The following is a 174,884-nucleotide window of genomic DNA, read 5'->3' as shown; positions in this document are numbered from 1 at the left end:
AACCCTCCCCTTGTGGGGAGGGTGGCCGGCAGGCGGGAGGGGTCTTTGAGCCCAGCAAAAAGATCCCCTCCCCAACCCCTCCCCACAAGGGGGGGGCTCCACGCGCCGCTTCACACTCCATGCAGAATGGCGTAACCGCGCTCCCATCCCCCACGGCCTATCATCACTCCACATCCATCCCCCGCCTGCCATCGTATTTGGGCTCGTCCTCCTCCTCGCCACCGAGTTGCCCGATGCACGCCAGAACCTCCGGCTGGCGTGCGCCGCCAGGGCCGACACAGGGCGGAAAGCTATCGTGATAACCCGGCTCGGCGCGATATTGCGCCTCAGTGAGAAAGCCCTTGCAGGCTTTGGCCCGACGGCAGGATGACAGATCGCAGGTCTTCCAGAAGCCGAGATAGGTGGTGAAGTATTGAGTGTACTTCTGGAGTTCACGGGATTTCTGACGTTCGGATAGCGCGCTGAATTCGCCCACAGTCATCCAGGGCAGAAAGGGCTGCCTGTTTTCTTCCTCTATGATGCGGCGGCATTCCTCTTCGCTTCTCGGCATCGTTCCTTCTCCCTGATCTTCTTTGCGGCACGGTTCGATGACGCGCGGTTTCGTTCACGCGGCCGGTTCCGGCTCCCGTGTTCGTCCTGATTTCCTTCCCGGCGAACCGGCCTGCCTTTTTCGTCGGAGAGCCCACACGAATGCGGAACCTCGCTATTGTTTAGTTGAGTGGCTCCGCATTCGCGTGGCCTTCGGCGTTCTCTCGGGGCTTCCGGCCCCTACAGGTGAAACGCCTCGCCTCGCTGCGTGTGGTTATTGCGCATGATCTTCTCCGAAAACCGCTTACGCTTTTCGGGATCATGCGTTGCCGCCACACTTGCACGGCTCAACCGAACCTGGCCTGGCGGCCAGGGGGAGGCTTGATAGGGAGGGTTGCCTTTCGGCGTGCCTTCCATGGTTTTCACCTCTTCCACCTTCCCCGCACGTTACGGTTCCGATGGAAGCGCCGGCTCCCGCCTGCCCGCGAACGTCTCGCGAAACACTCCGGCGACGGAAGCGGGGGCAATTGTAGGCATGGATGGAGAGGGCGGGGATGAGAAAAGTGATAAGTGTTTGATGGAATTGAGATCGGGTGTGGTTTCGTCCCCGTAGGAATGGAGTTCGGGAGGGCGAGGATGACGAAAGAGAGCAGTAGAGCAGGGTGCCCAAGGCCACGGCTATCCGATAAAAGAAGGCCTGAAACCAGCAATACCAGAGGAGCCTAGCCCAATTGTCCGCTGACGACGACCGCATCACTCATCTCGAAGAGATCCTCGCGCACCAGGCGAAGACGATAGAGGAGCTTTCCGATCAGCTCGCCGAACAATGGAAGGTGATCGAACAGACCCGCGCCAAGCTGGATCGGCTCACGGAGCGGTTTCTCTCGCTTGAGGAAGCTTCGCTGGAAGCGCCGCCGATCACCAAACCGCCGCATTTCTGATACGCCTCAGGCGCGGACGCCCWCGGTCAATTGGCGGATGAAAAGGCGCAGGTCTTCCGGTTCCGGATCGAGCCGGTTGGTGAGCAGCCGGTTCCAGGCAAAGCTCGAAACCGTTTCAGCCAAAAGCTCGGGATCGGCCCAGCCCGCGAGCTCTCCCCGCGCCCGCGCGCGGTGGAAAATCTCGCCGGTATGCTTGCGCCGGCCGGCCGCATAGACCGCAAGCGCTTCCGCTGCCGCGGCATCGGACTGCGCCTCGGCGATGACCGAGCGGAAGATCGCCCCGCTGCCTGTCTGCCGCCAGTGTCGGAAAAGCGCCGTCAGGAACAGGAAGACATCCTCCTCTACCTTGCCCGTATCGGGCATCGGGACGGTCTTCTGGCGATGATAGACATCCAGAAGCAGCACCGCCCTGGAAGGCCACCAGCGATAAATGGTGGGCTTGCCGGCCTTGGCGCGCTTGGCGACGGCTTCAATCGAAAAGGCGCCGAGTCCGCTCTCGACGAGAATCTCCTCAGCAGCCCTTAAGATGGCTTCCTCGCTGGCGGGATTGCGCTGCGCGCCGATCGAGGTCCGGCGTTCGATCGCCTCCTTCACGCTCATGTTCTCCGTCCTTTCATTCCTCTATCCGCGTCTTACCGCATTTTCTCCTTGAACGAAACGCAGCGTTTCATTATATACGGAACGTATCGTTTCTATAGAGGGAAGAAAAAGATGCCTTCGACGACCATTCACCCGCAGATACAGGCCCAAAGCATGGTGTCGCGTCCGAGCCCATCGAAGGTACGGCTGGCGCTCCTCCTGGTTTTTGCCGTCTATCCGCTGATCACAGCGCTCCTCTATATCGTCATGCCGCTGACCGAGGGCTGGGCGCTCTGGCAAAGAACGCTCGTCGTCGCGCCGCTGATGGTCTCCTCCATCGTCTTCGGCATTTCGCCGGCGATCCAGAAGCATTTCGGCTGGTTCGTGGCGCCGAAGCCGCGGCAGGCGCGTTGAGGGCGCACCGGCATCTACGAGCCCCACATGATGATCGACGATCCGCGAAGCCGCCGGGATATGTTCTGAGGGGCTACGGAAAAAACGCCGCTCGAACCTCCTCGACGGAGTTCTGTTTTAGGGAAGACTTGGTTTATTTCTCGCCGTCATCCTCGGGACAAGCCCGAGGATGACGGCGGAACAAGAGGGGCAGTGGCAGGCCCGATGCTTTTACCGGCGCGTCGCTTTGGCTCCGGGCGCTCGCTGCTCAAAACGCTCCACGGGAGCGTTCTGCCGGCTGACGCCGTCGCGGATCACCCTTCGAAGAATTCCTTCATCCGGGCGAAGAAGCCGGTGGATTCGGGGTTGTTCTCCTTGGAGGAAATCTGCTCGAATTCCTGCAGAAGTTCGCGCTGCCGCTTGGTGAGCTTCTGCGGCGTCTCGATCTGGATCTGGATGTAGAGGTCGCCCGTCTGGCTGGAGCGCAGCACCGGCATGCCCTTGCCCTTGAGGCGGAACTGCTTGCCGGCCTGCGTGCCTTCCGGCACCGTGACGCGGGATTTCGTTCCGTCGAGGGTCGCCACGTCGAACGTGCCCCCGAGTGCTGCCGTCGTCATCGAAATCGRCACGGTGCAATAGAGGTCCGCTCCGTCGCGATGGAAGAACTGGTGCGGTTTCACCGACAGGAAGATGTAGAGATCGCCTGCGGGACCGCCACGCGCACCGGCTTCGCCTTCGCCCTGCAGGCGGATGCGGGTGCCGTCCTCGATGCCGGCCGGAATGTTGACCGAGAGAGAGCGCTCCTCGGCGATACGGCCCTGGCCGTGGCACTTCACGCAAGGATCGGGGATGATCTGGCCGCGACCATGACAGGTGGGGCAGGTGCGTTCCACCGAGAAGAAGCCCTGGCTTGCGCGAACCCGGCCCGAACCCTGGCAGGTGCCGCAGGTCTTCGGTTGCGTGCCGGGCTTGGCGCCCGAGCCCGAACAGACGTCGCAGGTGATCGAGGTCGGAACCCGGATCTGCGCCGTCTTGCCGCTGAAGGCCTCTTCCAGCGTGATTTCCATATTGTAGCGAAGGTCGGCGCCGCGTTCCCGCCCGCCGGAAGAACGGCGTGCGCKCCCGCCGCCCATCATTTCGCCGAAGATGTCCTCGAAAATGTCCGAGAAGCCGCCGGGGCCGAAGCCGCCGCCCATGCCGGCGCCACCCATTCCGCCATGTTCGAAGGCGGCGTGGCCGTAACGGTCGTAGGCCGCGCGCTTCTGGGGATCCTTCAAGGTCTCGTAGGCCTCGTTGATCTCCTTGAACTTCTTCTCGGCCTCGTGGTCGCCCGGATTCTTGTCCGGGTGGTACTTCATTGCAAGCTTGCGGAAGGCGCTTTTCAGCTCCTTCTCGTCAGCCGTCCTGCCGACACCAAGAGTTTCGTAAAAATCTGCTTTTGCCATGGAGGTAACGGCTCCGGAAAGGATTCCGGCTGCGCGATGGCAGCCGGATTTCTAAGTCGACGATCGAAGGTCCGCCAAGAGGGCGGCTTTCGTCAAGCCGACTTCTTGTCGTCCTTGATTTCTTCGTAGTCGGCATCGACGACGCCGTCGTCGTTCTGCTTGCCTTCCTCGGAAGCATCGGCGTTCTCGGCCTGCTGCGCCTCGTAGATCGCCTGACCGAGCTTCATGGAGACTTCCATGAGGGTCTGCGTCTTGGCCTGGATGTCGTCGGCGTCCGGTTCGGAAGCTTCGACGGCGGTCTTGAGCGAGGCGATGGCATCCTCGATCGCCTTGCGGTCGGTCTCGGAAACCTTGTCGCCGTAATCCTTGAGCGACTTCTCGCTCGAATGGATCAGRCTTTCGGCCTGGTTCTTGGCTTCGACGCCGGCACGGCGCTGCTTGTCGGCCTCGGCATTGGCCTCGGCATCCTTGACCATCTTCTCGATCTCGGCGTCGGAAAGACCGCCGGAGGCCTGGATGCGGATCTGCTGTTCCTTGCCGGTGCCCTTGTCCTTGGCGGAAACCTGCACGATGCCGTTGGCGTCGATATCGAAGGTGACTTCGATCTGCGGCACGCCGCGCGGCGCCGGAGGCAGGCCGACGAGGTCGAACTGGCCGAGCAGCTTGTTGTCTGCGGCCATTTCGCGTTCGCCCTGGGAGACACGGATCGTCACGGCCGACTGGTTGTCGTCCGCGGTCGAGAAGACCTGGGACTTCTTGGTCGGGATCGTGGTGTTGCGGTCGATCAGGCGGGTGAAGACGCCGCCGAGCGTTTCGATGCCGAGCGAGAGCGGGGTCACGTCGAGCAGCAGAACGTCCTTGACGTCGCCCTGCAGAACGCCGGCCTGGATCGCGGCGCCCATGGCGACCACTTCATCCGGGTTGACGCCCTTGTGCGGCTCCTTGCCGAACAGCTGCTTGACGACTTCCTGAACCTTCGGCATGCGGCTCATGCCGCCGACGAGGACCACTTCGTCGATTTCGCCCGCGGTGACGCCCGCATCCTTGAGGGCTGCCTTGCACGGTGCGACGGTGCGCTGGACGAGATCGTCGACCAGGCTTTCGAACTTGGCGCGGGTCAGCTTCATCGTCAGGTGCTTCGGACCGGAAGCGTCGGCCGTGATGAAGGGCAGGTTGATCTCGGTCTGCTGCGAGGACGACAGCTCGATCTTGGCCTTTTCGGCAGCTTCCTTGAGGCGCTGCAGGGCAAGCTTGTCGTTCTTCAGGTCGATGCCGTTGTCCTTCTTGAACTCGTTGGCGAGATATTCGACGAGACGCATGTCGAAGTCTTCACCGCCGAGGAAGGTGTCGCCGTTGGTGGACTTCACTTCGAAGACGCCATCGCCGATTTCTAGAACGGAAATATCGAAAGTGCCGCCGCCAAGGTCGTAGACGGCGATCGTCTTGCCGTCCTTCTTGTCGAGGCCATAGGCGAGCGCTGCCGCAGTCGGTTCGTTGATGATGCGCAGCACGTCGAGCCCGGCGATCCTGCCGGCATCCTTGGTGGCCTGGCGCTGGGCGTCGTTGAAGTAGGCCGGAACCGTGATGACGGCCTTCTCGACCTTCTCGCCGAGATAGGATTCGGCGGTTTCCTTCATCTTCTGAAGGATCATCGCGGAAACCTGGGCAGGGGAATAGGACTTGTCGTGCGCCTTCACCCAGGCATCGCCATTGTCGCCACGGGTGATCTCGAACGGAACGAGGCTCTTGTCCTTCTCGACGGTCGGATCGTCGTAGCGGCGACCGATGAGGCGCTTCACGGCAAACAGTGTATTGGTGGGATTGGTGACCGCTTGGCGCTTGGCCGGCTGGCCGACGAGGCGTTCGCCGTCTTCGGTGAATGCGACCATGGAGGGCGTGGTGCGCGCGCCTTCGGCGTTCTCGATCACCTTTGCGTCCTTGCCGTCCATGATGGAGACGCAGGAATTGGTGGTACCGAGGTCGATGCCAATTACTTTAGCCATTTCTTCTCTCTCCTTTAAGCGAACCGTCGGAACCCCGATAGGCATTCCGCTGACAGTCCCTCGACTGGGATGGTCTTCTTAGGATTTCGCAGCACCGGCTGCGGTCATGCGGCGTATATAAGGACGGGATTTTCCGACTGCAAGGCAGGAAATCTCCGGTAGCCTAGCAAAAATAACGGTTTGGGAAGCTCCTCGAAGGCGGGGTTTTCAGCGTCCCATGATGAGGTCGAGGAGCGTGGTCTGCCGCGGCTCGCGGCCGGAGCCGGAACCGCCCACCTCTCCGGGCGGGATGGGGCCGCCGCCGACGTCCGCCGGGGGTACCGGCGCGTCATAGGGCCCGCGATAGTCGCGATAATCGCGCACCGGCAGGTCGGAAGGCGGGGCGACGCCCCGATAGGGATCGTCGGCGGGCGCGGGAGCCGGCGGATATTCGTCCTGATGGCGGTCGCCGGAAAACACGCCGGAGATGATGTCGCCGATGGTCGTCGGGTCGGAGGGGGCCTGCGGGACGGCGGGCGGCAGTTCATAACCGCCATGGCTGCCGAAGAGCGGGGTCGGTGTGTAGCCCTTCATCGCCGCCGCCATGAATTCCTGCCAGGCGCGCGCCGGAAGCCCGCCGCCGGTGACTTTCTTCATGTAGGCGCCGTCGTCGTTGCCGAACCAGACGCCGGTAGTCAGCGTGCTGGTATAGCCGACGAAGAGGGCATCGCGGAAGGACTGGGTCGTGCCGGTCTTGCCCGCCGCCTGCCAGCCGGGAATGCGGGCGGCCTTACCGGTGCCTTCGGCGATGACGCGCGCCATCATGTTGTTCATGGTGGCGGCGATCGCCTCGCTCAGCACACGGGGCGGATTGGCATAGTCGCTTTCGTATAGGACATTGCCGTCGGCATCCAAGATGCGCTTGACCACATGCGGAGTGGCCTTGTAGCCGCCGTTCATGAAAGGCGCATAGGCCGCGGTGAGCTCCACCAGCGAGACCTCGGACGTGCCGAGCGCGATGGAGGCATTCGCCTGCAGGTCGGATTCTACTCCGAGACGGTGGGCGAGGCTCACCACTTCCTCGGGGCCTACTTCCATGACGAGCTGGGCCGCGATCGTGTTCAGCGACTGGGCGAAGGCGGAGGAAAGCGTCACCTCGCCGCGATATTTCTCGTCGTAGTTCGAAGGCGTCCAGTTGCCGATCCTAACCGGAGCGTCGTTACGGACGGAATCCGGCCGGATGCCGGCCTCCAGCGCCGCGGCATAGACGAATGGCTTGAAGGCCGAACCCGGCTGGCGCTTCGCCTTCGTTGCCCGGTTGAACTGGCTTTCGGCGTAATCACGGCCGCCGACCAGCGCGCGTATCGCGCCTGTGGCGTCTATGGCGACCAGGCCCGCCTGCGAGGCGTTGAGCTTGGCGCCGTTCTTGGCGAGCACGTCGGTAAGCGCTTTTTCGGCTTCCCGCTCCAGCCTGAGATCGATGGTGGTCTCGACCGTCACATCGCTCTTGATCTCGCCGATCAGCGATTTCACCTCGTCCATCGCCATGTCGGCGGCATAGTGCTCCGCGCCGGACCAATAGGAACGCGCCTTGGTGGGCGGCTGCGACATCGCCGTTTTGATCTCGTCGGCGGTGATATAGCCCTCCTCCTCCATGGCTCCGAGCACGACCTGGGCGCGGRCTTCGGCGGCTGCGGGATCGCGTGCGGGAGACAGGCGCGAGGGGGCCTTGAGGAGGCCGGCAAGCAGGGCTGCCTCACCGAGGTTTACCTCGCGCGCCGACTTGTTGAAATAGCGCCGCGACGCCGCCTCGACCCCATAGGCATTGGAGCCGAAGAACACGCGGTTGAGATACATGGCGAGTATCTGGTCCTTGGTGAACTTGTGCTCCAGCCAGAAGGAGAGCAGCACTTCCTGGATCTTGCGCTCGAAAGTGCGTTCCGGCGACAGGAAGAGGTTCTTGGCGAGCTGCTGGGTGATCGTCGAGCCGCCCTGGATCGGCTGGCCGGTCAGATTGTTGACGAAGGCGCGTGCGAGCCCGAACGGATCGACGCCGAAATGGTAGTAGAACCGGCGGTCCTCGATGGCCATGACGGCCTGGGGAATGAAGGGCGACATTTCCTCGAGCGACAAGGCCTCGCCGCCGGTGGCGCCGCGGTTGGCGATGACGGACCCGTCGATGGCCGTGATTTTGATGTTCGGCGGGCGGTCGGGAATCGACCAGCTGCTGGCGGCGGGCATCTGCGCGCCGTAATAGAGCACGATGCCGCCGACGCCGATGCCGGCCCAGATGCCGAGCACGATGCACCAGTAGACGAGCGAGCGCAGTGATCCGAAAAGGCCGCCGCTACGCCGCGAGGCGGGCTTCCCGCGGGACTTGCGCCGGGACGCGGATTTGGCGGGTTTCGGCGCGCGCTTCGCCGCGCCTCGTGCGCTGGTGATCCTGTCCTCGGCTTCGAGGCGGAACTCATCCTCGTCCTCGTGGTCTTCGCCGTCGAAGGAAGGTTCTATCCGCTGCCCTGATCTGCCTCTGGCCGCCATGATGAACCGGCCCGCCTCCTTGGTTCCCGCCCGTCCCGATGACCGGCTCTGCTCGCATTTCTCAATTCGTCGCCCAGGCCCTCGCTGGAGTCTAAATGCGGCAATTTAAAGGGGCGTTAAGAGGGTGAATCGGGAAAAGCGAGCATCTTCAAGCCCTTGTTATCGGGCCTGTCCACGATCGCGGGGCCGCCTTGACTTTTGATAGAAAATGTGAGAACAAAAAGAGAACAAATTGAAGTGGAGATGGCGATGACCAGGACCGAGCAGGTAATCGAGCGCGCCATGGCGGCAGTCGCCGCAGCGCGGGCAGCACGGGAGGCGGACGAGAAGCGCCGGCGCGAGACCTTCCAGCGCGTGCAGATCGCAAATCTTCGGCGCCCCACGGTGCCGAAGGGCATCCAGCTTCCGTTGGACCTGTTTCGGCCTAACTGAGAGCAGTCTCAGGCGCGTATGAACAAGGCTCCTACGAGTGTGAAGACGACCAGCGACTGCAGGATGAACATCGGCAGTTGATCTGACATTTTGGGTATCCTCCGGAATTTCGGGGAGAAGTGCTGGAACGCCTATTAGGTTCCATGGCGCGGCTTTCTCCCTGATTGAACCAGGTCGCCGTGCTTTCCGACCCCCTTCTTCTCTCCCGTGTGTGGTTCCCGCGAACAAAATCCGCGATGGCTTGTTATGAGGCTCCAGGAGAGAAGCCGATGTACAAGATCGTGGAAGTTGTGATCAGGAAGAAGGACGGATGCGTGCCGGTCGGGCTGATGAATGTCGGGCAGGCATTGAGGATGCCCAAGGTGCCGGCAGTCGAATTCAGCCATCCCGCCTTTGAGGCAGGCGAGACGGACGTCTTCATAGACCGCGACATGCTGTCGGAGCTGATGCCGCCAGGACGGCCGGCAGGACCGGCCGTCAGGCGGATGTCGGATGATGCCGTTCAGCACCGGTCGATATAGCGATTGCCGTAGCGGTCGCGATAGTAGCAGCGGCCCGGTTGGTCGGCGACGTTGCCGATCAGGGCGCCTCCTACGCCGCCGATGGCAGCACCTACCGCTGCGCCTCGAACATTGCCCGTGGCCGCACCGCCGATGACGGCACCCGTGGCAGCGCCGATGCCTGCTCCGCGCTCCGTGGCGGTGCATGCCGCAAGGGAAAGACTGACGCAGGCTATGGCGATAATTTTCTTCATTTCACTCTCCATCCTCTACCAGCCCGCCGTTCCTAACGTTTGAGCGCGGAACTGGTTGCAGAAGTTCCAGTGTCAGGAACGTCAAGTGTCCGCCCGGTCACATGCAAGTCCTTCTAACTCATTGAATTCACGCGTCACGCTTCCGAAAAATCGAGTTCGATTTTCCGGTCGATGCTGCAAGGGCGCGAATTCGTGATTTCTGATTTACCCGGCCGCGGGTTATTTTCCCCTCGCAACCGAAAGCGAAGGAGAATGACATGAAGACATTTCTCGTAATCGCAGCAACTCTCGGACTGACGTCGTCCATGGCGCTTGCGGATTGTGCGGGCCACGTGACGGCTTCCAAAGAGGTCGACAAGGGCCTCACCACCGCCAGCATCACCAAGGCGGAAGAAGTGCGCAACGAACAGGCAATGGTTCTGAAACGCGACGAGGCTGCCAAGGAAGCTCCGGCAACCGAATAATCGCTGCGAACCGCGCCGGCTGCCATGACCGGCGCGGTTTTCACGACGTCTTTCGCGGTCTCGCCGGTTCTCTTCCCGCGTTTCTTGCAAAACTCCGTCCACCCGTCCGCGGAGGGGGGCGGAACCTCTTGCGCCATCTCCAAGTTGTCTTTGCAACGAAAACGGAGACAGGCGTATGGCAAGAAAAACCCTTGGTGCGGGCTTTACCGGCGATGTGACGGAGGAAAGAGGCATTTCCGCGAAGGCAAAGGGCGCTGCGCGCTATGTGAAGGAAGAGGCCGAAATGGTCGCCGCCCATGCAGCCGATCATCCGGCCGCGAGTGGTTCGGCGGTGGCATTCGTCGGGGTTCTGGGCTTTGTGCTTGGCTACATCTGTGGAACCTCTTCCGCCTCACGCCACCGGTGGTGACCGAAGCCTGATCGTCGATTGGTCGTAAGGACCCGCTGCATGTAGTGACGCCAAAGCTCCGCGTTCAGCGGCAAGCTTTTGTGCGCCACGAAAAAACCATAGAATCCCAGTCTCGATTTCGGTTCACGGCCATTTGCGATTCGTCGGGCAGGCCGGCCCCGTGCCGTGTCATGCGGGATACGGAGACGGGAGGCGCAATTCTCGCTGGCGGGCGTAGAATGCGCGAAGCGATCCCGCCGATCGGTCGAGGCGGCGCATCGCCAAGGTTGCGTAGGTCCGTTCACGGGGGACGGGCGGGGTGATCGGGAGGTTGACAACGCCGATGCAGACGACGATCCGCAATCCGGTCAGTCCGGATCAGTTAACACTGCTGCAGCAAGTATTCGACGAGACCTGCGCCCAGCACCAGATCGACAAGGCAAGCCCCGATGGGGAGGCGCTTGCGATCATCCTCGTCCATTCTCTCCAGAAGGGGCTCGGCGATCGCGAGAAGCTGGAGGCGCTCGCGCAGATCCTGGCCGAAAACCGCTGAAACGGGTTTCCCGGAACCTATACGGCCTTTGAAAGTTCATCGGTCTTCCTGACAATTCAAGGAGGTCGGCATGGCAGAACCCATCAGAAACCTGAAAACGCCCGGTAAGCTGGAAAGTTCGTCCTTCGATCGGGAGCCGAGCTCGGATGTGAACCGCGAGATCGCCACGCTGCGCACCGAGATCGCCACCTTGCGCGAGAAGCTCGCGGAAAGGACAGGCGCTGCATATGAGAGCGTCGCCGAACGTGCCAGCAGCGCCGCCGGCTACGTGGCCGGGGAGGCGAGCTCGGTCGCCGGCACCATCCGCGAACACCCGGCGGCCACGACCACGCTGTTCACGCTGATCGGCGCGATCGGCTTCGTCATAGGATATGCCGTGGCAACGGCCTCGGCCGAGAGCAAGCAGGCCTGGTATCGCCGCTACTATTGAGCGGCCACGGTCTCGGGCAAGGGATCCTGGCCGACGTCGATCCAGATGGCGCCGGTGAGTTCCGCCATTCGTTGCGGGCTGATGCGCACCGCGGCGTTGGTGGCGCCGGCGGCCGGGAAGACCTCCGCAAACCGTTGCAGCGAGACGTCGCAATAGATCGGCAGCGGCGAGGCGAGCCCGAACGGGCAAACGCCGCCGATCGGATGGCCGGTGATTTCAGTCACCTCCTCGCCCGCCAGCATTCGGGGCTTGGCGCCGAACCGGTCGCGGAACTTGCGATTGTCGAGGCGGCTCGTTCCGGCCATCACGACCAGCGCCGTCTGATCTCCGGCGCGAACGCAGATCGTCTTGGCGATCTGCTCGGGTGCCACACCATGCGCAAGGGCAGCGAGTGCGACCGTCGCCGAGCTTTCCTCGGTGACGACGACCGGAATATCGGGTGCGTGGGCGGCGAAGAAGGCGCGGACGGATTCGAGGCTCATGGCCCCGGAAGATAAGCCGGGGAGCACGTCTCAGGCAAGAGAAGGAAGAGATATGCGATTTGCGCAATGCTGCACTGCGATATCGTGTCTGTTTTTTGAGCGAATCCAGGATATAGTTACAAGCATCGAAGGGCGCACTCCTCCTCCCAGCGCCTCTCGATGGGACTGGCGACACCTCCTCCTCCCGGTTGCCAGTCAGTTTCAGAAACCCGGCGCACCTCCTCCCGCGCCGGGTTTTCTGTTATTTTGGGCGCCTGTTTCTGAAACGGTAGACGGGCGGCCAGCCTTGACGCGGATAGGCCGCGGTCCTAAAGGCGAATAATCGATATTTGTTTGACAGCCAGCATTTCGGCCTCAAGCCACCTGCGACGATCTTTCCTGCAAATTCGACATCAACATTTTTTCGCGATCTCGCGGGAAAACATCGGCTCACGTTTGCAAGAGAAAGGCATCGAAATGGCCATCGGTACTGTAAAATGGTTCAACGCCACCAAGGGTTACGGCTTCATTCAGCCGGATGACGGCTCCAAGGACGTATTCGTCCATATCTCCGCCGTCGAGCGCGCAGGCCTCGGCCAGCTCCAGGACGGTCAGAAGATCTCCTACGAGCTCGTCACCGACCGGCGCTCGGGCAAGGCTTCGGCAGACAATCTCCAGGCTGCCTGAGGTCGACCCTCATTCCTTTGAATAATCGGAAAGGCCGGCTTGTCCGGCCTTTTTCATCGCCCCTTGCAATCCGGCTTGAGGCTTCCCATCTACTGCTCAACGGCGTTCCGGTGCAGTGGAAGCAAATGCGGGAAACCGCGCCGTTTCGCGGCGGTTCTCATATCCGTGTTAACGGGATGTTAACCAGCAGGCGAGACGATGACTGCAGAGCCGCAGCGGTCCTTGGGATCGACAAGCGGCCGCGCCGGAATTGCCTGTCCTGTTTAGCGTGACCACGGATGTACTGGCACCGACAAGCAGGAGTGGAAAGGTCGGGCTTGCCCGGCCTTTTTGTTTTGAGGGCCTGAAGCGTCAAGCTTCAGGCCCTTTTTGCGTTCAGGCGGCGAGCGCCGCGAGAATCCTTGCCCAGGAGCGGATGCCCTTGTGGAAGGATTTCAGGTCGTATTTCTCGTTCGGCGAATGGATGCGGTCATCGACCAGACCGAAGCCGACGAGCAGGGAATCCATGCCGAGCATCTTCTGGAAATCGCCGACGATCGGGATGGAGCCGCCCATGCCGATGATGACGGCGGGCTTCGGCCATTCATCGGAAAGCGCGGCCTTTGCCTTGGTCAGGACAGGGGAATCGTAGGAGAGCTGGATTGCCGGCGAGCCGCCATGCGCATGGAATTCGACCGTGCAGTCCGCCGGCAGCTTGGAGCGCACATAGGCACGGAAGCTCTCGCGGATCTTCGCCGGGTTCTGCTGGCCGACGAGCCGGAAGGAGACCTTGGCGGAGGCCTTGGCGGCGATCACCGTCTTGAAGCCTTCGCCGGTATAGCCGCCGGAAATCCCGTTGACCTCAGCCGTCGGCCGCGCCCAGGTGAGTTCCAGCACGGAGCGGCCCTTCTCGCCCGAGGGAACCGAAAGGCCGACCTCGCCGAGAAAACCTTCCGCGTCGCGGCCGAGCGTCTCCCAGCTCGCCTTGATGTTGGCGGGCGTTTCCTCCACGCCGTCGTAGAAGCCTTCGAGCGTCACGCGGCCGGTTTCGTCATGCAGGCCCGCGAGGATATCCGCGAGAATGTGGATCGGGTTGGCGGCGGCGCCTCCGAACAGGCCGGAATGCAGATCGCGGTCGGCTGCGGCGATCACGACTTCCTCACCGACGAGGCCACGAAGCGCGGCAGCGATGGCGGGCGTATCCGAATCCCACATGCCGGTGTCGCAGACAAGCGCGCAATCCGCCTTGAGTTCGGCGGCATTGGCTTCGAGGAAAGGCTTGAGCGAGGGCGAGCCGGATTCCTCTTCGCCCTCGAAAAGGATGGTGACGCGCACCGGCAGATTGCCGTGCACCTCCTTATAGGCGCGGCAGGCTTCCACGAAGGTCATGAGCTGGCCCTTGTCGTCGGAGGTGCCGCGGCCCGTCACGACCTTGCGGCCATCGCCGAGATCCTTGACCGTTGGCGCGAAGGGATCGTTCTCCCAAAGTTCGATCGGGTCCACGGGCTGCACGTCGTAATGTCCGTAGAACAGCACGTGAGGAGCGTCTTCGGTGGCGCCGGCATGATGAGCGACGACCATGGGATGGCCTGGCGTGTCGCGCACGGAGGCTTCGAAGCCGAGGTCGGAAAGCTTCGCAACCAGCCACTCCGCCGCCTTGCGGCAATCGGCCTTGTAGGCGGGATCGGTGGAGATCGACTTGATGCGGACGAGTTCGAACAGGCGTTCCAGACTGCTGTCCAGGTTTTCGTCGGCACGGGTAAGGACGGGGGAAATGTCRGTCATGGCGGGGTCCTGTCTTTGGAATCGACCGGACCTTAGACCAAGAAGCTCATGGTTTCGAGATGAGATCTTGCCCGTGACGAGCTTCACGGCTTGCGAGCGTTATCGACGATCCTGCGCATGTATTCGATCATCAGCTCCCGCTCGAAGCTGCGAAAACCGGCGAAAAGGGCCGCATCCGCCTCGGCCGCGGCTTCCACGGCCCTACCTTCGAGATCGCGGCCAAGCCGGGTAAGCGTGATGATCTGGGCGCGCCGGTCTTTCGGGTGCGGCTCCCGCGAGATGAGCCCGTCGCGCTCCATGCGCGTCAAGGTATTGGCAAGCGTGGCCTGCTCCACCTCGAGCCGGTCGAGAAGCTGCTTCTGAGTGAGCCCATCCTCGTTCCACAGCTCCAGAAGCACCGGGAACTGGCCCGGAGAGAAGCCGAGATCGGTCGACCGCCTCTGCAGCGAACGTGCAAAGCCCTTTGCGAGCTGGCTGGCGAGATAAGTCGCCGAATGCGAGCGGTCGAATCCCATGATCGCAGTCTCCATCCCTCCCTAAAGCCGATATATCGCACGCCATGCTTTCGCCAAGCCTGCGTCGAGAGCGCGTGAATCGATGTGATGGGCGTGGTGAACAAATGAAAACCGCCATGGCCGGGAGGGGACAGCCATGGCGGTTCCGATGAAGGGGCAAAGACCCGGAGAGGGGGATAGGTCTTTGCCCGGTCTGGCGCGGCGGGGGACTGGCCAGCTACCAGACTGCGGCGTGATCAATGCCGGTATTGAAGAGATGTGCGGTGCAATGCGGCTTTTCAAGGGAGCCGAGAATTACAAATCGGTAACGTTGCGGTGATGGCCGCAAGGGCGAAAGAGACGCCGCCGTTGGGCGAAGTTTTCATGGACGGAACGAGTGGCCCGCGCTATTCCATTGCCCATGAAAAAAGGCGATCACCTCTTCCTTGTCGACGGTTCCGGCTTCATTTTCCGTGCCTTCCATGCATTGCCGCCACTAACCCGAAAATCGGACGGCCTGCCGGTGGGCGCGGTCTCCGGCTTCTGCAACATGCTGTGGAAGCTCTTGACCGATGCGCGCGACACCTCGGTCGGCGTGACCCCCAGCCATTTCGCGGTCATCTTCGATTATTCGGCCAAGACCTTCCGCAAGGATATCTACGATGCCTACAAGGCCAACCGCTCCGCGCCGCCGGAGGAGCTGATCCCGCAATTCGGCCTGATTCGCGAGGCGACGCGGGCCTTCAATCTGCCCTGCATAGAGATCGAAGGCTACGAGGCCGACGACATCATCGCCACCTATGCACGCCAGGCCGAGGCGATCGGCGCGGATGTCACAATCATCTCGTCCGACAAGGATCTGATGCAGCTCGTGACGCCGAACGTCCACATGTACGACAGCATGAAGGACAAGCAGATCGGCATTCCCGATGTTGTCGAAAAATGGGGCGTTCCGCCGGAAAAGATGATCGACCTGCAGGCCCTGGTCGGCGATTCGGTCGACAATGTGCCCGGTATCCCCGGTATCGGGCCGAAGACGGCTGCCCAGCTTCTGGAGGAGTTCGGTGATCTCGAAGCGCTTCTTTCCCGCGCCGGCGAGATCAAGCAGGTGAAGCGGCGCGAGAACATCGTCGCCAATGCGGAGCTTGCCCGGCTCTCCAAGCGGCTGGTGACGCTCTCGACCGACGTGCCGGTGGATCTGCCGCTCGATGCTCTGATGCTTGAGGTCCAGAACGGTCCGAAGCTGATCGCCTTCTTGAAGACGATGGAATTCACCACATTGACGCGGCGCGTCGCGACGGCGTGCGACTGCGACGCGGATGCGATCGAGCCCGCTGTGGTGAAGGTCGAATGGGGAGAGGCGGCACGCGGGCCCGATCTCGACGGCGCCGAGGCCGCTCCGGCCGATACAGGCGAAGCGGCGGCCGAGGCCCCGGCCAGTCCGCCCAAGGAGCCCGCAGCAAAAGGCGGGGCGGCGACGCCCGAGGACTTCGCCGCCGGACGCATCGAGGCTTTCGGCAAGGCCAAGCTCGATCCGAGTTGCTATGTGACGATCCGCGACACGGCGGTTCTCGACGACTGGATCAGGTCGGCGCGGGAAACCGGCATCGTCGCCTTCGACACCGAWACCAATTCGCTCGACCCGATGCAGGCGGAGCTGGTCGGCTTTTCGCTGGCGCTGGCGGATAACATGGCCAATCCTTCCGGCCTCGATGTCCGCGCCGCCTATGTTCCGCTTGGACACAAGACGGGCGTCGGCGATCTCTTAGGCGGAGGGCTGGTAGAAAACCAGATACCCATGGCCGAGGCGCTTGCCCGGCTAAAGCCGCTGATGGAAGACCCGTCTGTCCTGAAGGTGGCGCAGAACCTCAAATTCGACTACCTCGTCATGAAGCGCCACGGCATCACTGTCGAAAGCTATGACGATACGATGCTGATGTCCTACGTGYTGGAGGCCGGCAAGGCCAACCACGGCATGGATGCTCTTTCGGAACAGTGGCTGAATCACAAGCCGATCACCTTCAAAGACGTTGCCGGCAGCGGCAAGGCAGGCGTCACCTTCGATCTCGTCGATATCGACAGGGCGACCGCTTATGCCGCCGAAGACGCGGATGTGACGCTGAGGCTGTGGATGGTGTTGAAGCCGCAGCTCGCCGCCATGGGGCTCACTGCCGTCTACGAACGGCTGGAGCGACCGATGGTTTCGGTCCTGGCCCGCATGGAAGAGCGGGGCATCACGATCGACCGGCAGATCCTTTCGCGCCTTTCGGGCGAGCTTGCCCAGAAGGCGGCAGCCTTCGAGGATGAGATCTACCAGCTTGCCGGGGAGCGCTTCACCATCGGTTCGCCGAAACAGCTCGGCGATATCCTCTTCGGCAAGATGGGTCTGCCGGGGGGTGCCAAAACCAAAACTGGCCAGTGGTCAACATCCGCCAGCGTGCTGGAGGATCTGGCTGCAGCCGGCCATGAGCTGCCGCGCAAGATCGTCGACTGGCGCCAGCTCACCAAGCTGAAATCCACCTATACGGATGCGCTGCCCGGCTATGTGCACCCCGAGACGAAACGGGTCCATACCTGCTATTCGCTGGCTTCCACCACGACCGGGCGCCTGTCCTCTTCGGAGCCCAATCTCCAGAACATTCCGGTGCGTACCGCCGAGGGCCGCAAGATCCGCACGGCGTTCATCTCGCCTGCCGGCCGCAAGCTGGTTTCGGCCGACTACAGCCAGATCGAGCTGCGGGTGCTCGCCCATGTGGCGGATATTCCGCAGCTTCGCCAAGCCTTCGCGGACGGAGTGGATATCCACGCCATGACGGCCTCGGAAATGTTCGGCGTGCCGGTGGAAGGCATGCCGGGCGAAGTGCGCCGCCGCGCCAAGGCAATCAATTTCGGCATCATCTACGGCATTTCCGCCTTCGGGCTGGCCAACCAGCTCTCGATCGAGCGCTCCGAGGCGAGCGAATACATCAAGAAGTATTTCGAGCGCTTTCCCGGCATCCGCGACTACATGGAGAGCACCAAGAATTTTGCCCGCGAGAACGGCTATGTCGAAACCATTTTCGGCCGGCGCGCGCACTATCCGGATATCCGCTCGTCCAATCCTTCCGTGAGGGCCTTCAACGAGCGCGCCTCCATCAACGCGCCGATCCAGGGCTCGRCCGCCGATATCATCCGCCGCGCCATGGCGAAGATGGAGCCGGCGCTCCACCAGGCGGGGCTTTCTGCCCGCATGTTGCTGCAGGTGCATGACGAGCTGATCTTCGAGGTCGARGACGAGGAGATCGAGAAGACAATCCCCGTGATCGTCTCGACCATGGAGCAGGCAGCCATGCCGGCAATCGGCATGAAGGTGCCGCTGAAGGTGGATGCGCGCGCCGCCACCAATTGGGACGAGGCGCACTGAGCCGAGCAAAGATCGCTCCAGCAGGGGGCGGCGCGTCAGGCTGAGCGGGCCGTTGCGGATCGGCAGGCGGAAAGCGCTTTAATCAGGGCCTGGCCGGCATCTTCCAGCGCACCGCTGTTGTCGATCGTCACGACGTCGTAATCGCCGATGACGGCGAGAGAGCTGCGCTCGAGCCGTTTCAGGATCTCTTCGCGCGTTTCCCGGCCGCGGGCTTCGAGGCGGGCGGCAAGGACTTCCGGTTTCGCGGTGATATTTATGACGGTGAGGGCCGGGAAGGCCGCCTTGAACTTTCCGAGCGCCGAGCGGGAGCCGTTGGCTATGAGAAGGCGGCCGCGGGCCACCCCCTCCAGCGTCTCGGCGGGGATGCCGTATTTCAGACCATGCGCTGCCCAGGAGACCGCAAACCGGYCGGCACTCTCCAGCCTGTCGAAATCCTCATCCGAAACGCCCTCGTGGTCCTCTCCGCCGGCATCGGCGCTGCGGGTGATGACCCGGCGAACGAAGGAAATATCCCCGCTCCCTTCGAAATGCCGGGCCGCATAGGCCATCAGCGTGTCCTTGCCGGCGCCGCTTGGGCCGACGACGACCACCATGCGGCCGCAAGGGAGCGCTGTGGGCGTTCGCATCATGCGACCCGCCGGCCTTCACGCCAGACGCCCCGCACCACCGGCACACCGCTGGCGCGGCGCACGCGCACGAGATCGGCACGCAAGCCCGTGGCGATGCGTCCGCGATCGTCGAGGCTCACTGTGCGGGCGGGGGTCGAGGTCACCATGGCAAGCGCCTTGGGAAGGCTGATGCCTTCCACTTCATCCGCCAGCACGAAGGGCGCGTGCAGCAGGCTGAGCGGCACATAATCGGAGGAGAGCACGTCGAGCACACCCCTTTCGGCAAGGTCGCGGGCGGCGATATTGCCGGAATGGGACTTGCCCCGCACGATATTTGGTGCGCCCATCAGCACGCTCATGCCAGCCTGGTGGGAGGCTTTGGCGGCATCGAAACTGGTCGGGAATTCCGCAAGCTTCACGCCGTTTTCGATCGCCTCGTCCACGTGATCCAGCGTGGCGTCGTCATGACTTGCGACCGTGACGCCGCGCTCGGCGCAGACCTTGGCGATGGTGTTACGGTGACGCGTGGAATTGCGGGCCGAATCCGCCTGACGGCGGGCGACGAAGAGCGCGAAGGCTTCGTCGCTCAGGCCGCGCTTCTTCTGGTAGTAGAGGGTGTACTGGTCCATGGTCTGGAACTGTCGCTGGCCGGGCGCGTGATCCATCAGCGAGACGAGCCGGACATAGGGATCGTCCTCGAAATCGGCGAAATGCTCCAGAACATTGTCGGCCGAGACCTCGCAGCGCAGGTGGATCAGGTGTTCCGCGCGCAGCCGGTCCTCGCGCTCCGCTTCCTGAATGGCGTCCGCCATGGCCCGCATCTCGCCGTGTTCGAAGCCGCCGTCCTCGTCCGCACCCATCCGCAGGCAATCGAAGACGGTGGTGATGCCCGAGCTTGCGACCTGCGCGTCATGCGCCTGGATGGCGGCGATCGTGTTCCACCGCACGCCGGGGCGTGGGGAGTAGTGCTGCTCCAGATGGTCGGTGTGGAGTTCGACCAGGCCGGGAATGAKATAGTCGCCCTCGAAATCCTCGCCGGTGCGGGTGGCGCCTTCCGAAATATCGGCAATCCGGCCGTCGCGGATCAGCACGGAGCCTGAGACGATATCGTCTTCGAGCACGATGCGGGCATTGGAAAGGACGAGTTCGGCGCTCATGGGGCGGTCTTCCTGTGTTCTAGGGCGGGTGCAAGCGGTAGCCGGCTATGGATGTTGAAGGGAGCGCCGCGTTCGCTTTCGACGAAGATGGCAAGCCCATCGATGGAGAGCGGCCTGTTCGCGAAGGCGGCAAAGCGCCGGTCGAGCTCCTCGCGCATCGGGCCGGCAAGCTCGGGCTCGACCGGGCCGGTCAGCGTCATGTGGAAACGGAACTCCTCCATGACGTAGGGATAGCCCCAGCGGCTGAGGTTTTCCCGCTGGGGAGGGGTGAGCTTCTCCGGCTTGCGGCGGGCGATCTCGGCCTCGGAAAGCGGCGCCCGGAAGGGTTCGAACTCCTCCACCACGGAGGCGGCGAAATCCTGGAGCGGCGGGTGAATGTTCGCCGGCACCAGCGCGAAGAAATGACCGAGCTGGCCGACTACGATCCTCGGGATGTCGAAAGCCGGGGTTTCAGCCGCGAAACGCTCCACGGCATCCAAGAGCTCTGCTTCGCTCACCTCATCCTTGAGCTCGAACGGCGCCTTCAGCGTCGCATGGAAGCCGTAACGTCGCGGATCGGCGGTCAGCCGGGTGATTTCGCCCGCCGGCAGTTTCGCATCATCGGGGGCCGGATGCTCGGCGCCGGAAAAGGCGTCGCGGCCAAGCCAGCGGCCGGCCGCCTCCGTCAAAGGATCGTGTTCGGCGGGCGTGAAATAGAGAGCGTATCGCAAAGTGGAATTCCGGAATCAGAAGCAATTGGCGGAGAGCTTAGCTCGTTCCCGCCATGCGGCGAACAGGGCCCTGCGCTAAAAGATTTCCATGACAGAATGATGATGGAAACCGTGTTATTTTCTGCCCATCACCCGCGAGCGAAGCGCATTCGACACATTGTCGAAGACGAAGACGACGAGAAGGATGAGCAGCACCATATAGGCGACCTTGTCCCAATCGGCATTGGTCTTCATGGCTTCCAGCAGTTTCAGCCCGATGCCGCCCGCGCCGACGGCGCCGATAATGGTCGCCGAGCGCGTATTCGACTCCCAGAAATAGAGCGACTGCGAGATGAAGACCGGCAGAACCTGCGGCACGACACCATAGCGCTGCACGGTGATTGGAGACGCACCGACGGATTTCACACCCTCGCGCTGCTTGTCGTCGACGTTTTCGAGCGCTTCCGCATAGACCTTTCCGAGCGCGCCGGTATCGGTGAAGAAGATCGAGGCGATGCCCGGAATGGGGCCAGGGCCGAAGGCGCGGGTGAAGAAGAGCGCCCAGATCAGCATGTCGATCGAGCRCAGGAAGTCGAAGAGGCGCTTCATGGCCCAGTTTGCCGGGCGGCTTCGCGTGATGTTGCGGGCCGCGACGAAAGCGAGCGGGAAGGCGATGAGGGTGGCAAGCAGCGTGCCGACGAAGGCCATCACCAGCGTCTRCATCAGCTTGGAAAGGATATCGGCGTGCTGCCAGCTCGTATTGTTGAGGAAGTCGTGGAGGGCGAGCGAGGCGTTGGAACGCTGCGGATCGAGCCTTTCGCCGGAGAGCATGAGGCCGGCGACTTCTCCAAGGCTCCTGCCCCAGAAGGCGGATTGAGTGTCGAAGAAGAAATTCGCCCAGCCAAGGAAGCGGCGCTGGATATAGACTTGGCTGGTGCGGATTTCCACCTGACCTTCGAAGCCGAAATTAACGTTGACCTTGTCGCCGTCCTGCACCATCGCCGCGGGAGCACCGGCGGGCAGGAACGCCCGTTCGGAGGTGATGGTGACGGGATAGAGCGTTCCGTCCAGGTAGACGTCGACTCGGTTTGGCGTCACTTCCAGCCGGTCGTCCTCACCGCCGAAGGTGACGGTGTAGCTGCCGTCGGCATTCGGGACGAGCCAGAATATTTCGGCCCCTTCGCGATACTGCCCGCGGCTCGACCATTGCGGCACGACCTCGCCGTTCTGGAAGCGCAGACGCGGCTGGGCGCGCCAGGAATACCAGTCCTGGATGTAGATCGCAGCGCGATCCCAGTTACCGTTTGCGAAGGTCGGAATGACCTTGAAGAAGGCGAAGCAGAAGGCGAGATAGACAAGGACGGCGCCGACCACGAGCGCAAGGCCCCAGCGTTGCATGAAGCTGCGCTCGAAGACTTGCGGATAGGCGGCGAGAAGGCGCTCGCGTTCGGCCGCATTGACGGTGACGATGGACATCAGGCAGCTCCCCGTCCGAATTCGAAGGATTGCTGGCCGATCAGACGCCGGCGCAGCCAGGCGGAGAACTGATCGACGGCAATCACGGTGATCAGCAGCAAGATGATGATGGCATAGGTCTTGGCCGCATGATCGCGGCCGATCGAAAGGCGGAAGACCTCGCCGATGCCGCCGCCGCCGACCGCGCCGATGATGGTGGAGGCGCGAACGTTGATCTCGGTTCTGAGCAGCGTGTAGGAGACGAAGTTCGGCAGAACCTGCGGCAGGATGGCGAAGCGCACCCGCTCCAGCCAGTTGGCGCCGGCGGCGCGCAGGCCTTCGTCCGGCTTCATGTCGGCATTTTCCACCACCTCGAAGAAGAGCTTTCCGAGCGCGCCGATCGTGTGGATCGAGACGGCGATGATGGCGGCGATCGGACCGATCGAAAGCACTGCGGTCAGGAGGCCGGCGATGACGATCTCGGGGAAGGCGCGCAGCACTTCCATGATGCGGCGGACCAGCCAGCGGACGGTACGGGAGCCGATGAGGTTCGTGGTGGCGAAGAAGCAGAGCAGGAATGCCCCGGTCGCGCCGATGATCGTCGAGACGATCGCGACATTGAGCGTGATCGCGAGYTGGTAGAAGAAGTTCGGGATGTAGAAGCTGTCCGTCAGCCAGACGCGGTCGCTGGTGTAATCATACTTGATCGAACCGTCCGCATAGGGCGAGGGCAGGTCGAACATCGCACGGAAGATTTCCAGCGGGCTGTCAGGCACGAAGGTCCTGAGGAAATCGAAGAGATAGGGAAGGCGTTCGAAGAACTTGCCGGAATTGGCGCTGTTGGCGAAATCCAGCGATGCGCCCAGGACGATCAGGAAGATCACGATCGRAATGATCGTATAGAATCGGCGGGTGCGCACCTGCTGCTGATAATGATCGAGGATCGTGCGGGCATTGGGGTTGAGCCCGCCTGCGTGATCGGTTCCAGCCTGCGCCATCGAAACACTTCCTTCTTGAGCGAACGGCGGCATCGTGATGATGCCGCCGTTCGATTGTTCAGCCTGATGCTCAGCCGCCGATGACGGACTTACGGGCGTCGATGATCGTCTGATAGAAGCTCTGGTCGACCGGCTCCCAATCGACATAGCCGCCGCCCGTGAAGGACTCGAAGCAGGTCTTGTCGGTCTTCGGGAGGTCCTTGAAGAAGGCCGTGACCTTGGTCTTCATGTCATCGCTGAGCTTGTTGGAAACCATCAGCGGACCGTTCGGGATAAGCGGCGACTTCCAGACTTCGACGAGGTCGTCCATGTCGAGAATGCCCTTGTCTACCATGATGCGCAGGTTGCCGGAGGTGTAGCCCTGCTCCCACTCGCCCTGTGCGGAGCCGAAGGTGGTGCCGACATCCCAGGTCTTGTCGAGGACGCCAAGAACCAGGTTCTCATGTCCGCCGCCGAAGCCGGTTTCGGAGAAGTACTGCTTGACCGGCTCGCCGATATCCTTCGGCAACGAGACGTTCGGTACGAGATAGCCGGAGGTGGAGTCTGGATCGGCGAAGCCGAGCTTCTTGCCCTTGGCGTCGGCGAGCGTCTTGATGCCCGAATCCTTGCGGGCGACCATGATCGAGTAGTAGCCGGTGGAGCCGTCGGACTGCTTGGTGGTCAGAACCGGCGTAACGGCGTTCGGGTCCTTCAGGTAGATCGAGGCATAGGAGGAGGCGCCCATGACGGCAAGATCGATCGTGCCGCCGAGCAGGCCCTGAATGACGCCGTTGTAATCCGGCGAGGGGAAGAGCTGGACTTCCGAGACGCCGGTGGCCTTTGCCAGACCGTCCTTCACGCATTCGGTGCGGCGGATCTGGTCGGATTCGTTTTCTCCGCCGTCGAGGCCGATGCGCAGGACCTTGACGTCCTGGGCGTGAGCGGCCTGGCCGGCAACGGCTGCGATGGCGATCGTGGCCATCAGGATCTTGCGGATTGCAGACATGGAAGTCTCCTTTGGAGGAATGAATGACATCATCTTTTCGGCCGTCGTCCCCTCGAACGGCCGGAAACGGATCAGCGCATGACGGCCGCTTCGGCCACCCGGCCGGATGGGGCGGCCTGCACCGGGCGCACCGGTTCCAGGCTCGTCGACGTCATGGATTCATCGATACCGGCGCCATCCTTGTCGGAGCCGTAGATCTCCCGCACGGCGGCAGTGGTGAGCTCGTGGGGCGGGCCGTCGAAGACGACGCGGCCGCCCGCCATGCCGATGATGCGCTCGCAATAGCTGCGAGCGGTATCGAGCGTGTGCAGGTTGGTGATGACCGTGATGCCCTCGCGCTCGTTGATGCCGCGCAGCGCATCCATGACGATCTTGGCGTTCAGCGGGTCGAGCGAGGCGATCGRCTCGTCGGCGAGCACCATCTTGGGTGCCTGCATCAGCGCACGGGCGATCGCCACGCGTTGCTGCTGGCCGCCGGAAAGCGTTCCTGCCGGCTGCAGCGCCGTCTGCTCGATGCCGAGCCGTTCGAGCGCCGCCATCGCCATGACGCGCTCGTCGCGGCTGAATACCTTGAGAAGGCTGAGAGCCGTGGAGCGGTGATTGAGCCGGCCGAGCAGCACATTCGTCATCACGTCGAGGCGAGGCACCAGGTTGAATTGCTGGAAGATCATCGCGCAGTCGCGCTGCCAGTGGCGCAGCGCCGCACCCTTGAGGCCGGAGACTTCGACGCTGCCGAAATGAATGGAGCCGGAGCTCGGCTCCTGCAGGCGATTGATCATGCGCAGAAGCGTGGATTTGCCTGCGCCGGAACGGCCGATGACGCCGACCATCTGGCCCTGGGGAATTTCGACGTTTACGGCATTGACCGCGATGCGGTCGCCGAAACGGCGGGTGATGTTCCTCAGTTCGAACTTCATGGTCTCTCGCCTGTCCAGCATTTCATGAGGTTCGATTAGTCGCCGTTCATGAAGCTTGAATGTCGATTTTGTTTCAGTCCCGCGACAATCGCGTCACAGTTTTATGACGCGCTCATGCGCCATGTCGGGACAGGAAGTCCTCGGCTGAAAGGGTTCGGAAATCATCGAGCGCATCACGCAATTTGGCATGATCCCAATCCCACCACGCGAGCCTGTCCATGCGCTCGCCGACCTCTTTCGTGAAGCGCTGGCGGATGAGTTTCGCCGGCACGCCGCCGACGATGGTGTAAGGAGCGACATCCTTCGAGACGACAGCGCCGGCGCCGATCACCGCGCCGTTGCCGACGGTGACGCCCGGCAGGACCGTCGCGCCATGACCGATCCAGACGTCATGGCCGATGACGACACGATTATCGCGGCGCCATTCGAAGAAGCTTTCCTCGTTCTCGGCATCGTCCCAGTAATTGGCGGCGCGGTAGGTGAAGTGGTGCAGCGTCGCGCGCCAGGTGGGATGGTTGGTGGCGTTGATCCTGACGGACGCGGCGATGTTGACGAACTTGCCGATCGTCGCGCACCAGATCGAGCCGTCCTGCATGACATAGGAATAGTCTCCGATCTCGGCCTCCTCGATACGGCAGCGCTCGGAGACTTCGGTGTAGCGCCCGATCGTGGAGTGCTTTACGCTGGCGCTCGGATGGATCGCCGGCTCAAGTCCGACCTTGACGCTCATGCGGCGACCTTCCGAGGCGAGAATTGCGCCACGTCGAGTATTCGATCGGCGACTGCCTCGCGCACTTCCTCGTCGTGGAATATGCCGAGGAGCGCGACACCGTTCTCTTTCTTTTGCCGGATCATCTCCACCACCACGCGGCGGTTGACGGCGTCGAGCGAAGCGGTCGGTTCGTCCAGAAGCAGGATTTGGTGAGTTGTGATGAAGCCGCGGGCAATGTTGACGCGTTGCTGTTCGCCGCCGGAAAAGGTCGCGGGCGGCAGTCCCCAGAGTTCCTTGGGCAGATTGAGCCTGGCGAGCAGCTCGGAAGCCTTGTCCTTCGCTTCCGCCGCTTCCGCGCCGCGCGCGACAAGCGGTTCCGCCACGACATCGAGCGCCGCTACGCGCGGAACGGTGCGCAGGAACTGGCTGACATAGCCCATCGTGTGCCGGCGCACATCAAGGATGGCGCGCGGATCGGCGGTGGCGATATCCACGATCCGGTCGCGGTGATCGACGAGGATTTGGCCGGCATCGACGGCATAGTTGCCGTACAGCATTTTCAGGATCGAGCTTTTACCGATGCCGGAAGGCCCGCCCAGCACGACACATTCGCCGCTTGCGACCGAGAAATTGGCATTATTGACGACCGGCAGACGGATGCCGTCGCGCAGGTGCATGGTGAAGCTCTTGAAGACTTCGGAGACGACGAGGGGCGTGGCCATCTTTGTTTTCCTCACACCTGAAGGATCGATGAGACGAGCAATTGCGTGTAGGGCTCGCGAGGGTCGTCCAGCACCCGGTCAGTCAGCCCGTGCTCGATAACGAGGCCGTCCTTCATCACCATCATCCGGTGGGAGAGGAGACGGGCGACAGCGAGGTCGTGGGTGACGATAATGGCCGCAAGACCGAGATCGTTGACTAGGCCGCGAACCAGATCGAGCAGGCGGGCCTGCACCGAGACGTCGAGTCCGCCGGTCGGCTCGTCCATGAAGACGAGGCGCGGGCCGGTCACCAGATTGCGGGCGATCTGCAGGCGCTGGCGCATGCCGCCGGAGAAGGCGCGGGGCTGATCGTCGATACGGTCGGTGCCGATCTCGACCCGGGTAAGCCAATCGCTTGCCGTATCCCTTATCTTGCCGTAGTGACGGTCACCGATCGCCATCAGCCGCTCGCCGACATTGGCGCCGGCCGAAACCGTCATGCGAAGCCCGTCGGCGGGGTTCTGGTGAACGAAGCCCCAGTCGGTGCGCATCAGGAAGCGGCGCTCGGCCTCGCCCATGTGGTAGAGGTCGCGGAAATTGCCGTCGCGCATACGGTATTCGACGCTGCCTGCCGTCGGCATGAGCCGGGTGGAGATGCAGTTGAGCAGGGTCGTCTTGCCCGAGCCGGATTCGCCGACGATGGCCAGCACCTCGCCCGGCCAGAGCTCGAAGGAGACGTCCTTGCAGCCGATCCGCTGGCCGTAGAATTTCGAAACGGAATTGACCTTGAKGAGGGGAGTGTCGGTCATTCTGCTGCCTCCTGGCTCGGCATCTCGCCGGTATGGCCTTCTTCGCGACGTTCCTCGCAATGGTCGGTGTCGGAACAGACGAACATGCGCCCGCCCTTGTCGTCGAGCACCACCTCGTCGAGATAGACGCCCCTTGCGCCGCAGAGCGCGCAGGGCTGCTTGAACTTCTGGATCTCGAAGGGATGGTCATCGAAATCGAGGCTGACCACATCCGTATAGGGCGGCACGGCATAAATGCGCTTCTCGCGGCCGGCGCCGAAGAGCTGCAGCGCATCCGACATGTGCATCTTCGGATTGTCGAACTTGGGGGTCGGCGACGGGTCCATGACGTAACGTCCGGCGACCTTCACCGGATAGGCATAGGTCGTGGAAATGCGGCCATTGCGGGCGATATCTTCGTAGAGCTTCACATGCATGAGGCCATATTCCTCAAGCGCATGCATTTTGCGCGTCTCGGTTTCCCGCGGTTCGAGGAAGCGCAGAGGTTCCGGGATCGGCACCTGATAGACGAGCACCTGTCCCTCGCTAAGCTTCTGCTCGGGAATGCGGTGGCGGGTCTGAATGATCGTTGCATCCTTGGTATGCGTGGTGACTGCGACATTCGCGACCTTCTCGAAGAAGGCGCGGATGGAGACAGCATTGGTCGTGTCRTCGGCGCCCTGATCGATCACCTTCAGCACGTCGTCGGGGCCGATGATGGAGGCTGTCACCTGCACACCGCCGGTTCCCCAGCCATAGGGCATCGGCATTTCACGGGAGGCGAAGGGCACCTGATAGCCCGGAATGGCGWTCGCCTTCAGGATCGCCCGGCGGATCATGCGCTTCGTCTGCTCGTCCAGATAGGCGAAATTGTAGCTGGCAAGGTCCGTCATTCGGCTGCCTCCTGCATGGGGTTGTCGCTGTTGCGGGCAGCTTCGATATCGGCGCGCATCTTGCGCACCAGCGCGAGTTCGGCCTGGAAGTCGACGTAATGCGGCAGCTTCAGGTGCTCCACGAAGCCCGTCGCCTGCACGTTGTCGGAATGGGAGATGACGAATTCCTCATCCTGCGCCGGCGCGGTGATGTCCTCGCCGAATTCTTCGGCGCGCAACGCCCGGTCGACCAGCGACATGCTCATCGCCTTGCGTTCGCTCTGGCCGAAGACGAGTCCGTAGCCGCGGGTGAACTGCGGCGGCGCCTTGGCCGAGCCCTTGAATTGGTTGACCATCTGGCATTCGGTGACCTGGATGCGGCCGAGCGAGACGGCGAAGCCGAGTTCGGGAACCTCGATTTCGACCTCCACCTCGCCGACGCGGATTTCCCCGACGAAGGGGTGAGTGCGGCCATAGCCACGCTGGGTGGAATAACCGAGCGCCAGCAGGAACCCCTCGTCGCCGCGGGCGAGCGACTGCAGGCGCAGATCGCGAGGCATGGGGAATTCCATCGGCTCACGGGTGATATCGCCCGCCTGATGGTCCTCCGGAAACTCGCCATCGGCTTCGATCAGGCCCTCATGGGCGAGGATATCGGAGACGCGCATGACGGCATCGCCAGGAGCGTCACGCCGCTCAGGTTCGTCCACCGGACCGTCTTCGAGAAGCGAGGGATCGAGCAGCCGGTGTGTGTAGTCGAAGGTCGGGCCGAGAAGCTGACCGCCCGGCAGATCCTTGTAGGTGGCGGAGACGCGCCGCTCCACCAGCATCTTTGCCGTATCGATCGGTACCGAGGTGCCGAAGCGCGGCAGGGTGGTGCGGTAGGCGCGCAGCAGGAAGATCGCCTCGATGAGATCGCCGCGCGACTGGCGGACGGCGAGTGCGGCGAGCGGCCGGTCGTAGAGGGAGGCCTCCGCCATGACGCGGTCGACCGCAAGGCCGAGCTGTTCGACGATCTGCTCGATGGTGACGGAAGGCAGCGTCCGGTCGCCCCGGCGCCGGTCGGCAAGCAGCCGGTGGGCGTTTCTGATGGCGGCCTCGCCACCCTTGACGGCAACGTACATGGCTTATTCTCCTGCCCGTGAAGCGGCGATCCTGGTCGTGCGCGGCAGGCACAGGAAACGGCTGCCGGCCGTCAGCACCACGTCCACGCCGCGCGGAAAAAGCGCCCGGTTGTCGGCCCAGAGCCGCTGGAAGACTTCCGGCAGCCCGGCGATGGAAGYGGTGACCGATTTCTGGATGCCGGGCCCTGAAAGCGTGAGGGTCTCGCCGGCATCGAAATCCGCGACTTCTATGATGATCGTCGTGGAGCGGTCCGGATATTCCTGTGTCCCGGCCGAGAAGAGCCCGAAGGAAGCAATGGCCGCGCCGGCCTCCACGAAGGCGAAGCGGGCCTCGGCCTTTTCCCGGGTGACCGGCGCGCCGGTGTGGAAGCCGATCCAGTTCGCGGCCGGTGATTTGGCGAGCCCGGCGCTCAGCCATACGGGCGTCTCATGGTCCAGCAGCGTCAGCGCGATGGCGCCGGCGGCCGCGCCGAGCGGTTCCGGCTGGCCGATCGCGTCTTGCACATCGTGGATGCTGCCCGGACGGGCCATGCCGTCCATGAGCTTGCGGAACACGCTTTGGGATTGGAAGACGGGATCGTTGAAGCCGCCGGTCAGCGCTGCGGTCTTTATGTTCATCAGTCCTCTCCCCGTACCATGGTGAAGAAATCGACGCGGGTGGCGGCCGTTTCCTGCGCCTTCCGCTCATCCTCGGCAGCAAGCCGGGCTTCCGCGGGCGACAGGAGTTCTCTTTCGACGAAATCGCGCGTGGCGGGCTCCTGCCAGAGCGCATCGAAGATGGCGGCGAGCCGGACTGCTTCCTTGTTCGTGCCGAGCGCCTGTGCATGTCCGGGCGTGCCGGAGGCCAGCATCACCGTCGCGCGGGTTATCGTCGCTTCGCCCAGATTGAACGGATCGCCGCCGCCGCCGATGCGGCCGCRCACCATTACCAGCCCGGTTTCGGGGCCGCGGATGGGCTTCGCCTCGGGTTTTTCGGGAAGGTTTTCCCAGGCTGCTCGAAGCTCGCCCGGTGTTGCGCGCGCGAGCAGGCCGACGGTCCGGCGGCGCTCCGCCTGGTCCGGCCCTGTTTGTTCTGCAAGATCCATTGGCAGGTCCTCAAATGTCTATTGATATAGACAACCATACAAGCTACTATACTGGTAACCCGCAAACGTAACAAGCATGTGACATGGACAAGGAACATTCGAACGTTCAACGGCAGAACGGGGTGGCGTTGTGGCGGCAGATCGCCGACCGCATCCGCACCTCCATCGCCAATGGCGATTACGACGCAACGGGAAAGGTGCCGCCGGAAGTGGCGCTCGCCGCCGAATTCGGGGTCAATCGCCACACGGTGAGAAGCGCGCTTGCCGCGCTGGCGCAAGAGGGCATTGTCCGCCCCATGCAGGGGCGGGGCACGCTGATCGCGCGCAAGGAACGGCTGACCTTCCCGATCCGCCGGCGAACGCGCTTTATCGAGGGCATCGGAGATCAGGCGCGGGAGAAGGAAGGCCTTCTGCTCCATTCGACGGAGGAACCAGCCTCCGCCGAGCTTGCTGCCCGTCTGCAGGTTCCGGAGGGCGCATCGGTGATCCGCCTGGAGATCGTACGCAAGGCTGATAGCCGCGCCGTCGCGCGCTCGACGGCATGGTTTCCCGCGGAAAGGTTCCGGGGATTGGAACAGGCCTATCGCGACAGCGGCTCCATAACAGCCGCTTTCGGAAAGCTCGGCCTGYAGGACTATCTCCGTGCCGCGACCGAGATCACCGCTACCCACGCGGATACCGGAGATCTTGCCGATCTCGAATTGTCACCGGGGGCTATCGTGCTGGTGACGCGCGCGTTGAACACGGATACCGAGGGCGTGCCGGTGCAATATGCTATCACCCGGTTCGCAGCCGACCGGGTGCAGTTCACGATAGAGAACTGAGGGCAGTCCTCATGGCGCGCTCAATGCGCGCCGGACATATCGCCGAGGATTTCCTTCGAGGCCACGGTTGAATCGGCGTTGAGGGTGTAGACCATCGGCACGCCCGTCGCGAGGTTGAGCTTGAGGATCTCTTCCTTGCTGAGCTTGTCGAGCACCATGACCAGCGAACGCAGCGAATTGCCGTGCGCGGCGACCAGCACCTTCTCGCCGCGCAGCACCCGCGGCAGGATTTCCGTGAGATAATAGGGCCACACGCGCGCGCCCGTATCACGCAGGCTCTCGCCGCCGGGCGGCGGCACGTCATAGGAGCGGCGCCAGATGTGCACCTGCTCCTCGCCCCACTTGGCGCGGGCATCGTCCTTGTTGAGGCCGGAAAGATCACCATAGTCGCGTTCGTTGAGCGCCTGGTCGCGGATGGTTTCCAGATTGGGCTGGCCGACCTTGTCGAGCACGATCTTCAGCGTGTCCTGCGCGCGCTTCAGCACGGAGGTAAACGCGATGTCGAACTTGATGCCGGTGTCGGCAAGCGCCTGCCCGCCGGTCTCGGCCTCCTGGATGCCGAGGGGCGTGAGATCGGGATCGCGCCAGCCGGTGAACAGGTTCTTGAGGTTCCATTCGCTCTGACCGTGGCGAACGAGGACGAGGGTACCGCTCATGAAGAAATGCCTCCAGGAAATATCAGTGGGAGAGCCCGAGAACATCGAGCATGGAATAGTGGCCGGGCTTCTTGTCGCGCGCCCAGAGAGCCGCCGCAACCGCGCCGCGGGCGAAGATCGAACGGTCACGCGCGCTGTGCGATAGCGTGACGAGTTCGCCCTCGCCGGCGAGGATAACGGAATGGTCGCCGACGACCGAGCCGCCGCGCAGCGTTGCAAAGCCGATGGTGGCGGTCTCGCGGGCGCCCGTATGGCCGTCGCGCACCTTCACGGCGTTCGGCAAAAGATCGATGGCRCGTCCTTTGGCGGCAGCTTCGCCAAGCAGGAGCGCGGTGCCGGAGGGAGCATCGACCTTGTGCTTGTGGTGCATCTCGACCACCTCGATGTCCCATCCGGCCGGAGGCAGGGCGCGGGCCGCCTGTTCGACGAGCACGCCGAGCAGGTTCACCCCGAGGCTCATATTGCCGGATTTGACGATACGGGCGTGGCGCGCGGCGGCCTTGATCTTTTCCTCGTCTTCCGCCGAGCAGCCTGTGGTGCCGAGCACATGCACGATGCGCGCCTGGGCAGCCAGTCCCGCAAATGCGACGCTTGCGGCCGGTGCTGTGAAATCGAGAACGCCTTCGGCGTGCAGAAAGGCTTCGAGCGGATCGCTGGTCACCGGTACTCCGAGCGGGCCCACACCTGCAAGTTCGCCGGCATCCTTGCCGATGAAGGGAGAGGTTTCGCGCTCGATCGCCGCGTGCAGCACCGCACCCTCGGTCTCGTGGATGATGCGGATCAGTGTCTGGCCCATCCGGCCGGCGGCGCCGACCACCACGAGTTTCATGTCATTGCCGCTCATGCGTCGTCCCGTTCCTGTAATATCTTGTCATCATCCCGCAAGCTGTCCGGTACCCGGCGCCTGCAGGTTGTTGAGGCGAGCGTAAAGACCGTCCTTGCGCTTCGCAAGCGTCTCATGCGTGCCTTCCTCGATCACGCGCCCTTCCTGCATGACGACGATCTTGTCCGCCTTGACGACGGTCGAGAGCCGGTGTGCGATGACGATCACGGTCCTGCCGGTCATGGCGGTCTCCAGCGCTTTCTGAACGGCGGCTTCCGATTCGTTGTCGAGCGCGGAGGTCGCCTCGTCCAGAAGCAGGATCGGCGCCTTGCGCACCAGCGCGCGGGCGATCGACAGGCGCTGGCGCTGGCCGCCGGAAAGCGTCACGCCGTTTTCGCCGACCGGCGTGTCATAGCCCTTTGGCTGGGCGAGGATGAAGTCATGCGCATGGGCGAGCCGCGCGGCTTCCTCGATTTCCGCGTCAGTCGCATCCGGCCGTCCGTAGCGGATATTGTCGCGGATCGTGCCCTCGAAGAGGTAGGGCTGCTGGGAGACATAGGCGAGGTTGTGACGCAGCGAGGTCTTGGTGACGGCCGCGATGTCCTGTCCGTCGATCAGGATACGGCCTTCAGTGGGATCGTAGAAGCGAGGGATGAGGTTGATGATCGTGGATTTGCCGGCGCCCGAGGGACCGACCAGGGCCGTGGTCCTGCCCCCTTCGGCGACGATATCGACCCCCTTCAAAATCGGATCGCCGTTCGCATAGGCGAAGGCGACACCCTGCAACTCGATCCTTGCATCGGATACCACGAGATCCTTCGCATCCGGCTGCTCGCGCTGCTGCGGCTGCAGGTCGAGAAGGGCGTAGATCATGCGGGCATTCGCGACGGCGCGCTCCATCTGCACCTGCAGTTTTGCAAGCCGCCGCGCCGGATCGTAGGCCATCAGCAGGGCGGTCACGAAGGCGAAGAAAGCTCCAGGAGGGATGTCATGGTAGATGGAACGGAAGGCGGCATAGGCGAGCACGCCGGAAATCGCCAGGCCGGCGAACGTCTCGGTGAGCGGCGCAGTGCGCTCCGAAAGCCTCGCTATGCGGTTTGCGCGCCCCTCGGCGGYCGTAATGATGGTGTCGACCTTGCTGTCCAGCTCCTTTTCCATCGTGAAGGCCTTGACGATGGTGATGCCCTGGATCGTCTCCTGCATGGCCCCCAGCACATGGCTGTTGAGATGGACGGCCTCGACCGTCGCCTTGCGCAGTTTCCGCGAAACGATACGCAGTGAATAGATGAGCGCCGGCGCCACGACGAGGATGATCAGCGAAAGGATCGGGTCCTTGCTGATCATGACGCCGATCAGTGCAATTAACGAAAGCAGGTCGCGCGCGGTGGAGGTGACGGTAAGATTGAGGACGTCGCGGATGCCGTTGACATTCTGGCTCACCTGGGCGGCCAGATGGGCCGAGCGAGCCTCAGCGAAAAAGCCGACCGAAAGCGACATCAAATGGGAATAGAGGCGGCGCTGGTAACGCGCCACGATGTTGTTGCCGATCTTCGAAAGCGTGACCGCCTGGCCGTAGGTGGCAAGTCCGCGCAGCACGAAGGCGGCGAGAATGCCGCCGCAGATGGCGACCACCACATCGGCGCGCTTGTTGGCGAAAGCCTCGTTCACCACGGCTTCCATGATCCAGGCGGTGAACGCGGTCGTTCCGGCGATCACTACCAAGCAGAAAATCGCGAAGGCATAGCCCGGAATATGATCGCGGCCGTTTTCGGCGATGATACGCTTCAGCACGCTGCTGACGGTGCCGGCATCGATCTGGCGTTTCGTCTTTTCGGTCGCGGCTTTCAAAAAGGCTTTCCCATTCCGGTTTTACGGTCGGGCACAATATCGCGCGCCGCGCGTCTTAGCCCTTTGATGCGGTTTTTGAAAGCATCGAGAGCGAGAAACGCTCAATCAGCGCCTCCAGCGGCGGCCGTCGGTGGAAATACCGTAGCTCGAGGGGGTGCGGGCGTAGCTCGCAAGCCCCGCCGGTGCGGCGAGCGGATGGGTGACGACATAGGTCGGTATGGTGCGCATCAGCTCGGAATGCGGCGCCTTGTCCTCGAACTGGATGCGGAATTCCGGTTTCTTCAACGCGGTGACGATTTTCTGGGAAATGCCGCCTGCGAGATAGACGCCGCCGCGTGCCATGAAGATCAACGCCATGTCGCCGGCGAGCCGTGCAAGATAGGTGACGAAGAGATCGATGGTTTCCTTGGCCTGCTGGTCCTCGCCGGATAGGCCGAGCGCCGTCACATCGGCGGGAATGGCGAGCTTGGGATCGATGCCGTCGGCGGTGCAGATCGCGCGGTAAATGTTGACGAGACCGCGCCCGCACAGAAGCTGCTCGGCGGAAATGCGGCCTTCGATCCGCTCGATATACGGGAATATCTGGAAGTCGCGCTCCGAGCGCGGCCCGATGTCCACATGCCCGCCTTCTCCGGGAACCGGAAACCAGGTGTGCTGAGCATGCACGAGGCCGGCTACRCCAAGCCCGGTGCCGGGGCCCAGCACGACGCGCGAGGCAAGCTGCGGTTCGCCGCTGTCGCCGATAGGCTCGCGATATTCCGCCGGAAGAGAGGCGACGGCAAGCGCCTGAGCCTCGAAGTCGTTGAGGACCAGCACGTCCTYGAAGCCGAGTTCGCTGATCATGGCCTTCGGGCGCACGATCCAGTCGCAATTCGTCAGATCGATCTCGTCGCCGTCGATCGGTCCGGCAACGGCAAGGATGGCCGATCGCGGCTGCACCGAGGTCATGTCGAGCACCGTCTTCTGGATCGCCTCGTCTATGGTCGGGAAATCGGCGGTGCGGACATTGGGAAAATGCCGGGGTTCGGCAAAGGCGTCGGTCAGGATGGAGAACCGGGCGTTGGTACCGCCGATGTCGCCGATCAGGATTGGGAAGGGAAGATTATCGGTCTTCGAAACGTCGGCCATCGGCAAACTCGTCTTGTCTCAGTGGAAATCGATCAGTCTCTCGGCCGTGGCGCGGTTCAGCGCCATGGGGATATCGTAGACTGTGGCGAGCCGTGTCAGCGCCTTCACGTCCACATCATGGGGAAGCGCGCTCAAGGGATCGATGAAGAAGATGAGCATGTCCACCTCGCCGGTGGCGATCATTGCGCCGATCTGCTGATCGCCGCCGAGCGGGCCGCTCTTCAATCGCGTCACCTCGAGTCCTGGACAGGCCTCCTGCACATGTCCGCCGGTTGTGCCGGTCGCGACGATGCGGAAGCGTGAAAGTGCGGCCTGGTGGCGTCGGGCGAATTCCGCCATGTCGTCCTTCTTCTCGTCGTGCGCGATCAGCGCTATGCAGGGCTGGGCGGACATGCGGGCTCCTCACCGAGAGACGATTTCAATCGATTGCAGAGGCCTTCTAGCGCGTGCCGCAGTCCTTGGAAAGTGGAAGTGCCGATCGTGATGGCACGACGATCTCACCGCAAAGGTCGCGGCAATGGAACCGGCACGTTCGAAGGTGYGACGGATTCGTCGCCGATGATGGCCTCGATGCTTTGGACCGGGGCGCTCGGCGGTGGTTGCTCCGAAGAAAAGGCGACGGCTCCGGCGCCGAAGGTTGCCTCCTCTTCCGGACGAGCGGAATCCGCCAGCACGACAGCGCAGGCCTTTGGAAGATCCGACAGTGTCACCGGACGCGGCTTGACCGGCTTCTTGTTGGGATCGGGCTTCGGCTTTGCCCATGGCTCGTCGGTGAACCACCAGGCAAGCGACTTGTCGCAGCCGTCGCCCGGCGGAACGGCGGCCTGATCCTTGCAGCCGACGGCATCAGCCGGGCATTTGATACGGATGTGGAAATGGTAGTCGTGACCGTAGATCGGACGTACCTTGCCAAGCGCCGAACGGTCGCCGGTCCAGGTGTCGCAGAGCTTTTTCTTGATCGCCGGATTAACGAAGACGCGTTCGACCTGCGGATAGCTGGCCGCCAGCATGATCAGCCTGGCGTGCTGCGGCGTCCAGACCGACGGATCGATTGTCAGGAACTTGTTCTTCGCGAGCATGGATATCGCCGAAGTATCCTCACGCTCGCGGTAGGTCAGCCTGCGCTGGGGCATCGGCGTCAGCCAGATATCGGCATCGAGGCCGATCTGGTGGGAGGCGTGGCCAGTCAGCATCGGGCCGCCGCGCGGCTGGGAGATGTCCCCCAGAAGCAGTCCCGGCCAGCCGGCCTTTTCCACGGCATCGCGCGAGAACTGCTCGATGAGCGCGATCATCTGCGGGTTGCCCCAGCGCCGGTTGCGTGAAAGGCGCATCGCCTGCCATGTGGGCCCGTCGGTCGGGATAGCGACGCCGCCCGCCATGCAGCCCTTGGAGTAGAAGCCGAAGGATTGCGCATCGGACCTGCTCGGCAGCTTCATACCGCCGAATAATTCCTTGGCCGGTCTTCCTTCCTGCGCCACCGATTGCCCTGCAAGGCTTCCCGAGAGAAGAATGGCAGCCGCCACCCGCAAGATGGTTTTCGATAATGTCTTCATTGAATTCAGCCGTCCCGCGCCAAATCACTTTCGCCCGTGAATGTATCGTGAAACAGGAATTTGGTGAAACGGAGATCGGCGCAACGCGATGTTCCGCAATAAAACGGTTGTGAGTGGCCGGCTCCTGTTTTTTGCCTCCTTTTGCCCTATGCTTCGCTGCAACAAACGAAGACGAAGGGGTATGCGGATGGTTTTGCCGGGATTGAAGGCGGGATTTGCGATCGTTCTGGCGATGGTATCGGCGGCACCGGCCGCGTTGGCGCAGGAGCAGAAGTGGCGGCACGCCATCGCTATTCTTGACGAGCCCAAACTGCCGGCGGATTTCAAACACCTGCCCTATGTCAATCCCGAGGCTCCGAAAGGCGGCGAGCTGCGTCTTTCGAGCGAGGGAACGTTCGATAATTTCAATCCCTATATCGATAGGGGCGCGCCCGCAGCCGGGATATCCGGCATGTTCGATACGCTTCTGAAGCGTTCGGAAGACGAGGTATTCGGCTCCTACGGCCTTCTGGCGGAATCGCTCTCCTACCCGGAGGACAGGTCGTCGGTGACCTTCCGGCTCCGTCCCGAAGCCAAATGGGCGGACGGCCAGCCGGTGACGCCGGAGGACGTGATCTTCAGCTTCGACAAGGCGAAGGAGCACAGCGCGCTTTTCTCGAGCTACTACCGGCATGTAACCGCGGCGGAAAAGACCGGCGACCGCGAGGTGACGTTCCGTTTCGACGAAAAGAACAACAAAGAGCTGCCTTCCATCGTCGGCGATTTCCCGGTGCTGCCCAAGCATTGGTGGGAGGGCAAGGATGCGCAAGGCAAAGAGCGTGATATCTCGCGCACCACGCTCGAGCCACCCATGGGTTCCGGCCCTTACAAGATGGCATCCTTCCAGCCCGGTTCGACCATCCGTTACGAGCTGCGGGACGACTATTGGGGCAAGGATTTGCCGATCAACATCGGCCAGAACAATTTCAAGGTGATCAGCTACACCTATTTCACCGATCAGGATGTCGAGTTCGAGGCTTTCCGGGCCGGCAACATCGACTATACGCAGGAAAACAGCTCCAGCCGCTGGGCCACCCGCTATGACTTCGCGGCGGTCAAGGAAGGCCGTATCGTGCGGGAGGCATTGACCAACCCGTTCCGCGCGACCGGCATCATGCAGGCTTTTGCGCCGAATATGCGCCGCGATATCTTCAAGGATGCGCGGGTGCGGGAGGCGTTGAACTACGTCCTTGATTTCGAGGATCTGAACCGCAATCTTGCCTATGGCGGCTTGAAGCGCGTCGACAGCTTCTTCTGGGGAACGGAACTGGCGTCTTCCGGCCTGCCGCAGGGGCGTGAACTGGAGATACTGGAAGGGCTCAAGGATAAAGTGCCTTCGGAGGTCTTCACGACTCCTTTTACCAATCCCGTTGGCGGTGATCCTCAGAAGGCGCGCGAAAATCTGCGCAAGGCCGTTGCCCTCTTCAAGGAAGCGGGATGGGAGCTCAAGGGCAACCAGATGGTAAACACGAAGACCGGGCAGCCGATGAGTTTCGAGCTTCTGCTCAATAGCCCATCCTTGGAGCGAACCGTCACGCCCTATGTCAACAGCCTGAAGAGGATCGGCGTCGACGCCCGTATCCGCACCGTTGATTCCTCGCAATACATCAACCGGGTCAGGAGTTTCGACTACGACATGATCTGGGTCGTGTGGGGTCAGACCATGAATCCCGGCAACGAACAGGTGGATTACTGGGGTTCGGCCTCCGTCGACCGGCCTGGCTCGCGCAATTACGCGGGGATTGCCGATCCTGCAGTCGACCAGCTCATCCAGATGATCACCTTCGCGCCCAATCGCGAGGAACAGGTGGCGGCCATCAAGGCGATGGACCGCGTGCTGYTCGCCAACCATTATGTCGTGCCGCTCTTCTATTCCGGCGAAATGAAGATCGCCTACTGGAATAGGCTCGCCCATCCGGAAAGGCTTCCAGAATACGGCATCGGCTTTCCCGACATCTGGTGGTCGAAAAACTGACGAGGCTTGCACCCCGCATCCGCACCTGTTCCAAATGGGATCGAATGATTCGGCATCGAAAACGAGGAAAGTGCCTTTTGAACGCCACGCAGATACGCGGTGAAGCAAAGCCGGCGACGATGGGCAGGAAGCTCTGATGGGCGCCTATATTCTCCGCCGTCTCCTGCTGATGATCCCGACGATCATCRGCATCATGGCCATATCCTTCCTTGTCGTGCAATTCGCGCCGGGCGGTCCGGTCGAGCAGGTGATCGCCCAATTGCAGGGCCAGGATATGGGCGATCGGCTTTCGGGCGGCGGCGACATGCTGAGCCAGGGCCTGTCGGGAAGCGAGGGCAGCTATCGCGGCGCCCAGGGGCTCGATCCCGAATTCATCAAGAAGCTCGAGCAGCAATTCGGTTTCGATAAGCCGCCGCTCACCCGTTTTCTCGAAATGATGTGGAACTACATCCGCTTCGATTTCGGCGAGAGCTTCTTCCGCAATACCTCGGTGCTYGACCTCATCATCGACAAGCTGCCGGTCTCCATCTCGCTGGGCTTCTGGATACTGATCGTTTCCTACCTGATCTCGATCCCCCTCGGCATCCGAAAGGCGGTGAAGGACGGTTCGGCCTTCGACGTCTGGACCTCGGGCATCATCGTGGTGGGCTATGCCGTGCCGAGCTTCCTGTTCGGCATCCTGCTGATCGTGCTGTTTGCAGGCGGCTCCTTCCTGGACTGGTTCCCGCTGCGTGGCCTTGTCTCGGACAATTTCGCCCAGCTTTCCTGGTGGGAAAAGATCATCGACTATTTCTGGCACCTGACGCTGCCGCTGATCGCCCTTTCGCTCTCGGCCTTCGCCACCACGACCCTGCTGACCAAGAACTCCTTCATCGACGAGATCAGAAAACAGTATGTGGTGACAGCGCGCGCCAAGGGGCTGAACGAGCGGCAGGTGCTTTACGGCCATGTCTTCCGTAACGCCATGCTGATCGTCATCGCCGGCTTTCCGGGTGCCTTCATCTCGGCCTTCTTCACCGGCTCGCTCCTGATCGAAAACATCTTCTCGCTCGATGGTCTCGGCCGGCTCGGCTATCTCGCGGTCGTCAACCGCGACTATCCGATCGTCTTCGGCACGCTCTACATCTTCTCGCTGATCGGGCTCTTCGTCAGCCTGATCTCGGACCTCATCTACACATGGATCGATCCGCGCATCGATTTCGAGCGGAGGGATGTCTGACATGGAGGCACCCGTCGCAACCTCGGCGAGGGAGATCGCCGCTCCGCCGAAGAAGCCCTGGATTTCGCCGACCAACCGGCGCCGGCTCGCCAATTTCCGCGCCAACAAGCGCGGCTATTGGTCCTTCTGGATATTCATGATCCTCTTCGTGCTGAGCCTGTTTGCCGAATTCATCGCAAACGACCGGCCGATCATCGCCTCCTACAAGGGGGAAATCCTCTATCCGGTTTTCGTGGATTATCCGGAGGAGAAGTTCGGCGGATTTCTCGCCACGACCGATTACCGGTCCGACTTCATCCGGGACGAGATCGACGCCAATGGCTGGATGATCTGGCCGCCGATCCGCTATTCCTACCAGACGGTCAATTCCAGCATTCCGCACTCGGCGCCAACGCCGCCCTTCTGGCTGATGCCGAAGGAAGAGCGTTGCAGCGCCTATCCGGCGGGCGATCAGGACCCGAATTGCATTCTCGGCAACATGAACTGGCTCGGCACCGACGACCAGGCGCGCGACGTGCTGGCCCGCACGATCTACGGCTTCCGCGTCTCGGTTCTATTCGGTTTGGCGCTTACCATCTGCTCGGCGATCATCGGCGTGACGGCCGGTGCCGTGCAGGGCTATTTCGGCGGCTGGACGGACCTGCTCCTGCAGCGTTTCATCGAGATCTGGTCGTCCATGCCGGTTCTCTACATCCTGCTGATCATCGCCGCGATCCTGCCGCCAGGCTTCTTCGTGCTGCTCGGCATCATGCTGCTCTTCTCCTGGGTTGGTTTCGTCGGCGTGGTGCGTGCCGAATTCCTGCGGGCGCGCAATTTCGAGTATGTGCGGGCTGCCCGCGCGCTCGGCGTCGGCAACGGGACGATCATGTTCCGTCACCTGCTACCCAATGCCATGGTGGCGACGCTCACCTTCCTGCCCTTCATCCTCTCCGGCTCGATCGCAACGCTCACCTCGCTGGATTTCCTGGGGTTCGGCATGCCGCCCGGCTCTCCTTCGCTCGGCGAGATGATCGCCCAGGGCAAGAACAACCTGCAGGCGCCCTGGCTCGGGCTTGTAGCCTTCTTCACCATGTCGATCATGCTGTCGTTGCTGATCTTCGTCGGCGAGGCGGTGCGCGATGCCTTCGACCCCAGAAAGACGTTCCGGTGAGCCGATGACAGAACCTCTCCTCTCCGTCCGAGATCTTTCGGTAGCCTTTCATCAAGGCGGAAACACGTCGGTTGCCGTCGATCGCGTCTCCTTCGACATACACCCCGGCGAGGTGGTGGCGTTGGTCGGCGAATCCGGTTCGGGCAAGTCGGTGACGRCCAATTCCGTTCTCAAGCTTCTGCCTTATCCGGCGGCGAGCCATCCGTCCGGCGAAATCCTGTTCGACGGCAAGGACATGCTTAAGGCTTCGGAAGCGGAGCTGCGCCATGTGCGCGGCAACGACATCACCATGATCTTCCAGGAGCCGATGACGTCGCTCAATCCGCTCCATACGATCGAGAAGCAGATCGGCGAAATCCTCGACCTGCATCAGGGGATCACCGGCGAGGCGGCGCGAACGCGCGTCCTCGAGCTTCTGAACCAGGTCGGCATCCGCGAGCCCGAAAAGCGGCTCAAAGCCTACCCGCATGAGCTTTCCGGCGGGCAGCGTCAGCGGGTAATGATCGCCATGGCGCTTGCGAACCGCCCGAAACTGCTGATCGCCGACGAGCCGACGACCGCGCTCGACGTGACGGTGCAGGCACAAATCCTCGAACTCCTGCGCCGCCTCAAGGGCGACCACGGCATGTCCATGCTGTTCATCACCCATGACCTCGGCATCGTGCGCAAGTTCGCCGACCGCGTCTGCGTCATGACCAAGGGCAAGATTGTCGAAACCGGGCCGGTGGAAGAGGTATTCGTCAGCCCGAAGCACGAATACACGCGCCACCTCCTGGCCTCCGAGCCGCGTGGAGAGCCGCCGCCCGCCGATCCMTCCCGGCCGGTGGTGATGGAAGGCGAGGACATTCGCGTCTGGTTTCCGATCAAGGCGGGGTTCCTGCGCAGGGTGGTCGATCATGTGAAGGCGGTGGACGGGGTGAGCCTGACACTCCGTGCCGGCGAGACACTCGGCGTGGTGGGCGAATCCGGTTCGGGAAAAACGACGCTTGGCCTGGCGCTGGCGCGATTGATCTCGTCGGAAGGCAGGATCGCCTTCATCGGCAACGATATCGGCAAATATTCCTTCAAGGAGATGCGCCCCTTGCGCGACCGGCTGCAGGTGGTCTTCCAGGACCCTTACGGCTCGTTATCGCCGCGCATGCCGGTGGGCGATATCATCGCCGAAGGCCTGAAGGTGCACGAGCGCTCGCTTTCCGAGCGGGAGCGGGACGAACGGGTCGCCTGGTCGTTGACCGAAGTGGGGCTCGATCCCGCCACCCGCTGGCGCTATCCACATGAATTCTCCGGCGGCCAGCGGCAACGCATCGCGATCGCCCGTGCCATGGTCCTGAAGCCGCGCTTCGTCATGCTCGACGAGCCGACCTCGGCGCTCGATATGACGGTTCAGGCGCAAGTGGTCGATCTGCTGCGTGACCTGCAGAAAAAGCACGATCTCGCCTATCTCTTCATCAGCCATGACCTTAAGGTGGTGAAGGCGCTCGCCAATCACGTCATCGTCATGCGCCTCGGCAAGGTGATGGAGGAGGGGCCGGCCGATGAGATATTCCGCGCTCCGAAACAGGACTATACCCGCGCCCTGATGGCCGCGGCCTTCAATCTGGAAGCCGTCGAGAGCGGCGCCATCCAACAGTAATCAATCAGGTACGCCATGTCCGATAAGAGCCCGGTCGTCATTGATCTCAAATTCGAGCGCCGCGAGGTGGATGCCGCTCTCGCCGAGGCATTCCGGGGACGACCTGTTCGCCACGCCTCGGATCCGAATGCCGATTTGTCGGACGCGCACTACGCCGTGATCTGGAAGCCGGATCGAAACCTGTTTGCGCGGGCTCCGAATCTGAAAGTGCTGTTTTCCGGCGGCGCCGGAGTGGATCACATTCTTACGCTCCCGGACCTTCCGGATGTCCCGATCGTGCGTTTCGTCGACCATAGCCTCACGACCCGCATGAGCGAATGGGTAGTGTTGCAGTGTCTCACGCATCTGAGGCAGGTCCCCACCTACCTGAAGCAGCAGCGTGAGCGCCGTTGGCTCGAACTTCCGCAGCCAGAGGCGTCGGAGGTGACGGTCGGCATTATGGGGCTCGGCGTTCTCGGCCGGGATTCGGCTGCCAAGTTGAAGGCGCTCGGTTTCAACGTCATCGGCTGGTCCCGCAACAGGAAGGAAGTCGAAGGCATCGAGACTTTCCATGGAGCAGAGCTGGATGCCTTTCTCGCCCGCACGGATATTCTGGTCGGGCTGCTGCCGCTGACACCGGAAACGCGCGRCATCTTCAGTGCGTCTGTCTTCTCGAAGCTACGCCAGGGCGGTGCGCTCGGAAAACCGGTATTCATCAATGCTGGTCGTGGCGGCAGCCAGGTGGAGGTCGATCTTCTAGCGGCGCTGGAAGGCGGCGTTCTCGGTGGAGCATCGTTGGATGTATTCGAGACCGAGCCGCTGCCGCCGGAAAGCCCCTTCTGGGGTATGGAGAATGTCGTGTTGACGCCGCATGYGGCCGCCGCTTCCGATGTGCGGGCGCTGTTCCGCCATGTGGAAGGCCAGATTGCCCGCTTCGAGGCGGGCGAGACGCTGGAATATCTGGTGGATCGCAGCACCGGTTACTGATCGGGAACATTCGCCCCTTTCCATCCGTTCCAATGTCGGAGCCGGCAGAAAATCCGGCAAGACAAGGAGCGAGATCATGGACACCAAGGACAGATCGTCGTCCCATCCCCATCCGATCGGCTCACCGATCGAAGAACCGATGAGCCCGACGGAGGCGCGCCAGGCGCGAACCGGCCGACCCGTCCTGATCGTGCTGGTGAGCGGCCTGATCCTTGCGTTCATCGCATGGGGTGCGGTGGAATGGTGGGGGCAGACGACCGAGCCGCCCGCCGAGCAGACGGCGACCCCGCCGGCAGGCGACATCACGCCGGCCAATCCGGATGCGCGGCCTCCCAGCACGCCATAGCGGGATGCTATGGACTTCCTGCGTGTTTTTTTCGATAAGTCTGCCCAGGAGGCGGTTGCCGCCGCCTCTGGATTATCGATGCTGAGGAGCGCTTCCGGGATAGGGAGCGCAGGCGAGGGCAGGCATGACCAAGACCGATATCGCAACCAGGGTCTACAATCACACCTGGAAGCTCGACCCGATCATCCGCAGCCTGATCGACACGGACTTCTACAAGCTCCTGATGCTGCAGATGATCTGGAAGCTCTATCCGGAGGTCGATGCCACTTTTTCCCTCATCAATCGCACCAAATCCGTCCGCCTGGCGGAGKAAATCGATGAAGGGGAGCTGCGCGAGCAGCTCGATCATGCCCGCGACGTGAGGCTCTCCAAGAAGGAGATGATCTGGCTAGCGGGTAATACCTTCTACGGCCGCAAGCAGATTTTCGAACCGGAGTTCCTCAACTGGCTCGCGGATTATCGCCTGCCGGAATACGAACTCTCCAAACGTGACGGCCAGTACGAACTGCATTTCCACGGACGCTGGATGGAGACCACGATGTGGGAAATTCCGGCGCTCGCCATCATCAACGAGCTGCGTTCGCGCGCGGCGATGCGCTCGCTAGGCCTGTTCACACTGGACGTGCTCTATGCCCGGGCCAAGGCCAAGATGTGGGAGAAGGTCGAGCGCCTTCGCACCCTTCCGGGCTTGAGGATTTCCGATTTCGGCACTCGGCGACGCCACAGCTTCCTCTGGCAGCGCTGGTGCGTAGAGGCCCTGAAGGAAGGCATCGGCCCGGCTTTCAYGGGCACCAGCAACGTGCTGCTCGCCATGGATTCCGATCTTGAGGCGGTGGGCACCAACGCCCACGAACTGCCCATGGTGCTGGCCGCGCTTGCCGATAGCGACGAGGAACTGCATGCGGCTCCCTACGAGGTCCTKAAGGACTGGAACCGCCTCTATCACGGCAATCTTCTGATCGTGCTGCCGGATGCCTTCGGAACCGCCGCCTTCCTGCGCGACGCGCCGGATTGGGTGGCCGACTGGACGGGTTTCCGTCCAGACAGCGCCCCGCCGATCGAAGGAGGCGAGAAGATCATCGCCTGGTGGAAGAAGATGGGCCGCGATCCCGAAAGCAAGATGCTCATCTTCTCCGACGGGCTGGACGTGGATGCCATCATCGACACCTACAAGCATTTCGAAGGCCGGGTGCGGATGAGCTTCGGCTGGGGCACCAACCTCACCAATGATTTTGCCGGTTGCGCGCCGCGTGAGATCGATGGGCTGAAACCCATCTCGATCGTCTGCAAGGTCAGCAGCGCCAATGGCCGTCCCGCGGTTAAGCTTTCGGACAATCCGCAAAAGGCGACGGGCGATCCCAAGGAAGTGGAGCGCTACCTGAAATTCTTCGGCCAGGAAGATCGGGTGGACCAGGCGGTTTTCGTCTGACGGCCGATTGAGGAGTGCGGAACAGGCCCCGCTTGAACGGAGCCTGTTCGAGTTTCATGGTTTATTCGATGATCTGAACGACCGTGTGGGTCCTCGGGTCGACGATGACACGCTGGTCATTCACCACCGCGTAGGCATAGTCGGCGTGGTCCGGTACCGGGGTCAGCACCACCGTCTCGGGTATGGGCTTGCCGACGACGATCGGCTGCTCCACGACAACGCTGGCGCTCGGCGCCGGCTGCTGTTCTACATAGGTGATGACTTCACGCGGCGGCGGATCGATCACCGTGCCGGCTGCCGCGCCGACGATACCGCCGACTGCGGCGCCAACGGGGCCACCGACGATCGCGCCGGTCACGGCTCCGCCGGCGGCACCGGTAACGGTGCTCTCCTGGGCAAGTGCGCCTGAAGCGAGCGAAGTAATGGCGATAACGCCAGTGGCTAGAATGAGCTTTTTCATAGGTCTTCTCCTCTGATTGAACCTATGGCTGAACAACTCTTCGCCAGAAGACCGGTTCCTGTTTTGGATTTCACCTTCTGTTATTGCGTGAAATGCTGCGCGACGAGGAAAATGAAGGACCGTGTTAAGCGGACTCTGGATCGGAAAAAGCTTTTATCTCTCCAGGATCGGAAGGTTAATACTGAGAAACCCTTATGTTTGAACCAGCGGACCGCGCTGAGATTTCCATGCGCCTGGATCGATATTCGAGCCATGCCTTGCCGAGGCCGGCAAGTGACCAAGATCATAGGCAGAGCATTTGCCTTGAAAGGGCTTGGAGATGAACAAGAAGACGCAGTTTAACGTCTGGTACTGGGTCGCGGCGTTTTTCGCGCTGATGCTGTTTCAGTACTTCTTCGTCACGACCCAGCAGGTGGCGCAGATCCCTTACAGCCAGTTCGAGGCTGATCTGCAGGCCGGAAAGATCGCGGAAGTCTCCGTCTCCGACAGGTTCATCCAGGGTCGCTACAAGGAGCCGCAGAACGAGCGGCCCTATTTCGTGACGACCCGCGTGGAGCAGGATCTTGCCCAGCAGCTCCAGCAGCATGGCGTGGTGGTGACGGGCCAGATCGAAAGCACTTTTCTGCGCGATATCTTGTCCTGGGTCATTCCGGTGGCGCTCTTCATCGGTGTCTGGATGTTCATGTTGAGGCGGATGGCCGGCGGTCCCGGCGGCGGCCTGATGCAGATCGGCAAGAGCCGCGCCAAGATCTACGTCGAATCCGATACCGGCGTGCGCTTCGAGGATGTTGCCGGCGTGGATGAGGCCAAGGACGAGCTGAAGGAGATCGTCGATTTCCTGAAAGACCCTAAGGGTTATGGCCGGCTCGGCGGACGCATGCCGAAAGGCGTTCTGCTCGTCGGCCCGCCCGGCACCGGAAAAACCCTGCTCGCCAAGGCGGTTGCCGGTGAGGCCAAGGTGCCGTTCTTCTCGATCTCGGGTTCGGAATTTGTCGAAATGTTCGTGGGCGTCGGGGCCGCGCGGGTTCGCGATCTCTTCGAGCAGGCGCGCGCCAAGGCGCCCGCCATCATCTTCATAGACGAGCTCGACGCGCTTGGCCGTGCCCGCGGCATCAGCCCGATGGCGGGTGGTCACGATGAAAAGGAACAGACCCTCAATCAGCTTCTGGTGGAACTGGACGGCTTCGATTCCTCGACCGGTCTCGTGCTGCTTGCGGCCACGAACCGGCCGGAAATCCTCGATCCCGCCTTGCTCCGGGCCGGCCGCTTCGACCGCCAGGTGCTGGTGGACCGTCCGGACAAGGGCGGCCGCATCCAGATACTCGAGGTTCACTTGAAAAAGGCGAAGCTCGCGCCGGAGGTCGATGTGGAGCAGATCGCCTCGCTGACGCCGGGCTTCACCGGAGCCGACCTCGCCAACCTCGTCAACGAGGCGACGCTTCTCGCCACCCGAAGGAAAGCGGATGCGGTCACCATGGAGGATTTCAACAACGCCATCGAGCGCATCGTGGCGGGGCTTGAAAAGCGCAATCGGCTTTTGAACCCGAAGGAGCGGGAGATCGTCGCCTATCACGAAATGGGCCATGCGCTCGTTGCCATGGCGCTGCCGGGCGTGGACCCGGTGCACAAGGTTTCGATCATCCCGCGCGGCATCGGTGCGCTGGGCTACACGATCCAGCGGCCCACCGAGGATCGTTTCCTGATGACGAGGGAAGAGCTGGAAAACAAGAYGGCGGTTCTGCTCGGCGGGCGGGCCGCCGAATGGATCGTCTACCGGCATCTATCGACCGGGGCAGCGGACGACCTCATTAAGGTCACCGATATCGCCCGCGCCATGGTGACCCGTTACGGCATGACCGAAAAACTCGGTCATGTGGCACTGGAGAAGGACCGACGCTCCTATCTCTCCTCCGATCAGCCCTATTACGGGCCGCAGGAGCATGAATATTCCGACGAAACCGCCACGACGGTCGACGAGGAGGTCCGCCGCATCGTCGACGGAACCTTTGATCGCACAGTGGCTCTGYTGGAGGAACGCAGGGGCGTGCTGGAGCGGGTGTCGCGCCTCCTCCTGGAAAAGGAAACGCTGGATGAAGACGAGCTTCGTGCCGCCGTCGCCGGCGAGAGGAGCAAGGAGCTCGAATACAAGTGAGATGGCCGCCGGCGGCGGGAAAAGCCGCCGCCTGTATGGACAAGGTCAGTGCTCCAGTTGGGAAAGAGCGCGAACCGCGTTCGCGGGCATCATGCGCAGCGTCAGTGCCCAGAAGGCGAGTGTCAATCCGCTGATGCCGGCTCCAAGCAGGCAGACGCCCGTCCACCCGCCATGAGCATAGGCCAAAGTCGACAGAGACGAGCCGAGGGCGCTGCCGATCGAATAGAAGACCATGTAACCGGCGGTCAACCGGCTCTGCGCTTCCGGCCGCACGCGGTAGATCATCGCCTGATTGGTCACATGCACTGCCTGCAGGCCGAAATCGATGACGATGACGCCGAGGACAAGCCACAGGATCGAATGGGGAAGCAGTGAAATAGGTAGCCACGCGGCAAGCATGAGCGCAAGCGACAGGCCCGTGACCCGCTGGCCGAGGCCACGATCCGTCCAACGCCCGGCTCTCGTTGCGCCGATCGCGCCGGCGGCGCCCGCGAGCCCGAAAAGACCGATCGCGGTATGCGACAGCGAGAACGGCGGCGCGCTCAGCGGCAGAACCAGCGGTGTCAGCAAGGTGGTGATGTTTGCGAAGATCAGCATGGCGATGATCCCGCGGATGCGCAGCACCGGTTCGCTCGCGAGAAGGCTGAACAGCGAGCCGATGAGGCGCGGATAAGGCATAGGCTCGATGCGTTTTTCCTGCCGCGGCAGCAGCTTGAAGAGCAGGGCCACGATGACGAGCGTCAGCAGGGCGGATGCGAGATAGACTGTCCGCCAGCCTGAAAGATCGGTGAGGACGCCGGCCACGGTGCGGGCAAGCAATATGCCGAGCACGATTCCGCTCGTGACGATGCCGACGATATGACCGCGCTCGTTCGGCCGGGCAAGGCTTGCCGCATAGGCGACGAAAGCCTGGGTGAGGACCGCAAGGAACCCCATGAGGGCCATGGAAACGAGCAGCATATGGCCGGTGAAGGAGAAGCTGACCGAGAGCAGGGCGAGGACGGAAAGGAGCGATTGCACGATCACCAGCTTGCGGCGATCGACGAGATCGCCGATCGGGACAAGCAGGATCAGCCCCAACCCGTAACCGATCTGTGTTGCCGCGACGATGAACCCTGCATGCGCGCGGGAGAGCCCGAGATCGTCGGCCATCACGTCCAGCATCGGATGGGCGAAATAGGCGTTGGCAACCGCAAGGCCGCTCGCCACGGCAAAAAGCAACGTCAGGCCAGGTGTGAGGAAGTGATTCCGGTGCTCGTTGCTATCAGGCTGCCTGCCGTCTTGATTATGGACCGGCGTTTCAGGACTGTAGATTCCGCCGCCGGCGGTGGCCGGCTTCTCGTCGCTATCGAATCGCATGGGTGTCCTCGATATGGTTTAATAATGAAACCATTTGATCGATAGCAGATTGGTTTTATAATGCAACCGTCGTCACGATGGTGTGAAAGGAAGTTATGGTCAGGCGCAAGAGTTTCAGCGGGGATTACTGTCCGAGCGCGCGCTCGCTTGATGTGATCGGCGACTGGTGGTCCCTGCTGATCGTCCGCGACGCCTTTGATGGGCTGACGCGTTTCGGCGAATTCCAGAAGAGCCTCGGCATTGCCAAGAACATCCTTTCTCAGCGGCTGCGCACGCTGGTCGAGCGCGGCATTCTCGCGCCGGTCGCGCCCGCCGACGGCGGAGCTCATCAGGAATACCATCTGACCGACAAGGGCCGGGACCTGTTTCCGGTAATGGTCGCCCTGCGCCAGTGGGGGGAGCGTTACCTGTTTGCGCCGGGCGAGGTGCATTCGGCGCTGATCGACCGTGAAACCGGTCAGCCGATCCGGCTTGATATACGAACCCAGGATGGAAAGCCGATCGGTCCCGAAAGGGCACTCATCGTTCCTCCGCCGGAGGCAAAGGACTAAAGAGGGTGATTACCCGCAAACCGGCATTGCTTCTGAAATCTTAGGGGGATGGCGGACAGAGAGGGATTCGAACCCTCGATACGCTTTCACGTATACACGCGTTCCAGGCGTGCGCCTTCAACCACTCGGCCACCTGTCCTTTGGAAAGGGCTGCGCACCAAAGGCATGCAGCGGTCGGGCGGGATATATACCGATCCCTTTCCAAGGATCAACCCGAATCTGAAGGATTTTTGACGGCCGCTTGCGAAACCCGATCGCTTTCGTTGCCAATCATGACCGCCAGCGTTATTTCTGCGAGTATTCGCGCGCAATTCCAGGCAGTTGCGGATGGTCGACATGACGACAAGGAGCCGTCCCATGCGAAGCTTTGTCCATTTTCTGAGCCTTTTGGCGCTGGTGGCCGCGGTCGCCGCTGGCATTCTGGATTCGATCCGCTCGGTTTCCGCATCCGCGGTCGAGGTGACAAGCCTCGGCAATGCCTGGCTGAACCTGAGCCCGGAAAGCCTGGTGGTGGCGGAAATGCAGGCCAATACCTATATATCTCCCGATCTCTGGCGGTCGTTCGTGGCGCCTGTTCTGGCACAGCCGGCATTTGCGGTCTTTCTGGCGCTCGCCTTGGTTTTCTGGATGATCGGCTATCGCAGGCCGCGGTTCGCCGGGCGTTTCTCCGCCTGAACCACCGGGACCGCATCGGCTGTCGAGCTTGGAGGAAAAGATGTTCGTAATCGATATGTTCAGCAAGAAGACGGTCATGYCGACGGCCGAGACCGCGCTGCCCGGACGGGCGGCGCCGATCCCAACTTCGGAACACCATTTCGTCAACGGCCGCTCCCTCAAGGGTCCCTATCCGGAGGGGTCGGAAGTGGCCTATTTCGGCATGGGATGCTTCTGGGGCGCAGAGCGCCTGTTCTGGAAGATCCCGGGCGTTCATGTCACGGCCGTGGGCTATTCCGGAGGGCTCACGCCGAATCCGACCTACCATGAGACCACCACTGGTCTCACCGGCCATACGGAGATCGTGAAGGTCGTCTTCGACCCTGAGGAAGTCAGCTACAGGCAGTTGCTGAAGATCTTCTTCGAGGAGCACGATCCGACCCAGGGCATGCGCCAGGGTAACGACATCGGCACCACCTACCGCTCCGCTATCTATACCACGACGCCGGAGCAGGAGGCTGAGGCGAAGGCGGCGCTCGACGCCTTTCAGGCGGCGCTGGATGCTTCGGGCCGGAACCTGCGCATAACCACCGAGATCGCCCCCGTCGGCGAGTTCTACTATGCCGAGGACTATCACCAGCAATATCTCGCCAAGAATCCCGGCGGCTATTGCGGTCTCAAGGGAACCGGCGTCTCTTGCCCGGTGGGTTGAAAGACGAACGGCGAAAATGTACTTGGCTGCCGCGGATTTCATCAGGTCCGCGGCTTTTTTGTTCAGGTTTTCGGCAGGATGATCGTTTTTTACCAACTGAAAAAAATCTCGTGAAATTTTCCAGAACCCATGCAAGAGTGCGCAAAGCCAAGCCTTTGAAGAGGGGCGGGTAGCCGCAATATGTCCGGTTCAACGGGCTTGCGGGAGGACCTAACAGTAAAAAACAGGGCTGCACGATGAAGAAAACCCTACTCAGTCTTTTTGCCTTGGCCGCGATGTCGGCATCCGCGCTTGCCGCGGAAGTCAAGCCGGCGCTGGTCTATGGCACGGGCGGCAAATTCGACAAATCCTTCAACGAAGCGGCTTATGCCGGTGCCGAGAAATTCAAGGCGGAAACCGGCACCGACTACCGTGATTTCGAGCCGACCAGCGACACGCAGGGCGAGCAGGCGATTCGCAACTTCGCGAGCCGCGGCTTCAACCCGGTCGTCGCCGTCTCCTTCGCCTGGACCTCGGCTATGGAAAAGGTCGCGGCCGAATTTCCGGACACCAAATTCGTCATCGTCGACTCGGTAGTCGATCTGCCGAACGTCCGCTCCGTCGTCTATAAGGAGGAGGAAGGCTCCTATCTGGTCGGTCTGCTCGCCGGCATGGCGTCCAAGAGCGGCAAGTTCGGCTTTGTTGGCGGCATGGATATTCCGCTGATCCGCAAGTTCGCCTGTGGCTACGTCCAAGGCGTGAAAGCCGCCAAGGCCGATGCTCAGATTTTCCAGAACATGGTTGGCACCACGGGTGCGGCCTGGAACGATCCGGTGCGTGCGGGTGAACTCACCAAGAACCAGATCGATCAGGGCGCCGATGTAATTTACGCGGCAGCCGGCGCAAGTGGTCTCGGCGTGCTGCAGACCGCCGCTGACAACGGCAAGTTCTCGATCGGCGTCGATTCCAACCAGAACCACCTGCATCCCGGCAAGGTGCTGACCTCCATGGTCAAGCGCGTCGATCTTGCTGTCTACAATGCATACAAGGATACCCAGGGCGACAAGTTCACGCCCGGCATCCAGGCGCTCGGAATCAAGGAAGACGGCGTTTCGGCGGCGATCGACGACAATAACAAGTCGCTGATCACGGCGGAGATGCAGGCTGCGGTCGAAAAGGCCAAGGCTGACATCATTGCCGGCACGGTCAAGGTGCACGACTACATGTCGGACAATTCCTGCCCGAACTAAGAGCCTGTTTCAAAGGGCGCGTGGCGAACTTAGATCGCCATGCGCCCTTTTTGCATATGTGGAAAGGCGGATCATTGAGCCTCGGACCTTCCAGGGAGTCAGCCATCGAACTTGTCGGCATCGACAAGAAATTCGGAGCTGTGCACGCGAATAAGAATATCGATCTGACGGTGGCCAAGGGTTCGATCCATGGCATCATCGGCGAAAACGGGGCCGGTAAATCGACGCTGATGTCGATTCTCTACGGCTTTTACCATGCCGATGAAGGCGAGATCCGCATCTTCGGCAAGCCGACGACGATCCGCGACAGCCAGGCGGCAATCGCGGCAGGCATCGGCATGGTCCACCAGCATTTTATGCTGGTAGAGAATTTCACCGTGCTGGAAAAYGTTATGCTCGGCGCCGAAGGCGGTCAGCTTCTGGCGAAGGGGGTGGCAAGCGCCCGCAAGGAGCTGAAGCGGCTGGAGGACGATTACGGCCTGGAAGTCGATCCGGATGCGGTGATTGAGGAACTGCCGGTCGGCCGGCAGCAGCGGGTGGAAATCCTGAAGGCGCTCTATCGCGGCGCCGAAATCCTCATTCTCGACGAGCCGACCGGTGTGTTGACCCCGGCGGAAGCCGATCATCTCTTCAAGGTYCTGCGCGTGCTGCGCGATCAAGGTAAGACGATCATTCTCATCACCCACAAGCTGCGCGAGATCATGGCGATCACCGATACGGTCTCGGTCATGCGCCGCGGCGAGATGGTGGCGACCCGCAAGACGGCCGAGACTACGGTAGAGGAGCTGGCCGAGCTGATGGTTGGCCGCCGCGTGCTCTTGCGGGTGGAAAAGGGAGAAGCCAAACCTGGCCCTGTATTGCTCTCCGTCCGCAACCTGACGGTCAAGGACAGCCGCGGCGTCACCATGGTCGATGACGTCTCCTTCGATGTGCGGGCGGGCGAGATCGTCGGCATCGCCGGTGTGGCCGGCAATGGCCAGTCGGAACTTCTCGAGGCGATCGCCGGTATCCGCAAGCCGACCTCCGGTGAAATCTTCATTGATGGTCAGCCGGCGGCCAGTGTCGATCCGGCGCGCCTGCGCGACCTGGGGCTTGCCCACATACCCGAAGACCGGCACCACATGGGCCTCGTCCTGAAGTTCGAGGAATACGAGAATTCGATCCTCGGCTATCATCGAAACGAGCAATATGGAAAAGGCGCGCTGCTTGATCTCGAGGCGATCCGCAAGGACGCCGAGGAGAAGATCGCAAAATACGATATCCGCCCGCCGAACCCTAGGCTGAAGACAGCGAATTTCTCTGGCGGCAACCAGCAGAAGATCGTCGTGGCTCGCGAAATCGAGCGCGACCCGAAGATGCTGATCATTGGCCAGCCGACGCGCGGCGTCGATATCGGCGCTATCGAGTTCATCCATCGCCGTATCATCGAGATGCGGGATGCAGGCAAGGCGATCCTTCTCGTCTCGGTGGAACTCGACGAGGTCAGGTCGCTCTCCGATCGCATCCTCGTTATGTTCGCCGGAAAGATCGTCGGAGAGAAGGAAGCGGATGCGGGCGAGCAGACGCTCGGGCTGATGATGGCAGGCATCGCGGCGTGATGCGGCAGGGACATGAAGGTTCTGGTTTGGAGCATGGAATGAGTGCAGGGGGCATGGTGAAGAACCGCACGATGGCGGGGACGGCGGATTTTCGATGAGTACGGCCTCCGTTCCGCTTCCGGCGTGGATTTCCTACGGGGTGATCCCGCTTATCAATCTCATCCTCGCCTTCCTCTTCTCCGGCCTTGTCATCTGGGGAATCGGCGAGAATCCGTTCGAGGCGCTGAAATTCCTCGTGCAGGGCGCGCTCGGCCGCGGGGATGCCATCGGCTTCACGCTGTTCTATGCCACGAGCTTCATCTTCACGGGGCTTTCGGTGGCCGTCGCCTTCCATGCCGGTCTCTTCAACATCGGCTCGGAAGGGCAGGCCTATATCGGCGGGCTGGGTGCGGCGCTCGTAGCTCTTGCGCTAGATCGTTACGTGCCATGGTACGTGACCATGCCGTTCGCCATCGTCGGTGCTGCCATTTTCGGCGCTGCCTGGGCGTTCATTCCGGCCTGGCTGCAGGCCAAGCGCGGCAGCCATATCGTCATCACGACGATCATGTTCAATTTCATCGCTGCGGCGTTGATGGTCTATCTGCTCGTCAACGTCTTCATCGTGCCGGGCAAGATGGCGCCGGAAACCCGCACCTTTCTGCCGGGCGGGCAGCTGCCCAAGCTCGACTGGCTGATGGCGCTGTTCGGGCTGAGGCTCGGGCCGGCGCCGTTCAACGTCTCCTTCGTCATAGCGCTCGTCATGTGCTTCCTCGTCTGGGTGCTGATCTGGCGAACGAAGCTCGGTTATGAGATGCGTACGCTGGGCATCAGCCCGACTGCCGCCGTCTATGCGGGCGTTCCCTATGTCCGCACGGTCATCGTGGCCATGCTGRTTTCCGGAGCGCTCGCGGGCATGATGGCGCTCAACGTGGTGATGGGCGCTTCCGCGCGCTTGCAGGTGGAATTCGTGGCGGGCGCGGGCTTCGTCGGCATCGCGGTATCGTTGATGGGCCGCAGCCATCCCGTCGGCATTGTGCTCGCCGCGCTGCTCTTCGGCATCCTCTATCAGGGGGGCGCCGATCTTTCCTTCGAGATGCCGAACATCACCCGCGACATGATCGTCGTCATCCAGGGCCTCGTGATCCTTTTTGCGGGCGCGCTGGAATACATGCTGCGGCCGGCCATGGTGCGGCTCTATCAGCAGTTCACGGGGAAATGAGGCCATGGAATTCTTCGATATCCTCGTCAGCATTCTCGGCTCGGCTGTCCGGCTCTCGATCCCGCTCCTGTTCACCGCGCTTGCCGGACTGTTTTCCGAACGCGCCGGAATCTTCGACATCGGGCTCGAAGGCAAGATGCTCGCCTCCGCCTTCGCCTCCGCCTGCGTCGCTTATGTGACGGGCAATGCCTGGCTCGGCCTGCTGGCGGGCATCGCCGTATCGATCGCGTTCTCGCTGGTCCACGGCTTTGCCTCCATCACCAATCGCGGCAACCAGATCGTCTCCGGCGTGGCGCTGAATTTCGTGGCCGCCGGTCTCACCATCGTGCTCGGCCAGGCCTGGTTCGGCCAGGGCGGCCGCACGCCGCAGGTGCCGGGCGAGGGGCGGTTCGCCCCGATCATCCTGCCCGGCGCGGATGCCATGCGGGACGTGCCTTTCATCGGCCCGCTCTATGCCAACGTCATTTCCGGCAATAATATCCTCACCTATATCGCCTTCCTGATGGTGCCGCTCTCCTGGTGGGTGCTCTATCGCACCCGTTTCGGCCTGCGTCTGCGCGCCGTCGGCGAAAATCCGGGTGCGGTGGACACGGCCGGTATTTCGGTGCCGTGGATGCGCTATCGCTCGGTCATCCTTGCGGGCTTCCTGTGCGGCTTTGCGGGTACCTATCTGGCGGTTGCCCAATCGGCCGCCTTCATCAACAATATGTCTGCCGGCAAGGGCTATATTGCGCTTGCCGCACTGATTTTCGCCAAATGGCGTCCAGTGCCGGTGATGTTCGCCTGCCTGCTCTTCGGTTTCCTGGATGCGCTCGCCAATTTCATGCAGGGCAAGGTAGTGCCAGGGATCGGCGAGGTGCCGGTTCAGATATTCCAGGCGCTGCCTTATGTGCTCACCTGCATCCTGCTCGCCGGCTTCATCGGCATCGCCCGCCCCCCGAAGGCAGGCGGGGTGCCTTACACGAAGGAGCGCTGATCTATGGCCCACGATCTTTTCGAAGCCGCGCGCGATGCCATGGCAAAGGCCTATGCGCCTTATTCTAAGTTCCCGGTGGGTGCTGCGATCCGGGCCGAAGACGGCAAGGTCTATACCGGCGCCAACATCGAGAACCTCTCCTTTCCGCAAGGATGGTGCGCGGAACCTACGGCAATCGGCGCCATGATCATGGGTGGGGGCAAGAAGATCGTGGAACTCGCGGTCATCGCCGAGAAACTGCCGCTCTGCACGCCCTGCGGCGGCTGCCGCCAGAAGATTTCCGAGTTCGCTTCGGCCGATACACGCATCTATCTCTGCGATGATCTCGGCGTACAGAAGACGGTGACCATGGCGGAGCTTTTACCCTACGCCTTCGAAACGGATGTCATCGGATGAAGGGCGTCATCGATCTTCTCGTGGAAAGGTTGAACGGGCTTGTCCCGCGCCATGCCGTGGTGCTCGGTTCCGGCCTCGGTTCGCTGGTCGAGGACGTCGCCCAGCCGGTGCGCATCCCCTATGCTGAACTTTCGGGCTTTCCCGTGAGTGGGGTCACCGGCCATGCGGGCGAACTGGTTGCCGGCCGCCTCGGAGGCGAGCCCGTCATCATGCTGTCAGGCCGTGCCCATTACTACGAAAAGGGAGACGCCAAGGCGATGCGCTTCCCGATCGAGGTCCTGAAGGGCCTTGGCGTGCAGGCACTGATCCTCACCAATTCGGCGGGGTCGCTGCGGCAGGATATGCCGCCGGGTTCGGTCATGCAGATTACCGACCACATCAATTATTCCGGCATGAACCCGCTGATCGGCGAGGAAGGCGACCGTCGCTTCGTCGGCATGACCAATGCCTATGACGAGGAACTGGCGACGGGTATGCGCAATGYCGCGATCCGCTGTGGCGTGCCGCTGCTTTCCGGCGTCTACATGTGGTTTTCCGGTCCGAGCTTCGAAACTCCGGCGGAGATCCGGATGGCCCGCACGTTAGGAGCGGATGCGGTCGGCATGTCCACTGTGCCGGAAGTCATCCTGGCGCGCTATTTCGGGCTCCGCGTCGCGGCGGCCTCAGTCGTCACCAATTATGCCGCCGGCATGACGGGAGCGGAACTCTCCCACGAGGAGACCAAGGATATGGCGCCGGTCGGTGGCCGGCGCCTGGCCGCGATACTCAAGRAAATGCTGTCGGCAAAAGCCTAAGGATATCAGTCGCAAAGCCGAAGGAGTGGAGAATAAGCCCTTCTCCTTCGCCGATGCGGGTTGCTTCTAATCGTTTGAACGATAAATTATGCCGCTCGATCGTGGCGCCCGAGATCAACGCGTCGCGGCAATTCCGTAAATCGCGCCCGACCCTGCTCTGACGGTTCATCCGGGTCGCGCGCTGGCCGGGGAGGTAGGTACGATGGAGATCAACACGCCGCGTGAGGCCGCCAGTTTTGCGCTCTCGCTTCTCGATCTCACCAACCTGCGCGACGACTGCGACGAGGCTGCGATCGAGAAACTGTGCCTCCGTGCCCAGACACCCTATGGCAATACCGCCGCGATCTGCATCTGGCCGCGCTTCGTTGCCCATGCTCGGAAGATCCTCGGAGCCGGCCATCCTGTCCGCATCGCGACGGTGGTGAATTTCCCTTCCGGTGACCTGTCCATGGAAGCGGTCGTGGAGGAAACCCGGCAGGCTATCGCGGACGGTGCCGATGAAATCGACATGGTGATCCCCTACCGCGCCTTTCTGGCGGGCGACGAGCAGGCGGTGACGGATATGGTGGAAACGGTCAGGGCCGCGTGCCCGAATGCCTGCCTCAAGGTCATTCTCGAAACCGGGGAATTGAAGGATAGCGCCCATATCCGCCGCGCCTCGGAGCTGGCAATTGCGGGAAGGGCTGATTTCATCAAGACCTCGACCGGCAAGGTGGCAGTAAACGCCACGCTGGAAGCCGCCGACATCATGCTGCAGGCAATCCGGGATTCGAAGAAGACCGTCGGCTTCAAGCCTGCCGGCGGCATAGGTTCCGTTGCCGATGCGGATCTCTATCTGAGGCTTGCTGAAACCATTATGGGGCCGAACTGGATCATGCCCTCGACTTTCCGCTTCGGTGCATCCAGCCTGCTGGATGATATTCTGGCGGTGCTTGGTGGCGGCGTTTCCGCCCGCGTCTCGGCCGGCTACTGAGCGCGTCCCATGATCCCGCAGGAGATCATCCGCCGCAAGCGGGACGGAGCCGAACTGGCGGCGGAGGAAATCGCCGCGTTCATCTCCGCGCTCTCGCGGGAAGAGATATCCGAGGGCCAGGCTGCCGCTTTCGCCATGGCGGTATTCTTTCGCGGCATGTCCCCGGATGAAACGGTCGCGCTGACGCTTGCCATGCGCGATTCCGGCGATGTCCTGGATTGGCGCGATGCGGGGCGGCCGGTGGCCGACAAGCACTCGACCGGTGGTGTCGGAGACAATGTTTCGCTGATGCTGGCTCCGATCGTCGCGGCCTGCGGGCTGGCGGTCCCGATGATTTCCGGACGCGGCCTTGGCCATACCGGCGGCACGCTYGACAAGCTGCAATCTATTCCGGGCTACGATATCGCGCCGGGGGACGCACTGTTCCGCAAGGTGGTGGCGGAAGCGGGCTGTGCCATCATCGGGCAGACGGCGGACCTCGCGCCCGCCGACCGCCGTCTCTATGCCATCCGCGATGTCACGGCCACGGTCGAATCCGTGCCGCTGATTACAGCCTCTATTCTTTCGAAGAAACTCGCGGCCGGTCTCGAAACCCTCGTGCTGGATGTGAAGGTCGGCAACGGCGCCTTCATGCAAAACCTTGATGAGGCGGAAACGCTGGCCCGCTCTCTGGTGGAGGTTRCAAACCTCGCAGGCGTGCGGACCGCCGCCCTTCTGACCGACATGAACCAGCCGCTCGCGGATGCCGCAGGCAATGCGCTCGAAGTGCGGAATTGCCTGGATTTTCTGATGGGAAGGAAAGCCGGCACACGGCTGGATACCGTCGTCTTCGCTCTCGCCGCGGAAATGCTGGTGCAGGCCGGACTCCATCCGGATGTGCTGGCCGCGGAAGCGGCTGCCCGGCAGGTGCTGGCAAGCGGCAAGGCCATGGAGGTCTTCGCCCGCATGGTGCTTCTGCTCGGTGRCCCGGCGGATTTCGTTGATCGACCCCAGGTCTATCTGGAAACTGCCCCGACCGTGTTGCCGGTTCTCGCGGCGGAGGATGGCCGGCTCTCGGCTTGCGCTACGCGCGATATCGGTCTTGCGGTGATCGAGCTTGGCGGCGGGCGCAAACGCGCAACGGATACAATCGACCATCGGGTCGGTGTCGACGGCATCCTGCCGCTCGGCAGCAAGATTTCCAAAGGTGAGCCGATCGCCTTCGTTCATGCGGCTGACCAGAGTGTCGGCGAGCAAGTGGTTGCAAGGCTTGCCGGCTGCTTCAGCATAACCGAGGGGCCGCCGCCATCATCCATGCCCGTTATCCTGCAGCGGATCGGTTGAGTCCTACCGCCGGGATCGCTTACTTCGTTCCGTACATGCGGTCGCCGGCGTCACCCAGCCCCGGCACGATATAGCCCTTCTCGTTCAAATGGCTATCGATCGAGGCGGTGTAGATTTTCACGTCCGGATGGACCTTGCGGAAGTTCTCGATGCCTTCGGGAGCGGCAAGTAGGCAGAGGAAGCGGATATTGCGGGCACCGCGTTCCTTGAGCTTGTCGACGGCGGCAATCGAGGAATTGCCGGTCGCGAGCATCGGATCGACCACGATGACGAGACGTTCGTTGATGCTGTCCGGTGCCTTGAAGAAATACTCGACCGCTTCCAGCGTATCGTGATCGCGATAAACGCCGATGTGCGAGACGCGCGCCGAGGGCACCAGTTCCAGCATGCCTTCCAGAAGCCCGTTGCCGGCGCGCAGGATCGAGGCGAAGACCAGCTTCTTGCCTTCGAGCACCGGCGCTTGCATTTCCATGATCGGCGTCTCGATCGTTTCCATGGTCAACTCGAGGTCGCGCGTCACCTCGTAGCAGAGCAGGGTGGAGATCTCGCGCAACAGACGCCGGAAGCCGGCAGTGGAAGTTTCCTTCTTGCGCATGATGGTGAGCTTGTGCTGCACCAGCGGATGATCGATGACCGTTACGCCTTCCATGAGAAGCTTCCCTTTCCTTTTCTTTCTCTTTTCCTGAAATGACCGCGAACGCAAGCCATCAGGCGCGCTCGGCCGCGTCATCCCCAGCATCCATGGCCTCGCGGTCGAGCCGGGCGAGCAATTTCGCCCGCGTTTCCTCGTCCAGGAAGGCGGCCTCTATGGCCGTGCGCRTCATCGCATCGATCTCGGCATCGGAAAATCTCATCTCCTTCGACGCGATTTCGTATTCCCTTGCGAGCGACGTGTGGAAGAAGGGCGGATCGTCCGAGTTCAGGCAGACGCGCACGCCGGCCGCCTTCAGTCGTTTCAGCGGATGACTGCCGAAATCCGCGAAGACATTGAGGGCGATGTTGGAGCCTGGGCAGACTTCCAGCACCGTGCCGAGTTTCGCCAGCCGCTCCACGAGCGCCGGGTCCTCGATCGCACGAACCCCATGGCCGATCCGTGACGGTTTTACGAGATCGAGCGCATCGGAAACGCTGGAGGCGCCGCAGACCTCGCCCGCGTGGATGGTCAGCCCGAGCCCGGCATCGCGCGCGATATCGAAGGCGCGGGCATAGTCCGCGACCCTCCCCGTGCGCTCCTCGCCGGCCATGTTGAAGCCGGTGACCAGCGGGTTCTTGGCCCGCGCTGCATATTCGGCGGCGGAGACAACCCGGTCCGGCCCGAAATGCCGCTCCCCGGTCACGATGATRCGCGCCTCGATGCCTGTCTTTTCGCGGGCGGCATGGATGCCCGCCGAAATACCAGCGAGATAGGCGTCCGCTMCAAGCCCGATGCGATCGCCGTGGTCCGGCGAGACGATAACCTCGCTGTAGATCGTGTTCGCCGCGGCGAGTTCGCTAAGATAGGTCTCCGTCAGCAGCGCATAGTCCCCGTCGGTCCTGAACAGAGAGGCGACCTTGTCGTAACAGGCGAGGAATTCGGCAAAGTCCGACCAGGCATAGGCGCCGTTGCGCAGGAAGCTGCCGGTATCGACACCGTATTTTCCCGCCTGGGCCTGCGCCAGCGACGGTGGCGCCGCACCTTCGATATGGCAGTGGATTTCGGCTTTCAGYAGGTGTGCCGTCACAGGAAGCTCCACCCGTGCGAGCCGGCGGGAATGCCTAGATGCGCGGCCACCGTCTCGCCGATATCCGCATAGGTGGGCCTGACGCCGATCGACCGGGAGCGGATGCCCGGCCCGAAGGCCATGATCGGCACGCGCTCGCGCGTATGGTCGCTGCCGCGCCAGGTGGGATCGCAGCCGTGGTCGGCGGTAAGGACGACCAGGTCGCCGGGCTTCAGCCGGCGGTGGATGTCCGGAAGGGCGAGATCGAAGGCTTCGAGGGCAGCGGCATAGCCGGGCACGTCGCGGCGATGGCCGTAGAGCATGTCGAAATCGACGAAATTGGTGAAGACGAGGTCGCCATCTGCGGCGTCGTCCATCGCCGCGAGCGTGGCCTGCATCAATGCGGCATTGCCGTTCGCCTTGATGACGCGGGAGACGCCCTTATGGGCGAAAATATCTCCGATCTTGCCGACCGCATGTACCGTCCGGCCCGCCTCCGTCAGCCGGTCGAGGAGGGTAGGTTCAGGCGGCGGCACGGAAAAATCCCGGCGGTTGCCGGTGCGCTCGAAGGTTTCCGCCCCCTCGCCGACGAAGGGGCGTGCGATCACCCGGCCGATATTCAGCGGTTCGAGAAGACGTCGCACCACCTGACTGAGTTCGAGCAGGCGCTCTAGGCCGAAATGCGTTTCGTGCGCCGCGATCTGGAATACGGAGTCGCTGGACGTGTAGCAGATCGGCTTGCCGGTCCGGATATGCTCCTCTCCCAGCCTGATGATGATTTCCGTGCCGGAGGCATGGCAATTGCCGAGAATGCCCGGAATATTCCCCTCGCGGCAGATCGCCTCCACGAGATCGGGCGGAAAGGCATCGCCCTCGGTTGCGAAATAGCCCCAATCGAACATCACCGGCGTGCCGGCGATCTCCCAATGGCCGGAAGGCGTATCCTTGCCGTGCGACACCTCGTTGGCGGCGCCGTGCAGGCCGAAGATCCGCTCGGGCATCGGCATGCCAGCGGGATAGTTGCCGCTGGCGAGCTTGGCGATCTCGAGAAGCCCGAGCGACGACATGTTGGGCAGTTTCAACGGCCCGCTCCTGAGGCCCGCCCGGTCGGCAGCACCGACGGCGCAGAACTCGGCGATATGGCCGAGCGTATCGGAACCGAGATCACCATAGGCCTCGGCGTCGCGCGCACCGCCGACGCCGAAGGAATCGAGAACGAAGAGAAAGGCGCGCGGCATCGGTCATCCTGATTTGAGGAATGCGGCCAGCATCGGCCGACATTGAATTTCGACCGGATATATAGTCGGGAAAATGACTTGGCAAAGGCCAATACGGCAGCTGCTGTCGGCTGCCGTCAGCAGTCGGAGCAGGTGATGTCCTTGCCGAGGCGCTGCTGGAAGAAGGATTCGCGTCGGATGGTGATTTTCTCGACGGCACTCGGAAGCAATCCCGGCATGAACATCAGAAGCTGATGCGGCACCGAAACCTCTGCCCGCACCAAGAACGTCTCCGTACTGCGCATGCCCTGCGGAACGGTGACTGGGGAGCCGGCGGCATAGGGCTTGCCACCACTCTGATCCCAGGACCACAGAACCTTGGCACTGGCGGAGGAATCCACCTTCACGCCTGTGATCTTCATGGCAATGCCTGACGTTCCATAGGGCACGAAGAGGCCTCCCGCGACATCGAGCATCGTATTGAGGTAGGGCTTGTTTACAGTTGCCTGCTGGGTCACGAGGTCGGCGACGCTGGTTGCCGCGCGCGACACTCGCTTGGAGACGCTGAATCCGACCGTCAGCTCGAAGACGGTGATGTAGAGCATCAGGAGAAGTGGCGCGATAAGCGCGAATTCCACGGCGCCCATGCCGCGCCGGTCGGCGACGAGTGCTCTCAGCCGCATCAGAAGCTTCCGCTTTTCGGCGTCCTTTCGGGTCGGCTCGGTCACAGCGGATAGTCCTCGTTCTGGAATGCCGCCGTCCCGACGATCAGGAAATCGGTGGGCATGGATTGGCCCTCCGGCCGGATGGTCGTGATATAGGGCCGCACGAGATCGGTGATGATCTGCCAGCGGTAATAGGCGCGCACCATGTTGATCGATTTCGGCCCGCCGGGGGAATAATGGTTTGCATCCAAGGCATAGAGGTCGGCGAAGGGCTTGTCGGAGACCCGAGGTATCTCCTTGGGGATATCGGCGAAGCTAGGGAAACTGCGGACATCGAGATAGAGCTTCTGAGGGGTTTTGATCTCCTCCTCACTGCATCGGATCAGGATCGAGATCTCGTTGCAGAAGGCCTGGCGGAACTCGTCCCGGTCCTTGTCGGTGGAGAGGTTGAGTCCGTAGGTGATCTGCCCCATCCGAAGCTGACGGGCCATGTTGTCGACGGCGGTGGAGACAAGTTGCTCCGCCATGAAGGCGATGAAGGTCTCGATGATGGCGAAGACGATCAGGAAATAGGRAATGGCGAGCAAGGCGAACTCGATCGCCGCCGCTCCGTCGCGCGAGCGCAAAAGCTGCAGCCACGTCCGCCTGCGCGGCGCGCCAATCCCGCCTGTGATCTCGCGACCCCTGCCCATAATATACGAAATGCCCCCAGAACCGGCCGGCATCTTAGGAAGGGTTTATTGAGATTCCGTTTCCCGTCACCCTTTTATTTGAAGGGTTGTGACGGGTAGGAATTACGGATTGGCGGCACCCGTATTGCTGAACTCGGCGTGCTGTTCGCAATTCGGGGTGCAGGATAGGATGGAACGGGCGGTCTGGCGGAAGACGCGCACGGTATTGCCCTCGTCGATCGACACCAGCACGCGCTCGTCGGCGATCGCATTTCCCTCCGCATCGAGGAGCACGAGGTTCGTCGCGCCGAAGCTGCGGCCGGTGAGCACGATGGTGGTCGAATCCGCTACGGTGGCGTCCGCGACATTCGAGTTGCCGACGATCACCTTGCTCACGGGGCGGTCGAGCTTCAGCACGCGCGCATGATTCATGAAGACGCGCAGCAGGTCTTCCTCATGATCCTGGGCCGACGCAGTGGCTGCAGCGCCCGCGAGGACGAGAAGTCCGGCCATGAGGCTTTGCAACAGCATGAGGAGGGGCCTTTGATAAATGAGCTCGATGCCTCAAGCATGGGCCGGAATGGTGAACGCGCGGTTAAATGCGGGATCGAACCGGCTTTCCGGGTTGTTAAATATTCCACATGGATGCTCTCAGAGGTCATTGATCCGGCGCGCGCTATTTGTGAAACCTTCATAAGAAATTGAGTTAAAACAATTTTCATCGATCAGAGACGCGGATTTCAACCGAAAGAAATTCGACGCTTTCCCTTTTGCCCTTCGTTAACCAGCTTTATTGTCGTGATGGCGTTAAGCTTTCGGTAACGTTCTTTCTTAAGCGGGCGGAAATCGCGCTCCATATAGGTTCGCCTCATCCGAACAACGGCAAACAGTTGGCGGGAAGTGCTGGGTAACTATCGGAGTTAGGAGAGTTCCATGTCGAAGATTTTCGCTCGTTTCAAGAAGGATGAGTCGGGTGCGACTGCCATCGAATATGGCTTGATCGCAGCCCTCATCTCTGTCGCCCTCATCGCTGGTGCGACCACGCTGGGTGGTAGCATCAATGATGTATTCCAGAATCTTTCTACAAAGATGGGCGATGCAGCCGAGGCGGCCGCTAAAACAGAATAACTATTAGCATCATAATAATAATAAAGCCGCTCTAACAAAGGGCGGCTTCAGCTTGTTGATGAAGTTTTTGGGCCATAAAACGACGTCATCCTTGGCTTGCGCCGAGGATCTATCYGCCACGCCGAACAAGATGCTGGCGTGATTGGATGCTCGGCACAAGGCCGAGCATCACGTCGAGAGACGTTGTTGTCTTTGCTCGCAGCCTGGAGAAAGCCGGATGATCGCCTTAGCGATACTCTTCATCCTGCCATTGGGCCTCGCCCTTGCCGCGCTCACCGACCTCTTCACCATGACCATTCCCAACCGCATTCCTGCGGTTCTGCTGGCGTCCTTCCTTATCCTCGCTCCCCTCTCTGGCCTTCCATGGCCTGATATCGGCATGAGCCTTGTCGCCGCCCTCATCGTCTTTGCAGCCTGTTTCGGCCTCTTCGCCGTCAATGTCATGGGCGGAGGGGACGCCAAGCTTTTGACTGCCGCCGCCGCCTGGTTCGGCTTCAACCAGTCGCTCATCCTTTTCCTCGTCGCAGTCTCCCTCATCGGAGGCCTGCTGACGATCGCGGTCCTCATGATCCGGTCGCAATCAAGCTCCGTGCTTGCCATGGGCATACCGTTGCCGGCGTCGCTGACGACCGCCAAGAAAATTCCCTATGGCATTGCTATAGCGATCGCCGGATTCGTGACCTACGACCAGTCGCCGATCTTCCGGCTGGCCACAGGAGCTTGAAGTTTAGGCTTGGTTGATCCGAAAAGATTTCGTTAACCACAATTATAAGCCTAGTATTAACCATAATTACACCATTGCGGGACCATTTTGGGGAGAATTTACAGCCCCTGAGAAATGGCCATGAAACCCGCCCGCCTCATCATCCTCACGGTAGCCGTCGTCGCGGCAGGCCTTGCCGGCATACTGGCCATGAATCTTTCCGGCAAGGATGTGGTTCGGGTGGCCGAAACGATCGTGGAGAAGGAGCCGACCGTCAACGTGCTGGTATCGGCCGCCAACCTGYCGGTGGGCAGCCGGCTGAACGATCAATCGGTCCGCTGGATGGCCTGGCCGGAAAGCGGGATCGTCGAGGGGTTCATCACCGACAAGGCGCGGCCGGATGCGGTGGCGGAAGTGAATGGAGCCGTGGTCCGCCTGCCGGTCTTCGAAGGCGAACCCATCCGTCCGGAAAAGATCGCGGATTCCTCAAGTCGCATCATGTCGGCGCTTCTGCCCGCCGGCAAGCGGGCGGTGGCCACCGAGATCACGGTCGCGACTGGCGCCGGCGGCTTCGTGCTGCCGAACGACCGGGTGGATGTCATCATGGTCCGCCGAAACGAGGAGGGCTCCTTCCTCACCGAAAACGTGCTGAACAATGTGCGCGTTCTGGCGATCGACCAGCAGATTCAGGAAAACGAGGATGGCTCCAAGGCAGTGGTGGGCACCACCGCCACGCTGGAGCTGACCCCCGAGCAAACGCGCGTGATCACCGTCGCCCAGCAGATGGCGGAGCGGCTGACGCTTGCGCTGCGCTCGGTCGCCGACGCGCAGGAGGCCGATACCATCGCCGCCGATTACCTGCTCAAGGGCGGCGACGGGAAAGCCGATATCCAGGTCATCAAGTCGGGTTCGATCGTCAAAGGCTCGCAATCGCAGGTGCAGACGCAGTGAACGGAGCGGAACCAGTGAGCAGACCGAAACAGGCAATCCATCGCTCCGCTGCGGCAGGCATGGCCTTTTGCCTTGCCTTTTCCGGCCTTCCGGTCACGCCCCTGTCGAGCAATCTCGCCCCGGCGAGCGCGCTTGCCGAGCAGCAGAGCCTCATCCGCATCACCGAGGCGGGCACCAGTGTCCGCAAGCGCCTGAAGCTCGGGCTGAACAAGGCCTTGGTTGTCGACCTGCCGGCTGATGCGCATGATATCCTGGTGGCCGATCCCTCCATGGCCGATGCCGTGACGCGCACCTCGCGCCGCATCTATCTCTTCGGCAAGTCGGTCGGCCAGACGAACATCTTCATCTTCGGCCCGAACGGGGAGGAGATTGTCAGCCTCGATCTGGAGATCGAGCGCGATATCGCCGGCCTGCAGCAGAACCTGCGGCGCTTCCTGCCGGAGTCCGATATTCAGGTCGAGATCGTCTCCGACAATATCGTGCTGACCGGCACGGTGCGCACGCCGCAGGATGCCGCACAGGCTGAAAAGCTGGCCACGGCTTTCCTCCGGGGCGGTGAAGCCACCACGCGCGGCACGGTCGCCACCAGCGAAAGCAGCGGCGACGGCGCCGTGGCGATCTACGCAGAAGACCGTCAGGTCTCGCAGATCGTCAATCTCCTGACGATCGAGGGCGAAGACCAGGTGACGCTGAAGGTGACGGTGGCCGAGGTCAGCCGCCAGGTGCTGAAGCAGCTCGGGTTCAACGGCTCGATCAGGAGCGGAACCAGCGGCGACGGCGTATCCTTCGCCAATCCGGCCAATCTCGGCAACATCATGGGATCGGTCGGCCGGATTGCCGGGACGATTGGTTCCGGCTCGATGAATTTCACAAGCTATCTCAATGCTATGGAACAGGCGGGCGTCATGCGCACGCTTGCCGAACCCAGCCTGACGGCGATCTCCGGCGAACAGGCGAATTTCTATGTCGGCGGTGACTTCCGTCTGGCCGCCGAGCAGGAAGTCTCGGTCGACAAGGATACCAATGTCCCGGTCGTGACCAACAGTTTCGAAACCGTGGAATATGGCATCTCGCTGAACTTCAAGCCGGTCGTTCTGTCCGCCGGCCGGATCGCGCTCCGGATCGATACCAGCGTTTCCGAGCCCACCTTCCAGGGCAGTGTGACGACCGGAAACTCTCCGGGCTCCATCCCTGGCAACACCTATCTTGGCATTCGCAAGAGAGAGGCTTCAACCTCCGTCGAGCTGCCGTCCGGTGGATCCATCGTCATCGCCGGTCTCGTTCAGGATGATATCCGCCAGGCCATGTCAGGTTTTCCGGGCGCATCCAAGATACCGATCTTCGGCACGCTGTTTCGCAGCAAGGATTTCGTGCGCAACGAAACCGAACTGGTGATCATCGCGACGCCCTATCTGGTGCGGCCGGTCGCCCGCAGCCAGATCGCGCGGCCGGACGACAATTTCAATCCGGAGAACGATGCGGCCACCTTCTTCCTGAACCGGGTCAACAAGATCTACGGCCGCAAGGAAACCGTCGATGCCGGGCAATACCATGGCGCAGTCGGGTTCATCTACAAATGAGGGGCCGGGGGCCAAGACCATGATGAGACAGATATCCTCCGCCCTCCTTGTCGCTTCCATGGCGCTRCTGGCAGGCTGCGGCTCGCGGGAGCTTACCACGGGCTCCATTCCTGACGATTACCGCACCCGCCATCCGATCACGCTTTCGGAAGCCGAGCATACGCTCGATATTCCCGTTTCCTCCGGTGACTACCGGCTGTCCACCGGCATGAAGGACATGATCCGGGGTTTTGCGCAGAATTTCGCGGCCTCGCCCGCCGGCGTCATCCAGATACAGATGCCGCATGGCTCCCCTAATGCCGGAGCGGCGTCTCACCTGGGCGGCCAGATCCGCAAGGTGCTGACGGAGACTGGCATTCGTCCGGGCCAGATCGTCATGGGCAGCTATCAGGCCTATCCGAACGGCGATGCCGCGCCGGTCCGTCTTGCCTATGTGACGACCAAGGCCATGACGTCCGCCTGCGGAGAATGGCCGGAAGACCTCTCCAATGCCACTTTCGGGAACAGGAACTGGTATAATTTCGGTTGCGCCAGCCAGAACAACCTTGCGGCCCAGGTCGCCAACCCCACCGATCTCATCGCCCCGCGCGGTATGACGCCGATCGATGCCGCACAGCGCACGGCGGTCATCGAAGCCTATCGCAAGGCACCCAGCGGCGATGGCGGCGATGATTGAGGCCGCGGCACCGGAGACAGACAGATGAGTGCGATCAATTATGAAATCCGCACCGGCGCCGAAGGCGGACGATATGCGGAAGAGGCCGACCGTTTGGGCGACATCGAGGCGCTTCGTCCGTTGCCGCGCATATCCATTCATGCCTTCTGCGAAAGCGAGGCGATGCTGCGGTTGATGGACCGCATGTCACGCGATCGCCGCATGGCCAAGGTCAACATACGGATTACGAGCGGCGCCATCGATGCGGCCGCCAAGATGTTCACCTCCGCGCCGACGCCGAACCTTCTCATCCTGGAAACGGATGCCGAACCGAAGAACCTGCTTGATGAGCTGGCGCCTCTTGCGGAAGTCTGCGATCCGTCCACTCGGGTCATCGTCGTCGGGCGCTATAATGATATCGCACTCTATCGCGAGCTGATCCGCAACGGCATTTCCGAATATCTGGTCGGTCCGGTGCAGATGGCCGATCTGCTCGCCTCGGTTTCGGCGATCTTCGTCGATCCGGATGCCGAACCGCTCGGCAAGTCGATCGCCTTCATTGGCGCCAAGGGCGGGGTGGGCGCATCGACCATTGCGCATAACTGCGCCTTCGGCATTTCCAGCCTGTTTGCCACCGAAACCATCCTTGCCGATCTCGATCTGCCCTTCGGTACGRCCAATATCGATTTCGATCAGGACCCTGCCCAGGGCGTCGCGGAAGCGGTCTTCGCCCCCGAACGCCTGGACGAGGTCTTTCTCGATCGCCTGCTCACCAAATGCTCCGAGCATTTGTCGCTGCTCGCGGCTCCCTCCCTGCTCGATCGCGCCTATGACTACGACCGGTTCGCTTTCCAGCCGGTGATAGACATACTCCAGCGCAGCGCGCCGATGGCGGTTCTCGACATGCCGCACGGCTGGTCGGAATGGACGCGGGCGGTGCTCGCGGATGTCGATGAAGTGGTCATCTGCGCGGCGCCCGATCTCGCCAATCTTCGCAACACCAAGAACATGCTGGATGCCTTGAAGAAGCTCCGGCCGAACGATCGTCCGCCGCATCTGGTGCTGAATCAGATCGGCATGCCGAAACGTCCGGAGATCGCGCCGGCCGACTTTTTCGAGCCGCTGGAGCTGGAGCCGATCGCCATTTTGCCTTTCGACGCGCAGCTTTTCGGAAACGCCGCCAATAGCGGCCGGATGATCGCCGAGATCGATGCGAAATCGCCTGCTGCCGAAACCTTCTCGCAGATCGCCCATGTGGTGACGGGGCGCGTAGCGGCGAAAAAGACGAAGAAGAGTGGCTTGGGCAAGGTGTTGGCAATGCTCGGGCGCAAGTAATCCCACCTGTTTCGGTGAAGGCTGGATAGACCGATGTTTGGAAAACGTGGAACTGACGGATACGGAAAGGGCGGCACCGCTGCTCCTGCGCCGCCGCCTGTTGCGTCGGCCTCGGCATCGTCTTCGGGCAGGTCTGCCGCTCCCGAAATCTTTTCCGATCCCCTGGAGGAGCAGCACGGCCAGCGTCAGGCCGTGATGCCCCCGCCGCTTAGCCCATCCGCGGGTGCCCCGCGCAAGCGTCCGGCACGCACCGAGCAGTATTACGATACGAAAAGCCAGGTCTTTTCCGCGCTGATCGACACGATCGACCTCTCGCAGCTCGCAAAGCTGGACGCCGAAAGCGCGCGCGAGGAAATCCGCGATATCGTCAACGACATCATCACCATCAAGAATTTCGCGATGTCGATTTCCGAGCAGGAGGAACTGCTCGAGGATATCTGCAACGACGTGCTTGGGTACGGGCCGCTCGAGCCCCTGCTTGCCCGGGATGACATCGCCGACATCATGGTGAACGGCGCGGGCCAGACCTTCATCGAAGTCGGCGGCAAGACGATCGAGTCCGACATCCGCTTTCGCGACAACGCGCAACTGCTCTCCATATGCCAGCGGATCGTCAGCCAGGTCGGCCGCCGGGTGGATGAATCCTCACCGATCTGCGATGCGCGCTTGCCCGACGGCTCGCGCGTCAACGTGATCGCGCCACCGCTGGCGCTTGATGGACCGGCGCTCACCATCCGCAAGTTCAAGAAGGACAAGCTCACCCTCGAGCAGCTCGTGAAGTTCGGTGCCATCACACCGGAAGGCGCGATCCTGCTGCAGATCATCGGCCGGGTGCGCTGCAATGTCGTGATCTCGGGCGGCACGGGCTCCGGCAAGACGACGCTGCTCAATTGCCTGACCCGCTATATCGATACAGACGAACGGGTCATCACCTGCGAAGACACTGCCGAACTGCAGCTTCAGCAGCCGCATGTGGTGCGTCTCGAAACCCGCCCGCCGAATATCGAGGGCGAGGGCGAGATCACCATGCGCGACCTTGTGAGAAACTGCCTGCGTATGCGCCCCGAGCGCATCGTCGTCGGTGAGGTGCGCGGACCGGAGGTATTTGACCTTCTGCAGGCGATGAACACCGGCCACGACGGCTCGATGGGCACGATCCACGCCAACTCGCCGCGCGAATGTTTAAGCCGCATCGAATCGATGATCGCCATGGGCGGCTTCAGCCTGCCAGCCAAGACCGTGCGCGAGATCATTTCCGGCTCCGTCGATGTCATAATCCAGGCGGCCCGTCTGAGGGACGGCTCGCGTCGCATCACCCGGATCACCGAGGTGGTCGGAATGGAAGGCGATGTGATCCTCACCCAGGATCTGATGCGCTATGAAATCCATGGGGAAGACGCCAATGGGCGCATTATCGGCCAGCACGTGTCCACCGGTATCGCCAAGCCGCATTTCTGGGAACGTGCCCGCTACTACAACGAGGAGCGACGCCTGGCGGCGGCGCTGGATGCAATGGAAAAGTCCTCTGATTAGGAGCTGAAGTGAGATGTTCGGGCTCGACATGACAGTCCTTGCAATCATTGCACTGGTGGCGGTCGCTGCCGGCGGGATGTGCTATGGGCTGCTTTTCTCCCGCATCGAGGTGGAAAAGAAGACAGACGCTCGCTTGAGCCGCGTCAAGTCCGCCGAGACCGATCTCACCAAGGTGAAAGCGGCACGTGATCGCGTCCAGGAACTCTCCAAGCGACGCAAGTCGCTGCAGGATTCCCTCAAGGATCTGGAGAAGAAGCAGGAAGAGAAGTCCCGCAAGCTGGGAGACGGGAGCCTCAAGGCGAAGCTCGGCCAGACAGGCATCACGCTTTCGCCCGGCCGTTTCTATATGCTGAGCATCGTTTTCGGCCTCGCGTTGTTCCTGCTGGCGCTATTGAGCGGCATGCCGTTATTGGGCGCTCTTGGAGCGGGTTTCGCGGCCGCCGCCGGTCTGCCGCGCTGGATGGTGAATTTCCTGATCAAGAAGCGGCAGAAGAAGTTCCTCGAGGAATTTCCGAACGCTCTCGACGTCATGGTCCGCTCGATCAAATCCGGCCTGCCGCTCAACGATGCGCTCCGTCTGATCGCTTCCGATGGGCAGGAGCCCGTGAAGGGCGAATTCCGGCGGGTGGTGGAATCCCAGCAGGTCGGCTTGAGCGTTCCGGAGGCCTGCGCGCGTATGATGCAGACCATGCCGCTGCCGGAAGTCAACTTCTTCTCGCTCGTCATCTCCATCCAGAGCCAGGCCGGAGGCAACCTCTCCGAGGCTCTTGGCAATCTGGCGAAAGTACTGCGCGAGCGCCGCAAGATGAAAGCCAAGGTCAGCGCGCTCTCCATGGAGGCGAAGGCTTCCGCGGTCATCATCGGCGCTCTGCCCTTCATCGTTTCGCTGCTCGTCTATCTCACGTCGCCCGATTACATGATGGTGCTGTTCACCGATGCGCGCGGCCACATCATCCTGGTGTTCTCTGCAATCTGGATGTCCATAGGCATTCTCGTCATGCGCAACATGATCAACTTCGAGATATGAGGAAGCTCGTGTGACGAAGGACCTCGCCGCGACATTGACCGATCCGGCAATACTTCTGGCCGTGCTCGTGGCGGTGGCGGTGTTTGCCACGCTTTACACGCTGGCGAGCCCGCTTCTGGAGCGCGGCAACCTCGAAAAACGCATGAGGGCGGTTTCCACCGAGCGCGAGCAGATCCGTGCGCGGGAGCGGGAGCGGATGAGCGCCGAACAGTCCAGGGCCTCGCTACGCACCCAAAACAACCGGTCGGCCCGTCAGATCGTCGAGCGCTTCAACCTGCGTCAGGCACTGGTCGACGAGAACACGGTCAACCGGCTGAGAGCGGCGGGCCTGCGCTCACAGAACGCGCTCAACATCTTCCTCGCGGCGCGCTTCCTTCTGCCTTTCCTGTTTCTGGCAGTGGCGGTGACCTGGATTTTCGTTCTCGGAAATCTCGAAGGGCGCCCTTTTCCCATTCGCCTGCTGGCGGCAATCGGTTTTGCCTATGTCGGCTTCTATCTGCCGAACATCATCGTCACCAACCGTATGAACAAGCGCCAGCTTTCGATCAAGCGCGCCTGGCCGGATGCGCTCGACCTGATGCTCATCTGTGTCGAATCCGGCGTCTCGATGGAGGCGGCCATGCGCCGGGTGGCGGAGGAGATGGCGCATCAATCGCCGCCGCTGGCCGAGGAAATGGTGCTGACGACGGCGGAACTTTCCTTCCTGCAGGATCGGCGCACTGCGCTGGAAAATCTCGGCAACCGCACCCAGCTCGAAATCGTGAAAAGCGTTACCCAGGCGCTTATCCAGGCGGAGCGTTACGGCACGCCGATCGCCCAGGCGCTTCGGGTGCTGGCCCAGGAAGGGCGCGACGAACGCATGAACGAGGCCGAAAAGAAGGCTGCTGCCCTTCCGCCGAAACTCACCATTCCGATGATCCTGTTCTTCCTTCCGGTTCTTGTCGCCGTCATCCTCGGTCCGGCCGGCATTCAGGTCGCTGACCGGTTTTAAAGCCGCTCAGCTCGGCAGGCCGAAGATCTTTTCAAGTCCCTCCCAAGTCTCGTCCATCGCATAGACGCCGAGGAAAGGCAGCCCGACGTGCCCGTATAGGAGCGACAACTGCCATTCGGCGGTTTCTTCGTCCACATTGGCGATCTGCTGGAGATAGATGACGGAAGCAAGCCCGGTACGGTCAGCCCCGGCCTGGCAGTGGATGAGAATGGGCTTCGGCGCATCGCGTAGGAGCGCGATCAGCCTTTCGCTTTGCTCCGTGGTGAGCTCGCGGCGCGCCGACATGCGGAAATCGATGTGCTGGACGCCGAGGCGCTGGCTGACGTCGAGTTCGTCGCTGTACCAGCCCTGCCGGCTTTCTCCGCGCAGGTTGATGACGGTCTTGATGCCATATTGCCTGATATAGCTATCGAGCTGGGCCGCCGTCGGTTGGGCCGAGCGGTAGAGTTCACCGGCGATGACTTCGTGGAAATTTCCGGTGGTATGCAGGAAGCCGAGATAGCAGCCGATCGAAAGCAGGCTTACGCCGGCCACCATTCCCGCCCGTTTGAAGAACCGACGCATAGCCCCTATTCCTTGAAGAGAGCCTGTTGTTCGGCGATCCTCTAAGCTCAATTGCGGCGAATTTCGAACGACGCGATGCGATCGGCACTTGATGGTTTGGATTTTTCCTTCTCTGCGAGCTTTGCCCAGGAATTCTGCTGGGAGAGCATGCCGCGCAAATACTTGATATTGGCATCGGCCTGCTGTTGAGAAAGTTCGCGCCGAGCGATCTGTTCGGCTTCGGCGAAGCGGCCCTGCAGCCCCACGACCAGGGCGAGGTTCTGCCGCACACGGCTGTCGGCAGCCGGCTGCTGTGCGGCCGAACGCATATAGGTTTCCGCCGTGCGGAGATCTCCGCTCAGCACGTAGGACATGCCGAGATTGGACATCACGCTCGGTTCGTTCGGCTGGGCATCGAGCGCCATGCGGTATTTCCGGCGCGCCTCTTCCGATCGACCGAGCTGATCGAGCACCGCACCCTCGGCGGAATAGAGCCGCCAGTCCGGGCGGTCCGGCGTCTGGGCACGGGTGATGGTCGCAAGCGCCTGTTCGAGCTGGCCGGCCGCCGCCTGTGCCTTGCCATAGGCCGCGAGCACGTCGCGATCGGCTGGATGAGCTATCGCGACCTGCTGCATCACGGCAAGCGCCTGGGCGTTCTTGCCGGTCATGCGCAGCACATTGGCGTAGCGCAGGCCGGTCGTCTTGTCCTTGGGATTGCGGTCGTAGGCAGCCCCGATCGCCTTCTCCGTACCTGCAAGTTCGGCGGCATTCATGGTTTCGAACGAGCCGGAGAATTGCGGGATTGAACCGGTCGTCACGTTGTCGGGATGCTGTTTCCTCGTGCTGGAGCAGCCTGCAAGCACGACCGCCAGCAGGCCGATACAGGCAAGGTCCGCAAGCCGGACCTTGCGGAAGGCGGAATGGACTGAACCAGTCATGACGTGATCCCCGAAACCCCCGGCGCCGATGCCTGCCGCCGCCGTCGGAAATCTTCGGAGGCATCTGGCGCAATCTTGCCCTCAGCAATAAACTGTTAACCCTAACAGACCGTTAAGCCACTCTTTCCAGATACCTTTCCGAAGGCTTCCATGACCCCCTATCAATATATCGAAAGACCCTCGCCGTTCGCCGAAGCGGGCAATGCCGCCCGCACCATCCGCCTTGTCTCGCCTGCGGATCTGGAGGAGGGGAAAATCGAGCCGGYGGTGCTCGCCTGGGCGCGGGCAGCCGGCTTCAAGGCGGAGCAGGGCGCGCTTCTGCTCGTTCCCGACGAGGCGGGCGGGGTCAGCGGCGCGTTGTACGGGCTCGGCCCCGATCCTGCCGAGGCGCCCTTCATCGCAGGCAAGCTCTCGAAACTCCTGCCCGCAGGCGATTGGCGCATCGAAGATGGCAAGCTCCCGGCTGAAAAGCTGGCCCTCGGCTTCGGGCTCGGAAGCTATGGCTTCAACCGTTATCGGTCGGACAAGGCAAAAGAGGTGCGGCTCGTCCTTCCCGAAGGGATCGACCAGGAGGACATCCGCCGCCAGCTTGCCGCGGTCTTCCTCGTGCGCGATCTCATCAATACGCCGACCAACGATCTCGGGCCGGATGAGCTGGAGGSGGCATTGCGCCGGCTCGCGGAGCACTATGGCGCGTCGRTGACCTCGATCGTCGGCGACGATCTCCTTGCGCAGAATTTTCCGCTCATCCATGCAGTCGGCCGCGCAAGCAACCGCGAGCCGCGGCTTGTCGAAATGCGCTGGGGCGAGAAGGGCAGCCCCCGCGTCACCCTTGTCGGGAAGGGAGTCTGCTTTGATACCGGCGGTCTCGATATCAAGGGTGCTGCCAACATGGCGCTGATGAAGAAGGACATGGGCGGCGCTGCCAATGTCCTCGCGCTCGCATTGATGATCATGGATGCCGGATTGAAGATCGACCTGCAGGTGCTCGTGCCGATGGTCGAGAACTCCATTTCCGGCAATGCCTTCCGTCCCGGCGATATCTACAGGAGCCGCAAGGGCCTGACGGTGCAGATCGACAATACCGATGCGGAAGGCCGGTTGATCCTGGCCGATGCGCTTGCCTATGCCGACGAAAACGCGCCCGACCTGATGATAGACATGGCGACCCTGACGGGTGCCGCCCGTACCGCGCTGGGGCCGGAACTCGCGCCGTTCTTCACCGATGACGAGGATTTGGCGGCCCGGATTGGCGCCGCCGGCAAGGCGGAAGACGATCCGCTTTGGCGGCTGCCCTTGTGGATGGGCTACGACAAGGATCTACGTTCGCGGGCGGCCGATATCACCAATGCGCCGGGGGGCGGCATGGCGGGCGCGATCACCGCAGCCCTTTTCCTGAAGCGCTTCGTCACCGCCACCACGAGCTGGGCGCATTTCGATGTCTATGGCTGGAACCCGGCTGAAAAGCCCCATGCACCGGTGGGCGGCGAGGCCCATGCCATTCGCGCGCTCTATCGCTGCATCCAGGCGATGGCGAAATGATCCGGTAAGGCTTGCCGCTATATCTTTCTTGCCTGGGACTTGGAATCTAGGCGATCCGCCGGTGCGGAAGATGGAGCGGGCATGCCGGTTGAACTGACGGCGACGGAGGCGCTGGGGCTATGGCACCGGGTGGCACTGGAACAGGTACGCGGCGATGGCCCGGATTTGACATTGCGTCAGATGGCGATCTTGCTGCATATCTATCTCGTGCCGCCGCCGCATACCGTTCGAGGGCTGGCCGCCGTGCTCGGCGTTACCAAGCCGGTCATCACACGCGCGCTCGACACGATGGGCGAGATTGGGCTGGTGGAGCGGGTGCGTGACGAACGCGACCGGCGCAACGTGGTAATCAAGAGAACAGTCGCCGGCGCGCTTTACCTGGAAAAGCTGGGCGATCTGATCATGCTCGAAGGCCGCGGGCCGGGCGCCGTGAGGGAACATGACAAAGACACTGGATAGACGCCTTCATGCCTTCCGTCCGGACCTTGCGGACGAAACCCTGCGCGGCAGCATAGAGGCTGCAAGCTTCGTGCGCGGCGAGCCGGCCYGTATCGCGGTTCCCGTTGCAGCCCTGCGCCCCGCACCGGATCCCGCTCGCGGCATCGACACCGAGCTTCTGCTTGGCGAGACGGTGCGCGTCTTCGATCGTGCCGACGGCTGGGCCTGGGTACAGGCGGATGAGGACGGTTACGTGGGCTATCTGCCGGAGACGCATCTGGGCGAACCTGAGGAGCCCACCCATTGCGTCGCCGTGCCGCGCACCTTTCTCTATCCAGAGCCGGAACTGCGCAAGCCCGCGGTGGCGGCGCTTTCCATGGGGAGCCGCATCACCGTCACCGGAAAGGCGGAAACCCGTGGCACGCGCTATCTCGTGCTGGCGGACGGCAGTGCCGTAATCGCCGGTCATTGCCTGCCCATCGGCGAAACGCTCGGCGACGACTACGTGGCGGTTGCCGGCAGGTTCATCGAGACGCCTTACCTTTGGGGCGGTCGCTCCGGCTTCGGCCTGGATTGCTCCGCCCTGGTCCAGATCTCGCTGATGATGGTCGGAAAACCGGCGCCGCGCGATTCCGACATGCAGGCTTCGTTCGGCACGGCGATTACCCGCGAGGAATTGCAACGCGGCGATCTCGTCTTCTGGAAAGGACATGTCGGCATCATGGAAGATGCCGAAACGCTGCTGCATGCCAATGGCCATACGATGAGCGTCGCCCGCGAAAATTTCGAGGCGGCGGTCAGGCGGATCGGCTGGCTCTACGACCTGCCGAGCGGTTACCGGCGGATCGTGTGAGCGATCACGCAAATGTGCCGGGCCGCTTATGGAAACGGCATCCTGCAGGCCGTATCTAGAATCATCCGCTGATTTGCGGCTGAGGAGTTGTACGATGCTGAAAGGTGCCTGGCTGTTGCCCGTCGTGATGCTGGTGGCGATCCTGCTGGCGGCGCTTGCGCCGGCGGCATCCTTCGCCGCGGGCGACGAGTTCCGCCGGTCCCGCCCGACCATGGCGTTCAAGGATCTGCCGGGCGTCGTGCCGGAGGAGGAGCGGGTCCAGCAACCCTCCTATACCTGCACCACCGATATCGTCGAAGTGCATCGCTGGCGGGGAAGATACGACATCCTCTACGGCGATACGGCGCCGCGTCGGGTCTATCGTTGCAAGACCGAAGGCGGAGCCACCTATACCGGCACCGACGTGCCGAACACCCAGTGGGTGCCGGGTCTCAATCCGCATCATCTGCCCCGGTAGGGAAATCTTTTTTCAAGCGGTGTACCCGAAAGGACCGGATCTTGCGATCTCGTCCGAGGAGCCTATCTCGTCATTGACGAGGCCRCACGGCTGCCCCACAACCTTTCGATAGATAAATCTTGGCGCACCGGGAGGAGACGAGGTGTTCCACGCATCCATGAAGTTCGCGCTCGGCGAGGAAGTCGAGGCGGTGCGCGAAACCGTTCACCGCTTCGCGCAGGAGCGGTTAGCCAAGCGCGCCGACGAGATCGACCGCAGCAACGAATTCGCCCGCGATCTCTGGCCGGAACTCGGTAACCTCGGCCTGCTTGGCATCACCGCCGATCCTGAGCTTGGCGGTTCCGGTTTAGGCTACCTAGCCCATGTCGTCGCCGTCGAGGAGCTGGCCCGCGCCTCCGCCTCCACCTCTCTCAGCTACGGCGCTCATTCCAATCTCTGCGTCAACCAGATCAACCGCAACGGCAACGCTGATCAGAAGGCGCGTTATCTGCCGAAGCTTTGCTCGGGCGAGCATGTCGGCGCGCTCGCCATGTCGGAGCCCGGCGCGGGATCCGATGTGGTCTCCATGAAGTTGAAGGCGGAGAAACGCGGCGATACCTATGTGCTGAACGGCAGCAAGATGTGGATCACCAACGGGCCGGATGCGGATGTACTGGTCGTCTACGCAAAGACCGATCCCGCCGCCGGCCCGAAAGGCATAACGGCCTTCCTGATCGAGAAGGGTTTCAAGGGTTTCTCCACTGCCCAGAAGCTCGACAAGCTCGGAATGCGCGGCTCCAACACCTGCGAACTGGTCTTCCACGATTGCGAGGTGCCGGCCGAAAACGTCATGGGTGCGGAAGGCGGAGGCGTGACGGTGCTCATGTCGGGGCTGGATTACGAGCGCGTGGTTCTCGCGGGCATCGGCATTGGCATCATGCATGCCTGCCTCGACGTGGTGATGCCCTATGTGCATGAGCGCAAGCAGTTCGGGCAGCCGATCGGCGAGTTCCAGCTCATCCAGGCGAAAGTGGCCGACATGTACACGGCGATGAATTCCGCCCGCGCCTATGTCTATGCCGTTGCTGCCGCTTGCGATCGTGGCGAGGTGACCCGGCAGGATGCTGCCGCCTGCTGCCTCTTTTCTTCCGAACAGGCCACACAGCAGGCATTGCAGGCGATCCAGGTGCTCGGCGGAAACGGCTATATAAACGACAATCCCACCGGACGGCTGCTGCGCGACGCCAAGCTGATGGAAATAGGCGCCGGAACCTCCGAAATCCGCCGCATGCTGATCGGCCGCGAGCTTTTCAGGGAGACGGCCTGATGGCTGTCATCCGGTCCCAGGTCAATCTGAAAAGCGAGGCGGCGCAGGCGAATCGCGCCGCGATGCAGGCGAAACTTGCCGAAATGGAAGCAGCCGTGGCTTTGGCCGAGGCGGGTGGTGGCGAGGAGGCGAGGGCACGGCATGTGAAGCGTGGCAAGCTTCTGCCAAGGGACCGCATTGCCCGGCTTCTGGACCACGGATCGCCGTTTCTCGAGATCGGCGCGACGGCCGCGCATGGGCTCTATGGTGGCGCAAGCCCTTCGGCCGGCATCGTTACCGGCATCGGGCGGGTCGAGGGTCGCGAGGTGATGATCGTCGCCAATGATGCGACGGTCAAAGGCGGCACCTATTATCCGATGACGGTGAAGAAGCATCTCCGCGCTCAGGAGATCGCCGAGGAAAACCGGCTGCCTTGCGTCTATCTCGTCGATTCCGGCGGCGCCAACCTGCCGAACCAGGACGAGGTCTTTCCGGACCGCGATCACTTCGGACGCATCTTCTACAACCAGGCACGCATGTCCGCGAAAGGCATTGCCCAAATTGCCGCCGTCATGGGTTCCTGCACAGCGGGCGGCGCCTATGTGCCGGCCATGTCGGACGAGGCGATCATCGTGAAGGATCAGGGCACGATTTTCCTCGCAGGCCCACCATTGGTGAAGGCGGCAACGGGCGAGGAGGTAAGCGCCGAGGATCTCGGCGGCGGTGATGTCCACACGCGCCTTTCCGGCGTGGCGGACCATCTCGCCCGCGACGACGCCCACGCACTGGCACTGGTCCGCCGGGCGGTCGCCGGATTGAACACGCACAAGCCGGAAACAGTGGTGCTCGAAACATCTGAAGAGCCGCTCTACGATCCGGAGGAAATCGCGGCCATCGTGCCGGCTTCGCTGACGACGCCTTACGATATCCGTGAAGTCATCGCGCGCGTGGTGGATGGCTCGCGGTTCGACGAGTTCAAGGCGCGCTACGGCACGACGCTGGTTTGCGGGTTCGCGCATGTCTTCGGCATGCCTGTGGGCATCATCGCCAACAACGGCGTGCTGTTTTCCGAGAGCGCCCAGAAGGGAGCTCATTTCATCGAGCTCTGCTCGCAGCGGAAAATCCCGCTTGTCTTTTTACAGAACATCACCGGCTTTATGGTCGGAAGGCGGTATGAGGCGGAGGGCATCGCCAAGCATGGCGCCAAACTGGTGACGGCGGTGGCGACGACATCCGTGCCGAAGATCACCATCCTTGTCGGCGGCTCCTTCGGCGCCGGCAATTACGGCATGGCGGGACGGGCCTATTCGCCGCGCTTTCTCTGGACCTGGCCGAACAGCCGCATCTCCGTCATGGGTGGGCCGCAGGCAGCCGGCGTGCTGGCGACCGTCAGACGCGATGCGATCGAACGCAGCGGCAAGGGCTGGAGCGCGGAAGAGGAGGCCGCCTTCAAGCAGCCGGTTCTCGATCGTTTCGAGGAACAGAGCCATCCGCTTTATGCTTCCGCGCGCCTCTGGGATGACGGCATAATTCATCCTGCCAAGACTCGTCAGGTCCTTGCCCTGAGCCTTTCGGCTGCGCTCAATGCACCGATCGAGGAGACGCGCTTCGGCGTGTTCCGTATGTGAGGACCCGATGATGTTGAATAGGGTCCTCATAGCCAATCGCGGCGAGATCGCCTGCCGCATCATTCGCACCTGCCATCGGCTGGGTGTAGCGACGGTCGCGGTCTATTCCGATGCAGATCGCCACGCGCTGCATGTGGAGCTCGCCGACGAAGCGGTGCATATCGGGCCGTCACCTGCCGCCGAAAGCTATTTGCGCGGCGAGAAGATCATCGAAGCCGCGCTCAAAGCGGGGGCCGATGCAATCCATCCAGGATATGGCTTTCTCTCCGAAAATCCCGGCTTTGCCGAAGCAGTCGTGGCTGCCGGCCTCCGCTTCATCGGGCCTCCGGCCGAGGCCATTCGCGCCATGGGTTTGAAGGACGCCGCCAAGGCGTCGATGGAACAGGCGGGCGTGCCGGTCGTTCCCGGTTATCATGGTGCCGAGCAGGACGCGGATTTCCTCGTGAGTGAGGCGGAGCGCATCGGTTTCCCGGTGTTGATAAAGGCGCGCGCCGGCGGTGGCGGCAAGGGCATGCGGCGGGTAGAAGCCTCCGCCGCCTTCAAGGAAGCTCTCGCCTCTGCGCAGCGCGAGGCTCAAGCCGCCTTCGGCGACGCAGCCTGCCTGATCGAGAAATACATCACCCATCCGCGTCACATCGAAATCCAGGTCTTTGGCGACGACCACGGCAATGTCGTACACCTCTTCGAGCGTGATTGCTCGCTCCAGCGCCGCCACCAGAAGGTCATCGAGGAAGCGCCGGCACCCGGCATGCCAGATGAGATGCGTCGCGCCATGGGCGAGGCTGCGGTGAGAGCCGCCAAAGCGATCGGTTATTCTGGCGCTGGCACGATCGAGTTCATCGCGGACGCCTCTGAAGGCCTGAAAGCCGACCGCTTCTGGTTCATGGAAATGAACACCCGCCTGCAGGTGGAGCATCCCGTCACCGAAGCGATTACCGGTGTAGACCTGGTCGAGTGGCAGCTCCGCGTCGCGTCGGGCGAGCCGTTGCCGCTCAAGCAGGATGAGCTTTCCATCAACGGCTGGGCTTTCGAGGCACGACTTTACGCGGAAGATGCCGAACGGGGCTTCCTGCCTGCGACCGGCACGCTTTCCCATCTCGATCTTCCGGAGGGTTTGGCCCGCGTCGATACCGGCGTGCGGGCAGGCGATCGCATTTCACCCTTCTACGACCCGATGATCGCCAAAATCACCACCCATGGGCCGGATCGCGCCACCGCTCTCTCACATCTCTCCGAGGCGCTGTCGGAGGTAAGGGCTGCCGGTCTCACGACGAATGTCGCGTTCCTTTGCCGGCTAACAAGGCAAGCGGATTTCGTTACTGGCAATCCGCATACCGGCCTTATCGACCGGCATCTGACGGAGCTGACGATGGCGCAGGCGGCTYCACCCGAGGCTGTCGCTCTCGCAGCCCTTGAGCTTTCCGGAGCGCTGGAGTCCAAGGACCTGAAAGATCCCTGGACCGCTCTGTCCGGCTTTCGTCTGTGGTCGGAAGCTTCCGATTTCGTTGAATTGGAATATCGCGGTCGGCATGTGCCGGTATCGTTTCACTCGAAAGGACAGGGCTCTTACGGGTTCACTGTCGAAGGTCGCGATATCGAGCTGCGTCTCTCAGGTTCGCAAGGGGGCTATGATCTGGAGATCGACGGTCGCATGCACCGCGCGGAGGTCATTCGGAATGGCTCCGGCGTGACGATCTTCCAGAATGGCGAAAGCTGGCACTTCGGACGCACAGATCCCCTTGCCGCCGAAGACGAAGCGGCGGTTGGCGGCGACCGCATCCTCGCGCCGATGCCGGGCCTCGTGAAGCTCCTGCGTGCCGCACCGGGCGCGACCGTCACCCGTGGGGAGACGCTGGCCGTCATGGAGGCCATGAAAATGGAGCTTTCGCTTTCCGCCCCCAGAGACGGAAGGATCGCCGAGGTTCTCATCGGCGAGGGCGAGCAGGTGCTGGAAGGCGCCGTTCTGCTGACGCTGGAGGCCGCTTCTCCCCCACCCCCTGCTTGATCAGCTGTGGGCGAGATCGAAGACGTGATGGTGGATGCGGCCGTCGAACATTTCGAGCAGGCCCTTGGTCATTTCGCGGCTCTCGTAGCGAACGGGGGATTCCAGCGCGGCTGCAAGCGCTTCCCGGCTTTCGTACATGGTCGAAAGCACCATCGGATAGGCAGGGGCCCCTTCGTCCCGCTCGACGGCGTAGAGAACGCGCACTTCCTTGATGCCGGGAAAGGCGAGCCACATGGGCATCAGCTTCTCGGCCACATAGGATTTGAAGTCCGCCTCGCGGCCGGCATGGATCGTGCCCTCGAAGAGAGCCTGACGGATGATCATGGAACTGCTTTCGGTTCAGTTGACGGTGGTGGRAGGCTTTTCGCCGGCAAAATGGGCCGCGATATTGGCAAGCACCATCTCACCCATGGCGATGCGGGTCTCGATTGTGGCACTGCCCTGATGCGGCATCAGCACCGTATTCGGCGCGGTGAAGAATTCCGGCCGAATGTTCGGCTCGTTGACGAAGACGTCGAGGCCGGCGGCCGCAATGGTCCCGTCGTTCAGCGCGGCGAGTAGCGCATCCTCGTCGATCACGCTGCCGCGCGCGACGTTAACGACCACGCCCTGTGGCCCGAGCGCCTTCAGCACATCCGCATTAACGATGTTCTGGGTCGCTCCATTGGCGGCAATGCAAACGGCCAGTACATCGCTGTCTTTGGCAAGCTCGAGCGGTGACGCGCAGGATTTCCAGTTCGTGTCTGTGACCGTGGAGCGGTTCCAGTAGCGCACGGACATGCCGAAGGCTTCCGCGCGACGAGCAAAAGCCTTGCCGATTTGTCCAAGACCAAGAACGCCGACGCGCTTGCCTTTCGGGCTGTTGCCGAGCGGGAAGGGCTCCTTGCCCCAGCGGCCTTCGCGCACGAAGTTGTCGCCCTTCACGACATGACGCAGTACGGCCAGCATAAGCGCAATGCCGGTGTCCGCCACGTCGTCCGTCAGCACGCCGGGCGTGGTGGTGACGTCGATATTGCGGCTGCGGGCGAATGCCAGGTCGACCTTGTCGGTGCCGACCCCGTTGATGGCGATCACGCCGAGTGCCGGCAGCTTCTCTATCCATTCGCTGGAAAGTCCGGTGGCTCCGCCGGTCGCGACCGCCCGAATGGAGCCGGCGGCGGCTTCGATCACGGGAAACGCAGCAGGATCATAGAGCCGATGGACCGTATAGGCTTCGTCGAGCCGGTCTTCGATGAGCTTCATCATAGGCTCGACGAGCAGGATGTCTGGCTTCATGTGGCAATTCCGTCTTGGCTGGGCTTGGCGGGCAAGGTTCAGGAAATCTGACCGAGGAAATTCTTCAGGCGCTCGTTCTTCGGATTGCCGAAGAAGTCATCCGGCGTTCCCATTTCGAGGATTTCGCCGCGGTCCATGAAGATCACGCGATCGGCGACCTGACGCGCGAAGCCCATTTCATGGGTGACGCAGAGCATGGTCATGCCTTCCTTTGCGAGGTCGATCATCGTGTCGAGCACTTCCTTGACCATTTCCGGGTCAAGCGCCGAGGTCGGCTCGTCGAAGAGCATGATCTTCGGGTTCATGCAGAGCGCCCGCGCGATGGCCACACGCTGCTGCTGGCCCCCGGAAAGCTGTGCGGGGTATTTTCCGGCCTGTTCGGGAATGCGAACCCGCTCGAGGTATTTGCGGGCGGTCTTTTCGGCCTCCGCCTTGGAGATGCCGCGCACCTTCATCGGTGCGAGCGTGCAGTTTTCCAGAACCGTCATATGCGGGAAGAGATTGAACTGCTGGAAGACCATGCCGGTCTCCTGGCGCACGATATCGATGTTCTTGCCGCCGGCAGTCAGGTCATGCCCATCAACCACGATGCGGCCCTTCTGGATCGTCTCAAGCTGGTTGATGCAGCGGATCAGCGTCGATTTGCCGGAACCGGAAGGTCCGCAGATGACGATACGCTCACCGCGGGTCACCGACAGCTCGATATCCTTGAGGGCATGGAAGGCGCCGTACCACTTGTTGACGCCTTCCATGCGCACGGCCAAAGTAGAAACAGTGTCGGAAGCTCCCCGCACGTCTGCTGCCGATGCGTTTGCGTTAACCTCAGTCATTGCGAGGAACTCCTTCGATCTGGTCTCTTACTGCTTTGCTTCGCTGACGAATTCCGGCAGCGGAGAGCCGAGCCATTTTTCGTGGATCTCGTTAAGCTCGCCATCGGCCTTCGCCTTTTCGATGAACTGGTTGACGGCGGTAAGCAGCTCGGTCGAACCCTTGCGGACTGCTATGCCCTGCACCTGCTGGCTGAGCTCGATTTTCTGATCGAAGCGACCGGGCGCTGCCGTCTCGATCTGGGTGGCGACGACGTTCGAGACGCCGATCAGCTCCACCTGGCCGGAAAGCAGGGCCTGGACGGCGCTCGCATCATCGTCGAAGCGCTGGATCCTGGCGTCCTGCGGAGCGATCTTGGTAACCGCGGTATCCTGCGTGGAGGCGCGTGCGACGCCGATCGTCTTGCCGGAGAGATCTTCGGGCTTGGAAACCGCGACGTCGGTCGCACCGAACACGCCGATCGAGATGCCGGCATAGGGTTCGGAGAAATCGACGTTCTTGGCGCGCTCCTCGGTGATGCCGAGCGAGGCGACGAGAAGGTCCACCTGGTTGCTCTGCAGGTAGGGAATGCGGTTCGGGCCGGTGACCGGCACGATCTGCAGTTCGACGCCGAGTTCCTTCGCGAGCAGCTTGGCGACATCCGCGTCATAGCCATCCGGCTCGTTGGAGGTGTTCATGATACCGAAGGGCGGAAAATCGACCATCATGCCGATCTTCACCGTGCCCGCGGACTTGATGCTTTCGACGGTCTGGGCCGCTGCCGTGGAGGCCATTGCGCCCACCATCATGCCGGCGCCGATCGCGGCGATAACCATGCGTCTGGAAATGTTCATGTTCCTACCCTTTCTGTTGCACCGGTTTCCTCCCTCCGGCAGGGATCCCGTCAACGCGTCGTTGCGCGGGAGAATTTCACTTCCATCCGGCGTGCCAGCACCGAAAGCGGCCAGCAGAGGATGAAATACACCGCCGCCACCGTTCCGAAGACGAGGAAGGGGCTGAAGGTCGCATTGTTGATGATCTGCCCCTGGCGGGTGAGTTCGGTAAAGCCGATGATCGCCGCAAGCGAGGTGCCCTTTATAAGCTGCACCAGGAAGCCGACCGTTGGCGCGACCGCGATACGGGAAGCCTGCGGCAGGATCACGTAGCGCATGCGGTTGAAGTAGCGCAGGCCCAGTGCGGTTGCCGCCTCCTTCTGGCCGGGCGGGATCGCCTCGATGCAGCCCCGCCAGATTTCGCCGAGAAAGGCGCTGGCATGCAGCGTCAGCGCGATCGTGGCGGCGATCCAGGGATTGATCGCGAAGCCGAAAATGTTCATGCCGAAGAACACGAGGAAAAGCTGCATCAAGAGCGGCGTGCCCTGAAAGATGCGAATGAAACCGGTGGCGATGAGGCGCGGATACTTCAGGTCCGAGACGCGCGCGAGCGCGATCACGAGACCTCCGATCCCGCCGCCGATGAAGGCGATCGCCGAGAGCGCGATCGTCCAGCGCGCCGCATAGACGATGATCCAGAATTCAGGCCATCCGAAAGCTCTGATAAGCATGTCTCTACCTCACCGGCTCAGCGGATACTTGAAGGCTCTTTTCTCGATCGCCGAGAAGAGAGCCGAGAAGCCAATGGACATCACGAGGTAGATCAGGGTTACGGTGATATAGACCTCGAAACTCGCGAAGGTGGCCGATTGCAGGTCGTTGCCGGCTGCCGCCAGATCGTCGGCGGATATGACCGAGACAACGCTGGTATTGAGCATCAGATAAATGAACTGGCTGGTGAGCGCCGGATAGACCGTGCGAAGCGCCGGCTTCATGATGATGTAGCGGAAGATCTGGACCTTGGAGAGGCCAAGCGCCGTGCCCGCCTCGACCTGGCCCTTCTGCACGGATTCGATACCGGCACGGATGATCTCGGTACCGTAGGCGCCGAAATTGACCACCAACGCGAAAAGAGCCGCGCTGTTGGGGGAAAGCCTCAAGCCCAGCGACGGCAGGCCGAAGAAGATGAAGAAGATCTGCACCAGAAACGGCGTATTGCGGATGATCTCGATATAGGCGTCGATCACCAGGCGCAGTGGTGTCGGGCCGGAGGTCTTGCCCCAGGCGCAGAAGATCGACACCACGAGCCCGATCAGCATCGCGCCGACCGAAAGCTGGATTGTCAGCCATGCGCCGAGCAGAAGCTGATTGAAGCCCGCGAGCACCGGCTCGAAGTTGAAATTGTACAACTGGGTCCTCCCCGATGAGTTCGGGAGAGACGACGCTCCTCTGCGTGTCTCTTAATTTAGATCGATCTAAAAACTTTCAGCGAAGCCGTCAACGGGCAATCCGCAATTATTTTATAGGGCGAACTTGGGCGCGGGCACGCAAGACTGGCGGATATGCAGTTTGGGCTGCTTCACAATCCTGCGAGGTGGACGCGCGGGTTCTTCCAGTCTTTCGATCAGAAGCTGGGCGGCATTTTTGCCGATTGCTACCGGTGCGGTGGACACCGATGTCAGTCGCGGACGCATGGTTTCCGCGTCCGTAACGTCGTCGAAGCCGATCAGCGAGAAATTCTCGCCGACCTTGAAGCCGAGGTCGTGAAGCCCGGCGGAAAGGCCGAGCGCGATCACGTCATTGAAGCAGATCACGGCTGTCGGCTTTTCGGCCTGTTCAAATAGAAGCTGCGCGGAACCAGGTATTTCGGCCGTTTGATAGGGAACGCGAACGATACTGCCGGCAGTGAGGCCGCGAGCGCGCATGGCATCGCGAAAACCCTCTATGCGTTCGTTGTAGGCCGAATGGATCGGCCCGTGGACCRCGAAGGCAATTTTCTCGTGTCCGAGGGAAGCGAGATAATCGACCGCTTGGTGCATGCCGCCCGCATAATCGACGCCCGCATAATCGACTTCCTCGGTGATATGGCGCAACGCCTGTACGAGTGGGAGGTCCCACTCCAGAAGCCGGGTCAGGAATTCGCGCTGCGTGCCGGCTGCCGGGCAAAGGATAACGCCGTCGACTCCGTGCTCGCGCATGCGGCGCATCACCATATCCTGCCGGTCGACGGCATCGCCGCTGTTAGCGAGGATGACCACCATGCCGGCGGCATCGATCACCGCCTCTATGCCGCCGAGCAATTCGGCGAAGAAGGGATTGGTGAGGTTCGGAACGATGACCCCGACGGTGTGGCTCCGCTCGGCCCTCAGCCTTGCGGCGCCCATGTTGTAGACATAGCCGAGTTCCCGCATCGCCTCCTCGACGCGGCTGCGCGTTTCGGCGCCCACGAGCGGGCTCTTGCGGATGACGAGCGAGGCCGTCGCCCGCGAGACGTTCGCTCGTCGGGCCACGTCGAGGAGCGTCACGCGGCTTTTCTTTCGGTCTTCGGAGGGCATGTCCGTCACTTGTCGAAGGCAGGGCGACCGCCCGGAAATCAACCGGGCGATTCTTCCCTATATTCGTGCCTGACCACAGTGCGGATCAAGTGGGCTTCTTTGGATGATGGCGCTACTCGGCCRCGATCGATGACGGTAGCCCGGGCGGGATGCGCAGATCCATCCCGCCCGGCGGGTGGTTCTTTTCCCGGAATTGGCTCGGCGGTGYCCCGACCACGCGTTTGAAGGCACGGCTGAACGAGGCCTCGGAATCATAGCCCAGCCGCTCGGCGACCACGGCAACACGCTGACCTTCCCGAAGCCACAGGCGGGCCTGGTGCATGCGCATGCTGGCTACATATCGGGCAGGCGTTTCTCCCACCACCTCGGCAAACCGCTGGGCGAAACCGGAACGGGATGCGCCCATCAGTCGGGCCATTTCCTCCACGGTCCAGTCATGCGCGGGATCGAGATGGATGGCCGCCAGCACGCGTCCGACCTCCGGATTGCGCACAGCCGCGARCCAGCCGGTGGAATCGCCGCAGCCATGCTCGACCCAGGTGCGGATGAGGGTTGCCGTCAGGACGTCCGCCAATCGGGCCAGGATGCCGCCGGCGCCCACACGGTTCATTTCCACCTCGCGCGCCATGGCATCCAGCAGAGCTGGTATTGCAGGTTCGCTGGCCGCAAGATCGTCGGTACGCATGACATCGGGCATGAGCTGCAGCAATGGATGCAGCCGGTCGACATTGAATTTCATCAGCGCGAAGAACAACAGGTTCCGTCCGCCGGGGCGCGGGCATTCGAGATCGAAGATGCCTTCGCACACCTGTTTGCGGGCGATGTCGTCAACCCGTCTCGGGGGGATGCCCGGTTCACTCGCCAGAACATGCGCATCGCCGCGCGGAAGAAGTACCGCGTCTCCAGCGTTGAGCTTCATCCATTCGCCGGAAGGAGTCTGCAGCCAGCATTTGCCAATGGCGATGAAATGGAATCGCGCCGCCTCCTGCGCCGGAAACGCCGTCGCCCATGGCTCGCAGGGCTGGCAACGGCCGTATTCGACGCCGTCGAGCCGCAGCCCTCGTAGCATTTCGCTGAGGGGGTCGGTTATTGTGCTTCGCAGCATTTTGGACGAATTGTCAAGCATTCTGGATTTCCTAGCATAGAAACTCCAGCCTGTCACGCGTAGTTTCCGCCTCCAATTTCTAGGAGACGAAAGCATGATGGACTCCCTACCAAGTGATTCCGATAGTTATGATGACGGTCGCCGCGATGCGGCCTGGGCTGCGGTGGTCTCCCTCTCGCTCGGCGTTTTCGGTCTGGTGACCGCGGAATTCCTGCCGGTCAGCCTTTTGACGCCGATGTCGCAGGATCTCGGCGTCAGCGTCGGCGCTGCCGGCCAGTCCGTGACCATGACAGCCGTCGTGGGCGCGATCGCCGGGCCGGGCGTGGTGATCGGCATGCGCAAAATCAATCGGCGTTGGACGCTGCTTGGCCTCACCTCGCTGCTGATCATTTCCAGCTTACTTGCGGCTTTCGCTAACGGTCTGACGATGCTGCTTCTTTCCCGCGTGCTTCTCGGCATCGGTCTCGGCGGCTTCTGGGCGATGTCGGCGGCCCTTGCCATGCGTCTTGTGCCAGGGAGGCTGATGCCAAGGGCCATGGCGATCATCCTGACCGGCGTGTCGGTTGCCACCGTCACCGCTGCACCTGTCGGCGCATGGATCGGCGCGACGCTCGGGTGGCGTGCCGCCTTCCTCATCGCAGCCGGCGTGGGCGCGTTCACGCTCCTGGTTCAGGCGCTGACCGTGCCGTCCCTGCCGCCGGCCGGAGCTCCAAGCATCAATACGCTCTTCGCGCTCCTGCGCCGCCCGCGGGTCAGACTCGGGCTTGCCACGACACTACTGGTCGTCGCCGGCCACTTCGCCGGCTTCACCTATGTTCGGCCGTTCCTCGAGCAAATTCCGCGGTTCGGCGTCGAGGCGATCTCGCTCACGCTGCTCGCCTACGGCATTGGCGGCTTCTTCGGCAATCTCTTCGGCGGGTTCCTGGCCGAGCGCAACACCAGCCTTGCCGTGAGCATCGCGGCGGCCGGAATTGCGGTCACCGCCTTCATCCTTGTCGCGGTTGGAATTTCGCCGATTGCGACCGTGCTGGCGGTGACCGCCTGGGGCTTTGCCTTCGGCGCTCTGCCGGTGAGCGTTCAGAGCTTCACCACCCGCGCGGCTTCCGACGAGGCCGAAAGCGCGGGCGCGCTGCTTCTGACGACCTTCCAGGTCGCGATTTCCAGCGGCGCGGTGTTCGGCGGGCTTCTGGTGGAATCGCAGGGGCCGCTCGGTGTCTTCGCCTTCGCCGGCATCGCCTCGCTTCTCGGCGCATCGCTGATGACCTTCAGTGGCCGTGCGCGCTTGCAGCAGGCGTGATGGCAGCCGGCCGGATCTGGGAGCAGGTCCGGCCGGTTTTTTATCTTTACTCGGCGGCGAGCGTCTGACGGCCGCTATTGATGTCGATGAGACGCCGTGCGCGCTCGAGGCTTGCCGGCTGCTCGTTGCGATGGCGCAAACCGATCTCCATCATCAAGACCGTATCCGGCAGGAAGGTGAGTTCGGAGAAGATCTCTTCCCAAGCGATATCGCCCCAGCCGAGCGGCATGTGGAGGTCGCCGAGCCCCATGGCAGTCAGTTCCTGCGGATGGAAGCCCTTGTAGAAGCCCTGCGGGCGGCCGAAGGAATCGTGCACGTGCAGATGGCCGGTGACAGGCGCCATGGCGCGAAGCTCTTCCCGGAAATCCAGGCCTCGATAGGTGGATTCGATATAGGCGTGGCTGAAATCGATGAGTGCCACAAGGTTGGAGTGATTGACCGCCTTGACGGTCTCGGCGACTTGAGCCGGCGTCTGGCGATACTGGCCGGGTTCGGTGGTGAAGATGTTCTCGAGCGCGACACGTACGCCGTAGCGCTTGGCGAAATCGGCGACTTCCACCAGCGCCTCGCGCTCGCGCTCGTCTGCCCCCGCACGTTCGGCGATCTGGTCGGCCCTGAGGCAGCCGCCGTGCTGCACGATTACACGGGCGTCGATGCGGTCGCAGACCTCGATCAGGGCCTTGGCGGCAGCGATCTGGTATGGCTGCGTGACCGGATCCATGAAATTCGAAGAGACGAGCCCGTGCACCGTGTAGCGGAAGGGAAACTGCTTCACGAGTTCCGCGAGCCGGTCTGCCCGTTCGGCGATGATGCGGCCGCCACTGATGAGGTCGATGCTCGTCAAGCCGAGCTCGACCGTCTCCACGCCCATGTCGGCGAGGCGGCGCAGGTCTTCGGCAAGGCTGTCGAGTTCGCCGTCGACGGAACCGGAGTTGAAGCCGGTGGAAATGAGATTGCCCATGATGTTCTCCGATCGTGTTTGCTTAAGCCGGGTGAATGTCGATCCGCTTCCCGTCTTCCACGGAGAAGGCATGCAGCGCATCTTCGAAGGTGAAGTGAACGGGGGTGCCGGATGAAAGTTCTTCAGTGTCGGTATCGAGAGCGACGAGGCGGTTGCCGCTGACTTCCGCATGAATAAGGCGCGAACCGCCGAGCTCCTCCACGTAATCCACAACGCCCGGAATAGCGCCGGCCTGCGGACCGATTGCCCGCTTGATGGATTCGGGACGAATGCCGAGAACGATCTTGCGTCCCGGCACCCGCTGACCGTTGAGCGAACTGACCGCGATCCTGCCGCCCTGGCCGTGCACGAAATGACCTTCGGCGTCGAATTCGCCTTCCAGAAGGTTCATCGCCGGCGAACCTATGAAGTCGGCGACGAAGCGGCTGACGGGGCGGTTGTAGATTTCCGACGGTTTACCAACCTGCTCCACATGCCCGCCATTCATGATCACGAGCCGGTCGGCCAGCGTCATTGCCTCCGTCTGGTCGTGGGTGACGAAGATCGATGTGACGCCAAGCTGGCGGTGCAGCCGCCGCACTTCGCCGCGCATCGCTACCCTAAGCTTGGCATCGAGATTGGAGAACGGTTCGTCGAAGAGGAACACTTTCGGTTCGCGAACCATGGCGCGGGCCATGGCGACGCGCTGCCGCTGACCGCCGGRAAGCTCACCCGGCCGGCGGCTGAGGAGGTTCTCCAATCCCACCGATTTCGCGACTTTCATGACGCGCTCTTCACGCTGGGGTTTCGGCATGCCGGCGACCTTCAGCGCATAGCCGATGTTGCCGGCGACCGTCATGTGCGGATAGAGCGCATAGTTCTGGAACACCATGGCACAGCCCCGTTCGCGCGGCTCCAGTTGATTGACCACGCGGTCTTCGATGGCGATCTCGCCGGCGGTGATCTCCTCCAGGCCCGCGATCATCCGCAACAGGGTCGACTTGCCGCAGCCGGAAGGGCCGAGGATGACGATGAACTCGCCGGCCTCGATTTCGAGGTCGACGCCGTGAATGATGTCGAGCTTGCCGTATCGCTTCTTGACGTTTCTGATGCTGATGGCTGTCATGGGTTCATCCGATCACTTGTCTTTGGTGATGAGGCCGCGCACGAACCAGCGCTGCATGAATGCGACGACCAGGAGAGGGGGAAGCATCACGAGCAGTGCCCCGGCCATGGTTACATTCCAGTCGGGCGTGCCGTTCTGGGCGGGAATGAGCGCCTTCAACTCCATCACCACCGTGCCGTAATTCGGCCGGTCGGTGGTGACCAGCAGCGGCCAGAGATACTGGTTCCACGACGAGACGAACATGATGGTGGCGAGCGCCAGCATGTTCGTGCGTGAAAGCGGGATGAGCACTTCGAAGAAGAAGCGCATCGGGCCGGAACCGTCCATCTTCGATGCCTCCACCAGTTCGTCGGGAATAGTCATGAAGAATTGCCGGTAAAGGAAGGTTCCGGTCGCGGTGGCGATCAGCGGCAGGATGAGGCCCGTGTAGGAGTTGAGCAGGTTCCAGTTCAGCTCGATGCGGATGCCTGCGATCGCCTCGATGAGCGAGGTGATGCCGGTCGCATCAAGTAACGTTTGGAACGGCAGGAGCGCGTTGGCCGCGATCGAATAGGTCGGCACGATGCGGACTTCCAGCGGCAGCATGAGCGTCAGGAAGATCAGCCAGAAGCAGAGCATCCGGGCGCGATAGTTGAAGAACACGATCGAGAAGGCTGAGAGGGCGGCGATGGTGATCTTGCCGATGGTCACGCCCGCTGCGACGATCAGCGTGTTGACGAGCTTCGGGCCGAGATCGGCGCGGCTCCAGGCGGCAGACAGATTTTCCATAAGATGGGAGCTTGGCCACAGCGTGAGCGGCACCCGCGCCACTTCGGGCAGCGATAGCGATGCGGCAACCAGCACGATCCAGAACGGAGTGATGATGATCACCAGGCCCAGCACCATGACGGCGTAGGTAACGAAGTCGAAAAGGGAGGAACGCTCGATCATGAATGAAACTCACGTGTAATGGATGCGGCGCTCGACCCATTTGAACTGCACGAAGGTCAGCGTGATCACGATCAGCATCAGAACGATCGATTGGGCGGCGGCGCCGGAATAATCGAGGCTTTTGAAGCCGTCGTAGTAGATCTTGTAGACCATGACCTCCGTGCTGCCGATCGGCCCGCCTTCCGTCATCGTGTCGATCAGTCCGAAGCTGTCGGTGAAGGTGGAGATGATGTTCATGATCAGCAGGAAGAAGGTGGTGGGTGCGATCAGCGGAAGCTGCAGGTCGAGCATGCGGCGGGCGGGCCGGGCGCCGTCCATGGCGCCGGCTTCGGCGATCGATCGCGGTATCATCTGCAGCGCGGCGAGAAAGAAGACGAAATTGTAGCCGATGCTGAGCCAGGCATGGGAAATGATCACCATGATCAGCGCATGCAGGCCATTGGTGGCGGGATCCCATATGCCCGGCCAGATCCGGTTCAGCGAGCCGATCATGCCCGCTTGCGGCGAGAAGATGAAGCGGAACGCAACGCCGACTACCGGCGCGGCTAGCGCATAGGGCCAGATGAAGACGGACTGGAAGAGCTTGGTGCCCTTGAGTCCGCGATCGACGAAAAGCGCCAGCACGAGAGCGATTCCCATCGAGATGGCGGTAGCCGATATCGCATAAACCGCGCTTCGGCCCACCGTCGACCAGTAGCGCCCATCGCCGAAGACGCCCATGAAATTGTCGAAGCCGACCCATTCATTGCCGCCGCCCCAGGCTTGCTCCAGGGTAAATGCCCAGTAGAGGGCCTGCGAAGTGGGCCAATAAAAGAAGACCAGGACCAGAATAAGCTGCGGGGCTATCAGCAGCCACGGCAGGATCCGGTTGCGATAATGGGCGCGTCGTTCCATCGATAATCAATCCGCAATGACGTGAAGCACGAGAGCGGGCGGAACCATAAGGTCCGCCCGCTCCGTAATCGCATCAGTTGAGGCTCGCGCCCTTGTAGGTCTTTTCGAAGCGCCGGAGGATTTCGTTGCTCCGCGCGGCCGCATCGTCGAGCGCCTGCTGTACCGGCTTGTCGTTGAAGAGCACCGCCTGCATCGCGTCGCCGAGTTCCTTGCGGATGGCGTTGAAATTGCCGAGCCGCACGCCGCGGGTATATTCGGTTGGCGGGGTGGCCGTCAGGCTTTCAATGGCCAGTTCGCGGCCCTTATAGGGAGCGTTGTCGTAGAAGCCCTTGGCCTTCATGGCCTGGAAGCCGGTATTGGTGACGGGGATGTAGCCCGTGACCGTCGACCACCATTCTGCCTGGTCCGGCTGGGCGAGGAAGTTGAAGAATGCCGCAACGCCCTTGTACTCTTCCTCGGACTTGCCCTTCAGCGTCCAGAGAGAAGCGCCGCCGACCAGCGAATTGGTGCGGGTGAAACCGTCGAGCATCGGCAGCATGGCGACTTCCCAATGCATGCCCTTGAYGGCCTGCTTGCCGAAGGTGCCGTGGTCGGCGATGGATGAGCTGGTGATCTGGCACTTGCCGTTGACGAAAGCATCGTTGGCGGTTTCGCCGACTGCCTTGCTCTTGTTTACGAAGAGACCCTCGTCATACATCTTCTTGATCCAGGTCAGCTGGTCAACGAACTTGGTCTTGTTGAAGGTCACTTCGGCATCGAGGCCTTCATAGCCGTTGCCCTTGGTGGCGATTGGCTGGTTATGAATGGCGGAAAACTGCTCGAACCACTGCCACACACCGGTCGGATCGAAGGCGACCGGGCAATCATAGCCCTTCGCCTTCATGTCGCGCGCGACCTTCTCTACTTCGCTCCAGGTCTTCGGCAGACCCTCGAAGCCGACGGCCTTCAGCGCGTCCGTGTTATAATAGATCATCGCCGTGGAAGAATTGAACGGCATGGAGAGCAGTTCGCCCTTCGGCGAGGAATAGTAGGACGCGATGCCGGAGAAATAGTTGTTCCAGTCGATCTGGTAGCCATTCTTTTCCATCAGCTCGCGAACCGGCATGTACGCACCGGACAGCATCAGATCGAGCGTGCCGCCGTCGGAGATCTGCGTGACGGCCGGCTGCTTCCTGGCGCGGAAGGCGGCGATCGTATTCTGCAGATTGTTCTCGTAGGTTTCCTGGCTGACGCAGACGATCTCGTAATCCTGTTGCGAGGCGTTGAAGGCCTTGCACATGTCCTGGATTCGTTCGCTGAGATCGCCGCTGAGGCCATACCAGAATTCGAACTTCACAGGCRCGGCAAGGCTCGATGTCGCAGYCAGGGCAAGCGTGCCGGCGGTAAGGGTGGAAAGCAACCAGTTGCGTTTCATCGCATGTCTCCAGATTGGGTGCGGGCGACCGTTTGATCGGCGCAGGTACTAGGCCCAATCGATGACAGGGACGTGTAGTGAGCGTGAATATCTAATGACGCGAACGCCCAGGCATGGGCAAAAGATCAGAGTCCGCCGAAACGTCCATCGGCGCTCTTGGGCCGCTGAAGGTCCGCAACCTTCGGCCAAGTCAAGTCGAAAACTCGAATTTTGGGAGAGAAATTGCTTGATCCTGGTAGTGATCAAACTGGAATGGTGCCCAGAAGAGGACTCGAACCTCCACGCCTCGCGGCACAGGTACCTGAAACCTGCGCGTCTACCAATTCCGCCATCTGGGCGACGGAGAGGCATGTAAGGGGGCTAAACTTCCCTGTCAACCGACTTTTTGAAGTTTCTGTGTCAGGGATGAAAAAAGCCTCTCCGGTCCTTCCGGTGTCGCCTCAGTTCTCGTCTTTTTCAGCCGATTTTCGATCGAGATGGCCGAGATCGCGCTCGGGATCGATCACGTCGCGCACCCGTTGCTTCAACTCCTTCGGTCCGGGAAAGCCGCCGTCGCGCTTGCGCTCCCAGATGAGTTCCCCATCGAGCCTGATCTCGAAATTGCCGCCGGTGCCCGGAATGAGCGCCACCTCGCCGAGACTGTCGGAAAAGGTCTGCAGCAGTTCCTGCGCCATCCAGCCGGCGCGCAGCAGCCAGTTGCACTGGGTGCAGTAGAGAATGGTAATGCGCGGTTTTTCCATGGGAATCGTCTTTCCTCTACCCCGGTATTCGTCTCACGAAAATGTCACACCGCAAAGTCAAGTTTTGAACCGTGCGATCTCGACAGTTTGCGTTCTTGCGTCATTGTGCACCGCGACAACATATCTCTGCAAATCAAAGAGGCTCTCATGGCATTTGAAAACAGCTCCCGTTCCCGTTTTATCGTACCGGCCCTGGCGCCGGTCTACAGCTCCACCCAGGAAATCGTTGAGACCATCCTGCGCGTGGCCGCCGGCGTATTGCTCGTTACCCATGGTTTCGGCAAGATCATGAACCCCTTCGGTGCTGTGGGGATGGTCGAGGGGCTGGGCTTCTACCCGGGTGTCTTCTGGTCGCCGCTGCTGGCGGCGACCGAATTCTTCGGCGGCATTCTGGTTGCGATCGGCCTTTTCACTCGGCCTGCTTCCTTTGCGGCGATGATCGTGCTGCTGGTGACGGTCTATTTCCACGGTGTGGTGCGGGGAGAAGGCCTCGGCGGTGCGGAAAAATCCATCCTCTGGGCGGCGATCTTCCTGTTCTTCGCCGTGCGCGGCGGCAACAGCCATTCGGTGGATGCCAAGCTCAGCCGCACGTTCTGATGTTCCGAAAGGGCTGGGCACGCGCTCAGCCCTTTCATGCGTAAGGTGGCCGTGCATCCGCTCACCTTTGCTTCGGGCTTTAGCCCTGTCGCAGCATGAAGCCATCGAAAAATGCGGTAAGTTCTCCAAAACCGTTAAGTGGAAGAACATGCGCGACATACTGGTCCGGCCGCACGATGGCCATGCAGCCCTGCTGGCGGTCTATACCGCGCATGTCGAAAATGTTGCCTCCCTTGATGTCGGGGCAAAACATCTTCTCGTAGTCGACAAGTCCGTGACGGCCTTTCCGAGGCAATAGGAAAGCGGGCATGTTCTCCACAGCAAGCTCTCGGTGCCCTTGCTGGAAAACGGCACGCACATCAATCACCGAGTCTCCGTCCGCACCCGCCGGAGTGTATCTTCTGACGGGAGATTCCGCGGATTCGGCAAGGAATTCGCAAAGTGCCCGAATGCCGGAAGCGGGCGCGGTGGGATACTCCGCACCCGCAAAGGCAAAGATGCGCCATCGGCCGTCCGCCTTGATCGTGTGACCGAGCTGAACCGGCTTGGCGTCTGCCAGCCGGATGACGGGCGCGGAATGAAACCGCATGCCGATCGTAAACCCGGTGGCGAGTTGCTGGTGGGCCGATTCGGCGATGATGACCGAGTTACGGTAACGGGTTGCCGTTCCGGCCGTATAGCGCCCGTGCCGGACGAAATAGTTTTGTGTTTCGGCAGCATCGGCTTCCCTGTCTTTCGAGGAAGCACTGAGGATCGCCGCCCATTCGCGATCGAAGTCGATCAACTCTCCGGCGATCGCCTGACGCTCCGCGGAATAGGTATGCAGCAGGGATGGCGCGCATCGGTTTCGAAGGACCGAGGCCAGCTTCCAGCCGAGATTGAAACTGTCCTGCATGGAAACGTTCATGCCCTGGCCGGCTTTCGGGCTATGCGTATGGCAGGCATCGCCGGCGATGAACACGCGAGGCAGGCGTTCTCCGGTTTCCTCTTCCGGCACGTCGTCGAACTTGTCGCAGAGGCGCTGGCCGATCTCGTAGACCGACCACCAGGCGATCTCCTTCACCTCCAGCGTATAGGGTTTGAGAATCCGCTGGGCGGCCGCAATCAGGTAGTCGGAGTTTATGTTGCGGTTGGAGACCCTCTCACCCTGATCGAGCTTGTCGAGTTCGACATAGATGCGGACGAGATAGCCGCCCTCGCGCGGGATGAGCACGATGCTGCCTTCGCCTGCAGACTGTATCAAGGACTTGAGGCGGATATCGGGGAAATCGGTGACGGCGAGCACATCCATGACACCCCAGGCATGGTTGGCGGAATCGCCATGGAGGATGCGGCCAATGGACTTGCGCACCGTGCTGCGCGCGCCATCGCAGCCGACCACGTATCGGGCCTTCACCGTTTCGATCTCGCCTTCGTGCGATGGGTCCAGGCGCTCGAGCCGGACTGTTACCGGGTAGGAAGCCGGATCCGACGATGCCGCCGGATCTATCTCGATGTCGAGCAGGCGCCGCGCATAATGGGGTTCGAGTTTTGTGGGCGACTTGCGCATGACATCCAGAAAAAAATCGTGGACCCGCGCCTGATTCAATATGACATGCGGGAATTCGGAAAGCCCGTCTTCGGTGTCCTGGATCCTGCCGCTGCGGATGATCTTGTCGCGCTGCCTCTCGTCCGGCTTCCAGAAGGTCGTCTCGTTGACCCAATAGGCCTCCTTCAGCACGCGCTCGGCAAATCCGAAGGCCTCGAACATTTCCATCGTGCGGCAGGCGACGCCATCGGCCTGGCCGCGAAGCAGGCGCTCGGATTTCTGGTCGACGATGCAGGTCTTGATTTCGGGAAACGCGGATAGTTGCGCGGCGAGCGTCAGGCCTGCCGGCCCGCAGCCGACAATCAGTATATCGATTTCTTTGGGAAGCGGGCCTTCGGTCCCGGATTTGCCATATCGCTCCGCCGAATCGAAGATTTCGGGATCTCCGGGCTCATATCCATCGAGATGGAACTGCATGATTATCTCCTCCGCTTATGCCGAAGGCTTAGGGCGGACGGTTACGACCGCTCCCGGCTTTCATGATTTCCGGACGCCGTATCGACGGCCCGACCTCCGGTAACCTAGGTAGCGCCCCGCTGGCGGGCGCATGATGCCGGCGCCTGTTATTGATCAGTATGCTGATTATCAGTATACTGTCAAGAAATGTGGTGTGGGAGAACAGCGTGAGAGACAACAACGACATGCCGGGCCACCTGGCCCGACGGTTCCAGCAGATCGCGGTGGCGGTCTTCCATGCGGAGGTCGAAGCAGCCGGTTATGATCTCACGCCAGTGCAATATGCCGCGCTTTCGGCTATCGGCATGAACCAGGGGATAGATCAGATAACCCTTGCGGGGTTGATCGCCTATGACCGCACGACCATCACAGGCGTGGTGGATAGGCTGGTGCAGAAGGGCCTGCTGGTGCGCAACCCGAGCAGTCGGGACCGGCGGGCACGCGAACTTCGGATCACTGAGGAGGGGATGCGGGCCCTTCAGGGGATCACGCCGGCCGTGGAGGCGGCCCAGCGGGTCATGCTGCGAGGTCTGACGAAGGAGGAGGTGGAAGAGTTCATGCGGCTGCTGCGCAAGGCCATCGCCGCCGGCAACGAGCTGAGCCGCGCCCCGCTTAAGCAGATTTCGGCGGAAGGGACAAAAGGCAGCTAGCCGCCGGCGGCAAGATGCGATCCGGAATTGAAACGACCGGGAGGCCGCAACCTATCCCCTGAGGTTTTGGTTGCGGCCTCCCCTGGTTCACGGGCTGACGAGTGGTGTCGTCAGTCGCTTAGGCTCGTTTGCGCAGGGCTGCGTAGACGATGTATTTGTGCTTCCCGAAGAATATTTTGGATTCGAAATCCTGCCCGTCCGTACTGGCATGGATGATCTTCCACATATCCGCCTCCGAGCGGAGGAGGAGGGGCCAGTTCATGAAGGTTTCCATATAGCCGTCGACGGCGATGGGATTGGCGAAGTTGGCGAACAGAAAGACGCCGTTGGGCTTCAGCATTTCCAGGCAGCGCTGCGTCAGTTTGATGGCGACCTTGTCGATCAGATAGTCATAGAGCCCTGAAGCGTAGACGAGGTCGAACTGGCCGGGTTTCTGGCGGCCCGCCAGAAGCGAACGCACCGAGCCGTCGATAGTCTCGACGGCAGTTCCCTGGAAATTGCGGGCGATCGTCCCGACACTAAGCGGATCCTGGTCGAGGGCGACCCAGCGCTTGAGCGCCTTTTCCCGCAATGCGACGGATTGGGCAGCCTCGCGCAGGTGCCCCGCCGCGATGCTTAGAACCTCTGTTTCCGGTCCGTTTGCTGCGGCCACCTCGTCCACATGTCGCGCCAATATGTCTTTCCGGTCCCGGGCGGCGACCGAAGAGGGAGCGACGCTCGTGTATTCGTAAAGAGCCTTGCCGAGTGTGGAAGCCTTGGCCACCTGATCGGCGACGCTTTCATGCTGGTAGATGAGGTCCATCAATGTCGCGTCGCCGGAATATCCTCTCGGTTTTTCGAATGACCAGCGGGTCAGCGGGTCTTCCAGGAAGAACGACGAGACCGGATGGTTCTGCACGAAGGGAACAAGTTCCTGCCAGACGCGGGGATGGAACTTGTTGCGGATTTCATGAAGGGAAAAAGTGACGCGGTCGATGATCTTGACCGGGTCTTCGCCATGTTTGAACTGCTGGTCTGCCAACTCGAGCAGGAGCGCGAGCTCCCCTTTTCCGATGGCTAGATGATCTTCGAAAAATTCGCCCTTCGCGGCCCCCAGCTCGCTTGCGATCGCCGAAGGCGTGATGAGGCTATGGCCGTCGAATTCTACTTTCAATTGAGTCATGTGAAATACCCCGAGTTTCAATTGATGCTCAAATGATTAGGGCACGCTCGCGTTTTCCGTGCGCACAGCCCATAAACTAAATCATATTGCTTAAACCTTTTATTAACCATCGATTTCCTTAAACAGGATTAACGGTGAGCTTTCCGATTGAAATTTATCAAGATTTAACAGCCCTCCCCCTTACTTTCGCCGGGTAGTCCGGCCCGTCGCTTGGCTGATCCGAGGAGGGTCATCGACATGCGGGCGCGTAACAGGATTCCCAAGGCGGGGCAGGTCTGCCCGTCCCGTGGAATGCGAGCGGATGGGACGTGCATGAAGCACATATTTGCCGAGACGGTCGAAACCGATCTGCAAAAGACATCGCCGAGGCCGACGGCCGGCGAGCTTCGTGACCTTTACAGGCGCGACGGCGAGGCGGCGCGCAGGACCGCGACTCGTCACGGCCTGTGGATCGCGATCATCATATATGTGCTGTTCTGGGCGGCYGACATCGTACTGACCCCTGATGTCGCGATCTACACCGTTGCCACCCGCCTGACGGTCGGTGGTCTCGCTCTCGCCGTGATCGAGGCACAGGTCCGTTTCGGTGTGGGCATAACCTGGCTCAATCGCACCTGCGCGGTGGCGCTTGTCATGGGATATGCTGCCTGGGTCCTGCCGACGCTTCAAACTGCCTATACGGAGAGCCTCTCCTATTACATGATATTCGGCGCCATCTTCATGATGGGGGCGAACCTGTTCTTCAGCTTCAGGTTCAGCCTTTCCGTGGCAACCTCAGGCGCGGTGCTGGCAATCTTCCTGGCATCCCTGCCGGCGTTCTGGCCGTCGGACAATTACGCATTTGCCTTCGCTACGTTCTACGTCTCCTGTTTCATCTTCACCTCCTATGTGAACTGGAAGCTGAATGAGGAGCGTTACAACGTTTTCYTGAATGCGCTGGAGGCGAAGACGCAGCAGAGAGAAGCCAATGAAAGAGGTGAAGCTCTGCTCAGGATGTCGAATACCGATTACCTGACGGGCCTGGAAAATCGCCGCGCGGTGGATCAGCGGCTCCGGTATTACTGGAATGAGTGGCAGGGAAATGGTCGCGGCTTTGCCGCCATCCTCGTCGATGTGGATTTCTTCAAGAAGTACAATGATGGATATGGCCACCAGGAGGGCGACCGGTGCCTGGTCGACGTCGCCACCACGATTAAGCAGGCGATCGAACCTTATGGCGGTTCGATCGGCCGTTACGGCGGCGAGGAATTCATCGTGCTGGCGCAGATCGACAGCAGGGAAGAGGTTGCCGCACTTGCCGAAGGAATTCGCTTCACCGTCGAGCAATTGAGGGTTCATCACAAGGAGCGTCGCGATGGCACCTCGGTCGTGACCGTGAGTGTCGGCGCGGCCTTCACCAGGGATCAGGCAGGGGCGAAACTCGAGAAGATCATCCACGAGGCCGACCGGGCGCTTTACAGCGCCAAGGCCAGCGGCCGCAACTGCGTGCGCCTGTTCGATCCGAACGACCCCAATAACAGCGACGAAACGGAGAATATCGCGGCGCTCCTGAAGATCGCGGTCGACCAGGGCCTGGTGTCGCTTGTTTATCAGCCGATCGAGGACATGGTTTCCGGAAGGCGCGATGCCGTCGAGGCACTCATGCGCCTCAAGACGCTGGATGGTGTCGCCGTTCCTCCGAGCCTTTTCATACCGATCGCCGAGCGGACAGGCCTGATCACGGATCTCGGCCGCTGGGTCATACGGACGGTTTGTCTTGACCTCCTCGCGGAAAATCACGTGGAAGTGGCAAGCGTCAATGTCTCGCCGATCCAGCTTAAGATGCCCGGCTTCGCCGCGAGCGTGGCGGCTATCCTCTATGAAACGGGGGTATCCGGCAGCAGGCTCGCACTTGAGATCACCGAAGGGCTTGAGATGGAGATGCATTCCGATGTGTTGCGCTGCATCAGCGACCTGAAAACACTGGGAATCCAGATATGGCTGGATGACTTCGGCACCGGCTTTGCGGGATTGTCATGGCTGCGGCTGATCGAGTTCGATATCGTGAAGATCGACCGCTCCTTCCTGCATGACGGTTCCGCGCCTCGGGGCAGGGCGATGCTTCAGGATATCGTCGACCTCGTCCGCAATCGCGGCCCGAAGATCCTCGTCGAAGGTGTCGAGACCGAAGGCCAGCTGGCACTGGTTCGCGAGCTGCGCATCGACTATGCGCAGGGCTATCACGTCGGCCATCCGGCACCGGTTCAGGATTTCCGCAAGACGGCTAAGGCGGCCCGTCCGCGTCACCGCAAGGCGAGCTGATGGGCAGTCCTATCCTGGCGAATACGGTCTGAAAATCACTCATCGCCCATCTTGAGCGCCGCGATGAAGGCTTCCTGCGGGATTTCGACCTTGCCGAACTGCCGCATGCGCTTCTTGCCTTCCTTCTGCTTTTCCAGAAGCTTGCGCTTGCGGGTGGCGTCGCCGCCGTAGCACTTGGCCGTCACGTCCTTGCGGAGCGCCCTGACGGTCTCGCGGGYGATGACCTTGCCGCCGATCGCTGCCTGGATCGGGATCTGGAACATGTGCGGCGGAATGAGTTCCTTCAGCTTCTCGCACATGCCGCGCCCGCGCCGGTCCGCTGCCGAGCGGTGAACGAGCATGGAAAGCGCATCCACCGGATCGCCGTTGACCAGGATCGACATCTTCACGAGGTCGCCTGCGCGGTAATCCATGATGTTGTAGTCGAAAGAGGCATAGCCCTTGGAGATCGACTTCAGCCGGTCGTAGAAGTCGAAGACCACTTCATTGAGCGGCAACTCATAGGTGATCATCGCGCGATTACCCACATAGGTGAGCTCGGTCTGGATGCCACGACGATCCTGGCAGAGCTTCAGGATGCCGCCGAGATATTCGTCCGGCGTCATGATCGTCGCCTTGATCCAGGGCTCGCGGATTTCGTCGATCTTGACGACGTCCGGCATGTCGGCCGGGTTGTGCAGCTCTTTTTCGGAGCCGTCGGTCAGCGTCATCTGGTAGACGACGGAAGGCGCCGTGGCGACGAGATCGAGATTGAACTCGCGCTCCAGCCGCTCCTGGATGATTTCGAGGTGAAGCAGGCCGAGGAAGCCGCAGCGGAAGCCGAAGCCGAGTGCCGCCGAGCTTTCCATCTCGAAGGAGAAGGAGGCGTCGTTCAGACGCAGTTTGCCCATGGCGGCGCKCAGGTCCTCGAAGTCGGCCGCATCGACCGGGAAGAGGCCGCAGAAGACCACCGGCTGGGCCGGTTTGAAGCCGGGAAGGGCTTCGGCCGTCGGCCGCTTGTCGTCGGTGATCGTGTCGCCGACGCGGGTATCGGCCACTTCCTTGATCGAGGCGGTGATGAAGCCGATCTCGCCGGGGGCGAGGCTGTCGACATTCACCATCTTCGGGGTCAGCACGCCGACGCGTTCGACTGTATATTTGGCGCCGGTGCCCATCATGCGGATCTGCTGGCCCTTGGTCAGCACGCCGTCGATGACCCGCACCAGAACCATGACGCCGAGATAGGTATCGTACCAGCTGTCGACGAGCAGGGCTTTCAGCGGTCCCTTTTCGCCTTCCGCGCTCTTGGGCGCAGGCAGCTTGTGGACGATGGCTTCCAGCACGTCGGGAATGCCGAGACCGGTCTTGGCCGATATCAGCACGGCGTCGGAGGCGTCGATGCCGATCACTTCCTCGATCTGTTCCTTGATGCGATCGGGTTCGGCGGCCGGCAGGTCGATCTTGTTGAGGACGGTGACCAGCTCGTGGTTGTTGTCGATCGCCTGGTAGACATTGGCGAGCGTCTGTGCCTCGACCCCCTGGGAGGCATCGACCACGAGCAGAGAACCTTCGCAAGCCGAAAGCGAGCGGGAGACCTCGTAGGCGAAATCGACGTGGCCGGGCGTGTCGATGAGGTTCAGGATATAGGTCTCACCGTTCTGCGCCTTGTAGTGCAGGCGCACGGTCTGGGCCTTGATGGTGATGCCGCGCTCGCGCTCGATATCCATCGAGTCCAGCACCTGTTCCGACATCTCGCGTTCGGCGAGGCCGCCCGTGGACTGGATCAGCCGGTCGGCAAGGGTCGACTTGCCGTGGTCGATATGGGCCACGATCGAGAAGTTGCGGATATGGTCGAGGGGCGTGCGCGAAGTGGTGCTCATGGCTCGCGCATATAGCAGCGGTCAAAGGCCGCGCCTAGCGGGAACTTCGCGGCATTTGCGATAAATTGAAGGCTTTGGCGGGCAAATCGACCCGGCCGATTGCGGCGGACCGCTTGACCTTTGCCTGTCGATGGYGGAAGCCGGTGTACTTGTTCCGCATGCCCTTCGGAGCCTTCCCATGAATGACGCCCAGCAGACGACCTCCGCCACCGGCATTCACCATGTGACGCTGATCACGCGGCGGGTGCAGGACAATGTCGATTTCTATGTCGGCTTCCTCGGACTGAACCTCGTGAAGCGCAGCGGCGGCTTCGAGGATGCGGAGCAGCTGCACCTCTTCTACGGCGACGAAAATGCCTCGCCCGGAACGCTCGTCACCTTCCTCGTCTGGGAAGATGGTGCATCTGGCCGGGTCGGCAACGGGCAGGTTTCGGAGATCGCGTTCACGGTGCCGCAGGGCTCGATCGGCGAATGGTTGACGCGGGCGATCACGCACCGGGTGCCGGTCGAAGGGCCGGTRCACGAATTCGGCGAAACGGTGCTGCGGCTGAAGGACCCGGACGGGATCATTGTCAAGCTGGTTGGGGTCGGGGAAGAAGCAACTTTTGCGGAGAGTGATAAMGGCCTCGCTGTCCAGCGGCTGCGGGCTGTGACGATTCTCACGGAAACGCCCGAAGAGACTGCCGCTTTCATTCAGCGTTTCGGCTACAGGCCGGGGCTGGTCGCCGGCACGGTGCAGCGGCTGGTTTCCGAAACCGATGCCGTCGATGTCCGCGATGCTTCGGGCTATGTACCCGGTATTCCGGGAACCGGCACGGCCGATCACGTGGCGTTTCGCGCGGCAGATATTGCGGCTGTGCGTGCGGCTGAGGCGGAGCTTTCGAAACGCAATTCCTCGCCCACGAATTTTCATGACCGGAAGTATTTCACGTCGCTCTATGTGCGGGAGCCGGGCGGCGTCTTGATCGAGTTCGCGACGGATGGGCCGGGCTTTGCGATCGACGAGGAGCCGGGACATCTCGGTGAAAAGCTCTTCGTTCCACCGGGCGATGAAGAGCGCGCGCAGGATCTGCAGGTGCTGTTGCCGCAGTTCTCCATGCCCGGCGAGCCGCGTATGCCGCGTCGCGACCTGCCATTCGTTCATCGCTTCTTCGTGCCCGACAAACCGGGGGAGGAGACCATCGTGCTGCTGCATGGCAGCGGCGGCAGCGAAGCGGACCTGATGCCGCTCGCCCATTGGATCGCGCCACGTGCCACGCTTCTCGGCGTGCGGGGGCGGGCGACAGAAGAAGGCGCGGCACGCTGGTTCCGGCGGTTCTCGGCGATGAGCTTCGATCAGCAGGATATCCGTGCCGAGGCGGACGCGTTCGCGGCATTCATCGAGGGCGCGGTCGAGGGCTACAGGCTCGATCCGGAGCGGCTCACCTTCATGGGCCTATCGAACGGCGCCAACTTCATCGCGGCTTTCATGGCGCTTTATCCGAGTGTTATTCGCAGCGCCATGCTGTTCCGGGGCATGCTTGTCCTTGATGAGGTTCCAAAGGCCGACCTGGCCAATGCTTCGGTGTTGATGGTCAACGGCAGACAGGATCTCTCCGCGCCGGGAGCGCGCCGGTTGGAGAATTGGTTCAAGGAGAGCGGCACGGTGCTCACCAGCCATTTCATCGAGGCCGGCCATATGCTTTCCGATCAGGACCTGCCCTTGGCACAGGCATGGATGCGCGAAACGCCGTAACGGAACATCGTACTGGCAGCTTGACTCCATTATAAGAGAATGTAAATCTCAAATAATGGATACGACGGATAACGGCCTCGACAGATCGATAGGTGAGCGCATCAGGGCGCTGCGCAGCCGGCATGACTTGACGCTCGATGAGCTGTCCCGGCGCTCCGGCGTCAGCCGCGCGATGATCTCGCGTATAGAGAGAGCTGAGGCAAGCCCGACGGCTGCGCTCCTGGCAAGGCTCTGTGAGGCGCTTGGCCTGTCTCTCTCCGCCTTCTTCGCCGACGACGGGGCGGCGGGCTCACCACTCATCCGCAGAGCGGATCAGAAGCTCTGGCGCGACCCGCATACCGGCTATCTGCGCCGGTCCGTCTCTCCGTCGGGCACAGCGAGCCGGGTCGATATCGTCGAGGTGGAGTTTCCGCCTCATGCCCGCGTCAGCTTTCCGCCCCGCGAGGAAAGCCGGGTAATGACCCAGCATGTCTGGCTCTTCGAGGGCGTTCTGGAGATGGTCTTCGAGGGAGTCATCCACACGCTCCATCCCGGCGATTGCCTTTATATGGACCTCGGCGACGCCTTCGACTTCCACAATCCATCTGACAAACCGGCCCGTTACGCGGTGATCCTCGACCGCGGCCGATGAAACATTACCGAAAGAACTTCAAAAATGGCGACCATACGTATCATCGATGCCGAAGAAGCCCGCGCAGCGGTTTCCGATCTCAATGAAATTCTCTCGGACTGCATTAATGGCGGCGCTTCGGTTGGCTTCATGCTGCCCTTCTCAGCCTCCGACGCCACCTTCTATTGGAGGGAGGTGGCCGATAGCGTCGAAGGAGGTGTCACGATCCTCGCTGTCGCCGAGGTGGAAGGCCGCATTGTCGGCACCGTGCAGGTGGGTCTGGCCTCGAAACCGAACCAGCCGCATCGCGGCGACCTCATGAAGCTCCTCGTGCACCGCTCGGCTCGTGGTCTCGGTCTGTCGCGATTGCTGATGGAGGCGGTGGAGCTGGAAGCCGTGCGGCGCGGCCGCTCGCTCCTGGTATTGGATACGGCGACCGGCAGCGACGCGGAAAAGATCTACCCCCGCTTCGGCTGGGAACGCGTTGGCGTCATCCCGGATTATGCCATGTGGCCGCAGGGCGGTTTCTGCGGCACGACCCTATTCTATAAGCGGCTCGCTTGACGCGTTGGTTTTCAGTTTTCGGGTTTGAGCGTTCGCTCGAAGGCCTGCCTTATGAGGCCGGTGAGTTCTTCATGAATATCGGCCCGCGGCCGGCCCGTGTCCTCACAGATCGGATCGGCTTCGCCGACGGACTTCAGGAACTCGTCCGCGCCTGGCTTGCAGACGGGCAGAAAGCTGAAATGGTCGGACACGTTCACCTGCGCATAGGCGGCGGTCGGCGCCTGTTTCGCCAGGGCATCCGAAAGCACCGCGACCGGGATATGGCCTTCGCTGCCGAGATTGATGAGGGTCAGCGGGATATCGATGGCCTWCACGCTTTCCGGCTTGAAGACTGTGGCAAGACCGGGATCGATTACGACCGCCGAAACGATGCGCGGATCGCGGTTCGATTGTTCGAAGCGGGACTTGTCCAGGCTGTGGAGATCGAATTTTTCGACCTCGACCTGTTCTCCATCGGCAAAGCCGCGCCCGCCCCGAAACCAGCGGCAATCCATCATCGACGGATGGTCGTCGCAATAGCGGATATAGGCATCGAGATCGGCTCGTGCCCCGGCAAGCTCCATCGCGGCGGCGCCGCCGAGCGAAAACCCGAGAATGCCGATATGCTCCTTGTCGACCAGCGTTTTAAATCGGTCGTCGTCGATCATTGCAGTGATGATATCCGAGATGTCCTGCGTTCGTTCCCAGATTCTAGGCGTGGCGGCCGGCGTGGAATCGCCGCCCGTGGTGCCGGGATGGTTGGGGCCGGCCACGATGAAACCCGCCTCGGCAAGCTTTGTGGCGATCCATGCCATGCCTTCCGCGCGGGAGCCGGAGCCATGGGAGAGCAGTACCAGGGGAAAGCGGCCGCTTTTGGCGGAGGCATTTTTCGATGCCGGCGATCCTTCGAAAACCCGGCTGTCACCAACAAGTACGGGTGTGCCATCGCCTTTTGAAGGATACCAAACCGTCACCGCAAGCGCTCTGCCGTGATCGGGCGAAACCACGCTGATCTTTCGGACGCCCACGGGTTCGGTTGCAAAGGTTGGGAAACTGGCAGCAACGCTGGCCAGCAATGTTGCGAAGACAGGAAGGATCGGCCGCATGAGAACCTCATCATGGTTGATAAAGCGATGACGGGATATTTCCGCAAAGGCCGCGGCCTTCTCGACCTCGATCATGTTCGAGGACGTCCCCGAACGCGATCCGGTCCGTTCATGTCAGGTCGTCAGCGCCGTTCCGTCAGGAAGTAGACAAGAGCGATGACGGGCAGCGCAAGCCCGATGGAGGAGGCGAGAAGCCAGCCGCCTTCCGCAAAAGCCCAGGCGCCGACCGCCGAGCCGATTGCCCCGCCGCAGAAGAAAGTGGCCATGAATATGCCGTTCAATCGACTGCGAAGCTCGGCGCCGATCCCATAGATCGCCCTCTGGCCGATCACCAATGTCATCGTGACGCCGAAATCGAGGAGGATCGCGGCGGCGGTCAGCAGAGCGAGTGCCAACGTGGAGCCTTCAGGAGCGATATGCGTGATGAGGAAGGCGATCGCGACCGCGGCGATTCCCAAGGCCGTCGCCGGCTTGCCGAGATCGCGGTCGGCCAGCCGTCCCGCAATGGGTGAGGCAATGGCGCCTGCTACGCCGGCAAGCGCGAAAAGCGCTATTCCTGCCTGGGTGAGATTGAAGGCCGGGCCGGCAAGCAGCAGCGGAGTGACGGTCCAGAACAGGCTGAAGGCAGCGAACTGGCAGGCCTGATAGGCAGCCCGGCGGCGCAGGACAGGCTGTGTGGCGGCAAGCGTGCCCATCGAAGCCAGAAGACCCCCATAGCTGAGCTTCGTCTGCGGCATCCGCTTCGGCAGCCTGCTGGCCAGAACGGCACCAAGCAGGATCATGACTGCCGCCGAAAGGAAGAAGACCGTGTGCCAGGAAGAGAAACGGGAAATGAAGCTCGCGACCGGACGAGCCATCATGATGCCGACCATGAGGCCGCTCATGACATTGCCCACGACCCGGCCCCGCATGGCATCCGGCGCCAGATTGGCGGCGAAGGGAACGATCATCTGCACGGCCGTCGAGGCAAGGCCGATCGCCAGCGAGGCTGCAAGGAAAGGCAGCGGCGTGGAGGAAATGCYGGCCGCAAGAAGTGCAAGCGTGACGATCCCGATCATCGTCAGGATCAGTCTCCGGTTCTCGAGGAGATCTCCGAGCGGCACGATCAGCAGCAGGCCGAGCCCGTAACCGATCTGGGTCAGCGTCACGATGAGGCCGGTCGCGTGGGTTGGCAGGCCGATCGAGGCGGCGATCGGACCTGCGAGCGGCTGCGCATAATAGAGATTTGCGGCGATAAGGCCGCATGCCGCAGCCATGAGAAAGGTCATGCCGGCCGACATGGCGGAAGTGGCCGGCGAGGCCATCGTTGCCGAATTGCTTGTCATGAAAAGCTCCTTGGGAGGAAGGATTAGGTTGAAATCAATCGAGAATGTTCATCGCCATTTCGGCCACGGAAAGAGCGCGGTCGCGGTCCGTCCCAGCCTTTCCAAGCACCCTCAATCCCTGTGTGACGGAGAGGAGAAGGCGAGCGGCAGCATTCGAATCCAGCGAGCCGCGAATGGAGCCGTCTGCTTGGCCTTCGCGGATCATGGCGTTAAAAAGCGCCTCGCTGCGGGCCATCGAGCGGTTCACGCGTTCGGCGGCTTCCGCATCGAGAATTGCAAGCTCGATCGCGGTGCCTACCACCAGGCAGCCGCGCCGGCCGTATTCGCCATGAGAGGCTTCGGCATAGAAGCGCAGCATGCGGAAGACCTTGTCGCGACCGCTGCTACCCTCGACAAGCTCCTGTTCCAGAAGCCCGTTGCGCACCTGTTTGTAGCGGTCGAAGGCGGCGAGAAAGATCGCCATCTTGTCTCCGAACGCCTTGTAGAGACTGCCGGCCGTTAGCCCCATGGCCTCGGTAAGTTCCGAAATCGAAGCCGCGTGATAGCCGCGTTCGGAAAAGACGACGATCGCCTTGTCCAAGGCCTCCTCCATCTCGAATTCACGGGGGCGTCCGGGCAGGCGCGGCGCGGGAATGGAGGGGGTGATGTCGGTCATGGAGAATCGGACGAGCGGATTTGGAAATGATCGTTTCCAAATATAAAATGGAAATCGTTTCGTCAAGGGCGAGAGAATGGCTTCATGCCGCGAGGTGTGGAGGAGGAACCTATCGGCGCCTCTTCGGTTACGCCTTTGTCACCAAACGGAATTGGAGATCGACATGAGCAAGAGTGACGTGCGTGAGGCCGTGAAACGGGCGGAGCGGCAGGTGAAGAACACCAGCGCCGGCGGCCACCTCGGCGGTACCTATTACGGCCAGGCGCCGGACGGCAAGACGGTCTCGACCAATGCCAATGTCGGCAAGCCCCGGCCGAACGACGGCAGCAACTGACGTTGCCAGCCCTTGGAGCCCGCGAACCTTGAGCCTAGGAGTTTTGCGACAGAACGATATCCAATGCTTCGATGTCGAAGGCGAGTTTGCGGGATATAGCGAACTTGCCGTGCAGCTCCATCAACTGTCCCCGATAAAATCCTGTCAGTAGCCGGAGCGCGGGCAAAATGGCCTCCGCCTTACAAGGGGCGTAGGACGATTTGAGGGCCGCGAGAACTGTAGGGCTCGCGCGCCGTTCAAACTTCGCCATTACGGTCGTTTCAGGCGTCCGATCATGAAGCCAATCGTCGGCGTGCATGATGTGCTGGCGCAGTTCGTCGAGCAACGAGTGAGCATAGAACAGCTCGCCGCGCTGGGCGCGCCGATAGGTTTCGTGAGCGGCGGCCAGGCCCTTGCTGATCGAAAAATCAATATCATCCTCGGAAACGCTGAAGGATAAACCTTGCGAATGCTCCACGAGCTCAGCGACGATCCCGTCGGGGTCGTGCAATATCCTGATCGGCAGTCGATACCAGGGTGAAGGAGCTAACGTGCTGGCGTCGTAATAGAAAATATCGATCTTTCCAAACGGCCGAAAATGCGAGACGCAATGCCGAGCGCCGGGAACCCACTCGTTGAACAGGAAGCCGGGCCAAGCCTTCGGAATCTCCCGGCGCTGATCGACATAATGTTTATGACGATCGGGCTTCACGACGATCCTCATGTCGATATCGGAAAACGCATCGGCACTCCCAGCTGCAAGCGATCCGCCAAGGAATATTCCGGTGACGGCCGGATCGCTGGAGAAGAACCGCACTGCAGTTTCAACCAGCTCGTCCCGGGCGGCTATCAGCGATTTTTCATTCAATGGCAATGTCGCGAAACTCCTATGGTAGGTGTCAGGATAGCCTAGGTTCAGGCGACTTGGCTTCCGGTCTGATAGTTCGGTGCCTTTTTCGGCTTTTCGTTAAAATATAAAAGTCACTGTCGGAATGCAGCCCTCTCAAACGTCCTGAAGGACGAGCGGCAATGGGWGGCGGAAGAAAAGCGCCCATTRCCGGAAGGTTCCGTCACAATGGGAGAGCAGGCATGAGTATGTCTTATCGCTGGGTCATTGTCGCCGCCGGTGCGCTGATGGGCTGTGTGGCCGTCGGCACGATGTTTTCGCTGGCCATTTTTCTCGAACCGGTCGCCACGGGTACGCAATGGTCTCGGGCCGGGATTTCAAGCGCCATGACGCYGAATTTCATCGTCATGGGATTGGGAGGGTTTTTCTGGGGCGCAATGAGCGACCGTTTCGGCGCGCGCATCGTCGTGCTGATCGGCTCGGTGTTGCTTGGGCTGGCACTCGTGCTGGCGAGCAGGGCCGAAAGCCTGCTTGCTTTCCAGCTTACCTATGGTGTTCTCGTGGGGCTCTCTGCAAGCGCCTTCTTCGCGCCGATGATCGCGATCACCATGTCCTGGTTCGATGAGCACCGCAGTCTTGCCGTGTCGCTCGTTTCCGCCGGCATGGGCATGGCGCCGATGACAGTCTCCCCCTTTGCCCGATGGCTGATCAGCGCTTACGACGACTGGCGTGTCGCCATGTTTCTGATCGGTATCGGCGCGTGGGTCCTGCTGCTGCCCGCCGCATTGTTCGTGCGTAACCCGCCCGCAGCCGTTGCGGAAGATGCAGCCATCCGGCCAGCCGCGCAGACGGAGGGCCCGCCGCTGTCGCGGGTGTTCCGCTCACCGCAATTCCTGGTCCTTGGCTTTACCTTCTTCGCCTGCTGTGCGGCCCATTCCGGCCCTATCTTCCATATGGTGAGCTACGCCATGTTCTGTGGCATAGGGCCGATGGCAGCCGTCAGCATCTACAGCGTGGAAGGTGCGGCCGGCCTCGGCGGCCGCGTGCTCTTCGGCCTCCTTGCCGACAAGCTCGGCGTAAAGCCGGTTCTGATCACCGGCCTGTTGATCCAGGCGGCCGTCATCGCTGCCTATACCATGGTCAGCGAACTGACGCAGTTCTACGTGCTGGCGGTGATTTTCGGCGGCACCTATGGTGGGGTCATGCCGCTCTATGCCGTGCTGGCGGGAGAATATTTCGCCGCCCGTATATTGGGTACGGTGCTGGGGGCTGCCACCATGCTGTCGAGCATCGGCATGGCCTTCGGGCCGCTTGCGGGCGGTTGGGCTTTCGATAATTTCGCGAACTACAATTGGCTCTTTATAGGCTCAGCCCTCGTGGGGCTCGGTGCGGTGGCGATCGCACTCGCTTTCCCGCCGCTACCGCGTTCACAGAGGCTCCAGCCAGCCTGAGCTGCAGCCCATGGAAAGAAAGCCTGGAGAAACTCCAGGCTTTCGGATTCAATGGCTCACAGGTGCTTTTCGTCCTTTTGGCCGGGCCGAAGCATCGGAGGACTGCGCGGCTTCGCGTTCGAGCCGAAGCAGTCTCAGCTTCTCCGTTTTCTTCTGCCGCTGTGAAGTCTCCGCGGCAATGATGGCTCGGGCCGTACTGTCTGTGGCGGCTGCCTTGTCGCGCGCGGAAAGCTTGGCGGGATTGAAGAATTCGTTCTTGGTGGCGGTCATGATGTCTTCCTTCCTGGTATGATGTCCGGGCGAGAAGCTGGAAGATTAGCGCGTGCGAACAGCTTTCTTCGGTGCGGGCAGCAGGCCTTCGCGCTGCGCCTTTTTGCGTGCGAGCTTGCGATAGCGCCGCACGGCTTCCGCTTTTTCACGCACACGTTTCTCGGACGGCTTTTCATAGGCGCTGCGCGCCTTCATTTCGCGAAAGATGCCCTCACGCTGCATCTTCTTCTTCAGCACACGAAGTGCCTGCTCGACATTGTTGTCTCTGACAAGAACTTGCAAATTTTATCCTTTCCATCGGGGGATGATCGCTCCCAGATCCATCAAGAGTTGACTTACTTGCTCACACGGATGCTTCCCGGCTTCAGCCATGGGCCATCCGTGGCCGTGGAGGAGGGGTCCTCCTTCTGGGCGAGAATCATCGTTGCGGTCGTGTCGATGTCGCTCGCCAGAATTCGCCGTTCGAAGTTTTCGTTGCCGAAGCGAACCCGGTACTGCCGCTCTCCGCTGTCGGCAGCCGGAAGAAGGCCGACGATCCGGCAGGTACGGTCGCCATTGGCCGTCCGCATCAGGCTTGCCTTGAGTACGAGGACATCGTCGACGGCATGGAGCTTTGCCTTCATTGCCTCCTCCTTGGGATACCGGCTGGCGCGCCGGTGCAAAACAAAAAGGCCGGGCGTTACCCCGACCTGTTCCCATCGTTCAAGCGCTCGCTGCCAGTACATCCGTGGTCAGCGAGGCGAACGACATTCTTATTCAGCCCGCAGATTGTCAGCCGCGTTCTTGCCGGATTTGCGATCGCGAACGATCTCGTAGGAGATCTTCTGACCGTCCTTCAGCGAGGACATGCCGGCGCGTTCGACAGCCGAAATGTGAACGAAAACATCCGTCGTTCCGTCATCGGGCTGAATAAAGCCGAAACCCTTGGTGCTGTTGAACCACTTTACAGTGCCAGTATTCATAACGATTTCCTTCCAATCGCTAGAGATTACGGACAGTATACCGTCCGCTTATATCGACATTTGAGAGGAAATCTGACTGAGCACGCAGCTCGTTGGCAAAGGTCGCACACAATTTTCGATGAAAGGAATATAGGCTTCGTTGGAGGATAATCAACGCCTCGCCGGCAATTAATTTTCCGGAAGCGTATGGATCGCAAGAAAATTCTCGGACAAACTTATGAATTTAAACCCGATATGAGTGAGGATTTTATCCTGCTTCGGATGCCATTCGTGAGGCGCATCGTGCGGGTGCGCAAAAAAGCCTCCTCTCCGCTTGGGAGAGGAGGCGCAGAAGTTGAGCCTGTTGCCGGCTTCGTTACAGCGTCCCGTTGCGCTGCTGAATCATCATGAACGTGTCGTAAGTATATTCGGCGATCTGGTTCCACAGATAACCGTCCTTCTTGAAGGCCTGCTGGTGGTCGTAGATCTTCTTGAAGGCCGGATTGGCGGCGGAAATTTCCGCATAGGTCTCCTGAGCCGCCTTGTAGCAGACGTCCAGGATATCCTGGTTGAACGCCTTCAGCACGGCACCTTCCGCGACGAGCTGCTTCAGAGCCGTGGCGTTCTGCGCGTCGTAACGGGCGAGCATGTTCTGGTTGGCGCTGGCGCAGGCATCCTTCAGCATGCGCTGATAGCTCTTCGGAAGAGCGTTGAACTTCTCGAGATTAAAGAAGGCGTGGACCGTCGGACCGCCCTCCCACCAGGCGGGATAATAGTAGTATTTGGCCACTTTCACGAAGCCGAGCTTGTGATCGTCATAGGGGCCGACGAACTCGGTCGCGTCGATCGTGCCCTTTTCAAGCGCGGCATAGACGTCGCCGCCGGCGATCTGCTGCGGCGTTACGCCGACCTTCTGCATCACCTGGCCGGTCAGGCCGGCGATGCGCATCTTCAGGCCCTTGAGATCGTCGATCGTGTTGATCTCCTTGCGGAACCAGCCGCCCATCTGAGCGCCGGTATTGCCGGCGGGCAAGGCGTAGAGATTGTGGCTGGCGAGGAATTCGTTGATCAGCTCGTTGCCGCCGCCGACTGAGAACCACGAGTTGGTGAGGCGCGCATTGAGGCCGAAGGGGATGGCCGTGCCGAGCGCGAAGGTCGGGTCCTTACCGACATAATAGTACGAGCAGGTGTGCGCCATCTCGACAGTTCCCGCGGACACCGCATCAGCTGCCTGCAGCGCGGGCACGATTTCGCCGGCCGCGAAGCTCTGAATGACGAAATTGCCGTCCGAGGCTTCCTTGACGCTTTCGGCAATTTCAGTCGCCGCACCGTAGATGATATCCAGGCTCTTCGGGAACGAGGAGGTCAAGCGCCAGGTAATCTTCGGGTTTTCCTGCGCGATGGCCGGGGCAGCCAGAACACTTGCGGCGGCGGCGCCCATGCCGGCCGTACCTGCCTGACGAATGAAATTTCTGCGGTTCATGACGGGTAAGCCTTTCTGGTGCGAGAGCCCGGATGCCAAACGTGCCGCTCTTAATCCCTTCATTTCGCCGCGAGCAAGTAAAAAATCGCAATTGTTGCGCTGCAAACGTCATTTCTTTCCGGAAATTGCGGGAATGGATGGTTTTTTCATCGGGCTTTCACCGTCCGCAGCTTTCGTCTTGAATTTTTGTTCCAAAGCTTTAATTTAGAATTATTCTAAAAGAGGTTTTCATGCTGCGCCACCTGTTTCCCAATTCCAAACGGTCTTTCGATTCCTTGAGCGAGGAGGAAATCCTGGCGCTTGCGATCGCCTCGGAAGAGGAGGATGCCCGCATCTATCTCGGCTATGCGGACGGATTGCGGGAAAGCTATCCCGCGTCGGCAAAGGTCTTCGAGGACATGGCCGAGGTAGAGCAAACGCACAAGAACATGCTGATCGAGATGTTCCGAGCCCGCTTCGGAGAGCGCATTCCGCTGATCCGGCGTGAGCATGTGCGTGGTTTCTATGAACGCAAACCAGATTGGCTGAGAAAGAACCTGCCGCTGGAGACGGTGCGCGCGCAGGCCGAGGCTATGGAGGCTCAGGCCAACCGGTTTTACAACGAAGCGGCAAAGCGCGTATCCGACGCCTCGACGCGCAAGCTGCTGGGGGATCTGGCGCTTGCCGAACAGGGGCACGAGGATATCGCCCGCATGCTCGAGGAGAAGCATCTGCCGGGAGAGGTGCGGCAGGAGGAGGACGAGGCGGCGCATCGTCAGTTCGTCCTCACCTATGTACAGCCGGGCCTGGCTGGCTTGATGGACGGCTCCGTCTCGACGCTTGCCCCGATCTTTGCCRCCGCCTTCGCCACGCAGGACACCTGGTCCACTTTCCTCATCGGCTTGTCGGCGTCTGTCGGTGCGGGCATTTCCATGGGGTTCACCGAGGCCGCACATGACGATGGCAAGATTTCCGGCCGAGGCTCTCCGGTGAAGCGGGGTTTTGCGTCCGGCATCATGACCGCAATCGGCGGTCTCGGCCATGCGCTACCCTATCTGATCCCGCATTTCTGGACGGCAACGGCAATCGCCGCGCTGGTGGTCTTCATCGAGCTCTGGGCGATTGCCTTCATCCAGAACCGCTATATGGAGACGCCTTTCATGCGTGCGGTTTTCCAGGTCGTGTTCGGCGGTTCGCTGGTTCTCGCTGCCGGCATCATCATCGGGAATGGGTGAGCTGCGACGGCGCAGCCGGCAAAACGCTCCGGTGGAGCGTTTTGAGCAGCGAACGCCGCGAGCCTAAAGCGAGCGGCTGGCAACGAGCGGTCGGGCGAAGCCCGAGCAATCGATCCAGTGAATCGATTGCAGCGAGGAACGCACCGAGCCTAAGCGAGGGGCCGGGCGCGGGTGCGGCATAATCGAGCCCGCCCAAACAAAAAATGCCTGCGATCGGGTGGATCGCAGGCGGTCTTTTATTTCCGATGATCGGTATCGGCTTAGCGGAGCGCACCGACCACGACATCGCGGCCATTCTCGATGGTGACCCAGCGGCCGCTGTTGAAGGAAGCCTGGCGCTTCAGGAAAGTATAGGGCGTCTCGTACCAGGGGCGTACCCGGTTATCGAGATTATCGAGCACGAAATCGCCTTCCGAGGTTCGCACGGTCAGAACCGCATGCCCTTCGCCATCGGGCTTGCGCACCACGGTGATCAGCACGTCGGCGGGTGAGAAGCCCCGCCGCATCAGCTCGCGGCGCTTCTGCAGGGCGTAGTCCTCGCAGTCGGCGGCATCCTTCGGATAAGCCCAGACCTCTTCGCGTCCGTACATCTCCATGTCGGTCATCGCGACATAACGGGCATTGACCGAGGAGTTGACGCTGCGCACCGTCGCCCAGCCGCGAGCACTCAGCTTAGCCGGCGGTGTCGAGCGGCTGCGCTGATTGCACTCGCTGGGATATTGTTTGCAGAATTCGTAATGACCGATCGGCTGTGAAGTATTGCCGCCGGTAATCATCGAGGCGCTTGCGCCCGATGCCGGTAGTGCAGCGCTCGTAGGCGCAAGAAGAGATGCTAGGATCACGGCAACATGCCGCGCCGACAAGGCTTTCATCATGGACCCGTCCCTCAAGTCTTAACGAAAAGTTAAAGAGCGGAACGGGCGGAGAGTCAATCGTTACGGAAGTATTAATGCGTGCGGACCGGAATTATGGTTAAAGTGCTGCATTTTAGCGGCAGCTCAATTTCTCATCATTCATTAATGAGGGCGGTGGTCGCGGCGAGGATCTTTTCGATATCCTGGGGGCGTGAGAGCCGGTGGTCGCCGTCGCGAATGAGCGTCAGCACCACGTCGTCGGCCGGCAGGAATTCCACAAGCTTCAGCGCGTGCCTGTACGGCACATCGGGGTCCTTCATGCCCTGTAGGATATGGACGGGGCAGCCGGTTTCGATGATGCCCGTCATCACCAGGTTCTCGCGGCCGTCCTCGATCAGGGCTCGGGTATAGACATTGGGTTCGGGGCTGTAGGCGGAATATTCCTCGAAATAGCCTCGCTCGTCGAGCGAGCGGCGCTCCGCTTCAGTGAGGTTGGGTTCGATGAGCTCGGCGGTGAAATCCGGAGCCGGCGCGATGAGCACGATGCCGATGACGGCCGGCGCCCGTTTGCGCCTTCCCAGCTCCTGCACCAGTCGGAGTGCGATCCATGCGCCCATGGACGAGCCCACCAGAAGGACGCGCTTCGGCTTGATGTCTTCAAGAACGGCGACCGCCTCCTCAAGCCAGCGCGAGATCGTGCCGTTGCTGAATTCTCCTCCCGAAGCCCCGTGGCCGGAATAGTCGAAACGGATCGCGGCGAGGCCAAGGCGCTTGGCCAGCGAATCGAGTTCGATCGCCTTGGTGCCGGACATGTCGGAGCGGTAGCCGCCGAGCCAGACGATCGCAGCCGCGCCCCTCCTGGTCGCCGGCCGATGGAGAATGGCGATCTCCCGTGCTTCCGCTCCGGAACCGACGATGATCCTCTTCGGTCTGGTCATGTCTGCGGCGTCTGTCATGGCGGGCTCCTCGCTATGAGTTTCCGGCGCTATAAAACAGATTCGCGGCACGCGACAGCAGGTGATTTTTCTATGGCGGTGTGCTATTGACTTCGTGCGAGCGATCACGACATTGCCGTCGGCCTCAAGGCCGGGCAAGCAATAGGCGTTGCTTGCGTTCCGAAACAATATGGAGAATACGACCATTCGCAGACCGTTCAAAGCCGATGCCCCCGTCAAGGAGGGGCCGCGCTCCAATAGGGAAATTCGCGTTCCCAGGGTCCAGCTTATCGATGCCGACGGCCAGAATCTCGGTGCAGTACCGACCGACCAGGCCCTTCGCATGGCCGAGGAAGCGGGACTGGATCTCGTAGAAATCTCGCCGAACAATGATCCGCCGGTGTGCAAGATCCTCGATCTCGGCAAGCTGAAATATGCGAACCAGAAGAAAGCGGCCGAAGCTCGCAAGAAGCAGAAGATCGTCGAAGTCAAAGAAATCAAGATGCGCCCGAACATCGACACGCACGATTACGATGTGAAGATGAAGGCCATGAACCGCTTCTTCGAGGATGGCGACAAGGTCAAGGTGACGCTGAAGTTCCGCGGCCGTGAAATGGCCCACCAGGAACTCGGCATGAAGCTCCTGCTTCAGGTCAAGGACGACACACAGGAAATCGCCAAGGTGGAAGCCGAGCCGAAGCTCGAAGGCCGCCAAATGATGATGGTGCTGGCGCCGAAATAAGCGCCGCACCAAGGGCCCTGCGAGGAGGCTGGCCGGCGTTCGCACCCGGTATTCCCAATGCTTTCTTTCCCATTGCGCTTTTGGCCGACTGCGGTTATAAGCGCGCGTCCGAACGGTCCGGCAGGGCATGCCGTGGCCGTTCTAAATGCTTGAACCAGCCTCGTCTGCTGGTTTCTATAGAAGAACGGAGTAGCAAAATGCCCAAGATGAAGACGAAATCGGCTGCCAAGAAGCGGTTCAAGGTCACCGCAACGGGCAAAGTCGTCGCAGCCGCCGCTGGCAAGCGCCACGGCATGATCAAGCGGTCCAACAAGTTCATCCGCGATGCGCGCGGAACGATGATCCTTGCCGAACCTGATGGCAAGAAGGTTATCAAGAACTACCTGCCGAACGGTCTCTGAGACTAGTCGAGCGATTGGATCATTAAGGAGATCATGACATGGCACGCGTAAAACGGGGCGTAACTTCCCGCGCCAAGCACACCAAGACCCTCAAGGCAGCCAAGGGCTTCTACGGCCGCCGCAAGAACACGATCCGCGCAGCCAAGGCTGCCGTCGATCGTTCCAGGCAGTACGCCACCCGCGACCGCAAGGTTAAGAAGCGGAATTTCCGCGCTCTGTGGATTCAGCGCATCAATGCCGCTGTCCGCGAATTCGGCCTGACCTATGGCCGCTTCATCGATGGCCTCAACAAGGCCGGCATCGAAGTTGACCGCAAGGTTCTGTCCGACATGGCGATCCATGAACCGGCAGCCTTCGGCGCTCTGGTCGAAGCTTCCAAGAAGGCTCTCGAGTACCTCAAGGAAGCCGGCACTGCCAACGAGTTTGAAAGCGCGGTTCGTTAACCAGCGCTTCCCAGGCTCGTAGCTTATAGATTTTGGGAAACCCGCGCTGGCTTGGGCTGGCGCGGGTTTTTCTTTGTGGCATGTGTCGGATCTGACGGCCGACAACGACAGACATCCGACACGACTTTGAGATAATCTCTCCGAACATCCACGGAAGACATCATGTCCGATCTGCAAACATTGAAAAATTCGCTTCTGGCGGAGATCGCCGGAGCCGCCGACGAGCCGGCGATCGAAGCGGTTCGCGTCGCCGCCCTCGGCAAGAAGGGATCGGTTTCCGAACTCCTGAAAACGCTCGGAGCCATGTCGCCAGAAGAGCGCCAGCATCGCGGCGCGGCAATCAACGAGCTGAAGAACGAGATCGCCGATGCGATCGCCACCCGCAAGACGGTGCTGAAGGATGCGGCGATCGACGCGCGCCTCGAGGCCGAGACGGTAGACGTTTCGCTCCCGGTGCGTTCTTCGCCCGCCGAGCGTGGCCGTATCCATCCGATCAGCCAGATCGTTGATGAGATTACAGCCATTTTCGGGGACATGGGCTTCTCGATCGCCGAAGGTCCGGATGTCGAGACCGACTACTATAATTTCACGGCGCTGAATTTCCCCGAAGGCCATCCGGCCCGGGAAATGCACGACACCTTCTTCTTCCTTCCCGACGAGAAGGGCGAGCGCAAGGTGCTGCGCACGCACACCTCGCCGGTGCAGATCCGCACCATGGAGGCGGAGACACCGCCGATCCGCATCATCATTCCCGGCAAGACCTACCGCCAGGACAGCGACGCTACCCACTCGCCGATGTTCCATCAGGTCGAGGGCTTGGTCGTGGATCGCAAGGCGCATGTGGGCAATATGCGCTGGGTCTTGGAAGAATTCTGCAAGGCCTTCTTCGAAGTGCCTTCGGTGACGATGCGCTTCCGCCCGTCGTTCTTTCCGTTCACCGAACCCAGCTTCGAGGTGGATATCCAGTGCGACCGCTCGGGGCCGATCGTCAAGTTCGGCGAGGGTAGCGACTGGATGGAAATTCTGGGCTGCGGCATGGTGCATCCGAACGTGCTGCGTGCCGGTGGGCTCGACCCCGACGAGTATCAGGGCTTTGCCTGGGGCATGGGCCTCGACCGCATCGCCATGCTGAAATACGGCATGCCGGACCTGCGCGATTTCTTCAACGCCGATGTTCGCTGGATGAACCATTACGGCTTCCGCCCGCTCGACATGCCGACACTGTTCGGCGGCTTGAGTGCGTGAAGGGGGATAGACAATGAAATTCACGCTTTCCTGGCTCAAGGATCATCTCGAGACCGACGCAACGCTTGAGGAAATCTGCGAGCGACTGACCGCGATCGGCCTCGAGGTCGAGGATGTCGACGACAAGGCGGCCTACAGGCCTTTTGTCATCGCCAAGGTGGTTTCCGCGGAAAAGCACCCGTCGGCTGATCGTCTTAAAGTGCTGATGGTCGATGCCGGCGACGGCAAGCCCGTGCAGGTCGTCTGCGGGGCTCCGAATGCACGCGCAGGCCTCGTCGGCGCCCTTGCGCGCCCAGGTACCTATGTTCCGGGCATCGATGTGACGCTTGCCGTCGGCAATATCCGCGGGGTCGAGAGCCACGGCATGATGTGCTCCGAAAAGGAGCTCAATATTTCGGAAGATCATGACGGGATCATCGACCTGCCGGAGAATGCCCCGGTCGGGATGCCGTTTGCGAGTTATGCAGGCCTCGACGACCCGGTCATCGAGATCAATCTGACGCCGAACCGCCCGGATTGCACGTCGATCCACGGCATTGCCCGCGATCTTGCCGCCTCCGGCCTCGGCAGGCTGAAGACGCGTCCTGCGCCCAGCTTCCCCGTGGAAGGTACGACGCCGGCCGACCTCAAGATCGTGCTCGATGACGAGCGGCTCTGCCCTGGTTTCGCGCTTCGCCTCGTACGCGGCGTGAAGAATGGACCGAGCCCGGCCTGGATGCAGCAGCGCCTGAAGGCGATCGGTTTGCGTCCCATCAATGCGCTGGTCGATATCACCAACTACATGACCTTCGACCAAGGCCGTCCGATGCACGTCTTCGACGCGGCCAAGGTGAAGGGGAGCCTGATCGTACGCCGCGCGCTCGCCGGCGAGACGGTGCTGGCGCTCGACACCCGCGAATACAAGCTGACGCCGAACAACGTGGTCATCGCCGATGACAACGGCGTGGAATCGATCGGCGGCATCATGGGCGGCGAGCATTCCGGCTGCAACGAGAACACCACGGACGTGCTGATCGAGTCGGCACTGTGGGACCCGATCAACATAGCCAAGTCCGGTCGATCGCTCGGCATCATCACCGATGCCCGCTATCGTTTCGAGCGCGGCGTCGATCCGGAATACATGGTTCCGGGCCTGGAGCGCACGACCGAACTGGTGCTCGAGCTCTGCGGCGGCTCGGCGGCGGAAGCGAAGATCGTCGGCTATAAGGGTTATACGCCGAAGATCGTGGATTTCCCCTATGCCGAGGTAAAGCGGCTGACGGGTCTCGAAGTCTCCACCGAAGAGAGCCGTTCCATTCTCAGCCGTCTCGGCTTCGAGGTCGAAGAATCCGGTGAGCGCGTGTCGGTGAAGGTTCCGTCCTGGCGGCCGGATATCGATGGCAAGGCGGACCTCGTGGAAGAGGTGATGCGCATCCATGGCGTCGACCAGATCAAGCCGGAGCCGCTGGAAAGCCATGCGGCCGTCAACGGCAGAATATTGACGACGCTGCAGATACGCTCCCGCACCGCACGGCGCGCGCTTGCCTCGCGCGGCATGCTCGAAGCAGTCACCTGGTCCTTCATCCCGGAAGATCAGGCCAAACTCTTCGGCGGAGGCAAGCGCGAGCTGAAACTTGCGAACCCGATCGCATCCGACATGTCGGATATGCGCCCCTCGTTGCTGCCTGGCCTGCTGACGGCCGCGCAGCGCAATGCCGACAAGGGCTTTGGCGATGTGGCGATCTTCGAGGTTTCGGGCACCTATGAGACCGATACGCCTGAAGGTCAGCGCCGCGTTGCCGGTGGTATCCGCCGCGGYACGGCCTCGCTGAACGGTACCGGCCGGCTCTGGTCGAACAATGCCAAGGGTGGCGGCAAGCCGGTCGATGTCTTCGATGCCAAGGCCGATGTGCTCGCCGTTATCGAAGCTTGCGGCCTCCCGATGGCCAACGTGCAGATCGAGAAGGGCGCACCTTCGTGGTACCATCCGGGCCGCTCCGGCACGATCAAGATGGGTCCGAAGGTCGTGCTCGGCTATTTCGGCGAGTTTCACCCGAAGACCCTCGGCGCGCTCGATGTCTCCGGTGCGCTCTGCGGCTTCGAGGTCTTCCTTGATGCCATGCCGGAGCCGAAGAAGAAGGCGACCCGCACCAAGCCGCCGCTGGAACTCTCACCGTTCCAAATGGTCAAGCGCGACTTCGCCTTCGTGGTGGGAAGCGAAGTGGAGGCCGGTGCGATCATCAAGGCTGCCTCTAGCGCCGACCGCAAATTGATTTCCGGGGTCAATGTCTTCGACGTCTTCGAGGGTGCCTCCCTCGGCGAGGGCCGGAAGTCGGTGGCGATCGAGGTCCTTATTCAGCCGGCCGAACGGACGCTCACCGATGAGGATTTCGAGGCGCTGACGGCCAAAATCGTTGGCAATGTCGAGAAGACGACGGGTGGGGTACTCCGCGCCTGAAATCGGGTGGCGTGAAGCACCGGCCAAAGATAGCCTGTCCCTCGCGGGGGGCAGGCTTTTTTGTGCTTGGCTGCCAATGGGTCGTCATCCTCGGCCTTGCGCCGAGGATCTAAGCCGCCTCCGCGATATCGACGTGGATAGATGTTCGGCACAAGGCCGGGCATGACGGTGGAAGGACATGGCGAATGCGTGCACCGGGATCGATGAAGGGACTGGAGGAACTTGGCCGTGTCCGGCTTTCGAAGAACTTCTTTTTCCGCGATTTCCTGTTTTCGGAAATCTCCACCTTCTACGGCATACCCAATATTCCCGAGGACCCTGATCTGGCGATCGAGGCCGGTCGTCATCTCTGCGAGGAACTCCTGGAGCCGCTGCAGGCAACCTTCGGGCGGCTGCATCTCCGCTCGGGCTATCGTTCGGCCAAGGTCAACGAGTTCGGCAACCGGAACAACCTGAACTGCGCTTCGAATGCGAATACGGCGGCCGATCACATATGGGACCGGCGCGATGCGCAGGGCTTCATGGGAGCGACGGCCTGCATCGTCGTGCCATGGCTTATCGACCACCATCGCGAGGAAGGCGATTGGCGAAAGCTCGCCTGGTGGATACACGACCACCTGCCTTACGGCTCCCTCTGTTTCATTCCGAAGCTATGGGCGGTGAACATCCAGTGGCATGAGAGGCCGGCGCGACGCATCCGCAGTTTTGCCGAGCCGCGCGGCATTCTGACGAAGCCCGGAATGGCCAATCACGAGGACGACCATTCGGAATTCTACGAGGGTTTTCCTGCACTGGCTCGCTGAGCCTTAAATCAAGAGTGCAGGTGATAGAGCTTGCTGACGATCATCCAGCGACCGTTGGTCTTCAGAAGCGAGAGATAATCCGAAAACCGCATTCCGGCGAACTCGTCCACCACCTTGACGGTTGCCGCGTCTCCGGTGATGTCGAGGGCTTCGATGTCGATGGGAGGCTGGGTACCGGCAGGTGCTGCCCCCTCGGAAACGACGGCGCTGATGAACTCGTCGAGTGAGAGCCATTCAACCTTTCCGCTGAAGTTGCCGATGATACAGGCCTTTGGGTGGAAGGCCTTTCGGAGCGCAGCCTCATGCGCAAAGGTCATCCCATCGACGTAGAGATGCACGACTGCCTGGATTGCCTGCTCCTCCGACATGGTTTCCTCCTGTTTCCGTTGTCGGATGTAGAGCAGTCAATCCGGATTTGTAGCCGCAACTCACCGGTTCGTTAGCGACATGGCTGCATCGCCATATCGTTTTCCGGCGAATTTCTCCGGCGCCAACATGTCGCCGAGCGTCTTCAACTCCTCCGGCGAAAGGCTTATATCGGCGGCCGCGACGTTCTGTTCCAGATGTCCGATCTTTCTTGCGCCAGGGATAGGCACGATGAAATCGTCCTGATTGATGACCCAGGCGAGCGCGAGCTGGGCGGCCGTGACGCCCTTGCCGGCGGCCATGTCCTCGAGCATTTTCACGAGCGCGGCATTCGCGGCCATGTTCTCTTCGCTGAAACGGGGCAGCGTCCGGCGGAAATCATTGTCGCCGAAATCTTCCGGCTTCTGGATCTTGCCGGTGAGAAAGCCACGGCCGAGCGGGCTGAAGGGCACGAAGCCGATGCCGAGTTCGCGGCAGGTATCGAGGATCTCACCTTCCGGGTCACGGGTCCAGAGCGAGTATTCGCTTTGCAGCGCCGAGATCGGGTGAACGGCATGCGCCCGGCGGATGACGGAGGCTCCCGCTTCGGAAAGCCCAAGCGCCCGGACCTTTCCTTCCTTCACCAGTTCGGCCATCGCTCCGACCGTGTCTTCGATCGGCACCTGCGGATCGACGCGATGCTGATAGAAGAGATCGATCACCTCGACGCCGAGCCGCTTCAAAGAGGCCTCGGCGACTTCGCGAACATGTTCCGGCCGGCTGTCGACGCCGGACATGGCATTGGCGCCCGTCTTGCTCGTATCAATCTTGAAGCCGAACTTCGTGGCGATCACCACCTTGTCCCGGTGAGGTTTCAGCGCCTTGCCGACCAGGATTTCGTTCTCGAACGGGCCGTAGACCTCCGCCGTATCGAAGAAGGTGACGCCGAGTTCCACGGCGCGGTCAAGCGTGCGGATGGACTCCTGTTCATCCTGTCCGCCATAGGCATGGCTCATGCCCATGCAGCCGAGCCCGACTGCCGAAACCGTGAGCTGCGGTCCGAGCTTGCGTGTCTTCATGGTCTTCATCCTTTTCTGAATATGTGCGGGCGCTTGGAATTACGCCCCGGCCTCGTCGAGCAGCTGCATCTGATCGTCGGAAAGTTCGAGAGCTCCGGCGGCGATCATGGTCTCGAGCTGGGAAAGGCTGGTGGCGCTTGCGATCGGCGCGGTGACGCCGCGCCTGCGGATCAGCCAGGCGAGCGCGATGCTCGCAGGCGCCGCGTTGGTCTCGACGGCCACTTCGTCGAGCGCTGCGAGAATGCGCATTCCCTTGTCGTCAAAGTATTCGGAGACTCGGCCTTCTCGCGCCCGGCCTTCCGCATCCTCCCTAGAGCGGTACTTGCCGGTGAGAAATCCGGCGCCGAGGCTGAAATAGGTGATGACGCCGATATCCTCCTTCACGCAGAGGTTGGCCAGCGGCCCTTCGAAACTATCGCGGGTGTAGAGATTGTATTCCGGCTGGATGACGTCGTAGCGCGGCAGGTTCTTGGCGGCGGAAACCTCCAGCGCATCTTTGAGCTGCCCGGCATCGAGATTGGAACAGCCGATCGAGCGCACCTTGCCCTGCTCCAGAAGCTTCGCATAGGCGCCGAGCGTTTCTTCGTACGGTGTATCCGGGTCCGGCCAGTGGGAGAGATAAAGATCGATGTAATCGGTCTGCAGCCGGGAAAGAGAACCTTCGACCGCTTGCACGATCCACTTGGCGGACAGGTCCTTCTTGCCCTGGCCCATATCGGAGCCGACCTTGGTGACGATCACGGCCTTGTCGCGGGAAATGCCGCCGCGCTTCAGCCATTTGCCTATGATTGTCTCGGATTCGCCACCCTGATGGCCCGGCACCCAGCGCGAATAGGCATCCGCCGTATCGATCGCATTGAAGCCTGCATCGAAGAAGCGGTCGAGCAGATCGAAGGAGGTTTTCTCGTTGGCGGTCCAGCCGAAGACATTGCCGCCGAAGACTATGGGGGCGATGGAAAGGCCGGTCCGTCCGAGTGCGCGCAGCTCCATGGGAGTTCTCCAGATTTTTTGCGATGGGTGATGAGGCGGAGGAATGGTGGGAGATTATCGCAAGTTCCGCCGCAGACCAGTTTCATTTGGAGCGCGCGCATGATTTTTCAACCAGGTTTCATAGCCTCATCATCGTTGCATCGCCGCTGAGCCGCCAATATGGTGCGGCCCTATCAAGTTCGGAGGGAAAAGACATGCTGCGTTTCGGAATCCTGTCGACGGCCAGAATTGCGCGGGAACTCGTCATGCCCGCCATCCAGGATGCGGAAWACTGCGTGATCACGGCGGTCGCAAGCCGCGATCCTGCCAAGGCGAGGGCGCTGGCCGATCGTTTCAGCGTGCCGCATGCCTTCGGATCCTACGAGGAAATGCTGGCCTCGGACCTCATCGATGCCGTCTATATCCCCCTGCCGACCAGCCAGCATGTGGAGTGGTCGCTGAAAGCCGCCGAAGCGGGCAAGCATGTGCTTTGCGAAAAGCCGATTTCGTTGAAGGCCGATGAGATCGAGAGGCTGATCGAGGCGCGCGATCGCCATAAGGTTCTGATCTGCGAAGCCTTCATGGTTACCTATGCGCCGGTATGGCGGAAGGTCCGTGAATTGATCGCCGACGGTGCGATCGGGCGCCTGCGGCATGTCCAGGGTGCCTTTACCTATTTCAATCGCGATCCCGGCAACATGCGCAACATTCCGGAGCTTGGTGGCGGYGCGCTTCCCGATATCGGCGTCTACCCGACGATCACCACTCGTTTTTCGACCGGCAAGGAGCCCCTGCGCGTGCAGGCGGTGACCGAGCGTGATCCGGAATTCGGCACCGACATCTATTCCAGCGTCAAGGCCGACTTCGGAGACTTCGAGATGAGCTTCTACATCGCGACGCAACTCGCCAACCGCCAGGTCATGGCCTTCCACGGCACCGAGGGCTACATCGAGGTGAAGTCCCCCTTCAACGCAGACCGCTGGGGCGCGGAAGAGATCGAACTCGCCAATCAGAAGCACAACGTCTCCCAGATCTTCCGTTTCCAGGACAGCCGCCAGTATCGCCGCCAGGCGGAAAGCTTTGCGCGCGCGGCAAAAGGCGAGGCGGCGGAGGTGGTGACGCTCGAAAGCTCGCTCCTGAACCAGAAGTTCATCGATGCGATCTATCGCGCCAGCACCCATGACGGCTGGGAGAAGGTCTGAACCGGCTATCTGCGGAACACGAAGCGCGAATAGCCGAAGAAGCTGTAGGCCATTCCCGCAAGCGAAGCGAAGACGATCGCGGCAAGTGGTTGCAGCACAGGCGCGCGATATAGAAGCACGGAATAGACCACGTAGTTGACCAGCGCCGCTGTGATGCCGACCGTCCAGTAACGGATGCCCTCGATAGTGAGGGAATGGCTGGAGCGGCCGAAAGTGTAGTTGCGGTTCACGAACCAGGTGAAGCCCATTGCGGCGAAGATGGCGATTGCCCGGGCGATGTAAGGCCCGGCCGGCGTCCATTCGATCAGCGCCAGAGTTATCCCCGCATCGATGAGGAAGCCGCTGCCGCCGGCAATCAGAAACCAGAGGAGCCGCTTCATGCAGCGTCGATCGTTCTGGCGTGTCCAGCCAGTGGCGAATGCCTTCCGGTCTCTCGTCTCTGCGATTGCTCCGATATGCTCATATAGTGGATGCGCAACTGTTCGGAGCGTGCCCTGGAAAGGGAATCCAGGATGAGCCCGGCGGTGAAGATCAGGAAGGAAATCAGCATCAGCACGAGCGAGAAGACCCATGTCGGCATGCGGTCCACGAGGCCGGTCTGGAAATAGGCCAGCAGCACCGGCATCATGAAGATGAGGCTCGCTGCCATGAAGGCGCCGCTGATGGCGCCGAAGAAGGCGAAAGGTCGCGTTTCCTTCATCAGCATGGCGAACATCCAGAGGATTTTGGCGCCGTCACCGAAGGTGGAGAGCTTGGAATGCGAGCCCTCCGGCCGGCGGCCATAGTCGAGTTCGATCTCGCTCACCGGCAGCTTCAGCCGTGTGGCATGCACCGACATTTCCGTCTCGATCTCGAAACCGGCGGAAACGGCGGGAAAGCTTTTCACGAATCTACGGGAAAAGGCCCGGTAGCCGGAAAAGATGTCGGTGAAATCGCGGGCGAAGAACGAGCGGTAGAGAAGGTTGAAGAGCCGGTTGCCCGCCGCATGTCCCTGTCTGCCGGCATCGGCCGTCACGCCGCGGCGCGTTCCCACCACCATGTCGGCCCGCTCGGTTACGAGGGTGCGGACAAGCTCTTCGGCATCCTGGGAGGAATAGGTGCCGTCGCCATCGGCCATGATGTAGATGTCGGCATCGATATCCGCGAACATGCGGCGCACCACATGGCCCTTGCCCTGTCGCCGCTCGCGCATGACGAGGGCGCCCGCAAGCATGGCCTGGAGCGCCGTGCCGTCCGTCGAATTGTTGTCGTAGACATAGACGCGCGCCTGCGGCAGGGCCTCGCGGAAGTCGCGCACGACGGCGCCGATGGTCGCCGCTTCATTGTAGCAGGGCAGCAGAATGGCGATGTCATACTGGCTGGAAACGGCGTCGGTCATGATTTCCACTCGGAGAACGCAAGAAAATCGGAACGCGGGACCCCCAGCGCTGCACGTTTTACTATTTCTTGGGAAGGTTAAATCTAGGTTTCGTGCATTCCGGGAAGGGCGCGAAAAATGGCGGACATGATGGTCGAGGCAGGATCGGCGGAGCGGATCGCAAGACCGCTGGCGACAAGACCCTGGCCGATGGCGCTCGCCTATTCCGCTCTCACGGTCGGGCTGATCCTGCTGATGGCCCTGCCGGCAGCCGAAGACTATGTCGGGCGCGACAACGATGATRTCATGCGTCTTGTCCAGGTGCGCGATCTTCWCGCAGGGCAGGGCTGGTTCGATCTTATGCAGTATCGCCTGGGCCTTGAAGGCGGCACGCTGATGCACTGGTCGCGGCTCATCGATCTCCCGATCGCGCTTCTGATCCGCCTCTTCTCGCTGTTTCTGTCGACCGTTCAGGCTGAAGCCGCGGCGCTCACGATGTGGCCGCTTCTGCTGGTGCCACTGCTGCTGGCGCCGTTGGGAATTGCCGCTCGGCGGATCGGCGGTAGCCAGATGATGCATATCGCGCTCGGTCTGGGGTCGATTTTCCTGCTGACCTGCATTCGTTTCGCTCCCGGGGCCATTGATCATCATAATGTTCAGCTCGTGCTCGCCATCTGGATCGCCGCCATGCTGGCCGATCCGGAAAGGCGTGTSTCAAGTTACGCGATTGCCGGCATTGCCGCTGCGCTCGCCATTGCGATCGGTGCGGAAACCATGCCCTTCGTGGCGGTCGCCTGCCTTTGCGTCGTGCTGCAATGGGCCTGGCATGGACCTGCCTTCGCGGCATCGGCCCGTGCCTTCGGCCTGGCGCTGGCGCTCGCCGTTTCAGCATGCTTCTTCCTTACCGTCCCACCCACCCGGTATGCGGCCGTCACCTGCGACAGCCTCTCGTTCGGCTTCYACGCGCTGAGTGCGCTCGGCGGTGTCTCATTGGTCCTGCTGGCGTCTCTCCCGGCCAGATTGCCACGAACGGCGAGGTTCGGCCTGGCTGGATGTGTCGGCATCGTGCTGCTCGGCATCGCCAGGTTGGTTGCACCAGAATGCCTGGGTGATCCGCTCGGCGGCCTCGATCCCATGCTGGTGGAGCTCTGGCTGGATTCGGTCACCGAAGCGCAATCGTTGCTTTCGGAAATGAGGTCGGATGCAGCCGTGGTCGGCGGCTTCTATGCAGTCGGTCTTTTCGCGATGGCCACCTGTCTTTTCAGGGCCGCCCAGGGGGAGCGGATGGAATTCCATCTCGTGTTCCTCGCGCTCCTTCTCGTCTCCTGGAGTGTGGCGGCAATCCAGGTGCGGGGCGCGTTTTTCGCGAACCTGATGAGCATCCTGCCGCTCTCCCTGCTGATCACCGATCTTCGCCGCCAGACACAGGCCGATCCGGAGAATATGAGCCTGGCGCTTCCCTATGTGTTGACGGTGCTTGCCTCGGTGCCGGTGGTCTGGGCGCTTGCCGGTGCGCTCGCGGTCAAAGGCGTGGACAGTATCGAGATAAAGACGCTCTCCTCCGCGGACACCAATGCGGACAAGGCAGGCGGTTGCCGCAGCGCGGCCGATATGGAGGCGCTGGCCAAGCTGCCGCCTGGCATCATTGCGGCCCCTTCCAACAGCGGCGCCCATATCCTGCGATATACGCAGCACCGGGTGCTCGCCGCTCCCTATCACCGCAATCAGGGCGGCATGCTGGCGGAGCTCAATATCGGCCTTGCAACGCCGCAGGAGGCCGGAGAACTGTTGCAAAGGGCTGGCGTGACCTTGCTCGCCTTCTGCGCCGCCGATCCGCAGACGAGAAACCTGATGGAGCTGAAACCGGGCGGCCTATACGCTGCTCTCGCAGGGGGCGAGGTGCCTTTCTATCTCCAGCCGATCGGCGGGGAGGGGCAAGGTGAGTTCCGGTTGTTTCGGGTTTTGCCCGCTCAATAGAGGAGAACGCTCATGCCGAGCGCAGCCGATCGATCAGCACCATGCCGGCAAGCAGATTGATGATGCCGAGGTTATAGCCGAGGACCGCGATCAGGAGATTGACGAAAATCCAGGGGCCATCGGAGAGGGCCGAGGCTGCCACAAAGGTGAGAACGACCAGCATAGCGCTCAATGCGACGGCAAAAGCCGATCGCATCAATCCGGCACAGAAGCCGATCGCTGTAGCGGTCAAGAGCAACAAGTACTTTTCCTCCCAAATGGGATAATAGCATCACCCTTAAAGAAAGGTGCTAAGAAAAAGTTGCATGGACCACCGGAAAAACTGCGGGCAGAATCTAATAGAGCAACCTCGATTCTACCCGCATATCCCGTTTATCCGGCATGCAATGCGATGCCGATATCTCTTTCCACTCCGCTGGTGAAATCGCCGTGTTCTTCCGATAAACAAGGCTGATGAACACGTTTCCTGCGAATGATTCGCCCACCAACCTGACCGAGTTTTCGGTCTCGRAGCTCTCCGGTTCGATCAAGCGGACCGTCGAGACGGCCTTCGACCATGTGCGGGTGCGTGGCGAGATTTCCGGCTATCGCGGTCAGCATTCTTCCGGTCATGCTTACTTCTCTCTTAAGGATGATCGCGCCCGCATCGACGCGGTCATCTGGAAGGGGACGTTTCCTCGCATCAAGTTCCGGCCGGAAGAGGGCATGGAAGTGATCGCGACCGGCAAGGTGACGACCTTTCCCGGTTCCTCGAAATACCAGATCGTCATCGACCATCTGGAGCCGGCGGGCGCCGGCGCGTTGATGGCGCTTCTCGAGGAGAGGCGGCGCAAGCTTGCCGCCGAGGGCCTTTTCGATCAGAACCGCAAGCGGCGTTTGCCCTATCTGCCAAGTGTGATCGGCGTGGTGACCTCCCCGACAGGTGCCGTCATCCGCGATATTCTTCACCGCATCTCGGACCGTTTCCCGGTGCATGTCATCGTCTGGCCTGTGAAAGTGCAGGGGGAGGGCTCGGGCGATGAGGTGGCGGTCGCGATCCGCGGCTTCAACGCAACCGAGCCGGGCGGACCGATCAAACGGCCGGATGTGCTGATCGTCGCGCGCGGCGGCGGCAGCCTCGAAGATCTCTGGAGCTTCAACGACGAGGCCGTGGTGCGCGCCGCCGCGGCAAGCGAAATCCCGCTGATCTCGGCGGTCGGCCACGAAACCGATTGGACGCTTATCGATCACGCGGCGGATGTGCGTGCGCCGACACCGACCGGTGCCGCCGAAATGGCCGTGCCGGTGAAGGCGGAACTGGATGCGCAGGTCGCAAGCCTTGCAGCCAGGCTAYGGGGTGCCGCAAGCCGGCAGATGGACCTTCGCAGTCAATCGGTCCGCGCGCTCGTTCGCGCGCTTCCTTCGCTGGATCAGCTTTTGGCTCTGCCACGACGCCGTTTCGATGAGGCGGCCGCCAATCTCGGCCGCGCCCTGGAGCGGACGACGGTGGTCAAGCGCCGCAGTTTCGAACGAGCGTCTAGCGGGCTGCGTCTCGAACTTCTGACCAACCGTCTTGCACAGCACCGCCAGTTGCTCGCCGATCGGTTGCTGCGCAGTGATCGCTGCCTGGAACGGCATCTGTTGAAGGAGCGCGGACGGGTGGCGAGAGCTGAAGCATCGCTCGGCACCTTGCCGGCCCGACTGATCGGCCATTTGCAGCGGGAGCGGCAGCACCTTTCCTCASTTGCCCGCCATGCGGATACCGCGATCTCTCATACACTCGTTCGCAGCCGATCGGCGATCACCGCGCAGGATCGCGTATTGCAATCGCTATCCTACAAGAACGTGCTGAAGCGCGGCTATGCCGTGGTGCGCGGCGAGGACGACAAGCCTTTGACGCGCGCCGAGGGCGTCGGTGAAGGGCTTGCGATCGCGATTGAGTTCGCCGACGGCCGCATCGCGGCGGTCACCGGCGAGAGGGGCGAGAATGCCGGAAAACCGGCCGCGCCGCTGCCGCAAAGAAAGCGGGCGAAGACCGAACCGGCTGGCGAGGTGCCCAAGCAGGGCAGCCTCTTCTGAGTGTCGGCCTGAGACAGTAGGTTAGGCCCATTCGCCCTTGCGCATGACCGGCACTTTCGAACCGTCTGCGCGGATGCCGTCGATATCGACCTGATCGGAGCCGATCATCCAGTCGATATGGATGAGGCTGGAATTGCCGCCCTGCGCCTTGATCTGTTCCTGGCTCAGCGAGGCGCCGTCGAGGAAGCATTTCGAATAGCACTGGCCGAGCGCGATATGGCAGGAGGCGTTCTCGTCGAAAAGGGTGTTGTAAAAGAGGATGCCGCTCTTCGAGATGGGTGAAGAATGCGGCACGAGCGCCACTTCGCCCAGCCGCCGCGCGCCCTCGTCCGTATCGAGCACCTTGTTCAGCACTTCCTCGCCCTTGGAGGCCCTGGCCTCGACGATGCGACCGCCTTCGAACCTCACCTGGATATTGTCGATCAGCGTGCCCTGGTGCGACAGCGGCTTGGTGCTGGAAACATGGCCTTCCACCTTCAGCGCATGSGGCGTGGTGAAGACCTCTTCGGTCGGGATGTTCGGGTTGCAGGTGATACCGTTCTTGGCGGTCGAGGCCCCGCCATGCCATTCGTGCCCATCTGCAAGCCCGACCGTTAGATCCGTGCCTGGACCGGTAAAATGCAGCGATGCGAAGCGCTCGCTATTCAGCCAGCTCGACCGCTTCTTCAGGTTTGCATTGTGCTCCTTCCAGGCCGCGACCGGGTCGTCCAGATCGACGCGCGATGCCGCGAAGATCGCATCGGCCAGCTTCCGCACGGCCTCTTCTTCAGAAAGCTCGGGAAATACCTGTTTCGCCCAGGAGGGGTTCGGATAGGAGATGATGTTCCAGTTGATGTCGAAGTTGGAGATCTTCTCGAGCGCCGGCTTGTAGGCCATGGAATTGGCCTTGTTGGCGCGCGCCACCTTGGCCGGGTCCTGTCCGGCGAGCATCATCGGGTTGTCGCCGGCGATCGCCAGGCGTGCAGCGCCGCCTTCATAGGCCTTTGCCATGCCATCATAAAGCCAGCCGGAAGCCTTGTCGAAGCTCGCATCCGGCGCATGTGCGTAACGGGCAAGCGTAGTCTCCTCGTCGGAATAGAAGGTGGTGACGATTCCGGCGCCGGCCATGTAGGCATGCTTGGTAAGGAGGCGCACCAGCGGCACGGCCGCCAGCGGTGCGGTGATGACGAGATCCTGGTTCCGCTGCAGCTGCAGGCCGACCTGAATGGCCACCTCCGCCAGTTTTTCCAGTTTGTGTGGATCGACTGCGGTCTTGACGTCGGCGTGAATGTTCATGATCTGCCTGCTCTCGAGTTTGGTGATCCGGAAAACTTAGTGCGCTTTGCGGCGTAATTGAAGCGCGGAACCTCAATCGGCAACAAGCGGGGCCGCGATGGCCTTCAGGATGTCGCGTGCGGCTCTCGGATCGAGCCGGACCTGCAATCCTCGCTGTCCGCCATTGATATAGACATACGGCTCCTCGAGCGCGGTCAACTCAATCGCCGTGGGTGCCTGCTTCTTCTGCCCGAAGGGGCTGATGCCGCCGACGTGATAGCCGGTCGCGCGTTCCGCGTCGGCTGGCTTCATCATGCTGGCGGATTTGCCGCCGAAAGCAGCGGCCAACCTCTTCATCGAGACCTCCCGGTCCGAAGGCACGACGACGCAGACCGGCTTTCCGTCCAGCACGRCCATTAATGTCTTCAGAACCCGTCGCGGTTCCTCGCCGATCGCCTCGGCCGCCTGCATGCCGATCCGTTCGGCATCGGGATCGTAATCGTAAGTGACGGTCTCGAAGGCGATACCGGCTCTGGAAAGAACCTGCGTGGCGCGGGTGGACTTGGACATCAGGAGAAGATGCCTTCGTAAATTTCCGGTTTGAAGCCGACGATGAGCTTGCCGTCAGCCTCCAGCACCGGGCGCTTGATCATGGATGGCTGWCCCAGCATCAGCGCGATCGCCTTCTCACGGTCGAGGTCTGCCTTCTTGGCCTCGTCCAGCGCGCGGAAGGTGGTGCCGGTCCGGTTGAGCACCGTTTCCCATCCGGCTTCTTCCGTCCATTTATCGAGATGGGCGCGATCGATACCCTCGGCTTTGTAGTCATGGAACCGGTACGCGATGCCCTTCGCCTCGAGCCAGTTCCGTGCTTTCTTCATCGTGTCGCAGTTCTTGATGCCGTAGATGGTGATCGTCACGCTTCCGCTCCCTTTTGAACAGAGGGAGGGATAGCAACATGCTTGATCCATAGGCAAGCACCGACCGCGTCGTTAACCGCGCCATGCTGCGGTTGCATGGCTCCCTTGTTCAGTTGTGCGTTGCACAAAGCACTCGTCGGCCACATATACAGGCCCACGAAGAAAGGAAACTTCCATGCCCGTACAGAACTACAATGTCCGTGGCGGCTTCCTCGGCCGCGCCATCGCCGTCTTCGGCGCTGCGGTCTCTGTTTCCGCTGCTGTTGAAGGCCGCCGTGCCCCGAAGAAGCACGACCTCGAAACCCTCGGCATCGACCCGAAGGCCTTCGCAAAGATCGGCTGAAGACATAGGCCGATTCTTCCCGGCTTGTGAGTGCAGCGTTTTCGCCCAGTGAAACGGTGCCGGCTCAAGATTTCGAGGCGCGAAGGATAGCCTCGATGAAACGATGCGCTTTCAGTGCATCCTCTCCAGTCACCTTCGGCGGACGGCCTTTCCGTATGGCGGATGCGAAGTCCGCTATCAGTGTCCGGTGCAGCCCGTGCCCGAAAGCCATGGGATCGGCCCCGCTGCCGGAACCGGTTCCGTCCTCTCCCTTCGTCAGTACCGTGCCGTCCATAAACGCCGCCTCGAGCTTGTTGCCCGAAAAAACGGCCATGCCTTTCGTCCCGATCAATTCGATGCGGTCAGCCAGGCCAGGATAGGCGCAGGTCRTCGCGTTCAGCGTGCCGATCGCACCGCTTTCATAAGTGAAAGCCGCCGTTACGAGGTCCTCCGTCTCCATCCGATGAATCGGGCTCGTCCGCACGAAGGAGGCAACCTCCTTCGGCGTGCCGGCAAGGCTCAGCAGAAGATCGATGGTGTGGATGCCCTGGGTCAGCAACACGCCGCCGCCGTCGCGCGCCTTGGTACCGCGTCCCGGCTCATCATAGTAGCTTTGTGGGCGCCAGTTCCGGATTGCGGCGGAAGCCTCGACGATTTCTCCAAGCCGGCCGGATGCCACCGTTTCGGCGAGCGTCAGAATGCCGGGGCGAAAACGGTTCTGCAGCACCACGGCAAGCGTGACACCGGCATTGCGCGCTGTCTCCACGATCGCTTCGGACCGTTCGAGCGTAATGTCCAGCGGCTTCTCCAGAAGAATATGCTTTCCCGCCGCTGCGGCGCGTTGCACGAGTTCCAGATGCGTGTTGGGGGGCGTGATGATCATGATCGCGTCGATGGCCGGATCGGCGAACATGCCGTCGAGATCGGCGGTGATGGACAGCCCGTATTTTTCCGCGAACGCTTCCCGACGCGCTGCGGTGGGACTGTACCCGGCCACGCATTCGATCTCGTCGGAAAGGTCCTTCAGGCTGCGGGCATGATGCCCTGCGCCCATGCCCAGTCCGATCATTCCCACCCGCAATTTTGCCATCCGCACGCCTCCCAAGGATTGGCTAGAAGCCCAGCGATTGCTGTGCTGGTTCCGGCGGTCCAAGGTGTACCCCCTCCAGCTCCAGCATGCGCATTTTCGCGCTGGAGCCTCCCGGTGCCGAAAAGCCGCCGATCTTGCCGCCGGCTGCCAGCACCCTATGGCAAGGAATGATGAGCGCAACCGGATTTTTCGCCATGGCCTGACCCACATCGCGAGCCGTCTCCGGCCCGGCGCCGATTTCCTTTGCGAGCGCGCCATAGGTGGTGGTGTTTCCCCAGCCGATCCGCCTTGCTGCGGCATAGATCTTTCTGAAGAACTCGTCCTGACCTTCAAGATCGAGCCTCACAGCCGAGAAATCCATCTGCTCGCCCTGGAAGTAGCGCTTCACTGCCGCGATGGCGTCCGCCACGGGCGGCGTCGGCCGGTTGGGCACGGCTTTCGGCACCCGCCGCAGCAACAGGCGTTCGGTGGATTGCTCGCTGCTCGTCGGAAGCTGGAAGCGCGTGATGCCGGCCTCGCTCCAGGCGATGCCGCAATAGCCGCCGGCGGTTTCGAAGATATGGTAGTGGTGTGCCTTATCGCTCATGACATGGCCTCCTTGCATGATGGAAGGATCACGCGTGGGAGACTTCAAATCAACCCGTTTCTTGCCGGAGCAGCGCCCTCGTCAGCTCAATGCGCTTGCGATGAAGTAGAAGCAGGCGGAGATCAGTGCCGCGGAGGGGAGGGTGATGATCCAGGCGATCACGATATTGCCGGCGAGCCCCCAGCGCACCGCCGAAACGCGTCTTGCTGCACCCACCCCGATAATCGCGCCGGTGATGGTGTGGGTCGTGGAGACCGGGATGCCGAGCCAGGTCGCGCCGAAGAGCGTCAGCGCACCGCCGGTTTCGGCACAGAAGCCCTGCATCGGGTTAAGCTTGGTGATCTTCGATCCCATCGTGTGCACGATGCGCCAGCCGCCGAAGAGCGTGCCGAGCGCCATGGCGGCCTGGCAGGTGATGACCACCCAGAAGGGCACATGGAATTCGGAGCCGAGATAGCCTTGCGAGAACAGGAGTACGGCAATGATGCCCATGGTCTTTTGGGCGTCGTTGCCGCCGTGCCCGAGCGAATACATCGAGGCGGAGACGAATTGCAGCACGCGGAAGGTGCTGTCCACCGCAAACGGCGTCTGCCGCACAAAAATCCAGGAGACCGCGAGAATCAGCATCAGCGCCAGGAAGAAGCCGATCGCCGGCGACATGAAGATCGCCGCCACGGTTTTCAGAAGCCCTCCCCAGACGATCGAGCTGAAGCCGACTTTGGCGAGCCCTGCACCCACGAGACCGCCGATCAGAGCATGCGATGAGCTCGAGGGAATGCCGAAGACCCAGGTGATGATGTTCCAGAGGATCGCACCCATCAGCGCCGCGAAGATCACCTGGGGCGAGACGATGCCTGGATCGATGATGCCGGTGCCGAGCGTTTCGGCCACATGCAGGCCGAAGAACAGGAAGGCGATGAAATTGAAGAAGGCCGCCCATAAGACCGCATATTGCGGCCTCAGCACCCGCGTCGAGACAATGGTGGCGATGGAATTCGCCGCGTCGTGCAAGCCGTTCAGGAAATCGAAGAACAGGGCGATGCCGATAAGGCCGACGAGCAGGGGGAAGGCGAGCGTCGCATCCATCAGACGTTCTCGATCACGATGCCGCTGATCTCGTTGGCGACATCCTCGAAGCGGTCGACGACCTTTTCCAGCTCGCCATAGATCTCGCTGCCGATCATGTAGGCCATCGCATTGCCGGTTGCGCCATAACGATGGAAGAGATCTTTCAGTCCGTGGTCGTGAAGATCGTCGGAACGGCCCTCCACCCGCGTCACATCCTCGGCAATCGTGCTGAGGCGCTGGGCATTGGTGCCGACCCGGTCGAGCAGCGGTATCGCCTCCGCGATCAGGTGGGCGGCCTCGACCACCGCCTTGCCCATTTCCTGCATGCCGGGATCGAAGCTTGTCTGCTCGTAGAGTCGGATCGTCTTCACTGTCTTGTGCATCATGTCGATTGCGTCATCCATGGACTGGATGAGATCCTTGATGTCGCCTCGGTCGAAGGGCGTGATGAAGCTGCGGCGCACGGCGAGCAGCACCTGGCGGGTGATCTCGTCCGCCTCGTCCTCCAGCTTGACGATCTTTGCGCAATTGCCCTCGATATCCCTCCCGGACAGCAGCTCGTTCAAGGCTTGGGCAGCGCTCACGACCATACGCGCATGCTGCTCGAAAAGGTCGAAGAAGCGATCCTCGCGCGGCAAAAGCTTTCTGAACAGGCTCAGCATTTTCGCTCCTTCTGGGTCGTGTCCGGGATGTCACAAAACTGTCATAAATGAGGCGCCGGGCGAAGGAAACTCCTCTAGACTCAAAAGCTCGGAAGGGTAAACGGCCTCATCAGCCGGGAAGCGCGCTCTCCACAGGCGATGTCCAGGGGCATTGCGCGAATTCTGTAAATGTCCTGGAACAGAACGGATCCTTCTCCGTTCCGCGTGTGATTTCACGCGAGCAATATGGGTTTTTCTCTCTATATCTGGCATGCGCTCGCGTTGACCGAATTGAATCCGGGTCATGCGCCGGATGCAGGCAGCGTTCGGCAGCCTCATTGCCATGTTGGCGCAGGCGTTCGCGCCCGTTGCAACTGCCGAGGTCGGGAGATGACCGGAAGTTCCTCCGCGGGAAGAGAGCGGGATGAAACAGTCGATGACGATCCACGGCTTGCATTCGTGTACCACGAGGCCGTGCGCGGCCTTCAGCATCAAGAGCAGGTCGTCGAATCGCTGAATGCCAGAGGCGGCAATCTGATCTTCGCGGCAGCATTCGCCACCTCGCTCCTCGGCACGACCGCGTTGAGAGACGGCGTCGGGCCATGGGACTGGACGGCCCTGATCCTGCTGTTCCTCATCGGATGCTTCGCCGCCTTCATCCTGTGGCCCTATTACAATTACACATTCCGGTTCGATCCGGGAGATTTGCTGGCCCGGTACGTCGACCAAGACAACAAGGCGAGCATGTCCGCGATCCATCGCGCGCTGGCTCTGCAGATCAAGGCGGACATGAGCAACAATTGGCGCATCATCCAGCGCATCCGTATCGCGCTGGAGATTGGCCTGGTGGTTCTCGTGCTCGAAATCCTGGCCTGGCTCATCTCGATCGGCATCACACCGTAGCGAACATAGCACAGGGCAGGCGCGTCATTCCCACTCGATCGTGCCGGGCGGCTTGGAGGTCACATCGTAGACGACGCGGTTGATGCCGCGCACCTCATTGATGATGCGGGTCGCGGTCCGGCCGAGGAAATTCATGTCGTAGGGATAGAAATCCGCGGTCWTGCCATCGACCGAGGTGACGGCTCGCAACGCGCAGACGAAGTCGTAGGTGCGGTAATCACCCATGACACCGACTGTCTGCACCGGCAGCAVCACGGCGAATGCCTGCCAGATCGTGTCGTAGAGGCCGGCTTTGCGGATTTCATCCAGATAAATGGCGTCCGCCTTGCGCAGGATGTCGAGCTTCTCGCGCGTCACGCCGCCAGGGCAGCGGATGGCAAGCCCCGGACCCGGGAAGGGGTGGCGGCCGATGAACTGGTCGGGAAGGCCGAGCTCGCGGCCGAGCGCGCGAACCTCGTCCTTGAAGAGTTCGCGAAGCGGCTCCACGAGCTTCATGTTCATGCGCTCGGGCAGGCCGCCGACATTGTGGTGGCTCTTGATGGTGACCGAAGGTCCGCCGGAAAAGGAGACGCTTTCGATGACGTCGGGATAAAGCGTGCCCTGGGCGAGGAAGGCCGGCGCCCCCTTGCCGTCCTCGGCGATCTTGTTGGCTTCCGCTTCGAAGACCTCGATGAACAGGCGGCCGATCGTCTTGCGCTTCACTTCCGGGTCGGAGACGCCGGCAAGCTCGGTCAGAAACAGGTCGGAAGCATCCACATGCACGAGGGGGATGTTGTAGTTGTCGCGGAACATCTTCACGACTTCTTCCGCCTCGTTCATCCGCATCAGGCCGTGATCGACGAAGATGCAGGTGAGCTGGTCGCCGATCGCCTCGTGGATGAGCACGGCCGCGACGGAAGAATCGACGCCGCCGGAAAGACCGCAGATCACCCGTTCGCTGCCGACTTGCTCGCGGATCTTGCGGATCATCTCGGCGCGGTAGGCGGACATCGTCCAGTCCGACTTCAGGCCCACGATCTTGTGCACGAAATTGGAAAGAAGCTTCGCGCCATCCGGCGTATGCACCACTTCCGGATGGAACATGGTGGAATAGTAGTGGCGGCTCTCGTCCGCTGCGATCGCGAAGGGCGCGTTTTCGGAGGTGGCGATCACTTCGAAGCCTTCCGGCAGCTTCGTCACGCGGTCGCCATGGCTCATCCAGACCGGATAGCGCTTTCCGGCTTCCCAGAAGCCATCGAAGAGCGGGCTTGCCGCCCTGATCTCCACGTCGGCGCGGCCGAACTCCGCCGCATGCCCGCCTTCGACCTCGCCGCCGAGCTGCAGGCAGAGCGTCTGCTGGCCGTAGCAAATGCCGAGGATCGGCACGCCGCTGTCGAACACTGCCTGCGGCGCCCTTGGGCTGCCTTCGGCCGTCACCGAGGCCGGCCCGCCGGAAAAGATCACGCCCTTCGGCTGCAGCTTATCGAAGGCTTCGGCTGCGTTCTGGAAGGGATGGATTTCGCAGTAGACGCCGGATTCGCGGATGCGGCGCGCAATCAGCTGCGTCACCTGGCTGCCGAAATCGATGATGAGGATGCTGTCGGGATGGGCTATCTGGGTCATGGCGAGCCTTTAAAGAAAACTTGCATTTCTTGCAACTGTCTCAGAGGGCCAAATCGCCGCTTTCCAGCGCCTCCGTCAGGCGATCGACGGCTTCTGCCAGTTTCCCGTCTATCACATGCAGGTATTCGGTCCAGTCGCCGACATGCTTGAGCTCTTCCTTCCCGTCGGAGATGCCGCGCAGACCAATGAGTGGAATGCCGAAGAGCTGGCAGCAGCGCAGCACCGCGAAGGTTTCCATGTCCACCATGTCGGCTTCGATGAGATCGTAGGCGGTGCCCGAGACGATGTTGGCGCCCGTCGAAAGCGAGGCTTCCGGAATGCCGGGAATGCGTATCGGCAGCGAGATGATGGCAGGGTGATCGAGAAAAGGCGTGCGGCCCTTCTCGAAGCCGAGCGGCGAGGCGTCCATATCGCGATAGGCGACGGAGGAGACCTGATAGATTTCGGTCTGCTCGAGGCTGCGTGAGCCGGCGGAGCCGAGCGAGACGATCAGATCGGGAAGTCTTGCCGCCGCTTCCAGTTTTGTCAGCTCGCAGGCAAGCGTGGCCGCCGCCTCCACCGGCCCGACGCCGGTCATCAGCGGCTTGATGCGGGTCTTGAGCGTGGGCCCGTATTCCGCGTCCACCGCCATGACGAAGAGAATGGAGCTGTCGCCGACCCGTTTCAGCTCGCTTGGGAAAGAGGAAGCTGTCATCCGATGAGATCCTGTCTGCCGCGGATCGCCATCATCGTCCCGGTCATGGAAGCGATCAGCTTTGCCGGGCCGTCGCTGATTGCATAGGCCCGTCCGTCGGCGACGATGATGGTGGAACCCGGCTTGGTGATTTCGCCGCGGAAAAGAAAGCGCTCGCCGCGCCCCGGCGACATCAGGTTCACCTTGAACTCGATGGTGAGAAGGGAAACGTCCGGCGCGATCGTCGTATAGGCGGCATAGGTGCAGGCGGCGTCGAGAGCGGCCGAAATCACGCCCGCATGCAGCAGGCCGTGCTGCTGCGTAAGCTTGGGGTCGAAAGGCAGTTCGATCTCGACCATCGCGGGTTCGACGCGTGTCAGTTCCGCGCCGAGCATCGTCATCGCTCCTTGGCGGCCAAAGCTCAGCTGCACGCGCTCGCGGAAATCGCCGGTATCCGTTCCGTCCATCCTCTCATCCTTTCGCAGGTGCGAAAACTGGCATGCCGGAAGGGCTTGGGCAAGCCGTTAAAGAACCGGTTCGGAAGAAGATCAGGAGCTTATCCGCACGATATGCTGGTCCCAGGCGACTTCGCTGCGGGTCTCGTTGAACCGGCCGTCATAGGAGGAGACGGCAATACCATGCGCGGCAGGAGCGACACCGGCGGCATCCCGCACGATTTCCTCGCTCACTACCCTGCCGGTGCGGGCGTCGAGCGTCACGGCGGTTCCACCGACGGGCGAGGTGAGGCCGACAAGGCCCTGGCGGCGGTTGACTGCGATCGCTCCTACGTAATTGCCGAGCCGGATCGTGGTTTCCTCCGGCAGCGAAATGAAGGAAAGATCCTCGCCCTTGGCGAACCAGCCGGCAAGCGGCGGCAGCTCGTTGCGCGCGCCCTCCCACTGGCAGGCGAACCAGATGCGGCCGTCATCGGCGATATCGAGGTGACGTGTGGAGAGCTGGCGAAGCGGGGAGGGCAGGCCGTGCCGCTGAACGAGCGCGCCGGTCCTGGCATCGAGCAGCACCAGCGATGGCTCCATACGGTCGAGGTTGAGCTTGGTGCGCCCGAAATCCGGATGCGTTTCGATCCCCCCATTGGCGATGACCAGCATCGTCCCGTCATCCGAAACGGTCATGTCATGGGTGCCGATGCCATGGGCATCGAACTCGCCGATGCGGCGGAAGCGATCTCGGACATCGTAGATGCCGATCATGCCGCGATTGCCGTCGAAATCGTTCTCGCTTGTGTAGAGCAGCGCGCCGTCCGGCGAAAAATGCCCGTGACCGTAGAAATGCCGGCCTTCCGGCGCGCTGACGATGACGGGTTCCGTTTGCCGCGACGGATCGAATATCATGGCGAAGGTGCCGGGCCGTCGGGCAAAAGCCACCACTCGGCCGGCCGCAGCGCTATAGGCCATCCCATGGGCGCGCGCGGGAAGGGCAGTCCGGTCGATGATCTCGCCCCGTTCGGAAACCGTAGCGATGCCGAAGGAACCATCAGGCGCCTTGAAGCCGGCGGCATAGACCGCATCGGCGCATTCGAGCGCCATCAGGGAGCGTGGCGAAAGCGCGGCGGTGAAGGCAAGGCCAGCCGCCTTCAGAAACTCGCGCCGGTCCAGTGCTTCCCCCCGCCACATGGTTTTCTAGTCCCCGTCCGAAAAGGAGAAGCCGGAGGTGAGACCGATCGCGCTGCCATAGCTATCGTTGAGTCGGGTGATGAGATCGCGGCCGTTCAGCAGCAGAAAGTCGAGCTTCTGACGTTCGGCCTGGTCGGTGACGGCCTTTTCGACATCCGGATCGATGGTGCCGGCCACCCGGATCATCGATTTCATGACGAAGTCGATCGAAGAGACGATGGAGCGTTCATCTTCGTTGAGCAGATCGGCCATGCCGGAACTCTTCATCAGCGCATCCAGTCCTTCCAGATTGCCTTTCACCATGGTCCAGGTATTTGCGGATCGCCAGAAGAGAGCCTGCCGCGGAAATTTGGCGCTGTCGGGCCCCTTGTAGAAGGWCTCGATGCGCTGGTCCCGCACGGCTTCGGCGCCGTGGACGAGAATGCCGAGAAGTGCTGTGATTGCCTCCCGCCGGTCGCGGAAGACGGGATTATCCGGCCCCGGATGCTTCCAGGCCTGCTGAATTCCGTCGGGCTTGTCCCAGAGATCGGCAAGCTCCTTGGCGAGATTTTCGACATTGCGGGCGACCGCCGCGCCATAGTGGCAACGGAATCCGTCTTTCTCCGCCGCCAGCGTTTCGGAACCGGTACCGAAGAGCAGGTACTCCAATGCGCCGAGCCCCTGCATGGCGACGCTCTTGCTGGCCAGCGTTTCAACGGAGGTGGCGCTTTCGTCCGGTTTCGCGAGAATGGCCTGCACCTGTTTGAGACCCGTGCTCTTGCGATCGGGATAGAAAAGGATGCGTTCAAAGCGGTTTCGCTCGATCACCGGCCCTACCCGCACGACCTCGATGCGCGCCCAGCTTCTGGCCGTCTCGACGAAAGCTGATTTGGCCGCTTCATAGGTCTCGGGAGAGGGTACGCCGCAAAGCGTACCCATCGCCGTCACCAGTCGTCCCGATGCCGAATGGAAGTCCCGATAGCCTGGCCGGATGAAACCATCGACCGCGGCCGTCATGACCGTGCTGACACCCTCGTCCGTCAGCRCCACCGGGCCTGAAGGATTGGCATCCTGTGCAAGAGCGCTGAGGGGGAGGAGTGCCATCAGACCGGCGGCAAGCAGTTTACGCATCAGAGCGACTCCAGGAATTTGATGAGGGCGGCGCGATCATCCTTGGGAAGTGCGGCAAAGGCATCCCGCGCCTTCTGGGCCTCGCCGCCATGCCAGAGAATGGCCTCGGTAAGGTTTTGCGCCCGCCCGTCATGCAGGAAGAAGGTATGGCCGTTGACGGTCCGGGTCAGTCCGATGCCCCAGAGCGGCTGCGTGCGCCATTCGCGGCCGTCCGCCACGCCTACCTGCTGGCTGTCGGCAAGGCCCTCGCCCATGTCGTGCAGCAGAAAGTCCGAATAGGGCCAGATGAGTTGGAAGGAATGCGCTTTGTTTTCCGCATCGCGGCGGGTCACGAATTTCGGCGTGTGACAGGAGGTGCAGCCCGCCTGATAGAACATTTCCTTGCCGCGCAGCACCGCCGGATCGTCGATATCCCGCCGGGCGGGAACGGCAAGATTTTCCGAATAGAAGGTAACGAGGCCAAGCACCGGGTCGGGTGCTTCCGTATCGCCGAGCCGCGCCTGCACGCCGTTCGGCATGGCCAGGCATTCCGTCTGCGCCTGCGTGCAATCCCCGTAGCTGTTGGGGTGATCCGGCGTCGAAATGCCGAGATCGCCGGCAAAGGCGGAAGCGCTCTGATCGCGGATTGAGGCATTCTGTGCCTTGAAACCGAAGCGGCCGAGTTTCAGCTCGTCGGTCCGATGATCGCGGACGATGGCCGGTTTGCCTGAAATGCCGTTACGATCGACATCGTCCGGATCGGCTTTTGCGAGGATATCGGCTTCGTGGATCGCCTGAATGAGACCCATGCCGATCATCGGTGGTGAAACGCGCGGCGAAAGTGTCACGTCGGCCTCAAGCGGGCCATAGGCGAGATCGGAAACCGAATAGGTCGGCTTGCGCAGCGAAACCACCTCGCCGTCGCCGAGCGCGACCGGGATTTCCTTGTAGGAAATTTGCATCCTGCCTTCGGACTTCAGGCCGGGAACCGCGGCATCCTGGAGCTGCTCGCCATAGGTCGCATCCGCGAAATTGAGCTTTTCATGACTGGCGACTGCGCGTTTCTCTTCCTCGGTTCGCGCCGGCCGCGCCAGCCTCAGGAACATAGAGGTCGCGTCCGTCGAGCCCTCCGGCGGGTGCCCGCGCCCATCCTTCAGATGGCAGCTCTGGCAGGCCCGCGCGTTGAAGAGCGGCCCCAGGCCGTCGGAGGCCTGGGTGGAAGAGGGAGAGGAAACCCAGAGCTTGGTGAAGAGCGCATTGCCCAGCTTGAAGGTCTCTTCCTCGGCGAAGGTGAGATTGGCGGAGGAATGCGAGAAAGCGTCGCCGTTGACGATCGCCTTGCTGGTCGCAGCACCCGCCGACATCCTCTCGAACTGCTCGGATTTGGAAAAATCCGAGGCTGGGCGCGTCACGCTCTCGACCCGCTTGCGGTCCTTCGGGTTGAGATCGGTACGTTCGGTGGGAAAAAGCGCCTCTCCGCCGCCGGCGACAAGCGGCGCGAACAAGAGAACGCCCGAAAGAACGGGCAACAGGAACAGTGCGGCTTTGGGCGTTCTCATGATTCATCAGGTCGCGGCACTTCATGATGCCGCGACCGGCCTCTTCATCTCATTGGAAAACGGCGTCGGGATTGTCGAGGCTGTCGGAGCCTTCAAGCGTCACGGTGCCGAGCTCCAGCGAAGCGATGACGCGCTCGATTGACCGGGTCTGGTCTATCAGCCCGTCGATCGCCTTCTGCACTACGGCATTGYCCTCGGCATTCCCTTCGCCGATCATCTGGTCATAGGCCTCGATCTTCTGAGCGCGGTCGGCCATGGCGTTCATGGCATCTAGCGTGGCGTCGAGCTTGCCCTTCACCTCGGTGTCGAGTGCGGCATCCTTGGCCGCAACGAGCTCCGAAAGCGAAGGGCCGGTGAGCTTCGTGCCGTCGACCCGGACATATTCGCCGGTATAGGCCGACTTGATGCCGATCGCGTCATTGAGATGCGAGGCATAGGTATTGTCCGAGAAGCAGTCATGCTCCTCTTCCGGATCGTGCAGCAGCAGGCCGAGCTTCATTCGCTCGCCGGCAAGCTCGCCATAGGAGAGGGAACCCATGCCGGTCAGGATCGCGGTGACGCCGGCCTTGGGATCGGCTTCCACTTCCTTCGTGGCCTCGCCCTCCGGCGCCCAGGCCGCAACCATCTCCTCCAGATCGGAGACGAGCAGCGTGGAGGCAGCTTTCAAATAGGCGGCGCGGCGGTCGCAGTTTCCGTTGGTGCAATTGGCCTTGTCGTAGTCGGTATAGGCCCGGTTGCCCGCGCCCGGACCGGTGCCGTTGAGGTCCTGCCCCCAGAGCAGGAACTCGATGGCATGATAACCGGTCGCGACATTGGCCTCGATCTCGCCGGCCTCGTGCAGGCTGCGGATGAGCTCGGGCGTGATGTTGGTGGCGTCGATTTCTTCCCCGTTGATCGTCACCTTGGGGTTGGCAATGACGTTGGCGGTGTAAAGTGCGTTCTCGTCGCTTTCGGTGCCGTAGGAGGCGTCGACATAATCGATCAGGCCTTCATCGAGCGGCCAGGCATTCACCTTGCCTTCCCATTCGTCGACCATCGGATTGCCGAAACGGTAGACTTCCGTCTGCTGATAGGGAATGCGTGCGGCGATCCAGGCAGTCCGCGCAGCCTTCAGCGTTTCCTCGCTCGGTTTTGCCAGGAAGGCGTCGATCGCGGCATCGAGGGCCTTGGCGGTCGTCAGCGAATCTTCGTATTTTGCATACGCCAGTTCGGCATAATGCTTCACGACGGCGGCGGCATCGGTTGCCGCCTGCGCAGGCGCGACGGTGAACGCCGCCGAGGCGGCGAGCAGCGCCATTGCGGCGCCGAGAACGGTCTTGCGGATCATTGTCCCTCTCCTTCGCAGCGGAAATCTTCGCTGCTCGGGCATGTCATCGCGCAAATGCAAACTGGTGTCAAACGATCTAGTTTAGAACATCTTGAAGGAAGAAAGTATATTCTGTTCCCCTCGTATTGGTTCAAACCTTGCGTTGCATGCGGCAAAAGAAAAAGCCGTCTGTATCGGTACTTGCGGGAGTGAGTGTAACGGTGCGCCCGTCTTTCGAGCGTGGCGTCGGGGCGCTCTTGCCGAAGATTTCCTCCCAGGTCTCGAGCGCCGGCATGATGGAGAAGTCCGGGTTCTCGGCGCAGAAGCGGGAGACTTGAGAGTCGTTTTCCTCCGGCAGGATCGAGCAGGTGACATAAAGAAGCGCGCCGCCGGGTTTCACGAAAGCTGCGGCTTCCGAAAGCGCCTCCTGTTGTTGCGCGCTGCGCTCTTCGAGGTTCTTCGCCGTCAGCCGCCATTTCGTGTCCGGCCGGCGCCGCCAGGTGCCCGTGCCCGTGCAGGGCGCGTCGACGAGAACCGCGTTCAGCTTGCCTTTCAAGGCTTCGASCTGCCGCGGATCGTCATGCACTTGCACATTGCGGGTGCCGGCGCGCCGCAGCCGCTCGATGATCGGCGCCAGCCGCTTGCGGTCGGCGTCATAGGCATGGATCTGGCCTTTGTTGCCCATGGCCGCCGAGAGCGCCAGTGTCTTGCCGCCCCCGCCGGCGCAATAATCCAGCACCTGGTCGTGCTCGCCGGGATGCACCAGGTCGGCGACGATCTGTGATCCCTCGTCCTGAACTTCGAACCAGCCTTTCTGAAATGAAAGCTCGGCGGTCACGTTCGGCAGCCGGGACGCGCCTTCGCCGGCAGCGATCCGGATGCCGTTCCGGGCGATGCGGGAAGGTTTCGCACCGGCACGTTCCAACGCTTTTACGACCTTCTCACGGGATGCCTTCAGCGTATTGGCCCTGAGATCGAGTGTGGGGCGTTCGGCCAGCGACTTTGCCTCCGCCAGCCAGTCCTCACCGAAATTGGCTTCGAGAGACGGCTGAATCCAGTCGGGGATATCTCCCTGCACATGAAGCGGCGCGTCTTCGAGCTTGCGGGAGGCGAGGGCCTCAAGGTTCGCCTCGGCAAGTACCGGCGGCGCGAAGCGGTCATCGGCGAATTCGGCGGCGAGRCTTTCCGGCGTCATGCCCCACTGTCGGATGAGGACCGCATAGGCGAGCGCGACAGGGCCGTCGTCATCCATAAGCCAGGCATGCGAAAGCCGCATGCGGAGCGCGTCATAGACGATATTGCCGATCGCGGCACGATCGCCGGAACCGGCAAAACGATGCGCCAGGCCCCAATCCTTGAGCGCGTCGGCGACCGGCCGTTTGCGCGCTTCTATATCCGCCAGAACCTCGATGGCTCCGGCCATTCGCCCGCCCAGTCGCATGTTTTTCTCCGTCTCGGTTRTACCCGTATGGTGAGGGTCCTAACCGCGATCGGGCTTCCGGGCAAGGGCCAAGCCGGTTTCGGCGGGATCAGCCGATGATCTGATAGCAGACCTGCGCGGTGCCGGAGCTCACCATGCCGATGTTCTGGGCGGCAGCCCTGGAAACGTCGATGACCCGGCCCCTGATGAACGGACCGCGGTCGTTGATGCGTACCACGACGCTCCTGCCGTTACGCTTGTTGGTGACCTTGACCTTGGTCCCAAAAGGCAGCGAGCGGTGCGCCGCCGTGAGCTTGGCGGGGTTCATCCGTTCGCCCGAGGYGGTCTTGGAGGTGAGCGCATACCAGGAGGCGTGTCCGCATCCGGGCGCAGTCTTTGCCTGTGCGGAGCCATGAAGCGAGAAAGCAGCAATGGCGGCCGCAGCGAAAATCCAGCGTGGGGTTGTATTCACGTTTGTCGTCCCGTCCGATCGTCCCTGCACGTTGCGTGCAATTGGCTGGAATCCGGCCAAAAATGGCAAAAAAGAGGGATGGCTGATCACGCAATGTTACGATCTGTAACATTTGTGACTCAATCGCAGGCTGTATTTCTCGGGAAGCCGGCTAAGTAATAAGGGAAGAAAACATTTAAAAACAGGGAGAAAGCGGAAAAGAATTCCCGCTTCTCCGTCGCTATGCCAATGTTCACGAAATCAGACGAAAAAAATTTTTGCAGAGCGCTATGTCGCTGCCAAAATCAGGGCATTTTCTGGATCACTTGCCACGGATATTAAGAAAGAATGACCGAGAGACGCTGAGTGGAAGGAAATTCCATCCTGTTATCGCTAGGAATTTATGCCTTCCAGCGACCTGAATCCCACATTTCGGCGAGCGACATACGATAGTTTGGAAAACGGAATTCGAACCCTGCGGCGCGGAGCTTCGCATTCGAGACCCGCTTGTTGGCCCCGTAGAAGGAGCGGGCCATCGGCGTCATCTCGGCGGTCTCGTAATCCTGCTCCGGCGGGGGGGCCGTGCCCATCAAGCGGGCGGCTTCGACGATCACGTCCTGCGGCGGGCCCGGCTCGTCGTCGGTGACGTTATAGATACCGCCGAGCTTGCGCTCTGCGAGAAAGAGCGTGGCCCCGGCAATATCCTCAACCCGGATGCGGTTGAAGACTTGGTCCTTCTTGATGATCCGCCGCGCCGTGCCGCGCGCGAGATTGACGAAAGCATTGCGGCCCGGCCCATAGATGCCGGCAAGCCGAAGGCGGGCTACGGGCACATGAACCGCGTCCCCTTCCGCCGCCCAGGCTTCCTCGGTGTCGACCCGTTCGATCGACCGGCCCTGGATGGGGCTGCCGGGCGTTTCCTCCGTCACCCAACCGCCGCCATGGTCGCCATAGACCCCGACGGTCGAGAGATAGCCGATCCATTCGAGCTTCGGGCAAAGCGCTCCAAGCCGTCCTGTCATCAGTTTCAGCAGCGGATCGCCTGTGCCGCCGGGTGGGATCGATTGCACCAGATGCGTTACCTCGGCGAACTCGCCCGCAAGCTCATCGCCAAATGCGCTGCCGTCGAAGATGAAAGGCTTGATGCCGCATTTTGCAAGTTTCTCGGCACTTTCCGGCGTGCGCACGGTTCCCGAGACGCTTGCTCCAGCGGATTTGAAAGCCTCCGCGATTGCCTGCCCCGAATAGCCGCAGCCGAAGATCATCACCCGCATCATGCCGCTCCCGCCATTCGCCATTCTTCCAGCACCTCCGTGTCCGTCTCGCGGGCGCGCATCTCCGCGAACCGTGCGAATTCCTCAAGTGTCATCAGCCGCTTCAACGCCCAGACCGCCATGCCCCGGACCACGGAGGAGGGATCGCCGGCCAGCGTCCGGCATTGATCGATCAGGCTTCTGTCTCCGGAATTGCCGGCCGCGATCAGCACATTACGGATGAACCTGTCCCGGCCGATGCGTTTCACCGGCGAACCGCTGAAGAAGCTGCGAAAGGCGGCGTCGTCCAGCGTCAGCAGAAAGGCGATCGACGGCTCCTTCAGGTCGTCGCGCGCCTTCAGCTTCATCTCGGAAGCGCTGGCCGCGAACTTGTTCCATGGACAGGCCGCCAGACAATCGTCGCAGCCGTAGATGCGGTTGCCGATGAGAGGCCGGAATTCCGGATCGATCGGCCCCTTGTGCTCGATCGTGAGATAGGAGATGCAGCGCCGCGCATCCAGCCGGTATGGGGCCGGAAATGCGGTTGTCGGGCAGGCGTCGAGGCAGGCGCGGCAGGAGCCGCAATGGTCGATCTCCGGCGCGTCGATGACAAGCTCGGCGGTGGTGAACAGGCTGCCGAGGAATATCCAGGAGCCATGCGTGCGGCTGACGAGATTGGTATGCTTGCCCTGCCAGCCGAGGCCGGCGGCTTCCGCCAGCGGCTTTTCCATGACCGGCGCCGTATCCACGAAAACCTTAACATCCTCGCCCGCCCGCGCCGCAAAGCGGGTGGCGATCTCCTTCAGCCGCCCCTTGATGACGTCGTGATAGTCGCGGTTGCGGGCATAGACGGAAATCGCGGCCTTTTCCGGCTTGTCGAGAAGTTCCCGCGGGTCCTCGTCCGGGCCGTAGTTGAGGCCGAACACGACGACGGAGCGTACCTCCGGCCACAGCGCCTTCGGCTCGCCGCGGCGCTCGCGCGTTTCGGCCATCCATTCCATCGTACCGTGATGGCCGTCGTCGAGAAATGTCTTCAGGCGGCCAGGCGCGTGCGGAATGCTGCCCGGATGCGTGATCCGACAGAGATCGAAGCCCTGCGCGGTCGCCTCCGCCTTGATGAAGGCGGTCAGCTTTTCGCGTCTGCGGGCCTCCTTTTCCGGCGCCTGCTCGCTTGGTCTTGTCCTGTCAGAAATCGAGGTCCGCATAATGGGATACCGGCGTTAGGCCGCGAATGCGCTCGGCAAGCAGCGGCCGGAAGGATGGGCGGGATTTGAGCCGCTGATACCATTCCTTGGCGATCGGCGTCTCCGACCAGTCGATCTCACCCATATAGTCTAGCACGGAAATCGAAGCAGCGGCCGCGAGATCAGCATAACTGAGGCGGTCGCCCGCAAGCCAGGGACGCGATCCCGCAAGCCAGGAAAGATATTTCATGTGCTGGCGGATATTGGCGCGCGAGGTGCGAAGCACTTTCGAATCCGGAGCGCCTCCGCCCTGTGCCGCCGTCATCTGCAGCTTGTAGACCCGCTCGCGGGTGAGCGGCCGGGTAACGTCGCTCTCCATCTTCTGCAGAAACCATTCGGTCAGCCGGCGGATTTCCGCGCGCTGCCAGGGATCTTCGGCCAGCAGCCGCCGGTCGCGTTTCAGAACTCCGTGCGTCTCGTCCAGGAATTCCATCAGCACGGCCGGCCCGCAAAGAACCCGCATGCTGTCGTCCACATAGACGGGTAGCGTGGCGGCCGGGTTGAGCGTCAGGAACTCGCGCCGCCTTTCCCAGGGCTGCTCCTCGATCAGGTCCACCTGAAAACCGTATTCCGACAAAATGAGCCGGACGAACCGGGAGGCGGAAGACATGGGATGGTGATAGAGCGTGGGCATCGTTACTGGCGCTTTGCGATTATTGTACTAAAAGACGGACTGCTGGGTCGCGCACCCGCTGACATATTGCAGCTATATGGGTTTGATAGGGGCGAGGCAAGCAAGCCAAATTGCTTCATGTTCCCGAACCTCTCGCGGTTATATGGAAACAGTTCTTATGGCACAAACGGCAAGGGGTGCGGGAAACCGAATCACATCGCTGGGACCGGGGATGATTTCGCCATTTTTTTCGGCTTTCGTCCCGCGGCTTTCACCTGTGTCACGCTCCGACTCTCAACCGAACCCTTTTATTACAGCGTTTCATCCGTCTCCGAATAAGCTCCAAGCAAAGGATCAAGAATGCCCGATCAGTCGATCATCAGCGCCCTCGTTCTCGGACTGATCGAGGGGTTGACGGAGTTCATACCGGTTTCTTCCACGGCTCACGTGCTTCTCGCCGGCCATTTTCTCGGCTTTCAGTCTCCAGGCAACACTTTCGCGGTGTTGATCCAGCTCGGCGCCATCCTGGCCATCCTGCTCGTCTACTTTCAGAAGCTGATGTCGATCGCACTCTCCTTGCCGACAAGCACCCAATCCCGCCGCTTCGTGGCGACGGTTCTCGCCGGCTTCCTGCCGGCCGCCGTGATCGGCGCCCTCGCGCATGATTTCATCAAGACCGTGCTCTTTGAAACGCCGATATTGATCTGCGTCGTGCTGATCCTCGGCGGCATCGTGCTGCTCGCCGTCGACCGCATAAAGTTCCAGCCGAAATATCACAACGTGATGGATTATCCGGTCTCGCTCGCCTTGAAGATCGGTCTTTGCCAGTGCGTAGCGATGATCCCCGGTACGTCGCGTTCGGGCGCGACCATTGTCGGCGCGCTGCTGCTGGGTGCCGACAAGCGTTCCGCGGCCGAGTTCTCCTTCTTCCTGGCCATGCCGACCATGCTCGGGGCCTTCACGCTGGACCTCTACAAGAACCGTTCGGCGTTGAGCTTCGATGACAGCGCTGTGATTGCGATCGGCTTCATCGCCGCCTTCGTCACGGCTCTTCTTGTGGTGCGTTCTCTCCTCGATTTCGTCTCCAGCCGCGGTTACGCTCCGTTTGCCTGGTGGCGCATCCTGGTCGGCGTGGTGGGGCTCGCCGCCCTTCTGCTGATCGGCTAGTCCGGTAGTTCAGTGGTGATCGCCGCCGCGATAGAAGAAGAAGTCGTATCCGGCCATGGCGACGGTGACCGCGAACAGGACCGTTAGATCCGCGCGCGGTACCCGCCACAGGAAAACGCCAAGAAAGCCGCAGAGCAGCAGGAATGCGAGAAGGGCAAGTATTCGGTCCTGCATCTCAATCTCCCATAACAGCAAGGTAGGTCGATGAGGCGCCACCCGGCGCCTCCATCTCTTGGCCCCTATCGCCCATAAACCTGGTCCGGCAGGTAGAACACGAGGCCAGGAAACGCGTAGACGATGGCCATGGCCGCGACGACCAGGCCGACGAAAGGCAGCATACCCCAGAATATCTCCGTCAGGCGGACCTGCGGAGGCGCGATCCCCTTCAGATAATAGGCCGACATCGCCATCGGCGGCGTCAGAAATGCCGTTTGCAGGTTCAGCGCCACCAGGATTCCGAAGAACAGCGGGTCGATGCCGAATATCGGCAGGAGCGGCAGGAAGATCGGCACGAAGATGATGATGATCTCCGACCATTCGAGCGGCCAGCCGAGCAGGAAGATTATGAGCTGCGCCAGGATCAGGAACTGGAAGGGGGTGAGATCCAGGCTTTGCACGAATTGGGAGATGACCTGCTCGCCGCCGAGATAGGCGAAGACCGAGGCGAAGGTATAGGAGCCGACGAAGAGCCAGCAGACCATCGCGGTGGTGCGAAGCGTGAGGTAGACGCTCTGCCGGACCCGGTCCCATGTGAGCGCCCGGTATGCGACCGCAAGCATCAGGCCGCCGAGCGCTCCGATGGATGCCGCCTCCGAAGGGGTCGCAAGCCCGAAGAGGATCGAGCCGAGCACGGCCAGGATCAGGAAGGCGAGCGGAAAGAACGAGGTCAGCAGCATGACGACGACGCGRCCGAACGGCACGTCCGGCACCTCTCCCGGTGCGGGTCTCGGCGCCACGTTCGGCTGCAACATGGCGCGAACGACCACATAGACCAGGTAAAGCCCGACCAGCAGGAAGCCGGGAATGAGCGCGCCCGCATAGAGCCGGACGATGGAGACGCCCGAGGTGGCGGCATAGACGATCAGCATGATCGAGGGCGGGATCAGGATGCCGAGCGTGCCGCCGGCGCAGATGATTCCGGTCGCGAAGGCATGGTTGTAGCGGGCCTTCAGCATCGGCGGCAGCGCAAGCAGGCCTAGCAGCGTGACGACCGCRCCGACAATGCCGGTGGCGGTGGCGAAGAGGGCGCATGTTATGAGTGCCGCGACACCCAGCGATCCCGGCACGTTCCTGGAGGCGATGTTGAGGGTGGTGAAGAGACGATCGACGATATTGGCCCGTTCGATGATGTATCCCATGAACAGGAAGAGCGGGATCGCCGTCAGCACGTCATTCGACATCACCGAATAGGTCTGGTTGATGAAGAGATCGAAGATGCGGTTGTTGAAGAAGCCCTCGACCCAGAGGCTGATACTGTCCCACCAGCCGGCATTCTCGTCGAGGCGGTTATAGGCCCGCCACATGCGGCCGGGCTCGAAATAGGCGTAGTAGCCGAAGATGATGCCGAGCGCCATCAGGTTGAAGGCGATCGGAAAACCCAGAAAGACGATGAAGACGAAAAGTCCGAGCATGAACAGGGCGACTTGCGGATCGGTCATGCCTTATCCCCGGAAAGTTCGGCCTGCTTTTCTTTTATCAACAGCATTTCGGTTTCCTCGACCTCAGCTTCGGCCTCGATCCAGCGGCCGGTGCGGATGCAGTTGATGCAGCGGAACACCTGCGCGATGCCCTGGATGAAAAGGAGAGCACCCGCCGCCGCCATCACCATCTTGAACTGGTAGATCGGAATACCGGCCGGGCTGTTGATGCTGACCTCGCCATAGCCCCACGAGCGGTAGGCATATTTCCAACCCGTTACGACCAGCGCCGTGATGCCGGGAAAGAAGAAGATGAGGTAAAGTATGAGATCGACGATGGCCTGGGTCCGCGGCTTCCAAAGCCGGTAGATAAAATCGCCGCGCACATGCCCGCCCTGCGAAAGGGTATAGGCGCCGCCCATCATGAAAAGGGTGCCGTACATGATGAAGGACAGGTCGAGCGCCCAGGGCGTGGGTCGTCCCAGGATGTAGCGGACGAAAACCTCGAAACTCGTGCCGAATGTCATGAGGATGATGAGCCAGGCGAATGCCTTGCCGAACCAGGCCGACATGGCGTCGGCAAAACGGATGAATGCCACCATCGAATGAACGTCTTTCTTCTTGCGGGAGAGATCGGCAGGGGAGAGCCCCCTGCCAATTCAGACATGCGATGGATATGAAATGCTCGCTACAGCTTCAGCTTGTTCGGGAAGTAGTGATTGTAGGCCAGTGCATAGTCCGGCGATGCCATCAGCTCGAAATAGGTGACCCGCTCCACCCAGGCGCGCTGGCTGTCGAGCACCTTCTTCATGAAGGCATCCTTCTCGAGTTCGACGATCAGGTCGTCCCAGGCCTTGATCTGCGCATCGAGAATTTCCTGCGAGGTTCGGTGCACGGTGACGCCGGATTCCGTTTCGAGCTTCCGAAGGTCCGATGAATAGTTGTCCATCGCGGAAGCTGTATTCGCCGTCGATGCCGCCTCGACCGCATACCGGACGATTGACTGCAGGTCCGGCTCCAGATCCTCGTAGAAGTCTCTATTGAAAATGAATTCGAAGCATTCCGACGCCTGGTGATAGGACGACAGGTAGTAATGCTTCGCTACGTCCTGAGCGCCGAAGCGCAGGTCGGATGAGGGATTGTTGAATTCGAACGCGTCGATGACGCCGCGCTCCATCGCCGGCACGATTTCGCCGCCCGGCAATTGCGCCACCGACATGCCCATCGCCTGCATCAGGTCCGCCGCGAGGCCGACGGTCCGGTATTTGAAACCGTTGATGTCGGCGACCGTGTTCACCTCTCCCTTKAACCAGCCGAAGGGCTGGGCGAACATCGGAAAGCCCATGAACCCGACAACGTTGAGGCCCAGAACGTCCTGTTGAAGCTCCCGGTAGAATTCGGCGCCGCCGCCGGCATAGTACCAGGATAGCATGGTGGTTGCAGAGCCGCCGAAAACCGGGCCGGTGCCGAACAGCGATGCGCCCTTGTGTTTGCCGTACCAGTAGGCCGGCACGGAATGGGCGGCGTCGATAACGCCGTCATGGCAGGCGTCCAGAACCTGGAACGCGCCGACGACGGCGCCCGCCGGCAGAAGATCGACTTTCACCCGACCTCCGGACATGGTCTGGACCCGCTCCGTATACTGTCGCGCGAAATCCATCCAGATGTCGGACGCCGGCCAGGACGTCTGCATCTTCATGGTGATCGGGGCTTGTGCGAGAACGGCTGGGGCTGCGAGTGTGCTTGCTGCGACGGCGCCACTGGTGGTTGCGCCCATTTTCAGGAATGAACGGCGCGTCGGCGCCTTCTTTTCAGGCGTTGCCATATCTTCTCCTCCCGGTATGGGCGGGCTGTTGCCCTTCTCCCGGAGGGAAGTATTTAGGAAAATAAGAAGAAACTCAAATACGCGGTTCTACGACTTTCGTAGCAAGAGAAAGTTGAAAAAACCGCTTGGAATTTTAAGGCTGTCTAAGAAATACAACCTTACTGATCGACGGTTCCCGTTGTGATCGACGCGGTCTCGCAGGGATCGACGCCATAAGCGGGAGCGCATCCCGGCTTGCTGGCCACGCCGATCTCCGGAGCGATCAGGGAGCCGGCGAGAATGATCAGTGCCGCACACGCAAAAAAGAGTGCGATGGGCTTGCCCATGGAGGAACGCCTTTCGAAGAAAAATGGAAACGTCACAGCCGATGTTCGTCTGCGCGGTGCGGTGTATTGGCCAAAACTCGCAAGTTCAATAGCCGAATTTGTTGAACCGTGGGTTAACGCAAGCATGTCGCCGACTGCGGCCTTTGTGCCACAGAAGATGCTCGCCGGATGTGCGGTCGAGCATGCCTGCCCGTTTTCTGGGCGCATGAAGAAGCCGGCCGCATGGGCCGGCTTCTCTCCAGCGGGGTGAAACTTCCTCAGGCAGCCCTGCCGGACCCGGTGAACTGGCCCTGCGGACGATACTGCACCAGATAGGAAGAAAGGATCGAGGCAAGCAGCGTCGGGCGAATGCCCATGCCCTCGAGCGTCCGGCCTTCCTTGGCCGCGTTTTCGGAAACCACGTTGTCGCTCTTCAGAAGCTGCACCTGATCGGCCGTGATCGGCGGTTGGATGARGGGGATGAGCGAAGCGAGGCTGCCGATGAAGGAGGCGATAGAGAAGGGCAGCGAGATGAGCGGGCGCTCGCGATTGGTGACGCTGAGCATGGTCTGGAGACATTCGCGGAAGGTCAGCACTTCCGGACCGCCCAGTTCGTAAATCCGGCCGGCAGCGATCGTGCCGTCCACCGAGCGGCCCACCACCTCGGCGACATCCTCGACATAGACCGGCTGGAACTTCGTCTTGCCGCCGCCGATCAGCGGCAGGGCGGGATAGATGCGAGCCATTGCCRCGAACTTGTTGAAGAAGCTGTCTTCCGGCCCGAACATGATGGAAGGACGCAGGATGACAGCGTCGGGCAGAAGCGAACTGATCGCGGCTTCGCCGCGCGCCTTGCTGCGGGCATAGGAGGAGGTCGAATCCGGATCGACGCCGAGGGCGGAGATATGGGTCAGCCTGGCGCCGGCCGCACGGGCTGCCTCGGCGACTGCGCGGGCGCCGAAATCCTGCACCGCATCGAAGGAATTGCGTCCGCTCTCGAACATGATGCCGACGCAGTTGACCACATGGGAAGCGCCTTCGACTGCGCGGTCGATCGAATTGCGGTAGCGCAGGTTGGCCTGCACCAGCGAAATCTGGCCGACATAGCCGTAGGGCAGAAGAAAGCCGGCGAGGTCCGGGCGCCGTACGGCGACACGGATGCGATATCCGCGCTTCGCGAGCGTGCGCACCACATGCCGCCCGACAAAGCCCGATCCTCCGAATACGGTGACGAGAGGGGGAAGATTGGTCAGGGTCATGGTTTGCTCCGGGAGCCGACAGGAAGGGATGGTTTTCCGTCCTCATAACCGAATTGCGGCAGCGCGTGAAGCCTTTCCGCTGTCGCATCCCTCCTCCGATGAAGGATAGACTCAAATACCCTCGACGACCACCATTTCGGCATCCGCGACTTCCTGGCGGATCTTCGCCGCCACCTGGTATTCCGGCGAATTGTAGCAGTCCACGGCGGCCTGAAGCGAGGGAAACTCGATCACCACGTTGCGGCCGCGCGCCTTGCCTTCGAGTTCGGTAAAGGYGCCGCCGCGCGCAAGGAACTTTGCGCCATAGCGTTCGAATGCGGGCTTCGCCGCCGCGACATAGTCCTTGTAGCGCTCGGGATCGCGCACATCGACACGGGCGATCCAGTATCCCTTTGCCATGAAATCTCCTCCGGTTGGGCGATTGAGCCTAAAGTGCGCCCTGCATCTCGGCAAGGATCGCTCGCGCGGCCGCCTTCGGGTCCTGCGCCTTGATGATCGGGCGGGCGACGACGAGATGGCTGGAGCCGGCGCGGATCGCATCCGCAGGCGTCACCACCCGCTTCTGGTCGCCGGCATCGGAACCTGCGGGGCGGATGCCGGGCGTCACCACGGCCATGTCGGGACCGACGATCTTGCGGACTGCGGAGGATTCCTCCGCCGAGCAGACGATGCCGCCCATGCCGGCGGCACGTGCCTGTTCGGCGCGGCGCAGCACCAGCGTATGCGGGTCGTATTCATAGCCGGCGTCAATCAGGTCAGCTTCGTCCATGGACGTCAGAACCGTCACGCCGAGCAGGCAGAGATCGGAACCTCTGGCGGCCTCGACCGCGGCTCGCATCGCTTTCGGATAGGCGTGCAGCGTGAGCATGGAGACGCCCATCTTGACGATATTCTCGACGCCTTTCGCCACCGTATTGTCGATGTCGAGCAGCTTCATGTCGAGGAAGACCTTTTTGCCGTCCGCGACGAGGTCGCGGGCGAGTTCCAGGCCCCCGGCGAAAACGAGCTGATAGCCGATCTTGTAAAATGAGATCTCTTCGCCGAGCGTCTCGATAATCGCTCTCGCTTCGGAAACAGTGGGAATGTCGAGGCCAACGATAAGACGGTCACGTGCGTCCATGTTCGAATCCCTTCCAGACTTCCATCGGCGTCCAGTCGCACGATAATGCCCTGTCCGCAAGGGTGAAGCAGAAGAGATTTCCGCCGCCSCCGGGTTGGTCCCGGTTTCGGGAGATCGGCTGCCCCGCGAGATGGCATTTGAGCAGGGTGCCTACGCCGCCATGGCCGACGAAGGCGATCGGCACGTTACGGTCGTGCGCATCGAGAATACGCGTGACAGCAGAGACGATGCGCGCCTGCGCGTCGGCCGCCGTCTCCCAGCCTTTGAAACTTTCGTCTGGATGAGCGAAGAACCAATCGGCGGCCTCCTCGAACTGAGGCGGCGGCAGGAAACCGGTGGCGGAACGGTCGTTTTCGTGGCTGTCTTCAGCGATCTCGAAGGAAATGCCGGCTGCAGCCGCCAGCACCTGCGCCGTCTCGATCGCCTTGGTCTCGCCGCTCGAAACGATCCGCCCGAGCCCTTTCGCCCAGGCCGATTGCGCCGCTTGTTCAGCGCGGGCGCGGCCTATCTCGGAAAGGCCCCAGTCCGGCACCGGCACGTCCGGGTCGATGCGCACCTGCGGATGGGTGATGTAGAGCCCGTACATGGGATGTCAGCCGCGGCTGTATATCCAGAGCTGCGCCGGCGGGATGTTGCGGACGACGAAATCGAAATGCTTGATCTGGTAGCGGTCGGGCCGCGCGACGATCGGCGAGACGGGGCCGTAGGTGATCTGCACCACCGGCCGGCCGGCCGGCATCCGTCCGAGCAGGTCTTCCAGAAGCGCGATGCGCTTTTCCATCGGGAAGCTGAGCAGCGGTATGGCGGAGATCACGCTATCGAACGTCTTGTCCTTCCACTCCCCGAGCGTGCGTTCCAGATCAAAGGCATCGCCGTTGATGAAGTTCGCGCCGGGAAACGTCTTCACCAGATGCTGATAGAAGTCCGTCGAAAATTCGATCGAGACCAGGTTCTCGGGCTGTACCCCGCGTTCCAGTATCGCCTTGGTGATGATGCCGGTGCCGGGACCCAGCTCCAGAACCGGAAGGCCGGAGGATGTGCCGATCACGCTCGCCATGCGCCTTGCGGTCACGGAGGAAGTCGGCAGGATCGCGCCCACCCGCTTCGGGCCATCCATCCAGCCCTTGAAGAAACGGATTTCCTCATCGAACTTGCGGYCGAGCCGCTCTTTCAGGCGCAGTTCCATCATCCTCTCCCATCCGGTTCAGCCAAGGTCCTATCTGGAACCTCATGGCGCAAAAGCAAGATAAAATGTCGCTTCGGGAAAATGCGGCAAAAAAAGCGGCGAATTCGAGATCGCCGCTTTCGTGGATCAAACGCGCATCGGCATCAACACGTAGAGGGCGTCGTCTCCGGCCGTATCGCGCACCAGCGTCGGCGAACCGGCATCGGCCAGCATGAAGATCGCGTCCTCGCCGGAAAGCTGGGCTGTGATGTCGAGCAGGTATTTGGCGTTGAAGCCGATTTCCATGGGGTCGTGCTCGTAGCCGACGGCGACCTCTTCCGTCGCGCTGCCGGAATCGGGATTGTTGACCGTCAGCATGAGCTGGCCTTCGGAAAGCGACAGCTTCACCGCGCGCCCGCGCTCGGACGAAATGGTCGAGACGCGGTCCACCGCCTTGGTGAAGCTCTGGCAATCGACGCGCATTTCCTTGTCGTTGCCGGTCGGAATGACCCGCTGATAATCCGGGAAAGTGCCGTCGATCAGTTTGGAGGTCATCACGATGCTGCCGATCGTCAGGCGGATCTTGGCGTCGGAGACCTCCACGGTGACCAGGGCTTCCGGATCGTCCACGAGCTTCTGGAGCTCGCCCACCGTCTTGCGCGGAATGATGATGCCCGGCATGCCTTCCGAACCCGAGGGCGCCTCCACGTCGGCGCGCGCCAGACGGTGTCCGTCGGTTGCCACGGCGCGAAGCTTAAGGTCCCCGCCGGCTTCGATCGTATGGAAGAAGATGCCGTTCAGATAATAGCGGGTCTCTTCCGTGGAGATCGCAAACTGCGTGCGGTCGATCAGCATCTTCAGATCTGTCGCCTTCAGCTTGAAGGTATGCGTGAAACTTCCGGCCGTGAGGTCCGGGAAATCCGATTCCGGCAGGCACTGCAGCGAGAACTTCGAGCGGCCGGATTGCACGGTCATCGAGCCGCCGTCGGGATTGGTGGCCAGCAGCACTTCCGAGCCGTCGGGCAGCTTGCGGACGATTTCGTAGAGGAGATGCGCCGGCACGGTCGTCGCGCCTGCCTGCTCCACCATGGCCGGAGCCGCTTCGGTGATTTCGAGATCGAGGTCGGTCGCCTTCAGGTCCAGGTTCGCGCCGGAAGCGCGCAGCAGCACGTTGGAGAGGATCGGGATCGTGTTCCGCCGCTCGACGACCCTGTGCACATGATTCAGCGACTTTAGAAGGTTTGACCRCTCAAGAGTAATACGCATGGACGCTATCGCTTTCGACCGTGGCGATCCGGCGTGGACCGGACCCCTGATATTCTGCCACCGGAAGGTGGCTGGAGGATGTGGACGGGCAAAATGGCAGAGATTTTCATGGGAATGCAAGAGGAGAACGAAGCTGCCATGCGGCATTTTCCCATTCGCGCGCGCACTGCACACAGAAAACATGGGCTTGCTTTACTTGCCGAAGGGCGCGGCCTTGCCCATAAAGGGCCATGAGCATCCTCGTTTTTCGTAAAATCCCGTGACGAACGAACAAAAGACCGCTGCGCGCGGCTATCGCGTCGCAAACACTTTCGTGCAGGCGCGCCCGCTGGAGCCCGCGCTCTATCTCGTCGCCACGCCGATAGGCAACCTCGGCGATATCACGCTGCGGGCACTCGAGACGCTGGCGGGGGCGGATGTGCTCGCCTGCGAGGATACCCGCGTCACCCGCGTGCTGCTTGACCGTTACGGCATCGTCAACCGGCCCTTCTCCTATCACGAGCACAATGCCGATGAGGCCGGGCCACGTCTCATTGCAGCGCTGGGGGAGGGGAAATCCGTGGCGCTCGTCTCCGATGCTGGCACCCCGCTGGTCTCCGATCCCGGATACAGGCTGGGGCAGATGGCGATCGAGGCCGGGCACCGGGTGATGCCGATCCCCGGAGCGTCGGCGCCGCTTGCTGCACTCGTCGGCTCCGGCATGCCCTCCGATGCCTTTCTGTTTGCAGGGTTCCTGCCGGTCAAGGACAAGGGCCGTCGCGATCGCCTGGCCGAGCTTTCCAGGGTGCCGGCCACCCTCATATTCTTTGAGTCGCCCCATCGCATCGGCGCGAGCCTCGCGACCGCCGCCGATGTACTTGGCCCAAACCGCCACGCTGCCGTCTGCCGGGAGCTGACGAAGACCTTCGAGGAGTTCAGGCGCGGCACGCTCGGCGAACTCGCTGCCTATTATGGTGAGGATCGGGTTGTTAAGGGCGAAATCGTGCTTCTCGTAGCGCCGCCGGAGATTGATGACGTGCCCGGCGCCGTCGAGGTCGATGTGCTCTTGCGGGAGCTCGCCGCGTCGATGCCCACCGCCAAGGCGGCCGCGGAAGCCGCTCGGCTCACCGGACTTTCCCGCAAGGACCTTTACCAGCGGCTCCTCGGCCTGAAGGGCGAAGATGGCGCAGGATGACTGGGGCCTGAAGCGCAGGAAGGCCGTGCGCCGGGGGCATTTCTCGGAATATCTCGCAGCCCTTTTCCTGTTCGCGAAGGGCTACCGCATCCTTGCGATCCGCTACCGAACCAGGCTCGGAGAGATCGATATCATCGCCAGGAAGGGTGATCTCGCCGTCTTTGTCGAGGTGAAGGCGCGCCGGGTCGAGCAGGAGGCGATCGACGCTGTGGGGTATGCCGCGCAGAGGCGCATCCGAGCCGCGAGTGATCTATGGCTCGCAAGGCGGGCCGACGCCGCCCGCCTGTCGCAACGTTACGATATCGTGGCCGTTCTGCCGGGCCGGCTGCCGCGGCATTTTCCCAACGCGTTCTAGGCYGTTTGCAATGCTTTTTGCACGGCTGTGCACAGCATCGTCTTTTTTGTAATCAATCCGACATGAAACTGTGACGATGGCGTCACATGAGCGCTCTATTGCGGCTCTCATCCATTAAACGCTGGAGAGGGTCGAAACATGTTCCGGAAATTTTCCATGGCCGCGACCGCGGTCGCGCTGTCCGCATCGCACACGCTTGCGGCGACTGAAATTACCTGGTGGCACGGCATGGGTGGCCGCAATGGCGAGGTCATCAACGAGGTTTCCCAGAAGTTCAATGCCTCGCAGACGGCTTGCAACCTGACGCCGATCTCGAAAGGCACCTACGAGGAAGCGCTCGCCGGCGGCATCGCCGCCTTCCGCTCCGGCGAGCAGCMGAACATTCTGCAGGTTTTTGACGCCGGCGCCGCAACCATCATCAATGCCAAGGGCGCAACCGTCCCTGCCGAGGATCTGATCAACGAGGCCGGCTACAAGTTCGATCGCAACGCCTTCATCGAAGGTGTCCGCTATTTCTATGCCGATCCCACCGGCAAGTTCGTCGGCATGCCGTTCAATTCTTCGGCGCCGATCATGTACGTCAACACGCAGGCTTTCGAAAAGGCAGGCGTCGCTGTTCCGAAAACCTGGGAAGAATTCGAAGCCGCGGCTCCGAAGCTCAAGGAAGCCGGCTATATCGCACTGACGGCATCGCAGCTCACATGGCAGTTCACCGAGAACTTCTTCTCGCGCCATAACATCCAGTTCGCGACCAACAACAATGGTTACGACAGCGTTGTCGATACCAAGATGAACCTGACGGACGAGCATCTCATCAAGATGTTCGAAAAGCTCAAGGAATGGGCCGACGCCGGCTATTACGGTTTTTACGGCGCAGGATGGGCCGACAATCAGAAGCCCTTCGAAGAAGGCAAGGTTGCGCTGTGGATCGGCTCATCGGGTTCTTTCGGTGGCTTGCAGAAGACCGCCACCATGCCGTTCTCGGCCGATTTCCTGCCTTACTGGGCGGATGTGAAGGGCGCCGGTACGAACACCTTCATCGGTGGCGCGGCCCTCTTCGCGATGGCCGGCAAGCCGGAAGCGGAGAACAAGTGCGTAGCGGATTTCTTCCAGTTCCTCACGTCGCCRGAAATCCAGAAGTTCTATCACCAGGCCACCGGCTACGTCGCCATTACCCAGGCGGCTTACGAGTTGGCCAAGAAGGAAGGCTATTACGAGAAGCAGCCGGTTGCCGAAGTCGGCATCAAGCAGCTCATGCTTCCTTCCGGTGAATGGTCCAAGGGCTATCGTCTGGGCTTCTACCCGCAGATCCGCTCGATCATGGAGCGCGAGTACAACAAGATCTTTGCGGGCGAGACCACGGTGAAGCAGGCTTTCGAAACGATCGAGAAGGAAGGCAACGACCTCCTCAACCGCTTCGCCAAGACCGCCGGTTAATTGAAGATTGACAGCGAAGTCCGCTCGCCCGCCGGTGAGCGGACTTCCGCTATGATGAAGAGGGGAAAGTTGCCGTGACCTATACGACGTCACCACCGGGTGCCGGCCGTCTTCCCTGGTTGGGCGGAGGCCGCAGGGTTCGCAATGCGCGGGCGCGCGAAGCTGCGACGGAGATGAAGCGCGTACAGTTTTCCTCTCCCGTGTTGCCCTACCTGTTTCTCTTCCCGCAGCTCGCGGTCATTTTCGTCTTTTTCTATTGGCCCTCGGTCCAGGCCATTCAGTCCTCCTTCTATCTTGAGGACCCCTTCGGCTTCGGTTCCACCTTCGTGGGCCTGAACAACTACGCTGATGCCGTGTTCAGCCCGGAATATCAGTCGATCGCCCTCTTCACGGCGATCTTCACCGCTCTGGTCACGCTGTTTTCACTTTCGATCGGCCTTCTGCTCGCGGTCAAGGCCGACAAGGTCATCCGCGGCAGTTCCGCATACAAGACCCTGCTGATTTCCGTCTACGCCATCGCCGCGCCGGTCGCGGGCCTTATCGGGATGATGCTCTTCGATCAGCATATCGGGCCCTTCGTGGAGATGGCATCCTGGTTCGGCTGGAACATGCGTGTGGGATTGAGCTATTTCGATACCGCCTTTGCGATGATCGTCGTCGCTGTGTGGAAGCAGGTGCCCTATAATTTCATCTTCTTCCTGTCGGGGCTGCAGAATGTTCCGATGTCGGTGCGCGAGGCTGCGACCATCGATTGTCGTTCGGGTTTCCGGCGCTTCTGGACGGTGGTCCTGCCGCTGCTTGCGCCGACGGCCTTCTTCCTGCTGATCATCAATGTCACCTATTCCCTGTTCGACACGTTCGGGCTGATCGACGTGATGGTGAAGGACAAGCCGGCGAACAATCCGATCACGCTCGTCTACAAGGTCTATAACGACGGCTTCCGCGGCAACGATATTGGCGGTTCYTCGGCCCAGTCCGTCATCCTGATGATCGTGGTGTTCGTGCTGACCGTCATCCAGTTCCGCTTGATCGAGCGGCGTATCCACTACACCTGAGGGAACGCTCATGCACCGCACGAACCTGTCGGATCATCTTGTCCTCATCCTCGGCTCGCTCTTCCTGTTTCTCCCAGTCATCGTCGCCTTCATGACGTCGACGCACACAGCGGCCGACATCCACAGCAACGGCATCGCGATTACTCCGGGTGGTCATTTCTTCGAGACCTATGAAAAGGTGCTGACGCAGAAAGGCGGGTTTACCGGCGAAATCACCGGCGCGCGGATGGTGATGAACTCGCTGATCCTCGGCATCGGCTTTGCGGTCGGCAAGATCGTTCTTTCGATGATGGCTGCCTATGCCATCGTCTATTTCAGGTTTCCGATGGCGACGCTCGCCTTCTGGGTGATCTTCACGACGCTGCTTCTGCCGCTGGAAGTTCGCATCATGCCCTCCTATCAGGTCATGTCGAACCTTGGCCTGCTCAACTCCTATACGGGGCTCATCGTGCCTCTCCTGGCGTCCGCCACCGGTACCTTCTATTTCCGGCAGTTCTTCAAGTCGGTGCCGGAGGAACTTCTCGAAGCGGCGCGAATGGACGGGGCGGGCCCGTTCAAGTTCTTCTTCGATATTCTGGTGCCGCTGTCGCGCACGATGATCGCCGCGATCTTCATCATCATGTTCGTTTACGGCTGGAACCAATATCTCTGGCCCATGCTGATGACGACGGATGAGAGGTTCTTCACCCTGATGCGCGGCATCAAATCGATCCTGCAGGTTTGGATCGGCTCGCAAATCCCGGATTACAACGAAGCTTTCGCGCTCGCGGTGCTCGCCATGGTGCCGCCGCTGCTGATCGTGGTGATTTTCCAGAGGTGGTTCATCAAGGGCCTGACCGAGAGCGATAAATAAAGGAGAAGCCAATGGCAGCGATCGACATCAACAACGTTCACAAGGTCTATGCTGGCGGTGTTACGGCGGTATCCGACGTTCAGCTTCAGATTGCCGACGGCGAATTCATCGTGCTGGTCGGGCCGTCCGGCTGCGGCAAGTCCACGCTCCTGCGCATGGTCGCAGGTCTGGAGACGATATCGCAGGGCGAGGTGAAGATCGGCAGCCGCGTGGTGAACGAGACGGAACCGGCCGATCGGGATATCGCCATGGTATTCCAGAACTATGCCCTCTATCCGCATATGACGGTCTATAACAATCTCGCCTATGGCCTTAAAAACCGTGGCACGCCGAAGGCGGAGATCGAGGCCCGCGTGGCCGAGGCCGCCCGTATGCTGGAGATCACCCAATACCTCGACCGTCGCCCGAAACAGCTTTCCGGCGGTCAACGCCAGCGCGTCGCCATGGGGCGTGCGATCGTGCGCAAGCCGGCCGCCTTCCTCTTCGACGAGCCTCTGTCCAATCTGGATGCAAAGCTGCGCGTTTCCATGCGCGGCGAGATCAAGCGCTTGCAGCGCCGGCTGGGTACCACCTCCATCTATGTCACGCATGACCAGCTCGAAGCCATGACGCTTGCCGACCGTCTGGTCGTGCTGAACGGCGGCAGGGTCGAGCAGATCGGTGCGCCGCTCGAGGTCTACCATGCGCCGGCCTCCACCTTCGTCGCAAGTTTCATCGGCTCGCCGGCCATGAACCTCATGCAGGGCGAATTGCATGGCGACCGGCTGGCGATCGGACCGGCGATCCTTGGCCTCAACGGTTTCGCACCGGTCTCCGGCCCGGTCACGGTCGGGGTGCGCGCGGAGGACCTGCGCCTTGCCCGCGTGGAGGAAGAGGCAATGCCCTTCCGGCTCGATTACGTCGAGGAACTCGGCTCTCAGCGCCTGATCCACGGCACTGTGGGGGATCAGACGCTGACCGCAGCCGTGCCGGCGGAGACCGAACTTGCCCCCGAGATGCGCCTTGCGATCGATCCGCGCCGGCTGCATTTCTTCGCGCCGGAAACGGGCAAGCGCATCGCGTCGGCTGCTCCGGCCGCTGCGGCATCGGTTTCGATCGCGCAGCCGGTCGTCTGATCCATCGATGGACGGGTAGAATCGGCAATCGTTAAAATTGCAGCAACGGCTTGAACCGGCCGCTTACGCTTGAACTCTATCCTCTCCCCGTCTGACTATCGACAAGGGGGAAGGAAATGGCTTGGCAAATCTGGGCGGCTACGGCGGCGGCCGCTGCAATCCGCTACAAGTCCTATGTGCCGGAGAACCCGGCCGCAAAGCCCTTTGTCGGGGCATGTCCGCATTCGCTGGACATGCAGCCGTTGCCGATCGAACCGAGTTGGGTCCTGGCCGGCGATCCGCAGGCGCGCGCGGCATCCCACTCGAAAGCGGAAGACGAATGTGCCGCGACCGGTGTTTGGGATTGCACCGCCGGCACCTTCCGCTGGTTCTTCGGCTGGGACGAGACCGTCGTGATCCTCGAAGGCGAGGTGCATGTGACGGCCGAGGACGGCACGGAGCGCACGCTGCGCGCCGGCGATGTCGCCTATTTCAAGGGCGGCACCTGGGCCACCTGGCGCATCGACAGCTACGTCAAGAAGATCGCCTTCCTACGCAAGCCTTTCCCTGCGCCGCTGGCCTTCCTTTATCGCCTGCGCAACATGCTGCGCCCGAAGCAGGCAATCGGTCTTGCCGGCTGACGCTTGAGCGGTTGCCTTTGAAAGCCCGCCGTCCTACATCAGGCGGGCATTTCCCGAGGGGCTCAGTCATGGCGAAAATCCGCAAAGTCGCATTCCAGATGGATCATGTGTCCGGCATCAACATTGCCGGGGATTCCACCTTTGCAATGGCGCTGGAAGCGCAGGCGCGAGGCTTCGAGCTTTTCCACTATACGCCCGACCGGCTGACCATGCGCGACGGCAGGATCTTTGCCGCCGTGGAGCCGCTGCAGGTGCGCGATATCAAGGGTGATCATTTCACCCTGGGCGAGAAGGAGCGCATCGATCTCTCTACCATGGATGTCGTCCATCTGCGTCAGGACCCGCCCTTCGACATGGGCTATATCACCTCCACGCACCTCCTGGAGCGCATCCACCCGAAGACGCTGGTGGTCAACGATCCCGCCTGGGTTCGCAATTCGCCTGAGAAGATCTTCGTCACCGAGTTCGCCGATCTCATGCCGGCAACGCTGATTTCCCGCGATCCCGCCGAGATCGCCCGTTTCCGGGAAGAGATGGGCGATATCATCCTGAAGCCGCTTTAYGGCAATGGCGGCGCCGGCGTCTTCCACTCGGCCCGCGACGACCGCAACTTTACTTCGCTGCTCGAGATGTTCGRCCAGATGTATCGCGGCGAACCCTATATCGCGCAGGCCTATCTGCCGGCTGTTCGCAAGGGTGACAAGCGCATCCTGCTGGTCAACGGCGAGCCGGTGGGCGCCATCAACCGCGTTCCGGCCGAGCATGACAGCCGCTCCAACATGCATGTCGGCGGCCGCGCCGAGGCGACCGAGATCACCCCGCGCGAGAAGGAAATCTGCGCCCGCATCRGCCCGGCGCTGCGTGAGCGGGGCTTCCTTTTCGTGGGCATCGACGTCATCGGCGATTACATGACGGAAATCAACGTGACCTCACCTACCGGTATCCGTGAAGTGAAGAAGTTTGGCGGCGCCGACGTCGCAAGCCTTTTGTGGGACGCGATTGAAGAAAAACGTGCCTGAGCTTGGGCGGTGATCTCGATTTGTTCCACCAGTACAACCGCCTGCAACCAGGTTGCATCGGACGCGTGAAGGTGTTCGATAAACGTTCTTGTTTTATTCCTTGTTCCATGCAAGATTGCAATCGCCGAGGCGTTTAGCGTATGCCGCTAGCCGCTCCGGACATGCGTAGAATTCATTGTCGAGGGCGCGTCCCACGCGCCTGATGGGGCGGGGTGGACATGGTTGCGCGGGTTGGTACGGTAGCATTTCTGGGAATTGAGGGTGTTCCCGTCGAAGTTCAGGTCATGGTCGGGCCGGGCAAGATGCTGATGCCCATCGTTGGTCTTCCGGACAAGGCAGTGGCCGAAAGCCGGGAGCGGGTGCAGGCCGCGCTTCATGCCTCGGGTCTCGCATTGCCGCCGAAGAAAGTGACGGTCAACCTGGCACCGGCGGACCTGCCCAAGGAAGGCTCGCATTTCGATCTGCCGATCGCGCTCGGGTTGATGGCGGTGCTCGGAGCCATTCCGGCGGATGCGTTGTCCGATTATATGGTCATCGGCGAATTGAACCTCGACGGTACGCTCGCGCCGGTGGCTGGCGCCTTGCCGGCCGCGATTGCCGCGAGCGCTATGGGCAAGGGGCTCATCTGCCCGGCAGACAGCGGTGCGGAAGCTGCCTGGGCTGGTTCCGACATCGATATTCTTGCACCTCGCAGTCTCATTGCGCTCGCCAATCACTTTCGTGGCACGCAGGTGCTTTCACGCCCGCAACCGGCGATCCGGGCGGCACCTGCCAACCTTCCCGATCTGGCGGATATCAAAGGGCAGGAGAGTGCCAAGCGGGCGCTGGAAGTCGCGGCTGCCGGCGGGCACAACCTGCTGATGGTCGGTCCTCCCGGCTCCGGCAAGTCGATGCTGGCTGCCCGCCTTCCCTCGATCCTGCCGCCGCTTTCGGCTGCCGAACTGCTCGAAGTTTCGATGATACATTCGATCGCGGGCCAGCTTTCGGGCGGCAAGCTGTCCGACCGCCGGCCCTACCGCACGCCGCATCATTCGGCCACCATGGCGGCGCTGGTGGGCGGCGGCCTGCGCGCTAAGCCGGGCGAGGCGTCGCTCGCGCATCATGGCGTTCTCTTCCTGGACGAGTTTCCCGAGTTTTCGCCGCAGGCGCTGGATGCGCTGCGCCAGCCGCTGGAAACAGGCGAATGCGTGATCGCCAGGGCCAATCACCGCGTTTCCTATCCCGCAAGCATCCAACTGGTGGCGGCGATGAACCCCTGCCGATGCGGCATGGCGGGCGAGCCGGGCCACACTTGCGCCCGTGGGCCGAAATGCATGTCGGATTATCAGGCCCGCATTTCGGGACCGCTCATGGACCGCATCGATATCCGCATCGATGTGCCGGCCGTCTCCGCGGCGGATCTCATCCGGCCCGCACCGGCCGAGGCGAGCGCCGATGTAGCAAGGCGCGTGGCTGCGGCACGGGAGCGGCAGCGCGAACGCTTCGTCTGGGCCGGTGCGCCGCAGGTTTCCACCAATGCCCGTTGTTCCACCGCGTTGATCGAGAGGATCGCTGAGCCAGATCCGAGCGGCTTGCAATTGCTGCGCGATGCGGCCGAAAAGCTGAAATTCTCCGCGCGCGGCTATCATCGTGTGCTGAAGGTGGCGCGCACGCTGGYGGWCCTCGACGGAAAGGATACGGTCGGCCGCATCCATCTTGCGGAAGCGATCTCCTATCGGATGGCGGGAGAGCGGCTGGCGACTGCTGTGGCRTGATTTTGAGAGGCGAATAGCGAGTAGCGAGCAGCGAATAGAGTTCTTTTGGCCGCTTGCACAGGGCTGCTTCCTGAGGAAATCCTATTCGCTATTCGCTATTCGCTATTCGCTATTCGCTATTCGCT

183 protein-coding genes and 2 tRNA genes are annotated in these 174,884 nt (G+C 61.6%); 80 read left to right on the top strand and 105 right to left on the bottom strand.

Annotation, left to right across the window (positions count from 1 at the left end):
• Positions 1-163 precede the first annotated feature (163 nt).
• A complete protein-coding gene (locus LCM4573_RS17350) occupies positions 164-550 on the bottom strand; it encodes a hypothetical protein (RefSeq protein ID WP_071007630.1) in 387 nt (128 codons plus the stop codon).
• Between the two features lie 709 nt (positions 551-1,259).
• Here LCM4573_RS17350 and LCM4573_RS17345 point away from each other — a divergent pair.
• Entirely contained in the window at positions 1,260-1,469 is a 210-nt protein-coding gene (locus tag LCM4573_RS17345) for a SlyX family protein (protein ID WP_071007629.1), read from the top strand.
• Between the two features lie 6 nt (positions 1,470-1,475).
• Here LCM4573_RS17345 and LCM4573_RS17340 read toward each other — a convergent pair whose 3' ends face one another.
• Entirely contained in the window at positions 1,476-2,069 is a 594-nt protein-coding gene (locus LCM4573_RS17340) for a TetR/AcrR family transcriptional regulator (protein WP_071007628.1), read from the bottom strand.
• 111 nt (positions 2,070-2,180) lie between these two features.
• Here LCM4573_RS17340 and LCM4573_RS17335 point away from each other — a divergent pair, with 111 nt between their 5' ends.
• On the top strand, positions 2,181-2,462 hold the full coding sequence (locus LCM4573_RS17335; RefSeq protein WP_083347498.1) for a hypothetical protein: 282 nt from the start codon (positions 2,181-2,183) through the stop codon (positions 2,460-2,462).
• Positions 2,463-2,755: 293 nt separating this feature from the next.
• Here the strand turns inward: LCM4573_RS17335 and dnaJ are convergent, their stop codons facing one another.
• The 3 genes from dnaJ to LCM4573_RS17320 form a co-directional block, all read right to left on the bottom strand.
• Complete coding sequence (gene dnaJ / locus LCM4573_RS17330; RefSeq protein ID WP_071007627.1) at positions 2,756-3,886, bottom strand: molecular chaperone DnaJ; 1,131 nt, start codon at positions 3,884-3,886, stop codon at positions 2,756-2,758.
• Between the two features lie 92 nt (positions 3,887-3,978).
• A complete protein-coding gene (dnaK, locus tag LCM4573_RS17325; protein WP_071007626.1) occupies positions 3,979-5,889 on the bottom strand; it encodes a molecular chaperone DnaK in 1,911 nt (636 codons plus the stop codon).
• A 207-nt stretch (positions 5,890-6,096) separates the two neighbouring features.
• Positions 6,097-8,409, bottom strand: coding sequence for a transglycosylase domain-containing protein (locus tag LCM4573_RS17320; protein ID WP_071007625.1), 2,313 nt, complete (start codon positions 8,407-8,409; stop codon positions 6,097-6,099).
• 249 nt (positions 8,410-8,658) lie between these two features.
• Between LCM4573_RS17320 and LCM4573_RS17315 the strand changes: the two genes are divergently transcribed.
• The gene (locus LCM4573_RS17315; protein WP_071007649.1) at positions 8,659-8,841 is read left to right on the top strand and encodes a hypothetical protein; all 183 of its coding nucleotides are present in this window, start codon (positions 8,659-8,661) and stop codon (positions 8,839-8,841) included.
• A 269-nt stretch (positions 8,842-9,110) separates the two neighbouring features.
• Complete coding sequence (locus LCM4573_RS17310) at positions 9,111-9,362, top strand: hypothetical protein (protein ID WP_071007624.1); 252 nt, start codon at positions 9,111-9,113, stop codon at positions 9,360-9,362.
• Here LCM4573_RS17310 and LCM4573_RS17305 read toward each other — a convergent pair.
• Entirely contained in the window at positions 9,344-9,595 is a 252-nt protein-coding gene (locus tag LCM4573_RS17305) for a glycine zipper domain-containing protein (protein WP_071007623.1), read from the bottom strand. The two genes, LCM4573_RS17310 and LCM4573_RS17305, sit on opposite strands and share 19 nt — an antisense overlap.
• A gap of 257 nt (positions 9,596-9,852) precedes the next feature.
• Here LCM4573_RS17305 and LCM4573_RS17300 point away from each other — a divergent pair, with 257 nt between their 5' ends.
• The 4 genes from LCM4573_RS17300 to LCM4573_RS17285 all read left to right on the top strand — a co-directional run bounded on the left by LCM4573_RS17300 (position 9,853) and on the right by LCM4573_RS17285 (position 11,430).
• The gene (locus tag LCM4573_RS17300) at positions 9,853-10,059 is read left to right on the top strand and encodes a hypothetical protein (protein ID WP_071007622.1); all 207 of its coding nucleotides are present in this window, start codon (positions 9,853-9,855) and stop codon (positions 10,057-10,059) included.
• A gap of 175 nt (positions 10,060-10,234) precedes the next feature.
• A complete protein-coding gene (locus LCM4573_RS17295) occupies positions 10,235-10,468 on the top strand; it encodes a hypothetical protein (RefSeq protein WP_071007621.1) in 234 nt (77 codons plus the stop codon).
• A 322-nt stretch (positions 10,469-10,790) separates the two neighbouring features.
• Entirely contained in the window at positions 10,791-11,000 is a 210-nt protein-coding gene (locus LCM4573_RS17290; protein WP_071007620.1) for a hypothetical protein, read from the top strand.
• Positions 11,001-11,070: 70 nt separating this feature from the next.
• Positions 11,071-11,430 carry a hypothetical protein gene (locus tag LCM4573_RS17285; protein WP_071007619.1) on the top strand — a complete coding sequence of 120 codons (360 nt, stop codon included), beginning with the start codon at positions 11,071-11,073 and terminating at the stop codon, positions 11,428-11,430.
• On the opposite strand, the gene LCM4573_RS17280 is transcribed toward LCM4573_RS17285, so the two are convergent.
• Positions 11,424-11,912, bottom strand: a complete 489-nt coding sequence (locus tag LCM4573_RS17280) for a YbaK/EbsC family protein (protein WP_071007618.1) — start codon at positions 11,910-11,912, stop codon at positions 11,424-11,426. The genes LCM4573_RS17285 and LCM4573_RS17280 overlap by 7 nt on opposite strands.
• A gap of 456 nt (positions 11,913-12,368) precedes the next feature.
• Here LCM4573_RS17280 and LCM4573_RS17275 point away from each other — a divergent pair, with 456 nt between their 5' ends.
• A complete protein-coding gene (locus LCM4573_RS17275; protein ID WP_071007648.1) occupies positions 12,369-12,578 on the top strand; it encodes a cold-shock protein in 210 nt (69 codons plus the stop codon).
• Positions 12,579-12,953: 375 nt separating this feature from the next.
• Here LCM4573_RS17275 and LCM4573_RS17270 read toward each other — a convergent pair whose 3' ends face one another.
• Positions 12,954-14,342, bottom strand: a complete 1,389-nt coding sequence (locus tag LCM4573_RS17270; RefSeq protein ID WP_071007617.1) for a dipeptidase — start codon at positions 14,340-14,342, stop codon at positions 12,954-12,956.
• An 83-nt stretch (positions 14,343-14,425) separates the two neighbouring features.
• The gene (locus tag LCM4573_RS17265) at positions 14,426-14,857 is read right to left on the bottom strand and encodes a MarR family winged helix-turn-helix transcriptional regulator (RefSeq protein ID WP_071007647.1); all 432 of its coding nucleotides are present in this window, start codon (positions 14,855-14,857) and stop codon (positions 14,426-14,428) included.
• 400 nt (positions 14,858-15,257) lie between these two features.
• Between LCM4573_RS17265 and polA the strand changes: the two genes are divergently transcribed.
• On the top strand, positions 15,258-18,239 hold the full coding sequence (gene polA / locus LCM4573_RS17255) for a DNA polymerase I (RefSeq protein WP_071007615.1): 2,982 nt from the start codon (positions 15,258-15,260) through the stop codon (positions 18,237-18,239).
• Positions 18,240-18,274: 35 nt separating this feature from the next.
• On the opposite strand, the gene phnN is transcribed toward polA, so the two are convergent.
• The 14 genes from phnN to phnG all read right to left on the bottom strand — a co-directional run bounded on the left by phnN (position 18,275) and on the right by phnG (position 30,330).
• Positions 18,275-18,868: a phosphonate metabolism protein/1,5-bisphosphokinase (PRPP-forming) PhnN gene (phnN, locus tag LCM4573_RS17250; protein ID WP_071007614.1), complete on the bottom strand. Its 594-nt coding sequence runs from the start codon at positions 18,866-18,868 to the stop codon at positions 18,275-18,277.
• The gene (locus LCM4573_RS17245; protein ID WP_071007613.1) at positions 18,865-20,004 is read right to left on the bottom strand and encodes an alpha-D-ribose 1-methylphosphonate 5-triphosphate diphosphatase; all 1,140 of its coding nucleotides are present in this window, start codon (positions 20,002-20,004) and stop codon (positions 18,865-18,867) included. The genes phnN and LCM4573_RS17245 overlap by 4 nt, the downstream gene beginning before the upstream one ends.
• Positions 20,001-20,714, bottom strand: a complete 714-nt coding sequence (locus LCM4573_RS17240) for a DUF1045 domain-containing protein (protein ID WP_071007612.1) — start codon at positions 20,712-20,714, stop codon at positions 20,001-20,003. The genes LCM4573_RS17245 and LCM4573_RS17240 overlap by 4 nt, the downstream gene beginning before the upstream one ends.
• A 114-nt stretch (positions 20,715-20,828) precedes the next feature.
• The gene (gene phnE / locus LCM4573_RS17235; RefSeq protein WP_071007611.1) at positions 20,829-22,169 is read right to left on the bottom strand and encodes a phosphonate ABC transporter, permease protein PhnE; all 1,341 of its coding nucleotides are present in this window, start codon (positions 22,167-22,169) and stop codon (positions 20,829-20,831) included.
• Positions 22,169-23,146 carry a phosphonate ABC transporter, permease protein PhnE gene (gene phnE / locus LCM4573_RS17230; protein ID WP_071007610.1) on the bottom strand — a complete coding sequence of 326 codons (978 nt, stop codon included), beginning with the start codon at positions 23,144-23,146 and terminating at the stop codon, positions 22,169-22,171. Before phnE (LCM4573_RS17230) ends, phnE (LCM4573_RS17235) begins: the two co-directional genes overlap by 1 nt.
• A gap of 70 nt (positions 23,147-23,216) precedes the next feature.
• Positions 23,217-24,131 carry a phosphonate ABC transporter substrate-binding protein gene (phnD, locus tag LCM4573_RS17225; RefSeq protein WP_071007609.1) on the bottom strand — a complete coding sequence of 305 codons (915 nt, stop codon included), beginning with the start codon at positions 24,129-24,131 and terminating at the stop codon, positions 23,217-23,219.
• A 71-nt stretch (positions 24,132-24,202) separates the two neighbouring features.
• Complete coding sequence (gene phnC / locus LCM4573_RS17220) at positions 24,203-25,048, bottom strand: phosphonate ABC transporter ATP-binding protein (protein ID WP_071007608.1); 846 nt, start codon at positions 25,046-25,048, stop codon at positions 24,203-24,205.
• Positions 25,049-25,160: 112 nt separating this feature from the next.
• Complete coding sequence (locus tag LCM4573_RS17215) at positions 25,161-25,778, bottom strand: DapH/DapD/GlmU-related protein (RefSeq protein ID WP_071007607.1); 618 nt, start codon at positions 25,776-25,778, stop codon at positions 25,161-25,163.
• Complete coding sequence (gene phnL, locus LCM4573_RS17210) at positions 25,775-26,482, bottom strand: phosphonate C-P lyase system protein PhnL (RefSeq protein WP_071007606.1); 708 nt, start codon at positions 26,480-26,482, stop codon at positions 25,775-25,777. Before phnL ends, LCM4573_RS17215 begins: the two co-directional genes overlap by 4 nt.
• An 11-nt stretch (positions 26,483-26,493) precedes the next feature.
• Positions 26,494-27,270: a phosphonate C-P lyase system protein PhnK gene (phnK, locus tag LCM4573_RS17205; protein ID WP_071007605.1), complete on the bottom strand. Its 777-nt coding sequence runs from the start codon at positions 27,268-27,270 to the stop codon at positions 26,494-26,496.
• On the bottom strand, positions 27,267-28,142 hold the full coding sequence (locus LCM4573_RS17200; protein ID WP_071007604.1) for an alpha-D-ribose 1-methylphosphonate 5-phosphate C-P-lyase PhnJ: 876 nt from the start codon (positions 28,140-28,142) through the stop codon (positions 27,267-27,269). The genes phnK and LCM4573_RS17200 overlap by 4 nt, the downstream gene beginning before the upstream one ends.
• Positions 28,139-29,245, bottom strand: a complete 1,107-nt coding sequence (locus tag LCM4573_RS17195; RefSeq protein WP_071007603.1) for a carbon-phosphorus lyase complex subunit PhnI — start codon at positions 29,243-29,245, stop codon at positions 28,139-28,141. Before LCM4573_RS17195 ends, LCM4573_RS17200 begins: the two co-directional genes overlap by 4 nt.
• 3 nt (positions 29,246-29,248) lie before the next feature.
• Positions 29,249-29,863, bottom strand: a complete 615-nt coding sequence (gene phnH, locus LCM4573_RS17190; protein WP_071007602.1) for a phosphonate C-P lyase system protein PhnH — start codon at positions 29,861-29,863, stop codon at positions 29,249-29,251.
• Positions 29,863-30,330: a phosphonate C-P lyase system protein PhnG gene (gene phnG, locus LCM4573_RS17185; RefSeq protein WP_071007601.1), complete on the bottom strand. Its 468-nt coding sequence runs from the start codon at positions 30,328-30,330 to the stop codon at positions 29,863-29,865. Before phnG ends, phnH begins: the two co-directional genes overlap by 1 nt.
• Before the next feature lie 83 nt (positions 30,331-30,413).
• On the opposite strand from phnG, the gene phnF reads away from it, so the two are divergent.
• Positions 30,414-31,154, top strand: coding sequence for a phosphonate metabolism transcriptional regulator PhnF (gene phnF / locus LCM4573_RS17180; RefSeq protein ID WP_071007600.1), 741 nt, complete (start codon positions 30,414-30,416; stop codon positions 31,152-31,154).
• A 20-nt stretch (positions 31,155-31,174) separates the two neighbouring features.
• On the opposite strand, the gene LCM4573_RS17175 is transcribed toward phnF, so the two are convergent.
• From LCM4573_RS17175 to mepA, 6 genes are all read right to left on the bottom strand, one after another.
• Positions 31,175-31,810, bottom strand: coding sequence for a 2,3-bisphosphoglycerate-dependent phosphoglycerate mutase (locus LCM4573_RS17175; RefSeq protein ID WP_071007599.1), 636 nt, complete (start codon positions 31,808-31,810; stop codon positions 31,175-31,177).
• 22 nt (positions 31,811-31,832) lie between these two features.
• Complete coding sequence (gene dapB, locus LCM4573_RS17170; protein WP_071007598.1) at positions 31,833-32,654, bottom strand: 4-hydroxy-tetrahydrodipicolinate reductase; 822 nt, start codon at positions 32,652-32,654, stop codon at positions 31,833-31,835.
• A gap of 30 nt (positions 32,655-32,684) precedes the next feature.
• Positions 32,685-34,481: an ABC transporter ATP-binding protein gene (locus tag LCM4573_RS17165; RefSeq protein WP_071007597.1), complete on the bottom strand. Its 1,797-nt coding sequence runs from the start codon at positions 34,479-34,481 to the stop codon at positions 32,685-32,687.
• Positions 34,482-34,586: 105 nt separating this feature from the next.
• Complete coding sequence (locus LCM4573_RS17160; protein WP_071007596.1) at positions 34,587-35,609, bottom strand: glucokinase; 1,023 nt, start codon at positions 35,607-35,609, stop codon at positions 34,587-34,589.
• An 18-nt stretch (positions 35,610-35,627) separates the two neighbouring features.
• Complete coding sequence (locus tag LCM4573_RS17155) at positions 35,628-36,002, bottom strand: methylglyoxal synthase (protein WP_071007595.1); 375 nt, start codon at positions 36,000-36,002, stop codon at positions 35,628-35,630.
• A gap of 104 nt (positions 36,003-36,106) precedes the next feature.
• Positions 36,107-37,162 (bottom strand): penicillin-insensitive murein endopeptidase, encoded by a 1,056-nt coding sequence (gene mepA / locus LCM4573_RS17150; protein WP_071007594.1) that lies wholly within the window; start codon positions 37,160-37,162, stop codon positions 36,107-36,109.
• Between the two features lie 181 nt (positions 37,163-37,343).
• Here mepA and LCM4573_RS17145 point away from each other — a divergent pair, with 181 nt between their 5' ends.
• From LCM4573_RS17145 to pncB, 7 genes are all read left to right on the top strand, one after another.
• On the top strand, positions 37,344-39,176 hold the full coding sequence (locus LCM4573_RS17145; RefSeq protein ID WP_407071748.1) for an extracellular solute-binding protein: 1,833 nt from the start codon (positions 37,344-37,346) through the stop codon (positions 39,174-39,176).
• A 136-nt stretch (positions 39,177-39,312) separates the two neighbouring features.
• Positions 39,313-40,395: a microcin C ABC transporter permease YejB gene (locus LCM4573_RS17140; protein ID WP_071007593.1), complete on the top strand. Its 1,083-nt coding sequence runs from the start codon at positions 39,313-39,315 to the stop codon at positions 40,393-40,395.
• A 1-nt stretch (position 40,396) separates the two neighbouring features.
• On the top strand, positions 40,397-41,545 hold the full coding sequence (locus LCM4573_RS17135) for an ABC transporter permease (protein WP_071007592.1): 1,149 nt from the start codon (positions 40,397-40,399) through the stop codon (positions 41,543-41,545).
• A 4-nt stretch (positions 41,546-41,549) separates the two neighbouring features.
• A complete protein-coding gene (locus LCM4573_RS17130; protein ID WP_071007591.1) occupies positions 41,550-43,178 on the top strand; it encodes an ABC transporter ATP-binding protein in 1,629 nt (542 codons plus the stop codon).
• Positions 43,179-43,193: 15 nt separating this feature from the next.
• Positions 43,194-44,144, top strand: coding sequence for a glyoxylate/hydroxypyruvate reductase A (locus LCM4573_RS17125; RefSeq protein WP_071007590.1), 951 nt, complete (start codon positions 43,194-43,196; stop codon positions 44,142-44,144).
• A 76-nt stretch (positions 44,145-44,220) separates the two neighbouring features.
• Positions 44,221-44,490 (top strand): hypothetical protein, encoded by a 270-nt coding sequence (locus tag LCM4573_RS17120; RefSeq protein ID WP_071007589.1) that lies wholly within the window; start codon positions 44,221-44,223, stop codon positions 44,488-44,490.
• 124 nt (positions 44,491-44,614) lie between these two features.
• On the top strand, positions 44,615-45,919 hold the full coding sequence (gene pncB / locus LCM4573_RS17115) for a nicotinate phosphoribosyltransferase (RefSeq protein WP_071007588.1): 1,305 nt from the start codon (positions 44,615-44,617) through the stop codon (positions 45,917-45,919).
• 61 nt (positions 45,920-45,980) lie between these two features.
• Here pncB and LCM4573_RS17110 read toward each other — a convergent pair whose 3' ends face one another.
• Positions 45,981-46,379: a DUF1236 domain-containing protein gene (locus LCM4573_RS17110; protein WP_071007587.1), complete on the bottom strand. Its 399-nt coding sequence runs from the start codon at positions 46,377-46,379 to the stop codon at positions 45,981-45,983.
• Positions 46,380-46,698: 319 nt separating this feature from the next.
• Here LCM4573_RS17110 and ftsH point away from each other — a divergent pair, with 319 nt between their 5' ends.
• A complete protein-coding gene (gene ftsH, locus LCM4573_RS17105) occupies positions 46,699-48,531 on the top strand; it encodes an ATP-dependent zinc metalloprotease FtsH (RefSeq protein WP_071007586.1) in 1,833 nt (610 codons plus the stop codon).
• A gap of 45 nt (positions 48,532-48,576) precedes the next feature.
• Here ftsH and LCM4573_RS17100 read toward each other — a convergent pair whose 3' ends face one another.
• Positions 48,577-49,890, bottom strand: coding sequence for an MFS transporter (locus tag LCM4573_RS17100; RefSeq protein ID WP_083347495.1), 1,314 nt, complete (start codon positions 49,888-49,890; stop codon positions 48,577-48,579).
• A gap of 95 nt (positions 49,891-49,985) precedes the next feature.
• Between LCM4573_RS17100 and LCM4573_RS17095 the strand changes: the two genes are divergently transcribed.
• Entirely contained in the window at positions 49,986-50,441 is a 456-nt protein-coding gene (locus LCM4573_RS17095; protein WP_071007585.1) for a helix-turn-helix domain-containing protein, read from the top strand.
• Positions 50,442-50,490: 49 nt separating this feature from the next.
• Here the strand turns inward: LCM4573_RS17095 and LCM4573_RS17090 are convergent.
• A tRNA-Ser gene (locus tag LCM4573_RS17090) sits at positions 50,491-50,580 on the bottom strand.
• Positions 50,581-50,798: 218 nt separating this feature from the next.
• Here LCM4573_RS17090 and LCM4573_RS17085 point away from each other — a divergent pair.
• The 10 genes from LCM4573_RS17085 (at position 50,799) to deoA (ending at position 60,294) form a co-directional block, all read left to right on the top strand.
• Positions 50,799-51,116, top strand: coding sequence for a hypothetical protein (locus LCM4573_RS17085; protein WP_071007584.1), 318 nt, complete (start codon positions 50,799-50,801; stop codon positions 51,114-51,116).
• A gap of 40 nt (positions 51,117-51,156) precedes the next feature.
• Positions 51,157-51,807, top strand: a complete 651-nt coding sequence (msrA, locus tag LCM4573_RS17080; RefSeq protein ID WP_071007583.1) for a peptide-methionine (S)-S-oxide reductase MsrA — start codon at positions 51,157-51,159, stop codon at positions 51,805-51,807.
• 236 nt (positions 51,808-52,043) lie between these two features.
• On the top strand, positions 52,044-53,036 hold the full coding sequence (locus LCM4573_RS17075; RefSeq protein ID WP_071007582.1) for a BMP family protein: 993 nt from the start codon (positions 52,044-52,046) through the stop codon (positions 53,034-53,036).
• 56 nt (positions 53,037-53,092) lie between these two features.
• Positions 53,093-54,634, top strand: a complete 1,542-nt coding sequence (locus LCM4573_RS17070; RefSeq protein ID WP_071007581.1) for an ABC transporter ATP-binding protein — start codon at positions 53,093-53,095, stop codon at positions 54,632-54,634.
• Positions 54,635-54,728: 94 nt separating this feature from the next.
• Positions 54,729-55,832, top strand: coding sequence for an ABC transporter permease (locus tag LCM4573_RS17065; RefSeq protein WP_071007580.1), 1,104 nt, complete (start codon positions 54,729-54,731; stop codon positions 55,830-55,832).
• 4 nt (positions 55,833-55,836) lie between these two features.
• Positions 55,837-56,808, top strand: a complete 972-nt coding sequence (locus LCM4573_RS17060) for an ABC transporter permease (protein WP_071007579.1) — start codon at positions 55,837-55,839, stop codon at positions 56,806-56,808.
• 3 nt (positions 56,809-56,811) lie between these two features.
• A complete protein-coding gene (locus LCM4573_RS17055; RefSeq protein ID WP_071007578.1) occupies positions 56,812-57,204 on the top strand; it encodes a cytidine deaminase in 393 nt (130 codons plus the stop codon).
• The gene (locus LCM4573_RS17050; RefSeq protein WP_071007577.1) at positions 57,201-57,998 is read left to right on the top strand and encodes a purine-nucleoside phosphorylase; all 798 of its coding nucleotides are present in this window, start codon (positions 57,201-57,203) and stop codon (positions 57,996-57,998) included. The genes LCM4573_RS17055 and LCM4573_RS17050 overlap by 4 nt, the downstream gene beginning before the upstream one ends.
• 202 nt (positions 57,999-58,200) lie before the next feature.
• Positions 58,201-58,971: a deoxyribose-phosphate aldolase gene (deoC, locus tag LCM4573_RS17045; protein WP_071007576.1), complete on the top strand. Its 771-nt coding sequence runs from the start codon at positions 58,201-58,203 to the stop codon at positions 58,969-58,971.
• Positions 58,972-58,980: 9 nt separating this feature from the next.
• Positions 58,981-60,294 carry a thymidine phosphorylase gene (gene deoA, locus LCM4573_RS17040; protein ID WP_071007575.1) on the top strand — a complete coding sequence of 438 codons (1,314 nt, stop codon included), beginning with the start codon at positions 58,981-58,983 and terminating at the stop codon, positions 60,292-60,294.
• A gap of 19 nt (positions 60,295-60,313) precedes the next feature.
• On the opposite strand, the gene upp is transcribed toward deoA, so the two are convergent.
• From upp to LCM4573_RS17010, 6 genes are all read right to left on the bottom strand, one after another.
• Complete coding sequence (gene upp, locus LCM4573_RS17035; protein ID WP_071007574.1) at positions 60,314-60,943, bottom strand: uracil phosphoribosyltransferase; 630 nt, start codon at positions 60,941-60,943, stop codon at positions 60,314-60,316.
• A gap of 58 nt (positions 60,944-61,001) precedes the next feature.
• Positions 61,002-62,015, bottom strand: coding sequence for an adenosine deaminase (locus LCM4573_RS17030; RefSeq protein ID WP_071007573.1), 1,014 nt, complete (start codon positions 62,013-62,015; stop codon positions 61,002-61,004).
• Positions 62,012-63,232, bottom strand: a complete 1,221-nt coding sequence (locus tag LCM4573_RS17025) for a phosphopentomutase (RefSeq protein WP_071007572.1) — start codon at positions 63,230-63,232, stop codon at positions 62,012-62,014. The genes LCM4573_RS17030 and LCM4573_RS17025 overlap by 4 nt, the downstream gene beginning before the upstream one ends.
• Before the next feature lie 116 nt (positions 63,233-63,348).
• Positions 63,349-63,894, bottom strand: coding sequence for a TadE/TadG family type IV pilus assembly protein (locus LCM4573_RS17020; protein ID WP_071007645.1), 546 nt, complete (start codon positions 63,892-63,894; stop codon positions 63,349-63,351).
• 41 nt (positions 63,895-63,935) lie between these two features.
• Entirely contained in the window at positions 63,936-64,568 is a 633-nt protein-coding gene (locus tag LCM4573_RS17015) for a TadE/TadG family type IV pilus assembly protein (RefSeq protein ID WP_071007644.1), read from the bottom strand.
• 102 nt (positions 64,569-64,670) lie between these two features.
• Positions 64,671-65,060 (bottom strand): pilus assembly protein N-terminal domain-containing protein, encoded by a 390-nt coding sequence (locus LCM4573_RS17010; RefSeq protein ID WP_071007571.1) that lies wholly within the window; start codon positions 65,058-65,060, stop codon positions 64,671-64,673.
• Between the two features lie 420 nt (positions 65,061-65,480).
• Here LCM4573_RS17010 and LCM4573_RS17005 point away from each other — a divergent pair, with 420 nt between their 5' ends.
• The 9 genes from LCM4573_RS17005 to LCM4573_RS16965 all read left to right on the top strand — a co-directional run bounded on the left by LCM4573_RS17005 (position 65,481) and on the right by LCM4573_RS16965 (position 74,450).
• On the top strand, positions 65,481-65,675 hold the full coding sequence (locus tag LCM4573_RS17005; protein WP_071007570.1) for a Flp family type IVb pilin: 195 nt from the start codon (positions 65,481-65,483) through the stop codon (positions 65,673-65,675).
• Between the two features lie 217 nt (positions 65,676-65,892).
• Complete coding sequence (locus tag LCM4573_RS17000; RefSeq protein WP_071007569.1) at positions 65,893-66,399, top strand: prepilin peptidase; 507 nt, start codon at positions 65,893-65,895, stop codon at positions 66,397-66,399.
• Between the two features lie 120 nt (positions 66,400-66,519).
• A complete protein-coding gene (gene cpaB / locus LCM4573_RS16995) occupies positions 66,520-67,329 on the top strand; it encodes a Flp pilus assembly protein CpaB (RefSeq protein ID WP_071007643.1) in 810 nt (269 codons plus the stop codon).
• A gap of 59 nt (positions 67,330-67,388) precedes the next feature.
• Positions 67,389-68,909 (top strand): type II and III secretion system protein family protein, encoded by a 1,521-nt coding sequence (locus tag LCM4573_RS16990; protein ID WP_083347493.1) that lies wholly within the window; start codon positions 67,389-67,391, stop codon positions 68,907-68,909.
• Positions 68,910-68,928: 19 nt separating this feature from the next.
• On the top strand, positions 68,929-69,585 hold the full coding sequence (locus LCM4573_RS16985; protein ID WP_407071747.1) for a CpaD family pilus assembly protein: 657 nt from the start codon (positions 68,929-68,931) through the stop codon (positions 69,583-69,585).
• Positions 69,586-69,609: 24 nt separating this feature from the next.
• Positions 69,610-70,899 carry a CpaE family protein gene (locus LCM4573_RS16980; RefSeq protein WP_071007567.1) on the top strand — a complete coding sequence of 430 codons (1,290 nt, stop codon included), beginning with the start codon at positions 69,610-69,612 and terminating at the stop codon, positions 70,897-70,899.
• 33 nt (positions 70,900-70,932) lie between these two features.
• On the top strand, positions 70,933-72,432 hold the full coding sequence (locus tag LCM4573_RS16975; RefSeq protein WP_071007566.1) for a CpaF family protein: 1,500 nt from the start codon (positions 70,933-70,935) through the stop codon (positions 72,430-72,432).
• 13 nt (positions 72,433-72,445) lie between these two features.
• Positions 72,446-73,459, top strand: a complete 1,014-nt coding sequence (locus LCM4573_RS16970) for a type II secretion system F family protein (RefSeq protein WP_071007565.1) — start codon at positions 72,446-72,448, stop codon at positions 73,457-73,459.
• A gap of 10 nt (positions 73,460-73,469) precedes the next feature.
• Positions 73,470-74,450 carry a type II secretion system F family protein gene (locus LCM4573_RS16965; protein WP_071007564.1) on the top strand — a complete coding sequence of 327 codons (981 nt, stop codon included), beginning with the start codon at positions 73,470-73,472 and terminating at the stop codon, positions 74,448-74,450.
• Between the two features lie 6 nt (positions 74,451-74,456).
• Here the strand turns inward: LCM4573_RS16965 and LCM4573_RS16960 are convergent, their stop codons facing one another.
• Both LCM4573_RS16960 and LCM4573_RS16955 read right to left on the bottom strand, forming a co-directional pair.
• Positions 74,457-75,014 carry a dual specificity protein phosphatase family protein gene (locus tag LCM4573_RS16960; RefSeq protein WP_071007563.1) on the bottom strand — a complete coding sequence of 186 codons (558 nt, stop codon included), beginning with the start codon at positions 75,012-75,014 and terminating at the stop codon, positions 74,457-74,459.
• A 47-nt stretch (positions 75,015-75,061) separates the two neighbouring features.
• The gene (locus LCM4573_RS16955) at positions 75,062-75,931 is read right to left on the bottom strand and encodes a tetratricopeptide repeat protein (protein ID WP_071007562.1); all 870 of its coding nucleotides are present in this window, start codon (positions 75,929-75,931) and stop codon (positions 75,062-75,064) included.
• Between the two features lie 150 nt (positions 75,932-76,081).
• Here LCM4573_RS16955 and LCM4573_RS16950 point away from each other — a divergent pair, with 150 nt between their 5' ends.
• From LCM4573_RS16950 to LCM4573_RS16920, 7 genes are all read left to right on the top strand, one after another.
• A complete protein-coding gene (locus tag LCM4573_RS16950) occupies positions 76,082-77,473 on the top strand; it encodes a M17 family metallopeptidase (RefSeq protein ID WP_071007561.1) in 1,392 nt (463 codons plus the stop codon).
• A gap of 81 nt (positions 77,474-77,554) precedes the next feature.
• Entirely contained in the window at positions 77,555-77,932 is a 378-nt protein-coding gene (locus LCM4573_RS16945; RefSeq protein WP_071007560.1) for a MarR family transcriptional regulator, read from the top strand.
• Complete coding sequence (locus tag LCM4573_RS16940) at positions 77,913-78,764, top strand: NlpC/P60 family protein (RefSeq protein WP_071007559.1); 852 nt, start codon at positions 77,913-77,915, stop codon at positions 78,762-78,764. The genes LCM4573_RS16945 and LCM4573_RS16940 overlap by 20 nt, the downstream gene beginning before the upstream one ends.
• Before the next feature lie 94 nt (positions 78,765-78,858).
• Entirely contained in the window at positions 78,859-79,221 is a 363-nt protein-coding gene (locus LCM4573_RS16935; RefSeq protein ID WP_071007558.1) for a hypothetical protein, read from the top strand.
• A gap of 157 nt (positions 79,222-79,378) precedes the next feature.
• Positions 79,379-80,527, top strand: coding sequence for an isovaleryl-CoA dehydrogenase (locus LCM4573_RS16930; RefSeq protein ID WP_198539746.1), 1,149 nt, complete (start codon positions 79,379-79,381; stop codon positions 80,525-80,527).
• Positions 80,527-82,134, top strand: coding sequence for a carboxyl transferase domain-containing protein (locus LCM4573_RS16925; RefSeq protein WP_071007556.1), 1,608 nt, complete (start codon positions 80,527-80,529; stop codon positions 82,132-82,134). Before LCM4573_RS16930 ends, LCM4573_RS16925 begins: the two co-directional genes overlap by 1 nt.
• The gene (locus LCM4573_RS16920; RefSeq protein WP_407071746.1) at positions 82,091-84,139 is read left to right on the top strand and encodes an acetyl/propionyl/methylcrotonyl-CoA carboxylase subunit alpha; all 2,049 of its coding nucleotides are present in this window, start codon (positions 82,091-82,093) and stop codon (positions 84,137-84,139) included. The genes LCM4573_RS16925 and LCM4573_RS16920 overlap by 44 nt, the downstream gene beginning before the upstream one ends.
• Here LCM4573_RS16920 and LCM4573_RS16915 read toward each other — a convergent pair whose 3' ends face one another.
• From LCM4573_RS16915 to LCM4573_RS16880, 8 genes are all read right to left on the bottom strand, one after another.
• Entirely contained in the window at positions 84,140-84,463 is a 324-nt protein-coding gene (locus tag LCM4573_RS16915) for a hypothetical protein (protein ID WP_071007555.1), read from the bottom strand.
• A 15-nt stretch (positions 84,464-84,478) separates the two neighbouring features.
• Positions 84,479-85,414, bottom strand: a complete 936-nt coding sequence (locus LCM4573_RS16910) for a 2-hydroxyacid dehydrogenase (protein WP_071007554.1) — start codon at positions 85,412-85,414, stop codon at positions 84,479-84,481.
• A gap of 38 nt (positions 85,415-85,452) precedes the next feature.
• Complete coding sequence (locus LCM4573_RS16905) at positions 85,453-86,166, bottom strand: amino acid ABC transporter ATP-binding protein (protein ID WP_071007553.1); 714 nt, start codon at positions 86,164-86,166, stop codon at positions 85,453-85,455.
• A gap of 105 nt (positions 86,167-86,271) precedes the next feature.
• Positions 86,272-87,075 carry a transporter substrate-binding domain-containing protein gene (locus LCM4573_RS16900; protein ID WP_071007552.1) on the bottom strand — a complete coding sequence of 268 codons (804 nt, stop codon included), beginning with the start codon at positions 87,073-87,075 and terminating at the stop codon, positions 86,272-86,274.
• A 50-nt stretch (positions 87,076-87,125) separates the two neighbouring features.
• Positions 87,126-87,785: an amino acid ABC transporter permease gene (locus tag LCM4573_RS16895; RefSeq protein WP_083347492.1), complete on the bottom strand. Its 660-nt coding sequence runs from the start codon at positions 87,783-87,785 to the stop codon at positions 87,126-87,128.
• 9 nt (positions 87,786-87,794) lie between these two features.
• Positions 87,795-88,463: an amino acid ABC transporter permease gene (locus LCM4573_RS16890; RefSeq protein WP_071007551.1), complete on the bottom strand. Its 669-nt coding sequence runs from the start codon at positions 88,461-88,463 to the stop codon at positions 87,795-87,797.
• Between the two features lie 111 nt (positions 88,464-88,574).
• Complete coding sequence (locus LCM4573_RS16885) at positions 88,575-89,609, bottom strand: LacI family DNA-binding transcriptional regulator (protein WP_071007550.1); 1,035 nt, start codon at positions 89,607-89,609, stop codon at positions 88,575-88,577.
• 112 nt (positions 89,610-89,721) lie between these two features.
• Positions 89,722-90,699, bottom strand: a complete 978-nt coding sequence (locus LCM4573_RS16880) for an AraC family transcriptional regulator (RefSeq protein ID WP_071007639.1) — start codon at positions 90,697-90,699, stop codon at positions 89,722-89,724.
• Between the two features lie 109 nt (positions 90,700-90,808).
• Between LCM4573_RS16880 and LCM4573_RS16875 the strand changes: the two genes are divergently transcribed.
• Positions 90,809-92,011: an MFS transporter gene (locus LCM4573_RS16875; RefSeq protein WP_407071745.1), complete on the top strand. Its 1,203-nt coding sequence runs from the start codon at positions 90,809-90,811 to the stop codon at positions 92,009-92,011.
• 46 nt (positions 92,012-92,057) lie between these two features.
• Here LCM4573_RS16875 and LCM4573_RS16870 read toward each other — a convergent pair whose 3' ends face one another.
• The 7 genes from LCM4573_RS16870 to LCM4573_RS16840 all read right to left on the bottom strand — a co-directional run bounded on the left by LCM4573_RS16870 (position 92,058) and on the right by LCM4573_RS16840 (position 98,055).
• Positions 92,058-92,972 (bottom strand): TIM barrel protein, encoded by a 915-nt coding sequence (locus tag LCM4573_RS16870; protein ID WP_071007549.1) that lies wholly within the window; start codon positions 92,970-92,972, stop codon positions 92,058-92,060.
• A 22-nt stretch (positions 92,973-92,994) separates the two neighbouring features.
• A complete protein-coding gene (locus tag LCM4573_RS16865) occupies positions 92,995-94,077 on the bottom strand; it encodes an ABC transporter ATP-binding protein (RefSeq protein WP_071007548.1) in 1,083 nt (360 codons plus the stop codon).
• Positions 94,078-94,089: 12 nt separating this feature from the next.
• On the bottom strand, positions 94,090-95,007 hold the full coding sequence (locus LCM4573_RS16860; RefSeq protein WP_071007547.1) for an ABC transporter permease subunit: 918 nt from the start codon (positions 95,005-95,007) through the stop codon (positions 94,090-94,092).
• 9 nt (positions 95,008-95,016) lie between these two features.
• Positions 95,017-95,901: a carbohydrate ABC transporter permease gene (locus LCM4573_RS16855; protein ID WP_071007546.1), complete on the bottom strand. Its 885-nt coding sequence runs from the start codon at positions 95,899-95,901 to the stop codon at positions 95,017-95,019.
• Positions 95,902-95,974: 73 nt separating this feature from the next.
• The gene (locus LCM4573_RS16850; protein ID WP_071007545.1) at positions 95,975-97,315 is read right to left on the bottom strand and encodes an extracellular solute-binding protein; all 1,341 of its coding nucleotides are present in this window, start codon (positions 97,313-97,315) and stop codon (positions 95,975-95,977) included.
• A 253-nt stretch (positions 97,316-97,568) separates the two neighbouring features.
• Positions 97,569-97,653 (bottom strand) — tRNA-Leu (locus LCM4573_RS16845).
• 102 nt (positions 97,654-97,755) lie between these two features.
• On the bottom strand, positions 97,756-98,055 hold the full coding sequence (locus LCM4573_RS16840) for a SelT/SelW/SelH family protein (protein ID WP_071007544.1): 300 nt from the start codon (positions 98,053-98,055) through the stop codon (positions 97,756-97,758).
• A 147-nt stretch (positions 98,056-98,202) separates the two neighbouring features.
• Here LCM4573_RS16840 and LCM4573_RS16835 point away from each other — a divergent pair, with 147 nt between their 5' ends.
• Positions 98,203-98,652 carry a DoxX family protein gene (locus tag LCM4573_RS16835; protein WP_071007543.1) on the top strand — a complete coding sequence of 150 codons (450 nt, stop codon included), beginning with the start codon at positions 98,203-98,205 and terminating at the stop codon, positions 98,650-98,652.
• 79 nt (positions 98,653-98,731) lie between these two features.
• Here the strand turns inward: LCM4573_RS16835 and LCM4573_RS16830 are convergent, their stop codons facing one another.
• Entirely contained in the window at positions 98,732-100,657 is a 1,926-nt protein-coding gene (locus LCM4573_RS16830) for an FAD-binding monooxygenase (protein WP_071007542.1), read from the bottom strand.
• 206 nt (positions 100,658-100,863) lie between these two features.
• Here LCM4573_RS16830 and LCM4573_RS16825 point away from each other — a divergent pair, with 206 nt between their 5' ends.
• Positions 100,864-101,346, top strand: a complete 483-nt coding sequence (locus LCM4573_RS16825) for a MarR family winged helix-turn-helix transcriptional regulator (RefSeq protein WP_083347491.1) — start codon at positions 100,864-100,866, stop codon at positions 101,344-101,346.
• 118 nt (positions 101,347-101,464) lie between these two features.
• On the opposite strand, the gene LCM4573_RS16820 is transcribed toward LCM4573_RS16825, so the two are convergent.
• Positions 101,465-102,508, bottom strand: coding sequence for a class I SAM-dependent methyltransferase (locus LCM4573_RS16820; protein ID WP_071007540.1), 1,044 nt, complete (start codon positions 102,506-102,508; stop codon positions 101,465-101,467).
• A 312-nt stretch (positions 102,509-102,820) separates the two neighbouring features.
• Here LCM4573_RS16820 and LCM4573_RS16815 point away from each other — a divergent pair, with 312 nt between their 5' ends.
• Complete coding sequence (locus LCM4573_RS16815; RefSeq protein WP_071007539.1) at positions 102,821-104,809, top strand: bifunctional diguanylate cyclase/phosphodiesterase; 1,989 nt, start codon at positions 102,821-102,823, stop codon at positions 104,807-104,809.
• A 35-nt stretch (positions 104,810-104,844) separates the two neighbouring features.
• Here LCM4573_RS16815 and lepA read toward each other — a convergent pair whose 3' ends face one another.
• Positions 104,845-106,668, bottom strand: a complete 1,824-nt coding sequence (lepA, locus tag LCM4573_RS16810; RefSeq protein ID WP_071007538.1) for a translation elongation factor 4 — start codon at positions 106,666-106,668, stop codon at positions 104,845-104,847.
• A 178-nt stretch (positions 106,669-106,846) separates the two neighbouring features.
• Between lepA and LCM4573_RS16805 the strand changes: the two genes are divergently transcribed.
• From LCM4573_RS16805 to LCM4573_RS16795, 3 genes are read left to right on the top strand one after another with little or no spacing between them, the layout of a single operon-like run.
• Positions 106,847-108,403: a VOC family protein gene (locus LCM4573_RS16805; RefSeq protein ID WP_071007637.1), complete on the top strand. Its 1,557-nt coding sequence runs from the start codon at positions 106,847-106,849 to the stop codon at positions 108,401-108,403.
• Positions 108,404-108,458: 55 nt separating this feature from the next.
• Positions 108,459-109,034: an XRE family transcriptional regulator gene (locus tag LCM4573_RS16800; protein WP_116285561.1), complete on the top strand. Its 576-nt coding sequence runs from the start codon at positions 108,459-108,461 to the stop codon at positions 109,032-109,034.
• Positions 109,035-109,058: 24 nt separating this feature from the next.
• Positions 109,059-109,577: a GNAT family N-acetyltransferase gene (locus LCM4573_RS16795; protein WP_071007536.1), complete on the top strand. Its 519-nt coding sequence runs from the start codon at positions 109,059-109,061 to the stop codon at positions 109,575-109,577.
• Between the two features lie 11 nt (positions 109,578-109,588).
• On the opposite strand, the gene LCM4573_RS16790 is transcribed toward LCM4573_RS16795, so the two are convergent.
• From LCM4573_RS16790 to LCM4573_RS16780, 3 genes are all read right to left on the bottom strand, one after another.
• Entirely contained in the window at positions 109,589-110,662 is a 1,074-nt protein-coding gene (locus LCM4573_RS16790; RefSeq protein ID WP_071007636.1) for a serine aminopeptidase domain-containing protein, read from the bottom strand.
• Positions 110,663-110,784: 122 nt separating this feature from the next.
• The gene (locus LCM4573_RS16785; protein WP_071007535.1) at positions 110,785-111,987 is read right to left on the bottom strand and encodes an MFS transporter; all 1,203 of its coding nucleotides are present in this window, start codon (positions 111,985-111,987) and stop codon (positions 110,785-110,787) included.
• A 34-nt stretch (positions 111,988-112,021) separates the two neighbouring features.
• On the bottom strand, positions 112,022-112,642 hold the full coding sequence (locus tag LCM4573_RS16780; protein WP_071007534.1) for a TetR/AcrR family transcriptional regulator: 621 nt from the start codon (positions 112,640-112,642) through the stop codon (positions 112,022-112,024).
• A 163-nt stretch (positions 112,643-112,805) separates the two neighbouring features.
• On the opposite strand from LCM4573_RS16780, the gene LCM4573_RS28335 reads away from it, so the two are divergent.
• Positions 112,806-112,976 carry a hypothetical protein gene (locus LCM4573_RS28335; RefSeq protein ID WP_198539744.1) on the top strand — a complete coding sequence of 57 codons (171 nt, stop codon included), beginning with the start codon at positions 112,806-112,808 and terminating at the stop codon, positions 112,974-112,976.
• Between the two features lie 34 nt (positions 112,977-113,010).
• Here the strand turns inward: LCM4573_RS28335 and LCM4573_RS16775 are convergent, their stop codons facing one another.
• A complete protein-coding gene (locus tag LCM4573_RS16775; protein ID WP_071007533.1) occupies positions 113,011-113,829 on the bottom strand; it encodes a nucleotidyltransferase domain-containing protein in 819 nt (272 codons plus the stop codon).
• Between the two features lie 215 nt (positions 113,830-114,044).
• Here LCM4573_RS16775 and LCM4573_RS16770 point away from each other — a divergent pair, with 215 nt between their 5' ends.
• Entirely contained in the window at positions 114,045-115,253 is a 1,209-nt protein-coding gene (locus LCM4573_RS16770) for an MFS transporter (RefSeq protein ID WP_071007532.1), read from the top strand.
• 48 nt (positions 115,254-115,301) lie between these two features.
• Here the strand turns inward: LCM4573_RS16770 and LCM4573_RS16765 are convergent, their stop codons facing one another.
• From LCM4573_RS16765 to LCM4573_RS16745, 5 genes are all read right to left on the bottom strand, one after another.
• Positions 115,302-115,523 carry a hypothetical protein gene (locus LCM4573_RS16765; RefSeq protein WP_071007531.1) on the bottom strand — a complete coding sequence of 74 codons (222 nt, stop codon included), beginning with the start codon at positions 115,521-115,523 and terminating at the stop codon, positions 115,302-115,304.
• A gap of 45 nt (positions 115,524-115,568) precedes the next feature.
• Positions 115,569-115,805 (bottom strand): 30S ribosomal protein S21, encoded by a 237-nt coding sequence (gene rpsU / locus LCM4573_RS16760; RefSeq protein ID WP_071007530.1) that lies wholly within the window; start codon positions 115,803-115,805, stop codon positions 115,569-115,571.
• 53 nt (positions 115,806-115,858) lie between these two features.
• Positions 115,859-116,146, bottom strand: coding sequence for a cold-shock protein (locus LCM4573_RS16755; RefSeq protein ID WP_071007529.1), 288 nt, complete (start codon positions 116,144-116,146; stop codon positions 115,859-115,861).
• 129 nt (positions 116,147-116,275) lie between these two features.
• Positions 116,276-116,485: a cold-shock protein gene (locus LCM4573_RS16750; RefSeq protein WP_071007528.1), complete on the bottom strand. Its 210-nt coding sequence runs from the start codon at positions 116,483-116,485 to the stop codon at positions 116,276-116,278.
• A gap of 355 nt (positions 116,486-116,840) precedes the next feature.
• Complete coding sequence (locus tag LCM4573_RS16745) at positions 116,841-117,947, bottom strand: TRAP transporter substrate-binding protein (RefSeq protein WP_071007527.1); 1,107 nt, start codon at positions 117,945-117,947, stop codon at positions 116,841-116,843.
• Here LCM4573_RS16745 and LCM4573_RS28405 point away from each other — a divergent pair.
• Together LCM4573_RS28405 and mbfA are read left to right on the top strand one after the other, a co-directional pair.
• Positions 117,946-118,155 (top strand): hypothetical protein, encoded by a 210-nt coding sequence (locus tag LCM4573_RS28405; protein WP_131818972.1) that lies wholly within the window; start codon positions 117,946-117,948, stop codon positions 118,153-118,155. The two genes, LCM4573_RS16745 and LCM4573_RS28405, sit on opposite strands and share 2 nt — an antisense overlap.
• Before the next feature lie 22 nt (positions 118,156-118,177).
• Entirely contained in the window at positions 118,178-119,161 is a 984-nt protein-coding gene (gene mbfA, locus LCM4573_RS16740; protein ID WP_071007526.1) for an iron exporter MbfA, read from the top strand.
• Positions 119,162-119,421: 260 nt separating this feature from the next.
• On the opposite strand, the gene LCM4573_RS16735 is transcribed toward mbfA, so the two are convergent.
• Together LCM4573_RS16735 and LCM4573_RS16730 are read right to left on the bottom strand one after the other, a co-directional pair.
• On the bottom strand, positions 119,422-120,036 hold the full coding sequence (locus LCM4573_RS16735) for a transglutaminase-like cysteine peptidase (RefSeq protein ID WP_071007525.1): 615 nt from the start codon (positions 120,034-120,036) through the stop codon (positions 119,422-119,424).
• Positions 120,037-120,170: 134 nt separating this feature from the next.
• On the bottom strand, positions 120,171-120,971 hold the full coding sequence (locus tag LCM4573_RS16730; protein WP_071007524.1) for a carboxylesterase: 801 nt from the start codon (positions 120,969-120,971) through the stop codon (positions 120,171-120,173).
• Between the two features lie 184 nt (positions 120,972-121,155).
• On the opposite strand from LCM4573_RS16730, the gene infC reads away from it, so the two are divergent.
• The 6 genes from infC (at position 121,156) to LCM4573_RS16700 (ending at position 127,021) form a co-directional block, all read left to right on the top strand.
• Complete coding sequence (infC, locus tag LCM4573_RS16725) at positions 121,156-121,692, top strand: translation initiation factor IF-3 (RefSeq protein ID WP_244505346.1); 537 nt, start codon at positions 121,156-121,158, stop codon at positions 121,690-121,692.
• A gap of 197 nt (positions 121,693-121,889) precedes the next feature.
• The gene (gene rpmI, locus LCM4573_RS16720) at positions 121,890-122,093 is read left to right on the top strand and encodes a 50S ribosomal protein L35 (protein WP_046793986.1); all 204 of its coding nucleotides are present in this window, start codon (positions 121,890-121,892) and stop codon (positions 122,091-122,093) included.
• 38 nt (positions 122,094-122,131) lie between these two features.
• On the top strand, positions 122,132-122,536 hold the full coding sequence (rplT, locus tag LCM4573_RS16715; RefSeq protein WP_071007522.1) for a 50S ribosomal protein L20: 405 nt from the start codon (positions 122,132-122,134) through the stop codon (positions 122,534-122,536).
• Positions 122,537-122,698: 162 nt separating this feature from the next.
• Entirely contained in the window at positions 122,699-123,781 is a 1,083-nt protein-coding gene (pheS, locus tag LCM4573_RS16710) for a phenylalanine--tRNA ligase subunit alpha (protein WP_071007521.1), read from the top strand.
• A gap of 13 nt (positions 123,782-123,794) precedes the next feature.
• Positions 123,795-126,218: a phenylalanine--tRNA ligase subunit beta gene (gene pheT / locus LCM4573_RS16705; RefSeq protein ID WP_071007520.1), complete on the top strand. Its 2,424-nt coding sequence runs from the start codon at positions 123,795-123,797 to the stop codon at positions 126,216-126,218.
• A 185-nt stretch (positions 126,219-126,403) separates the two neighbouring features.
• Positions 126,404-127,021, top strand: a complete 618-nt coding sequence (locus LCM4573_RS16700; RefSeq protein ID WP_071007519.1) for a hypothetical protein — start codon at positions 126,404-126,406, stop codon at positions 127,019-127,021.
• Positions 127,022-127,029: 8 nt separating this feature from the next.
• Here LCM4573_RS16700 and LCM4573_RS16695 read toward each other — a convergent pair whose 3' ends face one another.
• Genes LCM4573_RS16695 through LCM4573_RS16685 form a run of 3 tightly spaced genes read right to left on the bottom strand, consistent with a single transcriptional unit; the run spans position 127,030 to position 129,435 of the window.
• Positions 127,030-127,389: a nuclear transport factor 2 family protein gene (locus tag LCM4573_RS16695; protein ID WP_071007518.1), complete on the bottom strand. Its 360-nt coding sequence runs from the start codon at positions 127,387-127,389 to the stop codon at positions 127,030-127,032.
• Between the two features lie 60 nt (positions 127,390-127,449).
• Positions 127,450-128,445, bottom strand: a complete 996-nt coding sequence (locus LCM4573_RS16690) for an aldo/keto reductase (protein WP_071007635.1) — start codon at positions 128,443-128,445, stop codon at positions 127,450-127,452.
• Positions 128,446-128,484: 39 nt separating this feature from the next.
• Positions 128,485-129,435, bottom strand: coding sequence for an aldo/keto reductase (locus LCM4573_RS16685; protein WP_071007517.1), 951 nt, complete (start codon positions 129,433-129,435; stop codon positions 128,485-128,487).
• A gap of 194 nt (positions 129,436-129,629) precedes the next feature.
• On the opposite strand from LCM4573_RS16685, the gene LCM4573_RS16680 reads away from it, so the two are divergent.
• Positions 129,630-130,616, top strand: a complete 987-nt coding sequence (locus LCM4573_RS16680) for a Gfo/Idh/MocA family protein (protein WP_071007516.1) — start codon at positions 129,630-129,632, stop codon at positions 130,614-130,616.
• Between the two features lie 5 nt (positions 130,617-130,621).
• Here LCM4573_RS16680 and LCM4573_RS16675 read toward each other — a convergent pair whose 3' ends face one another.
• Both LCM4573_RS16675 and LCM4573_RS16670 read right to left on the bottom strand, forming a co-directional pair.
• Complete coding sequence (locus tag LCM4573_RS16675; protein ID WP_071007515.1) at positions 130,622-130,996, bottom strand: GtrA family protein; 375 nt, start codon at positions 130,994-130,996, stop codon at positions 130,622-130,624.
• Positions 130,993-131,994, bottom strand: a complete 1,002-nt coding sequence (locus LCM4573_RS16670) for a glycosyltransferase (RefSeq protein WP_071007514.1) — start codon at positions 131,992-131,994, stop codon at positions 130,993-130,995. The genes LCM4573_RS16675 and LCM4573_RS16670 overlap by 4 nt, the downstream gene beginning before the upstream one ends.
• 117 nt (positions 131,995-132,111) lie before the next feature.
• On the opposite strand from LCM4573_RS16670, the gene LCM4573_RS16665 reads away from it, so the two are divergent.
• The gene (locus tag LCM4573_RS16665; RefSeq protein WP_071007513.1) at positions 132,112-133,950 is read left to right on the top strand and encodes a hypothetical protein; all 1,839 of its coding nucleotides are present in this window, start codon (positions 132,112-132,114) and stop codon (positions 133,948-133,950) included.
• Between the two features lie 10 nt (positions 133,951-133,960).
• Here the strand turns inward: LCM4573_RS16665 and LCM4573_RS16660 are convergent, their stop codons facing one another.
• Positions 133,961-134,191 carry a hypothetical protein gene (locus tag LCM4573_RS16660; protein WP_071007512.1) on the bottom strand — a complete coding sequence of 77 codons (231 nt, stop codon included), beginning with the start codon at positions 134,189-134,191 and terminating at the stop codon, positions 133,961-133,963.
• 212 nt (positions 134,192-134,403) lie between these two features.
• Between LCM4573_RS16660 and xseA the strand changes: the two genes are divergently transcribed.
• Positions 134,404-136,008 carry an exodeoxyribonuclease VII large subunit gene (gene xseA / locus LCM4573_RS16655; RefSeq protein ID WP_071007511.1) on the top strand — a complete coding sequence of 535 codons (1,605 nt, stop codon included), beginning with the start codon at positions 134,404-134,406 and terminating at the stop codon, positions 136,006-136,008.
• A 21-nt stretch (positions 136,009-136,029) separates the two neighbouring features.
• Here the strand turns inward: xseA and LCM4573_RS16650 are convergent, their stop codons facing one another.
• The 3 genes from LCM4573_RS16650 to LCM4573_RS16640 form a co-directional block, all read right to left on the bottom strand.
• Positions 136,030-137,283 carry an aminopeptidase gene (locus LCM4573_RS16650; RefSeq protein WP_071007510.1) on the bottom strand — a complete coding sequence of 418 codons (1,254 nt, stop codon included), beginning with the start codon at positions 137,281-137,283 and terminating at the stop codon, positions 136,030-136,032.
• Positions 137,284-137,355: 72 nt separating this feature from the next.
• A complete protein-coding gene (ybaK, locus tag LCM4573_RS16645) occupies positions 137,356-137,832 on the bottom strand; it encodes a Cys-tRNA(Pro) deacylase (protein WP_071007509.1) in 477 nt (158 codons plus the stop codon).
• Positions 137,832-138,179 (bottom strand): ArsC family reductase, encoded by a 348-nt coding sequence (locus LCM4573_RS16640; protein WP_071007508.1) that lies wholly within the window; start codon positions 138,177-138,179, stop codon positions 137,832-137,834. Before LCM4573_RS16640 ends, ybaK begins: the two co-directional genes overlap by 1 nt.
• Positions 138,180-138,354: 175 nt before the next feature.
• Here LCM4573_RS16640 and LCM4573_RS28330 point away from each other — a divergent pair, with 175 nt between their 5' ends.
• Complete coding sequence (locus LCM4573_RS28330; RefSeq protein WP_198539743.1) at positions 138,355-138,522, top strand: hypothetical protein; 168 nt, start codon at positions 138,355-138,357, stop codon at positions 138,520-138,522.
• A gap of 64 nt (positions 138,523-138,586) precedes the next feature.
• On the opposite strand, the gene LCM4573_RS16635 is transcribed toward LCM4573_RS28330, so the two are convergent.
• The 4 genes from LCM4573_RS16635 to LCM4573_RS16620 form a co-directional block, all read right to left on the bottom strand.
• Positions 138,587-139,591, bottom strand: a complete 1,005-nt coding sequence (locus LCM4573_RS16635; RefSeq protein WP_071007507.1) for a Gfo/Idh/MocA family protein — start codon at positions 139,589-139,591, stop codon at positions 138,587-138,589.
• 22 nt (positions 139,592-139,613) lie between these two features.
• Positions 139,614-140,177 (bottom strand): methylated-DNA--[protein]-cysteine S-methyltransferase, encoded by a 564-nt coding sequence (locus LCM4573_RS16630; protein ID WP_071007506.1) that lies wholly within the window; start codon positions 140,175-140,177, stop codon positions 139,614-139,616.
• An 81-nt stretch (positions 140,178-140,258) separates the two neighbouring features.
• On the bottom strand, positions 140,259-141,263 hold the full coding sequence (locus LCM4573_RS16625; protein ID WP_071007505.1) for an inorganic phosphate transporter: 1,005 nt from the start codon (positions 141,261-141,263) through the stop codon (positions 140,259-140,261).
• A complete protein-coding gene (locus LCM4573_RS16620; RefSeq protein WP_071007504.1) occupies positions 141,263-141,907 on the bottom strand; it encodes a DUF47 domain-containing protein in 645 nt (214 codons plus the stop codon). Before LCM4573_RS16620 ends, LCM4573_RS16625 begins: the two co-directional genes overlap by 1 nt.
• 369 nt (positions 141,908-142,276) lie before the next feature.
• Between LCM4573_RS16620 and LCM4573_RS16615 the strand changes: the two genes are divergently transcribed.
• Complete coding sequence (locus LCM4573_RS16615; RefSeq protein WP_071007634.1) at positions 142,277-142,789, top strand: hypothetical protein; 513 nt, start codon at positions 142,277-142,279, stop codon at positions 142,787-142,789.
• 24 nt (positions 142,790-142,813) lie between these two features.
• Here the strand turns inward: LCM4573_RS16615 and guaA are convergent, their stop codons facing one another.
• The 12 genes from guaA to LCM4573_RS16555 form a co-directional block, all read right to left on the bottom strand.
• Complete coding sequence (gene guaA / locus LCM4573_RS16610) at positions 142,814-144,391, bottom strand: glutamine-hydrolyzing GMP synthase (RefSeq protein ID WP_071007503.1); 1,578 nt, start codon at positions 144,389-144,391, stop codon at positions 142,814-142,816.
• Between the two features lie 40 nt (positions 144,392-144,431).
• The gene (locus tag LCM4573_RS16605) at positions 144,432-145,085 is read right to left on the bottom strand and encodes a 5'-methylthioadenosine/S-adenosylhomocysteine nucleosidase (protein ID WP_071007502.1); all 654 of its coding nucleotides are present in this window, start codon (positions 145,083-145,085) and stop codon (positions 144,432-144,434) included.
• A complete protein-coding gene (locus LCM4573_RS16600; RefSeq protein ID WP_071007501.1) occupies positions 145,082-145,531 on the bottom strand; it encodes a PaaI family thioesterase in 450 nt (149 codons plus the stop codon). The genes LCM4573_RS16605 and LCM4573_RS16600 overlap by 4 nt, the downstream gene beginning before the upstream one ends.
• A gap of 81 nt (positions 145,532-145,612) precedes the next feature.
• On the bottom strand, positions 145,613-146,698 hold the full coding sequence (locus LCM4573_RS16595; RefSeq protein WP_071007500.1) for a DUF1513 domain-containing protein: 1,086 nt from the start codon (positions 146,696-146,698) through the stop codon (positions 145,613-145,615).
• 6 nt (positions 146,699-146,704) lie between these two features.
• The gene (locus tag LCM4573_RS16590; protein WP_071007499.1) at positions 146,705-147,808 is read right to left on the bottom strand and encodes an imelysin family protein; all 1,104 of its coding nucleotides are present in this window, start codon (positions 147,806-147,808) and stop codon (positions 146,705-146,707) included.
• Complete coding sequence (locus LCM4573_RS16585) at positions 147,808-149,346, bottom strand: di-heme oxidoredictase family protein (protein WP_083347490.1); 1,539 nt, start codon at positions 149,344-149,346, stop codon at positions 147,808-147,810. Before LCM4573_RS16585 ends, LCM4573_RS16590 begins: the two co-directional genes overlap by 1 nt.
• Before the next feature lie 49 nt (positions 149,347-149,395).
• Positions 149,396-150,673 carry an imelysin family protein gene (locus tag LCM4573_RS16580; RefSeq protein ID WP_071007498.1) on the bottom strand — a complete coding sequence of 426 codons (1,278 nt, stop codon included), beginning with the start codon at positions 150,671-150,673 and terminating at the stop codon, positions 149,396-149,398.
• A 130-nt stretch (positions 150,674-150,803) separates the two neighbouring features.
• Entirely contained in the window at positions 150,804-152,093 is a 1,290-nt protein-coding gene (locus tag LCM4573_RS16575) for an RsmB/NOP family class I SAM-dependent RNA methyltransferase (protein WP_071007497.1), read from the bottom strand.
• A gap of 88 nt (positions 152,094-152,181) precedes the next feature.
• The gene (locus LCM4573_RS16570) at positions 152,182-152,544 is read right to left on the bottom strand and encodes a septal ring lytic transglycosylase RlpA family protein (RefSeq protein ID WP_071007496.1); all 363 of its coding nucleotides are present in this window, start codon (positions 152,542-152,544) and stop codon (positions 152,182-152,184) included.
• Between the two features lie 380 nt (positions 152,545-152,924).
• The gene (locus LCM4573_RS16565) at positions 152,925-153,797 is read right to left on the bottom strand and encodes an SDR family oxidoreductase (protein ID WP_071007632.1); all 873 of its coding nucleotides are present in this window, start codon (positions 153,795-153,797) and stop codon (positions 152,925-152,927) included.
• Positions 153,797-154,981, bottom strand: a complete 1,185-nt coding sequence (gene queG, locus LCM4573_RS16560; RefSeq protein ID WP_071007495.1) for a tRNA epoxyqueuosine(34) reductase QueG — start codon at positions 154,979-154,981, stop codon at positions 153,797-153,799. The genes LCM4573_RS16565 and queG overlap by 1 nt, the downstream gene beginning before the upstream one ends.
• Positions 154,962-155,654, bottom strand: a complete 693-nt coding sequence (locus LCM4573_RS16555; protein ID WP_071007494.1) for a glutathione S-transferase family protein — start codon at positions 155,652-155,654, stop codon at positions 154,962-154,964. The genes queG and LCM4573_RS16555 overlap by 20 nt, the downstream gene beginning before the upstream one ends.
• A 339-nt stretch (positions 155,655-155,993) precedes the next feature.
• On the opposite strand from LCM4573_RS16555, the gene LCM4573_RS16550 reads away from it, so the two are divergent.
• Entirely contained in the window at positions 155,994-156,800 is an 807-nt protein-coding gene (locus LCM4573_RS16550; protein WP_071007493.1) for an undecaprenyl-diphosphate phosphatase, read from the top strand.
• 9 nt (positions 156,801-156,809) lie between these two features.
• On the opposite strand, the gene LCM4573_RS28325 is transcribed toward LCM4573_RS16550, so the two are convergent.
• The 5 genes from LCM4573_RS28325 to LCM4573_RS28320 all read right to left on the bottom strand — a co-directional run bounded on the left by LCM4573_RS28325 (position 156,810) and on the right by LCM4573_RS28320 (position 160,588).
• A complete protein-coding gene (locus LCM4573_RS28325; RefSeq protein WP_198539742.1) occupies positions 156,810-156,974 on the bottom strand; it encodes a hypothetical protein in 165 nt (54 codons plus the stop codon).
• 65 nt (positions 156,975-157,039) lie between these two features.
• Positions 157,040-158,458, bottom strand: coding sequence for a TRAP transporter large permease subunit (locus tag LCM4573_RS16545; RefSeq protein ID WP_071007492.1), 1,419 nt, complete (start codon positions 158,456-158,458; stop codon positions 157,040-157,042).
• Entirely contained in the window at positions 158,455-159,039 is a 585-nt protein-coding gene (locus LCM4573_RS16540) for a TRAP transporter small permease subunit (protein ID WP_071007491.1), read from the bottom strand. The genes LCM4573_RS16545 and LCM4573_RS16540 overlap by 4 nt, the downstream gene beginning before the upstream one ends.
• 86 nt (positions 159,040-159,125) lie before the next feature.
• On the bottom strand, positions 159,126-160,262 hold the full coding sequence (locus LCM4573_RS16535) for a TRAP transporter substrate-binding protein (protein ID WP_071007490.1): 1,137 nt from the start codon (positions 160,260-160,262) through the stop codon (positions 159,126-159,128).
• A 158-nt stretch (positions 160,263-160,420) separates the two neighbouring features.
• The gene (locus LCM4573_RS28320; protein ID WP_198539741.1) at positions 160,421-160,588 is read right to left on the bottom strand and encodes a hypothetical protein; all 168 of its coding nucleotides are present in this window, start codon (positions 160,586-160,588) and stop codon (positions 160,421-160,423) included.
• Between LCM4573_RS28320 and LCM4573_RS27925 the strand changes: the two genes are divergently transcribed.
• Positions 160,587-160,838: a hypothetical protein gene (locus tag LCM4573_RS27925; RefSeq protein ID WP_131818971.1), complete on the top strand. Its 252-nt coding sequence runs from the start codon at positions 160,587-160,589 to the stop codon at positions 160,836-160,838. The two genes, LCM4573_RS28320 and LCM4573_RS27925, sit on opposite strands and share 2 nt — an antisense overlap.
• A 7-nt stretch (positions 160,839-160,845) precedes the next feature.
• On the opposite strand, the gene LCM4573_RS16530 is transcribed toward LCM4573_RS27925, so the two are convergent.
• The 6 genes from LCM4573_RS16530 to dnaN form a co-directional block, all read right to left on the bottom strand.
• Positions 160,846-161,826: a complex I NDUFA9 subunit family protein gene (locus tag LCM4573_RS16530; protein WP_071007489.1), complete on the bottom strand. Its 981-nt coding sequence runs from the start codon at positions 161,824-161,826 to the stop codon at positions 160,846-160,848.
• A 111-nt stretch (positions 161,827-161,937) separates the two neighbouring features.
• Positions 161,938-162,225, bottom strand: a complete 288-nt coding sequence (locus LCM4573_RS16525; RefSeq protein WP_071007488.1) for a DUF1330 domain-containing protein — start codon at positions 162,223-162,225, stop codon at positions 161,938-161,940.
• A gap of 28 nt (positions 162,226-162,253) precedes the next feature.
• Complete coding sequence (gene pyrF / locus LCM4573_RS16520) at positions 162,254-162,946, bottom strand: orotidine-5'-phosphate decarboxylase (RefSeq protein WP_071007487.1); 693 nt, start codon at positions 162,944-162,946, stop codon at positions 162,254-162,256.
• The gene (locus LCM4573_RS16515; RefSeq protein WP_071007486.1) at positions 162,933-163,532 is read right to left on the bottom strand and encodes a histidine phosphatase family protein; all 600 of its coding nucleotides are present in this window, start codon (positions 163,530-163,532) and stop codon (positions 162,933-162,935) included. Before LCM4573_RS16515 ends, pyrF begins: the two co-directional genes overlap by 14 nt.
• A 6-nt stretch (positions 163,533-163,538) precedes the next feature.
• A complete protein-coding gene (gene pmtA / locus LCM4573_RS16510; protein WP_071007485.1) occupies positions 163,539-164,132 on the bottom strand; it encodes a phospholipid N-methyltransferase PmtA in 594 nt (197 codons plus the stop codon).
• Positions 164,133-164,258: 126 nt separating this feature from the next.
• Positions 164,259-165,377, bottom strand: a complete 1,119-nt coding sequence (gene dnaN, locus LCM4573_RS16505) for a DNA polymerase III subunit beta (RefSeq protein ID WP_071007484.1) — start codon at positions 165,375-165,377, stop codon at positions 164,259-164,261.
• Between the two features lie 93 nt (positions 165,378-165,470).
• On the opposite strand from dnaN, the gene LCM4573_RS28115 reads away from it, so the two are divergent.
• The 10 genes from LCM4573_RS28115 to LCM4573_RS16460 all read left to right on the top strand — a co-directional run bounded on the left by LCM4573_RS28115 (position 165,471) and on the right by LCM4573_RS16460 (position 174,759).
• A complete protein-coding gene (locus LCM4573_RS28115; RefSeq protein WP_157895517.1) occupies positions 165,471-165,611 on the top strand; it encodes a hypothetical protein in 141 nt (46 codons plus the stop codon).
• 25 nt (positions 165,612-165,636) lie between these two features.
• On the top strand, positions 165,637-166,551 hold the full coding sequence (gene rsmI / locus LCM4573_RS16500) for a 16S rRNA (cytidine(1402)-2'-O)-methyltransferase (protein WP_071007483.1): 915 nt from the start codon (positions 165,637-165,639) through the stop codon (positions 166,549-166,551).
• A complete protein-coding gene (locus LCM4573_RS16495) occupies positions 166,538-166,906 on the top strand; it encodes a YraN family protein (protein ID WP_071007482.1) in 369 nt (122 codons plus the stop codon). The genes rsmI and LCM4573_RS16495 overlap by 14 nt, the downstream gene beginning before the upstream one ends.
• 138 nt (positions 166,907-167,044) lie before the next feature.
• Positions 167,045-168,343 carry an extracellular solute-binding protein gene (locus LCM4573_RS16490; protein WP_071007481.1) on the top strand — a complete coding sequence of 433 codons (1,299 nt, stop codon included), beginning with the start codon at positions 167,045-167,047 and terminating at the stop codon, positions 168,341-168,343.
• A 173-nt stretch (positions 168,344-168,516) separates the two neighbouring features.
• The gene (locus LCM4573_RS16485) at positions 168,517-169,398 is read left to right on the top strand and encodes a carbohydrate ABC transporter permease (protein WP_071007631.1); all 882 of its coding nucleotides are present in this window, start codon (positions 168,517-168,519) and stop codon (positions 169,396-169,398) included.
• A 10-nt stretch (positions 169,399-169,408) separates the two neighbouring features.
• Positions 169,409-170,251 (top strand): sn-glycerol-3-phosphate ABC transporter permease UgpE, encoded by an 843-nt coding sequence (ugpE, locus tag LCM4573_RS16480; protein ID WP_071007480.1) that lies wholly within the window; start codon positions 169,409-169,411, stop codon positions 170,249-170,251.
• Positions 170,252-170,262: 11 nt separating this feature from the next.
• On the top strand, positions 170,263-171,366 hold the full coding sequence (locus LCM4573_RS16475) for a sn-glycerol-3-phosphate import ATP-binding protein UgpC (RefSeq protein ID WP_071007479.1): 1,104 nt from the start codon (positions 170,263-170,265) through the stop codon (positions 171,364-171,366).
• 116 nt (positions 171,367-171,482) lie between these two features.
• Entirely contained in the window at positions 171,483-171,986 is a 504-nt protein-coding gene (locus LCM4573_RS16470; protein ID WP_071007478.1) for a cupin domain-containing protein, read from the top strand.
• A gap of 68 nt (positions 171,987-172,054) precedes the next feature.
• Entirely contained in the window at positions 172,055-173,005 is a 951-nt protein-coding gene (gene gshB, locus LCM4573_RS16465; protein WP_071007477.1) for a glutathione synthase, read from the top strand.
• 218 nt (positions 173,006-173,223) lie between these two features.
• The gene (locus LCM4573_RS16460; protein WP_071007476.1) at positions 173,224-174,759 is read left to right on the top strand and encodes a YifB family Mg chelatase-like AAA ATPase; all 1,536 of its coding nucleotides are present in this window, start codon (positions 173,224-173,226) and stop codon (positions 174,757-174,759) included.
• Positions 174,760-174,884 lie beyond the last annotated feature (125 nt).

The sequence above is a fragment of the Rhizobium sp. LCM 4573 genome, assembly GCF_001854865.1.
Lineage (GTDB): Bacteria > Pseudomonadota > Alphaproteobacteria > Rhizobiales > Rhizobiaceae > Neorhizobium.
Note: the sequence above shows the minus strand (reverse complement) of the source record. Positions and strands in the feature narration are given on the sequence as shown.

Excerpts from the sequence above, each read along its gene's own strand:
- LCM4573_RS16795 (WP_071007536.1), top strand. The coding sequence starts at position 109,059 with ATGGCGACCATACGTATCATCGATGCCGAAGAAGCCCGCGCAGCGGTT.
- LCM4573_RS28320 (WP_198539741.1), bottom strand. The coding sequence starts at position 160,588 with ATGGGCAAGCCCATCGCACTCTTTTTTGCGTGTGCGGCACTGATCATT.
- LCM4573_RS16700 (WP_071007519.1), top strand. The coding sequence starts at position 126,404 with ATGCGTGCACCGGGATCGATGAAGGGACTGGAGGAACTTGGCCGTGTC.
- LCM4573_RS17120 (WP_071007589.1), top strand. The coding sequence starts at position 44,221 with ATGGACACCAAGGACAGATCGTCGTCCCATCCCCATCCGATCGGCTCA.
- LCM4573_RS17275 (WP_071007648.1), top strand. The coding sequence starts at position 12,369 with ATGGCCATCGGTACTGTAAAATGGTTCAACGCCACCAAGGGTTACGGC.
- LCM4573_RS16690 (WP_071007635.1), bottom strand. The coding sequence starts at position 128,445 with ATGAAGACACGCAAGCTCGGACCGCAGCTCACGGTTTCGGCAGTCGGG.
- LCM4573_RS16970 (WP_071007565.1), top strand. The coding sequence starts at position 72,446 with ATGTTCGGGCTCGACATGACAGTCCTTGCAATCATTGCACTGGTGGCG.
- LCM4573_RS16550 (WP_071007493.1), top strand. The coding sequence starts at position 155,994 with ATGCCCGATCAGTCGATCATCAGCGCCCTCGTTCTCGGACTGATCGAG.
- LCM4573_RS17060 (WP_071007579.1), top strand. The coding sequence starts at position 55,837 with ATGGAATTCTTCGATATCCTCGTCAGCATTCTCGGCTCGGCTGTCCGG.
- rpmI (WP_046793986.1), top strand. The coding sequence starts at position 121,890 with ATGCCCAAGATGAAGACGAAATCGGCTGCCAAGAAGCGGTTCAAGGTC.
- LCM4573_RS28405 (WP_131818972.1), top strand. The coding sequence starts at position 117,946 with ATGACGGGTAAGCCTTTCTGGTGCGAGAGCCCGGATGCCAAACGTGCC.
- LCM4573_RS16750 (WP_071007528.1), bottom strand. The coding sequence starts at position 116,485 with ATGAATACTGGCACTGTAAAGTGGTTCAACAGCACCAAGGGTTTCGGC.
- LCM4573_RS16670 (WP_071007514.1), bottom strand. The coding sequence starts at position 131,994 with ATGACCGACGCCGTTTCCAGCCAGTATGACATCGCCATTCTGCTGCCC.
- LCM4573_RS17010 (WP_071007571.1), bottom strand. The coding sequence starts at position 65,060 with ATGGCCGGACTTCTCGTCCTCGCGGGCGCTGCAGCCACTGCGTCGGCC.
- deoC (WP_071007576.1), top strand. The coding sequence starts at position 58,201 with ATGGAGATCAACACGCCGCGTGAGGCCGCCAGTTTTGCGCTCTCGCTT.
- LCM4573_RS16830 (WP_071007542.1), bottom strand. The coding sequence starts at position 100,657 with ATGCAGTTCCATCTCGATGGATATGAGCCCGGAGATCCCGAAATCTTC.
- LCM4573_RS16685 (WP_071007517.1), bottom strand. The coding sequence starts at position 129,435 with ATGGAGCTGCGCGCACTCGGACGGACCGGCCTTTCCATCGCCCCCATA.
- LCM4573_RS17350 (WP_071007630.1), bottom strand. The coding sequence starts at position 550 with ATGCCGAGAAGCGAAGAGGAATGCCGCCGCATCATAGAGGAAGAAAAC.
- rplT (WP_071007522.1), top strand. The coding sequence starts at position 122,132 with ATGGCACGCGTAAAACGGGGCGTAACTTCCCGCGCCAAGCACACCAAG.
- LCM4573_RS16735 (WP_071007525.1), bottom strand. The coding sequence starts at position 120,036 with ATGATGAAAGCCTTGTCGGCGCGGCATGTTGCCGTGATCCTAGCATCT.
- LCM4573_RS17135 (WP_071007592.1), top strand. The coding sequence starts at position 40,397 with ATGGAGGCACCCGTCGCAACCTCGGCGAGGGAGATCGCCGCTCCGCCG.
- LCM4573_RS16820 (WP_071007540.1), bottom strand. The coding sequence starts at position 102,508 with ATGACTCAATTGAAAGTAGAATTCGACGGCCATAGCCTCATCACGCCT.
- LCM4573_RS16930 (WP_198539746.1), top strand. The coding sequence starts at position 79,379 with ATGAAGTTCGCGCTCGGCGAGGAAGTCGAGGCGGTGCGCGAAACCGTT.
- LCM4573_RS16600 (WP_071007501.1), bottom strand. The coding sequence starts at position 145,531 with ATGGACGGAACGGATACCGGCGATTTCCGCGAGCGCGTGCAGCTGAGC.
- LCM4573_RS17305 (WP_071007623.1), bottom strand. The coding sequence starts at position 9,595 with ATGAAGAAAATTATCGCCATAGCCTGCGTCAGTCTTTCCCTTGCGGCA.
- LCM4573_RS16730 (WP_071007524.1), bottom strand. The coding sequence starts at position 120,971 with ATGACAGACGCCGCAGACATGACCAGACCGAAGAGGATCATCGTCGGT.
- LCM4573_RS17055 (WP_071007578.1), top strand. The coding sequence starts at position 56,812 with ATGGCCCACGATCTTTTCGAAGCCGCGCGCGATGCCATGGCAAAGGCC.
- LCM4573_RS16875 (WP_407071745.1), top strand. The coding sequence starts at position 90,809 with ATGATGGACTCCCTACCAAGTGATTCCGATAGTTATGATGACGGTCGC.
- LCM4573_RS16975 (WP_071007566.1), top strand. The coding sequence starts at position 70,933 with ATGTTTGGAAAACGTGGAACTGACGGATACGGAAAGGGCGGCACCGCT.
- LCM4573_RS17335 (WP_083347498.1), top strand. The coding sequence starts at position 2,181 with ATGCCTTCGACGACCATTCACCCGCAGATACAGGCCCAAAGCATGGTG.
- LCM4573_RS16620 (WP_071007504.1), bottom strand. The coding sequence starts at position 141,907 with ATGCTGAGCCTGTTCAGAAAGCTTTTGCCGCGCGAGGATCGCTTCTTC.
- LCM4573_RS17020 (WP_071007645.1), bottom strand. The coding sequence starts at position 63,894 with ATGCGGCTGAGAGCACTCGTCGCCGACCGGCGCGGCATGGGCGCCGTG.
- LCM4573_RS16835 (WP_071007543.1), top strand. The coding sequence starts at position 98,203 with ATGGCATTTGAAAACAGCTCCCGTTCCCGTTTTATCGTACCGGCCCTG.
- LCM4573_RS17285 (WP_071007619.1), top strand. The coding sequence starts at position 11,071 with ATGGCAGAACCCATCAGAAACCTGAAAACGCCCGGTAAGCTGGAAAGT.
- LCM4573_RS16475 (WP_071007479.1), top strand. The coding sequence starts at position 170,263 with ATGGCAGCGATCGACATCAACAACGTTCACAAGGTCTATGCTGGCGGT.
- LCM4573_RS17315 (WP_071007649.1), top strand. The coding sequence starts at position 8,659 with ATGACCAGGACCGAGCAGGTAATCGAGCGCGCCATGGCGGCAGTCGCC.
- LCM4573_RS16855 (WP_071007546.1), bottom strand. The coding sequence starts at position 95,901 with ATGGAACGACGCGCCCATTATCGCAACCGGATCCTGCCGTGGCTGCTG.
- LCM4573_RS17280 (WP_071007618.1), bottom strand. The coding sequence starts at position 11,912 with ATGAGCCTCGAATCCGTCCGCGCCTTCTTCGCCGCCCACGCACCCGAT.
- LCM4573_RS17005 (WP_071007570.1), top strand. The coding sequence starts at position 65,481 with ATGTCGAAGATTTTCGCTCGTTTCAAGAAGGATGAGTCGGGTGCGACT.
- LCM4573_RS17195 (WP_071007603.1), bottom strand. The coding sequence starts at position 29,245 with ATGTACGTTGCCGTCAAGGGTGGCGAGGCCGCCATCAGAAACGCCCAC.
- LCM4573_RS17025 (WP_071007572.1), bottom strand. The coding sequence starts at position 63,232 with ATGCCGCGCGCCTTTCTCTTCGTTCTCGATTCCTTCGGCGTCGGCGGT.
- LCM4573_RS16870 (WP_071007549.1), bottom strand. The coding sequence starts at position 92,972 with ATGGGCAATCTCATTTCCACCGGCTTCAACTCCGGTTCCGTCGACGGC.
- LCM4573_RS16745 (WP_071007527.1), bottom strand. The coding sequence starts at position 117,947 with ATGAACCGCAGAAATTTCATTCGTCAGGCAGGTACGGCCGGCATGGGC.
- LCM4573_RS16905 (WP_071007553.1), bottom strand. The coding sequence starts at position 86,166 with ATGGAAGGCGTCAACAAGTGGTACGGCGCCTTCCATGCCCTCAAGGAT.
- LCM4573_RS17310 (WP_071007624.1), top strand. The coding sequence starts at position 9,111 with ATGTACAAGATCGTGGAAGTTGTGATCAGGAAGAAGGACGGATGCGTG.
- LCM4573_RS28330 (WP_198539743.1), top strand. The coding sequence starts at position 138,355 with ATGCCCGTACAGAACTACAATGTCCGTGGCGGCTTCCTCGGCCGCGCC.
- LCM4573_RS16470 (WP_071007478.1), top strand. The coding sequence starts at position 171,483 with ATGGCTTGGCAAATCTGGGCGGCTACGGCGGCGGCCGCTGCAATCCGC.
- LCM4573_RS16695 (WP_071007518.1), bottom strand. The coding sequence starts at position 127,389 with ATGTCGGAGGAGCAGGCAATCCAGGCAGTCGTGCATCTCTACGTCGAT.
- LCM4573_RS27925 (WP_131818971.1), top strand. The coding sequence starts at position 160,587 with ATGGAGGAACGCCTTTCGAAGAAAAATGGAAACGTCACAGCCGATGTT.
- LCM4573_RS17290 (WP_071007620.1), top strand. The coding sequence starts at position 10,791 with ATGCAGACGACGATCCGCAATCCGGTCAGTCCGGATCAGTTAACACTG.
- pheS (WP_071007521.1), top strand. The coding sequence starts at position 122,699 with ATGTCCGATCTGCAAACATTGAAAAATTCGCTTCTGGCGGAGATCGCC.
- ugpE (WP_071007480.1), top strand. The coding sequence starts at position 169,409 with ATGCACCGCACGAACCTGTCGGATCATCTTGTCCTCATCCTCGGCTCG.
- LCM4573_RS16780 (WP_071007534.1), bottom strand. The coding sequence starts at position 112,642 with ATGACCGACATCACCCCCTCCATTCCCGCGCCGCGCCTGCCCGGACGC.
- phnL (WP_071007606.1), bottom strand. The coding sequence starts at position 26,482 with ATGGCCACGCCCCTCGTCGTCTCCGAAGTCTTCAAGAGCTTCACCATG.
- LCM4573_RS17100 (WP_083347495.1), bottom strand. The coding sequence starts at position 49,890 with ATGCGATTCGATAGCGACGAGAAGCCGGCCACCGCCGGCGGCGGAATC.
- LCM4573_RS16765 (WP_071007531.1), bottom strand. The coding sequence starts at position 115,523 with ATGACCGCCACCAAGAACGAATTCTTCAATCCCGCCAAGCTTTCCGCG.
- LCM4573_RS16755 (WP_071007529.1), bottom strand. The coding sequence starts at position 116,146 with ATGAAGGCAAAGCTCCATGCCGTCGACGATGTCCTCGTACTCAAGGCA.
- LCM4573_RS16495 (WP_071007482.1), top strand. The coding sequence starts at position 166,538 with ATGGCGCAGGATGACTGGGGCCTGAAGCGCAGGAAGGCCGTGCGCCGG.
- LCM4573_RS16615 (WP_071007634.1), top strand. The coding sequence starts at position 142,277 with ATGACCGGAAGTTCCTCCGCGGGAAGAGAGCGGGATGAAACAGTCGAT.
- LCM4573_RS17300 (WP_071007622.1), top strand. The coding sequence starts at position 9,853 with ATGAAGACATTTCTCGTAATCGCAGCAACTCTCGGACTGACGTCGTCC.
- phnD (WP_071007609.1), bottom strand. The coding sequence starts at position 24,131 with ATGTCTGCAATCCGCAAGATCCTGATGGCCACGATCGCCATCGCAGCC.
- LCM4573_RS16540 (WP_071007491.1), bottom strand. The coding sequence starts at position 159,039 with ATGGTGGCATTCATCCGTTTTGCCGACGCCATGTCGGCCTGGTTCGGC.
- queG (WP_071007495.1), bottom strand. The coding sequence starts at position 154,981 with ATGCGGACCTCGATTTCTGACAGGACAAGACCAAGCGAGCAGGCGCCG.
- LCM4573_RS16860 (WP_071007547.1), bottom strand. The coding sequence starts at position 95,007 with ATGATCGAGCGTTCCTCCCTTTTCGACTTCGTTACCTACGCCGTCATG.
- LCM4573_RS16840 (WP_071007544.1), bottom strand. The coding sequence starts at position 98,055 with ATGGAAAAACCGCGCATTACCATTCTCTACTGCACCCAGTGCAACTGG.
- upp (WP_071007574.1), bottom strand. The coding sequence starts at position 60,943 with ATGGAAGGCGTAACGGTCATCGATCATCCGCTGGTGCAGCACAAGCTC.
- LCM4573_RS16990 (WP_083347493.1), top strand. The coding sequence starts at position 67,389 with ATGGCCTTTTGCCTTGCCTTTTCCGGCCTTCCGGTCACGCCCCTGTCG.
- LCM4573_RS17215 (WP_071007607.1), bottom strand. The coding sequence starts at position 25,778 with ATGAGCGTCAAGGTCGGACTTGAGCCGGCGATCCATCCGAGCGCCAGC.
- LCM4573_RS16800 (WP_116285561.1), top strand. The coding sequence starts at position 108,459 with ATGGATACGACGGATAACGGCCTCGACAGATCGATAGGTGAGCGCATC.
- LCM4573_RS17075 (WP_071007582.1), top strand. The coding sequence starts at position 52,044 with ATGAAGAAAACCCTACTCAGTCTTTTTGCCTTGGCCGCGATGTCGGCA.
- LCM4573_RS16955 (WP_071007562.1), bottom strand. The coding sequence starts at position 75,931 with ATGACTGGTTCAGTCCATTCCGCCTTCCGCAAGGTCCGGCTTGCGGAC.
- LCM4573_RS16565 (WP_071007632.1), bottom strand. The coding sequence starts at position 153,797 with ATGCGGGTGATGATCTTCGGCTGCGGCTATTCGGGGCAGGCAATCGCG.
- LCM4573_RS17295 (WP_071007621.1), top strand. The coding sequence starts at position 10,235 with ATGGCAAGAAAAACCCTTGGTGCGGGCTTTACCGGCGATGTGACGGAG.
- LCM4573_RS16945 (WP_071007560.1), top strand. The coding sequence starts at position 77,555 with ATGCCGGTTGAACTGACGGCGACGGAGGCGCTGGGGCTATGGCACCGG.
- LCM4573_RS17095 (WP_071007585.1), top strand. The coding sequence starts at position 49,986 with ATGGTCAGGCGCAAGAGTTTCAGCGGGGATTACTGTCCGAGCGCGCGC.
- LCM4573_RS17175 (WP_071007599.1), bottom strand. The coding sequence starts at position 31,810 with ATGAGCGGTACCCTCGTCCTCGTTCGCCACGGTCAGAGCGAATGGAAC.
- LCM4573_RS16900 (WP_071007552.1), bottom strand. The coding sequence starts at position 87,075 with ATGAACATTTCCAGACGCATGGTTATCGCCGCGATCGGCGCCGGCATG.
- LCM4573_RS17085 (WP_071007584.1), top strand. The coding sequence starts at position 50,799 with ATGCGAAGCTTTGTCCATTTTCTGAGCCTTTTGGCGCTGGTGGCCGCG.
- LCM4573_RS16625 (WP_071007505.1), bottom strand. The coding sequence starts at position 141,263 with ATGGATGCGACGCTCGCCTTCCCCCTGCTCGTCGGCCTTATCGGCATC.
- LCM4573_RS28115 (WP_157895517.1), top strand. The coding sequence starts at position 165,471 with ATGGCAGAGATTTTCATGGGAATGCAAGAGGAGAACGAAGCTGCCATG.
- LCM4573_RS16895 (WP_083347492.1), bottom strand. The coding sequence starts at position 87,785 with ATGCTTATCAGAGCTTTCGGATGGCCTGAATTCTGGATCATCGTCTAT.
- LCM4573_RS28335 (WP_198539744.1), top strand. The coding sequence starts at position 112,806 with ATGAGCAAGAGTGACGTGCGTGAGGCCGTGAAACGGGCGGAGCGGCAG.
- LCM4573_RS16595 (WP_071007500.1), bottom strand. The coding sequence starts at position 146,698 with ATGTGGCGGGGGGAAGCACTGGACCGGCGCGAGTTTCTGAAGGCGGCT.
- LCM4573_RS17265 (WP_071007647.1), bottom strand. The coding sequence starts at position 14,857 with ATGGGATTCGACCGCTCGCATTCGGCGACTTATCTCGCCAGCCAGCTC.
- LCM4573_RS16915 (WP_071007555.1), bottom strand. The coding sequence starts at position 84,463 with ATGATCATCCGTCAGGCTCTCTTCGAGGGCACGATCCATGCCGGCCGC.
- LCM4573_RS17110 (WP_071007587.1), bottom strand. The coding sequence starts at position 46,379 with ATGAAAAAGCTCATTCTAGCCACTGGCGTTATCGCCATTACTTCGCTC.
- LCM4573_RS16555 (WP_071007494.1), bottom strand. The coding sequence starts at position 155,654 with ATGCCCACGCTCTATCACCATCCCATGTCTTCCGCCTCCCGGTTCGTC.
- LCM4573_RS17000 (WP_071007569.1), top strand. The coding sequence starts at position 65,893 with ATGATCGCCTTAGCGATACTCTTCATCCTGCCATTGGGCCTCGCCCTT.
- LCM4573_RS16935 (WP_071007558.1), top strand. The coding sequence starts at position 78,859 with ATGCTGAAAGGTGCCTGGCTGTTGCCCGTCGTGATGCTGGTGGCGATC.
- LCM4573_RS16960 (WP_071007563.1), bottom strand. The coding sequence starts at position 75,014 with ATGCGTCGGTTCTTCAAACGGGCGGGAATGGTGGCCGGCGTAAGCCTG.
- LCM4573_RS16605 (WP_071007502.1), bottom strand. The coding sequence starts at position 145,085 with ATGACAGCTTCCTCTTTCCCAAGCGAGCTGAAACGGGTCGGCGACAGC.
- LCM4573_RS17155 (WP_071007595.1), bottom strand. The coding sequence starts at position 36,002 with ATGTCCGCCCAGCCCTGCATAGCGCTGATCGCGCACGACGAGAAGAAG.
- LCM4573_RS16675 (WP_071007515.1), bottom strand. The coding sequence starts at position 130,996 with ATGAAGCGGCTCCTCTGGTTTCTGATTGCCGGCGGCAGCGGCTTCCTC.
- pyrF (WP_071007487.1), bottom strand. The coding sequence starts at position 162,946 with ATGGACGCACGTGACCGTCTTATCGTTGGCCTCGACATTCCCACTGTT.
- LCM4573_RS28325 (WP_198539742.1), bottom strand. The coding sequence starts at position 156,974 with ATGCAGGACCGAATACTTGCCCTTCTCGCATTCCTGCTGCTCTGCGGC.
- LCM4573_RS16585 (WP_083347490.1), bottom strand. The coding sequence starts at position 149,346 with ATGAGAACGCCCAAAGCCGCACTGTTCCTGTTGCCCGTTCTTTCGGGC.
- LCM4573_RS16630 (WP_071007506.1), bottom strand. The coding sequence starts at position 140,177 with ATGAGCGATAAGGCACACCACTACCATATCTTCGAAACCGCCGGCGGC.
- LCM4573_RS16925 (WP_071007556.1), top strand. The coding sequence starts at position 80,527 with ATGGCTGTCATCCGGTCCCAGGTCAATCTGAAAAGCGAGGCGGCGCAG.